This is a genomic window from Chlamydia muridarum str. Nigg (genome assembly GCF_000006685.1).
GTDB classification, from domain to species: Bacteria; Chlamydiota; Chlamydiia; order Chlamydiales; family Chlamydiaceae; genus Chlamydia; species Chlamydia muridarum.
Genome location: NC_002620.2, coordinates 865,072 through 1,072,950 on the forward strand (window position 1 = coordinate 865,072; position 207,879 = coordinate 1,072,950).

A 207,879-nucleotide genomic window follows, 5' to 3' on the forward strand; every position below is an offset into this window, starting at 1 on the left:
CCAGGATTGAGTTCCTTCAAAGTCCAAACCAATTTATTACAAGAAATCTGAGCTCCAGCTGCTTCAACAACAGTTATTCCAGGAGAAAGCGTATCTTCAATTACAACGTCTCGTAAAACTAAGTCACCAGGGTTAGAAACAGAGATAACATATTCTACAGGCTTACAAACATAAGACCAATCTGCTCCCTCGATGTTAACTTGCACGCAAGGCTCATTGATCACTGTTGTTACGCTAGCAGTATTTTTGTGTCCACCACAGTAAGAAACTGTAGCAATATTTGTGACTCGACCACGTTTAAGCGGACAAAACTCCACGGTGATTGTTCTCTGTTCTCCAGGTTGCATATCCCCAAGAGTATATGTCAATACACGCTGTCCGGATGCATGAGCATAGCCATCTGGAACAGGATTTTCCACAACAACATTACGTGCTGTTGCTGTTCCTTGGTTGACTACATTAATTCTATAAGTTACTGGGCAACGCAAACATGCGCTTTCTGGACCTTCCTGTTTAACACAGATAGCAGGCTGGCCACATTTCGTAACCGAACGGATCTCTGGACAAGCACAAACCGTTGCAGCTGTAAAGCAGCAACCTTCTTTAAGAGGTTTTACCCATACAGTAATTTTACTCTTTTCGCCCTGTCCTAACCGATCAATTTTCCAAACTAGCTTACCATCAGCAGTAGGAGTAGTAGCTGGATCACTGCTAACAAACTCTGCTTCGCATGGTAATTGCTGTGTAATGATTACATCAACACAGTCTCTTTTCCCTATAGCAGTAATCTCAATAGGATATGGAGATCCTACCGTAGCATATTCAGGAACGGACTGCACGATTTCTACATTACGATCATCATTAACTTTGACTGTATACATTTTGCCAAAGCAAGAATCCTGTCTAGGCTCTACAGCTTTAGTATCACGAACTGCAGTAACCTCTTTACGGACTACGGAAGTCCTATTTTGATGATTTTTTCTTGCTTTTCTGTCTTTTTGATGAGAAGTGGTCTCTTTCGCTTTGGTGTCAGCTAAGCTAATAACGTTGGTAGAGAGAGACTCTGCCATAGAGGTCTCTAACACCCCGCTAGCAAATAAACTCGCCACACTAGTCACCGCGAAGATCGTCACAGCTCGTCTGATGAGTTTGTTCATAGGATCTCCTATTCGCATAGATTATTTTTTGTCTGCCATCGGGTAGAAATTGTTATTAACTAACTTTTACCCTACACATTTTTCTTTTATCCGAAATAGTTAGTAAGGAAAAGCATTTTCCTTACTAACTACATCTGTTGTGGGTAGGCTTTTAACTTGCGCTACCTATTGTCTACATCTGCCATCAGCCTGAATGCCTCTAGCTTGAGGGCCTTGTTTAGTTTCATGGTCTAATTCCCCACCGCAAGGTTTGCAAGATGGGACATACCCGTTACAAGAGTTGCAACCACCGTTTACTTCTCTCTTCTTAGATTCACAGGGGGAACATTTAATAGGTGCGCATGGATCTTCGAAGCAACAGTCAACGATACGACAACAACTACTTAAAGAAACAACACTACATAAAGCAGCGAGCAAAGCAGTTTTTTTCATAACTTCCAGACTCCTTTCTAGAAAAGGGCTCTCGAAGTTTCTTTTATTAACAAAAGCAATTCTTTTACCAATAAAAGAAACTGGCCCTCACAGACAATATTACATTATAAAATAAAAATTATATCAATTCTTTTTTAAAAAGAATCATCTAATAACAGATAGTTACTAATTAATAGTTATAAAGCAATGTGCGTCAAATCACTATATTTCAAACAGATGAAATTCTGTTGATAGAAACAAACAAAAATAAAAACGAAAGAGAATATTCCTAAACTATAGATAACAAACAAATTAACTATATAATAAAAGAATCAAAGGGGTAAAAAAATGAAAAGATTTTTCTTTTTGATGATTGCTACAGCAGCCCTCTTAACACAAGGGTGTTCTTACGAACCCCCTAAGAGAGAGTATATTTTGGCTCAAAGATGCTCTCCTCTTTTCAAACACGCCCAAGCCATAAATTTCTCTTTAGCTCAGGCTGTATTTGAAAAGACTTTTGTCACAACAGTTCAGCCAAGCTCTCTAAATCTTAAAGAACTTTCCCAGAACTAGAAATCCAAAAAACGGATTTCTTCTAATGGCTGATCCTGCAATGCCTTATCGATCTGTTGCTGCAGTTTCTTTGGAACTCCTCCCAATAAATTTTGAGCATGAGTGAGCCGAGCTCTTGTCCGAGCCTTCCCTAATAATTCCATAGAATCAAAAAGAGGCAACCCTTGTTTTTCCCCTGTAATAGTAACATATAACAAAGGAATTACAGCCTTTTTGTGATGAACTTGGAAAGCCTCAGCCAGCCACTTAGATCCTTGATAGAAGAAATCTTTTTCCCATAAATCTTTCTTCTCCAAATATTTAACTAAACTATAAAGCATTACCGCGGCTTGCTGATGACCAAGAGAAGATGGCAATAAATCTTCCTTAGAATACTCTGGAATTGCCATGAAGAAGAAACTAGTTAATCGGATGAAATCTGCTAACGTAGTGATTCGAGTCTGGCAGAGAGGAAGAATTTTCAATAAAAACTCATCATTCCACAACCAATCCTTCAACTCTTTTAAAAGACTCTCCGGAGATCCCTCATGATTGAGATAATGTTTATTCATCCAATCAAGCTTACGGATATCAAAAACAGCTCCGGATCTACCAATACGTTTAGGATCGAAAGCTTCTATCAGACGTTGCATGGAATAAATTTCCTCGTCCCCTTCCATACTATATCCCATTAGGGTTAGGAAATTCATAAACGCCTCTTTCTTATATCCAGCATCTCGATAATAGAAGATAGAAGTAGGATTCTTTCTTTTTGATAACTTACTTCCATCAGGGTTTAGAAGAAGCGGCATATGGAAAAACTGAGGAGGTTCCCAACCAAAAGCTTCATAAAGAAGAAGATGTTTAGGGGTAGAACTTAACCACTCTTCCCCACGCAACACATGTGTGATCCCCATCAAATGATCATCAACGACATTGGCAAAATGATAAGTAGGGAATCCATCCGATTTTACCAAAACTTGATCATCAACATCCGCCCAAGGGAAAACTACACGCCCTTTACACTGATCTTCAAAAACACTCTCCCCAGTTAAAGGCACTTTCAAGCGAATAGTATATGGTTGCCCCTGCTCCTCTCTTTGTCGAACCTCTTCTGCGGAAAGGTAACGATACCGACGATCATATCCTCCTCTGTACCCTAAGGTACTAGCCACTGCTCGCATTTCTTGCAGCTCTTGAGGAGTAGCAAAACATTTATACGCATAATCTGTTTGCAAAAGGATTTCTGCATATTTTTTATAGATTTCTGTGCGCTCAGATTGACGATAAGGTCCATAGGGGCCTCCGATATCTGGCCCCTCATCCCAACGAATTCCACACCACTTGAGCGCCGAGAAAATATTTTTTTCATAATCATCACGACTTCGAGTTTGATCCGTATCTTCAATCCTCAAAATCATTTTCCCATTAAATTTTCTTGCAAAAACCTCATTAAACAGAGCCATATAAGCAGTCCCCACATGAGGATCTCCTGTAGGAGAAGGGGCCACTCTAACGCGTACATTTTGGAAAGTCATTCGCTACTAACCCAGGAAAGGAAACTTTTCTATTTTTGTGAAACGAACTCCCTGCTCCAGGGTTCCTGTCTTATCTTGCAGGCATAAAATCGGACCGTTCAAAGCCCTACGTCCCTACACAATACCAAAGAAATTCATTCTTGGCGACTTTAACAAAGAGTAAAAAACGAGTTTTTCTAAGTATCTTTTTCAATAAAAAAGCCCTCTTCGGAATTCCGAAGAGGGCTTCTCACAAAGAAGATCCTATTTCTAAGAAACAAAATCCTCTGAGTCCGCTAGCAATTCTGATGCCCCGAGAGTCCCAAATCCTTCTCTCATAGCAGAAAGATTTTTACCTTTTCGCTCAGCTTCTTTCTTAAGATAATCGTTCCGGTACCGATCCACTTCGGAAACATGGATAACCCAAGCCGACCCTCTACGCTCCCCTTTCATAGCACCAATGCGTGTAGCGTAGTAAATTTTCTGTTCAGGGACATTAAGCATGGAAGCCACTTGACCTACAGAGTAGAACCCCTTCTCATTATCGAATAACAATTCCCCTTGATAAGTAGACTTAGCTCTCGAATAACGATTACGTCGGTAATCCTCTAAATCTTGCAAATCAATTTCCCAGCGCGTAGTCTTCGACGCTTTTAATTTCTTCTGCTTAATAGCGACATAGATAGCCTGACGAGTCACATTATGTAACTTGGCAGCCTGAGTGATCGATACCCTTTGCGCATTAGCGGAAACAGCATTCTCCTCTTCTTGCTGCTCCTCTTGAACTTGCTCTACTTCGGCCCATGTATCTTGTTGTAAGCATTCCATACGACTGTTTAGTCCTCCCCCGTCCACTTAAAAACACATCCTTTTCTTTTTTAGGCTTGGGCCCCTGTTATCTCCTAAAAAACACCCCATAGAGCGCCTACCTACATCTCTAGAGCGGACAAGCCCTTCCCACTATGTTTAGTTTTTCTCTTTCCAGGATAGCGGCGAGCGCCATCCAAAAAAATCTTAAACCATTTAAAAAGAGAAAGTAATATTCTCCCAACAAAAAACTTATTAATCAAGCTGTTTGTTAAAAATAAATGCTATTTTTGAAACAAACTTTTGTAAGTTTTTTACAATTAAGCCTATTGTGAGAGAGAGTTTTTCAAGAAATTTACAATATTTCCTGATTATCCTAATTAAAATAAGATAGTTAAGCTAGAGTTGAAGATGACAGGGGTAAAATACCTCCTCCCGATCTCGATAAGAATGGTACAATGACCGCCAGGAGATACAAGCGATCAAGGAGCCTGTATACGAAAGTCCTGAATAAGAAGACGAACCGCCCCATGAACAGACCGCTTCATAACACGCAGTGTATAAGCGATATCTAGAGGCATATTCCAATTAGCCTTGAGCAAACTAATCTTATCTCCCTGACCAAAAGCCGTGCCCTCCAAATTTCTTTCCCCACTATTTAAATATAATTTTACGTGATTCCCAGATAATAGCTTTGGATAACGTACTTGTATGGCCCTTGTATAAAAAACTGGAGACGGATTCCCCTTACCAAAAGGCTCCAGAAGCTCCATAGAAGAGATCAGATCTTGGCTAATTTGAGAGAAATCCATGCATACATCCAAAGGCAAGGTTAACGTAGCCTCGTCTTTCCTTAAGGAGGAATTCACTAAATGGATGAATTTTTTCCTGAACCCTTCTATCTGCTCCTCTTTGATCATAAGCCCTGCTGCAAAATCATGTCCTCCATAGGATAGAAAAAACGATTCGCATTTACGAAGCACTCCTAATAAAGGGAACGCCCCTATCGTACGTAAAGAACCTTTTCCTATACCATCTTGAAGAGCAATAATTGCTACGGGTTTGTTATAGGTACGTGCCAAACGAGCAGAAATAATCGGGATGACTCGAGAATGCCAATAAGGAGATGCCAATACAATGGCAGATTGAGCAGTTAGCTTAGGATTTGCTGCCAAAATTCTTTCTACATCACGGAGCACTTCAGCCTCTATTCTCTGACGCTCCTGATTCACAATAGCAAGCTCCGAAACGATTGTTCCCACAGTTCGAGGATCTTGAGATAATAATAACTTAACGCCCTGACTAGAATCTGCTAATCTTCCTAAGCTATTTAATTTAGGGGTAATTCTAATTCCTAAATTTGTTGAAGAAATATCCGATTTATCAACCCCTGACAAAGAACAAAGCTTTTTTAAGCCTAAACGCTTTCCTTTTGTGATTTCTTTAATTCCATAGGAAACTAAAATACGATTCTCCCCGGAAAGTCTGCCAACATCTGCAATTGTTCCTAAACTCACTAAATCTAAAAAATGCAACAGATCTATTTTATCTTTCCAAGAAGCATCCTGCTTAATCAGTTCTTCATAAGTTGCACATACTAACTTAAAAGCTACCCCAACCCCGGTCAGCTCCTTATTTGGATAAGAATTTTTATCTAATTTCGGATTCAACGTGGCAATACAATGGGGAAGTTTCCCTGTAGGCGTATGATGATCTGTGACAATAACATCTATACCCTGTTTGTTAATGGAACGAACTTCCCTTCCTGCAGTAATTCCACAATCCACAGTAATTAAGAGAGAAACGCCATCTTGTAGCATCTGAGAAATCAAAGAGGTAATTTCTCCGTGTTGTTTAAACAAAGTACCGGAACAACAATAGCTCGTCTTTACTCCGAGCATTTGTAAAAATTCTACGAGTAAAGTCACACCTGTTATGCCGTCTACATCCCCATCGCCATAGATCATAACATGCTCATTGTTTTCCTTAGATTTAAGGAGACGAGCGACAGCTTTTTCCATATCCAAAAACGAAGAGGCTGGATGTAACGATGGGAATTGCGGATACAAAAAATCTCGGATCTCTTGGACAGATTGAAACCCTCGCGATACAAGAACTTGAGCAATTACAGGATGAAGATACAATTCTTTTATAATCTTCTTCAGAAACTCCTCATTATGCTTAGGATACGTCCATTTTTGTCCGAGTGCAGATAATTTGTCTTTTTCCATATACTCTCATCCCAGGAGAGGAGCTCTTTTAAAAAAAAGCTCCTTTCCTCCTTCAGGAGGAAAGGAGCAATAATCCCATAATTCCAGGATTACATACGCCCAAGCGCATTTCGTTATTTACTGCAGGGAATTCTGTTCTTCCTTACGCACCATGAATAGGAGAAGCGGAGGAGCTATGTATAACGAAGATAACGTTCCTAACAAAATCCCTACCGTCATAATAAACGCAAAATTGAAAATAGAGCCACCTCCAACAAATAACAAAATGACCAACACAGACAGGGTGGTCGCTGTTGTCATGACCGTACGTCCCAGAGTCTTCTGCAAAGCATCATTGATCAATATGGGCATTGGGGTGAACAATTTCTCACGTCGGTCCTCTCGAATACGATCAAAAATAATCAACGTATTATTCAAAGAGTAGCCTAACACCGTCATCAATGCGCCCACTGCTTGTAAGTCAATCTGTATTCTATGCAAAAAGAAATGCAGAGCAACTAATACAGAGCAGGTCGCTAACAAATCATGCATTAAAGCACAAATTGCACTGAAAGCATATCTCCATTCAAAACGCAAGCTAACATAAAGTAAGATAATTCCTAAAGCTCCAAATAATGCCATGATTGCCTGTGTTCGCATTTTATTCGAAAGCTGTCCACTTACCTTAAACCAACTTCCTCGAGAGGATTCAAATGCTGCAGGAGAAGTAGCATCACTAGAATCGGATAATACTTGCAAAACTTGAGCTAGATGATGGTCCGCCCCATTCTGTTCCGAATACCCCCCTTTCGCTTGCTCAACACGAGCTAAAGCATTTTGAGAAAAATAGATCTTAACTTTTCCAGAGCTATCAGCTTTACGCACACGATAATCACGAGAAGACAACCCAATTTCCCGGAAGCGTTTTTTTAAAGCAGAACACATCTGATCTGGATTATAGGCACAAACATCAGAATCTAAGGTCAGCGCGTATCCTCCCTTGAAATCCATACCTAAAATGGAGTCCCAGGCACCAAAGCCTAGCCCAATACAACCTAAAACGACTACAGCCCCGGAAACAACCCACAAACGCTTACATTCTTTCAAGAAATTATGTTTGACCCCTATGAACTTGTTCATCATATGTAATTGGGTCTCTCTCGTTTTTTGTATCCAAATCAAGAAAAAGAACTTCGTCATGAACAAAGATGTGAACATAGAAGAAAAAATTCCAATGATCAGGGTCAAAGCAAACCCTTTAATTGGTCCTGTATCCAACATGAGAAGCAATGCCGAAGCCAAAATAGTTGTTAAATTAGAATCAAAAATTGCACTAAAAGCCTTCTTATAACCAGCCTCTACAGACTCTGATAAACTTCTACTCAATAAATATTCTTCTCGAATCCTTTCAAAAACCAGGACGTTAGCATCAACCGCCATCCCCATTGCTAAGATAATTCCAGCTAGTCCTGATAGAGTAAGAGGAGCATCTAAATACTGCATAGATGCCCAGATAAGTAGTAAATTAAGAAGAACGGCTACCGAGGCAATGACACCCCCAAACTTGTAATAAACACTCATTAATGCAATGAGAACCACTAGTCCTAAAAATACAGAGAGAATCCCTTGCAACCTCTGAGAGTGTCCTAACTCTGGAGAAACTACTTCCTCACTTAAAATTTCAGGGATAAAGGACATAGCCCCAGATTTAAGATCAGAAGCTAAACGATTGACTTCCCTGTACGAAAAATTCCCAGAAACACTTGCATGATCTTTGAGCGGAACATTTAACACGGGATCACTAATTACATACCCATCTAAAACAACAGCCATGCGCCAACCTCTTCCTCCAGAGAACTGGCTATTTTTTGTTCCATTAACCCCCTCTTGACAAAACTTAGATGTCCAAGCATGGAATTGCTGAACCGGAGTCTCCTTGCTATCGAGTGATACGGCTTTATCCTTAACACCAAAATTTAAAACATAACCTTCCCCTACCGCAAATTCTGGACGAATATTCTTAAGAGAAGCCCCCTCTAAAGCATGATTTCTAAATACAATCATAAGAGGATTCACCTGCTCCCCAGACCCTTTTTCTACAGCAATCATAGAGTATTGAGTATCTAAGCAAGCAGATCCCATCTCATGTTCTTTAGAAAAATTTAATCCAGCCTCCTTCAATTTCCCAATAGCAGCACGAACATTAGCAGGAATAGGTCCTTGATTTTCATGAAAAATGGTTGCTGCCAAATGATTGATATCTTTAGGAGAAGATTTATCAAGACTACGAGCTGTAAACCAGAGGTAATCTAAGAAGGTTTGTACTTCATAACGTAAGGGGCTTCTTGAAGAAAATTGCTCATTCACGACGTGAAAAGACATTTTCGAAGTCCCTAAGATATCAGCAGAAGAAAGATTTGCAGCGCCAGGAACACTTACCTGTATGTGATCCCCCTCTCTTTGCATCCCTACTTCAGATACTCCCAATTTATTTAACCGAGCGTATAACTCATCAGAAACCTTATCAATCCCTTCTTTGTCCGTTACAAGGTTCCCTTGATGATCTCGAAAAGCTAATCGAATTTGCTTTCCTCCGACAAAATCTGTTCCAAATCGTAAAACGTGTTCCCCTCGAGAATACTTCCTAACATTCAGTTTAAAATTCTCAACAAAAACATTTTTATGTGGGATTGCTGCTCGCAAGCGAACTTGAGGATTCATAGAACACTGAGCCTGACGATATTGATCATCCCAACGGACAAGCTCTGCGTGCTGAGCTTTCTCAATGCGATTAACTACAGCTAAACGATCTCGAACGTCCCGAACTTCGAGAGAGGCTTCCCCAAAACTTTGAACAAATTCTTCCCCCCAAACCTGAATAACACGCTGCAAGGGTTCCTTGATTTCTAGAACACGATCCTCTCCTAAGCTCCAAGAAACTGCATCCGTATGAATAAAACACGCATACAAATTCTGTAGATCCTGTTGTAACAATCCAGCTTCCTGAGGTCCTGAACTTTCGCACTTCGCAATAATTGAACGAAGCCCTTTAAACACAATATATACAGAACCTTTAGAAAAATGCCGGCAGCTACTATCTGGAGAAAAAATAAAACATCCTAAAGTGTCATTCTCCATAGGTTCCCTGCTATACACTGGGAAATTTTCTATAGATAAATCACAAGTTTCGGCAATGGGACGATTAAGAACTAATGCCGTCAAATGCTCCACAATTCGCTGACAAACTCTGTGGCCCTGCAAAACAATCTTACCGCTTGCAGCTTCGTCTCTTAATCGGAAGGCAAACCCGGACTCCGTTTCTTCAACAGAACGATTCAATCGTGTAGCTATGTGCTGTTTTTCAACAGCGAACAAACGCTCCAAATCTAAACGCTCATCACCAACTAACTGTTGACGTTTAGCAATAACATCGGCATCAAAATGGAATAATAATTTTCCATCCCCAGTCAACGACATGGAAGAGAAACAAGGGGACAACTCGCTACAATCAACAACGTTTCCTACAACTCGAGGACTCATCTCATTCCAACGTAAATTACGGGAATGCAAAAGATAAGCAGCTTCGTTAAGCTCTTCACGATATTCTTTAACATCCTCATGATGCAGAGCATTCTCTACCCGCGACAAAAACGCGACAAAATCTTGCTCTGTCCCTAAAAAACGCGACAAGAAAGCCTGAGTCTTCTCTGTGGGAAGTAATCGCAAACCAGAACAAATACCCCGTGCTATATGAGCAACTTTCTCAATAGGCATGGAATCCCATAAAGAACTATAACCATGATCACAAGAGCATTCCACATTGACAAACAGGTTAGTGGCAATATTTTCTAACTCTTGAGAAACTACCAGGTCTTTGTCCTCATAGGAAACAAAAGAGAAATCTTCTTCTGTTAAAGAAGTAACCAAACTTCCAGAGACTTGAACAATAGTCTCCCCTGTCAGTTCAGAACTTCCTAAAACATATAGTCTTGCTGACTTAGTAGGAACAGAGTGTTCTCCATGCACCACATTATCAATAAAAACTGCCGCATCTTCTGCTAAAGGGAAATGCACATTTACTACTCCCGGAATGCTGAGATGTGGTTTCACAGATCCGCGCAATTTTAATGTGGATAGAATTCTTTTAACGCGAACGGTTAAATCATTTCGTGCATCCGCGACCTGCTGTGTGAGCCGTTCTATGATCTTGTGTGCCTCACGCCCCTCTATTTTTTTATTCAAAGGACGCGAATAGTATAAACAGGTAGGCAAAACATGATACAAAGCTAAGGCAAAAACAAAAATTATAACACTTAGATTTCGCTTAAAATTACGCTTCATTATGAGGCTCTTCGTTATTCGTGAATTTTGCGAATGCAGCTACTTAACCCTACGATAAAGCAGCGGGAAAGAAGTTCTAGGCTCTTCGAAACATATGGTTTAGAAAAGGAAAACCCTCTCAATGACAAGAGAAGGAGCCCGGAGTCTCCCCCATTTTTTTGACGCTTAGAAATAAGCTCGGTCAGAACCTTCCTATCAGAACAAAACAATTGCTTTTAACTATTTTCCAATCAAATCAATAGAAAACTCTAGCCAGATATCCAGAAGGAAAGATTTTCCTAAACTATACCCTTTATTTACGTCAAAAAAATTGTAGCTCAGTATGTTTTTTGTAACGTTTATAATCAAGGGTAATCACAAGCCAGCAAAGGCTTATAAAAGACCTTTTTGCGTAATAACCTTTACAGTTTCTCAGAAAGAGTATCAAAAGAAAGCGCTACACGAACACGCATATTGTACACCTGGTGATACGCACAATAAAGAAGTAACGAACCTAAGATCACCAAACCTACCCCAGGCAAAGCTGTGAAGCTTGTACAAAAGGCAAGAACACTGCAAGCTAAAACAGAAACCCCCAGCAGAACAATTAATGAGGGCACAATCCTTTGCATCCAATTGCTTGACTGTAGGCAATGCAAGGAAACTGACGACTTCTCCACCTTTGGCTGTTTTGGGGAAGATCTAAACAGAGATGAGGGGGAAGTGAAACTTACTTCAGGCAATTTCATGTGATACTTCCTTGCTTACCACCAATTTTTTATCCCTTCCATCAGGTTTCTTTAACAATCCCGTTCAAACCAAATACAGAGATTTAAGACTCCCGCTCTTAATAAGCATGAGATCGTTAGTACATTCTACCAAACTGAATTGCTAAACCGCAACTCTCAAAACATGTCTTTAAAACAAAAGAATTTTTTATTTATCACCTCTTCTTAAAAATGATTTTTATAGGAAAGAGACTTCTCTATTTTAGAGGGGACTTGATAATAATCATTGTCTATGAGTACCATCCCTGCTCTGAGTTCTAAGAACGATTTACTAGAGGCGCTGCCTTCCCCCACTATATCGCTATGGGAGTCGTTGCTTAGAAAAAACCAGAGGATCATGGATCCTCCTCCATGATCCTCTGAGGACAGCCAAATCTCCAGCCAATAGAATGTCAGACTGCGTATGTCTCTAGCTTTAGAACAGGCGAACCCAATTCAAGAAAATTTTCTACGAGAGCCCCCTCTCCCTAAGCATATCGCCATCATCATGGATGGAAACCGTCGATGGCAAAAGAAACATGAACAATTTTGTAAAAGCAATGCCATCTCCGGTCACCGTCGAGGAGCTGACAGCATCCCGCAAATTGTTGATACAGCTGCACTCCTAGGAGTAGAAGCTCTCACCTTGTTCGCGTTCTCTACAGAAAACTTTTCTAGATCAAAAACAGAAGTCGCTGAATTATTTTCCTTATTTAACTCACAGTTGCATAGTAAACTCTCTTTTCTGCACGATCGGGAAATCCGGCTACGATGTATCGGAGACTTATCCAAACTCCCTCAAGAATTGCAAAATAACATTGCAAAAGCAGTCTCCGCCACAACACACTACTCCCATATGGAATTAATTTTTGCGATTAACTATGGAAGTAAAAACGAATTAGTTCGTGCGTTCAAGGAATTGCATCAGGACCTTACAAACAAAAAAATCTCTATCAATGAAATTTCTGAAGAGCTTATCAGCTCTTACTTAGACACATCTGGCCTCCCTGACCCGGATTTGCTTATTCGTACAGGAGGTGAAATGCGTGTCAGTAATTTTCTCTTATGGCAAATAGCTTATACAGAACTTTACGTAACAGATGTGTTATGGCCTGATTTCACGGCCCACGACTTGTTAGAAGCAATTAAAACATACCAACAACGATCAAGGCGCGGAGGGAAATAAACGCTATGTTCGACTCGGATAAAAACTCCATTCTTCAAAGTGATTTTTGTCAGCGCTTAGTTGTCCATTCGCTTCTTCTGGTCTTCCTTGTTATCCTTCTCTGTACATCTCTATATCCTAGTTCAGCCTTCATCGTGGGGCTTCTTTCATCAACCTGCGCAGCGATTGGGACATACGAAATGTCTTCCATGGTCAGAATGAAATTCCCCTTTTCTTTCACTCGATATAGCTCCATAGGCTCTGCTATTTTTGTCGCCCTAACTTGCCTAACAGCTCGTTGTAAAATGCTACTTCCAGAGCATGTGGACCTTATCCCATGGTTCTTTCTATTTTTTTGGACTGTTCACCTCGTGTTCAAAAGTCGCCACTATAAACTGGGCCCGATAGGATCTACTGGCCTTGCTTTATTCTGTATGCTTTATGTATCCGTTCCTATCCGACTGTTTCTGCACATCCTTTATGGGTTTGTCCATACCGACACTCCATTTATAGGGATTTGGTGGGCCATTTTTCTTATTGCTACTACGAAGAGCTCTGATATTTTTGGATACTTTTTTGGAAAAGCTTTTGGAAAAAAACGCATTGCTCCAGTCATCAGCCCAAACAAGACTGTAGTAGGTTTCGTAGCTGGTTGCATAGCTTCTATTCTAGTTAGTTTGATCTTCTACTCTCATCTTCCTAAATCCTTTGCAAATCAGATTGCAATGCCTTGGATCCTAGTTGCCTTAGGGATCATATTAGGAATTAGTGGCTTCTTTGGAGATATTATCGAATCCACATTCAAACGCGATGCGCAAATTAAAAACAGTAGCGATCTAGAATCTATTGGAGGAATGTTGGATGTCCTAGACTCCTTGCTTCTTTCTACACCTATCGTTTACGCTATCCTTCTTATCACTCAAAATGGGACATTTTTAGGATGATTATCACTATAGATGGGCCTGCTGGAACAGGGAAAAGTACATTAGCAAAGGCATTAGCAAAGACATTACAGTTTAACTACTGCAATACAGGGGCCATGTACCGAACACTCGCTTATGCTCGCTTACAACCTGATTGGCAAGAGGTCCCTTTAGAAGACTTTCTTGCCTCCCCCCCATTTTCCTTCTCTTTTTCTAAAGATGCTCCTTTACAAGCTTTTTATGAAAACCGCCCCCTAACCTCTGAATTGATCTCTCAAGAAGTGGCTAATTTTGCCTCTATTTTCTCAAAAGAACCTAAAGTTCGCGCCTATATGCAAACGTTGCAAAAAAGATATGCTAGTGTAGGGAGCTGCGTTTTTGAAGGGCGTGATATGGGATCTAAGGTGTTCCCTCATGCTGAAGTCAAAATCTTTTTAACAGCCGAGCCAGAGATTCGCGCAAAGCGACGACTAAAGGACTTACCTGAAGGCTCCCTATCTCAAGAAGCCTTGACTGCCGAACTCATAGCACGTGATCAAGCAGATCAGCAAAGAGAACTCGATCCCCTTGTCATCCCTGCAGATGCTCTAGTTATTGACTCTTCTGATTTGACAATAAGCCAAATTCTAGAGAAAATCGTTCCTTTGATACATTCTCGTTTAGCATGATTTTTACTATTGCAAAGAGCCTTGTTCGCTTACTGTTTCCTCTGTTTTACAGAAGAAAAATCTTTAGATCCAAAGCTAGTGCTTCTGTGACAGGGGCTGCTATTATTGCTGCGAATCATGTTTCGTTTCTTGATCCCATAATAATACCTCTCTCCTTCCCTGGTAAAATTTATCATTTGGCTAAGTCTGGTTTGTTTGCTAATTCTTTCGCGCATTGGCTTTTTCACGAGTTAGGATGCTACCCCATTAGCAGGAATGCTGGAAATTCTGCAGCCTTCAAGGCTGCGCTTAATATCTTTTCTCGCGGAGAAAAGCTCATTATTTACCCAGAGGGAACCCGTCATTCTGATGGAGAAATTCACCAAGGGAAAGTAGGTGTGGGAATGCTAGCTCTTAAAGGAAATGTCCCTGTCATTCCTGTTTATGTTGCTGGAACCCTCGAAGCTTTTGGAAAACACCAAAAATTCCCTAAGCTCTGGAAAACTTTGACTACCGTGATAGGGACTCCTATTTCATTCCAAGATCTCATTGACAACCCTGCTATTGATAAAAAAGAAGCTTATCAATTAGCGACCGAACGCATCATGGCCAAGATTGCAAAACTTCGTACTTGGTTCCAGCAAGGATGCATCGGAGAAATTCCTTAGTTTTGTAGATTCTTATGACAACACTTCTCTCTTTTCTGACTTCGCTATGTTCTTCAGCGATTCGTCAAGCTTTCCCTGAATTGGAAGAGCTTACCCTAGATATCACTCCATCCACTAAAGAGCATTTTGGACATTACCAATGCAATGATGCGATGAAACTTGCTCGCGCATTACGAAAATCTCCCCGAGCAATCGCAGAAGAAATCGTTGCACACATTCCAGCTACTCCTTTTTCTTCTATAGAAATTGCTGGAGCAGGATTTATTAACTTCACTTTCTCAAAAGAATTCCTAGCTAATCAGCTCCAAATCTTTTCTCAAGAATTAGCGAAAGGGTTTCCTGTTTCCTCACCACAAAAAGTGATCATTGACTTCTCCTCTCCTAATATCGCTAAGGACATGCATGTTGGGCATCTTCGCTCCACTATCATAGGAGATTGTCTGGCTCGATGTTTTTCTTTTGTGGGCCATGATGTCTTACGTTTGAACCACATTGGAGATTGGGGAACAGCTTTTGGCATGCTTATCACCTATCTACAAGAAACAGCACAAACTGACATTCATCAGCTGGAAAATCTCACAGAATTATATAAAAAAGCCCACGTACGTTTTGCTGAAGACCCAGAATTTAAAAAACGCTCTCAATATAATGTCGTAGCCTTACAATCTGGAGATCCTCAAGCTCTTGCATTATGGAAACAGATTTGCGCTGTTTCAGAAAAATCTTTTCAAAAGATTTATTCTATCTTAGATGTTGAACTTCATACTCGTGGAGAGTCTTTTTATAACCCCTTTTTGGCAGATGTGGTTTCAGATCTGGAATCCAAAAACCTTGTTACTCTCTCTGATGGGGCAAAATGTGTATTCCACGAAGAGTTTTCCATCCCTCTAATGATTCAAAAAAGTGATGGTGGATACAACTATGCAACGACAGATGTTGCAGCCATGCGCTACCGTATACAGCAAGACCATGCTGACAGAATTCTTATCGTCACAGACTCTGGGCAATCCTTGCACTTCCAATTATTGGAAGCTACGTGCTTAGCAGCCGGATATCTTCCCCATAAAGGAATCTTCTCTCATGTAGGATTCGGACTAGTTTTAGACACTCAAGGGAGAAAATTCAAAACGCGCTCAGGAGAAAATATCAAACTTCAAGAGCTGCTAGATACTGCTATTGAAAAAGCTAAGGAATCCTTAAGAGAACATCGCCCAGAAATTTCCGAAGAAGAGCTAGCTTATCAGGGTCCTATCCTCGGCATCAATGCGATTAAATACGCAGATCTTTCCGCACATAGAATCAATGACTACGTGTTCTCTTTTGAGAAAATGCTACGTTTTGAAGGAAACACAGCGATGTCCCTTCTGTATGCTTACGTACGAATTCAAGGAATCAAACGTAGAATGAAGCTAGATACTCTTCCTCAAAAAGGACCTCTATCTATTCATGAACCCGCGGAAGAAACATTAGCTCTTACTTTACTGCGCTTCCCCGAAGTTTTAGATTTAACTTTAAGAGAACTCTGTCCACATTTTCTGACAGATTACCTCTACGTGCTTACAAATAAGTTTAATGCTTTCTTCCGTGATTGTCATATAGAAGGGTCTGATTATCAACAAGAGCGTCTTTATCTCTGCGGTCTGACAGAAAAAACCTTGGAAACAGGCATGCACCTATTAGGTCTGAAGACTCTAGATCACCTGTAAAAACAATCTAAGGGAAGGTCTAAAATCCTTCCCTTAGACACATCTTGTTTTCTCTGTGAGTATTTTGGCTCCTAGTCTTTCTAAATTCCCTAGCCAGTCTGTGTACCCTCGGTCTAACATCTTTGTATTCTCAATCTTAGAAACCCCTCCCTCGGCAATAAGAGCTGCCATAACATAGGCAAACCCCGCACGCAAATCGGGGATCACTAAATGTGTTGCCTGCAAAGGAGTCGGTCCATGAATGACTGCACTATGCGGATGATTCCCTGTAGAGTATCGACAAGACTTGGCACTTAGACATTCATGAAATAAATCGCAATGAGCGCCCATTTTTGCTAAACCACTCAGATACCCCAGTCGATTCTCATGCACCGTTTCATGGATAACAGAACAGCCTTCTGCTTGAGACAGTAAAACAGCAAAAGGCTGTTGCCAATCCGTAATAAACCCTGGATGTACATCTGTCTCTAAGAGCACCCCACCTTTTAAAGGTTTATCATAAAAAAATTCGATGCCATTTTCTTGAACTGAAAACCCTCCGCCTATGGATCTTAGGGCTTTTAAGAAAGGAATCATATGCTCATGACGCGCATGCTCTACAAAAACTCTCCCTTGAGAAACAACTGCAGCCATACCAAAAGAAGCCGCTTCGATTTTATCTGGAATAATAGAGTGTTCAACAGAATAAAAGTCCTGGCAACCAAAAATTTCGATTGTTTTATCATTATCAGTCGTGATCTCTACACCAGCTTTCTGTAAGAAAACAATTAGATCAATAATCTCTACTTCCAGAGCTGCATTCTTAATAATCGTTCTCCCTTGAGCACCGACAGATGCAAGGATAAGATTTTCTGTAGCTCCTACAGAAGGATAAGGCAAAGTAATATGCGCTCCAATGAGACCATCTGGAGCAGCTGCCCAATATCCTTCATCACTCACAATAATCTCTGCACCAAGTTTCTTTAACCCTTCGAGATGAAAATGTAATGTGCGTGGACCAATGGCATCTCCTCCCAAAATAGGAACAAAAATTCCATAGGGACAACGACGTAGCAAAGCACCTAACAGCAAAATAGGAATGCGGTTTACGCAAGAAAATTGCGGAGGAACCTTGGATAACAAAATACGTGGCGTGTGAATGTCAATAACTTGCGCTTGCTTGTCCCAATCTACAATTGCCCCTAAAGCCCGGCACAGATCAACCGTTTGTTGAACATCCTCTATATTAGGAACGTTCTTCAAAATGGTACGCTTATCTGAAAGTAAGGATGCCACAAGTAATTTAGTTGTAGCGTTTTTAGCCCCTGACACACGTACGGACCCTTGTAGGACAGTTCCTCCAAAAACTTTAATACCAGGCATTTCAATTCCCTTAATTGCATTTCTTCACAAACGTTAACCGGTATGCTGTTATTTTTCACGAAAACTTTATTTTTCTAAAAGACATCTTATTAACAAACAAAGTTTTGTTAATAAGAAAACATTACAAAAAACAAACATTGTAGCATTTAATAAAATCTACTTATTAAAATCTAATTAACTAATTGTTTTTTTATTTTAATTTGTAGTTATGACGACTCCAATAAGTAATTCTCCATCTTCTATTCCAACTGTTACAGTATCAACTACTACAGCATCTTCTGGATCTCTCGGAACTTCTACTGTATCATCAACGACTACAAGTACTTCAGTCGCACAAACAGCAACAACAACATCTTCTGCTTCTACATCTATAATTCAGTCTAGTGGAGAAAACATCCAATCCACTACAGGTACCCCTTCTCCTATTACGTCTAGTGTTTCAACATCCGCTCCATCTCCTAAAGCCTCCGCCACTGCAAACAAAACTTCAAGCGCTGTTTCTGGGAAAATTACCTCACAAGAAACTTCTGAGGAATCCGAAACCCAAGCCACTACATCTGATGGAGAAGTTAGTAGTAATTACGATGATGTTGATACCCCGACCAATTCGTCCGATTCGACAGTTGATAGTGATTACCAAGATGTTGAGACTCAGTACAAAACAATTAGCAACAATGGTGAAAACACTTATGAAACAATCGGAAGTCATGGTGAGAAAAACACACACGTCCAGGAAAGCCATGCATCCGGAACAGGAAATCCCATAAATAATCAGCAAGAAGCTATTAGACAGCTCCGATCATCTACCTATACAACCAGCCCTCGTAATGAGAATATATTTAGTCCAGGACCGGAAGGTCTACCTAATATGTCTCTTCCTAGTTACAGCCCTACAGATAAAAGTTCTCTACTAGCTTTCCTATCTAATCCCAATACAAAAGCAAAAATGCTCGAACACTCCGGGCATTTAGTCTTTATAGACACAACTAGAAGTAGCTTTATCTTTGTTCCGAATGGAAATTGGGATCAAGTCTGTTCCATGAAGGTTCAGAATGGGAAAACTAAAGAAGACCTTGGCTTAAAGGACTTAGAAGATATGTGTGCAAAGTTTTGCACAGGATACAATAAATTCTCCTCTGATTGGGGAAATCGAGTTGACCCCTTGGTCTCTTCTAAGGCCGGGATAGAAAGTGGGGGGCACCTCCCAAGCTCAGTTATCATCAACAACAAATTTAGAACCTGTGTTGCCTATGGGCCGTGGAACCCCAAAGAAAACGGCCCCAATTATACTCCTTCAGCCTGGAGACGTGGGCATCGAGTAGATTTTGGAAAGATCTTTGATGGAACAGCGCCGTTTAATAAAATCAACTGGGGCTCTTCCCCTACCCCTGGTGATGACGGCATCTCCTTCTCTAATGAAACTATTGGGTCTGAACCATTCGCGACACCTCCCTCATCCCCATCGCAAACCCCCGTTATCAACGTCAATGTTAATGTCGGTGGAACCAATGTTAATATTGGGGATACAAACGTATCTAAAGGATCCGGCACACCAACATCTTCTCAATCTGTGGACATGTCTACAGATACTAGCGATTTAGATACCAGTGATATTGATACAAACAACCAAACTAACGGCGATATCAACACGAATGACAACTCCAATAATGTCGATGGAAGTTTATCTGACGTTGATTCAAGGGTGGAAGACGATGACGGTGTATCGGATACAGAGTCCACTAATGGCAATGACTCTGGTAAAACTACTTCCACAGAAGAAAATGGTGACCCAAGCGGACCAGACATCCTGGCTGCTGTACGTAAACACCTAGACACTGTCTATCCAGGAGAAAATGGCGGATCTACAGAAGGACCTCTCCCTGCTAATCAAAATCTGGGGAACGTTATCCATGATGTGGAGCAGAATGGATCTGCTAAAGAAACTATTATCACTCCAGGAGATACAGGGCCTACAGACTCAAGCTCCTCTGTAGATGCTGATGCAGACGTTGAAGATACTTCTGATACTGACTCTGGAATCGGAGACGACGACGGTGTATCGGATACAGAGTCCACTAATGGTAATAACTCTGGTAAAACTACTTCCACAGAAGAAAATGGTGACCCAAGCGGACCAGACATCCTGGCTGCTGTACGTAAACACCTAGACACTGTCTATCCAGGAGAAAATGGCGGATCTACAGAAGGACCTCTCCCTGCTAATCAAAATCTGGGGAACGTTATCCATGATGTAGAACAAAACGGAGCCGCTCAAGAAACTATTATCACTCCAGGAGATACGGAATCTACAGACACAAGCTCTAGTGTAAATGCTAATGCAGACTTAGAAGATGTTTCTGATGCTGATTCAGGATTCGGGGATGATGACGGTATATCGGATACAGAGTCCACTAATGGTAACGACTCTGGAAAAAATACTCCTGTAGGGGATGGTGGTACACCAAGCGGACCAGATATCCTAGCTGCTGTACGCAAACATCTAGACACTGTCTATCCAGGAGAAAATGGTGGATCTACAGAGAGACCTTTACCCGCTAATCAAAATTTAGGAGATATCATTCATGATGTAGAACAAAACGGAAGCGCTAAAGAAACTGTAGTATCGCCTTATCGAGGAGGAGGAGGAAATACATCTTCCCCAATTGGATTAGCCTCCCTGCTTCCAGCAACACCATCCACACCTTTGATGACAACACCTAGAACAAATGGGAAAGCTGCAGCTTCTTCTTTGATGATAAAAGGAGGAGAAACTCAAGCCAAGCTAGTTAAGAATGGCGGCAATATCCCTGGAGAAACCACATTAGCAGAATTACTCCCTCGTTTAAGAGGACACCTTGACAAAGTCTTTACTTCAGACGGGAAGTTTACAAATCTTAATGGACCTCAACTTGGAGCCATCATAGACCAATTCCGCAAAGAAACGGGTTCCGGAGGAATCATAGCTCATACAGATAGTGTTCCAGGAGAGAACGGAACAGCCTCTCCTCTCACAGGAAGTTCAGGGGAAAAAGTCTCTCTCTATGATGCAGCGAAAAACGTCACTCAAGCTTTAACAAGTGTTACGAACAAAGTAACCCTAGCAATGCAAGGACAAAAACTGGAAGGAATTATAAACAACAACAATACCCCCTCTTCTATTGGACAAAATCTTTTCGCAGCAGCGAGGGCAACGACACAATCCCTCAGTTCATTAATTGGAACCGTACAATAAAGAAGCGAATGAGCAGAACCCAAAGTTCTGCTCATTACATATTACGTCATATTGTGATAAACATCGTCCACATCATCGATGTTCTCTAACCACTCGATTAGAGCCAAATTAGATTTCCCTGCTTCTTCATCACAATCAACTAATCGCAAAGGAACATAGATCATCTTCTCTTCAGAACACGTCACTCCTTTAGCCAATAACGCCTCTTTAACCGATGCCAAATCTGTAGGCTCACAAAGAACCAAAAAGAACTCCTCGTCCTCACTATCTAAATCTTCCCCCCCACAGTCAATGACATGTGTTAATAAAGAGGCCTCGTCAATAGAGCTTTTGGGGACATAACAGGCTCCTTTACGAGAAAAATTATATAAAACACTTCCGGGCTCAACTAAAGCCCCTCCCCGTTTGTTAACAGCCACACGCATGTCCGAAGCCGTACGATTCTTATTATCGGTCATGGCTTCTACAATGATTCCAACACCTCCAAATCCGTATAGCTCATAAGTCACTTCTTCATAGTTTTTTTGATCGGCAGAAGAAGCCTTCTTCAAATTACGCTCAATATTCTCGTTAGGGATATTTTGATCTTTAGCTTTCTGAATGATCATTCGTAAACGAGCATTCGACTTAGGATCTGGGCCTCCCATTTTGACTGCAGAAATGAGTTCTTTAATAGTTCGAGAAAAAATTTTCCCTTTTTTATGATCAGCTCTTTCTTTTCGGTGTTTAGTATTGGCCCACTTACTGTGTCCTGCCATGCTTCTTACCTATAGTCTATGTACTATCAGGGGGTCCCCGATAAATTGTTCTATATTCCGATTTCAAACATACTCTATGCTCGAAATCCCCACCTAAAGAGCGGGTTTTTCAAGACAAAAGTCCTCTTAAAGCAACCATCTTACACAAAAAAAAGTTTCGGCTCTATATAGAAAACTCAGAGCGCCCTTTCCATAGTAATTTTAGCTAAATATCCTAATTCGTCTTTGTAAAAAGTCTTTTGTCTTCCTACCTCTACAAACCCAAATCTCTCATACAAGTGAATGGCGGGATTTTCCTCATAAACTTCTAGGTATACGAGTTCTAATTTTAACTGAGTCTTTCCTAAATGGAGCAAGTTATTCAATAAAGCAGTGCCTATCCCTTTATTACGGAACCTTTCTCCAACAATGATAGACAGTAAACTGTGATGGGACACCTTAACATAGGGATTGAGTATAAGAGTGGCTACTCCAGCGACTTCTCCATTGTATACAGCAGTCAAACTACTGCGACAACGATAAAAGCTAATCCAAAAATTTACGCTGTCACGAATTTCTGCTTCCGTTTTTAAAGGGAATCCCCGAAGAATTTTCGGATCATTTAACCAAAGACATATGTAATGTGCGTCCTCAGGAACCGTATAACGAATTTCTAGTAATGGATCACGCGTAGTGGTCATGTAATTTCTCCATAATCAGCTAGGTACGCCTTGATAAAAGCATCTAAAAGCTCTCCATCCATCATTGCTTGGATATTACCTACTTCGTATCCTGTCCTCACATCTTTCACTAAAGTATAGGGCTGAAATACATAATTACGAATTTGGGATCCCCAGCTGATTTCTTTTTTTTCTTTTCTATTTGTGTTTTGTTTCTCTAAACGTTCTTGTAACAGCTTCTGATAGATTCTAGCACGTAACATATTCATACACGCTTCTCGGTTTTGAATTTGACTACGTTCACTTTGACAAGAAACCACTATTCCTGTGGGGAAGTGGGTAATGCGTACTGCCGAATCTGTTACGTTCACATGTTGTCCTCCAGCTCCAGAAGAACGATACGTATCAATACGAATATCTCCAGGACGGATCTCAACTTCTATTTTATCATCAATCTCGGGGAACACTTCTACTGATGCAAAACTTGTATGCCGTTTCGCATTACTGTCAAAGGGAGAGATACGTACTAAACGATGCACCCCGCTTTCTGCTTTGGCGTAACCATAAGCATATTCACCAATGAGTTTCAATGTAATGTGCTTAATCCCTGCAACTTCACCATCCAGCCGATCGATAACTTCTACTTTCCATCCATGGCTGTTGGCCCACCGCGAATACATACGGAATAACATCTCCACCCAATCACAAGATTCAGTTCCACCGGCTCCTGCATTAATGGATAGAAAACAAGAATTGCGATCTAACTCACCAGCAAGCAGTCTAAGTGTTTCCCATTCTGCTATCTTCTTTTCACAAAAAATAAATTCTTTTTCTAATTCTTTTTGTATTTCTAAATCTTTAGAAGATTCTTCATCTTCTAAAAAGAATTTTATACTGTTAATTTTGTTTTTTAATTCGTTATATTCTAATAATTGCTGTTTTAATCTAGCAATTTTTTCTGAAATTCTTCCCGCTCTGGAAACATCGTCCCAAAAACTATCTTGAATCGACAGCTGCTCTAAATTTTTTAACTCAGTTTCTTTTTCTTCCGGGTCAAAGAAACCTCCGAGTTAAAGATAAGCCTTCAAGCAAAAGCTCCAATCGTTTATCAAAATTCTCGTGCATAATCGTTCCCCTTCCAGAATGTCTAACACCCCCTCCTCTTTTTGGAGGAGATCTTTCCTTTCTACAGTAGCATTGCAAAACGCTCTCATGGTAACACGATCATCTCTTAGGGATCAAATTCTTGCATCATTTAGAAATCGATTGCTCTCCAGCTTGCTGATTCCACACCTTCTCCCTAAAAGCTTTACTATGTTTTTTATTTTGACGATAAACCTTGTTAGGGAATAAAAGAGTTGCGAGGGAAGAGCCGAAAACTTTGCTTATCACCTTCTTTAACTAGGAGTCATCCATGAGTCAAAATAAGAACTCTGCTTTCATGCAGCCTGTGAACGTATCTTCTGATTTAGCTGCCATTGTTGGTACAGGGCCTATGCCTCGCACAGAAATCATTAAGAAAATTTGGGATTATATTAAGCAGAATAAACTTCAAGATCCTACTAACAAACGCAACATCAATCCTGATGATAAATTAGCCAAGGTTTTTGGTTCCAAAGACCCTGTAGATATGTTCCAAATGACAAAAATAGTCTCTAAACACATTGTTAAATAAAATAGAAATTGACTCACGAGTTCCTCGTCCTTAAGATGGGGAACAAGTTAATTCTTTTTGTTCGTGTTTGTGGGCAGTACTGTATCTTTGACAGCCATCGTAGCGGCGCCAGTTTTGACGTGGATTTGGGCCAACCACTTAGAACCCAATTTACTAAAATTAACCCGTTTGGATTGGAGACTGCCCAAAAAGTTTGCTCATCTTCACGGGCTTCGTATCGTGCAGATTTCGGACTTACACTTAAACCAATCAACCCCAGATGCTTTTTTAAAAAAGATCTCTCGCAAAGTTTCTTCTCTATCCCCTGATATGCTCGTATTTACGGGGGACTTTATCTGTCGTGCTAAGGTTGAATCCTCTAACAAACTAAAAAATTTCTTATGTTCTTTGAACGCTCCTCTAGGATGTTTTGCCTGCCTAGGGAATCATGATTATGCTACCTACGTATCCCGAGATATTCATGGGAAAATTAATACTATTCCGGAAACAAGCAGCCGCCCTCTAAGAAGAGCTTTAACCTCTGTTTATCAGAGCTTATTCTCTTCTTCTCATAATGAATTCGCTGAGGAATTTACTCCTCAAGATCCTAATCCTCACCTACTAAGTATTCTGCATAATACGCCATTTCAATTATTACATAATCAAAGCGTAACACTCTCCGATGTCGTGAATATCGTTGGATTAGGAGACTTTTTTGCCAAACAATTCGATCCAAAAAAAGCTTTTACTAACTATAATCCCACGTTACCTGGTATTATTCTTTCCCATAATCCCGATACTATTCATTATCTTAAAGACTATCCAGGCGATGTCGTTTTTTCTGGGCACTCTCACGGGCCTCAAATCTCACTTCCCTGGCCCAAGTTTGCTAATACCATAACGAATAAACTTTCGGGATTAGAAAACCCAGAGCTAGCTCGAGGATTATTCTCTTTCCCTCAAGAGAAAAGGCTCTTGTATGTAAACCGAGGACTAGGAGGATGGAAACGCATACGGTTTTTCTCTCCCCCGGAAATTTGTATAATGAGGTGTCTCTATGAACCTTAGCTGTTCCCTCGTATTGTTAGGAGGAGGGAGAGGCGAGCGTTTTAACTCCCCCCAACCCAAGCAATACACTCCTCTTTGTGGGGAGCCGCTAATTCTTCATGCCCTACATTCCTATCAAAGCCTCCCCTTCATTCAAGAAATCGTTGTTGTCTGCGAAGAACACTACCAAGAATTGTTCTCCCCCTACTCCGTGAAATTTGCTTCACCAGGAGCTCTACGTCAAGATTCCGTCTTTTCTGGATTACAACAAGTTTCTTTGCCATGGGTATGCGTACATGATGGCGTTCGCCCTTTCGTCTATGCAAATGAAGTTTCTGAAGTCTGCTCCGCAGCTCTTAAAACTGGAGCAGCAGCTCTCGCCACCTCCGCAACTTATACAATAAAATCTCGTACTCCAGTACGCACCTTAGATAGAGATGCTGTGGCAGTAATTCATACTCCCCAATGCATTAATACAGAAATACTGAAAGAAGGTCTTCTTCTTGCTAACATGATGGATTTTACCTTATCTGATGATTCGGAAGCCGCTGAACTACTTGGTATAGAACCTACTCTGGTATTCAGTAACAGAGTGCAAATGAAGATTACCTACCCTGAAGATCTTTTATTTGCCGAAGCTCTTCTCTCTAAGGCTCACATTCGTTAATCAAGCTTCTCATGACAAAAAAAATTATTTTACGAATTGCCTATCAAGGGACCGCTTACTCTGGATGGCAATATCAACCTAATGCTCTCTCGATTCAAGAAGTCTTAGAAACTCTTCTTCAGAAAATTTCTAGAACACGAATTTCTGTAATAGCTTCTGGGCGTACAGATGCGGGAGTACATGCTCAGGGCCAAGTTGCTCACTTTTGTTGTCCAGACCATCCTCATTTTTCTGATCCAGGGCAAATAAAAAAAATGCTCAATGCTCTTTTGCCTCACGATATTGTCATTCGAGATGTTATTGCAACCAACGAAGACTTTCACTCTCGATTTTCCGCCATCACTAAAGAATACCATTATACCCTCTCGTTACTACCTAAGCCCCTTCCTCATCACCGACTATTTTGTTTTAGTCCTCGCCATAAGTTGTGTTTAGAAAGCATGCGAGAAGCAGCAAAATACTTAGTGGGCACGCATGATTTTGCTTCTTTTGCAAATCTTGGAAGAGAGTACTCTTCCACGGTACGAACCCTCTATGCTCTAGATTTATTAGAACAAGAGCATCTGGTCACTGTTATATGCAAAGGGAATGGGTTCCTTTACAAAATGGTACGCAATATTGTAGGAGCTTTGCTTGACATTGGCAAAGGAAAATACCCCCCAGAACATCTTCTTGAAATGCTAGAAAAAAAAGATCGTAAAAAAGGGCCTCCTTCAGCGCCTCCTTACGGTCTTTCTTTACATCACGTGTGTTATCCTTCCCCGTATCACTGGTTTTGTAAACACGAGCATAACTCCTCTAACGAGGAAAAATAGTAGCATTCTCTTCCTGGGAATAAAGATTTTGTTTCCTCTAAGGAGAATGCTGCATTCACAGCTACCATAGTTGAGGGTACCCCGGATAATGCTTGCAGCCCTTTCAAACTATCTTCAAATCCGATTACCCGATCCCCTTCCCTTACAAAACGTTTCCAAGCCAATTGATAACTATCTGAATCTGGTTTGGGGTTAGTATAATCCTCTCGAGTTATCCAGAATTGCATACACTCCAAAATAGGGTGTGCGGCTCGAACAGGTAAAGTCGACTCTTTGGAAGAATTTGTCACAACACCTAAACGCTTCCCTTCTAACAAAGGAAGTAATGTCTCAACTCCAGGCATTAACTGCACATGTTCGCTTAATAAAAGATCTTGATAATAGCGATCTCTATCTAAGAAATAATCAGGGAAGAATGTTTGCGTCTGAGGAAAAAGCTCTATAAAAGATTTTTGAAACTTCTCCCTTCCCAACATAGCTAAAGAATAATATTGATTAAAAGATAACGTAATAGGGATTTGATATCGATTCCACGTCTCTAAACAAGCTTGATAAAACAAAGGCTCGGTATTGATTAACAATCCATCTAAATCAAAAAAATATACCTCATAATCATCTATGCGCATAGATTCTCCTCTCCTATTAAAGACGAAAGTACTAGATATGGTACTTTTTCTCTAACGGATATATAAGCCTTTTCCTATTCAGCGTAAAACCTATGAATCCCAAACTCTTTCTATTATTATTCCTATCGAGTCTTTTGTCAGGATGCTCAACCGAAAACACCCCCTCCTACATAGAAGCTGCTCGTGTTACAACCCAAAGCTCAGGCTCCCTCATCCTTTATCCCCAAATAGAATGTCGATCTGCTCCCACTTACAACTGGCCCTCTCCGAAATCTCCTGTTATCACTAACTACTCATTCCATTGCCAAGGAACTTCTGGATCGTTATCCATGGAAAAGACTCTTGTCTTTGACTGCAATGGAATCAAACATCTAGCAAAACCTTTTCCTGTTCACCCTTTTCTAGTTACCATCGCTCAACATATTCATCACCACTTCCCTATTACCATTGAAGAAGGGTATTGTTGTCCTATGCACTACAATTTTCTCCAAGCTTCAGGAGTTTGCTTATCAAAACAACATTGCAATGGCCTCGCAGCAATTGTTTCGACTCAGCAACCTGTTTCCCCTCAAATGCTTGCTCCTATTCTCACCAAACTATACAAAGGGCCTCCCCTCCCCTCCAAAACATTAGTTATTTCTCAAACAACAATCCAAAACGAGGATTTTATTGTTTCTTCTGCTTTTAAAAAGGATAAACCTATCTTAATCATTGAAATTAAGAATGAGTAAATCCTTTTCTAAAAGCATTTTTCTTAACAAAAAACCCTCACTCCCATATACTTTGTCGTCGTAGGAACATCGCTTACCAGATGGGAGGGTTACTCCTTTCCTCTGTTTTCAGACTTAAATGATTATGCCGGCGTGGCGGAATGGTAGACGCGGTAGACTCAAAATCTACTCTTAGCAGTAAGGTGTTGGTTCGAGTCCAATCGCCGGCATTAATCGCCTTTCATTATTTGTATTGCTAATAATTCGTAAGAGTCTTTTCTTAAAAGAGAACGCCAACCCGATCTCTTGATATGAAAGAATTTGCTCTTCTCCCCTTATTAAAAAAAAAGAAAGGGTTTTTCTTATCGATCCTAGATCTCACACAAATCGAAGCTTCCCTCTCTCCTGAAGAACTTATTCCAGTATTACGGCAGAAAAAAACTCTTTTATCTTGTATAGAAAAAGTCGATCAGCAAATCAAAAAAATTCGGGATAGTTTCTCTTCAAGCCTTCCTCAAGAAATCCAGGAAGAGCTAACAGAAATACGCTCCGTTATTCAGCGCATTTTGGAAGCAGATAAAAAAAACTATTCTATAAGAAAAAACGAACTGGGAACTTATGCCAAAGATCGACACCTGTGATTCTTGCGTTTCCAACGACGAGCTTTTAGCCATTCGTGCACGAGTAACCCAATCGTACAGCGAAGCTCAAACTATCTTAACCTCCATTCCTGATGGAATCATCCTACTTTCAGAAGTTGGAGAAATCTTAATGTGTAATTCTCAAGCACGCTCTATTTTGGGAATTCCTGAAGATATCCAATTAATCCATCAGAAGTTTCATGATTTTTTCCCCGATACCTTTTTTGGATTCTCCGTGCAAGAAGCTCTAGAAAAAGAAATCCCTCCAAAAACGATTCGATTAACTCTATCTCAAGACCTTTCCCATAAAGAAGTTGAGGTATTCGTTAGAAAAAATATTTCTAATCAATTTCTATTTCTTCTTATCCGAGACCGTTCCGACTATCGACAGCTAGAACAAGCGATTGAAAAATATCGCAGCATCTCCGAACTGGGGAAAATAGCCGCTACCCTTGCTCATGAGATACGTAATCCTCTGACTGGAATTTCTGGATTTGCAACGATTCTTAAAGAAGAGCTCTCTTCAGAACGTCATCAACGTATGCTGAATGCTATCATAGAAGGATCCCGATCTTTAAATTCTCTCGTATCTTCTATGCTTGAATACACAAAAATACAGCCCCTGAATCTCCGCTCTATCGACATACAAGACTTTTTCTCTTCTTTAATCCCCGAGCTTTCATTAACATTTCCATCTTGCACATTCAGAAGAACTTACTCATCCCCCATACTGCATTCTATAGACCCAGATCGCTTACGATGCGTCATATGGAATCTCGTAAAAAATGCTGTTGAAGCATCTGATGATGAAGTTTTTCTAGAACTACATGAAAAAGGCTTGTCTGTCGTAAATACGGGAACTCTTCCCCTACATGTTCAAGAAAAACTCTTTATTCCTTTCTTCACAACAAAACCTCAGGGGAATGGACTAGGATTAGCAGAGGCTCATAAAATCATGCGATTGCATGGAGGAGATCTTATTGTTTCCAATCAAGACAATCTTATCACCTTTACCATCCTATGGACTCCTGCTTAAAAGCTGCTATTACAAAGACGATACCCATCTTGTAAAAATCCCATGTCTATAGAAAAAATTCTTATTATTGACGATGATCCCCGTATTCTTTCTCTGCTCTCTGAGCTATTGCATGCTAAGGGGTTTTCTGTTTCCTCCGCAACAGGAGTCAAGCAAGCTCTCAAACACATCCTGTCCCAAACGTTTGATCTGATCATTTCCGATATGAATATGCCTGACGGGTCAGGACTGGATGTCATCAAATACACAAAACAGAATTGCCCGCAAACCCCAATCTTAGTGATTACTGCTTTTGGCACCATTGAAAATGCCGTTAAAGCTATGCGTTTTGGAGCTTTTAACTATCTAACCAAACCTTTTTCTCCAGAGGCTCTTTTCACCTTAATTTCTAAAGCAGCAGAACTCCAATCTCTGCAACAAGAAAACCTATTCCTCCAATCACAAGGCTCGTCCTTATCTCATCCATTGATTGCAGAAAGCCTTTCTATGAAACAACTTCTCGATAAAGCCCGAAGAGCCGCAAATAGTTCCGCAAATATTTTTGTTCATGGAGAATCTGGATGCGGAAAAGAAAACCTCTCATTTTTTATACACAAACATTCTCCCCGATCCACGAAACCTTATATCAAAGTTAACTGTGCAGCCATCCCTGACACCCTCCTGGAGTCCGAATTCTTTGGTCATGAAAAAGGAGCCTTTACAGGAGCTACTACAAAAAAAGTCGGAAGATTCGAATTAGCCCATCAAGGGACTCTTTTACTAGATGAGATCACAGAAATTCCCATTCACCTGCAAGCAAAACTCTTACGAGCAATCCAAGAGCAAGAATTTGAGCACATCGGAGGAACCAAAACTCTCCCCGTAAATATTCGTTTTCTCGCCACCTCAAATCGTGATCTTCAAGAAGCTATGGAAACAAAGGTTCTTCGACAGGATCTCTACTATCGACTCAGTGTTATCTCTCTACACATCCCGCCTCTTCGCGATAGAAAAGAGGATATTCTACCTTTATCCCAGTACTATTTAGAAAAATTTTGTAAACTCAATAATAAACCTACTAAAACATTATCTTTAGAAGCCCAACAAAATTTTTTAGACTACCCATGGCCTGGGAATGTTCGAGAACTTTCTAATGTTCTTGAACGCACGGTCATTTTAGAAAATGACCCTATTATCACTCCTTCCATGCTATCCCTTCTTAATTAAGGAGTTTTTCTTGTATTTCAGACTCAATTCTGGTAACCTGGGTCCTTTCATTTAGAAAATTTGTGCACCGATAGCTCAACTGGATAGAGTACCTGGCTTCGGACCAGGTGGTTGGAGGTTCGAACCCTCTTCGGTGCGTCTTCTACCGAATTTCTTTCCAATTTTTACTATTCTAGTATAAGCGGCTTTTATAGCTATGACCGCTTGCAATGGAAGATTTTTTTATCTTATGAATACCTCTTCTGCAGATTCACGCTATCTTTTTGATCCTGTTCGCTGTAAACCCGTTCCCTCTCTTCCAGAGGAAAATGTAAGACAGGCCCTACTCTCTTTTCTCATCCAAGAGCTTTCCTATCCCTCAAAACAGATCATCGTAGAAAAAGGAATTAAATCCTTTATCCCTGCTTCACACCCCTCCTTGTCAAAAAAAATACGAGGGAGAGCAGACGTACTGATCATCTCCCCCTCCTCCTACGCTCCCCCAGGGAAATCCCCCATCTCTTTCTCTTATCCCAAACCCCTATTGCTAATCGAATGCAAAGCCAAAACCATCACCTCACGATCTTTCAATCAATTGATTAGCTATAATTATTTTATTGGAGCTCCGTGTCTGTCCTTGGTTAGCAAAAGCTCTCAAATGACAGGTTTTCTGTCCCCAGAAACAAAAACATTCGCCTTTTTCCAAGGGATTCCTTCATATTCTCAGCTTATAAATTTCTATATAGATACGTTTTCATGCAAATCATCCTCCCAGGAATCGTTCTAACCCACTCTCCAGCAGAAAAACAACATGTCATAGCAAAAATCTTCTCTCCTGCAGGGCTTCTCTCTGCCTTCGCAAAAAATGGAGCCTCTCTATCCTGTGATTTTCGAGAATCTCTGCTCCCTATTTCGTTCAGCCTTTTTACCATTCAACATACTCCTCCCAAAATGCGAAAAGTACTACAAGGAGAACTGAAAAATCCGTTCACAACGATTAAAAATTCTTATCGACTATTGCAAAGCACCGGAAAAATGATTCAAGCCATTCTCAAAACACAATGGCAAGAAAAACCTTCCCCCCAACTCTTTTCTCTTTTTTTAAACTTCCTTCAACGAATCCCTGAAACTCCTCATCCTTATTTTTTTTCTTCTATGTTCCTGCTTAAGCTTTTACAACATGAAGGAAGTTTAGATTTATCCCACTCCTGCACTCTGTGTAAAAGCTCTTTAGAATCCTCAACTGTTTATCGTCATGAAGGATCTCTATTTTGTGAAAAACATGCACACGAAAAAACTATCTTATTTAGCCAAGAAGAAGAGCAAATTTTAAGAATTATTGTACAAGCGAAGAAGTTTCAAGAGCTTATGTGTTTAGCAGAGTTCCCTATCGATATCGACTCCAAAATCGACTCTCTATTTTCCTCTTTCCTCACAGAAAAAATGAACGTTCTTCCCTAACTTCAGAAAGAGACAGCCTGGCTTAACGAAGAAGAATCGCCCCACCGTTACGAGTCTCTACATGGAAAGTAAGAGTAACAGGAGCTTCTCCTACTAAAGAATTCCGAAAAGTTTTTTTCCAAAAACCTCGTCCTTTTTTAACTAAATCCCCCTCAGCGATCACTTTACTATTCACATCAACTTGGGTGTAGACAATCACTCCAACATCTTTAGGGAGCATAATTGTGATCGGTTCTTGCTCATTACGGATATGAATAGAAGCGCTCTTTTTCCACTCCCCTCTAAAATCCAAATCCATTTTACAGGAGGTACAAGACAAGTTGACAAAAGATAGTTCTGGACACTCCCCCTTTATTTTCGAACGAAGCAAACCAAAAGATCCTTTATAAACCACGCTCTCCAACTTAGGAAAGCTTCCTGTTACATCAAACTGTACCCGTTTTTTTCGCTCTGCATGAATCTCCATAGTCTCCATATCTGGATACCGTCCAGAAAACACAAACCGATCCATATAAAACTGCTCTTCTTCTGCAAGGAAATGAGTACCAAAAGCAGGCAAACTGAAAGACCCTAAGATTGTTAATAGACAGATCAATATATGCACAATAACGCCTCTCTTCTGCACTATGGAAAGAAACAAAGATCTATGCATTTACAATAAACCATGCAAGCAAAAACCTATTGCTAGCATACTGAAAAGCCAAAAAGATTACCAAAATGAAAAGCTAGGGAATGATAATAAGCTAAGAATCTTGCGAAAGAGGGGACTCGAACCCCTAAGGAAAGCTCCACTACCACCTCAAGATAGCGCGTATACCAATTCCGCCACTTCCGCAAAAGAGAAGAAAGATCAGCTTACTCCGATCACTCTCTTTACTACAAGAAAAAACCTCTTTATCCCTATTTTTCTTATCTATTTTAAAGAAAACTCTTCATCTTCCCTAAAACAAACATCTTTCCTAAAATATCGTTTTATAAGTGAGCCTGAACGGAAAATCCTCCAGGCCTGCATCCCTTATTGTAAAGAAACTCTTGAATGTGAGACACTCTCCATTTCAATGATATAGACGGATTCTTCCATGCGCTGTTCTGCTTATTGCTCTGCTTCGTCCTATCATCTACACGTTCTTTTTCATCTTTTAAAGGCACGCTACCCTTCTGTCTTATCCCGAGAATACGTGCTCATTTCCTCTGAAGAGCTGAATGAAAGCGACAAAGCCGCTGTCTTTTTCCCATTTGGAGTTAGTGTGTTTTGGGGATGGGAAGAAGCTGAAGAACTTCAAGTGATCCAAGCTATCACCTCAGCATCAGTGGATCCTCTCCCTAACCCAGAAATTGATAGTTATGACTTCCATTATGGAGAGAAACTACAGATCCGTCGCGATAGACTTGTTCTCACCAACTCTAATTTAAACACAAAACTTGCTATTTCCTTTGGGTTAGCCCAATCTATCAAACTTACCGTCTTTGAAGAAACGATTTACAAAACAGTTGAAAACTCTAAATCTTTGCCTCAAGAACTTGCCTCTAAAGGGAAAATTTCTCTATCCCGTAAAACGATCGCAAAAAAGATTGGAGAGCTTTTCCTGGATAAAGCTTCCGTAAACCTACACTCTGACATTCTCGATGAGCCCGACTTTTTCTGGGAACATCCAGAAACCCAACCTTTTTATATTGATGTGTTGACCTGCCTAGATGTAAACGCGCGAGTAAATGTATTAAATCACAGACTTGCTATCCTAGGAGATGTTCTCGAGATTTTAAATGACCAACTTAATCATCAGCATTCTTCAGCTCTAGAGTGGACCGTGATCTGGTTAATTGCACTAGAGGTATTGGTCACCTTACTTAAAGACGTATTCAACATCATCTAAAAAACTATGAAAACCTCTTGGATCAAGATTTTTTTTCAAGGGATGATTCACCTATACCGTTGGACTATTTCTCCTCTTCTGGGCTCCCCATGTCGGTTTTTTCCCTCTTGCTCCGAATACGCCCTTGTAGCATTGAAAAAGCATCCTTTAAAGAGAAGTCTTTTTCTAATCGCTAATCGCTTACTAAAATGTGGCCCCTGGCACATTGGAGGAATTGATCTTGTCCCTGGGACCTCTATTGAAGAATACTTAGAATCTCCTGACGACAAGAATGTCCCACCTGATCAAGAAACTGTTTAGTATACGAAACCTCTTTAGGCAAAAGCTGAACAAAGTATTTCAAATCCGTATCAGAAAATTCATGCAATACCCAATCAGCATCATGCACTAACAAAAGAAGAGCTGCCAATGGTTCCTGCCTATCCACATAAGCTTTAAGAAACACCCTTCTTTGCTGATCAGAAATGGCGGTTTGAAGATTCTCTAAACAACACAGAGAAAAAAATAAATCTTCTCCCCCCTGGATCACCATTCTTGCCAAAGAAGCTACTGATGCAGCCTCAATTTCTGCTCCAAAAAGCAGTGAGCGCACATAAAGAAACTCTGGAATATGGCAAAAACGATATAGAATATCTTCGTTAACTATTCCCGCCTCCCAATCACGCGCCATAATTCTAAAGAATCCTTTCGAGGAAAAAGGAAATCTTTCCGTATGCAAGTACTGATTAATCCGAGAAAACTCCTGATCATTAATATCTGGAAGTAACCAAGTTTGTTCCGGGCTCTTAAGCTTAATAAACGTTAACGGGTGCGTTAGCATGGGAGTAATATCTAAGGAATATTTTTGTATGCCCATACTCAAAGCCCATAATTTTAACGGATGCCCAAAAACGAGTCTTTCTTCGCGTAATAAAATAATTAAATCGGCAAGAGACGCAGCTTCTAATCTTTCTAAAATATCTTCAGGGATTTTCCCTATTCGAGCACTTTTAGCAATGAGATGTCCCGGGAAAACTTGTAACTTATAGATATCTTTTCTGAAGACGGTCGAATAAATCAGGAGCAATAGCAAAATATTTACTATAGAGCTAAGAACCAGAGCTTGTTTTAACCACCTGATCGTTGTTTTATTTTTCATAAAAACTCCTACATCCCTCTCCCTCAAAATACTTGCTACTATACACGCCACTTCGTAAAATCTACCAAAAAAAAGCTGCATTTGCTCATGCTCACTCCTATCCCCTTATTACAAAGATTCTTTTCTTCCCCTCTTTCCATTAAGGAAATTTTACAAGCCTGTGATCGCATTGGAATTGAAGCGGAATGCTCGAATGTCTTTCCAGACTCTCTAAATACAGTCGTAACAGGAAAAGTATTGAGCACCTCCCCCCATCCTGATGCCGAACGACTTTCAGTTGCTATTGTTTTTGATGGTAAAGAAGAACGCCAAATTATTTGTGGGGCCCCCAATTGTCGCGCAGGAATCATCGTTCCTGTTGCGTTACCCGGAGCTAAAATCCGCAATGCTTTAGGAGAAGTAACCACAATCAAAAAATCTAAAATTCGTGGTCTAGAATCTCTAGGAATGTGTTGTGGAGCAGACGAATTAGGGTTTCCACATTTACAAACAGGGGAGCGCGGCATTTTTGAATTCCCGGAAAATACTCCCCTTGGAGAAAGCGCCTGCTTGCTGCTTGCTGGAGCTTCTTTGGAATGCTCTTTGACCCCCAATTTAGGCCATTGCGCATCCCTGCTTGGCCTAGCAAGAGAAATCTCCTTCTTATCTGACACTTCTCTTACCATTCCAGAGGAATTCTCTTTTAGTCCTCTACCGCAAGAATCCCATTCTTGTGATACACATAACCTCGAAGCGAGCCCTGTATTCTACTCCGTTAAAATCTCTGGATTGTCTTGGAAACAATCCCCTGAAGATTTGCAGGCATCCTTGATCGCCCTTGGACAGAAACCTTTGAATGCAATCGTAGATATCACAAACTATGTGATGCTCTCTTTAGGACAGCCCCTGCATGCTTACGATAGCCAAGCCGTTGATCAAAAATCGTTACACGCAACCACTGTACGCTCTCCCCAACAACTTACTCTTTTGAATAAGGAAACGTATACTCTTCCAGAAGGCGCTCTTGTCGTCGCAGATCAACATAACATTTTAGGACTAGCTGGAGTAATGGGAAGTGCCGCATCCGCATACTCTGAAAGCACAACAGAAATTATTTTAGAAGCGGCTTATTTTCTTCCTCAAGCAGTTAGAAAATATCAGCGTACTATTCAGCTACATACAGAAGCGGCTTATAGATTTACTCGAGGTATTGATCCTCAAGGAGTTTTGCCAGCATTGTATGCGGCCATCCACATGATTAGAGCCTTGTTCCCAGAGGCACAAATCTCCCCGATTCAAAAGATTGGAGAGTATAAATCGGATCCTTTATCGCTAAACATCCGCCCAAAAACACTTAAACGACTTCTGGACCTCTCTCTTTCTCCTTCTGAGATAGCAGAGAAACTCTCTCCTTTAGGATTTCAAACAATAGCAGAGGAATCTTCTGTTCGTGTAGAGGTCCCTCTTTATCGTCATGATATTCAAGAAGAGACCGACCTAGTAGAAGAGATCTGTCGCACAACACCTTTTGTTCAAAAGACACAAAAAATACTTCCGACCTATACTCCAATCTATGCTTTAAAACGCTCGTTATCCACATTCTTAGCAGATAGTGGTTTGCAACAATTCTTCACTTGTTCTCTCCTGGATTCAGAAATAGCAGCTCTCTCCTTACAAGAAAGCTCTCTCATCCCTGTGCAAAATTCCTCTCTGAAATTACGAGACTCTCTTCTTTCTGGGATGCTAAAAAGTGCAGCAACTAATCTCAACAGACAAGCTCCTTATGTTTATGCCTTTGAAATTGGGAATGTATACTCAAAAGAGCACAATCAATACCGAGAAGAAGAGCATATTGCAATTCTGCTAACTCGCCAAGTAATGGATGATTCTTGGCATGTAAAAACTCCTCTTTCCTTTTACACAATCAAAAGCTGGGTTGAGAAGTTATTATGTCATGCAGGAGTCTCCATCGAAGATTTTGTTCTTCAAGCTAGCCAACATCCGAACTTTCATCCTTATCGGCAGGCTGCTTTATACCATAAAAAACAGTTGTTAGGCGTCTTTGGGACATTGCATCCGCAATTGTGTAAGAAAAGCCAGATCAAACACGATGTAGTTTTTGCTGAGCTTTCTTTAAATGTTCTCCTGTCTTTGAAAAAGAAAACGGAACCACATTATGTCCCCTATCCTATCTATCCATCTTCTTCTAGAGACATTACAATTACAATAGATAAGGATCTTCCAGCGGATCTTGTACGTAGAGAACTTTTAAGTTTCGAATCTAAATGGCTTGAAAGTGTTCATATTGTCAGTGTATATCAAGGGAAGGACGTCACATCTCAAAGTAAAAATATCTCCCTTCGACTGGTCTTCCGTGATCACGAACGGACCTTGTCTGGGCAGGAAATAGAAAAAGAATACGAACGTCTCACTACATTACTGGATAAGAACTTAGCCAACATAGGAAAAGGCAACTCATGAAGCATTTCTTGTTTATCTGCGCCATCGCCCTCTCTCCTCTAGCATACGGAGCTGTTCAAAAGGATCCTATGTTAATGAAAGAAACCTTCCGCAACAATTATGGAATTATTGTTTCTAAACAAGAATGGAATAAGCGTGGGTGCGACGGATCCATTACGAGAGTATTCAAAGATGGGACAACAACCCTAGAAGTTTATGCACAGGGAGCCCTTCATGGAGAAATCACTCAAACATTCCCTCACTCAACTACTTTAGCTGTTGTAGAAACCTATGATCAGGGAAGACTTCTTTCTAAAAAAACCTTCTTCCCTAATGCACTTCCTGCTCAGGAAGAAATTTACCATGAAGACGGCTCTTTTTCACTAACTCGGTGGCCGGATAATAATAACTCCGACACCATTTCAAGCCCTTGCTTTGTAGAAAAAACTTACGGAGGAAGAGTACTAGAAGGCCACTATACCTCGTTTAATGGGAAGTACTCCTCAACAATTCTTAATGGCGAGGGAGTTCGTTCTACGTTTTCTTCTGATAATGTTCTACTAACAGAAGAGGCTTTCAGTGATGGAGAGATGGTTAAAAAGACGACCTTTTACTCAACTCGAGAACCTGAGACGATTACTCATTATGTCGGCGGCTATCCTCATGGAATGCGATTTACTTATCTTCCAGGAGGAATTCCAAATACTATTGAAGAATGGCGCTACGGACATCAAGATGGGCGCACCATTTTGTTTAAAAACGGGTGTAAGATAGCGGAAATTCCATTTGTACGTGGAGCAAAGAATGGAATAGAGCTCCGATACAATGAACAAGAAATTGTCGCAGAAGAAATTTCTTGGCAGCATAACATCTTGCACGGGGTCCGTAAAATTCATGCCGCAGGAGTATGTAAATCTGAATGGTATTACAAAGGCAAGCTTGTCTCGCAAACTAAGTTTGAACGGTTGAGCGCTGCCAGATAATTCAAACCCTTGGGGGCTCCCATGACTGAAAAGTTCTTTGTTGTTTCTCCAACGTCTAAGAACTTTTTAGCCCAGGCTTGCTCCCAAGGACTTTCTATAGATAAGTATCCCCCAATTCAGATCATTGTACATTTTCGAGGGGATTCTATTTTTCACTCGCGTCTCTCATTAGCTCCGGTTTTTACTTGCTTGTTTCTTGGCCCTGGGGCTCATAAGGCTATGGAAGGGATGGTGCATTGGTGTGAAGCTTATGCAAAAAAAAATCCCTCCCCATTATCTTTTCTAGACTTGTCTTCTTTCAAAGAAAAACAACTAGAGATCCTAAAAGCAGTAAGCCAAATATCCTTTGGCATTCGTAGTACATATCAGGCAATTGCTGAACAGACCGAAACAAGTAAAGAAGAAGTGCTTGCAACTTGCAAGCAAAATCCCCTACCACTTCTCATCCCTTGCCATCGGGTGCTTTCTGTAAAAGACTATCCGGGGGGACAAGCTCTTTATGAAATCCTTACCCGATTTGAAGGGATCTAACCCTGCATCTTAGGATCTAAAGCATCCCGAATCCCATCCCCAATCACTGCAATAGACATCAACAATAGTGTTAGCATCACAGCCGGAGGCCACAAGATGGCACTTTCAGAAGGAAATGCAGAAACCCCTTCTCGCAAAAGATTTCCCCAAGAAGCAGAGCTTTCCTCTCCTAGCCCTAAAAAAGTGAGTCCTGCTTCACAACTAATCATAGCCATCATAGAGAATGGTAATAAAGAAATTACTGGAACAATGACATTAGGCAAGATTTGATGAACCATAATATGGTAGTGACTATAACATAAATTTGTAGCAGCTAACACATACCCTAAATTTCTTTGCTTCAAAGTTTCTATACGAACATACCGACTAATGCTGACCCATCCAAAGCATCCTAGTAATACCGAATCTAATATCAGAGATTTCTTCTGAGTGATTGCCACCACAAGCATAAGAATGAATAACATGGGCATGGTCTCCCAAATTTCAGTCACTCGCGATAACAACATATCGATTTTGCCACCAAAGTATCCGGATAACAATCCAACAATAGTTCCTATGAATAAAGCTATGGTAACTCCTAATCCCCCAACAACAATGGCTATGCGAATGCCAAAAATAAGAGACGCAAGTAAATCTTTTCTATTGATACGCGTAAGCTGCCACCAATGAACGTACTTATTCATCTCGCGAGATCCTCCGGCATCATCTTCCCAATGAAAATTACTTAACAGAGGATTCAAAATCATCCGGACTTTTTCTGATTCTGTTTCTATCCAAGAACGTTTATCAACAATAAACGCGATAGAATTATTCAACGCTTCCCGCTCTTCCAAAAGATAACGAACGAAAGCCAACCGTTGGCGAAAAGGAGCTTCCTTTTCCTCAAGAGCCTTATATTCCGCAAGCAACTCTTCTTCAGGGAGCTGCTCATATACAGCCATTTTTAAAGCATGTTCCAAACGAGCTTTAGCCATTAAATAGGGCCGATAGTCTTCAAGCAGATCCCCAAAGCCGTTAAATCCCTCTGGATAAGAATCCTGTAGCTTATTGATTTTATTTTTAAAAAACCGCAAGCTCGCCGTTTCATTCTTCATTTCTAAAAAATGCAACGTAGGCATATGAGATTTCTTAACTATCTCATAGGTTTCCCTCTGCTTTTCAAGTCGATCATGCTGCTGCTTACGATATTTAGCCTTAACAAGCATGCCTAACTGTTCATACTTACTCATATAGGCACGCTCGCTTTCCCAGGTTCGCGTTCTTTTAGGAATCATGGAGAGAAACTCTGCTTGAGGACTGCTAGAAAAACTCTTTTGAATATGCTCAGACCGAATTTTCTTTAACGCCCCATCTCGACAAGGATCTTGAATCCCTCCTCTCAAAGCAAAAGAGAACACAGAAATATGAATACAGGCAACTAAAGATAAAAATAGTTTTCTCCTTATACCGACTAAATAACGCACCCCCAGAACAACAAAAGGAAGCGTGAGCATCAACACATTAAAAAATAAATCTATAGACTTAGTATAAAATCCTGGGAATAGCAAATAGCGGAACAACGGAGAGTACCACTCCCCTTGCCAATAAACAAGAATGGGTTTGCTGCAAGCAAATAAAGGAGCATAAACTCCCACAAGCATCAGCCCAATAAAAAACTTCAGAGCTATAGAAGGGAGCGTGCGCTTATTATACGCAAGGGAAAACCGCTGATAAGATGTTTTCGGTCCATGCATCTTACACCTTCCTTTCTTCTAACTGAACACGTGGATCAAGAAGAACATAACAAATATCCCCTATTAAATAGCCGATAAGCGAAATAACAGATCCCATGATAACAGAAAACATCACTACATTATGATCACGATTTAGAATGGCCTGGTAAAAAAACTTTCCAAAACCATCTATATCAAACAAAGTTTCCACAACTAAAGCTCCTCCCAGCAAAGCACTTAGAGAAGAAGCTAGGGAGGTGATCAATGTTGCTGCGGAGTTTTTTCCAACATGTCGGATGAGAATGTCATACTGAGAAATCCCTCGTGCTCGCAGTGCAGGAATATGATCTTCTCCTAAGACTTCTAAAAACACTGCACGACTGAGCCGAGACTGCGCAGCAAAAGCTCCGTAGCTGACTGCACAAAAAGGAAGGAAGCTGTGTAATACAATATCTATAAGCTTCTCTAATGAAGTCATGTCTTTAAAGACTTCAGGAGACGAACATAGTCCACTATACGGCATAGAAATAGAGGTAAAAGGAACCGTTTTGTTCAAAACAAAATTGTCAATAATCCAAGGAACGGCAACAAAAACTGGGATAGAGAATAAAATTAAAAAGAGGAAATTAAGAAGATGATCTATCCAACGATTTTTATTCACTGCCATGATCATTCCAAATACTTGGCATAGTACAAAAACAACGATCATAGGAAGTAGCGATAGAACAAGAGAGGACCCTAAACGTTTGATCACTTCAGAAACAACTGTTTTATGGCAATCATTACGTAGCGTTCCAAAATCCAATCTAATAATCCGAGAAAGGTACTTTGCAAAACGAGTCTCTAGGAAAAAAATCCTCCAAAGATCGCCACGCATCAATTTATCCCTTCCACCTTCTTTCTCAACCCACGCTCGTAACCCCGCAACTTTCACTTCAATATCATCTTCATTAAGCAAACGAACTAATTCCGCATTACTCTTAGACACTTTCTGATTATATTCTCGTTGTTCCTCGAGCAGGCGTGCCCCAACTATACCCTGACGAATTCCTCCCCGAATAAATAAGTCCGCAGCAATATGACGATAGTTATCTGCTTGCGAAGGATCCTCTGCTTCCGCTAGTAAAGCTGGCATAATAAACTTAGCGCAATCACCCCAGTATACTTTGACATTGGTCACACATCCTGTTTTATTTTTTTTATGAATCGTACCATCGATAATCTCTTGAATTCCCGCACGTAGCTCCGCACGAGAAATTTGTGGTCGAGTATTAAAGAAGATAGGAAGTGTTAACCCATAATGCTCTCTAAACTGTAAATAACGATCTGGGCCTTTATATGTACGGATCTTATCCGACCGACCCGCTTCCCCTTGAGCATCCACACTATGTTCCTCAAGAAGGTCTCCTGGAGCAGCATTAAGAATAACAAAATTTACAGAAATAATCGCAAAAAGAGTCAAAGGAATCAGGCATAACCGTTTTAAGATATAGCGGAGCATTGTCCCTCCTCTCTATCTACCCACATCATCGACAGATTCACTGTTTCATCCTGGGCCCCAGGAATCCAATCCGGATGTTCTGTTGGAATGAAAATATTTTTTACATACTTCTTATGAACCAAGGAGTATTGTCTTGAATACAGAAAAGCATAAGGAGATTCTTCATGAATCACCTCATGGAAACGATGATATAGCTCCTGCCGTTTATTCGGATCGTACTCATAACTCAGCTGTTCTATAATACGGTCAGCTTCTTTATTACAGAATCCTACAGCATTTGCTGAGCCCTTCTCTAAAGCCCCTTCTGAGTGCCACAAGGAGCGCGGATCCTCCGGAGGAGTTCCTAAACTCCATCCAGAAAGGATGGCATCAAAATTCTTCTCTTCAAGAGCTTGTGAATAATCCGCCATATCTAGCCCAAGTAAACAACATTCGATGCCGATTTCTTTGCATACCGTGGCCACATATTCAGCAATAGTTCTTGCTGTCACACTTTTTACATAGTAGCACAGTCGGAATCGGAAGGGCACTACTACCCCATCTATCACTTTCTCTCGAATTCCATCTCCATCAGCATCAACCCAGCCTTCTTCTTCCAATTTACGAGACGCCTCTTCTGGAGAGTACTGCCAGCCTTCTACACTTCTATTATACGATGGAGAACAAAGAGAAAAGGGCCCAGTTATTGAGGATCCTCGTCCATCTAAGCACTGCTCAATGATACGATCCCGATCAATTAGCATATTCATCGCCTGTCGAACTGCTCGATCTTTAAAGAAAAGAGAAAGACAATTCCATCCAATATAAGAATAGGACCGATCCGAAGAATTTTTTTCTATGATAGCCCCTCCTTTAGCTGCCTGTTCTTTATAGGCTGCAGTCTTCATAAAGCTAGCAAGGTTGTCCACTTGATTAGGAGGGAAATAAGCAATATCCACTTTACCCGCTTTGAAATCTTGGAAGAGTGAGTCTGTGCTGTCTTTCATATAGACATACCGCTTCTCTACAAGAGCAGCAAAAGGATTATAATAATTAGGATTTCTCACCAAAGCGATCTTCTCATCATCCATCCCTGCAAATCGGAAAGCTCCACAGCTGACTATATAGTTATAAGCCCAGTGCGAAGAAAAATTTTGAGCCCATACGGAATCTTTCCGATAGGTATCCGGATCAGAATCATCGTGAACAATTTTTTCCCCATTCGCGAAATACTTGTATACAAAGCATGGAAGAGGTTGAAGAGCCAATGTATTGATAAAGGCCGAATACAATACTTTCTTTTCCTCTTCCCCCTGTTCGTTGTTCACAGTATGAGCTCGCCAACGCACAACTAATTTCAAATCATTTTCTACACGAACAGAAACCACATCTTCAAAATATGATCTCATGGCCACAGCACGCATTTCTGCTACATAAGGATTCATGACTACGTCATAGTAAAACTTCACATCATGAGCAGTTACTGGGTGGGGTCTTAAAAAAGACTCTGCCAAAGTCACATTTTTAGGGAAGAGCGTTGGATCGATTGGTTCCCAAAACATATTTGGCCGTAGATAAATGTGGAATTCTTTATCCCCTGATCCGTCCTGTGCATAATGTTCTTCTATCTTTACAGCAAGACTAGGAGCAAACTCTTCATACTTACCAATATGTTCCGTGGCCAAAGAAGGAACACATAACTCATAAAATCGCACGATATTGACAAAGCCATTAAACGGGCTCAAATTGTCAGGTCGTCCCACTTGAGCTGTACGAAGGACTCCTTTCGGAACAAACCCTTCTTTTAATAACGAAGGAACTACTTTTTCAACGTAAGGGTCCTCACATAATAAATTGGGTAAAGAAGGATCCCCGCAATCTGCGTACACACATGGCTCAGGAGAAGCCTGAGAATTCATGGTTTGCACAAAATTGCTTTGCTGATTCGAAATCCTAACTAGCTCAAGAACATCTTCGTGCAACGCCTTCAGCTCTCTTTTAATCGCTTTAATATCTTTTTCAAGTAAATCTGAGGACCAATACAGTAGGAATAAGGATAGAACCAATATCGTTCGTATAATTTTATCTATCATGCATTGTCTCCTCTATTCGTTGAAAACGCACCCAAAAGCCAAGAGACAAACCTTGTCTCGAATACTTTTATCAATTCGAATTTTGAATTCTAGTACCTGGAGAATTATAGCAAAAGAAAAGCTTTTTCCTCTCATGAACAAGATTCTTCAATTACGAGGAAAGCGATATTAAAAAATATATTGATGCGCTGTATGGATAAAGAGATTTTTTAAAAAGAAAAAGGAGAGTCGAAAAATCAACTCTCCTTCAGACAAAACGATCAAACAGATTATTCGCCTTTTGTTTCTTGAGAAGTTTCTTCACCTTCGCAGCAAAAAGCAGCTACCAAAGAATCAGATTTTTCTTCTTCTTTATCACCAGCGTAAACAGAGCAAGAAGAAGCTAACAGTGCGAGTAAAAGTAATTTTTTCATCGGGTTCTCCTTTTGATAGGTAGATTTCGCGAATTATCCAAGCCTCTTATTTCTTCCCTCAACAATTGTCTTAGAGAAGTGGGCCTAAGCCATATAAGCTTGGCCAAACTTTAAGAAAATTTGAAAATATAGGCAAGGAAAAGGATGGCTTCTAGTTAGTTGCGGATTAGAAAGGATCCTGATTAATGCAAAATAAGGAATCGTTTTAATTGGCGGAAAGAGAGCTGATAAAGAGATGGGATCCCTCGACTATCTAAAGCCATATCAATACGAGGAATGCTATGCTGTGATTGCATCGAGTAAAAAAAACTCGCAGCATCCCCTAACACAAAAGAATAGCGGTAAACCTCCTGAACAAAATGTTGACTCACCAAATCACTTTTTCCAAAAGGATAAAAAAAGACTTCCACAGGAGCCTGTATAGCCTCTTCTAGTAAAATTTTAGACAATGAAATTTCAGTATGTAAATAAGGAGGGGAGTTTTTAAGGTTTCTAATAGCAAACCCTGAAGAGGCAAATCGAATAATCGAACTTTGAGCCATATGACAAAGTTCTTTAACCGAACAAAAGGGCTGATAATAAGAAAATATTTCGTCTTGAAAAGCTAGAAAATCCGATGGCGAAATTCGCATATCAATGGGAAGATTTTCACTTTCTAAACGGGATACGTATCTCCAAGCAACTCCAACAACCGCAGGAATCTGGAATTTCTGAAGAAAAGGAAAGACATGCTTGTAAAAATCAACAGAAGCATAATCGAATGTCAGTATGATTGCTTTCCTATTAGGGAGAGGATCTCCGGGCAGAATAAACGAATAATGCTGCTTGAGAGAGTGCAAAAAATCTAAAAACGATCTGAGGGCATAAGGAAACTTAGAAAAAGCAACCTGTCGATAGGCTAAGACGCGGAGCATGGATCAACTGAAGGAATTGCAAAAGGGTCCTCTGGATAAATGACTACCTGTCCGGAAATGATCGTTAGATTACGCTCTTTTCCCTCAGGAGTAAGCTCTGCTGTTTCCGTAGAACAGACTTCAGAAGTAGGTAAGGAGATCGGCATAACACAAAATCCCAATTAAAAATGGCTCTTAGGATGATTGTAACGTTTAGATATGGTCCAAGCACCATCTTTACAAAATTGTTCGTAATCTTCAAACCCAGGCAAAGCCTTTAATTCCCCTAACTCTAAAGAAAAATCCTGATTCAGAGACTCTTTAATCTCAATCATGCGAAGCAGCGTTAAAAAACGTAACATAGGGTAATCTAAAGAAGAAACGGATGTAAGAAGTTCTCTCGACTTATCCAATACTTCTTGGTACTGCTGGGTAACATGCGCATCAGCTATTTCTTTTAAAAGAATCTGCTGCGGAGAGGGAAGCTGCAAAAGAGATCCGTGATGATATGCTATTCCCGAGTAATAGGCCCCTCGTAAAGGGTCTTTGTGAATATGAAAGCAAGAAGCCAAAAAACCCGCGTAAGGAACAGCTTCCTTACCCCCTCTTCGGAAAGCCCGCTCCAGCATAGGCATGGCTGTTTCTGAAGGGAAAACACCTCGCAAATAAGCAGCTTCCGCGGTTCTAGAAAGTAAAATCAAGCTATTTTGGTGCTCAGAACGCCCTGTTTGTATATTTACGACAATTTTCCCCGATAGGAAAATAGCTAAAGCAATAAGGCAAAAGAGGACAACCGAGTAAGAAGAGTTTTTTTTTTGTGAAATCTCGAACATAGTCTTTATGCACCTATGATAAAAAGCAAACAGTCCTTCACTAGTTCCAACGCATCAGAAACCCCTGAGACACTAGTATAAGACCGTCCCTATAGGTTGCTTATCTCTTCGATAAATATCTTGACTTGGTTCTTTTGCACAAGAAGAACTTTAAATAAGAACAGTGTACAATGGTTATTATTTTGGATGTAGGCATTTTTGAAAAAGAGACTCACAATTGATTAGATCCATCTCCGCTTCTTTTTTGTTAAAACAAAAATTCATTAATGCTGTTTAAAAATATTCCTTATAAGAAAAAGAGTCTAATATTCCATAAAAAAAAATACCGAGGTAAAATGGCCCCTGTTCTTCTTTACCTACAAGAGACCCTTTGAGGATTTTATGTCTGTTATCCCACAGAGTCCTTTTTCACCGCCCACAAACTTTTATGGAAGGCTTACTGTCTCTTGGCGAGCCTCTTTGTCGCCTCGTGCCCGTTATGAGGCAGGGAGCCTCATTGCTATCACTGGATTTATTTTGACCTTAATTGGAGTCGCTTGCGTTCATGCTACGCTCTTGCAATCCATGGCTACCCCCCTCTTACGTTCCCTATGTGAATCCCTCTCTATCGCCCCCTTGTCAGCAGCTATTTTTTCCGTAATTATGGGACTAGCTCTTCTCTTTGGAGGCATCTTCCTACTCCCTGTACAACAAGAACTCCCTAAATCTTCCCTTCGTTATTTAGCTACTACTCCATAAAATTTGATGAGCTTTTTAGACTTTTTCAGATCGACTTTTCTTAGCTGTTCGTAGACTTGTAATCCTTTTGCATTCATTCCCTGCTGGAAATAGAGAATCCCTAATTTCATCATTGTGTTTGCCTCGTTAGGCTTTAATTTCAACACAATCTCATATTCGTGAATCTCTTCCATAGGCATTTGTAAATCATGATAACTATATGCCAATTGTGTATGCACCCAAACATTCCCTGGAGCATATTCATTAAGAATTTTGAATTCTTCTGTAGCCCTACGAGCCGTTGCAAAGAACTTTTCTTGAATTTCCTCTCCGTAACGGCCTGGAGGCACCCAATATTTCGTATCGAATTCAGGATATTTCCTGGGATCTGCATACAGCCCCGACAAAGATACATAAGCATCCGCCAAAGAAACATGCGCTCCTAAATCTGTGGGGATTGCCTGGACAACAAGGAGATATAAATCAATAGCTTTCTGCAAAAGAATCTCCCTAAAAGAAAAATAATCCTTCCAAAAACAAAAACAGCTAAATTTCTTAACGGAATCATAAGGAGGGATGATTTTCAACAGATTACAAAAAACAAAATATTCTTGATGTTGCATAACTAGCGATAGCTGTGTGACTGCAGCCGCTATTTCGGGTTGTTCTTCCACTATGCTTTTCTTTTTAAAAATGGCTTGCGCTTTGTAAATGAATTCCGCGAGGAGTTTATCAAAGAATTCTGTTTTCTTAGACAGGATATAAAGACGAATTACTAAGCAAATAAACACAGTAAGAACAAAACAAGCAAGACAGAAAGCTGGTAACAAGGTCTTACCTGAGAACAGAAAAAAGTAGAGAAAGATACCCAGCTCGGCAACCATCAGAACTGTTCCCAAAGCCACTAATAGAGTTTGCTTCAGCAGATAACGCAGCAAAATCCAATGCGTCTTCTTACATAAAGTCTCCAATATGGACTGAGCATTTCGTGATTTCATAGAAATCCCGCATTCCTATTTTGCCGAACGTCCCCCAAACTAGCCTTCTCTCCCCTATAAAGAAAGCCCTGCGAAGAAAAAATTCTTTAAGACTGTATTCCTAGAGACAATACCCAACAGGCATTTTCTTGAGAAGTTCAAAAGCTATCGTCGCTTAGGCATCAAAAGTGGCTCTAAAATAGTCTCATGTGGAGAACTTTTCACTATAGATGCTAGGGCTGATACCCATCGATCAGAGGTATTAATAGCTGGCACACGTACTACACGATACCCCCGTTGTAATAACATCGGGACATAAAGATGATCTATTTCATACAAAGTCTCAATATGATCTGAAACAAACCCAAAAGGAACCACCACAATGTAACGCTTTTTAGTACATAAAGACTGACAAATCTCCTTTGTAGAAGGGACCAACCATTCTCCAATACCAAACTTAGATTGAAAGGAAAGAACGCCTTCTGATTCTCCTATCAAAGCATTGAAAGAGTCTTGACACTGTTTAGCATAAGGATCTCCCAAGCGAATATGTCGCATAGGGAGACCATGTACAGAAAAAAGAAAAAAGCAATCCTCTGCAACGATCCCTTGAGCGATTAAGCAATCTTGTATGTGCTCTCGCATGCATGAAATAAACTGTGGATGTACTCCAAAATGAGTAATCCAGGCCATAGGTTTTTCTGGAATCCGTTCTAAAAAAAAGCGGATTATACTACCTGTTACAGCAAAGGTATAATGAGGAAATAAGGGAATTCCAATGATGTCGCCTGCGCTCTCTCGCAAAGCAGCAAGAGTATCCTGGTGAGTTTCTGTTAAATATCTGTGAAAGGAAATCACAGGAGCTTGTAGTTCTTGAGAAAGATTTTGGGCGAGCTTCTCTGTATCTTGAAAAATAGGAGATCTGCCTCCTAAATAAGCATATTGTTCTGCTACACGATGAGCTCTACGCTTCGCTATGTAAGAGAAGAGAGGTCTATGCAACCAAGGAGGAATCCTTCCCCCGGTAACATCCTGATCTGTCAATAAAGCATGCAGAAAGCTGGGAATCTCTTGAGATATTCTTGGGCCACCAAAATTTGCTAGTAGATAAACTGTCACTATCTTTCTTATAGAATTTTTCTGCTTTAGGGAAGACGTGACTGCATTTTAATTGCTTTATATCTTCCGGATCGACGGGTTTTTGCCAACCCCGCATTAAATCCCTCTAATAAGGAATCCGCTCCTCCTCCCCGCAATATAACTAAACGAAGTCCTTCCTCATTAAGAGGTTCTGAAGCAATGCGCAAACGGCCTTTATAAGCAGTCTCCACTAAAGCTGTGGCTTCAATCACAGGCACTAATAAAGCATCATAACGTTGAGTAGATAAGGCTTCTAAAGCTATGGGTATATGCTGATAAGAATTAATCACAGCACCAGGAATATTTTGTACAATAAGAGCAGAGGAATCAAATTTATACACCCCAATCAACTTCCCTTCCAAATCTTGAAGAGATTGATAAGGAGAATTTTCTGCAACAACAAGTACGGGACCGGTTAACAAAATAGGATCAGAAAACTGGTACCGCGCTAACATCTCAACTGAAGGGAAAACAGAAGTAAATGCCCCTCTAGTCTTCTTATCATCTAAATTTTCAAAAAGATGCACCCAATCTTGATTAACTAAAGAGATGTTTAGCCCCTCTTTATAATTAATCTCTGACACTAAATCGTTAACAAAGGCATTAATTCCTGATGTGTATATACCAAATTGTTGAGGGAACCAGGTGGGATCCCTCCCTACAAGAATCTCCTGTTTTTCCCTTGAACACCCATAGCAAAATGCTACGACAACCAAGACCAAAAAACTGAATGGACGCAAATACTTAAATTTCACTCTAACCTCGGAGATCCGCCTAGATCTCCGAATCATATTCAAGAGAAAATTTTTTATCTACCCACTAGACATGGCTTCCGAAAAATTCGTCTATGCTTCCCTTTCCAAGACATACTCAGCAAGAAAAGTCCCTCCAGATTTTCTACGTTTCCGGAGCTCTAACCCTTTCACTATAATCTCTTGGGTATCAGCATTTTCTAAAAAAAGAATGCCCTCAGGATCCAATAGTGATTGTTGCACAACATACGACAAGACCTCTTGAAGAAATGCATTCTCTAAAGAATAGGGAGGATCCACATAAATCACATCAAAAGCCCGTTTCTGTTTACCGAGTCGCAGAAGAGCGGAACGAACATCTTGCTTAAGAATATGGACGGGTAAATTGTTGTCCAATAAAGCAAGATTGGCTCGAATTAACCGAATCGCATCTACAGAAGAATCCACAAATGTTACAGAGCCTGCCCCTCTACTGATGGCCTCAAACCCCATAGATCCAGACCCTGCAAACAAATCTAAAAATCGTGCACCAACTATGTGATTTGCACAAATATTGAAAACAGCCTCTTTTACAACACCACTAGTTGGGCGAACAGCAGGATTAGAAAAAGTCTTTAAAGACTTCCCTTTGAATTTACCAGCAAGAATTTTCAACTAACAACCTGAGGAATAAAATCAACGTAATCAGCAGCCACAAGCCTATAATCAATTCCTCGGATTTTCCCAAACCCAGGGAAAGGCCGTGGCACCTTATGTAAATGTCCGAATAAACACTGAGATACACGCCCGTCTGCCTCTAATAACTTAGAAACAAGACCTGGAGTCCCATCATTACTAATCGGAGGATAATGTGTCATCACCAATACCTCTTCTACCGAAGAAGGTAGCTCCTTCAAGGCACGTTCTAAGCGGCCAACCTCTCGAAGAAAAATCTTTTCATCCTGTTCGGTTAGCTCCCTCCCCTGAGAAGATTCACATGTATCCCCCCATTGGATACGGATATCTTGAGAATCCCATAAACGAACTCCTACAATCGCTTGATGGGCATTAAGCAAGACATACCCTTGTGAAAGGTAATGAAGGGTCTCTGGTAACACCTTAGAAAGTTTCGCTGAAGAAGCTGAGCTCCAGTAATCATGATTCCCTCGAATCATGTATTTTTCCCCAGGAAGAGATCCTAGAAAATGAAAATCCTGCTGAGCCTCTTCTAATCGCATTGCCCAGGAGATATCTCCTGGGAGACAAATAATATCCTCTTCGGTAATTAAATCTCGCCAATGCGCCTCTATTTTGTGATGATAATCGACCCAAGGCTCCCCAAAAACTTCCATAGTCTTTTCTGGAACGCCAAAGGATAAATGCAGATCTGCAAGGGCAAAAACACGCACAGGCACCTCTTGCTTAGCGAAAGAATCAGCCTACCATTTTGCCAACCACGCTTGCCTTTGTCAACAGATCGAAACGAAAATCTACCTACTAAAACACGTAATTATCTGGGATTTTTGTCCCTTTAGGAACGATAATAATGCCATCCCGAACCACTAACTTCCCATCAGGAGAGTCATAATCCTTATGTCCTTGCAGATTTTGCAAGCGCACACCGTTCCCTATACAACAGTTTTCATCAATAATCGTTTTATGAATCTCGCAGTTTTTCCCTACTCCAAAAGGAACTGATCCTGATACATAAGAATCGCTTCCCATCATGATAGAATGGTCAAATATAGATCCCTGGCCAATCACACCACGCACACCGATGACGCTATTGGACACCTGGCCAGACTCAATCATAGCTCCCTCACAAAGAAGTGAACTAGAAATTTTAGAGTCAGAAATAATTGCTCCAGGAAGATGATTATTTTTACTGTAGATCATCCCCCCATCATCATAACAATTAAATCCACGAACATTTTGTGACGGACGCTGAGTTAACGCCATATTCGCTTCGTAATAGGAAGCTATAGTCCCAATATCCGTCCAATACCCATTGTACAAATAAGCGACCGTTTTCCCGCGATGCATTTGTCTATGAATTAATTCTTTTCCGAAATCATCTCCTGTTTCATCCAATAGCAACTGGAAAAGACATTCCTTACGGAAAAGATAAATTCCCATAGATCCCAGAAAATTTCCTTGTTGAGGATCTAGGCCAAATTTTTTCATCGCAGCATTACTTAAGCGGAAGTGTTTTAGAATCTCTTCACTTTGAGGCTTCTCATAGAAATCGACCAACTTCCACTCATCATCGACTCTGAGCACTCCGAATCTTGAAACATCTTTATCGGACACAGGCTGAGCCGCTATAACCATATCTGCCTGAACGTCAATAGCGTAGTCTACTATTGATCGAAAATCCATATTGTACAATTGATCGCCCGACAAGATTAAGAAATACTCAACAGGAGAATCTGATAGATAAAGGAGATTTTGACGAATCGCATCAGCAGTCCCTTGATACCACACCTGGCTTCCATCTCGTCTTTCAGGGACTAATAGATGAATTTGATCCTGCATAACTCCATGATAGAAATAGGTTTTAAACAGGTGTTGTTGCAAGGTATAGGTTAAGTATTGCCCAATAACAAAAATTTTTGAAAAACCAGAGGCTATCGCGTGGGATATAGGGACATCTATTAGCTTATATCTGCCTCCAAAAGACACTGTTGGCTTACAACGCCAGCAAGTTAGTGGGGATAACCGCTTCCCCTCTCCTCCGCATAAGACAATAACTCCTACATTATCTCGATAGAAATGCGACCGTTGTCGATTGATCTGCTCTTCTTTCGTTCGTTTACCAGTCATCTGTCCCCGCCTTCATAAAAAAAATAATTTTAAAACCAAACCATTAAAAAGACCAGACAAACAAAATTATTAATTTATAAAAAAACGGCAAATCAATTTTATTTTTAAATGTTTGAAAATAACTTTTTATCTTTTTTGACAAAAAACCACATCTTAACTTTTATAAAAAATAGAACGTTCTACTGAGGCCTTATATGCTCTTCCATATATTTGTTGGCATACCTATCCAAGAAGAGGTTATTGAGCTTAAGCCCCCTCTTCAAATGATTTCTTTTCTTGGGAAAAAATTCTTAGGAATATACAGCAAAAACGCGGAAAGTTTTAGTGTCACGGAAGTGACAGAATTTTTGAAAACTTCTCTACTAAAATTAAACGGGGTGGCCTTTCGGAATATTCAAACCTACCAAGCCACCCCCGTCATCATTCCAGAAGTCCTAATTGGATAAAAAACTTCTTTTAATCCTTTAATGACAATAGAAACTCTGTGTTGCTATTTGTCTTTTTCAACCGACCAAGAAGCAACTGCATTGCATCTATTGCTGTTAAGCCAGCTATAGCCTGCCGGAACAGCCGCACTTTCTCTAACTCTCCTGGATGGTATAGCAATTCTTCTTTTCGTGTTCCGCTCTTAATCAAATCAATAGCAGGATAAATTCTACGATCAGAAAGGTGCCGATCAAGAACTAATTCCATGTTTCCGGTTCCTTTGAATTCCTCAAAGATCACCTCATCCATTCTTGACCCCGTATCAATTAACGCTGTGGCTAAAATCGTTAGAGACCCACCACCTTCAATATTTCTAGCCGCACCAAAGAAACGCTTAGGTTTATGTAAGGCACTGGCATCTACCCCTCCAGTGAGGATTTTTCCTGAATGTGGTTGCACAGTGTTATATGCACGAGCTAAACGCGTAATAGAATCTAGTAAAATCACAACATCTTTACCGTGCTCAACTAAACGTCTTGCCTTTTCAATTACCATTTCAGCAACTTGAATATGTCGATCAGGCTGTTCATCAAAAGTCGATGCAACAACTTCACCTCGAACCTGACGAATCATATCAGTAACTTCTTCAGGACGCTCATCAATCAGTAATACAATGAGCTCTGCATCAGGATTATTTACAGCAATGGCGTGCGCAATACTCTGCAAAATCACTGTTTTCCCGGAACGAGGCGGAGCCACAATCAGCCCTCGTTGTCCCTTACCAATTGGAGCTGTTAAATCCAATACACGCTCCGCCAGGTTTTCTTTCCCCATCTCCATGATTAACCGCTCATTAGGATGCAGTGGGGTTAAGTTCTCAAATAAAACTCTTTCTTTCGCTTTATCGGGAGTCGAACCGTTGATTTTATCTACTTTCAATAAAGCAAAATACTTCTCTTTCTCCTTAGGAGAACGGATCGTTCCAACGATAGTATCTCCTTTCTTCAAATCAAAACGACGAATCTGCGCTGGAGAAACATAAATATCCTCTGCAGAAGGAAGATAGTTGTATGTAGGAGATCTCAGAAACCCAAAGCCATCTGGGAGAACTTCTAAAACTCCCTCACCAATCAAAAACTCATCAGGACGTTCAGACTTAGCTTTAACGATTTCGAACACTACCTGCGATTTCGTCAGGGAACCTACATTCTTCACCCCATATTGCCGCGCTAAAACATTCAGCTCATTAATGCCCATGCGTTGTAGTTTAGCAATCTTTGTCACTGCCACTGGCCGCGGGGCCTCTTTCTCTTCTGTAGCAACAGCACTGTCTTCACTACCTTCTTTTCCCAATGGTAAAGGACCCTCGCGCCTCTTATGCTCCTTTACCTTGTGTAAGACCTCGGCTGGACTTTCTTCTTTCATATTGTTCCCTTTAAAGCCTTAAAACATTGTTTTACTTTGTGACGAAATTCTTCCTTCGTTCCATTGTTCTCTATGACCACATCCGCTCGCAGAATTTTTTCTTCTAAAGAAGAAAAGCGCGCACACCGAAGATCGAAACTGGTATCCGAGCCTCCAGTTTTTTTAAGAAAACGCTCTTTACGTATCTCGGTATCTGCAGAGATCAAAATAACCCGATCAAACCAATCTGCATACTGAATCTCATACAACAGAGGGACTTCTACAACAAACAGAGAATATTTTTGTGCTTGAACCACTTGCGTATAGTTTTCCTCAACAAAACGGCATACTCCCGGATGCAAGATCTTTTCTAAGGACAGCAACAAATCTCGGTTACCAAAAACTTTTTTAGCGATAGCCTTTCTATTGAGAGTATTCTCTACGATTATCTCTGGACCCAAAAGATCAACTACACGCTGACCCTCTGAGGTATAAGGAACAAGGAAACTATGAGAAACTTTATCAGCACTAATTACAAAAGCCCCCAATTCTTCAAAAACCTGACACGCCTCAGTTTTCCCCGAAGAGGGATCCCCTGTAACAGAAATCTTCAATAAATCTAGCATTCCGCCCAATTTTTTCCAATTAAGACATTCACAACCAAAGGAACAGACAGCGACATTGCGGACTCCATCTTCTCTTGAACAAGGACTTTCATCTCCTCTAATTCTTCCTTTGGGACTTCAAATAATAACTCGTCATGGATTTGCAGTAATAAACGACTTTTTAGCCCTCTTGATACTAATTCCCGAGAAATATTTAACATAGCTAATTTAATTAGTTCTGCTGCACTACCTTGTATACGCGTATTAACTGCAAGCCTACCAGAAGCGGCTCGTGCCCCAGGAGAGCTTTCCCAATCACTCAAAATACGCTCCCTCCCCAGCATCGTTGTCACTTTCTGCTCTTTACTAGCCTGCTCGATCGTGTGCGTAATAAACTCGGAAGCTTGAGGGTAACGAGCAAAATAGGCATCTATTAACCCCTGAGCCTCATTCACACTAATCTTCAAATTTTTTGACAATCCATATGCCTGTTGTCCGTACGCAAGGCCAAAATTAACTGCTTTAGCCTGATAACGTTGTCTCTCTGTCACTTGGTCCAAAGGAACGTTAAATACCTGCGAAGCAGTGAAAGTATGAATATCTTCTCCAGAATCAAAAGCACGCTTCAACGTCTCATCTTGGCTAAGATGAGCAAGAAACCGTAACTCAACCTGAGAATAATCAGCAGCTAAAAAATAATCATTTTCTTTTGTAAATCGAAAAGCCTCCCGAAGCGATTTGCCTCTTTCATAACGAACAGGAATATTTTGAAGATTAGGATCCTGACAGGAAAGTCTTCCTGTTACCGTTCCTACTTGGTTAAACGTCGGATGAACCCGATGTGTTCCTAAGTCTATCTGCCTGGGCAAAGCTCTCACATATGTTGACAACATTTTTTCTGTCGCACGGAAAGCCAAAATTTTGGAAATGATCTCGTGGCTCCCCTCTAAAGCCTCTAATACTTCAGCCTTGGTAGATTTTGCTTTATCCACAGGCTTTATTCCCAACCGGTGATACAAAACATCCGATAACTGCTTAGGAGATTTAATATTAAACTCACACCCAGCCAAATCATAAATTTCTTGGGTATAAGTCTCGAGCTCTTTGGACAAATCTCTGTCCAAAACCAGTAACCCCTCGCTATCTAAGGGCATCCCAGCGCATTCCATAGCAAATAAAATCTCTTCTAATGGCTGTTCGACGTTTTTAAAAATACTTTTTAATCCTTTTTCTTCTAACTTCTCAAACAAATAATTCTTGATAGACGGTAACCGAGAAACAAATATTCCAAAGTATTGTGCAGGATTCTGAGGAAGGTTTTGTACAGGAAGAGAACTTGCTCCCCATTCTTTTGCAAAAAATGCCGCTTCTTGAATATGACCCGATTCAACAAGGAGCGTCTGGAAAGAAATTTTTGCTCCTCCATTAACTAAATGTTGTGCTAACACTAAATCAGCAGTTACGTGAACATCAATCCCATGATTTTTTAAGGCATGGTTATCCCGTTTAGTACGGTATCCAAAAAATTTAGTAGTAGCATCCGCAAAAAACGCTTTAAGCAAAGCAATCTCTTGATCTCCAGAGATCTCTATGTAAAAAACTTCATCCCCTCCAGATAGAGCAACGCCATGTAGACGTAACGAAGGCAAGTGCTCCCCGGTATAAGCAACACAATACCCTACTTCCCTCCCTTTTAAGTTCTTTAAAACCATCTGTAAAACAGAGGGGTCTTTTACAACCTGTAAAGAAATAGAGGTTTCAGATGTGGGAGCATGCTTAACTAATGCCTTAAATCCATGCTGCAAATAAAACGCATTTAATTGCGCTACATCAGCAGTCTGCGAAGAAAAAGACATCTCCTCTGTTTTTAGAGGGATCATGAGATCTGTATGAAGAGTTGCAAGACGTTTACTCAAAAGCAGCGTCTCGATCTGCTCCTCTATCATTTGTTTATTTTTGCTAGATAAACGCTGTGTATTGGCAACTAAATCTTCTACCGATTGAAACTCTTTCAGAAAAGCCTGAGCTTTCTTAGGTCCGCAACCTACAACACCAGGAATGTTATCCGAAGAATCTCCAACTAGAGCTAAATAATCAGCTATCTGATCAGGAGCGACTCCGAATTGTAATAAAACTTCGTTATATTTGATTTCCTGTTCTTTCCATGGGTTGAAAACAGAGACCTGACTATTCACTAATTGCAATAAGTCCTTATCCGCTGTGCAAATACACACTTCAAAACCCTCAGCAACAGCTTTTTTAGCAACACTAGCGATTACATCATCAGCCTCTACACCTTCTTTTTCTAAACAAGGGATTCCAATCAACTCACAATATTGCTTTACTAAAGCAATTTGCTCTGGGAGATCTTCGAATTTCCGATCTCGATTACTTTTATAATCTGCATATAGCTCCTGACGACTCTGCTTATTATTCGGGCCATCGAATACCGCAACCATATACTCTGGAGAAAGGTCATTTACTAACTTATCTAAAGAACGAATAAATCCAAATACCGCCTGTGTACTTCCCCCATTCGGCCCTCGCATCTCTGGGAGAGCAAAATATGCCCTAAAAATAAATCCTGAAGCGTCTAAAATAAAAAGTTTTTTCATATTGCTATTTTAGTCACTCACCTATGTACCACAGAGATTTTTGTTGTTGATCAGGCAACACAGCCAATTGAAGCTTACCTGTCACAAGAGGACTGTTGCTCAAACAGCTAGAAAAACGTCTCAGAAAATGCCCAGAACTCAATCCAATAACTCGATAATCTTCTTTGACTCCGCAAACTCCAGCAAGGTCATCTAAAGCTTGCTCTTGAGTTTGGTTAACAATATCAACAAGCCCCTCTTCCAAAGCCTGCTTTGCAATAAACACACGGGCTCCTAAAACCTGAGTCACATGCTCTTTAGATAATTGTGAACGATGTTTAACAACATGATCCACAAACTGTTCATAAAGCGCATCTACTATACCTTGTCGCTCCGCATACTCTTCTTCAGTCCATGGAGAAAATGGATTCAGAGGAGCCTTATCATCTCCCGCAGTGAGAATGGCGGTTTCCACCCCAAGTCTCTGAAGTCCTTCCTTAATGTTAAAATATGGACCTGATCGCACCCCAATCGATCCAATCAGGGAAGTAGAGGTGGTTCCAATTCGATCAGCTATGCAAGCAACATAGTATCCTCCAGAAGCACAAAGACCTGATACAAAAACGTGTACCGGGATTCCTAATTTCTGCTTCCAAAAAGAAAGCGCTGCACTCATACGATCAATTTCAAAAATTTCTCCTCCAGGGCAATCCATTTTAATTAAAAGTCCCTTCACTCTTCCCTTATACGGGGCTTCACTCAAAGACTGTAAAGTAGATTGCAATCGTTTAGCTGACCCGCTGTTAGCCATAATAGCATCATTAATCTCAATGATAGCTAGAATCGGAGATGTTTTCCCCAGCTCTTGAACTACTCCTTGAGCATTAGGAAGACTCACAAATAAAGCCGAGTCTTTGCCCATCACACACAAAGAAAGTAAAATAAAAATGAAGCTCATAGCTCCCAGAACACCTACGAACAATCCGCAGGCAGATAAGAACCCTTTTAATAAAAATCGAAAAAAATTCTTCATGAAAACCCAAATAAATCTATTAATCGCTTTTCGCGTTAGGAATAAAACGGTACTAAAACATGAGGATTATAAAAAGAATTTTTAAGCAAAAAAACCTAAAAGACCTGGGATGTTCTTTCCCAGGTCTTTTTCTTAGTCAAACTATAAAGTTGTTACTACCTCTTCTCGAGCTTCGGGCTCTGATATAGGAGAGGAGACTCTACTCTCGTCTTCATCCTGCAAAGACGGCTCTTCAGCAGCCCTCGCCTTACCTAAAGCAGCGGTTCTAACAGAATACTCTTTACCTAACCAAGCAACTACCCAAATCCATCCTCCTAAAGCTAATAGTAAGACAATAGTAATCGCATTCATGCAATCTGCAACAGAAGAGAAAATGATCAATAATGCTTGGTAAACCAAAGATCCCCCCGACTTACCAACCCTAGAAATCACTCCATCAATAGCGGCCTTACCATAATCTTTCTCATCATCTTCCAAAGGAATAAATGCCATTTCTTTAGTTTGATCAAAGTAAGTAAATTTAATTGCTCTAGAAAAGACGTTCTGCACACCTCCCAGCCAAGCTGTGAGAACTAGCGGGGAAAATCCAAGAAATCCGCCTAAAATCATCGCATCGCCTTTTACAGCATAGATCGCACCAAAGAAGAGCCCCCCCGTTATCAACATCGTTAGCGGAGTTATCAAAGCTCCAACAGTCCACCCCCACCGGCGGATACTTTGCCCTGCAGCAAAAACCCCTGCCAGAGCAGACACTATCCCAGTGAAAGCTGTAATCCTACTCATGTAGGAATTAAATTCTACTCGAGAGGAATAGATTTGACAGACTTGCTCCTTCCAAACAACTTCTAACAGATGGATAGCTAAGTTGTAAGCGAGAACAACAACAGCAATTCCCATTAAATAGCGGGAACGGAACAGAACAGACAGAAGACTTTTTGCTTTTGCCTTAGGCCGCTTCTTCTCCTGCTTGAGCTGAGCAACCGACATTTCTGACACCAATCCGTCTCCTAATACAGGAGCCTCTTCTGTTAAATGGTCCAGTTTTCGGTATAAATAGAGGATCAATCCTCCTGCAGCAACAATCAACAGAGTAATATTGAGTAATACCCCGTGCCAAGCATCCACAGCCATAGAGGAAGGAATTAACGTATGTTTACCCAGCCAGAGAGAAATTTCTCCCGCAACAATAGAAGAGACATTTAATCCAACATTAATGAGAGCGTAAAAGCGGCCTGCTTCACGCACACTCGTAATGTGGTTAGCGATCCCCCAAAATAAAGTGGATAAAACAACGGAACTCCATAGCTCAGACATTACGTAGTACAAGCTGTAGCTCCAGTACTGAACCATAACTACGAAACCTCGAGCTCCTCGAGGCAGAATAGTCTGCAGTTTTGCGGCCAATCCGTTCAAATGCAACGCATCCCCCATAGGGTAAATCACGCAAGCAAATAGAGCAAAAAAGCTCAAAAAACCACCAACAAGAGCGCAGAAAACGAAGCCTCTGGAGTAACGACAACTCATCCACCCATAAATCATGGTGATAATAACAGCACCTGGAACAATCCCCCAGACTTTTAAGAAGGGTATAACTTCCGCTCCTGCTCGAGACCCGGCTAAAACAAGAGAATCTTTTGTGGTCTTTAGTAATGAGTAGTTAAAACCTACAAAAAAAGCTAACAAAAGCAGCGGTATGAATTTGGGGAATTCTGATTTGTGGATAGGGAAAAAGTATCTTCTAAACTTCGAAAAGGTTTTTACCTCGGAAGACATACATTCCTTCCCAATTTAAATATTAAAGATTTTTGGAGAAAATTTTTTAACGCGAAGAAACTCGCGTTTTTTTGAATTTTAGAACAACAATTGCTGAACGATAGGCAATGCATAATTACAAGATTTTTATAAAATCTAGGGAGCAAGAATACCAAACTTGCGACTATAATTCAAGCTCTACCCCCCCCATTTTTTCCCTAGGACAACTTTTACTCTAAACAGTGTCGCCTGTAATCCAAAACCCTTTCCAAAAAATAGAGAGCACCAATAACAACTAAGGGAGTCAGCCAGATAGCTGGAATCTGCACACCAACCGTTACCCCAAACAAAATAAAGAACTGAACAACTGTAAAGAACTTGCCAAAATATAAAGCCCTATAGTCATATCCTCTCCACCCTCTAACCCAAGAGAGATAAAATCCAAAAAACACTAAGAAAATATCTCTAGAAAAAATCAGGGCGAGATGGACAAATCCTAAGGAATTTTCCCAGAACAACATTCCTACGCAGATTAAAAAAAAGATTTTGTCTGTAGCAGGGTCGAGTATTGATCCCAAGCGACTTGTAGCATTATATCGTCTGGCTAAATAGCCATCTAAAACATCACTAACCATCGCAGCGAAAATGACCAACAACCTCGCAACGACTCTCTCTTGGCAAAAAAGAAGAGCTAGCCACACTCTGGACAAAGAAAGGAGGTTACAGAATTGTCTCATAACGTTGATTCGGAAGCCTGTCTTAAAGTTCTCAGCCTCCAGTGCAATGGCGAATATTATGAAACATAACCACTCTAAAAGCAAGAAGAGAGTTAGCTATGCTCTCGCCATGTTCTCCAGCTTATCAACAAAAAAATTTCGAACAAACAAAAAATTGAATAAATAACCGGAAAGAGAGGGATTCGAACCCTCGGTACCCTTTAAGGGGTACGCGTCCTTAGCAGGGACGTACTTTCGACCACTCAGTCATCTTTCCATAGAGACGGTCCAAGCAATAATCCTGGAAGGACAAATCTACACGAGAGGATTTTTTTTGAAAAGCATAACAGTTATTATCTTGTCGTCCTAAAAAAGAAAGCTCTTACCCAAAAGCCTAGTTTCCACTAAGAACCTGATATTTTTCTATCCTCTTTCCTCTTGAGGATATATCACACGATCCCCTACCCTGACCGAGAGAGCTCCATCCACCAATAATAAAAACAAACCTATAACTATGGCTACCCAAACAAAGAAACCCCACTCCCCCCAGCTTCTCTCCCTTCCTAATTCCAAGGAATCCGAAATGATTGTATTGGGGTGCATGCTAACAAACGTCAATCACCTCAATCTTGCAGCAAACCTTTTGCAAGAAGAAGATTTCTACTTTTTGGAGCATCGCATTATTTTTCGCGTGCTGCAAGATGCCTTCAAATCAGATAGACCGATGGACCCTCATCTTACAGGGGAGGAACTAAAACGTAGAGACCAACTTAACGTTATTGGGGGAGCCTCTTATCTCATCACGCTATCCGAATTTGCTGGGACTTCCGCCTATATTGAGGAATATGCGGATATTATCCGCTCCAAGTCAATTTTGAGAAAAATGATCCAAGCGGCCAAAGATATTGAAAAGAAGGCCGCAGAAGAACCTCGTGATGTAACCACGGCTCTAGATGATGCTCAAAACTTATTGTTCCGCATAAGCCAAACAACAAACTTTGCGCCTTACGTCCTTGTTTCGGACAAACTCAAAGGCCTTTCTTCTACTAAAGACAAATCCTTCTTGCTAGCGCTACAAGAACGTCAGGAAGCCTTTCAAGCTAGTTCCCATGATGCTAGAATCCCAACACTCTCAGGGTTCCCTACTCATTTTTTGGACCTCGATAGGATGCTGAATGGATTCAGCCCCTCTAACCTTATTATTCTTGCTGCACGACCAGCTATGGGAAAAACTGCCTTAGCTCTCAATATTGTAGAAAATTTTTGTTTTGAAAGCCGCCTACCAGTAGGCATTTTTTCTCTAGAGATGACCGTGGACCAACTGATTCACCGAATCATTTGCTCTCGCTCCGAAGTCGAAGCCAAGAAAATTAGTGTGGGAGACATCTCTGGTCGAGATTTTCAACGTGTAGTCTCTGTGGTCCGAGAAATGGAAGAACATACTTTACTAATAGACGACTATCCGGGATTAAAAATCACTGATCTCCGAGCTCGAGCTCGAAGAATGAAAGAAAGCTACGACATCCAATTTCTTGTTATTGACTACCTACAACTGATCTCAAGTTCTGGGAACTTAAGGAATTCTGATTCACGTAACCAAGAAATTTCTGAAATTTCCCGTATGCTTAAAAATTTGGCTAGGGAACTCAATATCCCCATCCTTTGTCTCTCCCAATTATCAAGAAAAGTGGAAGACCGAGCCAATCATAGGCCCTTGATGAGCGATTTGCGAGAGAGTGGAAGCATTGAACAGGATGCCGACCAAATTATGTTTTTACTCCGTCGCGAATACTATGATCCTAACGACAAACCTGGAACAGCAGAGTTGATTGTTGCTAAAAATCGACATGGATCGATTGGATCTGTCCAATTAGTTTTTGAAAAAGACTTTGCTCGATTCCGAAATTATGCTGGATGTGAATTCCCAGGCTAAACAAGTTTATTCCCAAAAATTGATCACCATTGTAAACTTCTGCCCATCGCTGGTGGAAACCAGAGATGCGCTTTGAGAAAAGTCCAGAGGGAATTGACTTGGGCTTTTTCGAAAGACCTACTTATTATTCTTTGTAAACTATTAAGAAGAAAACCATGTCATCTGTTAAGAAAAAACGAAGACTTAAGATCGCTAAGCACAAGCGTAAGAAAAGACGAAGAAGAGATCGTCATAAAAATAGATAGTTAAGTCGTTTGGGTTCTATGTGGACATTTCCTGTTGAGTACGATGTAATAGTCATTGGTGCAGGGCATGCTGGCTGTGAGGCCGCATATTGTGCTGCTAAGATGGGAGCGTCTGTCTTACTTTTGACCTCAAATTTGGATACTATTGCAAAACTCAGCTGTAATCCTGCCGTGGGGGGCATCGGCAAAGGACATATTGTCCGAGAGATTGATGCACTTGGTGGGGTTATGGCTGAAGTTACCGATTTATCAGGAATTCAGTTTCGTATTCTCAATCAAACCAAAGGGCCTGCTGTACGAGCTCCTCGTGCTCAAGTAGATAAACAGTTGTATCATATCCATATGAAGCAACTATTGGAGCAGGTTCCTGGATTGCATATCATGCAAGGAACAGCCGAGGCTCTTTTAGATGACGGCGAAAAAGTCTTAGGCGTCTCCACGAAAGAAGGATGGGCTTATTCAGGGGAAACTGTGGTTCTGTCTTCCGGGACTTTCATGCGTGGGCTTATCCATATCGGCACCCAAAACTTTTCTGGGGGGAGATTAGGAGATGCAGCGTCTTTAGGTCTTTCCAAAGATCTAAAACGGTTAGGATTTCCTTTAGGGCGCTTGAAAACTGGGACCCCAGCTCGTTTGCTCTCTTCATCTATTGATTTTTCCATAATGGAAGAGCAGCCTGGAGATCAAAACGTTTGTTTCGTCCATCGAGAAGAAGCTTTTGTTCCTAAGTTACCACAAGTTTCTTGTCACATCACTTATACTACAGACAAAACAAAAGATCTTATAGCGAACAATCTTCACCGTTCCGCTTTGTATGGGGGACGTATAGAGGGTGTCGGGCCACGATATTGTCCATCTATTGAGGATAAGATCGTTAAATTCGCAGATAAAGATCGCCATCATATTTTTATCGAACCAGAGGGCCTTAATACGAGAGAAGTCTACGTAAACGGGCTTTCCACATCGATGCCTTTCGATGTGCAGTATGAGATTATTCGCTCTGTAGCTGGCTTAGAAAACGCAGTAATTACCCGACCAGCTTATGCTATAGAATACGACTACATCCAAGGGAATGTCATCCTCCCCTCTTTAGAGTCTAAAATTCTCGAGGGATTATTCTTGTGTGGTCAAATCAATGGAACAACGGGTTATGAAGAAGCTGCTGCGCAAGGCCTTATTGCAGGAGTTAATGCTGTAAATAAAGTCTTACATCGTCCAGCTTTTATCCCTAGCCGCCAGGAATCTTATATCGGGGTCATGCTAGATGACCTCACTACCCAAGTATTAGATGAACCGTACCGCATGTTCACAAGTAGAGCAGAACACCGTTTGCTACTACGACAGGATAATGCGGGCATGAGACTTTCTCATTACGGACATGCTTTAGGATTACTGTCCAGCGAGCGCTATGCCATGTTTCAGAAACAAAAAAATTGCATAGAACATGAAAAAGAGCGTTTAGCCAAAACTTTTAGAAAGTATGGCGATTCGATTGTTCCATTAACTAAAATTTTGTGTCGGCCAGAAGTTTCTTACCAACAACTTCTAACAGAGTTTCCAGAAGATGTTAAAGATTGGGGTCCAATTATTGGGGCCTCTTTGGAAATGGAGATTAAGTACTCAGGGTATATCTCTCGACAACAGACACTAATCCGCAGCATGGAGAAAGCTGAGAATACTTTGATTCCTGAGGGAATTGATTATCACAGCATCTCTGCACTGAGCTTAGAAGCTCGAGAGAAGCTTTCTAAGTTCACTCCGCGCACAATTGGATCTGCTGCCAGGATTTCAGGAATTTCTGTCGCTGACATTCAGGTGCTTATGGTCTCTTTGAAAAAAGATGCTTACTGATTGCGTTTTCATTCATTGCGAAGGGATTCCTATTTTTCAACAACTGCAGCTTGAGGAAGCTCTTCTTCGCACCTCTTCCAAAAATTTTTGTTTAGTAAACACAAATCTTCCGGAAGCTGCTGTATTGGGTATTTCTCGGAATCCCGAACAAGATCTTCATATAAAACATTTAAGAGAAGATAACATTCCAGTCATCCGTCGCTATAGTGGTGGTGGAACGGTTTTTTTGGACGCTAATAGTCTTATGGTCTCCTGGATTATGAATTCCTCTTCTCTCTTTCCATCTTCAAAAGAGCTTCTTCAATGGACCAGCAATATCTATATCCCAATCTTTCCTGCAGGATTCAAGATCAAGGAAAATGATTACGTGTTTTTTGATAAAAAAATTGGAGGGAATGCCCAATATATTCAGAAACAGAGATGGGTTCATCACACAACATTTCTTTGGGACATGAATGCTCAAAAGCTCGCTCGTTACCTTCCCATTCCTCAAATCCAGCCTTCGTATCGACAGAATCGTTCTCATAACGATTTCTTAACCACTATCCACCCTCTGTTTGATTCAAAAGAAGATTTTTTATCAAAAATGAAATGGGCTGCAACAAGTACGATTAATTGGGGAGAAGGCTCCGTGAAAGACTTTGAGCAGGCGTTAAACCTACCTCACCGACGAGCCACACAAATTCTTTAAAAAAAATACTCCCTCTTAGCTTTGTGCAGAGAGGGGGTTCGCAAAATGTCAAAAACATTACGCTAGAGCATTAACGATTTCTGTTTTGGCAAAGAAATAACTTACTTCAATAGCAGCGTTTTCTAAACTATCAGATCCATGAACAGCATTAACCCCTATAGACTCTCCGAATAAAGCTCGAATGGAGCCTTCCGCAGCCTCTTTAGGATTCGTTGCTCCCATCAGTTCTCTGTTACGAGCAACAGCATTTTCCCCTTGCAGCACCATAACTACAACAGGACCAGAAATCATGAAATCCACGAGCTCTTGGAAAAAAGGTCTTTCTTTATGAACAGCATAAAATCCTTCTGCTTCTTTCACAGAAAGATGTACCATTTTCATGGCAGCAATTCGTAGCCCAGCCTTTTCAAAAATAGAGACAATCTCCCCGATATGAGCTTTGCCTACAGAATCTGGTTTGATAATTGATAATGTTTGTTCCATATATTCTCCTTTTTACCTCCCCTTCACTTATTCGAATATTATCTCTCGCTAGAAATGAAAAAGAGGTTGTTTTACAACACAATTTTAAGAAGACTATAACTTAGCTGAGATTTTTCAGAAATACCCGAGAAGGCATCTGGGGATTCTAGCCTTTTCTTAGAGCTACAGGAAGAAGTTCTGCCACCGAAGCATCTTCAGATAATTCCTTTACAGCTTCAGTCATCATGCGATCAGCTGCAAGGCGGGAAAATCCAAGATTCATCAAAGCTCCTATGCCTTCTTTAAAAGAAGTAGTAGTACTTGAAGAAGCCACCACAGGCTCCTCTAAATAAAGTGGCATCAAAGCAGGAAGCTTTTGTTTAAGATCAACCATCAACTTCTCTGCTGTTTTTTTCCCTATTCCAGGAACAGAAGCGATGGCTTTCACGTTTTCTAGACGAGCGACTGAACATAATTCTTGCAGAGGGAACATGTTTAAAATAGCCAAACCAGTTTTGGGACCGATTCCAGAAAAAGAAATCAACAAACGAAAACATTCCCTTTCCGCTCGGGAACTAAACCCATATAGAGAATGCTCTGTTTCGCGAATGACGCTATGAACATAAATAAGCACCTCTTGATGCATCAATTCGCGCAGATCTACTAAAAATCGCTCAGAAAGCATTATAGAATAGCCTATACCAAAGCTTTCAATCACAACATAAGCTTCATCAGTATGGGTTAATTTTCCTTTAATATACTCATACATTGGAGTCTAATTCCATCGATTACAAAAGACTTTTTTTTAGATCCTGATAAGGCGCTAAATGTGCATGACACATGGCTAAAGCAAAAGCATCCGCAATATCCTCATTATCATCCGCTAGCAGATCCTGAATATTCAGTAGCTTACTTACCATAAGCTGTACCTGCTGCTTAGAAGCATTACCTTTACCTACAGCAGCTTTCTTAGCTGTGTTAGGCGCATACTCAAACACAGAGATATCTTGTAAAGAGGCTGCTAATAATAATACTCCCCTTGCCATCCCTAGTTTAATTGTACTCTGAGGATTTTTATGAACGTACTGAGTCTCTAAAACAACGGCTTTAGGAGCTTCTCGTTGAAGGATTGTGGAAATTTCTGTAAACAGCTGTCTATATCTATGAGACAACGCCTGTTTCTGAGATAGTTTGATTTTTCCAAAACTATGCGGCTGGATCTGATATCGATTTTCTACTCGAATGAATGCATATCCACAAACCAAAGTTCCCGGATCTATCCCCATAATCAAATCCGCCATGCCTTTTTACACCCGAGTCTTCTAATTTTCACGTTGTGCAAATTTTACATGATAAAGGAAAGCGTTGCTAATGAAATTAAGGACCTATCAAGGAACCCAACTGTCAGACTTCTTCTTTCACCAAAAATCGATCTATTTGCTCTTCAAGCATCTTAATTTTATGCTCATAACACAGTCTACGACCTTCACTAACCTCCATTTGCTGCACACTTTCTACCAAATCACGTTTTAGCTCATCGATAACATCATTTTGATGCCGAGCCTGCTGTAATTTTTCTGCTAAACGGTTTTGCAACCAATTATTTTCTGCCTGTAATTTAGAAATCTCTTGCCGACTCTCATCTTCTTGAGACGCTAGCTGAAATTTCAGCTCAGAAACCAATTTTTCCCATTCTGCTAATGATTGTTCTTTACTTGCAGATTGTATTTGCATCTGCCGCTCGCTTCTCAGCAAATCCTCGCTCATTTTTATGCATACCCCAAACAAAATCTGGCAAGTATTCTCCCATTCCATGATATCAGAGTCTTTCCGAAGGCAAAACAGCTGAAGCATAGAACGAGAATATTCTTCGTATTGATCAGGAGGAATAAACGAACGAGTTTTGCGAAATCGCAATAAAGACAGCAGACGCAGCTTAACTAAAGACCAAAGCCACACCAAAGAGATACCCCTAATTAAACAGCTCTCTCCCCATCTATAAATCAAACAGGTATTATTGTCTCAAGAAGCAAAGAAAAAAGATATGCTCAGAACAAGACTCGAACTTGCACGGGCCAAAGCCCAAGGGATTTTAAGTCCCTAGTGTCTACCATTCCACCATCTGAGCGAGAAAAACGAGGACTCATGATAGTCCTCGCTATAGCTTTACAAGAAGTTCTAGCACGCACAACTGGAAAAGCTAGAACGGATTGTATGTTAAAGTTCAGAAAAAAGCAATGAACTTCTTATTCTTCCGAAGAAATCCTATCATGGACAGAAGCTTCTTCTAATGAATGACTTGATAATTCCTGCGTCTCATTAGAAGACTTCTCACTTTCCTTCGTGAAAATAACTGTATCCTCATCAGCTAAGATGGATTCAATGACGTCACAACTTTCGCTAACTAAAGCATTCAAAGACTCATTGAGATCTACAGCTGTTACAGGCTGAGACTCTTTAGGCTCTTCCGGTCCCTCAGAAATCAAGCGCGTAGGAGGTGGAATTAAAGCAAAGCGACGCTCACAAGGATCTCTTTCTTCTGGAGAAGATTCTTGCAAACATTCTTCCGTGATAGTATCGATCATATCTTGAGAAGAACCTACAGCATCAGCTATTTCTTTGCTGTTTCTCCGACGTCCTTGTTTTTTCTTTTCTTTCCATTTCTCGTTCTTGAACTCTTTCCGTTTTTCCTTTTTAGACATAGGAGCTGCAGAAGCCGGAGAAGGCGTTGCAACAACAGGGTCCTCAATAATACCCTCTTCCAAAGAACTAGAACTTTCTTCTTGAACCGAAGCCACTGGAGCAACTCTAGGCATTTTTAACAAAGCTTCTCGCCCACTAACAATCTTAACCCCGCGGTCTAGTCCAACAGCCTTTAGATTAATTTTAGCATCTCGGACTTCCATAACTTCATAATCAGCCGCAGGAACAAGAAATGGTTTACTATGATCACAATTGCGGAAGAAACTAGTGCCCCCTAAACGGATAACCTCTACAGCCTCTACAACAAAAGGATCTTGAGAAAGGTGTTTAGAATTGCGAATGGATAACTTATATCCCTCTCTAGATGTAATAACAGTCTCTATGACTGGATCTCTTGTAAAATACACGAACTAACCTTTATTTCGAGTTTCCTTGTATGTACTCTAATAAATCTACTATGCGAGTTGCATAGCCTATTTCATTATCATACCAAGCTATCAATTTGAAAAATCGATCATTCAAAGCAACCCCGGCTTGGGCATCGAATACAGACGAATACTCACAACCAATAAAATCAGAAGAAACTACAGCTTCTTCTGTGTAATGCATAATATTCCGCATACTCGTACTTGCTGCATGCTTCACAGCTTCGCAGACAGCCTCATAGGTTGTAGCTGAACTCAATTTAACTGTCAGGTCTACCACAGAAACATCTGCAACAGGCACTCTAAACGCCATTCCTGTCAATTTCCCTTTAAGCTCAGGCAAGCATAACCCTACAGCTTTAGCGGCTCCTGTTGAGGCTGGGATAATATTTTGGAAAGCTCCTCTTCCCCCTCTCCAATCTTTCCGAGAAGGACCATCAACCACACTTTGTGTAGCCGTTGCCGCATGAACTGTTGTCATCAACCCTTCTTCTATACCAAAATTATCCAACAAAACTTTGGCTAGAGGCGCTAAACAATTGGTTGTGCAAGAAGCATTAGAAATGATTACGTCATTTGCTGGATCAAACTTTTGATGATTGACTCCCATAACAAATGTAGGGACATCTCCTTTAGCAGGAGCTGTTATTAATACTCGCTTAGCACCAGAATCCAAGTGCTTTGCGGCATCATCTTTATTAACAAATAACCCAGTACTTTCAACGACGACATCAACATCCAAATCTTTCCAAGGAAGCTTTTGAACGTCTTTCTCTGCTAAGAAACGGATCTTTCTTTCTCCAACAACCAAACATCCATCAGAGAATGTTGCCTGCGAAGCGAAAGATCCGTGAGTGGAATCATACTTAAACAAATACGTTAGAAGATCTCCTGAGACCAAATCATTAATAGCTACAACTTCTATGGGAGCATTCCTTTTCAGAATCTGTCTTAAAACTAATCGCCCAATTCGTCCAAAACCATTAATCACAATTCTCATTGCTAAATCCCAGGTAGTCAGTATTTTCGAAAAATTAGCACTAATCGGCTAAAAATTCTATAATACACTTTTGAGCATTATCACCAACCCTATTTTGCAACTTCAGAATGCGAGTATACCCGCCATTTCTTGAAGAAAATCTGGTTGCTAATACGTCAAACAACTTCCCAATGACTCTTCTATCAACATTGTAAGCCGACAAATCTCCGGCTTTAACTTGACGAGCTTCCTTACCAGTCAAAGTATTGTATCTGACCATAAGACGCCCAACAGCTAATCTTCTTGCTGCCAAAGTATTCTTCTTGGCTAAAGTAACCATCTTGTCCGCATGACGACGCAACTCTTTGGCCTTAGGCAATGTAGTCTCAATTCTTTCATTGTGAATTAAAGACTTTAACATATTAGCCAACATGCAACGGTTATGCGAAGAAGTACGACCAACCCTAAATTTTTTTCTAGCGTGTTGCATATCCCTTTTTATCCCTTGGTATTCTTACTCGACCGAATTTTCTCGGCATACCACTTCATTTTTTCTTTGACATTATCCAGCCCAACGCCAAATTGGCTAAGATCCATGCCCAATTCTAATTTCATTTCTTTCAGTTTATTCTTAATCTCACAAAGAGATTTCTTACCGAAGTTTCTAAATTGTAACAGGCGAGGCTCTGGCATAATTACCAGCTCTCCTATCGTTTCGATATTGGCATTAGACAAACAGTTTGTGGATCGTACAGAGAGTTCTATCTCATTAATGCCCAAAACTAACTTGTGAAGAATATCGTCTTTATTTTCTTTTTCTACAGAAATGGCTTCTTCAAAAACGATCCGTTTCTCGTCCATTTTTTCGAAAACAGAAAAATGTTTGCTCAAAATTTGCGTAGCAAAAGCTACAGCCTCTTTAGGAGCTACACGACCATCCGTTTCCACTTGCAATATTAAACGATCGAAATCCGTATCCTGGCCAACACGAGTATCTTCAACGAAATAATTGACCAAAACAACAGGAGAGAAGGCGGCATCTAAAACGATCTCATTCATCTCTCTTTCTTCGAGAACAATTCTCTCGGAAGGAGTATATCCTCTACCGAAAGCAACCCGCAACATAACATCTAGTTGCATAGGACGAGTAACTGTAAAAATTACATGCTCAGGATTTACAGCTTCAAAGGTGCCTTCTTGCAGCAAATCCCCTAAAGTAATTGCTTTTTGCCCACCAGCAGCAGCTAAATCGGATGCATCGATAGAAATTGTAGCTCGCAATTTTTGGGAAGCTCTTCCTCCTTCACAATCTTGTAAAGGATACTTTTTGAGCAAAGAGCCTTTCAAATTCAAAACGATATTGGTAACATCCTCGATGATCCCCTCTACCGCCATGTATTCATGCAAAACTCCTGTCATAGAAAAAGAGACAATAGCAGGAGCTTCCAGGCCGATTAATAAAGCACGTCTCAAGGCGCTTCCCAATGTGTGCCCCATTCCCTTCTCTAAGGGATCAGCAACAAACCGAGCTACTTTATCAATGCCACCAGCTGCACCTTCAACGGGAGACATTTTCACCGATTCAGGCAACTCAAATTTGTTATAAAGTAAATTATGTGAATTATCCGACATCCCAAACTCCTTAGCTATAACTACACTCTTCGTCGTTTTCTTGGTCGACACCCGTTATGAGGAACGGGAGTTTCATCTCGGATAACAGAAACAATAAGTCCAGAAGAAATAAGCGCTCGTACGGCAGATTCCCGCCCAGCACCAGTTCCTTTCAAACTTACTTCAACCTCTTTTAACCCAGAACTCATAGCAGTCTTAGCAGCATCTTGGGCAGCAACCGTCGCTGCAAATGCTGAAGATTTACGAGAGCCTGAATAACCAACTTTCCCAGCAGAAGCCCACGAAATCACATTACCAGCAGGGTCTGTTATGGTTACAATTGTATTATTAAAAGTAGCCTTAACATGGACAACGCCCGAAGGAATGTTTTTTACTTGTTTTCTTTTTACGCCTTTTTTTTGCGTCTGATTTTTAACCAAAACACTCTCTCCTAAAAATTATTATTTCTTCTTACCTGCAACAGTTTTACGTTTACCTTTACGAGTGCGAGAATTTGTTTTTGTTCTCTGACCACGAACAGGCAAAGAAAGTCTATGTCTTTGTCCACGATAAGCATGGATGGTAATTAGACGTTTGATATCGGACTGCACACGACGGCGCAAATCTCCCTCAACAACATAATCCGACTGTAAAAGAGCGTTCAGTCGACCGACTTCTTCTTCAGTCAACTCTGCAGCTCTCGCTTCGGGATTCAACTGCAATCTAGCAATGATCTCTTCAGAAAGAGCTGGCCCTATTCCATAAATATATGTAAGACTTATTTTTAATTTCTTTTTCGCAGGAATATCTATTCCAATGATGCGTGGCATACGAAGGGCCTCCCTTAAAGTAGTATAAGCATCTTAGGTCAAAAATTGTTATTTTTCAACGTCTTCCTTTGGGGCGGTCTTTCTTTAAAACTCCGTCATAACGTCGGACTAAAAGAAAAGCATCTATTTGCTTCATCGTATCCAAAACGACGCCGACTACGATAAGCATAGCAGTTCCACCCAAAAAGTAGCTGACGTTTGCGTCAACTCTTAAAATCCTTCCCAAAATAGAAGGTAATATAGCTACAACAGCTAAAAATACTGCCCCCAGTAAAGTTACCCTATTCATTGTATATTCAAGATAGGACTGGGTTGGTTTCCCTTGTCGGATACCAGGAATAAAAGCTCCATTTTTTTTCATTTCAGAAGCTATTTGCTCTGGCCGAAACTGCGTAGCTGTCCAGAAATAGGTAAAAAATATAATAAGCAACACGTAAAAAATGGAATAAACCACACTTCCAGGGGACAACATAGTTGCTATTCGCTTCAACCAAGAAGACTCTGAGGAAAGGAATTGTCCAATAGTGGCGGGGAACATGAGAAGCGAAGAGGCAAAAATAACTGGAATCACTCCCGCATAATTCACCTTTAGAGGAAGATAAGACCCTCCTCCTAAGACCTCTCTTCTTCCAATAATTCTACGTGCATGCTGAACCGGAACTTTTCTTACCCCCTCAATAATTAATACAGTCGCCATCAGAACAAAAACGAAGACTGCACAAAGAACTAGGAGAGAGACTATCCCGAATTCAGAAGGGTCCTGAGATCCCAAATTTAATTTATTAAATATGGACCCTAAAACAGAGGGGAACGAAGCTAACATTCCTAGGGTGATAATCAGGCTAATCCCGTTACCAATTCCCTTGTCAGAAATCTGTTCTCCAATCCACATAAGTAAAAGGGTTCCTGTTGTCATTACCACAACAGTTGTTAAATAAAATACACAAGGAATTCCAAACAGCTTCAGAGATAGCATTGCGGGGAGAACAATTCCAGGAACAACGAGGTTCATTCGCAAAGCAAACTTCGCAAAAAGCAAAGATTGCACACATGCAAGAAGCAGGGTGAAGAGCCTCGTCATTCGCCCCAATTTACGCTTTCCTTGGTCAGGAGCCTCCCGCATTTCTCTTTGCAGAGTAGGCATAAAGACCACAAGAAGTTGCACAATAATTGAAGCCGAGATGTACGGAACCACTCCAAGAGCTATAACCGTCATCTGAGCAAAAGCTCCCCCAGAAAAAATATCAGCTAACTGAAACAAATTCTGGCTAGACCCTAATAGCTGGTTAAAATAGGCTACAGCACGGTCTCCATTAATTCCCGGTACAGGGATGAATACCCCGATTCTACATAACGCAAGCAAAGAAAATGTGAAGAATATTTTTTGTCGCAATTCGGAAATCGAAAATACTTGTCGCAATGTAGCCATAAACTTTACCCAAAAGTTCTAGTTAAACAGTCTCGATAAGACTTTTTACTCCTTCTGACAACACTATTGCAGCATCTTTCCAGACTAATTTCTTATCCAGAGCTCCCTTAAGAATCACTTTAACACGAGAAGTCTCTCTATGGATAACTTTTCTTTGTTTTAAAGTCTCCAAAGATACTTCTTCTCCGTTTTCAAAGATTCCATTCAAACGTTGTGTCGTGATTTCTTCAACACATTTATCAAAACGTTTATGAGAAAATCCTCGAGTAGGGACCCTTCTATACAAAGGAACTCCTCCCCCCTCATATCCAAAACGTCTCTTGTAACCAGAACGGCTACCATCCCCTTTGTGCCCCCGACCACTGGTTTTCCCATGGCCAGAAGAGGGGCCTCTTCCCAAGAGTTTAGTTCTTCGCTTACGAGGCGAAGGATCTTGTAAATACTCTAACTTAATCATTGATAACGGCTCTCCTTTTCATAATATCATCTTTACAAGAGAGTGTCAGGAGAGCTTTAAAAGCAGCTTTCACCTGATTCATAGGATTATTAGATCCCAAACTCTTTGCCACGATGTCCTTGACTCCGGCCATCTCTAAAATTAAACGAATGCGAGATCCCGCAACGATTCCGGTTCCTGGCTTAGCAGGTTTTAACAAAAGCTCTGCTCCATCGTGATTGACAAGAACCTCATGAGGAATAGATCCTCCCTCAAGAGAATTGATAGAGACAAGATTTTTTCTAGCAGCATCCCCGCCTTTACGAATAGCATCCGTTAGCTCGTTAGCTTTCGCGAATCCAAAGCCCAAACGCCCTTTTCTATCGCCAACTAAAATAAGCGCAGAAAAACTAAACTTACGGCCTCCTTTAACAACCTTACAACAACGGTTGACGACGAGAACCTTCTCTTCCAGCTGATCTTCCTTATGAGAATTTCTTGATAGCGTCATTATCTAAACCTTCATTAAAACTGTAATCCACCCTCTCTGGCTCCATCAGCAACCATAGCTACTACGCCATGATACTTATGAGCTCCTCGATCGAAAACAATCCGATCTACCTGAAGGCTTTTCCCTAATTCAGCAATTTTTACTCCTAAAGCCTTGGCATTATCTTGATTTTTTTTCGTTAATCCAGAAGTTTTTGAAATTTTAGCCAAGGTTGAAATAGATGCTAAAGTCTTACCTTCAACATCATCTATCAGCTGCACATAAATATGCTTATTTGTCTTTACAACGGATAATCTAGGCTTTAAAGAACTTCCCTTTAAGGCTTTCCGTACTCTTAAAGCTCTGCGAGCTTTCCCCGAAGTTTTCTTATATAAAGAGCTTTCCATAGTTCGACTCTATTTTACCCTCTATTTTTTACCAGTTTTCGCTGCTTTTCCAGCCTTACGACGTACATATTCGTTTTCGTAACGAATTCCTTTACCTTTGTATGGCTCTGGAGGGCGTTTTGCACGAACACAAGCCGCAAATTCTCCTACCAACTGCTTGTTGATACCTTTGATGGAGATCAATGTGTTCTTCTCAACAGAGACTTCCAATCCTGTAGGAATAGGCATTTTTGTTGGATGGGAAACCCCTATCGATAAATCTAAGAAGGACCCCTGTACCGAAGCTCTGAATCCAACTCCGATCATTTCTAAACGTTTTTCAAATCCAAGGTGGACACCTTTGACCATATTTGCTATCAAAGCCCAATAAAGCCCTTGCATACGACCAGGTCTGTCTATAATGTGAGCTGCGGGAGAAACAAACACCTCATTACCTTTAACGGCAATCTCAACTTCTTTAGCCAACACCTGTGTCAAAGACCCTTTAGGACCTTTTACTGAGATTTCATCATTTTGAATAGAGACCTCTACGCCTTGAGGAAGTACAATAGGGTCTCGAGCTTTACGAGACATTCGTTACCGTCCTAATCTTTTAACTTGCTACCAAACTAAACAAAGCAATTCACCGCCAACGTTCTTAGCTCTAGCTTCAGAACCTTCTAAAACCCCTTGAGGAGTTGAAAGGACGGCAATACCCATATTTCCGAAAACATAAGGAATTTTTGCTGCAGAAACATATACCCTTCTAGAAGGCTTAGATACACGCTTCAAAGCATGAATCACTGGTCTGCGATCTTCCCCATATCTCAAAAAGACTCTCATTAGTCTTTTGCGATTTTCTTCTTTTACTAAAAAGTGAGCAACGAACCCGTGTTGCTTGAGGATTCTTACAATGGCTTCAAGCATTTTACTATGCTCGATATCAATGTATAAATGCTCTGCCATCAAAGCATTTCGAATCCGTGTCAATAAATTTGCAATTGAATCACTCGTAATTCCCATTCCGACCTACATCTCCCTTATTGAGCCTTCTTGAAACGCAAGCCCATACACTCTAACAAGGTAAGGCACTCCGCATCGGTTTGTGCTGTAGTTACCCAAGTAATATTCATCCCCTGAGATCGTTTAACACGATCCAAATCAACTTCAGGGAAGATTTGCTGATCATCTAAACCTAGGGAATAACAACCTCGACCATCCCCTTTACAAGAGAATCCTCTAAAGTCTCGAATTCTTGGGGAGACAATATTGCAAAAACGGTCCATAAAGTCATACATACGAATCCCTCGTAAAGTGACTTTAGCCCCGATCCCCTGTCCTTCTCGCAACTTAAACCCTGCGATAGAATTTTTGGCTCTAGTTACTAAAGGTTTTTGTCCAGAGATAACAGCCAACTCTTCTAAATGGGACTGAAAAAGATTTTTATCTTTTGCAGCCTCTGCAAGACCCATACTTATGACTATTTTCTTAAGAACAGGAATCTGCATAACATTTTCATATTGAAACTTATCTTGAAGAGTTTTTCTGATCTCTTCAGTATATAGTTTTTTTAACCTGCTCATATTAACCCTTTCTCTCTCTTACCAATCGGTATAATGAAGAACTGCCATCAGAATGCTTATTCCAAAGCTCCCGTCCTTTCTCCGTAACTTTGACAAACAGTCTAGCAGGCTGATTATCGATACTTAAACGTACGTTGGAAATATGGAGAGGAGCCTCAATATTAATACGCTTCCCTTTAGGATTTTCTTGAGAGCGTTTAATATTTTTTACTCGGACATTGATTCCTTCAACGACAACCTTATCCTTCAAACAACGTAAAACTTTTCCTTGCTTACCTTTGTCGTTTCCAGCAAGCACATAAACAGTGTCACCGACACAAACACTACGTCTCTTCATACTATCTTACCTTTAAATCACCTCAGGAGCCAGAGAGCTAATTTTAATGAAGCCTCGATCTCGAATTTCTCGCGCTACAGGCCCAAAAATTCGAGTTCCCTTAGGATTGCCTTTGTCATCAATGATTACACAGCTATTGGTATCAAATCTCAGTGTAGAACCATCTTTACGACGAATATCATTCCGAGTCCGCACAATAACGGCCTTAACAACGTCCCCTTTTTTTACGGAACTATCAGGCTCAACGTCTCTTACTGAGCAAACAATCACATCACCGACTGTTGCATAACGCCGACGAGATCCACCGAGGACCTTGAAACACTTTACCTTTTTAGCGCCCGTATTATCGGCAACTTTTAATTGACTTTCTTGCTGGATCATAATTGCTAAACCACTACTAATTTACCCGATCGACAACCCGCCATCTCTTTGTTTTAGACAAAGGACGCGTCTCTTGGATTCGAACGGTATCTCCCTCTTTCACATCCAACTCATTATGCGCATAATACTTGCTAGAATCCCTAACCACTTTAGCATATTGAGGGTGCGAGTATACTCTTTCAACTCGAACGACAACAGTTTTTTCCATCTTTGATGAAACAACTACACCAATTTTGGTTTTTCTACGGCCTCTCACATCACTAGCCATGGACTCTATCCTTTTTTTCTTGTTTTATTGTTAGAGCACGAGCAATGCTTTTCTTATACAGAGAAAACTGATGAGTTTTTACAGCTTTATTTTGTAAAGCAGCTTCCGCACGCAAAGTGAAAAGAGCTTTTTTATTATCACGAATAAACTCATCCAACTCTTCTGAGCTTTTTTCTCTAAGCTCCGCTAATAAATTCTTTTTTGCTCCCATACTATACCCTTTCCACACGTTTAACGAATCGTGTTCTGATTCCTAACTTTGCAGCAGCTCTTCTTAAAGCGTCCTGAGCATCTTCTTTCGAAACGTTTGCCACTTCGAATAAAATACGTCCGGGACGGACAACAGCTACCCAGTGATCAGGAGCTCCCTTACCTTTACCCATTCGAGTTTCGGCAGGTTTTTTCGTTACACTTTTATCAGGGAAAACTCGAATCCAAACTTTCCCTTTACGTTTTAAATATCTGTTGATAGCAACCCTGCATGCCTCAATTTGACGGCTAGTAATCCATCCTCTTTCCAAAGTCTGCATTCCAAACTCGCCGAAGTCAACAAACGTTGCCCCCTTACTCAATCCAGCAAACTGACCTTTCTGCTGCTTGCGAAATTTTGTTCGTTTAGGCATTAACATAATAATTCACACACCCTTATAACCTGTCTGCATTACGCAGCAGCTGTTGAGGCTGCACCTGCATGATTAGCCGCAGGGACGGCCTTCTTTTCACCAAGATTAATCCAAACTTTTATGCCGATAATTCCATAAGTAGTCTCTGCAGACGCTGTAGCGTAATCAATATCTGCTCTAAGCGTATGAAGAGGCACACGACCATTCTTATACCACTCGGATCGAGCAATCTCAGCTCCAGCCAAACGGCCTGAAACTTGAACCTTAACTCCGAGAGCTCCGGCATCCATCACAGATTGCAACGCTTTTTTCATAGCTCTTCTGAAAGAAACTCGTCTTTCTATCTGCTTAGCAATACCATCTGCTACAAGCTGAGCGTTCAATTCTGGGCGTTTAACTTCTGCGATTTCAACCCAAACATCTTTCCCTGTTAGCTTTTTCAATTCGGCTTTTAGAGACTCTACTTCAGCCCCTTTTTTCCCAATCACTAAGCCTGGTCTAGCTGTATGAATAGTAACTTCAATCTTACCGCTCATTCGTTTAACGACGAACCCTGCAGCACCTTGACAAGAGGGTTTCTTTTTCAAAAATTCTCTAATTCTTACATCTTCAATAAGAAATTTTCCGAACTCTTGATTATTCCCATACCATAAAGATCGCCATTTTTTAGTAACCGCTGTACGGAACCCTACTGGACATCCTTTTTGACCCATACCTTAACTCCTACTGCCCTCTTTCGCCAACAATCACAGTTAGATGACTCGTGCGTTTCAAAACAGGGGCTCGTCCCCCACGACTTTTAGATTTTACTCTTTTGAACATTGGGCCGGCATCAACCCGAACTTCAACAACGCAAAGGTTCTCTCGTTTTACATTCTCATTGGATTCCGCATTCGCAACCGCGCTATCCAAAACTTTTTTAAGACATCTTCCAGCCTTCATTTGAGAAAAGCTAAGCTGTTGTTGAGCTTCAACAACGCTACGATTTCTCATTAACCCTGCAGCCAAACGAGCTTTTCTTGGCTGAACCCGTATGTATCGGGCTGTCGCTTTAAACATAATCCGTCTCCTTATGACTTACCCTTTTTTAACGGGATGGCTCTTAAACATTCTTGTTGGGGAAAATTCTCCCAACTTGTGTCCAACCATAGTTTCAGACACAAAGACCGTCAAAAATTTGCGGCCGTTATGAACCTCAAAAGTGTGCCCAATCATTTCAGGGGTAATCATAGAACGACGAGACCACGTTTTGATTGGAGTTTTCTTCTCCAAAGCGTTCATATCTCGGACCTTTTTGAGAAGGTGATGATCAACAAAAGGACCTTTTCTTAGCGATCTACTCATAATCCCTATTTCCTTCTATCCTTAACTATCCACTTGTTACTCTTACGCTTATCACGAGTTTTCAATCCTTTCGTGACTTTACCCCAAGGGGTTTGAGAAATGTATCCGTTATGTCGCCCTTCTCCACCTCCGTGTGGGTGATCAACAGGGTTCATAGCAGTTCCTCGAACTGTAGGTCGGATTCCTTTCCAACGACGACGTCCAGCTTTACCATCTACACACAGATTATGATCTGCGTTAGAAACTTCTCCAACGGTAGCCCGGCACATTTCATTCAACATACGGAACTCGCCAGAAGGCATCTTTAAAGTGACATATCCATCGGTTTTAGCAATAATTTGAGCGGAAAGCCCAGCGGACCGAACTAATTTACCTCCAGACCCAGGTCTCATTTCCACATTGTGAACGGAAATCCCTAATGGAATGCTCTTAAGAGTCATGCAGCATCCAGTTTTGAAAGGGCTTCCTTCTCCAGAAATCACACGATCACCTCGTTTAATTCCTTTAGGAGCTAAAATATAACGCTTCTCGCCATCTACATAGTTTAACAGAGCAATATAGGCAGAACGATTTGGATCATACTCTACAGAAGCTACTTTTGCTTCAACTCCGTCCTTATTACGTTTGAAATCAATCACTCTATAATGACGTCGAACTCCTCCCCCACGATGGCGACAAGAGATATGTCCTAAATTATCTCGTCCTCCAGAGCTCTTTTTGAAAAAAGAAAGCTTTTTATTCGGACGAACACTTCTTTTAGAAGAGGACCCTTCTAATTCCCCTTGAGTAGTAAGCTCATCAAAAGAAGGCAGAATCAACTGTCTCGTCCCGGGAGTTACTGGCTTAAACTTTTTAAACATGTTATTCTTCTCTTCCTTCTTTACTAACCAATAGAGTGACCATCAACAAAAGTCACAATAGCCTTCTTGAAACCGGCTGTTCTTCCTTTTCTTTTCCCTCGGAATATTCTCGTAGGCTGAGGTTTTACACAAACTGTGTTCACTTTTTTAACCTTCACACCTTTATTAGAATAAATTGCCTCTATGGCTTCAGCAATCATAGGCTTAGTTGCATCCCCGGCAACAACAAATGTGTACTTAGGATCTTTACAGAAACTACCTTTTTTCTTGCCTTCTCCGCCCCCGAGACTTAATCCTTCCAGCATTTTCGCCTTCTCGGTCACATAATGTCTTTTGACAACATCATAAGGATCTTTCATGTTTTAGCTTCCCCTTTAATCTTTTGTTGTAGAGACAAGATTCTCGACAAGTAGTTCCAAAGCTTTCTCTGAAACCACAATATTTCTAGCAGCGGCAATGTCATACCCGTTGATATTCTCTCCGTAAGTAAATCCTCTTACAGCAGCTAGATTTCTTACACTCAATCTCAAATTCTCGTTGCTTCCAACATGATCTAGTCCGTCAACGAACAAGACTCCGCGGCACTCCACGTTGCACTCTTTCAAAAATCTCAAAGCTTCTTTTGTTTTAGGCGCATTTAAGCTACTAATGAATACAGAATTATCTGCAACAATGAGCTTGCCTGTTTGAATTTTCTGAGCCAACAGCAATCTAATAGCAGCTCTTCTCTCTTTTTTATTGATGCGAACATGCTGATCAAATTTTGGTTTAGGCCCAAAAACAATACCTCCTCCTCTAAATTGAGGAGCAGCTAAACAACCTTGACGAGCATTCCCCGTTCCTTTTTGTCTAAAAGGCTTCCTAGTGGAGTGACTGACTTCCGATCGCCCTCTTGTACAAGCGCTCCACTGACGTTTATTGGCCTGAATGGCCACTAAATAATCTTTCACTGATTGCTCTTTCCCTTCAGCAAAGAAGGCATCGGGCAATTCAACTTTCCCTGACTCTTTTCCAGAAAAATCAAACTTTGATAATAAAACCATTAGGACCTCTACCCTTCTACTCCGCAAGAACGCTTCACAACAACAACGGATCCTTTAAAACCTGGAATTGCACCCTTAACGAGCATAACTTTTCTATCCAAGTCAACTTTTACAACTTCTAAATTCTTGACTGTAACCCGATCACATCCCATATGGCTTGGACGTTTACTTCCAGGGAAACATCGCCCAGGAGTAGATCTCATTCCAATAGATCCTGCATGACGATGGAATCCAGAACCGTGGCTTTTTGGCCCCCCTCGGAATCCAAACTTCTTCATCACCCCTTGGAAACCTTTACCTTTAGAAATTCCGCAAACATCAACGTTGGATACTCCGTCGAAAATTTCCACCCCAAATTCATCGCCCAAAGAAACCGACTGAACAGCCTCTTCAGAAACGACAACCTCTTTTAAAACACGAAAAGCACATCCCCCAGACTTTTTAAAATGCCCGAGTAGTGCTTTAGAGAAACGCTTTTCAATGGTTTTTTCAGGAGCTTTTACGGCATCTGCCCCCATTTGAACAGCATTATAGCCATCTGAAGATGCGGTTTTCAGCTGGGCAACAACGTTTGGCTCTATGCTAATTACCGAACACGCAACAAGATTTCCATTCTTATCGAAGACATGCATCATGCCTTCCTTTTTCCCTATTAGGCTAAGCTGAGACCGCATATTTAATTACCTTATCACACAACTTGACAACGCTTAACAGACCGCTCCCGGTGCCTAATTACACTTTTAACGAACGGCCGTGCCCTCCACCCTATAAGAGCGATTCCGCGACAAAAACGCAGCTCCTTAAAGCAAACAAAGGCGGCGAATGGGCAATGGTATATAACCCGCGACATCCACACAAGAGATTTTTCTTGACGCTAAGAAATCCCACACCAAAAATCGCAAAAACAAAGCCTGAAAAATCGTTCTAGGTTTCACTAGTGGAGCTTCCTTGGAAGAAAACTTAATAACGCTTATCCAAGAAAATTAAAGGGACAGATTATCAAAGGGGAATGATTTTTACAATAAGAAAAGCTAAGTTCGCTGTAGATAAAAAAGGCCGTTTCTGAAAAGAAACAGCCTTTTTCTTAAAAAAATTAAAAATCTTTTATGCTCTAGACCAAAAAGTACCTAAGCCAATAACTGCAGAAGTCAACGTACATCCCGCAGCAACAATAGCACGAATTCCATGCGAAATTGGCAAAGGAATTAACTTGAAGATATCCGCCACCATCTCAAATAGTTTTTCTATCATAGTAAGGAATCTGTACTTAATGAGAGTCCATGATCTAGCCTTCTCTTCCGAAATAGCTGTTAATTTATTGCCTTCGCAAATTTCACCATCCTCACTACATCGAATGCGATCACACCGCTCTTCACAGTCTGCTCTTTCTGCGCTAATACTTAAAGCAGACCCAAGCACAGATGCCGCATGGTTCGCTGCCATGATATAACCAACAGAAGCTCCCAACCCTTCTTTGGCTTGGGAAGAAAGGAATGGTTTGGCAAGAAGCTTGTTAACGAGTAATGTCGGACGAATCGCTCCGAAAGTTGTAATATAAGTTGCTCCTCCAATAACATTACAAGCCTCAGCCGCAGCTCTTCGTCTATGAGAAACACAGAGATCTTTCACCTTGGAGCATGTTTCTTCTTCTTTGCCGGCCGCTCGTAAATGGGCGAGACAGCTTCGCGCACTTTGAATGGTTGCTGGCACAGATCCATTGAAGACATTCCCTAGAGCCATTACTGTTCGCGCGTCCCCAAGTGCTTTAGACACCTTGGCCGCCGTAACATGTGCATCAGTCCCTGCCCCCCCAGTTTGCTCTAAAATACTCGCCGTTAATTCAGCAGCAGACTTCCCAACCTTTATTGATCTGTCTAATCCTTTTGCGCTATTTACAAACCGTGATAGCTTGTTACCGGGACGCGTGAAAAATGCGTTAAATCTGTTCCCCACCCCAGCACTTAATCGCCCACATACAGAAGCCATATCTCACCTACCTGCTTCAAAGTTATGTATACATAAAATTTAGGGAGCCATTGTAACATTTCTATTACTTAAATCGAAAAAAGAAAGTTCTGCACAACCTTTCTGACAAAATTTTTTTAGAAAAGCAAAGCGACTGATCGAGATTGCCCATTAAAAAAATCTTTTGCTTTCATGAAAACTTTTCCTTCAGGTTGTACTATACATAAGCGCAAAACTCCCTGACGGCAGGCAACCAGTAAATCTTCCCCGGAAACACCAAGCACTTCTCCTGGAGAATGGGAACCAGAAGAGGATTCCATTCTAGCGGAGAGTATCCCAAGACGTCGAGGCTCCTTCCCTTGAGAAAGAAAACGAGTCCAAGCTCCTGGAGCAGGAGAAACCCCTCGAATATGAGCATAAACCTGAGAAGCTGGTGCATCCCATTTCACCAAGCCCTCTTCCTTAGTTAACTTAGGAGCTAGGGTGGCTTTTGCGCTATCTTGAGGAATGTGGCGGACTGTTCCTGCCTCAATTTCTTGTAAAGTTTTTAATATAAGCTCTCCTCCGGAACCTGCAAGAGCTTCGGCCAATTCTCCTGCAGTCATATCTTCACCAATAGCTACATGATTGACATTGGCAATATCTCCAGTATCCATTCCTGCATCCATACGGATCACAGTGTTCCCAGAAAGAGTTTCTCCAGCTATAATACAACGCTGAATGGGTGCAGCTCCTCGATACGCGGGCAATAACCCTGCATGAAGATTGTAACAACCATATTTAGGGATATCTAGAAGTTCCTGTTTTAAAATCACTCCGTACGCGACAACAACAAATACATCTGCCTGCCATTCTCGCAATTGAGCAAGAAAAGCAGGATCGGTAGTCTTGGTGGGCTGAAGTAAAGGAATATTTTTGGATAAGGCTAACTGTTTTACTGGAGAAGCAATTGGCTTAGACGAGCGTTTCTGTGGTTTATCAGCCCGTGTAACGACACCAACAACATGAATACGTGCATCTACCAGTGTTTCTAAAACAGTAGCCGCAAACTGGGGGGTCCCCAGATAAACGACTCTAAGATTCAACAAAAGCTCCTTCTTTTTTATCTATCGGCTCATCCAAAGATGCTTCGCAATCGATGCCTCTCTCTATACCACGTTTGCTTGGCTGCCGACAAAATTCAACGAAATGCCGCACTTCAGGGACGTCTCCAAAATCTTCCAACACACTTCCCAAGGAGTCTTGAAAAGACTCCCCTGAACGGAAGACACGTTTAAATGTCTTAATTAGTGCCAAACGTGTTTCAAAAGGCACACGGCGCCGTTGCAATCCGACCTTATTAACACCCCCTAAAGCATAAGGATTGCCTGTTCCTATGGTAAAAGGAGGTATGTCACGGCGAATACCACTCATAGCACCAACCATTGCATAAGATCCTATACGGACAAACTGGTGCACTCCAACCATACTGCCTATAGTCACACAATCCCCGACCTGCACATGCCCAGCAAGCTGCACATGTGTACTAAACACAACATTGTTACCTACAGAACAGTTATGAGCAATGTGAGCCCAAGGCATAATTAAGCAATTGTTGCCTATGGAAACTGTAGTCCCCTCAAATGTAGAGGAGGTTATCATAGCAAACTCACGAATTTCGCAATGCTCTCCAATTTCAACAAAGGTCTTTTCACCCTTAAATTTTAGATCTTGGGGTTTATTCCCGATCATCGCAGAAGGCCAGATCGTTGTCCCTCGACCAATCGTTGTAAACCCGTCGATATACGCATAAGATTTGACCACTACATCATCGCAAAGCTTCACATTCTTTTTTACAATAGCATAGGGCTCTATAGTTACATTATTTCCAATCTGCGCCCCATCTTCCACAATAGCTGTAGGATGAATGTTGGTCATACTCTGCCTCTTTATATAGACTCTTTTTTAACAAGAACAAAGCTAAGCTCTCCTTCAGCTACAATCTGAGAACCGACAAAAGCTTGTGCTATAGCCTTCCCTCCTTTAGCTGATATCAACGAGAATTCTGCTTTCAAGATCAATACATCCCCAGGCTTGACGGGCTGACGAAATTTTGCCTTCTGGATACCTAAGAATAATGCGATCTTTTTATCTCGATCATTTTCCAATATAATTCCTAGCAACACACCAGCAGCTTGGGCCAGAGCTTCTAATATCAAAACTCCAGGCATGATAGGTGCCTCAGGGAAATGTCCTACGAAAAAAGGTTCGTTAATGGTTACATTTTTCTGGGCCACTATCGAACGGGTATTTAAATCATAAGAAAGAATTTTATCCACTAATAGGAAGGGATATCGGTGTGGAAGCAAATTTTGTATATCTTGGATTCCTAATACAGGCTTTTCACTCATTTTACTAACTCCTGTTCATACTGCAACGCCTCTAAAATTTTATTCCCTAAGGCAATATTAGAAGAATGCCCTGACCCCACAGCTATAATGTGTGCTAAAAAAGGTTTCCCAATTAGAGATAAATCTCCTATTAGATCTAACATTTTATGGCGAACAGGCTCATCAGGGAAACGTAGCTTGCCCAAACTAATGACACTATCATCTTTAAATAACACAGCATTACCTAAACAACCTCCACCAATAAGTCCCCTTTCCATAAGAAAGCAGAGTTCATTGTATAGAGCGAATGTCCTACAGGGAGCAATTTCTTTACGAAAAGATTCTTCGGAAATCACCTGGGAACGATATTGCGTGCCTATCGCAGAGTTATGCGAATAGTGCAGGGTATAAGAAATCTTAAATTCCTCCGAAGGGAATGCTGCTAAAATTGTATCCTGATGCTGGTAATAGACAGGGTGAGTAAGTCTCGCTATAGGAACCGTTTGCCCCTGTTCTTCAACTCCTGCTTGGTCTATGAGGTCTACGAACACTTGGGAGCTCCCATCGCCTATGGGAATTTCGTCTTCGCTGCAATGGATGCGTACATTATCTACACCACAAGAGTACAGCGCTGCTAACAAATGTTCTACAGTGGATACAACACCACCTTGTGAAGACAATGTAGTGCTACGCCCTGTCCCACAAACGTTAGCCAATCGAGCGGGAATATACTGTCCAGAAGCTGCATGACGCGAGAAAACCACTCCAGTATTCTCTTCTGCTGGCTCAAGAGTAAGCATCGCTGGCTTTCCAAAATGCACTCCCACCCCGGAATAGCATACCTTACGCTTTAACGTTCTCTGAGCTCGACCTAACATGCAAAACCTTGACAAAGAGACCCCGTATATTATCCTTTTTTTTTTTTAGCAAGCAAGCGATATCAAAAAATTACTGATTAGTTTTGAAACACTTGCTATTTCAAATGTCACTCCCTGTTAGGGTCTTTCCCCGTCTCTTTAAAAAATAACCTACTACTCCTAAAACGGAACTTACTGCCACGAATAATAACGGCGCATCTCCGAACTTTGCATATATAGTAGGATAACTGTAAACAGGAACAGAGACCTGAAGAACATCTGGACAAACAGGGCAAGTTTTTGACTCCCAAGGGAGCACTCCAACAATTCTTCCTAAAGAATCTACTGCCGCAGACACCCCTGTGTGACAAGCTCGAATACAAGGCATTCCTAGTTCTTGGTTACGTAAAACACCATGATAAAAATGGACTAGAGGGAGCCGTGAATGTGGGTACCACCCATCATTAGTAAGATTCACTAAAATATCCGCTTTCTGCCTTTTATATGGGAGAATTGCATAACCAAAAGTCTCTTCATAACAGATAGAGATCCCAGCTTTTATTCGCTCTGTGATCTGTACAATCCCAGATTTTTCCCCGGGAAGCCGTTGAAAAGGGAGCGCAAACTCAGGAAAAAAGGCTTTGCATAAAGAAAAACCAAACTTACCTCCGGGAATATATTCCCCTCCAGGCACAAGAATGCGCTTATCATAGCTGGTAACTTCCCCTTGCAAAGACAAACATTCAGCAGCATTGTACAAGTGCATAACCCCATTTTTATCTTCCCATCTTTCCATCCCCATGATAACAGCACATTGAAAACGTTCTGATAGTGCACGAATCCAATCTAGGTTTGTAAAAAACTCGTTCCAAAATTTATTAGGAACCAGACTCTCTAAAACTTGTTGATTTTCATGGAAAGAATATGCTTGCCTATGCAAACCAAAAGGAACGCTGACCTCAGGGAAAACAATGACATCTACGGGAGGACAAATACCTTGGCATAAAGAAACTAGATTACTCCAAATAGCACTAGCGGTCCTTGCTCCTTGCATATGGGGACTGTACCCCGGTTGCACAATAGCAACTCGAAGAACCTCCTCATTAGAAAAATGCCTTCTTACATATTCGTAATAAGTTCCTCCTAAAAAATAAGGGAAAGCACAGCATACCAGCCATAATCCGTAAGAAAAAGATTTTCTAAAGACTAATACCGAACAGCATCCTAAATTGGTAGCAATGACTACAAAGCTCTGCCCCGCCCATCCAAAAAAGCTTCCAAATTGCCTTCCATAAGCTGTTGCTGCAAGAGGCCAGCCAATGAAATCAAAAGAAACTCCCGAAAGCAACCCATAATAGCGCACAGACTCTATAGCTACCCAAACTCCGGGGAGCCAAAACAGAGCCCCCCAATATTGCTTGCGGAAACAGAGTACGACAAGACAAGAAAAACTTGCGAAAGTAACTGCAAGATAAGAAATAAGTAGGCACCAAACGAAGTAGATACTTGTCCCTACATAAAAATCTTCAAGCATCCATGAAAAATGAAAACCTTCAACGGACCAAGTCCAAAAAAAGGCTAGACACCAGATCTTCCTCCAGGACGAGCTATCTACTAAAGAAAGAAGCCCCCGCCAAAGCAATCCATATCCACACATGCAGCATATCACAGAAGCTAAAGTGCTGATATCAGGCTGAGCAAAACAGACTAGAACCCAGGAAAGGCCAATATACAAAACACTCTTAAACACGGGTGGGACTCCTCATTAGCTTGCATTAAAGACAGAAAATAAGAAAAGAATCCCTCAAAACGTAGTTCACAGTTTCAATCGGGAAGCTCTTCTCTGGTCAGCTTCATGGAAACGCCGAATTTCTTCTTGGGTTTCAGGGACTAGCTCTGGAATTTCCACAGGAGAATTATTTTCGTCTACCGCAACAAATGTAAAATACGCAGAAGTGATATGTCGCTGTTCCTGTTTATAAATATTTTCCGCCCAAACTTTTACTCCAACTTCTAAAGAAGTTCGCCAAGAGCGATTCACAGAAGCACAGCAAATGAGATTTTCTCCCATGTAAGCGGGAGCATAAAAACGCACAGCATCTACAAGAGCTGTTACACAAATACTTTCACAATGACGTTCGGCAACCACTAAAGCTAACCGATCCAATAAACTCATGAGTAATCCGCCAAAGATAGTATTATTTGTATTCAAGTCGTTAGGAAATATTTTATAGATGTGATCGTTTATACAACTGGCAGAAACTGTTTTCTTTTTATCTTTAATATTCTTCCTCACAGAAACCTTCTATACACCAAATAGTCTCTATCCCGACCAGTCTTAGAGTTATTGATCCCTCTCTATCCCCCAGCCTGCTCTGTAGCGGATAGTAGTACCGGAATAGAAGAAAAGCAAGGAATTCCTTGGAAGACTACAATCCTAAAAAAGGATTATTTGCTTGAGTAAACCCTGTGCCCTTTTTCCGAGATTTGATCTCGCTACGAATAGAAAATAAAAGGTCCTGATCAAAGTCCATTTTTGAAGCCCATAATAGATATTCTAGCGGAATATCTGTGAACAACCGTCCTTTATACTTCCCTAATGGCATATATTTCATTTTAATAGGTTTAGACAGAATATGTGTTACTTGGGACAAAGTACGGAATCTTTTTGTTAAGTGTTTAAACACCTTAACATTCATTTCCACATCTTTCATTGCTCGGTGATTCCCTTGATGAGGAACATTGAAATGCCTCGCTAGGGCTTCTAAAGAATTATTAGGGCTATCGCCATATTCTTTCGCCAAACGCAAAGTATCAATCACATAATGCTGCTTCGGAAGAAGAGTCTCTCCCAAACGCTCACTTTCTTGCGAAAGCACTTGTAAATCAAACCCTACATGGTGCCCAACAATATAATCCCGTTCCTTAAAGAAACCCTTGATTGTAGAGAATACCTCACTAAATTTCGGTTTGTCTTTTAACATGGCATCAGAAATCTTATGAATCTTTTGAGACTCCGCTGAAACAGCACGCTCTGGATGAATAAGAAACTCCACAGAATCAATTACTTCATCGAATGTAAACCGAATCGCAGCAAATTCAATAACTCGATCTTTTTTTACATCCAATCCTGTCGTTTCACAATCCAAACAAACGAACTCTATATCTTTCAACAATACCACGCTCTAATCTTTCCCCATAAAAAAGCCTAAGTCACAATCTTCTGCGACTTCTATAACCACTTCCCTCTGCGAATCCGCAAGAAGACACATATGCACACAAACACTCTTACGAAACTGTGGAAGTAGATTCACTACTTCTGGCCACTCGACACAAATGAGATCCTCTTCCTCTGCATCTTGGAAAAGCCCCTCTCCGGACTTAACATGCATCGTCTCAAGACGATACAAATCGTAGTGACAGACCCTTCGCCCCATTGCTTCATAAACATGAAGTAAAGAGAAAGAGGGACTGGCCACCTGACCGACGGCAGTCTCTCCCAAAAAGCCTTGAACGATTCCTCTAACAAACTCTGTCTTCCCAGCGCCGTAATCGCCAGATAATAAAACAACCATACCGGGAATCAGGAGATGCCCGAGCTTTGCAGCTAAGTCTATAGTCTCTTCACAAGAGTCCGTTACTCTTCTGTATCTACCCATTGGCTAATGTACTCATGAAACGCTGTGTCATCTGCAAGACTTTCGACAAACTCAGCGATCTTTTCTTCCTCTAAAGCATCTTGCAATAAAGTCAAAAACGAGCTTTCTAACTGAAACTTGTTCTGATTTTGTACTTCTTCAAGCGTCATAGGACGTAAATAAGAAGTTTTAAAATCTTCCAAGAGAGTTGGCAAACTATGGAACAACTTCCCCGTAATTGCGGAAGCATATACAGTTTTAATGAGAGGTTCTTTCGGAGGGACAATATATGCCCTGATTACTTCGGGGTCATCTGATACTAGAAACCGCTTTACAGCCACACCAGCCTGTCTCTCTTTATTCTGAGGACAAGAGGAAAGCCAGTCATAAACGGCATCCAGAGGATTTGCATAGACATTATCAGCAAAGACTTTCCCAGTAAACGGACAAATATAGATACGCTTTGTCTGTTCATTCACCTCTGGCTTCCCAGAAGAAATTTGAATCTCTGTTTCTCTCCAGATCTTTTTATCCGCTTCTAAAAGCGCAATAGCATCTTCTGCGCTTTTAAAAATGACCTTGTCCCGAACAAAAACAACCGGACTCAAATGCAAAGACTGCTCTAAATAAAACAAGTACGTTGCCAACAATTCTGGGGATTTTTGTTTTTTCAAAAACTGGAGAAGTTTTTGTTTGATACTTCCAGAAATATTCATACTTATCCTTACTTTTTTCAGCTGCTTAACAGCAACTTGACTCTTCTTTTAATCACCAGCTTTCTTCTAAAAAGAAAGGCCTTTGCCCATATCCCTGTTCTCTACCTACTCTCACTTCCTTGCAAAAGTATTTTTACAAAAAGCAAAACAGGCTTAACCTCCCCAGACTCTAGGGGTAGGGGCATCCTGAATCGACTACATGCTATCATGATTTTCCGTTAGGCACAAGCTCATTACGTTTTCAATAAAACTTTGAATTCAAACGAAAAATTTCTATGCAAAAAAAGAAAATCATTTTTCCTTGAAACTTTGCATCAGTGACTCTAAAAATTTTTGTTCTATATAACCTTGTTCTTCTGGTTTGTAAAGAGAACCCCAAATATGCATGGTTAACTTTCAACTAGAAAATCCATTACGCTTAACCTTTTATTAAAAAAGCGTTCCTTTTATACTGGCACATCATGCAGCTATGGCGGAACCGGTAGACGCGCTAGATTCAGGTTCTAGTGAGCTTTTGCTCATGGAAGTTCAAGTCTTCTTAGCTGCAACATTCTTTTCAATAAGTGCCCAAAAATAGGGGCATCTTTCTTGACTTTTGCATAGAGGTTATGGCTAACTGGCTTTTCAGAACACGGCTAACTCCGTTTGCTAGCAGTTCTTAGGGAAGCCCTGAAACCTCCCTGCAAGGATTTATATAGATTTTTAAATTAGGAATAAGTTTTATGGTCCAAATTGTATCTCAAGATAATTTCGCTGATAGCATTGCTTCTGGGCTAGTCCTTGTCGATTTTTTTGCTGAATGGTGTGGCCCTTGTAAAATGCTTACCCCAGTATTAGAAGCATTGGCAGCAGAACTTCCTTATGTAACTATCCTGAAATTGGATATTGATGCTTCTCCCCGCCCTGCAGAACAATTTGGCGTTTCCTCCATTCCAACGCTCATCCTCTTTAAAGATGGAAAAGAAGTAGAGCGCAGCGTCGGCTTGAAAGATAAAGATTCTCTAGTCAAGCTTATTTCTAAACATCAATAAAGTGATTCATAAAAAAGGCCGAGAGTTTCTCGGCCTTAAGATACTTCAAAATAAATTCTGATAATTTTGTCGAGCCACTTCATACATAACAATCCCTACAGAAGTAGCTAAATTTAAAGATCGCGTCCCTTCAATCATAGGAATATACAAGCACTGAGATGAATAGGCATCCAGAACTGTTTGTGGTAAACCTCTTGATTCTGCCCCAAAAATGTAAGTGCCATCTAGTGGAAGCTCTCGTTCTCCATAGTAGGAAGAGCCTTTTGTAGTTAAACAGAAAATTTTTTCTCTGGGGATTCCCCTAAGAGCCTCTTCTAAAGAATCAACTACAGACAAAGAAAGCCGATCCCAATAATCCATCCCAGCTCTCTTTACAAACTTATCCGCTAAAGAAAAACCCAAGGGCCGAACTAATATTAGCTCGGCCCCCAAAGCTACACACGTTCTACCAATATTCCCTGTATTTTGAGGAATATCCGGATTATGAAGAACTATGCGCATAAAAAATCCTAATAATTACTCCGCAACGGATACATTATCGTCATTTGCCTCAATTAACTTCACTTCAAAAATGAGTAAGGAATTTGGAGGCAATTGTCCTGATGTTCCATAAGCTAAATCAGGATGTATATACAGAACCCGAACTTCTCCTTCTCGCATTCCTTGCATTCCTTGAGAGAATCCAGAAATGACTTTTGTCAAAGGCAGTAAAATAGGGTCCTTATTTTTCTCAGAAGTGTCAAAAACTTTCCCATTGATGAAACTTCCTGTGTAGTGCAATAAAGCGTTAGGTTTACCCGTAAGAACTCGTCCCGTTCCTTCTTTTACGATACGGTACTGTAACTTATTAGGCTCTAGCTCAATTACACCTTCTTTATCTTTATTCTCTTTCAAGAATTTTTCTGCAGAAGCTAAATTCTCTGAACATTTTTTCTCAAAACTTGCCTTCTGCACTAAAGCCATTTGCGTTTCGTATTCAGAATCCGTCAAAGGAGCACTTTTTCCTTCTATTTCAGACTGCATGCCTTTAATAACCTCAGTAAGATCTAATGTAAAATCTTCTGTGGAACTCAATTGTCGAGCTAACAAATGTCCGAAGGTTCTTGATAATTTTTGATTGTCTGTGAGTACAGAATCTTCTACCATGTCTTTCCCCATCGCAGATGTTTGCGAACCACCGTTATTATCGCACCCTAAAATAGGCAGGGCGACTGCAAACATAAGCATCCAACTTAATATATTTTTCATTCGTTTCTTCCTTAGTTGCACCCGATTTCTCAGACGCGCTTTTTTTAAAACCATTTACTCAAGTAAAAGACCTGCACCTATCACCCACTGTAAAAAAAAGCTCGTTTTCTCAACTTTTAGAGCAGAAACGATATTACAGTTTCAGCCCCAATTCTTTTAATTGTATCGGCAAAATTTCTGAAGGTGCCGACATCATTAAATCTCCAGCTTTCTGCGTCTTAGGAAACGCAATAACCTCTCGAATAGTTTCTGCCCCTGTAAGAACCATCATAATGCGGTCCAATCCTAAAGCAATCCCTAAATGAGGCGGCGTCCCAAAACTTAATGCATCGATAAAAAATCCGAACTTTTCTTTCACACTTTCTTGCGACAGCCTTAATAAAGAAAATATTTTATTTTGCAAATCCGGATTATGTATACGCTGAGAACCGGAAGCTATTTCATATCCATTCAGCACCAAATCATAGCTTGATGAGCGAACGGACAGAGGATCCTTATCCAACAGAGGAATATCCTCTTCTAATGGAGCTGTGAATGGATGATGCTCTGAGCACAGCTCGCCTTCTTCCTTAGCAAAAAGAGGGAAGTCTGTAATCCACACAAAATTGTATTGTTCTGCATCATAAAGCTGCCGCTCTTTTGCGATTAATCTGCGTAAATGATCCAATGACTGGTTCGCAATAGCCTCTGGAGCTGCTATCAATAATAAAATATCTTGATCTTTGGCCTCAAAAGCTTCGAACATTTCATGGAAAACCTCTTCTGAAGCAAATTTCGCTACATTCGAAGAAATCCCCCCATCCTGGTTTTTAATCCACACTAATCCCATGGCTCCATAACGCTTCACAAAATCAGTATAGACATCCAACTGTTTTCTTGAGATATCAGCGCCACCAGGGACACAAAATCCTTTAACTGTTCCTCCTTGTGCCAACTGATCTAAGAAAATGGAAAAGGAGAATTTTTTGGCGTATTCGCAACAATTTTTAAGACGCAAACCAAAGCGTAAATCTGGTTTATCTGTCCCGTAAAACTCTTTTGCTTCTTGATACGTCATTCTTTGGAAAGGAATGGATAACTCAATCCCTTTCACAGCAAATAAACGCGTGACCAATTCCTCTACTATTGGAAAGAGATCTTCCGGTCCTCCAAAGCTCATTTCCATATCAATTTGCGAAAACTCAGGTTGACGATCCGCACGTAAATCTTCATCACGGAAACAAGTTGCTATCTGGAAATAACGATCTAACCCTCCAACCATCAAAATCTGTTTAAATAGCTGTGGAGATTGTGGAAGAGCATAGAAATTCCCTGGATATATCCGCGAAGGCACTAAGTAATCCCGAGCTCCTTCAGGAGTAGATTTCCCTAAAACAGGGGTAACAACCTCAGTAAAACCTTGTTCATCTAGATATTGTCTGCAAGCCAACATAACTTTATGCCGACACATCAATCTGTCCACAATATCCCCTCGCCGCATATCAAGATAGCGATAAGTCAATCGTAGCTCTTCATTTACATTAATATGCTCATCAGAAATGGAAAATGGCAAATTTTGAGCTCGAGACAACACCTCTAAATGAGAAACCTCAACTTCAATACTTCCTGTAACCAAATTGGGATTTTCCATTCCTCCTAAACGAGCGCAAACAAGACCTTCTACACAAAGCACCCATTCAGACCGGACTTGATCCATAAGCCGATGAAGTTCTGGGTTCTCTTCCTGACGACAGACGATCTGTGTAATCCCAAATCGGTCTCTCAAATCAATAAAAACAACTCCACCATGGTTACGGTAACGATGCACCCACCCAGACAAACGAACATGTTCCCCAACATGATTAAGGGACAACTCATTACATTTATGCGTTCTGTACTTCATAAACCAACCTTTGTTCTACATCTTGTTGAGCCCCTGAAAAGCTTTGATGTAGAGACATATCTTTAACTATAAACTGTTTCGTAGACAGCTCTTGCTCGCCTACAAAGCAAACAAAGCCCACCTGTTGATCAGCAGCATCTTTAAGTGCTGTTTTTGGTTTCTTATGAGCCCAATCTACTTCCGTTGCAACACCTAAATGACGCAAATGCTTCGCCCAAGAAAAACAAAAAGCATCCGCACTCTCATCCATAGGAATCAATCGCAATCGACGTGGAGCTGTTGGCAAAGCAGCTCCTTGTTCTAATAAAGTTTGAATTACCCTTTCTAACCCCACTCCGAAACCAAAAGCAGGCATTGCGGGGCCACCGGATTGTGCCACTAACTCATCATAACGTCCCCCACCTCCTAGCGCATAGGAATGGTCACCAACAACAGTTACAGCTTCAAACACTAGATCGGTGTAATAATCTAATCCGCGAACCAACCGTGGATTAATTTTATAAGGGATCCCCAAAACCTTTAACTCAGCTAACACCGAATCAAAATAATTCAAATCTTGATCATCAACGTAATCTAGAATAGAAGGAGCCTGTTCAATAAAGGCTTGGTCTTCTGGCTCTTTAGAATCTAAAATGCGCAACAAATTCGCATGGAACCGTTCTTGGCTTAGCGTAGATAATTTGTCTAAATCTTTACGGAAAAACTCTCGCAATGCCTCATCATAACGAGCCCGGGTCTTCCGGCCCCCTAAAAAATTTACTTGGATCTGCATATGCTTAAGCCCAACTGCCGCATAAAAATCCCACAGTAAAGACAAAACTTCAGCATCTCGCAAAGGATGCCGCACACCAATAGCCTCTAACCCAAACTGATGGTGCTGCCGGTAACGCCCAGATTGCTGCCGTTCATAACGAAACATTGGCAAAATATAATAAATTTTATTGTCTTTACGCATATCAGCAGAATGATCCAGCAAAGCTCGAACAACGGCTGCAGTTCCTTCTGGACGCAAGGTTAAAGAGCGCCCCTTTTTATCCAAAAAAGTATAAACTTCCTTTTTTACAATGTCGCTGTGCTCACCAACACGTAAGAAAGTCTCCGTCTTTTCAAAAACTGGCGTGCGAATCTCATCAAACCCATACAAATTACATATACGGTGAGCAGCATGTTCAACCGTTTTCCATAGAAAAGAATTTCTCCAAAGATTCTTTGAATTTGTTACATAGGGGAAAATATCGAAAACGCCTTTCGGCAATACGTTACTCATTCTGTATAACCGGATTATACTCCGCTAAGAGACTTGCAATCTAATTTTACTTTCTTAAAGTTCTTTTTTGCATAAAGAACGAGCCCATCATGTTACACCAAAAGAGTTTTCAGGACTACACGAAAACCCTACCCCTCCCATTGCCATTATTCCTCCATCGATTTGACTGCAACTTAGCTTCCGTCTCTTTTAAAAACAGCAAACGGGTTGTCTTCTAAAAGCTATTGAGCTAAATGAAAGGAGTATTGACGACATTACTGCGATTGTCCAATATGATGCCCGGGCTGGTCTAGCCTAGACTGATGGCAAAAAACGAGGTCTTAGAAGCTGATACTTCCGTTGTAACACGCGTTTGTATTTTTCTTAAGCTTCTAGAGCAAACACACTTGAATCGAGCGAACACCTATGAATCTATGGACCAAAATTTTTCAGCCTCCTCGCCACATTAAAGAAATCAGTGATCCGGAGTTGGTTAAAAAGCAATATAAATACTGGAGAGTGCGTATCTTTTACAGCATGTTTTTTGGTTACGTGTTCTTCTATTTTACAAGGAAAAGCTTTACCTTTGCTATGCCAACTCTAATTGCAGATCTTGGATTTGATAAGGCGCAACTAGGGATTATTGGCAGTACACTCTACATTACTTACGGCATTAGTAAATTTGTAAGCGGTGTGATGTCAGACCAATCCAACCCTCGCTATTTCATGGCGACCGGATTAATTATTACTGGCCTCTCTAATATCTTCTTTGGCCTATCGTCTACCGTGCCTTTGTTTGTGCTGTTTTGGGGAATTAATGGTTGGTTCCAAGGATGGGGCTGGCCTCCTTGTGCACGTCTACTGACTCACTGGTATTCTAAATCAGAAAGAGGAACTTGGTGGAGCGTCTGGAGTACTTCTCACAATATTGGAGGAGCTTTAATCCCTGTTTTGACTGGAATCGCTATCGATTATGCAGGATGGCGAGGAGCTATGTTTATCCCAGGAATTATTTGCATTATCATGGGATTTATCTTAATTGACCGTTTGCGAGACACTCCACAATCGCTAGGGCTTCCGGCTATAGAAAAGTTTAAAAAAGAAGACCTTTCTCATCCGCATGAGGAAACTACCGCGGATATTTTGGAAGAGGAGGCCGAAAGAGAGCTTTCCACTAAAGAAATTTTATTTACTTACGTGTTATCAAATAAATGGTTATGGTTCCTATCCTTCGCTTCCTTCTTCATTTACGTAGTCCGCATGGCAGTGAACGATTGGAGCGCTCTTTATCTCATTGAGACAAAGAATTATTCCACAGTAAAAGCGAATCTCTGCGTATCTTTGTTTGAAATTGGCGGATTATTTGGTATGCTATTAGCGGGCTGGTTATCCGACACCATTTCTAAAGGAAAGCGAGGGCCAATGAATGTAGTCTTCTCGCTGGGATTACTATTCTCTATCTTGGGATTATGGGGAACTCATGATCGTTCTATATGGTGGGCAGATGGAGCATTTCTATTTATCATCGGCTTTTTCCTTTTTGGACCACAAATGATGATCGGATTAGCAGCCGCAGAATTATCACATAAAAAAGCCGCTGGAACGGCCAGTGGTTTTACAGGATGGTTCGCCTATTTCGGAGCTGCTTTTGCTGGATATCCTCTAGGAAAAGTTGCCCAAGATTGGGGATGGCATGGATTCTTTGTTGCTCTCTTAGCCTGTGCTTTGATTGCACTCCTGTTCTTCTTGCCAACATGGAATGCATCCGAGCAGAGTTTAAGAAAACATAGTCACTAAGTAAAGAGCTGTTTTGACCTGGATTCCTTTACATTGTCACTCTCAATACTCCATTCTGGATGCAACGTGCTCAATCAAAAAGTTTGTTGCTAAAGCTGTGGAGTATCACATTCCCGCGCTCGCTCTTACCGATCACGGGAATTTGTTTGGAGCAGTCGATTTTTATAAAACCTGTAAACAAAACGCTATTAAACCTATCATTGGCTGCGAACTATACGTCGCTCCTTCTTCTCGATTTGATAAAAAGAAAGAAAGAAAAAGCCAGGTGGCCAATCACCTTATCCTACTCTGCAAAGATGAAGAGGGATACCGCAACCTTTGCTTACTTTCCTCTTTAGCTTACACTGAAGGCTTCTACTATTTCCCTCGCATTGATAGAGAACTTTTGAAGCAGCATTCAAAGGGATTGATCTGTTTATCAGCCTGTCTGTCGGGGTCTATTGCTCAAGCAGCATTGGAATCTGAAGAAGCTTTAGAGAAAGATCTTTTATGGTATCAAGATCTTTTCCAAGAAGATTTTTTTAGTGAAGTGCAGCTTCACAAATCTTCGGAAGAAAAAATTGCACTTTTTGAAGAAGAGTGGTTAAGGCAAAACTACTACCAATTCATTGAAAAACAACTCAAAGTTAAAGATGCGGTTTTAACAGTATCTAAACGTCTTGGAATTTCTTCGGTTGCCACCAATGATATCCACTATTTGGATCCAGACGATTGGCTTGCACATGAAATTTTGCTAAACGTGCAATCCAGAGAACCTATTCGAACAGCGAAACAAAATACTTACGTTCCCAATCCTAAACGGAAAACGTATCCCAGTAGGGAATTTTATTTCAAATCTCCCCAGGAGATGGCCGAACTATTCGCAGACCATCCAGAAACTATTTCCAATACTTTGATCGTTGCTGATCGTTGTAACTTGGAACTCGACTTTGTTACTAAACATTATCCTATTTACGTCCCAGAAGATTTACAAAAAAAAGGCTCCTACTCTGAAGAAGAACGCTATAACGCATCTTCTGCTTTTTTAGAACAACTGTGCGAGCAAGGGCTCAAAACCAAATACACTCCAGAACTTTTAGGACATATCGCACAAAAATTCCCAGAGAAAGACCCTCTTACGGTAGTTAAAGAACGACTCAGTCTAGAATCAACTATCATTATATCCAAAGGGATGTGCGACTATTTGCTTATAGTTTGGGATATTATTAATTGGGCGAAAGACCATGGAATCCCCGTCGGCCCAGGCCGAGGCTCTGGAGCTGGTTCCGTTATGCTCTTTCTCTTAGGGATAACCGAAATCGAACCCATTCGCTTTGATCTCTTCTTCGAACGATTCATTAACCCCGAACGATTATCCTATCCAGATATCGATATCGATATCTGTATGATTGGACGAGAAAAAGTCATTAACTATGCGATAGAGCGTCATGGGAAAGAAAATGTGGCCCAAATTATTACATTTGGCACCATGAAAGCTAAAATGGCTATCAAAGATGTTGGAAGAACTCTAGATACTCCCCTATCTAAAGTGAATCTCATTGCTAAGAAAATTCCAGATCTCAATGCTACCATTGCTTCCGCATTAGAGTCTGATCCTGATTTACGGCAACTCTATATAGACGATGCGGAAGCAGCAGAAATCATTGATATGGCGAAAAAGCTAGAGGGCTCTATCCGCAATACCGGAGTACATGCTGCGGGAGTCATCATCTGTGGGGATCCACTCACCAATCATATTCCGATTTGCGTGCCTAAAGACTCTTCGATGATTTCTACGCAGTATTCTATGAAGCCTGTCGAAAGTGTTGGCATGCTTAAAGTGGATTTTTTAGGTTTAAAAACCCTAACAAGTATTCACGTTGCTACAAAAGCGATCTACAAAAAAACCGGCATTTTACTACAAGCTGCAACCCTTCCGTTAAACGACCGCAATACATTTTCTCTCCTTCATCAAGGAAAAACCATGGGAATCTTCCAAATGGAATCTCGTGGGATGCAGGAACTTGCTAAAAACTTACGCCCTGATGCTTTTGAAGAAATCATAGCTATTGGGGCTCTCTATCGCCCCGGACCTATGGATATGATTCCATCATTTATCAATAGGAAACATGGGAAAGAAAATATTGAGTACGACCACCCCTTAATGGAGCCTATCCTGAAAGAAACTTTTGGGATTATGGTTTACCAAGAGCAAGTCATGCAAATTGCAGGATCATTAGCAAAATACTCCCTAGGAGAAGGGGATGTTTTACGTCGAGCCATGGGGAAAAAAGACCACGAACAAATGGTCAAAGAACGTGAAAAATTTTGCTCAAGAGCATCCGCCAATGGCATTGATCCTTCCATAGCCACGACTATTTTCGATAAAATGGAAAAATTTGCGTCCTATGGATTTAACAAATCTCATGCCGCTGCTTATGGGCTCATAACCTACACAACAGCCTATCTTAAAGCAAATTATCCAAAAGAATGGCTCGCAGCTCTTCTTACCTGCGATTACGATGACATTGAGAAAGTTGGGAAACTCATTCAAGAAGCTCATAGCATGAATATTCCCGTCCTTCCCCCTGACATTAATGAGTCCGGCCAAGACTTCGAAGCAACACAAGAAGGCATTCGTTTTTCACTAGGAGCTGTCAAAGGCGTAGGCGTGAGCATTGTGGACAGCATCGTTGAGGAGCGAGAAAAAAATGGCCCTTATCGAAGTTTGCAGGATTTTGTACAACGATCTGATTTTAAAAAAGTTACCAAAAAACAGCTTGAATCCCTAGTCGATGCAGGAAGTTTTAATTGCTTTGAACCTAATAAGGACCTAGCTATAGCTATACTTAATGATCTGTATGATACTTTCTCCAGAGAGAAAAAAGAAGCTGCAACAGGAGTTCTCACCTTCTTCTCTCTTAATAGCATGACTAAAGATCCTGTCAAAGTAACTATCTCTCCCGAAAATATTGTTCGACGTTCAGACAAAGAATTATTAAAACGAGAAAAAGAATTACTTGGAGTCTATTTAACTGCTCATCCTATGGACGCAGTTAAGCACTTACTTCCATTTTTATCTGTAGTTCAGTCAAAAGATTTTGAAGGACTACCACATGGATCTGTTGTTCGAACTGTCTTTTTAATTGATAAAGTCACAACTAAGATTTCCTCTGTAGAACACAAAAAATTTGCGCTTCTACAAGTTAGTGATGAAGAAGATTCCTATGAACTTCCGATTTGGTCTGATATGTATGCAGAATACCAGGATCTATTGGAAGAAGACCGTCTTATCTATGCAATTTTAACTATAGATCGACGTAGTGATTCCCTCCGGCTCTCCTGCCGCTGGATGAGGGACTTATCCTCTGTTAATGATACAGTCATAACAGAATGCGATGAGGTTTATGATAGACTCAAAAATCAAAAAATATACTCTTCAACAAAAAAATCAACTGGAGGGCAATCGCAAGCAATGGTGAAAAAAGAAGAACCTAAGGCGATCCCGCCAGTAACCATCTCTTTAGATTTAAATAGACTACGTCACAGCCACTTATTCACTCTAAAAGGACTTATACGTAAGTACTCGGGATCACGCGCGCTCTCTCTTGTGTTCACAAAAGATAACCAACGGATTGCCTCAATTTCTCCGGATTCCGATTTTTTTGTTACAGAAGATATCTCAGCCTTCCTTCAAGAAATTGAAACAACAGACATCCCTGCTCGTATTCTAGCTACTGCTGTATAATTTTGACTTACGATCTATAAATCTTCTCTGTCGCTATTGTGGGCGGGTTTTTAATATCTTAATTGACACGCTTAAAAAACTTCTTTAATATTTAGAGAATTTGTTTTTTTTAGGTTGCACATCATAATGAAAACTATTCTCGCTACTTTATGCCTAATCTTATGCGCTTCCTGCTGTTCAAAAGGAGCTTGCGAAACTCGCATCAAACACACTTTTTCAGAAAAAAAATTTCAAAAATACTCTCCCGTTCCTAAACACCCTTTGTCTGAGCAAACCCACCTGTATGCTAAATCGTGTTCTATAGAACTAGAACAGACGCAACTTCCTACAAGTACCCTCACACGTTACGTCTCTTCGACCCCTACTGATTCTTTGTCTTCTAAACCTTTAGCAGCAGTCTATGTACTAAGCCACCCTCTGATACAGCATAAAGCTTCGCTTCTTCGGAATAAAAACACGAAGTCTAAAATATTCCGTGAATGCCTAAAAGAAATCTCTTTAGGCGTTTGCTATGAAGCAACCCGCGATCTCGCCCTTAAAAATATCTCTATTCAAACCCCCTTAATGCAAGCAGAATGCCCTCATCTTACTGGGACTAAAATTGTTGTTATTCCAGTATTAAGAGCTGGACTCGGAATGGTGGATGGATTCCTTGCTCTGGTTCCTAATGCTAAAGTAGGACTTATTGGCATGAGTCGAAATCACGAGACATTCCAACCCTCTTCCTACTGTTGCAAACTACCTGAAGACATTGCTGACTGCCACGTGTTTATCGTTGATCCCATGTTAGCAACTGGTGGATCGGCTTCAGCAACTATTCAACTAGTGAAGGAACATGGCGCTAAAAACATTACTCTACTCAATGTTTTAGCAGTGCCCGAAGGAATCGAACGCATTCAAAAAGATCACCCTGATGTAACTATCTATGTAGCCTCTCTCGATGAAAAATTGAATGAATCCGCTTATATTCTTCCTGGATTAGGTGATGCCGGAGATCGTCTCTGTGGGACATCCAATCCATCCTAATCTGTTTTTGAAGAAAGATTTAATAAACGAGGGGGCTGCATTTCCACCCTCGTTTTTTTAGGGAGATAAAAAGAGAAAGAGAAGAGTACTCAATAGAGATCAAGAGAAAAAGCAAAGGTGCTATTTGCGATGAGAAGGGGCAAAATCGAAGGGTTTTCCTGTAATGGCATTAATATATTCAACACGAACACTACTATCCGAAGCGGCAATAGAAACTTTGTATACGGGAACATGAATATGCTCAGAACTCAAAATAAAGAAGTTGTCTCCAAAGATCATCTCTACTAGATTTTGAATGCGATCTTCTGGGTATACAATCGAGCAAACTGTGGCTCCTTTTGGTTTAGCTAACCAAACAGGAGACGAATTAAATACAGTCATGCACCCTTTGATTGGTTGCGGTTGCTGGAAGTGGCTATAAATCAAATTATCATGAGTAAATATCAATTTTTTCTTCTGACACGCACGGATTACCCGATCAGCACGAACATTGCGCATAGACAAAGCTTGAGAAAGCACCTCTTTAGGAGCAGCTCCTCCCATACCTGCTAAAATTTGCATAAGTTGTACGTCTTGTTTTCCTGCCTTCAACATGAGACATTCTCTAAAGCCTTTAGAATAAGTCCAAGATCCAGTATTCAATACCATTTCCCCATTGGACAAGCTCCAAAGCACAGCTCCTTCATGACTTCCTGCGCGCTTATCTTCTTCTCCAGAAAATCGGACACGCATAAGAACATGAGGAACAAAAAGCAATTCGGCAGAAGCTTTATCTTTTGCAAACATCGCCAAAACTTGCTCTTCAGATATACGTCTTTCGAATACACATAAACGCTCATTACCGGAAATTTTTCGAACGAGTTGCGAGCTTTTCTCAACAAGTTCTACTCCATAATCCATAGCGAATTGTTTGATTCTATGTGAATAAGGGATCTTTTCCCAAAAGACAATAGAACTAAAAATTGCCGCAATAAAAACAACTTTCTTCATAAACAAACCTTTTTATTTATTTTAATAAATAAAAACTCCTATTCCAAATGTTTTTTTATTTTTTGTTAAACAAAAGCTGTAAGAGATTTGACAAATTCTCTTTTTCTTTTTTATGATGACGCTTTGTTATCGTTATCCCGCGTCTAACTATGAGAGTCATTTTAAGAGCACTTTGCTTGTTTCTTTTGTTGCCTTGCGGTTGTTATGCACGAGTGCCTACTTTTGAACCTTTCTTAGGTTCCATGGCTCCCAAAAAATATACTCCCAAGTATTCTCCGGAACTCTATTTCGAAAAGGGAGATCACTATTTTCAGGCTAAAAAATTTAAACAAGCCCTCCTTTGTTTTGGGATGATAACACATCATTTTCCGGAGCACGCTCTACGTCCTAAAGCACAATTTCTTACTGGGATTTGTTATCTCGAAATGGGACACCCAGATTTGGCAGATAAGGCATTAACACAATATCAAGAGCTCTCCGACACAGAATACTCAGAACAATTATTCTCTATTAAGTATTCTATCGCACAAAGTTTCGCTAACGGGAAGCGCAAAAATATTGTCGCTTTAGAGGGTTTTCCTAAGTTATTGAAAGCTGATACAGATGCTTTACGTATTTTCGATGAAATTGTTACAGCTTCTTCTGATGTGGACCTTAAAGCTGATGCTCTCTACTCAAAAGGAGCTCTTTTATTCGCTCAGAAGGAGTACTCTGAAGCCATCAAAACTTTAAAAAAGGTCTCTCTTCAGTTTCCTTCTCATTCTCTTTCCCCTAAGGCATTCTCTCTCATTGCAAAAATTTACTGCTTACAAGCCTTGCAAGAGCCTTACAACGAACAATACCTACAAGATGCCCGAGCGAACGCTGCAGCTTTACGAAAACAACATCCTAATCATCCTAGCAATTCAGAAGTGGCGAACTATATCCACCGTATGTGTGAAGCATATGCTTCTTGCTTGTATTCTACTGGGCGCTTTTACGAGAAAAAGCGAAAGGCCTCTTCTGCAAAAATGTATTACTCGATAGCATTGGAGAGTTTTCCAGAAACCTCTTATGTCGCTAAATGTAACAAACGATTGGAGCGGCTCTCTAAACAAATTAGTTAAGCAAACAGAATGGCTTTTTCGTACAAGCTTAGATTTTCCTGGTTAAACAGCCTTGTTTTTTGCGCATTTTTACTACCTTCCTGCGGCTACACCGTAGTCTCTCCTTACAGAGTAGACAAGGAACTCTCTTTATCTAAAGGGATTTATATCTGCCCTATAGCAGAAGATTCATTAGGAGAGGTTGTTTCAGCTCTTTCTTATGAGTTAGAAAAACGCAACCTTAGAACACGATTGCATGAATCCTCAGCCGATTATGTACTCAAAGTCCTACTTTTCAATGAAACAGATGAAAACATCGGATTTGCTTTTACTCCTAAAAAACCAGGAGAACAAACAGCAAAACACTTTATCGTCTCCAATGAAGGGCGTTTAGCTTTATCCGCAAAAGTACAGCTGATTAAAAAATGCTCTCAAGAAGTAGTAATAGAAAAGTGTTTGAGAGAGTCCGTTATCTTTGATTTTCAACCAGATCTAGGCACTGCGGATGCCCATCAGTTAGCTCTTGGGCAATTCGAGATGCATAATGAAGCAACAAAAAGTGCCCATCGTATTTTGTATTCAAAATTAGCAGAAACCATTGTACAGCAGGTATACTATGACCTTTTCTGAAGGAGAACATGTTTTCCCTGCAATGTTACAAGAACTTTACACTATGCTCGATTTTGTAAAACGAGCTGGCTTTCGCTGTCATTGTTCTAAAGAAAAATTATTAAAATTAGAACTAGCTTGCGAAGAGATTCTTGTGAACATCATTACCCATGCTTATCGATCTTTGCCGTCCCCAGGATGGATCCGCATTCTTTGCACAGAAACCTCAAATGCTCTTTTAGTTAGGATCACAGATCATGGTCCGGCTTTTAACCCAATCACCGCCTCCCCAGACATCATGCGGCAAGATCTGCCGATCGAGCAAAGAAAAATTGGTGGATTAGGGATATTTCTAGCAAAACATTCTGTAGATGTTTTTGATTATGAGCGAGTAAACGATATGAATGTTGTTACACTAACATTATATACACAACCCCAAGATCAATGATCCCTGCTCCTTATTGAGAAGGGAACAAGGATCTTAACTCCTTTTCTGTATCTCGGATATCGTATAAATATCTTCGCAAAGCCTCTAAAATCAGGCTAGAATTGTTGTACTTCCCAGAAGCCTCAAAAGCTAATTCTGGAGAAAACTTCATATCTTGATTTAAAGCAATATAGCCTCGAGTAACAGCCTCTCCATTAATTAACCCAGGCACCAACCAAACAGCAAAATTTGTGTTAAATAAAGTGAGTTTATCTGAAGATTCTGATACGATGAAGTCATTGACAGCGCCATCAGCAAGTCCCTCAGCTTTAAAATCTAAAGCCGAACGCGCTAAAACATCAGAAATATCCAGAAAGCCCTCTGGAAAAGCTGTATTGTAGTTTGCCATTGAGTGACGGAAAAAATCCTCTAAAAAATCTAAACTCACTGCCATTTCCTCTTTCTCAAGGGTAATTTTTTATTAAAAGCGCCGTCAAGAGCTTTTTTGATATTCGTAACTGGAAGTTCTTAGAAAGCAGACCATCAGCAGGTTCTATGCGTATTCTTTCTTTGTTGTGCAGGTTCTTTATCTGCTCAAGTCCTCTTTTTCTACAGCCCGCTTCTTTGCTAGCCGCTTCTCCCGCCATCACAACAAAAGGATTAGCCGCCGCAGTCATGCACGCAGATTCCGGAGCTATTCTTAAAGAAAAGAACCTAGATCAAAAGATTTTCCCTGCAAGCATGACAAAGATTGCCACAGCCTTGCTCATCTTACGAAAACACCCTGATGTTTTAACTCGATTTATCACTATCCGAAGAGAACCTCTTACCTCCATCACCCCTCAGGCAAAACAACAATCCGGATACCGAAGTCCTCCCCACTGGCTGGAAACGGATGGTGTGGCCATCCAATTAAAATCCAAAGAAGAAGTTTCTGGTTGGGATCTTTTCCACGCACTTCTAATTAGTTCTGCCAACGATGCTGCTAATGTTCTGGCAGATGCTTGTTGTCAAAGTGTTCCCGCTTTCATGCATCAGCTCAATGATTTCTTAAAAGAGATTGGCTGTCAAAATACCCACTTTAATTCTCCTCACGGCCTCCACCACCCTGACCACTACACTACCGCTAGAGATCTAGCTATCATTATGAAAGAAGCGTTAAAAGAACCCCTATTCTGTCAGGTCATTCGCACAGCCTCCTATACCATGGAGTCAACAAATCTAAGCCCAGAAAGAACGCTATCTTCCACCAATCGCCTTCTTTCCTCTTCTTCAACCTACTTTTATCCTCCCTGTTTAGGAGGGAAAACAGGCACAACCAAAAGCGCAGGGAAAAATATTGTCTTTGCAGCAGAAAAGAATAACCGTTCGATTATCGTCGTGGCAGCCGGCTATTTTGGTCCTGCAGCACAACTTTACCAAGATGCTATCGCTGTATGTGAAGATTTATTCAATGAGCAGCTATTACGTTGCTTCTTGCTCCCTCCTGCTAGTCAGTACTCCGTGAAAACCAAATTTGGACCCATAACTGCCCCGGTATCTCAAGGAATTTATTATGACTTTTATCCTTCCGAAGGGGACCCCCTCTTATCCCTTTCTCTGGAATCGTCTAAAATCGCTTTCCCTATTCGACAAGGAGATCTTTTAGGTCACTGGATTCTATCCTCCCCCTCAGGAGAAAAAGTTCATTCCATCCCATTCCTAGCAGAAAGCGATATCCTTCCCTCCTTTAAGCAACGGATTCTTTTAACCAGTCTGCGAATCCTTACCTCGTATCGGACCTATGTCCTTATCTTGCTTTTCTTTTTGCTCAATCGAAAGAAAAAACATTCCCGAGCCACTAAAACTTTTTCTAACCCTTTTTTCTCTTAACTCTCTATCTTGGAAATCTTTAGCGGACTTTTTTTCCGCTTTTTTCTAAGATTTTTGCGTTGTTAGAGAAAGTCTTTTTCCTTTCCTGTTCTTTCTCAAGATCTTTTTTAGATTGTGTAAAGGACTCTTATGTTCACAAAAAAATTTTTTCACATATTTTTATTTCTCGGTCTTCTTCCCTCGCTTCTTTTCTCATCTTCTCCAACGCCTAAGCTATCCTCTACTTCAGGGAAAAATACCTCTTGCCTTCTTCATCTACTCAAACGTTGCCTCCCAGAAACCTCTCGTGACAAAAAAGAACGTTATTATCTTTTCCTAAAACACGTGACCCATGCGCTTAAACGCCCAGAAATATGGAATAATTTACAAAATCTTCTCTTGATTCTCATGCAGTTCGAACAATTTGCGGAACAAGCTGCGGGCTACCGTTATTATGAACAAATCCTTGCTCAAGTAATCGAAAAAAGAATTCACTTCCTACTATCAGAACAACAGGTTTCTGAACTTACCAATATATTCTCTCCCCCAATAGGAGATTCATGATCCCCTTTCGCCTTCACCATCTTTACACCTTACTAGATAGTTTGTTCTCTTCTCCTATTGGAGAAAGCAACAGGGTGGCAGCATACTTCAAAGAACACCCCGCCCTTGGCTCTAAAGATCGTCAATGGATAAACTCTCGTATTTTCACTATTCTACGTCACCGACGTTTACTAGAAACCTTGATTCTAGAAGAGGGTAAAGAGATCTCTTCACAAACATTAGTAGAAAAAGTAGAGGAAGGCGTAACTGAAAATATTGAACACTTTCAACACCTCCCTTGGGCCGTCCGCTACTCTGTATCTGATGATTTAGCAGAATGTTTGTCCGCGGATTACGGTGAAGAAGAAGCGATCCGCTTAGCTAAAATTTTTTTGGAAGAAGCGCCCTGTTCCATTCGCGTAAATACAAGACGTATTTCCGTAGATAAACTTCAAGAAGTCTTGCCTTTCTCTAGCCAAAGAGGCGCAGCCCCTTCCTCTTTACGTTTTGACAAGCGCTATCCTTTACAACATACGCGAGCATTCCGTAGAGGACTTTTTGAAATTCAAGACGAATCTTCTCAAATTATTACCAATGCCATTCTTGTTAAAGATTCCGATACTGTTTTAGATTTTTGTGCTGGAGCTGGAGGGAAGAGCCTGATTTTTGCCCAGAGAGCTCAACACGTAACTCTGCATGATAGCCGACCACAAGCATTAGAAGAAGCTCGCCAACGCCTATCTCGTTCGGGAATAAAAAATTTTACTATTGCTTCCCTTCCTCTTAAACAACATGGTTTCTCTTTAGTTGTGGTAGATGCTCCTTGTACAGGAAGCGGAGTCTTCCGACGCCATCCAGAAAAAAAATTACTCTTCTCAAAACAACTCCTTAAGAATAATTCCGTTGCTCAGGGAAAAATTTTAAAACAAGCGCAAACCTACGTAGCTCCTCGCGGACGATTAGTTTATATCACCTGCTCTCTTCTAAAAGAAGAGAATGAAAAACATACCTTACAAATGGAAGCTCTAGGCTGGAAATGTATTAAAGAAGTAAAGATCCCACTCATTTCCCAACAAGGGGATGCCTTTTTCTCCACGCACTTTATCCGAAGACGGGACTTCTAGAATCTTGATCTTAAACCATAAGTGTAGGTACTATAGAGCAAGAGCTAGCGGACGTTTCTTCTAATTCATCTTTTTTCTCTCCAATACCAGTGATTTTTATCACTCAGGGAGGGATTCGCCTGCTCTTATAAACAACATCATTATTTTTTGATCATGCATAAGAAAACACAATCACCTTCTCAAGAAGGCTTTTCCGTTTGGTCTATTGGAGGCTCTATTTTTGCTATGTTCTTTGGAGCAGGCAATGTTGTCTTCCCTTTGGCCTTGGGACACCATTTCTATCATCATACCTCTTACGCTTGTTTAGGCATGATGCTGACAGCCGTATTGACGCCTTTGTTAGGGCTCTTTGCGATGATGCTATACTCCGGGGACTACCGTTCTTTCTTCTCTTCCATTGGTAGAATGCCTGGTATGATCGTGATGGTGGCTATTCTATGCATTATTGGACCTTTTGGAGGAGTCCCTAGAACCATTGCTGTATCTTACGATACGTTGGCTTCGTTAGGTAACACTCAATCTACGCTGTTACCCTCTTTACCGTGGTTCAGCCTAGTATTTTGTGTACTCGTCTATCTTTTTGTATGTAAGCTTAGCAAACTCATTCAATGGTTAGGATCCGTCTTTTTCCCTGTCATGCTTGCGACTTTAGCTTGGCTAATTATTAAAGGCTTGTCGATACCAAGTCACGCGCCATCCTTAGAAAACGAGCCTTTCTCTAAGCAACAAGCCTTTGTTGCAGGACTAACGGAAGGATTTAACACGATGGACCTGCTGGCAGCGTTTTTCTTCTGCTCTATCGTTCTTGTGTCCATTCAACAATTTGTTGTTCAGCAAGATCACAAGTCTTCTGAAGAAAAACCCTTAGAATTTCACCATATTGGTAAGGCTGAAAAATACAAATTAGGGATGAGCTTCCTTCTAGCAGCAGCTCTTCTTAGCCTTGTCTATCTAGGCTTTGCATACTGCGCAGCTCGTCATGCGGGCGCTCTTGTAAATATTCAACGAGGACAAATTTTAGGTAGAATTTCAGCCATTATTTTCGGCCCTAATAGTTTCTTAACGGGGATATGCGTCTTTCTAGCTTGCTTAACCACAGCAATCGCAGCGACAGGAATTTTTGCAGACTTCATTGCAAGGGTAGTATCCTCACAAAAAATGAGCTACTCCAACGCGATAATAGTTACTTTAGTTCCCTCATACTTAGTATCTATTCTAAGTTTTGAGAACATTAGTAAGATCCTCCTTCCTATCTTAGAAGTGAGTTATCCCGCACTCATCGCTTTAACTTGTGGCGTCATAGCGAAAAAACTTTGGGGGTTCCGTCAGGCAAAAACTTTATTTTACCTTGTTTTTGTGTTGACTCTACTCTATAAACTATCCGTTTAATGAGCGAATTCGCAATGATTTTTAAGAAACAATCCCTTGCTGAATAAGCAAGGGATCTTCTTTTGCTCAAAGTACGATGCAAAACAACGCTTTACTTCTCCAAAACAAGTCGTTCCTTTTTATCTTAAATCATATGCAAGCTTGGGAACATAAAAAAGATTGATTCTTATGATTCTAAACTCATTATCCATGTTTCGTCGTCAGGCTACCCGCTTCTTACAAGATAACAGAGAATCTATAGCCGTTTCTTTTTTTAAAAATACCTATAAAATCACCATTCCTGATGAAGACTCCCCTGATGGAGAGTGGATCAGCACCCTATCATTTAATGAAGAAGAGCGCTTGTCCTTTGCGGCTTGTAGTTGCCCAGATGGAGACTGCTGCGAGCATCTTCTTATAGCAACCTTAGCAGCTTACACTCCAACAGAAGGAGCTCTTCTCCATACCAAATTTGAAGCTTCATTTTGGTGGAGACTGTTTTGTAAACTTTTCCTAAGCAAAGCCTCGTTACAAGCTCCTGGAGAAAAGATTTATACTGTAAAATCTGAGCAGATTTCTGTATCCATTCAATGTCTCTCTGCAGAATCTCTCACTTCTTGGCTACCTATCGTACATAACTCCCCTGAGCCTCAAAAAATAACTGAAGAGACATTCCCCCAATCCGCACTCTATCGAATAGCTCGAGAACTATTTCTATATACTCAGAAGGGCGCCTCTTTAATTGTCCAAGAAAATCCCCAAGGATTCCCTTCTTTATTCTCTTTTCAATGGGCTGGAATATCCTTAACTATCGAAATCCTAGATGTTGATACTCTAAAAGAACTCTTCCCTTTGCTAGAGCTTTCCCAAACCTCCCTATACAATGGAGACTCTTATCTTCTTCGTGACGTTCATGTAGTCCCAGAACAAGCAAAGATCTATTTTACTAAAGAATATCCCCCTCTTTCTAAATCCATTAGAGAATACCAAGCAACTAACCTAGGCTCTATAGAGTATTTCGCTGGGGCACACAAATGCACTGCTATCCCTCAAAAACTTTCTCTTCCTATACATATTATCCCTGCTTTAGATCATTCTTTCAGAGAACAACTACTCTCCCAGCTCTGTTACGAAACAGAAGAACGCCCTATTCATTATGATATTCATTTCTTCAGGGATGCTTCTCTCTCCTTTTCCGCCTACTTAGAAACTCCAGGAGATTTGGCAGAAGGCCACATTATCTATCCAGGATTCTGTTACATCCCTAATAAAGGCCTGCTAGCTGTATCTGGCCTATTATCCCCAGAATCTACATTCACCATACGCGCGGATCATATAGAATCTTTCTTAGATGAATATGGAGCACTGATTAAAGAGCCTGGATTTGAAACGTTTTCTAACAAATCACCGACAGGAACCTTATCTTATAGCGTGACCGAACAAGGAGTGCTTCTATTCCACTATGACACTGGGAACTCCTCTGACATTGAACTCAATTTTGGTAAATGGACCTACTATTCAAGACAAGGGTTTTTCCTGAACAGTCGTTTAGACCTTGCTCTCCAAGATGGCCTAACCATAGAAGCTCCTCACGTGGCAGATTTTATTTTAAAACATGAGGTGGCTCTCAAATCCATCCCGAACTTCTTTGCTCCACAGCCACCCCTCAAAACTATCCGCTTTGAAGTTCATAAAGAAAAAAAAGGTGTAGGAATTTACCTTAAACCGATATTCGAGGGATTAGAACAAGAGTCCTGCCGCCTATTTGGCCAATTTTTGTATCGAGAAAACATAGGCTTCAGTTTGCTTCCAGCCTCTTTACAAATGGTCTGCCAGATTCCTACAGAAGTTCCCGCTAATCAGGTAACGGAATTTTTACTACAATTCTCGAAAGATGATCGCATGATCTTTCCTGATCCTCAACTTGCTCTACCAGAACAAGTTCAATTAAACATCCTTTCTATTCAACGGCCTCATCCATCTTCTCCCCTTCACCTAAAGCTAGAAATTAAAACCAACATTGGTTCGATTTCTCTGGGCACAGTGCTACAAGCCTTAAAAGGGAAAAAAGAATTTTTATTCAGCAAAGCGGGCTTTTTAAATCTGGACAATTGTTTATTTGTTTTCCTAAAACAATTTTTGTCATCTCAACGCTACGACATCCAAGAAAGCACCTTAATTACAATGGTTACAGACATCTTTAAATTAGATGCTCTGGCGCCTCTTATCACAGATCCTAATATTGATGCCTCGGAAGAAGATCTAGCGTATTTCTCGCAATTGAAATCCGCTTGCCTTCCTCCCATCCCTATGAACTTATTTTCTACAGATCATAAACTCCGCCCTTACCAAAATAGCGGGCTTTTGTGGTTATGGTTTTTATACAACCACCGGCTATCCGGTCTTCTTTGCGATGAAATGGGATTAGGAAAGACACATCAAGCAACAGCTTTGCTCGATATCGTTGCACAAACAGCAAAAAATCCAAAATTTTTAGTGGTTTGTCCAACCAGCGTATTACCTCACTGGGAGCTCGTACTCGCTTCACATCTTCCGAAGGCTACCCTCTTTTCTTTCCATGGCCCTCATAAGCCTAAAACACTTCCTGATTGCGATATTATCATCACTTCATACGGCACCTTACGACAAAACTACGCTCTATTTTATAAAGTTTCTTTCACTGTTGCTGTGTTCGATGAAATTCACATGGCTAAAAACAAATCGAGCCAGATTCATAAAATTCTTTGTCGTTTAGATGCTCAGATGAAACTTGGACTCACAGGAACGCCTGTAGAAAATAATCTCATCGAATTCAAAGGGCTTTTAGATATCATTCTGCCAAACTATCTTCCTTCCGATGGCTTGTTCAAACGTTTATTCACTCATAAGAACTCATCTGAAACAGACGAGAATATTGTCTCTTCTAAGGATCTACTACTTAAACTGACTCGCCCGTTCATTCTAAGAAGAACGAAAAAACTTGTCCTTCCTGAACTACCAGACAAGGTAGAATCTTTGATTCCTTGTCAGCTTTCTCCTGAGCAGGCTCAGCTATACGCCTCAACTTTGAAAAAAGAAAAATGCCAGATCCAACAACTTGAAAAAGAAGACGATCCAGCTGCAGTAAACTACCTGCATGTGTTTGCTCTTCTCAATCAACTCAAACAGATCTGTGATCATCCCGCTATTTATTTCAAAGACCCTGAGTCTTATAAAAACTATGCCTCCGGGAAATGGGCTGCCTTTGTGAAATTACTAAATGACTCCCTAGCTTCCGGATATAAAGTCGTCGTTTTCTCTCAATACATTCAAATGATCCGCATCATTTCTCTGTATCTAGAAGAACAGAACATCCAATATGCTTTAGTACAAGGGAAATCCCAGAATAGAAAAGAAGAAATCGACCGCTTCTCAAATGATCCAAACTGCCGCGTCTTTATAGGGTCTCTACTTGCAGCAGGTACAGGAATTAACCTAACAGCAGGGAATGTCGTGATCATGTACGACCGCTGGTGGAATCCTGCTAAAGAAAATCAAGCTTTGGACCGCGTACACAGAATTGGGCAAAAAAACACTGTTTTCATTTACAAACTTGTAACTGAAGATACTCTCGAAGAGCATATCCACTACCTAATAGAAAAGAAAATGCGCTTATTGAATCAAGTAACGACAACTCAAGACTCCAATATTCTGCATGTTTTGAATCGCGAGGATTTAATCACTATTCTTTCTTACAAGGATGAGCATGGGTTATCTGACGAAGTTCAAGAAGACTCTGGAGATTCTTAGAAAAAGAAAGTATTGACCTTTTATTCTTCTTTTTACGTATTACCTTGATTTTTTCCTTCTAGGAACTATAATTCGGGAGGGGTATCGTCTTGCAGCCAAGGGGATGTTGTAAAGACATACGAAGATGGCGGTATGGAAGCCATAAAAAGGCCTCAACGACTGTTAGAGAGGTGATTTCATGCCATTTGCAAAAGAAGCAGATCTACAGCGCACGTGTTGGAAGTGCGAAGGCAGCGTATCCGCTTGCATGCCCCAATGTCCCTACTGCAGCGCTTTTCTTCAGGATCCGCCTGTAACGAACAAAGGGTTCTCCTCTTGCCATATTACTTTCCCTTCCGAAGCTTCTCAAAAAAGTGGCGATAGTGATCTTTTTGCTGTTTCTTCGGAAGATTGGGAAGCTGTGCTCAACAGTCAGGACTCATTCGAAACTCCTGTCCAAGAACCTACCTCTTCTCAATGGGAATGGCTCCAGTATTGGCCAACCGCGGCTCTTTTCTTAGGCTGCGGATTCCTTGCTTTTTCTCTGATTATTCTCTTGTTTTCTACAGATTCTGGTCTCGTTCTTTGTTGGCCAAAAAATCGCTCGTATATTTATGCACTAGTTGGTTCTTTTCTGGCTTATCGAGGATATCGCTCGCTTCCCGACAGTTCAAAATAACACTTCTTTTGCCGCAAATTTCTCTCCTTTCGCTATTTCTCCTGATTGAGATTTTATCCCGCCAAATGTACAATCCAAAAATATATTTGTCTGGAGAGACTGTCTTTTCCCGTTCTAAAAGCATTAAGGGAGAGAAACCTTTCCTCTTAAGGCTAATCATCTCATGTGGATCGTTGCAATCCTAAACACTCTTTAAAAAGGAAACACTATGAATGAAGCTTTCGACTGTGTAGTGATTGGAGCAGGGCCTGGAGGCTATGTTGCCGCCATTACTGCCGCCCAAGCAGGATTAAAAACTGCGCTAATCGAAGAGCGGGAAGCTGGAGGAACCTGTTTAAACCGGGGATGCATTCCTTCTAAAGCTCTACTTGCATCGGCAGAAATTGTTGCCCAAATACGCCATGCTGACCAATTTGGCATTCATATTAATGGTTTCAGCATTGACTATCCCGCTATGGTACAAAGAAAGGATACTGTTGTTCGCAGTATTCGTGATGGGCTTAATGGCTTGATTCGTAGCAACAAAATCACTGTGTTTTCTGGAAGAGGTTCCTTAATTTCTTCAACAGAAGTAAAAATTTTGGGGGAAACTCCTTCTGTAATCAAAGCACAATCCATTATCCTGGCTACAGGATCTGAACCTAGAGCCTTTCCTGGGGTCCCTTTTTCCCAACAATCTCCTAGAATCTTATGCTCGACAGGAGTTCTTAACCTAAAAGAAATCCCTCAAAAAATGGCTATTATCGGAGGTGGGGTCATTGGATGTGAATTCGCTTCCTTATTCCATACCCTAGGATCAGAAGTTTCCGTCATCGAAGCAAGCCAACAAATTCTAGCCCTGAATAATCCAGATATTTCGAAAACCATGTTCGATAAGTTCACGCGTCATGGCATTCGCTTTATGTTAGGAGCGTCTGTGTCGAGCATTGAGGATATGGGTGATCGCGTTCGACTAACTATTAACGGAAATATTGAAGAATACGATTACGTTCTCGTATCCATAGGACGTCGATTGAATACAGAAAATATTGGATTAGATAAAGCCGGTGTGATTTGTGACGAACGCGGAGTCATCCCTACAGATTCCACTATGCGCACTAACGTTCCTAATATTTATGCTATTGGAGATATCACAGGGAAATGGCAACTTGCCCATGTGGCCTCCCACCAGGGAATTGTTGCTGCTCGAAATATAGCTGGACATAAGGATGAAATCGATTATTCTGCAGTCCCTTCCGTAATTTTTACTTTCCCGGAAGTTGCATCCGTGGGACTTTCTCCGACATCAGCTCAACAACAAGGAATTCCTGTCAAAGTAACGAAATTCCCATTCCGAGCCATTGGGAAAGCCGTTGCTATGGGCGAATCCGACGGATTTGCTGCCATTATCAGCCATGAAACTTCTCAGCAAATTCTAGGTGCTTACGTTATTGGCCCTCACGCCTCTTCTCTTATTTCCGAAATCACCTTAGCTATTCGCAATGAGCTGACCCTCCCCTGCATTTATGAAACCATCCATGCACATCCAACCTTAGCAGAAGTTTGGGCAGAAAGTGCACTATTGGCCGTTGATACCCCGTTACATATGCCCCCTACTAGAAAATGAGTAATTCCCCAGAATCCTCAACTCCCAAGCAGTCCATCCCAGCACGATTCCCCAAATGGTTGCGACAAAAACTTCCTCTAGGGAAAGTATTTTCTCGAACTGATGGCACTATAAAAAATAAGGGGCTCCCCACTGTTTGTGAAGAAGCCTCTTGTCCCAATCGCACGCATTGTTGGTCCAGACATACCGCTACATACCTTGCATTGGGTGATGCATGTACACGTCGCTGTGGCTTTTGTGATATTGATTTCACTAAAAAACCTCTTCCCCCAGATCCTCAAGAAGGAGAGAAAATCGCTGCTTCCGCAAAAGCATTGGGCCTAAAACATATCGTGATCACCATGGTTTCTCGCGATGATTTGGAGGATGGCGGAGCAGATGCTCTAGCTCGTATCATTACAACCTTACATATAGAACTTCCAGAAGCTACTATTGAAGTTCTAGCCTCTGATTTTGAAGGGAACATTGATGCTTTACACCATCTACTTGATGCACGTATTGCCATCTATAACCATAATGTAGAAACTGTAGAACGACTATCTCCCCTTGTTCGTCATAAAGCAACCTACCGACGGTCTCTGATGATGTTAGAGCAGGCTGCACAATACCTCCCAGACCTTATGATTAAGTCTGGTATAATGGTAGGATTAGGAGAACAGGAAAGCGAAATCAAGCAAACGTTAAAAGATCTTGCAGATCATGGCGTTAAGATAGTTACTATAGGACAATACCTTCGTCCTTCGCGAAGACATATTCCTGTGAAAAGCTATGTTTCTCCAGAAACATTTGATTATTATCGATCCGTAGGGGAGGCTTTGGGTCTTTTCATTTATGCAGGACCTTTCGTTCGTTCTAGCTTTAATGCAGATGCTGTTTTTGAAGCTATGAGTCAACGAGAGCGCCTGTCCGCTTCTATACAATAGCTAAAAACCAACTCATAACCCACTAAGCTTAAACATCCTTTAACATAAAAAATGTTCCCGATTGGCACTAATCTCCCCATTTGCTATGGTGAGTAAAAAGGTGTGCGTGGGTTATGTTTCGTTATACTCTTTCTCGATCCTTATTTTTTATTTTTGCTCTTTTTTGTTGTTCGGCATGTGACAGTCGCTCCATGATTGCTCATGGACTCACTGGACGTGAGGCCAACGAGATTGTGGTTCTCCTAGTAAGTAAAGGAGTATCCGCACAAAAAGTTCCTCAAGTAGCTGGTTCGTCAGGAGGGGGATCTTCAGAGCAACTTTGGGATATCTCGGTTCCTGCAGCACAAATCACAGAAGCTCTTGCTATCCTAAATCAGGCAGGGCTCCCTCGAATGAAAGGAACTAGCCTCCTCGATCTTTTTGCGAAACAAGGGCTTGTGCCTTCTGAAATGCAAGAAAAAATCCGTTACCAAGAAGGTCTTTCTGAACAAATGGCTACAACCATTAGAAAGATGGATGGTATCGTTGATGCTAGTGTACAGATTTCCTTCTCTCCAGAAGAAGATCAACTTCCACTAACAGCCTCTGTTTATATTAAACACAGAGGTGTTTTAGATAATCCTAACAGCATTATGGTTTCAAAAATCAAACGCTTGGTAGCGAGTGCTGTTCCTGGCCTTTGTCCTGAAAATGTTTCTGTAGTAAGCGACCGCGCTTCTTACAGTGACATTACTATTAACGGACCTTGGGGCCTCTCCGATGAGATCGATTATGTCTCCGTTTGGGGCATTATCCTTGCTAAGAATTCTCTCACTAAATTCCGACTTGTTTTCTATTTCCTGATTCTTCTGCTCTTTGTTCTTTCTTGCGGCCTTCTTTGGGTTATTTGGAAAACTCACTCATTAATTGGTGCTTTGGGAGGAACAAAAGGGTTCTTTGATCCTGCTCCATACTCACAGCTTGCTTTCACACAAAATAAGGCAGCTGCTGCTAAGGAGACTTCAGAAGCAACAGAAAGCACAGGAGGGGCTCAGCCAGCATCAGAAGAATCCCCTAAAGAGAATGTAGAAAAACAAGAAGAGAATAACGAGGACGCTTAAGTGACTGCAAATACATTTGGGGTTCTTAATATCCTAATGAAGCATGCAAAAGCCGATGATCTCGCGCAGTTTTTACCAGAACATCTGTTGTTAGACTCGCCTCATCATCAGGATATCCCGTTGCAGTCATTATCTTTTAACATGCGTTGGTTAGCAACTATTCATCCTTCCTGGATTAGTGTTGCTATGAAAGAGTTCCCTCCTGTTGTACAGTCACAATTATTAGCCTGGTTGCCACATCCTTTAACACAAGAGCTCCTTCCTCTATTAGATGCAAAGGTTACTCCAGCTACTAATCGTTGCTTAGATTTTGGAGCTTTCTATCTATTAGATCTACTGAGCAAGAAAGTACGGCCTCCAGGAATTATAGAAGAAATTTTCCTTCCAGCGTCTCCCTTCAATGCTATGCTGTACTATTCAGGAACGACAAAAATGTCCCTGATTAATTGTCTAGGCCTTTACTCTCTAGCTCAAGAAATGCGTAATGTGGTTGACCGCGTAGTTATCGACCGTGTGCAACGCGAGCTGTCTGAAACCGAGCGGATGTTTTTAGCCTATTGTAAAACACATCCTATGAAACATCTCGAACCAACAGCTTTCTTGGCCTCTTGGGAAGAAACTGAGACGTTGCGTCATTTTATTCACGTTCAAGGCTTACGCTTCTTAGCTCGAGCTTTGGCAAAAGAAGATAGCTCTTTCCTTTGGTACTTTATTCGCAGACTAGATGTCGGAAGGGGATACATTTTTGAGAAGGCATTACAGAGTTTATTGGACAACCCTCACAATGAATATTTTCGAGAACGTTTAGAACACTGTATTAGTATTCTTGTACAATAAAATCTGGGAGTTCTCTTCACTTTTATTACACTCCCACACATGAAAAAGAAGCACTGAATAGCATTGTAGATTTTTTCTATGATGGCTATGTTAAAAACGAGAGCGATCGAGAGAAAGACCCTCGGTCCCTGTGTAAAAAAGAATGAGATCCTTGTCCGGCTACCCATAATAAGGACATACCTCATCGCGTTGGGAATAAAGTAACGAGCAAAGGAGCGAGGTTCCCTGCCTGTTGGCTTTGCCAAAGGATCCCCACCTCGTCAAAAGGATGAAATTTTTCAGTTTAATATTTAAAGACCAAGAGGTCGTCCCGAATAAAAAAGTTCTCTCTCCAGACGCCTATACTACCGTGTTAAATGCCCAAGAACTTCTAGAAAAAACACAAGAAGATTGCGATGCTTACACACAGCATACGCATGAAGAATGTGCAAATCTCCGAGCAGAAGCAAAAAATCAGGGATTTCAAGAAGGGAGTGAGGCTTGGAGCAAACAGCTCGCCTTTCTCATTACAGAAACACAGGCTATGCGAGACCAAATCAAATCCTCTCTCGTGCCTTTAGCTATTGCAAGTGTGAAGAAAATTATCGGTAAGGAATTAGAAACAAAACCTGAGACCGTAGTATCTATCATTTCAGAGTCTTTAAAAGAGCTCACACAAAACAAGCGGATCGTGATTCATATAAATCCCCAGGATCTTGCCATTGTCGAGCAACATCGCCCAGAGTTAAAAAAACTCGTAGAATATGCTGATGTGCTTTTACTCTCTCCTAAAGCTAGTGTGTCCCCCGGAGGATGCATTATTGAGACTGAGACTGGCATCGTGAATGCTCAGCTTGATGTGCAACTAGCCGCCTTAGAACAAGCTTTCTCCGCTGCCTTGAAACAAAAACAACCTACAGAAACCTTTTCAACCGATCAGACTCAAAGCAAAGAAGGCTAGGTATTTGATTTTATGCGATTGATTTGTCGAATTTTCTTCTTTCTATGCGTACTTAGTGCTCCCCAGGGCTTTTCCAACGTCTGTTCTGATGCTTCCTGTTCTAAAGTACAGGGATCCTCTTCTTGCCGACCATGTGGGGCTACTCCTCAACAGGAGATTCAGGATTCTCCAGGAACCCCACCCCCCCCCTTTCGCTGTCCATCTTACAGACAACCAGTAGAAGCTCAGGATCTCCTTGCTTCTCAAGAAGATCTTTCTTCCGGAGCCTTTTCAGACACGTATCCAGATTTAACCACACAAGCGGTTATTATATTATTCCTTGCGCTTTCTCCCTTTCTGGTTATGCTTCTGACCTCCTATCTGAAGATTATTATCACGTTAGTCCTACTCAGAAATGCCTTGGGAGTACAACAAACTCCTCCTAGCCAAGTCCTCAACGGGATTGCCTTGATTCTGTCTATCTATGTCATGTTCCCTACTGGAATGGCTATGTATAACGACGCTAAAAAAGGCATTGAATCTGATGCCGTTCCTCGAGACCTTTTTTCTGCAGAGGGGGCGGAAACGGTATTTGTTGCCTTAAATAAATCGAAAGAACCTCTTCGTTCTTTCCTAATTAACAACACCCCTAAACCACAAATTCAAAGTTTTTATAAAATTTCACAGAAAACATTCCCTCCGGAACTTCGCCAACAATTGACCCCTTCTGATTTTGTAGTCGTCATTCCTGCTTTCATCATGGGCCAAATTAAGAATGCTTTTGAAATTGGGGTTTTGATTTATTTGCCTTTCTTTGTCATCGATTTGGTAACCGCAAACGTTTTGGTTGCTATGCAGATGATGATGCTTTCTCCACTGTCCATCTCTCTTCCTCTTAAGCTTCTTCTTGTGGTCATGGTAGATGGATGGACCTTACTACTCGAAGGATTGATGATTAGTTTTAAATAAGAGACTTCCCTATGCTGATGCTTGCAACAAGTTTCAAATCCATGCTGTTTGAATATTCATATGAAGCCCTCTTGTTAATTCTAATCATTTCTGCTCCTCCAATCATTTTGGCCTCTATTGTTGGGATTATGGTGGCCATTTTTCAAGCGGCAACACAGATTCAAGAGCAAACATTTGCCTTTGCCATTAAGTTAGTCGTTATTTTCGGAACGCTTATGATTACAGGCGGATGGTTGTGTAGTATGATTTTACGATTTGCGGCTCAAATTTTTACAAATTTTTACAAGTGGAAGTAGATCGCCATGGCCACTCTACCTGATGTTCTTTCTGGACTAGGGTCTTCCTATATCGATTATATATTCCAGAAGCCTGCTGATTACGTTTGGACCGTTTTCCTTCTACTTTCCGCTCGCATGTTATCCATACTTGCACTCGTTCCTTTCCTAGGAGCCAAACTCTTTCCCTCACCTATTAAAATCGGCATCGCATTTTCTTGGATGGGAGTAATCTTTCCCAAAGTGATACAAGACACGACAATTGCTCATTATCAAGATCTAGATATCTTTTATATTCTTCTAATTAAAGAGATTGTGATTGGAGTGTTAATTGGGTTCTTATTTTCCTTTCCTTTTTATGCAGCCCAATCTGCAGGGTCCTTTATTACTAACCAACAAGGGATACAAGGATTAGAGGGAGCAACCTCTCTTGTATCTATAGAACAAACTTCCCCTCACGGAATTTTTTACCATTATTTCGTGACTATAGTTTTCTGGCTGGTTGGAGGACATCGTATTATCCTATCCGTGCTTTTACAGTCACTTGAGGTCATCCCTATTCATGCTGTCTTCCCTGAAGAGATGATGTCATTACGAGCTCCTATATGGATCGCTATATTAAAGATGTGTCAATTATGTCTGATTATGACCATACAGTTAAGCGCTCCTGCAGCAGTGGCTATGCTTATGTCCGATTTATTCTTAGGAATCATCAACCGAATGGCTCCTCAAGTACAGGTGATCTATTTACTTTCTGCTCTTAAAGCTTTTCTAGGCCTGCTATTTCTAACCCTAGCCTGGTGGTTCATTGTGAAACAAATCGATTATTTCACTTTAGCATGGTTTAAAGAAATCCCTGTTATGCTCTTTGGAGCTCATCCTCCTAAAGTGCTTTGATATGGAGAGGATTTTTCGGCAAAAAGAAACTCCCTCCTTACAAAAGAGGGAGTTTAGCCTTTAGATGAAAAATTTGTGTCCTTAAAAAATCCTAACTTTTATCCATCGTGATGAGTTGTATCTTTGCGTTGCCCTTGAGCAAGCAGCACTACAATGATACAAAGCACGATAAACGAAAGCACAAAAGAAGGAGCCTTTATTAGCCAGTAAAGAGAAACCCCACAGACTAAAGCATTTTTGATAGGCCCATTCTTAGCATAATAGCTTTGAAGGTTTTGCAGTACAGATAGAATCTCGGAGTAAAAACCAAGGACTACCCCAGAAGCAACGAATAATCCCCCAACCCAAGATACACAGTTAGCTATAATCCCAAAAACAATTAAAGCCCCACTAATTGCCTCGCAAGCATGATGAGATAAAAATCTCTTCATCCCCCCAACTTTGGGACTAGCGTGCAAATCACGTACTTTTTGTTTGAATGAACCAAACTTAGAGGACGATGGTTCTTGTGAGGAGCCCTCTTTTTGTATCTCGTCCGCCATAAGCCATACCTGATTTTTTTCTTTTTATTAAACTAATCTCGTATTAAACAATTATCAAAAGATAATTTAAATATAAACACAAAAAACCATTTAATTAGTTTTTCTTCTTGAAACGCAACGACTTCTGCCCCCTCCCCCATTTTCTGGATCTAGGACAAAAATATAATCCCCCGCAGTTCCCAACGTGTAATCAAAAACCTTTTTATTAAGCAAAACCAGCAAGTCATATCGATGGAGAATCACCTGCGTCTTATCCTGTAATTCCGTACGAAAATCTGTCCTTGTTTTAAAAAATTCTAACGCAGCGGCTTGACCGTAAGTCTTAACGGCAAGTTCCTGTTGTCGAGCGCTTGCCCACACTTCTTGACGCACATGCTCTAATTCTGCATAAGCTCTGGGATCGCTCACAAACGCCTGAAGAATAACCGGATCTGCAAATAGTAGATTTAATCTACCCTTATTCGTGTTCTTCTCCTCATAATGCAAAAAGTGCAGTAAAGACCGAGAAGTTTTAGTCCCCTTTAACATCGCATACAACCACCCTGCTTCTTCAGAAGGGAGCACTAAGGTTTCTATACTATCGGCCCCCTGTTCCCGGGCACGAGTAATAATTATATCCTTCTGATCAAGCAACGCCCGAATCACTCGATCCTCTGCCCCTTGAGGAATGATCCCGGTCTGAACATATAACGTATGTAGCAATCGCGAAAAAATGGAATATGCCGAATAAGTATCCCCATAATCTTCAGGTGATTCTTTAAGCAAAGAATATAAATTGAATCTGGAATTATTAGGAGGACGAGAAAAAGGCACCTCTAATAAACGATAACGCTTCTGTCGAACGGTTACACTATCCCGTTCCTTTTCTTGCAAACAAATCTCTTCCTTTTTCATCTGAGGGGATAATCGTTTATGTTTGTCCCTATAAACTACTTCGGAAATAGCAGACTGCTGAGCAGAAAATACAACTTCTTCCCTTTCCAACAGCTTAGAATAGGCGACTCTCTTACGTGCCCCAGCGGCATCAAATGATACTACAGTCAGTAATGAAGTTAAGCATAGTAATGTGAACAGAAAATGCATGTGCTCTACCCACCTACTGCAAAAACATAAGAAAGAGTTCTTGGTGGTAAAGCCCCTGATTTCCTTACCAACGTCAAATACACCCTATCTGTTCTCCTACCTAATTCCTGCTGCCGAAGAACTCTCCATTCTACAGAAAGCACTTGTTTCCACAATGGAAACGTTTCCTGACGCCCCTCCATTCTTTCGCTAGATATCACTAAAGAAAGCTCTTGATCATTGGGATCGTAAAGGAGTTTCCCTTGAACAAGACCTGCTAAATCTGGATCAACATACACTCCTCGATCAAAAGAAAAGACCAGCTCTTGCCCTTCTTCTATAGAGGTAGTTGATAGAAAAATATCTCTGAGCAGCCGATACATTTTTCCGTCATGCAGAAACGTTCTATAGATATGTGCTTTCTCTTTATGAGATACCCATATCCGACGAGTCCAATACCCTAAAGAGCCGAGCAGTAGGCTAATGAGCACGCAAGCTACTAAAAATTCCGAAAGTAGAAACGAACGTTTCCCTTTTATCTTTCTAAACATAAGCACCTCTGCACAGTGGCTCCCTGTTTTTGCCCCGGGAATATATCTACCGTAGCATCCAGGGAGCACAAGAGTAGGCCCTCCGCATCACGTTTCTCCTGTCGAATAGCTATAGTATAGGTGTAGGGGACTGTGATAGGCTCCCCCCTACTCGTATACAAATAGACCCCGATCAGCTCCCCCTCCCCTTGAAGAGAAAAAGTCCCCATTTCCATCTGCTGAATAACCTTATCCTCTACAGCAAAAAAACAATGATCAACCAATGCGGGCAGTTGTAAGCGAAAAATATCCCCTTCAAATGAGCGGGTTATCCGCGTGTAGAAAACCACACTAGGAATCAATACCGTGCAAAGAAGGGAAAGAGAAAGAAGCACCTCCATCAATAAAAAACTGCGTTTTCTCTTGAAGGCCATTCTTCTTCTTATCCTCGCTGTTCACTTTTTAATTTCTTAGATAACACAACAATGTCATCTCCCCTGTCATTCATTTTGACAATGAGATCCTCTCCCCAGGCATCTTTAAGAAGCTTCTTGCCTTCCTTACACCAAGCAGAATTGTCTAAAAGGGTCTCCTTGTTCGCAATAACCTCCTTCAGAGACAAATTTCCGGAAGCGTACTCCATCATAAGAACATCATAGACGCGAGCACAATTTTGCTCCGTTTGGAAGACCTTTCCTTTTTGTAGACTTCCTCGCATATTAAAAGCCAAAGCCCCACTGATGATGCCAATGAGAGTAATAACCACCATCATTTCAATTAACGTGATGGATTGCTTTCTTTTTTTTGTTTTCCCCACAGTTTCCCCCTATAGTTAAAACGTTTGAATACCACTTGTTAACGGAAGAAGAATGGATAACATAATCAATCCAATAAACCCTCCTAACAACACCAGAACAATGGGCTGACACCAGGCCGTTAACCAAGCTAAAACCCTTTGAATATCTTCGTTATAAATTTGCGCAATATGCGCGAATACCACGGAAAGATCCCCAGATTCCTCTCCTAGGGCAACCATCCCTGTAACCAATTTGGGGGTCCAAGAATAGCGCGATAACTCCCGACTCAAAGACCCTCCTCGAATGACTGCTTGAATCACTGTCTGCAATTCTTCTCGTAAAAAATCTTGAGGAATAGCCCCACAACCCAACTTAAGAGCCTCAATTAGATTTCCTCCCCCCTGCAAAACGGCAGAAGCTACTGAGCAGAAGCGACAAAAGCCTATTTTAATGATGAAGTTGCGTAAGATAGGGATGTTTTTTACTAACCCTTCTATAGTCTTTCTTCCGATCTGCTTCTTCCAAATTGTGCGAAAAGCCCCTCCCCCAATAACTCCCCCTATCAGGAGGAAAAACTGATACTTACAAAACCATTCGCTGCACGAAAAAACGATTTTTGTAAGCCCTGTCGTCTCTATATCTTCAAAACTCTCTTTTAAAGAAGGAATGACTCCCACCAAGAAAAACACGATCACCGCACATGAAAATACCAACAAGATTGCTGGATAACTTAATGCAGCTGAAATATTTTTGGATAATTTCTCTTTCTCTTCCAATACCTTAGTGATATTCACTAAGGCCCCTTCTAAATTACCAACGCTCTCTCCAGAACGCACGCTGTTTTGATAAAAAGAATCGAAAATTGTGGGGTATTTAGCCAAAGCCTCTGAAAACACTCCTCCGGAACGTAAAGCCTCCATTAGAGATGTAAGAATCCCTGCCAAAGCACGCCCTTGATACTGATCTCGCAAAGAAGCTAGGGAATCGTATAAAGAAACCCCTGAACGTAATAGCAAGGATAACTGCTTTGTAAAAATAACTAACTCAGACGTAGGGACTCGATAGTTTCTTTCACGAACTTTGCGAATATCCAAAATCCGAGCTCCCTGAGACATAAGGAGTTCTCTGGCCTCTTGTTGATGAAAAGCCTCTACAAAAGAGCGTCGTTTTTTCTCTTTCTGGTCAAGATATGTGCATAGAAATCTAGCCATATCCCCTCCTCCTGCTATTCTGACCGTTTAGCGACACGTAAAACTTCAGAGAGAGTCGTCTCTCCTGCAAGAGCTAGTTCTACTCCATGCTCAAGCAAAGGCCGATATCCCTCTTGCTCTGCTACGCCTCGCAAAACATGATAAGGCTTCCCTAATGCAATTTCAGAGCGAAGGGTCGTCGTAATATCGACAAACTCATAAATCCCCTGTCTCCCTTTGTATCCTGAACGAAAACATTGGGAACACCCGCGACCTTTATACAAAGGAGCATAAGGGTCTTTTCCTAACGCCTTTAGCAAAGCTCGTTCTTGTACATCTGCTTCACATATTTCTTTACAATGCTTGCAAATCCTACGAACTAGTCGTTGAGCAACAGCTCCTATCATGGTTGCAGACAATAAATAAGACTCGACCCCCATATCTAAAAGACGTGGTATCGCGGATACAGCATCATTAGTATGAAGAGTAGTAACAACTAAATGCCCTGTTAAAGCTGCTTGAATTGCAATCTCTGCAGTTTCTTGATCACGAATTTCTCCAACCATAAGAACATCCGGATCCTGCCTTAACAAATGACGAAGCCCTCTGGAAAAGGTAAGCCCTATCTTAGGTTTTACAGCAATTTGAGCAATCCCAGGGAGCTTATACTCCGGAGGATCTTCAATAGTCATAATATTCGTAAAAGGCCCGGACAGATGTTGTAAAACACTATATAACGTTGTGGTCTTCCCGCTTCCTGTAGGACCTGTAACCAACAAAATACCTTCAGGGACACTAATTGCTTTTCTAAAAGAAGCTTCCATTTTGGGAAGCATACACAACCCTCGTATGTCCAAAATCACATTACGCTTATCTAATATACGCAATACTACCCGTTCCCCATGAATCACAGGGACTGTACTGACACGCATATCAATCTCTTGCCCCCCCAACTGCAACTTAATGCGCCCATCTTGAGGTAAACGATGTTCGGCTATGTCAAGTTTAGCCAACACCTTAATACGAGTAATGAGAGCCGTTCTGAGATGATTGGGAGGAGCATGACGATCATGAAGAACCCCATCAATACGGTAACGAATACGCAGTAGATCCTCTACTGGCTCAAAATGAATATCCGAAGCCCGCTCTTCAATAGCTTCTTTAAGAATCAAATTTAGTAATCGAACAACAGGCGCACTATCCTCTTGGCTCTCAAGAAGTTCAGTCGTGTCACTTTCAGATTCTTGAGCCTCTCCATCTTGCATAGAGAGTAGCATTTCAGAGGCCTTCCCCTCCTTATCGCTATAAAGCTTTTGCAATCCGTGAATAATTTCTGTTTCTTCCTTAGAAACTATGGTAAGGGGTTTCTGCATAATCAACCGCACTTCATCCAAAGCCTCCAAAGGAGTCTTTTTCAGATGCCTCGCCAATACGATCTTATCCCCTAAGTCATCTATAGGCAGCAGATAATTTTTCTTTAAAAAGGAGTAAGGAAGGCGATCTAAAAGATCTTGCATGGAACACTTATTCTCGGCCATCGTACTCCACTCCTTCCCGCAAACTATGAGTTTCTTCTCTCCATGCGATAGACTCTTTTTTCTCCATAGCCTGTTTAGCAGCCTGCTGACCTGACACTACAGCTCTTAGAAAATCCTCATTCTCACCAGGACGAGAAGCTAGAAAGGCACATTCCAACTTTTCTTCTTCCTCAACAGGATTATCCAAAATCTTTGGAGTAATAAACATAAACATCTCTGTCTGTGAATCCGAAGTGGCATCCATGCCAAATAATTTGCCTATTCCTGGCAATTCTCCTAAGAAAGGAATCCCATCTCGAGAATCCATAGTTTGATTACACCGCAATCCCCCAATGATTACAGTTTCCCCATCCTGAATTCGCACCTTATTTGTAATATTTCTTCGAGTAACATCAGGACGATCTGCTTGATTTTTCCCTGTTGAATCAAACGTAATATCTGTTTCTAGAGTGATGAAACTCTTCCCATCTTCCTCCCCAATATTAATTACCGGCAGGATCTTAATCATAATCCCGTACTGAGCTCGATTATATTGCGCTTTGTCTTTCTCTGAAGAAACTGCTATCGACATTTCTTCCACAATCGCAATTCTAGCTGGGGTTTGGTTCATCGTTACTACAGAAGGGCTCGCATTAATGCGCACATCTTCTTGAGCCATAAGGAATTGATAAGCAAAGTCATAACTAGGGACAATCCCCTTTGCTCCTCCCTTAAACAAGAATTCTAAAATTCCACCATTTGCCCAAGAAACTGCTTGAGTCCCCTGTTTACAAACCTCTTCTCCTAAACGTAATAGATTTAACCCCGATTTACGCTGGCTCGATAGTTTTCTTTCGAAAAGCAAGACCTCTATACGAACCATTTTTTTCGGCACATCGAGTTTTTTCAATAACATCTTAATTTTTGGAAGAGCCTCTTTCTCAATGACCATAATCAAAGTTCCGGTCTTAGAGTCGGCAATAAAGCTCCCATATTTGGTGGAGCCTTCCTTCGAGGTTCCCCCGATAGACGTATCTATCTGCACAGCTAATCCATTCGAGGCTGCCCCAGACTTATTAGCAGATACGCTAGTATCCTGACTTCCCGCTATCCCCGAACCGCTTGAAAAAATATCATGAACTTGAGAGAGCAAAGCTGCAAGCTCTTGAGGATCTGAGTGTTTGACGTTATACCAAAACACTGTTTTATCTGTAGGATTCTCTATTCCTTCTTCCAACTCGCGAATGAGATCGATCGCCTTTTGAACTATAGGAAGAGCTCCACTTAAGAAAAGAGAGCGTCCATGATTCTGCAAGGGAACAACTTTTAATCCTACGCCCGCAGAATCTTCCCCTTCTTTAGCTAAATCTTCTCGAAAAGCTGCTTTCAAAATAGCTAACATTTCGAAAGGGTCTATCTTAGACAAAGATACTATCCGATGCTCTTGTCGAATATTATCTGACTGTAAAAATTCATAAATTTTGAGAAGCTCAGTGATTTCATGAACCACTCCAAACAGCCAAATTTTCCCGCCGATAAAATCAATCAACATGGTATCGCTGTTTGCAAACTTCCGCAAAGCTTGTACATCAGATCGTGCGTCTAAATTTTTAGAAGAAAGAACAAAAGCAATATGAGCGGTTGAAGGCAGAACATCGAGGTCTTGTCTAGCTCCAAAGATACCTACTACTCCAGTCTCTTCCTTACTCGTTAAATAGAGCTCTTTGATCCAGGGGCTCACCTGTCTCACCCCAATACCTAAACGAGCCAAAAGCAACGATAAACACTCTTCAAATCCCTCTTTAGGCACAACCAACTTTGACATGGCTGTTATTCGCATTGCCCCCACATTTTGAGGGATCAAGTAAATACTTTGTTCATCACCATAATCGCTAACAAGGTTGTAAATAGTAGTCTCAGGATGATTCCAAAGAGCATAATCTTCAGGATCACCCCCTTTCTCTGAGACCTCTGCCGACCATAGATCTTCTAACGCCCGCACCCGTTGTTTCGCGCTGATCAAACGATCCCGTAAATCGTTCCAAACTTCTTGAGAAGTTTCTCCTAGAGATCGTAAAGATAAAGCTTCATCATATAAAGACTTGAGTAGAGCATTCGCTTCCTTTAACTCGGAGTTAAAGGAAGAAATGTGAGCAAGAGGAGCCTGAGCTTCTGTTTTTCCTTCTATGGAAGCTAATTTTTCCGCAACGGTGATGGAAAACACCGGAATATCTAAACTCCCAAAACAGAACGCTCCTATGAAACCATAGCGCAAAACATTCTTCACTTAAGATCCTCCCCCTACACGAGCATTTTTATCCCCGCTCTCCCGTCCTACTACATGCACCTGCGGCGCCATCTCACTTACCTGCTTTAGTGGCAAGGAGACCGCTTCAACAATGGTTCGCTGAGCATTAAATATATGTCCCTTGAAAACAAACTCCCCACCCTCTTTATCAATTTTCTCAAAAATTAAAAGAGGACTACGCAGCTTGCCTGATAGGTACTCTTCTAACTGGCTTTTTGAAGTCATCCGCTCCCAATGCTTGCCTGTATAGATCACCCAATCATCGGCAGAAAGAACCAACCGGTCTCTCCCCGCGGTAATAATGGGACGAGACCACGTACGCATACCTACGAACGAAAATTCTTTGACTAACTCTGCTATTTCAATAGGAGAAGGGACCTGCTTCACTAATGTAATTTGCTGGCTCATTAACCCATCAACACTCCACAGCTCGATTACCATCATCCGCTCATCTATTCGCTTTACCTCAAGGAGAGGAACCTTTGTCCCATCTCCTGAGAAGGCTCCATAGGAGACCCAGCGATCCTTATCCCACACAAGCACATCCCCAACAGCCAAATACTGGCTATAAGGCTCGCCAGATAAAGACTCAAAATCCACTCGATCTTTTGCTGCCTGCACGGCATAATCCGCTCCCCCATGCATCAGCAAAAACTTATCCCCTCCTATGCAGCGTATTCTCTGTTTTACAGCGATACTTGGCTCTACACGCACCCCTCCAATCTCCCAAGTTTGAGAAAATTTTGGAGCTATTGATAAGGAGAATCGAGCATGTTCCTTAGGAGAAGCGATGACCTCTCTTAAAACACCTGTCATACGAACAGAGACCTCAATAGAACGCCCATCCACAGTAGGACGACACTCCAACCACAAAGGAGTTGGCTCATAACTAAAAGCCAACTCCTTTTCATCTAAGCCTTGTCGAAGAAAAACCTTCTCCTTTAAAGAAAATTCTTGAATTTCATGTGTAAAAGCTAATTCTAGAAAAAATTTGTCTCCTTGCGCGTCAGGCCGCTTATTACAACCGAGGAATAGGATCTGATTTCGCAAATCAGGAAGCTCCTCCTCTATGGAAAAGTCCTGCAGCACCCACGCTCCTGAGTAAGCTGGAAGCGATTCCTCCGCAATGAGAGGATAGCTTACTCCGGAGATCGCGCCCAGTAGAGCGGCGCCCCTTATCCATTGATGAAAAAAGAAACAAAGTCGGCGCATAACAACAAAGAAACAAAAAAGAATTATATAAAGTAACTGATTTGAGAAAAAAAATCAATTTTTACAAAAAACAAGAAAAAGCCGTTTTTATATTTTTAAAATAAAAAACGGCTTTTATATGAAATTAAATGATAATTATCTCTGGGGAGACTTTGCGATTTGTTAAATTTAAATTTTCATTAATACCTATCACGATTGTGTCTTCAATGCGAATTCCCCCAACGCCAGGGAAATAGACACCGGGCTCCACAGTCACGGCCATATTTAATTGCAATTCCGCATCGGAAAAAAGCGACAAACGAGGGTATTCATGCACCTCTCTACCTACACCATGCCCTAATCCATGAATAAATGCTTTTTCCATTCCATATTCCCGCAAAACGCGCACAGCCTCTTCATGGACAGCTCGACAGGAGACCCCCTCTCGACACAACTCTATGGATCGACGTTGCGCTTCCGCTACAGCGAGGTATCCATCCAATAGCTGCTGTTCTGGAGCTTCCCCGAAAGCAACCGTTCGGGTCATATCCGAACAATATCCTTCGTAGCAAACACCAATATCGATCAAAACCACGTCCCCTTTTTTCAAAGATCGATTTGTAGGAATCGCATGTGGGAAAGCCGCGTTCTCTCCAAACGCAATAATGGGAGGGAAAGAGAGCTTCTCTATGCCAAGATTAGCCCAAAAAACATGAAGCAACCGTACCAGCTCTTTTTCCGTAATACCGGGACGTAGCGCCGCTAGCACAAAGTCATATCCTGCGGAACCAATTTCTGCTGCACGCATCATCTTTTGAATTTCATTCGGGCTCTTCACACAGCGCAGCTTCTCTGTAACTAAACTTTGAGGGGAAAACGTCAGACCACTTCTCATGCGTTTTTGCGCAGTTCCATAAGAAGTATATTCGCTATCGAACCCGATGGTTTTTAATCCCTTTTCTTCAATGTATGCAAACAAGTGTTGATCTATATTTTTGGAACAAAAAACTAGCGAAACATCCTGTATGTGCGCATAAAGATCCCGATCTAGAGGAGAAACAAAAAACACCACTTCATCACTAGAGACCAGTAAAGCTCCGGATTTAGCCTGATCTTGTAGAAAATAACTAATATCCTCGTCTTTCTCTATTAGAAAAGCATCAAGAGCATAACCTGATAATAAGTGTTGTAGTCGCGTGATCGGATTTTGATTCATTCCCCTCTCCTACATAAAGTCCTCCTCCAAAACTAACCGACGTATTGTCTCCCCGTCAAATGCTTTTTCAGGTTTTCCTATTTGCCATAATACATTGATCCAAGAATGATCGAAGGCTCGCGTATTTTTAGAAAAAGCCAATTTCTGAACAGTATTTTCAACAAGCTGTTCAAAAGACTCATTCACCTGAAAAGCTCCCTCATGAGCTAAAGAAATAATCCACTCTTTTAATTCCTCTTCTTGAATAAAAGGAGGCGCACTTTCTATTGCAAAACTATCCGGACTAATGCGGCATAGTTCTATTCCCTGTGCAGCGAGTGATTCCAGTCGAGTCTGTAAAAAATCGGCTTCCAACTTAGTCATTTGTACAGTTGGAGGGACAAGAAACATCTGACAAGCTAAAAGAGAATCCGAACGTTTAGATAATAAAGAAATATAAAATAAGTGCTTACGAGCAGCCTGTACAAATAAGGCATGCACCCCTTCGGAATCTTCTACTAAGATCACTTTTCCTAAAGAAGCAAGAAAACGCACCCTCTCAATAATAGGGAGAGCAAGGTTTTCTTGCTCTTTACATAAAGCCCTATTTGCTTCTGTTTCCACAAAAGACTGTTGGAGAAAATTTGGGCAAGAGAGCGGCGTAGAGATTGCTACAGGTCGAATCGATGGGATTTCTAATCCTCCATTCTCGATTAAAGGGCTCTCCATAGTAGGCTCTACCATCTTCTCTTCTAAAGACGGAGATCGATGTAATAATACTTCGGAGATCGCCTCTACAAGAAGAGCCCCTATTTGTCCTTCTTGTAATAATCGAACCTCTGTTTTTTGAGGATGCACATTAAAATCACACCACATAGGGGGGACGGAGAGTTTTAACACAAACGCAGGATACCGCTGTGCTGGGAGCATCCAAGCATAGGCTTCTGCTACCTTTCTGGATATGAAAGAAGATTCCACAGCACGGTTATTGATAAATAACCGCTGGCCCTGTCTTGTGGACCGATGCATACTCGGAGATCCTAAAAATCCTGTTAAATGGAGCTCATTCTGTCGTTTATCAATAAGGAATGCCTCGTTAACAAAAGCTTCCCCCATCACCAAAGCCACGCGTTCTGTAAAACCTTGATTTTTAGCAATATTTAACTCTTGACGCCGCTCACTAATCCAAGTCCATTTAATTCCTTCTGTAGATAGAATGCTATTTTCTAGTAATCGACGAATAGCTAACCGATCCATTTGCGGAGATTTTTGAAAAGACTGCCTCATAGGAACGTTATAGAAAAGGGAATTTACTGAAATGGTAGTTCCTGGCTGTCTAGGACATGCTTCGCAACAAACTGGCTCCCCCTTTTCGATCAAAGTCTTAGATCCCAATCCATTTACTTTAGCTGTATGAATTTCCATCTTAGAAATAGAGGCTATGGCTGGTAAAGCCTCCCCTCGAAAGCCGAAACTTGCAAGAGAAAAAATGTCAGCAAAATGAGAAATTTTCGATGTTGCATGACGCTGGATAGCTACGGCCACCTCATCTGCATCCATGCCTATTCCATTGTCTCGAACGACAATCTGCCCCTTACCACCACCAAGGGTTTCAATACTAATTTCATCCGCACCAGCATCCAATGCGTTCTCTATCAATTCCTTAACCACAGAAGCCGCATTTTCTATAACTTCACCAGCAGCAATCTGGTTAACTGTTGCACTATCTAACAACCGAATCCGAGAAGAGGACAATGACACTAAGTATCTCCAACCTATTAAACATTAATAATTAAAAAGAGACAGCACGAGAGAAAACACCAGATCCGAGCCTTTCGCACAGGAGTTAACGGTACCTCCCACAAAAAAAAATTGCAAGGCAACGGCTAACGTTTCTTCATGAAGTTAACTTATGTAAAAAGAATTAGTTATGATTGTTTAAATTGAAAGATTAAAAAATGTTTTTCTAATTAAAGTTGTTAAATCAATCCAATCACATTTAATATTGTTAGTAGAAGTTGTTATTTTTTATTTTTTAGGAATTATCGCGATGAGCACTCCATCTTCTAATAATTCTAAAAAACCTTCGGCCTCTTTTAATAAAAAATCACGTAGCCGCTTGGCCGAGATTGCTGCACAAAAAAAGGCTAAAGCTGAAGATTTAGAGCAGAAATATCCTGTTCCTACGGAAGAGGAAACAAAAAAAGTTTTACTAGAAATTTTGCAAGGGTTAGGTGATGGGTTAACTCTTCAGCAAATCTTGGGGCTTTCTGACGTTCTTCTCGAAGAGATCTACACGGTAGCCTATACCTTCTATTCTCAAGGAAAATATCGGGAAGCGATTGGCCTTTTCCAAATTTTAACCGCTTCTAAGCCTCAGTGCTACAAATACATCTTGGGGCTAAGCTCTTGCTATCATCAGCTAAAAATGTACGATGAAGCAGCTTTTGGATTCTTCCTTGCTTTCGATGCACAACCAGAAAACCCCATCCCACCATACTACATTGCAGACAGTTTAATGCAGTTGGATCAACCCGAAGAATCTCAGAATTTCCTCGATATCACTATCGACATGTGCAAGAACAAACCAGAGTACAAAGTCCTCAAAGAGCGCTGCAGCATTATGAAGCAATCTTTAGATGCTATGTTGAAAAAAGAAAAACGCGCATCAGCAAAAAGCTCCGAATCCAAAACCTCTACTACAAAAGCAAAGAAATCATCTCCTAACAAGAAAAAAGCAAAATAAATAACGAAGCAGCACAGAGTCTCACCTATGAGTAAAAAACATAAGCCTAATAAAGAGCGCTCTTCTTCTAAGTCTCAGGTAAAGCCTGCACATCTTTCAACAAAAGAAGCCCCAGCTTTACAAGAGCTGCAAGATGTCATCATTTCTTTCTCACAAGATTTACCCTTGGCACAGATGTTTTCTGAAATGCAGGATGAGAAGCAACTAGCCAAGATGATGGCGGCTCTGAGTGGAATGCTAGACTCTTTACCTATAGAAACCCTGACGAAAGGCATTCTGAATAATCCTAAAGAAGAAGCTCAGCTTTCTCAAGAAATTTCTAGCATATTCCTAGGCTTAAGACACCTAACCGAAGCCGTAAATAAACACATTGCAGATGAGAAATAATTTTCTCATCTCATAAAGAGTTCCCAGAGAGGTTATATGTCTCTTTCATCTTCTTCGTCTTCTGACAGCAACAATCTAAGAAGTGTCTTATCTCAAGTCATTACATCGACTCCTCAAGGCGTTCCTAATGCAGATAAGCTGACAGACAATCAGGTTAAACAGGTCCAACAGACTAGACAGAACCGAGACGACCTGAACATGGAAAGCGATTCAGCTATTGCTGGAGCGGCTGGGAAGGATCGTGCATCCTCTGTTTCCCAAATGGAAGGCCAAGAGGTCATAGAACAGCAAGGATTAGCCGCTGGGAAGGAAACGGCCTCTGCAAGCACAGCATCGCTAACTCAGAACGCTTCCACAGGAGCAGCTTCTCAAAAACGTGTAGAAGATACCAACAAATCTTTAGAACTATCCTCTTTAAGTTCCCTCTCCTCCGTAGATGCGTCCCAACTACAAGAAATTCAGAACATTGTTGCTTCTGCAACGAGATCTACTAACGAGACTTCCCTAAAGAACTTAGATACTCCGGGACTACCCAAGCCTACAACGACGCCTCGCCAAGATGTTATGGAAATCAGCTTAGCTTTAGCGAAGGCAATTACAGCCCTTGGAGAGTCTACGCAAGCAGCTTTGGAAAATTTCCAAAGCACGCAAACTCAAGCCTCCAATATGAACAAAATGTCTCTGGAATCTCAAGGACTCAAAATCGACAAAGAACGAGAAGAGTTCCAAAAATTGCAAGAGATCCAGAAAAAAGCTGGCAACAACTCCACGATGGATACCGTTAACAAAGTGATGATTGGAGTGACTGTCGCTATCACTGTAGTTTCTGTTGTAGCAGCACTATTCACTTGCGGTCTTGGTTTAATCGGAACAGCAGCAGCAGGAGCTACAGCAGCAGCAGCGGGAGCCACAGCAGGGGCTACAGCAGCAGCAACGACAGCAACTTCTGTGGCAACAACAGTTGCGACCCAAGTTACGATGCAAGCAGTCATGCAAGCGGTTAAGCAAGCTATCATTCAAGGGGTCAAGCAGGCTATTGTCCAAGCGATTAAGCAAGGACTTAAAAAAGGGATCATGCAAGCGATTAAACAGGCTATAAAAGCTGCTGTTAAAACTCTTACCAAAAATATTGGTAAAATTTTCAACACAGGGAAAAATGCCGTTAGTAAATCCTTCCCTAACCTATCCAAAGTGATGAACACTCTGGGAAGTAAATGGGTAACATTAGGAGTTGGAGCACTGACAGCAGTTCCCCAACTCGTATCAGGGATTGGAAATCTGCAGCTATCTGACATGCAAAAAGATCTTGCTAAGATTCAAAAAGAGGTCGGAGCTCTTACAGCCCAATCTGAAATGATGAAGGCGTTCACCTTGTTCTGGCAACAAGCAAGTAAGATTGCTGCAAAACAAACCGAAAGCCCTAGCGAAACACAACAGCAAGCGGCCAAAACAGGAGCTCAAATAGCAAAAGCTTTGTCCGCAATAAGTGGCGCTCTAGCCGCCGCGGCTTAACTATTAACTTTTTGATGGAGATTGTGTGTTATGACAACAGGAGTACGTGGAGATAATACTCCAGATCCCTCATTGTTAGCTCAACTCACCCAAAATGCTAACTCAGCATCCGCATCAGATAAAAATGGTGCTGCAGCCAAAACTCAACAACAAGAAGAAGCAAGTTTTGAGGACTTAATTCAGGACTCCCAAGGAACTGGAAAGAGTAAGAAGGCTTCCACTAGTCAAACATCAAAAAGTGGGAAAAGCGAAAAAGCACAAAAAAGTAGTGGGACAACAACAACAACATCTGTTGCTCAGGCTAGCCAAACAGCAACCGCTCAAGCCGTAAGAGGAGCAAGAAGCTCCGGATTTAATAATGATGGCTCCGCCTCTCTTCCTTCTCCATCCAACCCCAATGTTAATGGCGTTGTTTTGAAAAAGAATATGGGAACGCTAGCGCTTATGGGATTAATTATGACCCTACTAGCCCAAGCAAGCGCCAAAAGCTGGTCTTCTTCTTTCCAACAACAAAACCAAGCCATCCAAAACCAAGTAGCTATGGCACCAGAAATCGGGAATGCTATTCGAACACAAGCAAACCACCAAGCCGCCGCTACAGAATTACAGGCTAAACAAAGCCTAATTTCTGGGATTACAAATATAGTAGGCTTTGCTGTTTCAGTAGGAGGAGGAATTTTATCTGCATCAAAAAGTTTGGGCGGATTAAAATCTGCAGCCTTTACCAATGAAACCGCAACAGCAGCAAGTTCTGCAACGAGTGCCGCAGCAAAAACAGCTGTCAATGCTCTTGATGACGTAGCAAACGTAGCCGCTACTGCTGGAACTAAAGCAGCCTCTGGAGCTGCTTCTGCAGCTTCATCTGCAGCCACAAAACTGACTCAAAATATGACGGATACGGCTTCAAAAACACTTTCTCAAACGGCAAGTAAAGCTACTGGAGGGTTGTTCGGAAACGCATTAAATACCCCAAATTGGTCTGAAAAGATATCTCGAGGCCTTAACGTTGTAAAAACACAAGGAGGTCGTGCAGCGCAATTTGCAGGACGAGCCCTCTCTTCTGCCATGAGCATCTCACAAATGGTCCACGGTCTAACAGCTGGTGTTGATGGGATTACAGGAGGAATTATTGGGGCTCAAGTGGCAAATGAACAAAGAGCGGCAGGGATGGCCGAAGCTCGCGCTGAAGAACTTAAGTCCCTAAACTCAGTCCAATCGCAATATGCATCCCAAGCACAACAACTTCAAGAGCAGTCTCAACAAAGCTTCAACTCTGCTCTGCAAACTTTGCAAAGTATCGCGGACTCCTCACTACAAACAACAGGAGCTATGTTCAACTAACTATCTTCTTTTTAGATTACGTGTTCTTTGGATTCTATAAAAACCGTAGGTGTTCTTCACCTACGGTTTTTCTTTACTCGGAAGAGAGAACATACCCCTGACGGAATTCCTCATGGTAAATCAAACGACAGCCTAAAACCATGAAACCTACTGCAAATAATAATCCTGGAGGGAAACTTTCTCCAAGCAGTAACCAGCCAAAAAAGCTCGCAAATAACGGCATGACTAAATTACAAAATGATAGAAAGGTAGAGGAGAATGATCGCAGCAACTTAGCAAATAAGTTGTAACAAATCAGATTCGAAAAAATCACCAAAGCACCTATCGACTGCAAAAATAAGACAGGATTCTCTACGGGCAAAGGATTCCAGACTTCAGTAATCGCGGAATGTGCTAATGACAATATACCCGCAATCACCATAGCATAGGCATTAATAGCTGTAATAGACAAGGACTCACATTGTCGTTCTAACTTTCTAAGCAAAGTCCACCCATAAGAAGAAAGACATGTAGCAACGATCAATAACAACTCCGGCATCCCCAGCTGCCATCCCCATTCTGATACATCCTCTCCTCCTCCAAATAGCAGGTATACGAGATAACTCACTAAACCTAAACTTAATCCCCCCAACTTCTTCCAAGTAACCACTTCTCTAAGTTGAACATAAGAACAAAAAGCTGCGGTGAAAGGAGAAAATCCATAAATAAAACATGCTTTAGACGAAGAGAGTCCTTGTAATCCAATAAACTCTAAAACGTTTGTTAGATAAAATCCGATTACAGAAAGTAACACAATGGGCATAACCGCCTGGCGTGGTAATCGGAAAGACTCTCGTTTGAATAACAAAAGCCCAAAAAGAACGATCCCCGCTAATACCATTCGACTTCCAGTAACGAATAAAGGCGAAGCAGCATCCATTGCGCTTTTGCTCAAAGCAAACGAAGAAGACCAAATAAAAGCGTTAAGGAAAATTAAGAAAATAGCCATGGGTTCTACATATAGATTTGCAAAGCGCAAAACTAACATCACACCCCACTACCAAATAGAGCGGTTTCGTATGGTTAGCCACTGCGCTAAAAAATAAGCTTCTATTGTAGAAGATCTCTTGAAAAAACCCCAGTTTGAAAAAAGTTTTATTAGCAGAGTCGATATTATGCATACATCTTCATAAAACCCTTTTGCTTAGTTCCGTGAAACGCTACAATAGCGAATACTCCACGTAAAACGAGAAAGATTTTCACGGGAGCGTTTAAAATTTTTATTTATGGAGAAGGAATGATCCACGTAACTTGTAATCAAGAAGCTTTCGAACTACCAGAAGGCGCCTCAGCGATGGATCTTGCAAGCAAGATGAAAAACTCTCATTGCTTTGCAGGGGCCCTTATTAACGACCAAGAAAAGGATCTTTCCACCACCTTAAAAGACGGAGATACCGTTCTCTTTCTCACTTGGGATGACCCACAAGGTCGAGAAATCTTTTTACATACTTCCGCACATATCTTAGCCCAAGCAGTACTACGCTTATGGCCTTCAGCACAACCCACAATAGGTCCGGTTATTGATCAGGGGTTCTATTACGATTTTGCAAACCTTTCTATCAGCGAAGAAGATTTTCCTGCTATAGAAGCTATGGCCAAAGCCATCGCGGAAGAAAAATTGGCGATCTCACGTCAAGTTTTCTCGGATAAAGAGGAGACTCTCGCCTATTTTTCTGATAATCCATTTAAAATCGAACTCATCACGGAACTTCCGGAAGAAGCCACGATTTCCGCTTATAAACAGGGAGAGTTTTTAGACTTATGTCGCGGCCCCCATCTCCCTTCAACAGCTCCCGTGAAGGCTTTTAAACTGTTACGTACATCCGCAGCCTATTGGAGAGGAGATCCTTCTAAAGAATCTCTAATCCGAATATACGGAATCGCCTTCCCGACAACTAAGGAGCTAAAAGAACACCTCCACCAGTTGGAAGAGGCAAAAAAACGTGATCACCGTGTACTCGGGACTAAATTAGATCTGTTCTCACAACAATCCTACTCTGCAGGGATGCCTTTTTTCCATCCTCGAGGAATGGTAATTTGGAACGCTTTAATCGATTATTGGAAACGGCTTCATCAACTTGCTGGCTATCAACAAATCCAAACCCCTCAACTTATGAGTAGGGAGTTATGGGAGATTTCCGGCCACTGGGAAAATTATAAAGAAAACATGTACACCTTAACAGTGGATGAAGAAGATTACGCAATCAAACCCATGAACTGCCCTGGATGTATGTTGTATTACAAGACACAACTACATAGTTACCGGGAGTTCCCGCTGCGCATTGCAGAAATCGGCCATGTGCACAGACACGAGCTATCCGGAGCTCTATCTGGGCTGATGCGAGTACGTACATTCCATCAAGATGATGCCCATGTATTTTTAACTCCTGAACAAGTGGAAGAAGAAACTCTGAATATCCTTAATCTTGTTTCCGAACTATATGGAACCTTTGGGTTAGACTATCACTTAGAACTTTCCACTCGACCTGAACAAGGAACAATCGGAAGCGATGATCTTTGGGAACTGGCAACAGAAGCTTTGAAGAACGCTCTGGTCAAATCACAAAAACCCTTTATTATTAGTCCTGGGGAAGGCGCCTTTTACGGTCCAAAAATTGATATTCATGTGAAAGATGCCATTAATAGAACTTGGCAGTGCGGCACTATTCAATTGGATATGTTTCTCCCAGAACGATTCGATCTGAAATATACGAACCCTCAAGGGGAGAAAAGCACTCCTATTATGCTTCATAGAGCTTTATTTGGATCTATAGAACGCTTTTTAGGTATTCTGATCGAACACTTTAAAGGGCGCTTCCCTCTGTGGCTAAGTCCAGAGCACGTACGTATCATTACTGTAGCAGATCGCCATGAAGCTCGTGCTCAAGAATTAGCAAAATATTTCACTCAACAGGGAATTCTTGCCACAGTGGATCAAGCGAGTGAATCTGTCAGTAAAAAAATTCGCAATGCTCAAAACATGCAAGTAAACTATATGATTACTATTGGCGACAAAGAGCTAGAAACCCAACTACTGGCGGTACGCACACGAGACAATCGTGTGTTAAATGACATTTCTGTCGAACATTTCACTAATACAATTCTTGAAGAGCTTCGTTCTTTATCTTTAACCTCTTCGTTGTAAAATCCTGGCTTGCATAGGTAACTTTATCTATGCAAGCCTCCTACTCTCTCCTATTCACTCCAGTAGTCTTCTTTATAAACGATCATAGATTTCAAATAGTCAAAAGCTTTATAACATGTTCGCTGTAGCAAAAAACTCCTAACAAGAATACAACGGACTAGTTGAAGGTTCTCAGATTAAGTCGACCTGTACGATTGTGCTGTATAAATTTTGTAAAGTCTCATGAGGTAGTTGCTACAGTAATCCTGCTCCGTTTACAAAAGACGTGTCTCGAAAAATTTGTCTTTTCTATCGGAGGGATGCTATACCCAATAATATAGAAAGAGGCATCCGGAAGACTCCTCAGATTTATCCACCTTCCAGGATCCTTATCCGTCCTTGCTTATGGACAAGCAATATAAGGAATTAAAGCAACTAAAAAGGAGCGAGGCTTCCTCCCCCTAAAGGGGGCTTCACCTCGTTATAAACATGAAAACAATCGCTGTTAACAGTTTTAAAGGCGGCACAGCAAAAACCTCTACAACCCTTCATTTGGGAGCTGCTCTAGCCCAATATCATAAAGCTCGCGTCCTTCTCATTGATTTCGATGCTCAAGCGAATCTTACAGCAGGATTGGGTCTGGATCCTGATTGTTATGATAGCCTTGCTGTTGTCCTGCAAGGAGAAAAACAAATAAGTGAGGTCATTCGTTCTATTGACTCTTCAGGGCTGGATCTCATCCCTGCCGACACTTGGCTGGAACGTGTTGAAGTCTCAGGATCTCTAGCAGCTGATCGCTATTCACACGAGCGATTAAAAACGATTCTTTCCACAATAGAACACCAATATGACTACGTCATTATTGATACCCCTCCCTCCCTATGTTGGCTCACCGAGTCTGCTCTAATCGCCGCTCAACATGCGCTTATCTGCGCCACACCAGAATTTTATAGCGTCAAAGGTCTAGAAAGATTGGCAACCTTCATCCAAGGGATTTCATCACGACATCCTCTTAATATCTTAGGTGTCACGCTATCTTTTTGGAATTACAGAGGGAAAAATAATGCTGCTTTCACAGAACTGATCCAAAAAACGTTCCCTGGGAAGCTTCTTAATACACGTATACGCAGGGATATCACCATCTCAGAAGCCGCTATTCATGGGAAACCTGTCTTCTCAACAGCTCCTTCAGCTCGAGCCTCGGAAGACTATCTAAAATTAACTGAAGAACTGCTATTTTTGTTAAGGGACATCTAACGTTATGGGAAACATCAAAACCCTTCTAGAAAATCGCTTTAAAAAACCCACCTCCGATAAAATGGAGTCTCTCGCTAAAAAGCGATTGGAGGGAGAGCTTTCTCCTTTTCTAAATGGGTTTACGAATCCTAAGCTCTCTTCGCAAGAAGAAGCCAAATTTCGTCAATTACTCGAAGAGTATTCCTTTTCTAACGAAATCTCTAAACACGATCTACAACAACTTTGTCATTTATCTGCTCAAGTAAAACAGATCCATCATCAAGCAGTACTTCTCCATGGCGAACGAATCAAAAAAGTTCGAGAATTATTAACATCTTATCGGGAAGGAGCGTTCTCTGCATGGCTGTTGCTTACCTATGGCAATCGACAAACTCCTTATAATTTCTTAGTATATTACGAACTCTTCTCCACTCTCCCGGATTCTTTGAAGCTCGAACTAGAAAAATTACCCAGACAAGCTGTCTATACACTAGCTGCTCGAGAAGGAACTCAAGAGAAGAAAGAGGCGATCATCCGTAATTATCAAGGAGAAACTAAAGGTGAACTTCTTGAAATTATCCGCAAAGAATTCCCTCTACTCCCTACAGATCGACGCCACACCCCACTTTCCCAAAAGGCTTTTACTCTTCTTGCTAAAGGCACGAAATTACTGCGACAATGCACCGACGTTTCTCACGAAGAACTCATTGCCTTGGAGAAATTGATTAAAAAGTTACAAAAAGTTACAACTAACCTTCTTTCTAACACTAAGGTGTCCCGAAATGACAACGAAATCCAAAACTCTAGAAATTGATAACAACACGTTCCTACTTTTAGAAGGTAACTTAAAAAGAATTTTTGCTACTCCTATTGGGTATACGACATTTAGAGAATTCCAAAATGTGATATTTAACTGCGCGCAGGGACAGCAAGAACTTGCCAATTTTTTATTTGAAATGCTGATCAATGGAAAACTTCTGCAAGAATTACCTGCAGGACAAAAACAGTCTGCGCAAAGCCTCATTGTGCAATTTATGATGTTGATTCGTGTGGCAAAAGATATTCATGAACGAGGAGAATTCATTAATTTCATTACTTCAGATATGCTCGCTCAACAGGAGCGCTGTGTATTCTTGAACCGCCTTTCCCGAGTTGATGGTCAGGAATTTTTACTTATGACTGATGTGCAAAACACCTGCCACCTCATCCGACACTTATTATCTCGTCTACTTGAAGCTCAAAAAAATCCTATTGGAGAAAAAAATCTTCAAGAAGTTCAAGAAGATTTGGATTCTTTACGGGCTCACTTTGAAGAATTGACGAAATCTATGTAATCTACTAGCCTTCCTGGCGACCGTTCTTCTGAAAACGGTATTAATGCCCCCAGACAAGACTATATCAATAAAATCTTTGGGGGCTTATCTTTGAATAATCGGCAAGTTAAGAATTAAAGAAACAGCAAGGAACGAGGTTTCTTCCCAAATTGGGGCCCGCCTCGTAAATCGACCATGAATAAAAAACGAGTTCTTACTGGAGATCGTCCTACAGGGAAACTTCATCTGGGGCATTGGATTGGCTCTATTATGAATCGCCTGCAGCTACAAAACGATCCTCGCTATGATTGTTTCTTCATCATAGCAGATTTGCATACGCTAACCACTAAAACACGAAAAGAAGAAGTTCTTCATATCGATAGCCATATTTATGATGTCCTTGCTGATTGGTTAAGCGTAGGCATCGATCCAGAAAAGTCTGCTATCTACCTGCAATCAGCTATTCCCGAGATCTATGAATTAAATCTCCTCTTTTCGATGCTGACTCCCTTGAATCACATCATGGGTATTCCCAGCATTAAAGAGATGGCTCGCAATGCTTCTATCAATGAAGAAAGTCTTTCCCATGGGCTTATAGGTTATCCTGTATTGCAAAGCGCCGACATTTTACTTGCTAAAGCGCATCTTGTTCCTGTTGGTAAAGATAACGAAGCTCACGTAGAATTGACTCGTGATATCGCAAAAACATTCAATCGGCTGTACGGATCCGTTTTCCCAGAGCCCGATATCTTACAAGGAGAGCTAACCTCTCTGGTAGGCACGAACGGTCAAGGAAAGATGAGTAAATCCGCTAATAATGCCATTTATCTTTCGGATGATGAGAAGACGGTACAAGAAAAAATACGAAAAATGTACACAGATCCTAACCGAGTTCATGCAACGACTCCCGGAAGAGTAGAAGGCAATCCCTTATTTATCTACCATGATCTTTTTAATCCTCACAAAGAAGAGGTGGAAGAGTTTAAAACTCGTTACCGCCAAGGATGCATTAAAGATGTGGAAGTAAAAGCCCGCTTAGCAGAAGAGATTAACCTTTTCCTCAATCCTTTCCGAGAAAAACGCAGCGAATTCGTCGCTCAACCTAAGATTCTTGAAGAGGCTTTACAGAAAGGTACGGAAAAAATGCGATCAGTAGCACGGGAAACTATGGAAGAAGTCCATAACAACCTAGGATTAAGCCGCAAGTGGCGCTCTATTCTAGCTTCTTCTAAATGACGCATTACCATAATCCTTTGAATGGGAGGAAAGTTCTGAATCAGCAGTTTGTATTACAAGCCCCTTTCCTCCCTTGTGGAGATCAGCCTGAGGCAATTCGTCAGCTTTCTCGAGGAATTTTAGATGGGATTCCCTCACAGGTTCTTCTAGGAACCACTGGATCTGGAAAGACATTTACCATGGCGAACGTAATTGCCAACGTCAATGTCCCTACCTTAGTACTCGCGCATAATAAAACACTGGCCGCTCAGTTGTACCAAGAATTTAAAGCATTCTTTCCTGAAAATGCTGTTGAATACTTTATTTCCTATTACGATTACTACCAACCCGAAGCTTATATTGCGCGTAGCGATACCTATATCGAAAAAAGCCTGCTCATCAATGACGAAATTGACAAACTTCGCCTTTCTGCGACGCGATCTATTTTAGAACGAAGGGATACTTTAATCGTCTCCTCTATTTCTTGTATTTACGGCATTGGCTCTCCCGACAACTACTCTTCTATGGCTCTTATATTAGAAGTTGGAAAAGAATATCCTCGTTCCCAGCTCTCTGCCCAACTCGTACGCATGCACTATCAAGCTTCTGCCTCCCCTCAACGCAGTGCCTTTCGCGAACGAGGTAGCGTCATAGATATTTTCCTTGCTTATGAAAGTGATCTTGCCGTTCGGCTTGAATTCGTCAACGATACACTTGTTTCCATAGAATATACAGATCCGTTGACCATGATCCCCTCTCATACGGTCCCGTCCGTTACTCTTTATCCTGGATCTCACTACGTTACTCCCGAAGCAGTTCGTGAACAAGCCATTCGTACCATCCGCGAAGAATTAGAGCAGCGTCTGCTGTTTTTTGAAGGACGGCCTGTAGAACAAGAAAGACTATTTCAACGCACCACGCACGATATAGAAATGATCAAGGAAATCGGGTTCTGTAAAGGGATTGAAAATTACTCGAGACACTTTACTGGAGCAGCTCCAGGAGAACCTCCAACTTGTCTTCTTGACTATTTCCCAGAAGATTTCCTTTTAATCATCGATGAGTCCCACCAGACACTTCCTCAGTTGCGTGCCATGTATCGCGGAGATCAATCTCGCAAACAGTCTCTTGTTGAATATGGATTCCGTCTTCCCTCTGCTTTTGATAATAGACCGCTTACTTATGAGGAAGCTCGGCGATATTTTCGTCGCGTAGTTTATGTATCGGCTACTCCTGGAGAACTCGAAGTCCAAGAAAGCCGAGGACATATCATAGAACAAATCATTCGTCCTACAGGGATTCCTGATCCACTGCCAGAAATTCGCCCAGCGACAGGACAGATAGATGACCTCTTAGAAGAAATTCGTCAGAGACTTCGCAAAGATCAAGAAAAAATATTAGTCGTCTCTGTCACAAAAAAATTAGCTGAAGACATCGCAGCCTTCTTAGCTGAACTGGGAATCGCTGCCGCCTATCTTCATTCAGGTATTGAAACCGCAGAAAGGACACAAATTCTTACAGATTTACGGTTAGGAACGATAGATGTTCTTATTGGAGTAAACCTTCTTCGAGAAGGAATCGATTTACCCGAAGTGTCATTAGTCGCGATTCTTGACGCAGATAAAGAAGGTTTTCTACGTAGTAGCGCCTCCCTTATTCAATTCTGCGGACGAGCCGCACGCAATGTCCATGGAAAAGTCATTTTTTATGCCGACCGCATCACCCCTTCCATGGATCATATGCTCAAAGAAACAGAACGACGCAGACAAATACAACTCGATTACAATAAAAAACATAATATCACCCCTAAGCCCATTATTAAACCCATCTTAGCTAACCCCATTACTAAAGAGGGCGCTCAAGAAGATTCCCGTCCAGAAACCCAATCTACTGAAGATCTCGAATCTTCTATCAAGCAATACGAAGAAGCGATGTATAAAGCTGCTCAAGATTTTCAGTTTGATGAAGCAGCCAAGTACCGTGATTTGATGAATGCGGCGAAACGCCAACTGCTTTTTAAACAAGGAGAGGATGGAAATTCAAAATGAAAAGGATACCACAGAATTTAGTCCCTCGCTATGATCCTTTTCTTGAAGCAAATCACCTCCGGGCTTCTCTTTATTTAGTACCGTAAGATTCTTATCGGAGGAAACAAATAAAACGAGCGAACCGCTTTCATTAACCATTCTAGACAAGGATCTTGTTATGTTTGATGTTGTCATCTCCGATATAGAAGCTAGAGAAATTTTAGATTCCCGAGGGTATCCTACCTTGTATGTTAAAGTCATTACTAATACAGGAATCTTTGGAGAAGCTTGTGTTCCTTCTGGAGCATCTACAGGCATTAAAGAAGCTTTAGAACTTCGTGACCAAGATCCTAAACGCTATCAAGGAAAAGGAGTTCTACAAGCAGTCGCTAATGTGGAAAAAGTTCTATTACCTGCCCTACAAGGGTTCAGTGTTTTTGATCAAATCACAGCAGACGCTATTATGATCGATGCTGATGGCACCTCTAACAAGGAAAAATTAGGCGCCAATGCGATTCTTGGGGTTTCTTTAGCATTAGCAAAGGCTGCTGCTGCAACTTTAGAGAGACCTTTATACCGGTATTTGGGAGGAGCTTTCTCGCATGTTCTCCCTTGCCCAATGATGAACCTCATTAACGGTGGCATGCATGCAACAAATGGCCTCCAATTTCAAGAATTTATGATCCGTCCTATTAGCGCTCCTTCCCTAACAGAAGCTGTGCGCATGGGAGCAGAAGTTTTTCACACTTTGAAAAAAATCTTACAAAATCGGCAACTTTCTACAGGAGTCGGAGATGAAGGCGGATTCGCTCCCCAACTCGCTTCCAATTCAGAGGCGCTTGACCTTCTCTTGGCTGCTATTGAAAAGGCTGGCTTTATCCCTGGAGAGGATATTTCTTTAGCTCTTGATTGCGCAGCTTCCTCGTTTTACAATACTCAGGATAAAACTTATGATGGCAAGTCCGCTGCAGATCAAGTTGCTGTACTCACAGAATTATGCGATCGCTATCCTATAGATTCTATCGAAGATGGCCTTGCTGAGGAAGATTTTGAAGGCTGGAAGCTTTTATCAGAAACTTTAGGAGATCGCATTCAATTAGTAGGAGATGATTTATTTGTCACGAACTCTGCTTTGATTGCCGAAGGAATTGCGCAAGGCCTAGCTAATGCCGTTCTTATCAAACCCAATCAGATAGGGACGCTTACAGAAACAGCGGAGGCTATCCGCTTAGCAACTACGCAGGGCTATGCGACCATCCTATCTCACAGATCAGGAGAAACAGAAGACACCACAATCGCAGATCTTGCGGTTGCCTTTAACACAGGGCAAATTAAAACAGGCTCTCTCTCTCGTTCCGAGCGTATTGCTAAATACAACCGCTTGATTGCTATTGAAGAAGAAATAGGCCCAGAAGCTGTATTTCAAGATTCCAATCCTTTTTCTAAAGCATAACTAGGTTGATGAGTTAAGAAGGGATTTTTATAAAGATCCCTTCTCCTCTTTGCTTGTAGATTTTTTTTCAGGAGAGTATGTAAAGCTTTATCCTGTTCCTTTAGGGGAAAAGTAAAGCATATGACCATCCCTATTCACGAGAACCGATATGCTATGGTCTCTTTCACACGAACGATAGGTTTTCGTTTATGGCTTATCTGTGTAGCCGCTATCATGTTCCCTTTAGGGATTAATATTTTTCAACTGAACCTCCAGCAATATAAAAAAACATTAGTTTCTACCACTTCTGACTTGCGAGAAAACGCTTTATTTAAAGCACACACATTACAGCAGGTTATCCCTTTAAACGTTGATATACTGGCTCTTTTTTCTGAAATTTTCGATTTAGATAGAGGGGTTCCCTCTGAACCCGATCTCGTTCTCAGCAAGGAGATGGAAAAAATTTTTCACTCCACTTACAAAGAGATCTCTCTTGTTAAAAAGGATGCCGACGGCAATTTTACAGTTGTCGCTTCTAGCCAAATTCAACAACTTGGAAAGAACTATAATCAAGAAATCTTTCTTTCTTCTTATCAACCTTTTTTAGCTACTTTGAGGCACTCTGATGGAACTTCTCCAGTTCTTTCTGTATTGCAAACCAATATTTTCGATATTAGCTCTCAAGAGGTTCTTGGTATCCTCTATACTCTTTCCGATACGGATTACTTATTAGATGGGTTGCTAGCTTCAAAAAACCCTCGTGCTATCAAAACGGCTATCCTTTCTAAAAATGGGATTATTCTCCAAGCAACTGACTCAACGCTGAATCTTATATCTATATACAAAGAAGTCTCTCAAGAGCAATTCTGCGATGTGTTCCTTCGTAAAGATTTCTGCCCCCCACATCTCCTACTACGATCTCCCTTAAACCTTTCTCCTCTTCCTTACGGAGAAGGCTTTGTTTCTTTCTACATCGGAGACAAAGAAATGTGGGGCTATATCCATCCCCTACAGGACATGGATTTCTGTATTCTAACTTATGAAGAAAAAACCACGATTTTTGCTTCTTTATGGCGTCGAGCCTTATTATATTTTGCTTATTTTTGCTGCGTACTTTTAGGAAGTATTACCGCTTTTTTAGTAGCAAAACGCTTATCTAAGCCTATACGTAAGCTTGCTACAGTGATGATCGAAACACGACGTAATCAACACCATCCTTACGAACCAGACTCCTTAGGATTTGAAATTAATCGTCTGGGAGAAATCTTTAACTCGATGGTGCAAAGCCTCTCGCAACAACAATCACTGGCAGAAAAAAACTATGAAATCAAACAGCAAGCCCAAAATGCTCTAAGATTAGGAGAAGAAGCACAACAACGCCTTCTCCCTAATCAGCTCCCTCATTATCCTACAGCAGAAATTGCAAAAGCCTATATCCCTGCCATTACGGTAGGAGGAGACTTTTTTGATTCCTTTGTCATAGGCGAAGGGGATCAGGCAAAACTGTTCTTAATAGTTGCTGATGCTTCAGGGAAAGGAGTGAATGCCTGCGCTTACTCTCTTTTCCTTAAAAATATGTTACACACCTTTTTAAGCGAACTTTCATCTATACAAGAAGCCGTTCAACAAACTTCTTCGCTCTTCTACAAGCAAACAGCAGAGTCAGGAATGTTTGTTACCTTATGCATTTACTGTTATCACTATGCAACACGGCAGCTAGAATACTATTCCTGTGGACATAATCCTGCCTGCCTACGCATGCCTAATGGAGAAGTTTCTTTTCTCTCTCACCCTGGTATGGCCCTAGGATTCTTACCGGAAGTACCGCCTCATCCTGCATATACTCTCACGCTTGAAGAAGAGTCTCTTCTGGTTCTCTATACAGATGGTGTAACCGAAGCGAATAATAAACATGGCGAAATGTTCGGAGAAGAACGCTTAAAAACCTTAATCGCCTCTCTAACCAAACATAGTGCGGAAGAGGCAATCCAATCCATTATGCTTTCTATTAAATCTTTTGTGAAAGACTACCAACAACATGATGATATCACGCTACTAGTCTTGAAAATCACTAAGACTGATACTGCTCATTGAACTCCACTCCATTTAGCAGATTCCTATACGAATCCTTGTAGATTTTTTCTTTTCAACTTCTTTATCGTACCGTTAAAGAGCCTCTTGGAATAATCCTTTCTAAATTTGTGTGTAGAATGAGACAAACATTCACGAAAAGAATCCTCCTTTTCCTTTTTCTAGTGATTCCTGCCCCCCTCCTTCTTAATCTAGCCGTGCTCTCGTTTTTTTCTTTTGCAGCAGTCAAAACAACTGTGATCCAAGATCTACACACACGAACGATGAATTTTCATTTAGAACTGGAAAAAAAAATCGCCATACAAAAAATCTTCTTGAAACGACTAGCAGAAACCTTAGCTTTAAAAACTCTAACAACAGCTAATGACTTTTTCACTGAAGCCTATAGCGAAATGATCGCTCTTGGAGATACAGACTTATCGCTCTGCTTAATTTCTTCTGCCAATGACAGCATTCGCACCAAAAATCCTAGAGACCCTTTTGTACGATATATAAAAGCACACCCAGAAATACGTGATAAGCTCATCCAGAACCCAGGAAATGCCAGCCTAATTTCTATTTCAGAATATTTAGATACAGAGGAACATTACCTTGTGTTTGCAGAACCTCTTCCTATATACGGGGATCCCTCTTTAGCAGGATGGGTAATTGCATTCTATTCTATGCAAAAACTGCGTAACTATCTTTTTCAGAATAATCAGTCTCGACAAGATCTACTTTGCTTTCTAAATAAGAATGGAGAATTACTCTTTTCAGATGCGCCCTCTCTCCAAAAAGGGAGCTTTAGTCTTTCTCTATCTGGGTATCCCTCTCTCCCTTCCTCACAAACTTCATACTCTTTAGAAGCCTCTCCCAACTTATTCAAATCTAAACAACTTTTACAAGTTTCCATACAAGGGAAAACCTTCTTAGCATACCTTTCGTCGTGGCCCCCCATACCACACACTTATTCCCTTGCTCTTATCCCTTTGTCAAGCTGTGTCACACAAGCCTTACGGTTACCGATTAACGTTATCCTATTTTACATTCTTGCCTTTTCTCTAATGGGATGGCTGCTCTCTTGTACTAGCAAACGATTGAATCGTCCCTTACAAGAACTCACTGTAAGTATGGAGTCTGCTTGGAAAGGAAATCATCATGTTCGCTATGAACCACAACCCTACGGATATGAAATCAATGAACTTGGAAATATTTTTAACTGTACGCTGCTACTGCTTCTCAATGTTAAAGACAAAGCAGAAATAGAGTATATTTCCGGGAATTTGTTACAAAAAGAGCTTGCTTTGCTCTCTTCCTTACAAGATACTCTTCTCTGTCAACGTTCTAATGAGCTTCCAGGAGGGACTTTCTCTTTGCACTACTTACAAGGAGAACAACGAACAGGTCTCTTTTATGGATGGGTTACTTCCCCTACAGGAACTAGCTTACTCGGAGTGATTGGAATCGCTGGAGATATCGGCCTCCCTTCTTATCTCTATGCACTCTCTGCCCGTAGTCTATTCCTTACTTATGCAAGTTTAGGCTACCCTCTTCCTGATATCTGCCATAAAACTACTCAAAGCTTTGATGAAGCTACTATAGGCAACGAAGCTTCTGTTTCAATGGCTTTTATCGAATATCATCTTGCATCTAGATCATTATCCGTTCTTTCTCAAGGAACAAATCCACCCGCTCTATTCTTAAAACGCCAAGAACAACTTCTTGCTATTTCTGAACAACAATGTATTGAGCCTGGCGATATTCTCGTTTGTCTCACAGGAGGCCCGAATATGACTCAGCATCTAAAAAGACTCCCTATAGAATCCTTGCTCAAAGATTCTCTCTCTCCACTAAACTCTGAAAATTTTGCAGAAATTTTAACAACTATGCTCAAGCATAAAAAACAAACGCAGATTGATGGAGCTGTGGGCTTCTTCTCTTTTATCTAAAACTAGATAATAAACCATTTTCTTTTAGAAAAAGCCTTTTGGTAGCCCACTACGATATCCAGGAGGAGGAACCATACCATAATCTATAGGATTGGGATAAAGAACCCAGGAATTTTGACCAAACCACCTGTCCTTATTTTCTGAAGGACGCCCTGCTAATCCTAAATAGTTAAAATCCCATAAATCAATCTCCTGCGTCCCAGGATGCAAAATAAACCCAAAATACCGATAAGCCCAATTCGTATCTCCAAAAAGAAGAGGCGCAGGGTAAGCCAACCCATGATGACGCATAGCAGCTATCAAACGCATAGACAGATCTTCTTCATGATAAACACGCTGATACCCTGCCATTAACAAACCTTTATACAAGTGTCTTAGTTCTGACGAGGATATTAACGAATGCTTTTCTATATTCTCTTCTAACAGTGATGCAAAACGATCATAAGAAATTCGCGATGAAATTCCTAAATAAGATGAAATGTCTCTTATAACCTCAGGTAATCTCTGTTCAGAAATATAAGGAGCTTCTTTTACTAATTGATATGCTAAATACCTTTGTAAAGTCGCTATAACCTTTTCCTCTCGAACGGTTGATTGGAAAAAGCGCACACTTTTATCATACAACTCTGGAATGGATAGTGATAGGTCATCGCAAAAATAGACAAACTCTTGTGTCAATTCCTGTAAATAATAGCGCGCACAGAAGCGTGTGATAAACGCGTAAATCGCAGATTTGTCAAAAATCGTATGCTTCAAAAAAGCTTGATGCTTAGAAACCCACACATCTCGTAACCAGGTGTAGCTGTACCAATCATTGGTCCAAGCATCTCTAAACAAAGGAGAACCTGCTGTTACAGAAAATACATGGGAAGGAGTTGCTGCTAGTAAAGAATGTTCTCCATCCTCTAAATACTCTTTCACAGCTTCGGGAAGATCTTTCAACGCATCAGCAAAAAATGCTGCTAATTCATGCGGATCGGCAGGAAGTTTTTCTAGCTTAGATAAGGTGTGTTTGTTTTCAAAATAATTGCTTACTAGCGTCGTTACTGTTCCTCCAGAAACATAAACCCAAGGGGTATGCGTAATTTGATCTAAATGCTGAAAAATTCCCTGTGGAATCGGACAATCATAAGCGTTAAGAATCCGTTCCATTGCAGCTTCTTGAAAACGGGGTTCATGTAAAGCTGATACAATATGATGCAAAAGAACGGATGTTTCTTTCTCCAACCCAGAAACATTATGTTTCGCTAAAAGATCCCCCTCTGTAGAGGTGAAAAACTCAGTCAAAGCATGAATAAATTCTTCGATAGAATAGATTGGCTCCCAGGTGTTTGGATGACTTCTTCCATAAGTAAATACTATGCGGAACCCGGCAGAACCATCTGCGTAATGACCAGAAAATTCCCTGATAAACGCATCATATATACTGCGAAAATACACTGGTATTTCCCTTGAATAGAAAGACAAGAGAAAGTCTGGTAAAGTAATGATTTTCTTGAGTTTTTCTTGAGCGGCATTCCAATCTTGCAAAGCCTGATTTAGCTCTTGTCGAAATCGCACATGATCCATCGCTAAAATCTGACTGTCTTGTTTGTTAATCGGATTACGCATCCGACTTTCTACATATTCTAATTGGGCTTTTGCCTCTTGATAAGTCTGCTCACACTGCCCTGCAAAAGTGTGTGTTACTTTTATCTCATCGTCCAAAAATTTTCGGATAATTGCATATAATCCATATTCATCATGGGCATCCCAACCTAAAGCGATTTGTAAATGCTTGACCGTTGTTGTTTGATTAGCATCTGCCAATGTAGCTAATGTGTATTCCCATGATTTTAACAAGACGTTCTGTGTATCGCGAATAAACCCTTGCGTAGCCTGCTCATAAGATTCTAAGTAACTGAGCACATGTTGACTACTTGCAGAAAGTACAGATGCTCCAGGAGTCATACCCCACTTTCTATTACGAAAACCCTCTTGTAAAATGGAAGATTGAACCGCAGAAGGAGAAATTTGATAGTAATGTAATAAACTATCCTGAATGACATCATGAGCCGTGATCTCCCCATGAAAATCTTGTATTTTCTGATACACTCTTTCATTGGCTAGCAATGTCTGAATTTCTTGAGAGATATCTGCTGTTTTTGGGAATATTCCAGAGGCATCAAATGCTGCTTGAATATTCGACCAAGACGCAAGAGTGGCTACTGGATTAGGATATAAATCAATCACACGAATAGGTTTAAATAAATCTCCTACAGAAGGAAGAAGATTGATCGGAACAGAAATTTCCTGATCACCAATAATACGGGAAATCTTCCCAGAAGATAGTAAATCTTCTAGATCACGAACAAACAAGAGTGGNTATTCTTGATGGATAAGAATCGCTAATGCTGTTGCGAAACAAGACCCAACGTCTTGCCGTAAATAAGTAAATAAAGAGACTAAAACAGCTTCTCGTACATGACGGACTGTTAGCGTTTCTCCAGTAGAAAGCGCTAACGTATTGCGAATTAAATCCTGGACTTTAGCATAAGAGGGAACAAAAAAACGCCGCAAACGGCTCTTAATTTCTTGGTCATCATGCAAAAACTCAAGCATCTTTAATAAATGCTCTCGAGCCGGGCCTTCTTCTTGACGATGGGGCCCTAGAGGATACAGATATTTCGTTAATAGTTGAATACACTCAACTACCTTCCCAAGGTCAAGATCTCCCTGATCATTCAGAATATAACTGGCTAACTTTCTCGCAATGGAAAGATTTTTCTTTGCTAAAGAAGCTCTGCTATACTGAGCAAACTCTTGTGGATTTTCACCACATAAGATTTCCTCTAAAGAAGAGGCTTTCTCTTTGTTACCTAAGGAATCGAATACAAAGACGTCCAACCGAGACATGGCAAAGAAAGGAGTTTTTTCTCATCCTTTACCATGGAACAAAATTGCGATGCAATCTCCGAAACTTACACCTCAGGATCTATAGAATCTTTTGGTTCTTTTTCTTTTTTCTTCTTAAATAAAGCAGTAAATAGTGCCCGCAGAGAAAAACGAGAAACCTCATATCCCATAGCTGAGATACTTTCTGTTAAAGGCAATTTTTTTGGGCAGACACGCACGCAATTATGTGCTTGACCACACCCTTCTATTCCTCGATTCCCCATAAGAGCTCGTAATCGACTCTCTCGTCGCTTCTCTCCAGGATAGGAGTTAAAATAACGAGCCTGAGCAATGGCTGCAGGTCCCATAAAATCGCTTTTCTCATTAACTTGGGGACAAGCCTCTGTGCAACATCCACAGGTCATACACATCGATAAAGAATACATTAAAGCCTGCTCTTCTTGAGAGACTTGTGGACCAGGTCCTTCGCCACATTTATCAGCAGAAATCCATCCCTGGATCTCTTCTAAATTTTTGAACATCACAGAACGATCTACAATCAAATCACGAACTAATGGGAACTTGGAAAGAGGCGCCAATTTGATCTCTCGTTTGGCATCCATATGTTCATGAATTAATACCGTACAAGCTTGTCTGGGCACCCCATTCACTAGCATCGCGCAAGAACCACAGACCTCTTCTAAACACGCCTGTTCCCAAACTACAGGATCCACCCGCTCCCCTTGAGTATTTATGGGATTTTTTTCAATCTCCATAAGGGCACTAATTACATTCTCTCCGGGATGCAACTCCAACTCAAAACTTTCCCAATACTGTTTTCCAGGAACGCCTCTGTATATATTCAATATAAACGTTTCTTGCACAATAGCCTCCTATATAGGGAAATGAATATTCGTTGGAATATTCTCTAACACTACGTCTTTCTCTCCCCGTTGTGTATAATCTCGTAATTCTGGGTTCACATGACGAGTGTCTACTGGCTTATAAGAAATTTCAGGCTCGTCTACAGAATAGGTAGCAATGGTCGTTTTTAACCAATTCACATCATCCCGTTTCGGGAATTCCGGTTTATAATGAGATCCTCGAAATTCGTTTCTCAATAACGCCCCTTTAGTGATCGCTAAAGCTAGTTCTAACATAGGCTCCATTTGTCGAACAAAATGGAAAGTCTTATTAGCAAATCGAGAAGAATCATGTACGGAAACTTTTTTCAATCTTTCCCTAAACTCTTTTAACTTCTGCAAGGTTTCTACAAGAGCGTTATTCTCTCTTTTCACGGTAACATTATTAACCATCACTCGCGCGATCTCTTCATGTAAGGAAAAAATGTTTTCCCCTCCTTTACGCGATAAAATTTCCTGGGAGAGCTCTTCTTCCTGTTGCAAGGCGTGTTTAAGATCTTGCTGCGAGTAGGGACTGCTTCCAAAAGATTCGATAAATCGCGCAGCTTCATCTCCAGCGACTAATCCTGCATATAAGCAAGATAATAAAGAATTTGCTCCTAAACGATTTGCTCCATGATATTGAAAATCGGACTCTCCACAGTTAAAACAACCTGGGATATTTGTCATATGTCGATAACGACTATTCCGATCCTCATCATCACTCGCTGGCCAATCCACCCAAGCACCTCCCATAGAGTAGTGCACCGCGGGGAAAATTCTCATAGGAACCTTTTTAGGATCCTCTCCTGTGAACTTATAATAGATATCTAAAACAACCTCTAGCTTGTTCAAAGTTTCTATAGGCAAATGGGTAACGTCTAAAAATACTTCATAACGCCCATCAATCCCCATCCCAGCCTCGCAAACCTGCAAAATAGCCCGAGCTCCTACATCTCGACTCACTAAATTTCCATAGGCAGGATACATTTCTTCTAAAAAGTACCAGGGTTTACCTGTTTCCCCACAAGGACGTCGAGAACCATCGGGGAAAATAATGGTCTTGGATGAACACCCCGGCACCCAAACCCTTCCTCCTTCTCCTCGAACAGACTCAGAAATTAAGCGGAGCTTATCGATTCCAGGTATGGCTGTAGGATGAATTTGAATGAATTCTGGATTGGCATAATGCATGCCTTGCATAAACAATCGTCCATTTGCTGCTCCTGTGCAAATAGTCGAGTTAGTGGACATTTTAAAAATCACTCCTAGTCCACCCGTTGCAATAATGACTGCATCACCTTGTACAACCTCTAAACGGTTGTTAAATAAATTCATGACAACAACACCACAAGCTCGCCCTTCTTCGTTGGTAATTAATCGAACGAACTCGTGATTCTCTCTTTTGATAATCTTCCCTTGACATTCACGACGACGCACTTGTTCATCCATAGTGTACATCAATTGCTGTCCTGTAGAGGCGCCACAAAATACAGTGCGATAATACAAGGTTCCTCCGAAACGCCGTACATCCAAATTCCCTTGAGCATCTCGGTTAAATGGACAACCAAACCTATCCAACATGTGAATAATACGAGGAGCAGTTAAGCACATTTCCAAAACTGGAGGCTGATCCGCTAAAAAATCTCCACCTTTTATCGTGTCGTAAGCATGAATATAAGGAGAATCGTTCTCGTCCTTTAAATTTAAAGCTGCATTGATGCCTCCCTGCGCACATACAGAATGAGATCGTTTTACTTTTGTCAAAGAGAAAAGCTCTACTAACATTCCTCTATCAGCAAGTTGCATAGCAGCAGAGAGTCCAGCAAGTCCTCCCCCAATAATAATGACTCGACAAGGCTTATTCATCATAACAAATATATATTCCAAATTACGCTGACACCCATAGCCATTACAACAAACATGCCTATGTAGCATAAGATTTGACACAATCGTAAATACCGCGACCTCACAATAATCCCCCAACGCGATACAAACGTCCATATTCCATTAAATCCATGGAAAACGGCAGCCATAACAAAAAAGGTATAGAAAATCGCCATCCACAGAGATCCTAAGGTATTTCTTACTGCATAAAGAAAAGCTTTTCCTGCCTCTGGAGTAAAAATGTACAGCTTATGTGATGAAAATAAAGCCCGGTCTTTTTCCTGTAAAAATTGTTCCGTAATTTGAGGACCTTCCTCAGCAAACGGAACATTCATTGTAAAAAATCCCGTTGTCCCCCGCACAACAGCAGAATATCGAGGAGCATCGAAAGAAACTGCATAAAAAGTTTTTCCTTGAATTTTCACATGGATAGGGTACAAAGCAAAGCGAAACTGAACAACATGGAATGCTAAACTTATTAACAAGAACCATGCTGTTATTCTTTGTACCGTATACGCAAGATTCCTTCCGTAATGTAAAGAAGGAGCCCTTCCATCAGAAGCAAAGAAGTTTTCCTTCCCTCGAAGAAGATAACCGAATCCAATAATGGTATGAATACCTAAAGGAAGCGCTAAACAAGAGATCTCGATGATTTTAAGCCCAGGAATCTTATGAAACATATTCACTAAGGCAATAAAACCTCGGCTATTTGCTAAACAAGATGCTGCCAAAATATTGGTAAGAAGATGTTCACATAAAAATAGAGTAAATACACATCCTGATATGGAATGAACACATCGTATAATGAAACGAATGTAGGAGGATTTTTGCACTATCTCCCTTCTCATATGAACGCCTCCTTATCCGTTGCTCCTCTATGTTCTTACCCTTTATGAAAGATTCCCAAAACAGCATCTTTCCTGAGCCACGTACTTAACCCGACGTTAGCAAATAGTCACTATATCCCTCAACCGAAAGACCCTTCTTTTATCTTAAGAACCTCGCAACCATCTTTGGACATTAGCACTAACCGCTTCCTGTAATTCGTTAAGAGGGATCCCTTTTATTTCTGCAATTTGCATTAAGGTATAAATAATATTAGCAGGCTCATTTCTCTTCCCACGAAGAGGCGTAGGGGCAAGATAAGGAGCATCCGTTTCCACTAATAATCTCTCTAAAGGAATCTCCTTCACAAGATCTCGCAACCCCTGCGCATTTTTAAAAGTGACAATTCCACTAATGGAAATGTACCAATCGCGAGCCAATAACTCTTTTGCTTCTTCATACGTTCCAGTGAAACAGTGCAACATACCGGGTCTAGCTCGTTTATCTGCACGATATGCATGATCTAAGATATGAAAGAAATCTTCAAAAGCCCCTCGACAATGCACAACAAGGGGAAGTTCATGCTGTAAAGCTAATTGTAAATAACGATGAAGCACCTCCTTCTGCCGCTCCTGTTCAGACTCTTGCACAGCGAATAAATAATCTAGGCCGACTTCCCCAATAGCGGCAAGTTTTCCTCCCTCCGCTGCTCGACAAAATTCTTGAAAATCTTCCTCAATATCTTCCTGTGCATCCTGAGGAGGAGTCCCTGCCACATGATAAAAAAGCCAAGAAGGATATTGCTCCGCGTAAGCAAAAGAACGTAATAATTCTGCTTTTGTGGTGGTTACGTTAACAACCCTGGTTACTCCCGCTGTCTTACCTCTTAAACACACTTCTCCGAAATCTTCTATAAATTCTTCGGATGAAAGATGTACATGCGCATCGGTTATCTCCATATTCTCCTCGTAATCAATCTTTCTCAATCAAGAATCATGAAGGAAAAGCCCCTTTTAGAGGGAAAAATTTTTATAAGAGAGCTACTACTTAGTAAAAATCATCTCCTCTAAAGTCGCTTGCGATAATCTCTCTGGCAAAACTACAGGAGCTCTATTCCCAGAAGGATAGTACACATAAGAAGGAACACTTGCTCGTCCCAAGCGGGCTAACTCTTCCGTAATTTGAGGGTCTTTTTTCGTCCAATCAGCTTCTAATGTGGCAATGCCCATAGCATCAAAAGCTTGTGCATTAGCATAAAGAAGCGGCTTGTTAACCTGACAAGTTAAACACCACTTAGCTGTAAAATTCACAAAAACAGGAACCCCTTTTGCTCGTAATTCAGCTAATTTCTCAGGAGAAAAGGCTTGCCAATGGGAGCTTTGAACAGGATACGCATCTTCATCAAAGTAACGCACTCCTACAGAGGCTATAAATAAAGAACTCGTAATACAAAAGATAAAGGCTATGGAAGCGCACAACCTTTGCTTACGCGGAGATACAGGGGTTCCCCATCGTCCTAAAATCCAGGCTCCTATAGCAGCCAACCAAAGTCCTATAAGAAGAATAGTCACTGCTGCTGTACTCGTCTCGACTCCGAAAATCCAGATCAACCAGGTCGCTGTAGCCAGTAACATAAACCCCGTTAATTGTTTGAACGTACCCATCCATGGACCAGGCTTAGGTAAAATGGCTAACATCCGTGGGAAAGAGGCAAATAAGAGATACGGACTTGCCATTCCTAATCCTATAGCGGTAAAAATCGCTAACTGTTTAATGAAAGAAACAGCCATGACTAACCCCAAAACGGAGCCTAAAAACGGGCCTGTACAAGGAGTAGTAACGAAAGTTGTTAATACTCCATTGAAAAAAGCCCCCCACCGTTGATGTTTCTTTGCAGAAGCTCCTCCTTCTTCTTGAAGTTTTTTCCCTAAGCTTAAACAAATCATCCCCATCTCAAACATACCTAATGAGCTTAAAGCAAATAGGAAGAGAATCATGATCAAGACGGCAACAAACATAGGTTCTTGGAGTTGAAAACCCCAACCAATATTTTGTCCCAAAACTTTCAATAGCAAAGCAAAAATGGCTAATCCCCAAAAGCTTGCAATAGCTCCTAGGGTGAACCAAACACCACTAACAACGGAAGAGGAATGATGATCTGAAGCTGACTTAATTAAACTAAATACCTTCAGGGTAATCAGGGGCAAAACGCAAGGCATGATGTTTAATAAGATCCCCCCAACAAAAGCCATAAGAAGAATCGAAAGGAATCCCCAACTCCATGCCGGCAGCTGTTGCACCTGATGATCGCGCACCTGATAAGAGGCTACTACCCTGCCTGAGTCATCCGTGAACACAAGGAGCCCGGATAAGCTTGCTCCCTTAGGCATGTTTCCTTCAAAATGCTTAAGTCTCCACACGCGTTCATTCTCTTTACCTACTGAGGCTCCCTCAGCATAAGCAAAGTCCCGCGTATTTTCTGCAATGAACCACGCTTTGACTTCCCCATGGGATGGCCCTTCCTTTACAAGAACATCCAATCCGTCTGACTGATAAGAGATGGTAATTGCTTTATCCAACTGCTTGGGTTGAGCAGCTAACACACGAGAAAAAGCTGCAGCATCTTTACCATTATGGATTAACGGTCCTGGACCCACTGGTAATACAAGCGTTCTCTCAGAAGACCCTGGAATACAAGCCTCTCCGCAAGAAAGCCACTCTACTCGAGACTTTATCTCTAATTGACTACTTTCCAACTCTTTGGAAACACGAACATCAGCAACAACCATAGTAGAATGTTTATAACCAAAATAAACATCCCCAGGCTCTTCAAAAATTTCAGGAGTGGGCCAATGTTCCTCTAGCAACTCACATCCTGCAGGAAGGTCCCATGAAATCTTTAAAGGCATCCCAAACTTTCCTGGATTCTTCCAATAGATATGCTCTCCTTTAGGGATAGCAATAAGCGCCCCAATACGAACAACCTCTCCCTTAACAGCTTGTTCACTTTCACTCACAAGCTCTACAGTAGGAGTCGCCTTCTCATTATTTCCTTCTATGCAAAAACAAGAAGCACAGCTGAACAACAAACAAAGAAGAATCCCACTCCATTTCCGAATCATAAACGCAACACTCTCTATGGTTTAGCAAAAACAAAAACAACAGAAGAGTTGTTTTTGTTTTTGCAATAAATTACATACCAAAAAGGATCTTGGTTCTATACAAGAAATTTGTTAGGATCATCTAGGAACTCGTTGGTTAGGTCTATGTCCTTATGTTCCAACTCGCAAACAATCCCATCATCCAGTCCTTTCAGGAAGCCGATCTTTTTGGAAAGGTGATTTTTTTCTCGCTGTTCGCACTTTCCATATGCACATGGACGGTCCTTCACCAAAAACTCACCGTTCAAAAGAAATTTCTAAAATCAGGGAAATCTTTAAAAGAGTTTTTAATAAAAAATCGCCACGCCCCCCTTTCTTTGGATATCCATCCTGAGTCAACTCCCTTTACCGATCTCTATTTTACAATTAAACGAGGCACTTTAGAGTTATTAGACAAAAATCGACAATTGGCTCCGGAACGAACACCCCTACTTTCTGTAGAGGACATCCAGTCATTAGAAACTCTTTTCAATGCTGTGATGCCCAAATATAGATCTCTTTTAAATAAAAATAATTTCATCCCAGCAACAACGATTAGTCTCGCGCCCTTTTTGGGGTTATTAGGCACTGTTTGGGGAATTCTCTTAGCGTTTGCGCACATCAGTGCTGGACAAGCCAATGGAACCATCATGATGGAAGGCCTAGCGACCGCTTTAGGAACAACGATTGTAGGATTATTTGTCGCCATTCCCTCTTTAGTAGGTTTCAACTATCTCCGCGCCCACGCCTCCCAGGTTTCTCTGGAAATTGAGCAAATTGCTTTTCTCCTACTTAACTCCATTGAAGTCAAATATCGACAAACAAGCTTATGAAACGCTTCTTGCATGAAGATTTAGAAGAGGATCCTAGCGTTAACCTGACCCCTCTTATCGATATCGTCTTTGTGATTCTTATGGCATTTATGATCGCTATGCCTCTCATTAAAATAGATACCATCTCTCTAGCTAAAGGAACGTCATCTCACCAACCCTTGAATCAACAAGAATCTAAACCAGCCGAGATTAAAGTCTTTCGAAACCATACGATTACGCTCAATGACGTCCCAATTTCTCTCCAAGAGCTACGCTCGCAACTCTTAGTCATTCATGCTCAACACCCTCTTACGATTCCTCTACTCTTACAAGACGGTGATACAGCGTTTAAATTATACCAAGAAATCAAATCGATCATCGAAGAAGCCGGATTCCAAGAACTTCATATTGCTTTGAAGAACTAGCTATGACGAAATTTAAATATTCACCGTTTTTTTGCACTTCTGTAGCTGTACATATAGTTCTTGGAGGAATTCTATTTTTTTCTTCTGCTCAAAAACCGAAACCTAAATTACATCCTTTTAAAGAACGGATCGTCCACTTACCTCCGGAACCGAAAATGACTTGTCCAACGCAAACGCCTTCCGCTCCTTCTTCGCACCAAACATCAACCCCTCTACCCCCACCAAAAAAAGTAAATAATATTCCTCCCCCAACAAGCAACAAGCCATCGAAAACTCCGCTAACTCATTTTCAATCAAGATCTCCCCACCCTCCAACCAAACCAACCCCTTCAAGAGAAAAGCAACAGGCAACGTTAAAAAAACTGGCTCAGTTAGCTCACCAACTTGCAGAAGAAGCCGCATCTCAGGAAACCCATATCGCGCAACTCTCCTGGCCAACACAAGTGCAGGTCTCTACCGATACCGAATCTTGTCAACAAGAAGCCTTTTGCGCGCTCTTTCAGCAATATGTTTGTCTGCCTTTTCCAGGAGAAGTCCGTATTAAACTTGAATTTTCTAAAGAAGGCAGGCTCTTAATTTGCTCCATTCTATCTGCTATTAGCCCTACTGATAAACAACACATTATCAAGCAAATTCAGCAAATCCCTTTTCAAACCTTCTTTAATACATACAAACCCTCGAAAAATATCGTTTTTCATATTAGACTGCAGGGAAATTCCGCTTGATAAAAGGTCTGTTGTGTTTCTCCGCTCTTTTCTCTGTCTACTCTGCTTACTCCCTTCTATTCTCTACTGTGCAGACTTAGAAATTCATGTTCGAGCCGAATCTTCTCTTCTTCCAGTCAACGTCTCGTTACTATCTTCCCCGAAAGACACGAAACAAGGTTCTTATCTTGCGTCTCTTCGTGACCTATTTGCTCGTGATTTAGCTTTAGGAGACCTTCTAGCTCCCACTAAAGAGATTGCCCCTCTAACTGTTTTCATTGAGGCTTCGTATCCAGAACTGATTTTTTCCATCAAAAAGGATGGAAAAGGAGCGCAAAAAATTTTCTCTTTAGAGCTTTCTGGGAACCCTTCTAAAGATCATCAATCTATTCATGAAGCTGCTGATCGCATTCACTTTCTTCTTACACACACTCCTGGCATTAGCTCTGGAAAAATCATCTTCTCCCTATGCTCTACGAATTCTTCTGAAGAATTAAAACAAGGAGAGTTATGGTCTGTAGATTATGATGGGCAGCATCTTGCCCCCCTTACTAATGAACATTCTTTATCCGTAACTCCCGCATGGATGCATATTAGTCATATTCCTGCCTATATTTATGTGTCGTATAAATTAGGGGTCCCTAAGATCTTCCTTAATACGCTTAGTCAACCTACAGGGAAAAAAATCTTGGCTATGCAAGGGAACCAATTTATGCCTGCCTTCTCTCCTAAAACTAAGCTTCTCGCTTTCATTTCTGACCGAGATGGTAATCCCGATCTGTTTGTACAATCTTTTTCACTAGCTACAGGAGCAATCGGCACACCCAAAAAACTTCTCAATGAAGCTTTCGGAACACAAGGGAACCCTTCTTTCAGTCCCGATGGCACACGCCTTGTTTTTGTTTCCAACAAAGATGGAACACCTCGTATCTATCAGATGCAAATTTACCCAGAACAACACCCTCCTCGTCTGCTGACAAAAAAATATCGAAATAGCAGTTGCCCAACATGGTCCCCTGATGGTAAAAAAATAGCCTTCTGCTCAGTTATTAAAGGTGTTCGTCAAATTTGTGTGTATGATCTGGCTTCAGGGAGAGATGAGCAATTAACAACATCTGCAGAACATAAAGAAAGTCCTTCTTGGGCTGCGGATAGCAACCACCTTGTTTATAGCGCCGGATCTTCCAGTACATCTGAACTATTCCTGCTGAGCCTAATTACCAAAAAAAGTAGGAAAATTGTTATAGGATCAGGAGAGAAACGTTTCCCTTGTTGGGGCGCATTTCCTTCACAACACATAAAGAAAGCATCATGAGAAAGACTATTTTTAAAGCGTTTAATTTATTATTATCCCTTCTTTTCCTTTCTTCATGCTCTTATCCTTGTAGAGATTGGGAGCGCCATGGTTGCGATTCTGCAAGACCTCGCAAATCATCTTTCGGATTCGTGCCTTTTTATTCTGATGAAGAAATTCAACAGGCCTTTGTTGAAGATTTTGATTCCAAAGAAGAGCAACTTTACAAAACGAGCGCACAGAGCACTTCCTTCCGAAATATTACTTTCGCGACAGATAGTTATTCCATCAAAGGAGAAGACAACCTGACTATTCTCGCAAGCTTAGTTCGTCATCTACGAAAATCTCCTAAAACTACCTTATATATCGAAGGGCATACTGATGAGCGTGGAGCAGCTGCGTATAATCTGGCTTTGGGAGCTCGTCGTGCGAATGCAGTGAAACAATATCTTATAAAACAAGGTATTGCTTCCGACCGTTTATTTACTATTTCCTATGGTAAAGAGCATCCCGTTCATTCGGGTCATAATGAACTTGCCTGGCAACAAAATCGTCGTACTGAATTTAAGATCCATGCTCGCTAATCGGTTATTTCTAATCACCCTTATAGGTTTTGGCTATTCTGCTTACGGTGCCAGCACAGGGAAATCACCTTCTTTACAGGTTATTTTAGCTGAAGTCGAGGATACATCTTCGCGCTTACAAGCTCATCAGAATGAGCTTGTTATGCTCTCGGAACGTTTAGATGAGCAAGACACAAAACTTCAACAACTCTCGTCAACTCAGGCCCGTAATCTTCCTCAACAAGTTCAACGGCTTGAGATTGATCTGAGAGCTCTGGCTAAAACAGCTGCTGTGCTCTCGCAATCTGTTCAGGATATCCGATCATCCGTGCAAAATAAATTACAAGAAATCCAACAAGAACAAAAAAATTTAGCTCAAAATTTACGAGCGCTTCGCAACTCCTTACAAGCACTAGTTGATGGCTCTTCCCCAGAAAATTATATTGATTTTTTGGCCGGGGAGACACCTGAACATATTCACGTTGTTAAACAAGGAGAAACCCTGAGTAAAATCGCTAGTAAGTACAATATCCCTGTCGCAGAATTGAAAAAACTTAATAAATTAAATTCCGATACTATTTTTACTGATCAAAGAATCCGACTTCCAAAAAAGAAATAACTGTTCTTTCCTAGATAATAAACAAAGGCTGTTGTAGGATCCCAAATTAAGGAACCAACTATTATGTGGGATGAAATTTACTGTTGCAGTGTTTGGCGAAGCGGAAAAAGGAAGCTTTGAAGCAGCGTACCTTTGCTCTTCACTAACAGATCTACATACCAACCTAGGTCACGGAAGAGACTCTCCCTCAGGAATTCCTCTCGCCGTGCGGGCTATTATGCAAGGTTACGATATATTGTTCTTCAGAGTTAAGGAAGAGGGATTCTACGTCGATAGCTATTTTTTTGGGCTACACTTCTTAAACACACAAAGTTCGCTAACCAATATTATCGCCCTAGCTTTGCCCGGTGTGGGAGATTACAACGTAATCGAAGCTTCTCTAGCTCTTTGTCGAAAACTAAAAAGTATTCTCCTCTTTTCCGACCAAGACCTGTACGATTTTCTGACCTTTCAAGACACTTAATCTATCGTCTGGAAATATTCTTTTAGTCCTTCTTCAGAAGGCACCATACCACGTTCTCCAGATTGCCAGTTTGCTGGGCAAACCATGCCATGATTCTCAAAGAAAATCTGCGAGTCCAAAACACGAAGCTCCTCTTCTATTGAACGTCCTAGAGGAAGATCATTAATAACTGCGTGCCGAATAACCCCATCTTTATCGATCAAAAAAGTCGCTCTTAAGGCAACAGACCCTTCAGGATTCAAAACCCCGAAAGCCTTAGATATTTCTAAAGAGTCATCAGCTAACAAAGGATATTGGGTCCCTTGTATTCCTCCCGCTCTTCTTTCTACTGCTAGCCAACGAGAGTGCGTCTCTATATCATCAACTGAGCACCCAATCACAACCGCGCCACGCTCTTCAAAATCACCTAATCTATCTTGAAAAGCATGCAACTCTGTTGGGCAAACGTAGGTAAAATCTTTAGGATAAAAGAAAAGAATCACATATTTACCACGGAAATCAGAAAGAGAAATCTCCTTCTCCTCTCCACATACAATCGCTTTGCCCGAAAAATCCGGAGCTTGCTTTCCAACTAGTGATCCCATGGTACTCCTCCCAGAAGAAAAAACGCACCAGAGAGGATTTGAACCTCTGACCACCTGGTTCGTAGCCAGGTACTCTATCCACTGAGCTACTGGTGCATAGAAAACTTTAGGGAGAAGAATACCTCGCTTCTGCTAAATGATCAAGTAATTCTCCTTAGAAAAAGAAAAAATCTTGAATCAAAGTTTTTTTATAAAACCAGTTCCTATTCTTCGTAGCTCTCTTCTTCTTTAAAAGTTTCCTCTTGAGAAGCAAAAAACAAGGCAGATATTAACAATAAACCCACAGTTCCTACTGCATGATGTAAAGCATGCTGAATGCAAGACAAGCCATCACAAATTCCTTGAGCAACAATATCTTCTACAGATCCAGTTAGACCGTTAAATCCTATACGCCAGTCTGCATTAGAAAAAACTTGAGAAAACACTTCGTCTACAGGTTTACCGCTTCTAGCAACAACGGCACGAAAAGGTCTTTCTACAGCATGGAGCACTGCAAGAAACCCCGCTCGCTCTCCATTAGAAAGAGATAAGGGAACCGGAACTCCTCTAGCAGCACGAATTAAGGAACATCCTCCTCCCGGTAAACATCCTGATCGCAACAATTCAGTCATAGCTTTTACAGAGGAAGTCATGTNAGCCAACTCTTCCTGATTAACGGATTCCTCAGCAATGCAAATGCGCACCTCCCCCGATGAAAGTCTAGCCAATCGCTTCCTCAACCAAGCCCGAGACTCTTCTCCATGTAAATGCTCTAATTTATCCTGCAATAAGGAACAATGCGCCGCTAATCTTTTCTTATTGGCTACTTCCCTTGGAATGCACAAGCTTGTTGAAGAAATACAAATTCCTTCTACAAATCCTAAGTGATTCGTAATACGCTCTGCCGAGATTTCTCCAAAAGAAGCTTCTGATAACAAGCTTGCTCCAGTTAATACCGCAATGTCTTCTAAAGATTCTCGAGCATGCTTTCCTCCCACACGCACCGCACAAACAGGGAAACCGCCTTCTATTTGGTTAATCTCTAGTGTAGCCAATAGATCTCGATCAAAAGCTTCTGCTAAAATAACAAGAGGAGTTTTCCCTGCCTGCACAACCGCTTCAAGAAATGCTAAAAAAGCCTGATCAGAAGAATGTAAAGGACTTTCACTAACGAGAATATAGACTTGACTATACTCTACAGTTCCAGTTTCAGCATGAGTGATGAAATAGGGAGAAGCATATCCAAAATCCCATACAGAATGCTCTTCTGCAAACCAATGAGAGCTCTCTCCCTCCTTTTCTTCTAAAATATAATAACCATTTCCCCCTCCATAGCGAACAGCGCTAGACAAAACAGACGCTATATCTGCATTGAAACGCCGTGCTACATTGGACACGCAGACCAAATGTTCAAGATCCGTTATAGAAAAGGCTTCTCTGTAAAAAATCTTTTGGATTTTCTTTTCAGCAAGAAGCATCCCTTTACGAAATTCTTGCGGATCCACTCCTCTTTGAATACCTGCTAACCCCTCTTCTAATAAAGCCTCTATTAACAAAGCCGTTGTTTTTGCTCCGTCTCCACAGCGGTTCCGCGTTTGCAAGGCCGCATCTCGAATCAGTTTCATCCCCATATTTTCAAAGACGTCAGATGAAAGAACATCTTTAAGCATTCGCTGACTATCTAGGGTAATTTGAGGTTTCTGAACATTATGAACAATGGTTCCGAATCTATATGGACCGATTGTCTGAGAGAACATTTGAGATATCACACGCGCGGCACTAAGAACTGCCTGTAGACCCTGTTGTTGGTTACGAAAGCTATTGGCCACACCCAGCTCCTCTATCAGATGCAGTATTTTGTCTCGGATATAGAAATGCTATTTATTCTTGTCAAACATACCTCTCATTACTGTTGGGTATATTCTGCAAGTAGGAATGGTTTCCTAGCTTCTTTAAATTGTTTTCTTCCTTCAACACACATAGTCCGTAAAGGCCACGTAACATATTGTTTTTGCAAACAAACATTCAAAAATTCTGAACGCCCCAATAGAGTTTGGATCGCCTTACGTCTAGGAGCTAGCCTATCCAGTAATAGAAATGCTTGTTCAACTTCTTTAGGATATAGCATTTTTAAAACTCCTAAAATAACGCTTTGCGTTTCCATAGGAAGAAATGTTTTGGGATCCTGAAGTACTAATAATACCCCAGAGCAAATCTCCATTTTAAATTTACCAAAAAACGGCTCATACATAAAAGGAAGGAATTTTACTCCTGGAAGCTTAGCCTTATTCAACTCTTGAGCTACCTTATGTCCATCGATCCATGGAGCACCTAGAACCTTAAAAGGAAGCGTATACCCTATTCCTATATTTGTGATCGATAAAGCCCCTATCACTCCTGTTGCCGCGTAAAAATAAGCAGACTGGGCATCTGGAACTTGAGGACTTGTAGGAACCCAGATTCGTCCCGTATCAGCGAAAGTCATAGAACGAGTCCACCCTTGCATAGGAACGACTGTTACAGTGGCATTGGGTGCATACCATGCTCGATATAACAAAGCGAGCTCACCAGGAGTCATCCCATAACAATAGGGAATAGCAGGTAAAGCCTCTTTATCTGGTAAAGGACCATCGACCATGTCCCCTCCCATAGGATTAGGACGATCTAAAACGATTAACTCTTTATTACTACTCGCTGACGCCTTTACTACCTGTAATAACGCTGAAATAAACGAATAAGAACGCACACCAATATCTTGGACGTCATACACAAAAACATCACAGGCCTCAATGACTTCAGAGGGGATTTCTTTAGACGAAAAAAGAGAAACTACATGAATACCCGCTAATACAGGATCGTATCCCGGGGTCTCAGCAATGGATGCTCCAAAATAACCATGTTCCAATGTACACAAAGCACTTAGTTTACAGATTCCTTTATGTTGATCAAACACGCAAAGCGAATGCTCTCCTTGTTGGTTGATTGCTGCGCTATGAGAGATTAAAGCAATTCGCTTACCTCGGATTTTTTCCAGGTATTTCTCTTCTTGAAAAATGCGTTCCAATCCAACCTGAACAAGAGCATGCCCCATACTAGGGAATAACAAAGCAACCATTACAAGCTTGCAGACTACCTTCATAACCTCTCTTAAATTTCTTCTTCCGAAAAAACTTATCTTCCCCGTTTCCGCCTTTTTGATCCATAGCAACCCCGTTAGAAATCTCTTAAAATACAAAAAGCTTGGTGAAAGAAAATTCTTGTCGACGCTATCATCCCATACCATACTCTCTGTAGATAAACACACGTTGATTATTTGTTATCTAAAGGATTTTTATGAAAATTCTTATAGCCAGTTCCCATGGATATAAGGTACGCGAAACCAAAGCTTTTCTAAAAAAAATAGGAGAGTTTGACATCTTCTCTTTAGTGGACTACCCCTCTTACACCCCTCCTAAAGAGACTGGTGAAACTCCAGAAGAAAATGCGATTCAAAAAGGAGTATTTGCTGCCCAAACCTTCCGGTGTTGGACAATTGCTGATGATTCTATGCTAATCATTCCTGCTTTAGGAGGCCTTCCAGGGAAACTATCTGCCTCCTTTTCAGGAGAGCACGCTAGCGATAAAGATCACCGTAAAAAGCTTCTGGAGGAAATGCTTCTTTTAGAAAATCCTATTGATCGATCCGCTTATTTTGAATGCTGTGTTGTTCTCGTCTCCCCTTTTGGGAAGATCTTCAAAGCTCACGCTTCTTGTGAAGGAACCATTGTCTTTAAAGAGAGAGGGTCTTCTGGATTTGGATATGATCCGTTATTTTCAAAGCATGATTACAAACAAACGTACGCGGAACTTCCAGAAGAAATCAAAAACCAGGTATCCCATAGAGCAAAAGCCTTAGCTAAGTTACAGCCCTACGTAGAAATGGCTTTTGCTAATCACTTACTCGCGAGGAATGAGAGTCTCTAAGGACTGCTCTAGGCTAGAACGAATTTCTTGCATTTCAGCAAGAATCTGCTCTGCCCGAATGAAATCTGCTTCCAGCTTTGCACTTGCTGAAGCCCCCTCTTGAAGATTATGCGTTGCTAAAGGCATCTCTAAACTCACTGTAGATTTCGCAGTGAGACGATGCGTAGCTCCGAAAGAACACGTTTGAATCCCGTCGATCATGCTATCTTCCAATTAATCATCGGCTTTCCCTGTTTTTTAAGCAGATAATTAATTTTTGAAAAGTGGCAACATCCAAAGAATCCTCTATGCGCAGCTAATGGTGAAGGATGAGGACAAGCCAGAATCGCATGTTGGTGCTTAGTTTGAAAAAGAAGATCGCATTTTTTTCTTGCAGCACTTCCCCATAAAACAAAAATTATGTGAGTTCTATTTTGAATTAATTTAGTGACAATAGCATCAGTAAAATGTTCCCATCCGCGTCCGGCATGAGAAAAAGCTTCTCCAGCGCGAACCGTCAATACCGTATTCAAAAGGAGGACTCCTTGATCCGCCCATGTTTGTAAACATCCGGTTTCATTACGGATACCCAAATCGGCTTGCAATTCCTGAAAAATATTTCTCAGCGAAGGAGGCAACGCCTGCCCCTTCGGAACGCTAAAACTTAATCCATGCGCCTGCCCTTCTCCATGATAAGGATCCTGTCCAAGAATAACTACTTTCACTTGATCAAAAGGTGTGCTTCGCAAAGCAGAAAACACATGCTCCTTTTTAGGATAGACAGTGGCATTCGCATACTCGCTCTTTAAAAAAGTAAGCAGCTGAGACCAATATGGCTGGGACCACTCATCTTTAAGCTGTTCTTGCCAAGACTGGGGGAGTTGCTCTATAGTAAAAGCCTCATGCATATCGCTCTCCTTAATCTAATGCATAGAGTATATGCATTCTCGAAAATTTTCTTCGAACCTGAAAAATATATTACGTACGTATGCTTACATCCGAATTAAATGCAGCACAAGTTACCGCCGTCACTGCGCCATTACAACCAGTCCTTGTTTTAGCTGGAGCTGGAGCTGGAAAAACTCGAGTGGTTTCCCATCGAATTCTTTACCTAATCGAAGAGGCTCAACTCGATCCATCGCAAATTTTAGCAATAACATTCACTAACAAAGCTGCAAAAGAATTAAACGAACGAGTCCTAACTCAATGCAACTTTCCAGACTATCGAGGCATACCTATGGTGAGCACCTTTCATAGCTTAGGTGTTTATATTCTTCGCCGATCAATCCAACTCCTAGATAGACAATCAAATTTTGCTATTTATGATCAAAGCGATTCTGAAAAATTAATCAAGCAGTGCTTACGTAAACTCAATCTCGATAATAAACTTTGCAATGCAATGCAGTTTACTATCTCTCAAGCAAAAAATCGTCTACAAGATCCAGAAGATCTAGATTCTAGAGAATATCCAGATCCTGCCCGTGCAGTTTATACTGAATACCAAGAACAGTTACGCGCTGCGAATGCTCTGGACTTTGATGATCTCTTATTTTTGACAGAAAAATTACTCCGCATCCCCGAAATCCAACAGGAATATTCCAACCTCTGGAAAGCCTTATTAATAGATGAGTATCAAGACACTAATCATGCGCAATACCTCATCGCTAAACGTCTTGCAGCCTCTCACAACAATATTTTTGTCGTTGGAGATCCAGATCAATCCATATATTCCTGGCGAGGTGCTAACATCTCTAATATTTTAAATTTTGAACAAGATTATCCAAAGGCTTTGGTCGTTCGTCTGGAAGAAAATTACCGTTCCTGCGGAACTATTTTAGAGGCAGCAAATGCTCTCATTCAAAATAATTCTGCTCGTTTAGATAAAACTTTGCGTAGTGTGAAAGGCCCTGGAGATAAAATTTTCTGTTTCACAGGGAAAAATGACCGCGACGAAGCGGAACAAGTATTAGAAGAAATTTCCAATCTTCACTCATACAAAGATATTCCTCTCTCTCATATCTGCATTTTGTATCGAACAAATTTTCAATCGCAATCATTCGAAGCAGCTCTTCTCAAGCGTGGTTATCCCTATGAAATTATAGGAGGCATTTCCTTCTACAAACGCAAAGAAATCCAAGATATTCTCGCTTTCTTGCGTCTCTTTTCTAACAACTACGATATGGCCGCTTTTGAGCGCACTATCGGACTTAAGAAATGCGGTATTGGCGCTACCACCCTATCGTCTCTCATGAGTTATGCGAAAAGTATGGACCTTCCTATCCTGCAAGCATGCTGGGATGTCCTAGAGAAAAAACCCATCCGTTTAACAAAAAAACAACAACAGGGGCTTTTCTCTTATCTTACGCATTTCCATCAGATGGAAAAACTTTATGGAAACTGCGATCTTCATGAATTTATTAATGAGACTATTCGCATTACGGATTACCTCGCCATTCTCAAAGAGGACCCAGAAACTTATGACGATAGAAAGAATAACCTAGAACAGTTACTAGCAGAAACACAAATATGGGGCAAAAGCAGTGAGAACCTCCCGAACTTTTTAGAAGATTTAGCTCTAAAAAGTTCAGCAGATGAAACTGCAAGTTCTCATGATCGTCTTAAACTCATGACCATCCACAATAGCAAGGGGTTAGAATTTCCTGTAGTCTTCTTAGTTGGACTCGAAGAAAACCTACTCCCTCATGCAAATTCCAAAGGCATGCACGAAAATATTGAAGAGGAACGAAGATTATGTTACGTGGGAATTACCCGAGCACAAGAGTACCTCTACTTATCTCGAGCAAAAACCCGATTCCTTTGGGGGACGGAACGCACCATGGTCCCAAGCAGATTTATTAGCGAGCTGCCTAGGGCTCTTTTAAAATTTGTTTAACCTATGTTGCATCAGCATCAAACAGCATCTGTAGCTCTTTGTCCTGCTTTACATATTCAACAAAGTTTGGACATGCTACAGATGCCGGTTGCTGAACTCTCGGAATTCTTATCTCAACAAATCACTATCAATCCTTGTTTCGATCTCGATGCCCTGGACGATCTTCCAGACACATGTTCCTTTTTCCCTATTAGTGAGCACCATCCTTTCACAGAGACCCTATTATCCCATCTACTTCACCAAATAGAGGTACATTTTTCTCTCCCTCAAGACCGTGCTATAGCCCAATACATCGTAGGGAATCTTTCTCCTGAAGGACTCTTTTTGGAAGATCCCTCTCTCTCGGCTTCAAATTTAGGAGTTTCTGATGTCCTTTTTCAAAAAATATGGCTACGCATCCAACAATTTCATCCCCTAGGAATTGCCTCATCTTCTCTTCAATCCTATTGGCTATCTTTACTAGATCCTTCTTCGCATAAAGAAGCTTTAATGATTATCCGACAGCACTTTAATCGATTAGCTCGTTGTGATTTTGCCGGCATTTCTAAGAAAATTCAGCTGCCCATAGCAAAGATTCTTGTATTTCTTAGACAAGCTCTAGCTTCCATCCCCTGGTGTCCAGCAGCTGGATTTCCTAATTCACTTAAAACTCCTTCTCCAGCGCTTCCTGATGCCTATCTTTCTTTCTCACACGAAAAATCTTGGGAAATCTTTATGAACAAAGATTCTCTTCCAGCTATTAGACTTAATAGTACGGTGCTTCATATTTACCACACCCTCCCCCGTGATGATAAAGACCACTTATCACAACAAATTCGTGCTGCAAAACAGCTGCTTCGCAATATAAAAAAACGTGAAGAAACTTTATTAGCAGTCCTTCGCGTTTTAATTCCTTATCAGGAGGAATTCCTTCTTAAAAAACGTTCTGTTCCGAAAGCTTTTTCAGTAAAACAACTAGCTCGCGAACTCTCTCTTCATGAAACCACTATTTGTCGGGCAATCAATAATAAGACGCTCGCAACACCTATCGGATTGATTTCTATGCGGTCGCTATTTCCACAAGCTGTTGGAGCTTGTCCTGATCAATCTAAAGCTACTATTTTACATTGGATACATCAGTGGATATCTACAGAAAAAAATCCTCTATCTGACGAGGCTATTAGCCAAAAAATTATTGCGAAAGGAATTCCTTGTGCACGCCGTACAGTAGCAAAATATCGGTCTCAACTAAACATCCCCCCAGCGCATCAGCGTAAACATGTGAATGCTTCTCTAGTGCCATAATAGAGCCGTTTCGAAATCTAATCTAAATGTAAAGCAGCTTTACATACCTTCACAGCACATAAAAAAGCCCCGGGATAAGTTTTTTATCCTGGGGCAAATAGACATTACATCATCTTAACAAGCTTAAGCTTTGTGACAATGACAACATGTTGCAGGCTCTAAAAATGAATCCAAAAAGCCGTATAAAGATTGTGTAACTTCTCGCGAAGCTTCTAAAACTTTGTCGCTATCATCTCTAGACAACATCTCAATTAAGGCCTTTTCTTCCCTAGCATGACGCACATCAGCTTCTTCATGCTCCGTGAAATAAGCATAATCTTCAGGATTAGAAAAGCCAAAGTACTCAATCAATCCACGAATTTTTTCTTTAGCTACGCAAGGAATTTGACTTTCATAAGAATACAAAGCCGCTACTCCTGCTGCTAAAGAATCCCCTGTGCACCACCGCATAAATGTCGCAACCTTAGCTTTAGCTGCTTCACTGGGTTCATGAGCTTCTAGCTCTTCTGAAGACACTCCAAGAGCAAACACAAATTGTTTCCATAAATCAATATGATTAGGATAACCATTCTCTTCATCCATTAAGTTATCTAATAATAACTTGCGGGCTTCTAAATCATCACAACGGCTATGAATAGCAGATAAATATTTTGGAAAAGCTTTGATATGCAAATAGTAATCTTTTGCGTATGCCTGTAATTGTTCTTTTGTCAGCTCTCCTTTTGACCACTTCATGTAAAAAGGGTGTTCTAACATATGTTTGTTTTGAATAATTGCATCTAGCTGATCTAAAAAATTCATGCTCACCTCTTTTATTCCTTTTCTTGATTCCACAAAACCGCATGCAAAAGCGGCCCATATAAATCTTCTGTTTCATCTATGCGTAAGGAAAAGTATTCTTCTTGAGATGTAGGATGTTGATGATACACGACCTTAGGCGCCTGTTCAATCACCGCTAAAGGCGTTTGCTCATTCCCTTCCCCCATACAAACAACCGCTGCTGCTGCTAAAGAATCCAAAAGATTACTCTGCGTCATCTTCAGTGGCCGATCAAAACAATCCAGAGATCCTACATAATTATGCAATGGAGAAAAGCCATACCAACATAATCCTATCCCCACTACTCCTCGACGCATAGGCGTAGTATGGCTATCTGTGATAATTACACCCAACTCTTTCACTCGGAAATAATTTTTCAACCATTCCCCGATTTGATTACACGATCTCAAAAGATCTTTAGGATACAAAACAAAGGCTTGATCTGTATTGGATTCATCAATTCCTGCAGAGGGAATTAAAATTCCCTCTTTTTTTGTTAGGTATATACCGCTTCCCTCACAGAATAAATACGCATCCGCTTCCTTTTTGATTAAGTCAGCCTTACTTATCTGTGCATCAGCAACAGCTCCTTCACATAAGCTTACAATCTTAGAAGAGACTACCACAATGCTGCGTTCTTGAATAGGAGGCAAAGATTCTTGAAAAATCTCCTGTAGAGAATCGTGAGCAAATACCTTACGGGTTTTGATTGGCGTAATTTTCATAATGATAAATATTAAAATCCTCCGTTTTAAGAACACTCTCCCTTTTCCATCCCGACAAACGCTCCACAGGGAAAAAAGTATCTCCCTGGTATTCTCTTTTAATATGCGTCACAAAACAAGATTTCAGAAGATTGTATTGAAAAAACCAGTCAAAGAGCTCGGCTCCGCCAATTAAGAATGGAGAGTTAAGAGATAACTTCTCGTACTCTACTAAGGAAGAGATCCAAATACCTTGAGCACAGCTATGCTGTCGAGAAAAAACAATAACGGTTCGACCACACTTATATCTATCAGGAAGAGACTCCCAAGTCTTTCTACCCATAATGATCGGGTGATCCTGAATGGTCTCTGAAAAGAAACGCAAATCCTCTGGATAGTTCCATGGGAGCTTTCCAGCCCCCCCCATAACTCCTCGAGGATCTATAGCAACGATTCCTGTCGCTTGAATCATACAGGCATTCCAGACCATGCAGCAGCAGCTAGAACGCGTCTATTTCCTTCCACTTGGTGTACACGCAAGTAATCAACACCTTGATTATGAAGAGCCACAGAACATCCGATAGTTTCCCAGTCTCGATCTTGACTGCTGAATCGTCCCAAAAGACTTAAACAGGATTTTCTAGAATGTCCAATCAATACAGGACACTTTAAAATGTGCTTGAACTTCGCCACACCCTCCATAAGCTGCATCGATTGAACCGGAGTTTTCCCAAATCCTATGCCTGGATCGAAAACTACCTGCCAGCTAGTATCCAAACCAATTTGAGCAAAAGTTTCTAACTGCGATTCCCCCCAACGCAACATTTGCGTAACAGGAGATTCTTCATAGGAAAGCACACAATCAGGCCTTGGGGGCAAAGAGCAGGAATGATTGATTAATAACCGTAATCCCAAATCCTTCGCTAAATGAGCCATTTCTAAAGATCCTCCAGAAACATCATTTATCCAACGGATCGGAAATACTTGGATAGCTCGTCTAATGACCTCTGGTCTGAAAGTATCTATCGATACATCTGGGTATTGTTTAGCGTCTTTCCAGCTCTCTGCTAGTATCTGCAAAACAGGTTCTAGGCGCTCCCACTCCTGTTCTACACTGCCTAAATCTCTTACTCGAGGATTTGTGGCTTGCGCTCCTAGATCAATAATGGAAGCCCCTTCTGCAAACAAACGCTCTGCATGTGCTGCCGCTCTTTTAGCCTCCAAGAATAGCCCTGTATCTGATATCGAGTCATCGGTAACGTTGACAATTCCCATAATTTGGGTCGTGGGAGCAAAGCTTCCCAGAACATCCTTTTCTGTTAATGGGTAGATGGCAGCAAGTTCTGCAAACGTTTTGCCATCATAAGGAGATCCCCTAAGACGGAAGTATCGATAAGGACATAAGGAAGCCATCATTGAAAGAAGGAAAGGCCTTTCTAACAACCTAGGATGTGGAATTATGCACCTTTCACTACAACAAGAATAGCTCTCGTCTCCATAAAGAAGAACATCTATGTCAATAGACCGAGGCCCCCATTTCAATGAAGAGTCTCTGCTCAGCCTATTTTCAATCATTTTAATCTCTTTGACCAGCTCATCTGGAGATAACTGTGTTTCCCCAATAGCCACGCAATTAAAATATGGAAGATCCCATTCTTTGGGAGATCCTTCTAATAGCAAAGCTTTGGTCTCAAGAATCACGGAACTTTTTAAATTTCTTATCCCTGCCTTCTTTAAACTCTCATAAGCACGTTTAATGTACTCATGGCGATTCCCCAAATTCGAACCCAACCCTAAACACACAAAATTCCAAGTAGTCACGGAACCTCTTTACTTATGCTAAAACTCACTGGACTTAATAAATTGGGAATTGGAGGACGCTCTTTACTTACTCGCAGGTCAATTTTACACACAAATTGTGCTAAACTCTCTTCTAATTTTTCCAGCAAGACCTTAGCTAAACGCTCAAGTAAAGCGCAGGGATGATTTGCTGCTGTCTGCTCAATAAGAGAAACAAGTGCAGCGTAACAAATACCATCAGAAATCTCGTCTGTAGAACACACCTTGGGCTCTTCTCTAAAAACGAGTGATACAGAAACAAGAATTGGTTGCTTGTGATAGCGTTCCTGCTCTGAGACCCCTATAGATACCCAAACACGAAAGTTCGTTACGTCTAACCGATACAAGCATACTCCTTATGAAAAGGAATCCTTAATTCTTATAACTCTTAATCTTGCCCGAACCAGTCTTCTCTTCTTCCAATAAATCCAAGAATGCTCGTAGCTGTTTGGAACGGATAGGATGACGCATTTTTCGCAAAGCTTTGGCTTCGATTTGTCGAATCCGCTCTCGTGTCACGTTGAACGCGGAGCCTACCTCTTCCAAAGTTTTGGGACGGCCATCTAAAAGGCCAAACCGATGGATCAAAACAAAACGTTCGCGATCAGTAAGCGTTTTTAGCACTTCCTTCATTTTGTCTTTCAACATGGAGTAGCCTGTTGCCTCTGCCGGAGATTCAACAGCTGTATCTTCCAAGAAATCTCCAAAAGAGCTTTCTCCACTATCTCCAACCTCAGCCTGTAAAGAAATCGGATGCTGAGCGATCTTATAAATTTCTCGAACACGGTCTGGAGTGAAACCTAGTTCCTCTCCGAGTTCTTCGGGCGTAGGCTCTTTTCCTGTTTCCATCATTAATTTCTTGGCTCCACGAAGCACCTTATTAATGGTCTCGATCATATGAACAGGAATTCGAATGGTTCTTGCCTGATCGGCAATAGCTCGCGTCACAGCCTGACGAATCCACCAAGTGGCATAAGTTGAAAATTTATAACCCCGGCGATACTCAAATTTTTCAACAGCTTTCATTAAGCCCATATTTCCTTCTTGAATCAAATCCAAGAAAGACAGCCCTCGGTTGGTATATTTTTTCGCGATAGAGATCACCAAACGTAAGTTGGATTCCACCATCTCTTTCTTTGCTTCCTGGCTTTTATCCATCCAACGCTGCAACATCCGCACATCTTTTTTAAACTCTTCAAGAGTACGTCCCGCTGCAACTTCTCGTTTGTAAAGCTTGCGTCGGGCTGCAGCTAGTTTTGCTGCAGCAAACTTATTTCTTTCAGCACGAACCTTTAAATCATTGATTTGTTGTTCCAACTGTAAGAACGAGTCATAAGCTTTAAAAACAACTTCTCCAAAATCTTCCGTGACATTGTGACGACAATGAAAACATCTCAGATAAGCTTGTGTTCGAATACGGCATTTTTCAAGCTCATCGTTCAACTTTGCTTGATCTTGCTTGGACAGTGCCGGATCTTTCAAAGCCAAAAGCCGCTCTTCTAAGTAAGAGTCCTCTTCTTTCAGCAAAGAGATTAACTTCGGCAAAAGATTAAGAAAATGTGTCTTATCTTCCACCTCTTTTTCGGAAACGATCTTATCAAATCGTTCCTTACCATTAATTAAGTATTGCGCAATAGAAACCGCTTCTTTAGTCGAATAACGAAAGCGTAAAATAATTCTTTCTATTTGTACCTGAGCTTTTTCTATCCTTTTAGAAATCTCCACCTCCTCTTCTCTTGTAAGAAGAGGAACTGTACCCATTTCCTTCAGATACATACGCACTGGATCATCAGGCGTTCCCTCAGAACGCTTAGCCAACCCTTCTAGCTCTTTAGCTTCTTTTTTTCTTTCTTTCTGCCGCTCTACGTCTGCTTGGTTTAAGACTTGAACGTCCATCCCCGCCAGAAAAATTAAAACTTGATCTATCTGTTCTGGCGAATCGAAAGAAGGGGGAAGAATTTCATTAATTTCTTCATACGTGATGAACCCTTGATCCTTAGCAAGAGTGACTAGCTCTTCTAACTTTCTTTGGATTTCTTCTTCTTGGGCTGCATCAGCAGCTTGACTATCTAGCGTATCCATGCGCATGCTAACAAATTAAAACTAAGGAAAAATCGGCCTAGAAAGTGACAGTTTATCTTAAGGAAAACAAGAAATCTAGGGATTTTTAGATAAAAAAGCCAGCTGATCAGATTCGGCCCTAGAAAAACTTCCTACACCGACATCCCTATTTATCATTAAATATAGGAAAGATTTGTAAAAAAACTTGCTTTTGCAGGGTATAAAACCCCTAATACATGTTCTGCCAAAGGTCCTTTATCTAACGTTACTACACAATAGTAGAACGGAGTGGCTCCAAAAGCTTTCGTTTTAATTACGATTTTGCCAGAGCGTTCTGTTCGAGATTCTGTTAATAAATCTCGCTCCCATTGGGCAAATCCCTCTAGAACAACATCCCCTTCTTTATTTAAAAAATCTTCTAATCCATGCCCCGTCCAATCTTTAAACAGAGCGTTAGCAAAGAGTACTCTTTGAGCAAATGGTGCATAAATGAACAACATGCCCAAATTTTCTTCCCGCAAATCATCGAATAATTGCCGACATGCCAAAGAATAGTTGTGCGCTGAAGGATCGGTTCGCGTGTACCTTAAAGCCGTCAAAGAATCTGCAGCTTCCGTGGTCTCAACACGGAAAACAATTTTACGAAATTCTAATACAAGCTGAGCAACCACATCTCGGGAAGCCATAGGTCGTCCAGGTAACTCCGTTTTCGCCCCCACCTCTAATTGCAATAAATTGCGTAATTCACACATTAAATCCTGCACTTTTGCTTCCAAATTACCAATATAGGCTTGTCGCTTATCCAGCATATTATGTTGCTCGACAAAAGTTGCTTGGTACTCATCATGCAATTCTTGTTGATAGGCTAACGTCTCCTTAAGTTCTTGTCTCAACTCTTGGTTTTCTAAAATTTTCTCATTGCGCTCGCGAACAGCAGCCTCCAATTGCATTTGCAATTGTTTGTTTTCCTCATGTAATTTTCGCGATTTTTCTTCCATATGGTCATAGCGACCTTTTGCTTGAATAACCACTTCTCGCGCTTGACCAAGGCGCTCCACCAACTTATCATTGTGCAATTTCAAACGATTCGCTTCTTTTTGGCGCTTCTCTATGGTCTCTCTAATATTTTTTAACCCCTCATCACGCTCTGTAAGTTTACGAATCTTTGTTTCGAGGAGCTGTCCAGCAGCAGCGCGCAACTGTCTCTCGCGCAATCCAATGGCAAACAACCACCCTAAAGAAGAAACAACAGGGAAAAGAAAATAACTATAACGCCATTGCTGTTCGGACAAAAAGGGCCAACTTCCTACTGGTAAGAGTATGGCCAATACCGGGGGCAGGTAATGAAAATATCGCGAAACACAGTGGTAAAATTTTTGCTTACCAACCCGACTTCTTTCTCGAAAAATTCCTTGTTTCAAAAAACCCCACGTCATGTTTTCGGCCCTTCCCCCTCAAATACTGTACCTCTGCAGGGAAACCCCGGCATTGTTTCTCTGAAAAATAAAGCAACCGGGGCTGATCTTTATTTTTTTGAATTTTGGAATATCTCCGGTTTTAGAATCTACTAAGATAAAACTTATTTTTAAAAATAACTTGTTCTTCCTACCTCTTCATTATTTGATTTTCCTTTTATCTGCTATTTTCCCTTTACCCCTAGCGTACGAATCCTATTTTTCTTTCTATTTTATTGTCTTTTCACCTAAAATCTCTACGTGTTCCATCCCGGATCACCTGTAAGGTCTGAGCGGATGACATCGTTACTGCCGACGCGCTTTTAAATGTTTGTGTCGGTCTCTGGAGTGACACTCCCAGAGATGACGTAAAGTTTCGGATATAAGATCTATCCTACTCTCATGTCATGCCGAAAATCACGGCAGATTGCTGTGAGGTGTCACGTTTGTTCTTTGCGTTAAAGATAACAGTTAAAAATAGCCTAATTGGGAGAGATTATGGCACCAAGAAAACCGAGCAAGAAAGTCGGACCTCAAAAACGCCCTTCTGCAGAGAAGCGAGTTATCACTTCTAAGAAAAAGCAATTGCGTAATCAAAGCTTCAAATCAAGAGTGAAAACTACATTGAAAAAATTTGAATTGGCTGTGCAATCAGGTGATGTGGCATCCATTTCGGCAGGGTTAAGTTCTGTTTACAGTATTGCAGATAAAGCTGTAAAACGAGGTATTTTTAAGAAAGGTAAAGCTGATCGAGTAAAAGCTCGCGCTTCTGGACGCGCTTGCCCTACAGCTTAAATTCTCTGTTCTTTCCTAATTAAAATTATATTTGGTCCAAAAAGCTTGTGAGCATGCTCACTTTCGCAGTTTTTTTGGGCCATTTTATTAAAAAGTTTTTTGCATCGATTTAAAAGCGGCTTGCTTGTACAATTTTCCCCGAAATGCCTCCTTTTTGGTTATAAACTTTGGTTCCCCCAACATTTTAACGAAAAGGGTCCTTAATTTTTCGGAGGTTTCCAATGGCAGCAGCAGTAGCATCTAGTACCGTCCCCGCGGGAGGACTTTTATCTTCTTCGAGCATAACCGCTCTTCGCAGAGATACAGCGGCTCTTCGCTCAAAGTTAGGTTATATTAACGATTTCTTAGACCTTTTGTCTTCTTCCTTCGCCTTGGCAAGGCTTGCTCCAGGAGCTTCTTGGTCTACTGCCGATCAGCAACAGTTTTCAACTATAGAGGAAACTTTAGGGGTCGTTCACGGCGCAAATGATGCCATTCAAACAGGATGCGGGCTAACACAGCTATTGACTGGGGGCATGTTCTTCAAAACCCAAGCTGACGGATCTTTCCAAGTAGATACATCTAGTAACAAAAGAGTATTATTTTCGCCTCTTTCCGTTTTGAGTAAAGTCACTCGTTTGGCTAGCAAAATGCTGGGAACAGTTAAATTTATGGGATCTCCCGTTTTGCCTGTTTATCAATTGGGCAGTCATGCAAGAGGCCTTGGCTTATCTTCATTGGCATTTGGAACGGTTAGCTCCGCGTTTGATGTCGCTGAAAATACCCGAGAAGTTTGCGCAACGCTTACAACAAAAGACAAGTGTTGTGATTCTACTCAAGGAAATTCCTTTATGGAACGATTTAAAAGAGCTCGAGCCGGCATGTTTGCACTGCTGTGTAGCGTCTTTGATTTACTGGCTCAAGCCTTTTGTTTTGTATGTGAAACGGTTTCGAATGCATTTATGGGAGTACATACCGCATTTATCGTGGGTATTTTCTGCTTCTTATCTGCTTTAGGAAATGTTCTCCTTATTGCAGCTTCTTAAGAACTTCAGAATACCTAATCATCGAGGCCCGTGGATCATTTCCACGGGCTTTTTTTAGCCAGAGTAAATTTCCCCAGCCAAGTGAGATAAAATCCCGTTGAGAACTTGCAAGGAGGTGGAAACTAAAGTCCATTCCTGTTGAATATTTGTCATTTGATTTTGCAAATTCAATTGTTGGGTCTGGCTCTGTGTTAAATAATCATGTTGATCTGTTTGCACTAGCGTATGCATAGGCCCTAAACCACCTGAAGGACTTGCGCTATCAAATCCATTAACGACGTAACCTTCCAAACTAGCCAGTGTCGAAATCCAATCCGTGGGCCCCTTAATCTCATACTTATCTTTATCGTAATTACCATCTTTTTGCAGAGGTTGATAATTTAGACTTCTTAACAAAGAGTCTAAAACTGACAACTGTTCAACAATAATCCGAATAAAAGCCAGGTATAAGTTTGTCTGCGTACGCATGTTATTCGCTTGAGCTGCAGTCACTTTATTACCAGCAGCCATAGCCTCTATTCTTGCAAGCAAAGCGTTTCCAAAAGCCTGAGCTCGATAACAACTATTGATGTCCCTAAGGATATACTCACGCTCCTTAGCGAAAGCACAAAGAAACTCAAAGAACCCTCCACAAAAATAGTCTACCCCCTCTTTACTCTCGACAAGGTAAGAGGACAAATTATAGTACACAGAGGATGTTGAGAAGTTATTTGTAATCGACAGAAGGTCATTAACAGCGTTTGCAGCTACGTTATTAAAATTCACTTCCTGAATCAAAGGATTCAAGAAATTTTCCTGTTTAGGAATCTGTGTATTCAAAACAAGATGGATAAAAGCAGACCCTAAACTTGTAGACTCGATCCAATTATTTACAGCTTTCTCATGCAAAGTCTCTTGATTTCCAATACCAACATTGAATGTTGCCTTTGCCGGATCCAACTCGTTATACACTTTATTGAGATTATCTATCTCGGTTTGAAATGTGTTGAGATACTCTTCGGCTTTTTTCTGAAACTCCCCAAGCATAGCCTGAGCCTGATTAGCTGCTGCAGAAAGATCTAAATCTTTCGTAATCACATTATCTACGAAATTGCTGAAATTCGCTTTGCAAATTCCATTCGTGAAATCGATATAATTCTTCATTAATTCCGCCACGCCTGGAGAAGCCAAAGTAGCACAAAATGGCTGTTGCTGAAGCTCTTGGAATTTGTTGTTTACATATGGAATGACCTCGGTTTGATTTAAAAACGTAGTCGCCATTGTACATTCAGCCACCTCACAATACGCTGCCATGTAAGATATTACATGTGCTAAAGTTTGTGCTGTGTTTGTATTGTTCAACTGTAAAAATCGATTTACATATTCCGTGATGAGTGTTTTTCCATTTGTTTCTAAAACATTAGACATTTGCGACAATGCCATAAGCCCAGAGTAGCACTCCATTACAGATGCTAATCTTACAGACGTAAACGCTTTGTTATCATTTAAACGCTTAACCCCTTCCAACATACTTTCTAAAGATGCCTGTGCTTGTTGGAAAGATGTTTTTTTGATTTCTAACTCTTCAATGTTCTCCTTTACATCAGCACGCACAGCTTGTAGGTTCTGCGTAGCTTGCTGAAACGCCTTAACAACCGCTCCTTTACAGATCCCGGCCTCTTGCTTGGTTAGATAATAATCCATCACCTCTGGAGAGGGCAAAGCGGCTTGCTCATAAATCTTATGAATATCCTCGTCGGTTAAAGTGGTTTTTGTTGCATAAGGGATCATTTTAAGCACAGCTTCAATGATCTCTTGAGATCCCCCCAAGGCCGGTTCGACCTCCAAAACATTGCTGAAGGCTTCCATCCATGCCTTCAGTACCGACTTAGCATTAGCTTCTTTGACATTATCTTTTGTTAAAGATGTTGGAATATCCGGACCCAATGCCGAACATTTTTCTAACATCTCCTGAATATTTGCCCCAATAGTTGCACGATATTTCCAGAGATCTTCTTTCACATGTGTATTAAAATACTCAGAAACATAGAATTCCTCATAATCCCTCAACGACTCTTCAATCGCTTGATCGGAAGCTCCTTGTGCCGTTAACTGTGCGGTGATAATAAGATCTTTCTTCTCTTGGATTTCTTGTTCCATTTCTTTTTTGATGATGGCTTTAATGGATTCATCAGAAGGAACATACGCATTACCAAAAACCGTAGTTTGCTCTGTCTCATTCAGAGAAGGTTTTGATTTATAAGTCTCCATTAAAATGAGAGCTGCCGATATACTCCCTACCTGAGTCATAGGAAGCTCAGGGATATCCTCTATCAAAGTATTCAACCCATCTGAAATTGTAGTGACTAACGTCTTAGCTGTACTTTGTTTAATATCGGCAACCGTGTTACCAGAAATCGTTCTAGAAGAAAGAACACTGCCTTCCTGAAATCTTCTTACAATCCCCTCTCCACCAGGGAAAATTTTATTATCTGGGTTAATGACAGAACCAACACCAAGATACCCGGCTTCTAAAGCTACAGACAATCGTCTAAGTATATAAAGTCCAGAGTTCAACTCCTCAATATCAATAGCTGGTTTTGCTCGGTTTTTAAAATCTGAACAAGGATTTGTCAGTTTGATTTTAAATAAACCTTCTCCAGATACAGTATTGGGACGGAAATTTAAATAGTAAGAAGACATAAAAACAAAACTAAAAACTTTTATGTTTTTATTTTCTTATTAAAAAAAGTTTTTTTCTATATATATTTGTTTTTATAAAAATTTTTGTGGTAATCTTTTTATAAAAGATAATAGTTGAGATGTCTTCTATGAACACATTTAATAGAATTAACTCTATTTCAAAAGACTACATGAAAATAGAAGATATTTTTCTTTCTGCACCCAAGAACAAAACGTTCTTCATCAATCATGTCATGCAGTTTCAAAAAACAGAAATAGAACGAAATGCTATTCATAAGGTTCTCTCTCTTTTAGACAATGACGTGCAGGCTCAATACGAGCAACTCGTAACTTCCCTATCCTCCAACACATTAGCTACAACTGCTCAACCAACAAAAGATTCATCTGCAATTACGTATGACCCTCCCTCTTCAAACCCTCTTTACAATGCCGCTAAGCAAGCTTGGGCGCACAATGTATTAGCTGATTTTCTGAATGTTGTAACTGAAGCAAAAGCAAAAGCCGCAACAATCTCACAAAATGAAACAGACTTAAAGGCTTTAACCAATCTATCTTCCGTATTAACTGCTCTTGTCAACAAAGCTAAAGATGGAGAGCTTTCTCAAGAAAACTTTGAAACTTTTTATCTTCTTCCCGACCAAATCTTTTCTGCTATTCAATCTTTCCCTTTTGAAGGGAATCAAAAAGTACTCTTTTCTAATCAGTTATTAGCTGCTTTTGGAGAAGATGGCTCTATAGAACAAATATTCGCAGATATACGAATCGAAGGGCTTCAAGATGTTTTAAATATCGTCCAATCAAAACTGTCTCCCGAAGAGTTCGAGTCCTTCCAAGAATTACAAACTGTGATAGATACTCTCCGAGAATATGTTGAACCTTTTGACGCAGAAGGATTCAATACCATTTTACAAGTTAGCGAAGCATTATCTGTGGCTATTATAAAAACCTCCCTCCCCAGCAACGAAAAAATAGAACTTTGCCGTGATATCGCTGATTTTTACAAGGATCAAGTTTTATCTATCCAGCACTTGGACACTGTATTAAATGAGACGATTTATATAAATGCGCGACACAACTCTCTTTTCGCTGAAATTGCCAGCCTTGTTGCATTTATTATGGGAAGTTTCGCTCCCGTTGGATTGAACGCAACTAGCATAGAAGTGACCAATGCTTCGATTGCAGGGGCTTTACAAGCTGTTCGCGCAATTGATGCTCGTTTTCATGAACTCTCTCCCGATCAACAACAATTAGTCAATGAAACCGTTGCAAAGCTCAATGATTTCCATGGAGGTGAGTATATTGGAGCTGTGTGGGCCTATTTCATAGCAGCAACCACCATCGCTTCTAAAAATTCAGTGTCACCGGATGAAATTAAACAAGTATTAACTGCTCAAGCAAATACGATTGCTTCTTCTTTTTCTCTGACTCAAACACTAAAAACTACGATTAATAATATTGTCGCTAAAAATGGCCAATTTGAAACTGTAGTCGATGGAGTAGATCGGCAATACACCATTTTCAGCAGCGATTCTAATAATCAAGCTGTTCTTAACCCAATTCTTCTCAACTTTGGATCTATAGGATTTTTACCTAATATCACCGAAGCAGCAAATACCCATTCAGAAACTTCTGCGCGCGCATTTTTTAGATTCAAAGCGTTAGCTCAAACAGAAAATGCAAAATTGGACGCTACTCTACAAGGTAGTGAAGACTTTTTAAAAAAAATCAACCAGCTAAGAAAAGATCTTTTTTCTTATCAACTGCTTGCACAATCACACGAAATACGCTCTCTTCCTCTCCCAGCGGCTGTGGCTTCAGTGTTAATAGATCGATACATGCCTAAAGAAATCGACTATTTAACACAGATGAAATCCGACCTATATTACAGCAACTTAGGGTCTAGTGTTGGGAACGCTATGATTGAAGCCATTTCTCAATTCGTAAACGGATCTACATATTTCAACTTTGCAAGCTTTGCTGGCCAACAACCAATGACAGGGATGCATACAGATACCTTCCCAGGATCGCAAGAAACTGCAGCAGCAAAACTTGCTTTAGAAAAACAACAAACCAAACTTTTTATACAATACACTAATCAAGCATTAGCGGTTGTACAACAACAGCTAGCTCGTGTCAAAAATGACCCTGTAATTACCAATGAGCAACGACTACGCATTCTGGATGCGTTAAATAGTTATGCCGATAACCTAAATTCCATCAACGGCTCTCTAGTCTTATTACAAGTCTATCTCAATCCATTAAGTGTGGGAGTACGTGATGGGAACCAGGGCGGAGGTGATACAGGAAAAGACCCTGAAGGAACTTTCCACGTATTTGGAGGTCAAGAGCAGTGGCAAGCGCGTTTAGAGACACTAGAAGATGCTCTTGTCTCAGGACTCCCTTCGAATATCATTAATGGAGGCTTGTTCCCAGTACAGGCAACTGTGCAAGCAGATCAACAAGCTTTTGCGGACATGGGCCAAAACTACCAACTAGAAATGCAAATGCATATGACTGCTATGCAGCAAGAATGGACTGTTGTTGCAACATCTCTGCAAATTCTTAATCAAATCTATCTCGGATTGTCCAGAAAATTTGCTGGATAAGAAAGGATAAAGCAGCTTAAAAGCCTAAACTTTTAAGCTGCTTTCAAATGACGATTATCGGATTAAACTACGCGCTAATCCCAAGTAAATTTGATTCAATAACTGAAGAGAAGTGGCTACTACCATCCATTCTTGTTGCATGGTAGTGAGGTGCATTTGCAACTCCAACTGAAAATTTTGTCCCATATCTGCATAGGCTTGTTGATTAGAATGTACCAAGGCTTGCATCTGGAACATTCCAATGTTAACAGGGCTTCCAACTTCTCCAGACACGACAGTATCCTCTAAAGTCTGTAAAACTAACCGCCAATTAGTCCCATCTGCTCCATTCAAACCGTTTCTCACTTCAAAAACTCCATCTACACCAGAAACAGCTTCTATCGAAAGTGGAGCCAAATTCGTTTTCAAAGATGACAAAGCATTGGATATAGCATCTAGAATACTAGTATATTGTGTGAGCTCATCCGAAATTTTTTTCTTTTGCTCTGCCGACAAACCTGCATCCGCAGCAACTAGGGTTTTCTGATTATTGACAACTGTTTTGGCATTAGCTGTAATTTCTAAAAACGAGTCTACTTGTTGTTTTTCTTCTTCTAATTTCTCCTTAGCACTATCCACAGATCCCGCGAAAATGTTTGGCCCTGTTTTACCTGTTGCAGGAGGCTGACCAATATAGTTAGCGAAACCAAAATAAGTGGCAGAATTGACATAAGGACTAATCGTTTCTAAAACTGTATTCCCGATGGTTGATCCCATATTTCCGTAATATAAACGATCCGATATAGCCTTTAAGAAACGAACCTCTTTGGGCATATAGTGATCTATCAACACCGAAGCCACAGCAGATGGGAGCGGAGAAGCTTCTACACTTTTGGTTTGTGCGAATGTTTTACCAGCATCTAAATCAGCCTGCATTTTGGACAAAAACTGACTTTTCATCTCCCGCTGAGCAATATGTTGATGAAGAACATTTTTCTCCATATCAGCCGCAAGAATAAATCTTTCTCTTTCCTGCTCAAACACTTCTGCTTTAGAGAGCGCAACTGCTAATATAGTTCCTAACACTTGATGAAAACTATCCCCTAAAGCCAACTCATCACAAATAGTAGCGCCTACTTCATTGTAAGAAAATAGCGCGTACCGCTCCCCATTTGTTAATGTTACATGCCCATTTTGAGCACATTCCTGCACAATTTCCCGCATTTTAGCAGTTAGAATAAAAGTTGGACTAAGCCCATTCAAAGCTTCTTCCAAACTTTCTTCTACTCCTTCCAATACCCCAGTTTCTTGGTTCTGACAATTTACAAGAAGTAGGTGTGTCCACAAAACTCCTAAATATTCATCCATTTTCTGATGATGCAGAGATGAAAGCGCATCATTTACCATCTGTTGCTGCTCTGCTGTTAAGGAATCAAAACGAAAGCCGATTGCTTGCACAGTAGGAAGAACACTTACCATCATGGCAGGATTCAGTAAAATGCGCTCCTCTTCACTAGTTGGAGACAACATTTGCATAAGAGAGGCAACCAAAGCAATTACCTGTACAAAGTGACTACTTTGCCAAGAATTCACTAATAAAGCTTCTTGCTCAAGACCATGATATGCTTGAACTGCATCTACCTGCTCCTGGTACATAGCAGCTATTCGTTGACAAAGATCCACCTTATAGCTTGCTTTCAGATCTGACTCGATAATTTGAGAAGAAATATGCCCCCCAACTCGAGCTATAGCTTCTATGTGTTCTTGACTAAGAAACTCTTTACCTGACTGCTGAATCGAAGAAATTTCAGAAGCAATATCTTGAAATGCCAAAAACTTGTCTGCTGGTAAACGCTCCTTAATCGCAGATAAAATTACCTGAAAATTGTCTAAACGCATCCTAGCAAAAGACTGAGCAAGAGTCTCCTCTGTTCCAAAAACTTGAGAGAGAGATTGCATCCATGTTAATTTCTGTGTACTAGACACAGAAGCCCTTTGTAAAACACTAACCACATCTTTCGAAAGCAAGAACAGAGATCGAATATCTTCGGATGATAAGTTTTCTTTCTTATCCTGTAGAGAAGCTGCATCCATACGGACAGCAAGAAGATCTCCCTTTTCTTCCTCTGTGAATAGCGATTCTTCTACTAGAATCTGCTCCAAAAGCTCGCGCATTCCTTGAACTAATCGTACTGCCCAAGATTGCTTAATACCTGTGAAAGCAGGCGTATTCGAATCTGCATTCACTACAGCAACAACTTGATTCTCAGCTTGTGTGGAAGATAACGGTTGTTCCTGAATATGTGAATTTTGAGGAGAACGTTCTGTCTGTCTATCTAGGTCAAACTGTTCTAATCGTTGAAGAAGACTTCGATACTGTTGGTTTGCTTTTTGATCAAAAGAAACTAGGAGAGCTTTTAGCACTTCTTGCTCAATTTTGAGCTGTTCATATTGAGTAACCTGAGATATTACCTTCTCTGAAGAACTTGGTTGCGTAATCTTTTTCGCTATAGCCTCAAGAGCGCTATTATAATCTGTTAATGATCCTTGTGTATAATTAATACGGTTCATGGCCAGCTCTCTAAACTCTACAGCTTCATTTTTCGCGAACCTATCCCAACAATATTTTTTTTACAACTTTCTCCCAGAAGGCAAAAAAGCTACTTTTTTCTTTTCATCGTATTAAGAACTTATTACTGAAAACTCTTCTATAAGAATCATGCGTATTAAAAAGAAAAAAAAGAGCCAAAAAAGAATTTTTTTGGCTCCAGAATCGTTATCCTCTTTCTAAATACTAAGAGAGGTAGCCAGAGAACAACGAAGCAATGTTGACCAATACCTGCTGAATGAAAGCAGGTTGTCTTCTAAATGCATTTTCTTTCGATTCTACAAGATTGCGCTCCCCGTCAATAAACTCTTGTTCCAACTTCGCAGCAAATTTCTGTAAAGTGGCTGAAGAAGATCCCAATGAAGGAGAGTTATCGATAGACTTCGAGAGTTTTTGCATAATCGCTTCTTGATTGTCTTGAGGATTACTTGCAATGATCCCCATCAAAGAATCTAGAACCTGCAAGCGACCATAGACATCACCAAGAGTGCTGCTATCTCTTACAATAGTTTCTGCAGCTCTACGACTACTATCTGTACTACGTCCTTGTGGTTCTATACCAGAACGAGAAACCGTTCTTGAAAGAGCTGGATTTGCAGTTTGATTAATAACGGATTGCACTCCAGACCTGCTTTCTGAGTACACAGAACTTAACGTTTTATAAGCAGAATACCCTTTGGAAAGAGCCGATTCGTATGATTTTCCTGATGACGAAGAAAACGCTGTGTTGTAAAGCTGCTTTACATTTGTTTGGATAATTCCTGCTGTTCCAGAAGAACCCCCGCCAACCTGAGCTGCAGCAAAAGCCACTTGTCCCAAAACCGTTGCTAGATCCTCTGCTTGCATTCCTGCAGCTGGGTCAGCTAGCTGATCTGACAAAGTCTCCAATTGCTTATCCATTGCTTGTAGCTCTTTTGCTGTTGCAGGATTACTTACGTCAAACTGCTCAATCATGGATCGGAATCCTTGCATAATGGTCGATGCCATCTCGTTATCCGCATCATCAAGTAGCGAAGAAATTCTACCTGATCTACTTGATGTTTTCATAGCTCCTGCAGCTTTACCTGCAGAGCTTCCCGACCCATCTAGACCAACAATAGGAATGTCAGAACCACTAGGTTTAATATCTTGAATATCTTTTTTCGCTTGAGCAACTTGCTCTTCAGCCCTAGATACCATAATAGATGAAGCTATGTCTGGGTTGTCTTGTTTTAACTTAGCAATTTTAGCTTCTGCATCATCGATTATCTTCTTACAAGCTTCGATATTATCGGGACTATTATTTTGCAGAGCACTCTGAACAGCAGCCTGGCTTCGATTTCCTTCATCAACTATCTCTTGTAAAGCAGTGGCCTGTTTGGTTCCTTTGTCCGAAGATTCGGTAATCACTTCCTTAGCATTCGTAAGCACATCGTTATAATTTAGGTTTTGTCCCTGAAGTTTATTAACGATTTCTTCTGCTGAGTTCTTATTCATCGTAAATTGGTCTCTCATTGCTGGAAGCTGAAACCAAGAATCCGTTGTTATTAGATCGTCTAGTAGCGTCTTATTTTGATTTTCAATAGCAACCAACCGATTTAGCTGACTAATAACGTCTTGTTTTGCTTGAAGATTTTGCTTAATGCCTGTTACTTCATTTTGTTGGTCCGTCGTTGATTGCAAACGCTCCATATCTTGAAGCGCCGCATTCAAATCACCCATATATCTTTCATAATCAGCCAGCGTTGTTGCGCTCTGTAATCCACTCTTAGCTGTATCAAAATTAGTTTTAGCATCATCGTAGGTGGTTGCAGGAGCTCGTGTAACTGTAGAAGTAGGAGCCGAAGCATCCACCCCTGGCAGGCTATTCGAAATGGCATCACGAACAGATACCAATGCGCTCTTTGCTTCCGATAATAAATTCCACTGGCTTACAGAAGATGAGTTTGTAGAGCTAGCGTCCGAAGCTTTCGCTGACGCCTTAGTCTCCTCGGAAGAGGTAACTTGCCCATTAACAAAAGAATTCACTGAATTCTGATTAGAAGAAATTGATTCAGATCCTGGAGCCATAATAATTAAAAAAAAATAAAAACCTTCTTCTTTAATTATATATAGCAATAAAAAAAGCCCACACCAGAAATAAGGGTATAGGCTCCTAAAGACTTCTTTCTTAAGAAATTAGAATGAAGAAATTAATCCTAGATCATATTTTCGATAAGTGAAATCACTACCAAGATTGTCATTAGCAGGTTTGGAATATGCTGCATAAGCCCGGAAAGAAACCGAATCTGTGAGCCCCATGACAAACTGATAGGATCCCCCTTTATAGTTTGTAAAGCCGTTGGCTTCTTTAGGATCTAAGCCTTGCTTAATAGCTTGAGCAAACCAGTATTTCATTTGGTTTCCTCGACCGATACCAGCAACATCGATTTCTGGAATAGATAAAGCCTCAACATACTCATAACGAACCGTTGCAGACCAATCCCCAGCCCGTCGGACACTACCCAAAGTGCATCCTGCGAACCAAGCGCGGTTCTCCTTACCGTCAGTAATCTTTGTAGTAGATTGCTTCCAGTTCTCGGGTATCTCCGCTAACGGATTAAATAGATAGGCACCATAAGTGTAAAGATTTTTAGTTTGCCCATTAAACCAAGGCATCGCTGTACTCTTTCCGATCAACCATTGCCATACTAAGTAATCATACTTAGTATCTGGTTTAGCTGGCTGAGTAACACTTGCATCAGCAGGATCGTTCGTTTTCGCTGTTAATGTGTTCCAATCAATAACACTAGCCTTAACAACAAAATTTCCAGGAAGTTTATTCAATACAGCTTCCACAACCCAAGCATATTCCTTCTCGGTCATGTTCACAACGAACGGACCTCCATGGACAATCATAGTGTAAGGAAGGCTTTCGCTGATACGACGAGCAGCATATAAATGAATCCCATCGAAATTGCTGCTAAACTGCACATCAGAATCAAAAATATCTCCCAATCCAGAACGACCAATCTCAGCAAACACTTCAGCTTGTGTTTCAGGGTTTTTATAGAATCGGTATCCCAAGAAGGCTCGATTGATATCTAACCCAGCTGCAGATGATTCTCCTCCAGCAATGGTCACCCAATTCATTTTTGAAGTCATCCAACTATTGGCAGCTGTGTAATCCACATATAGATTGAATTCGCTGCGATATCGATTAATTGGGAGCATCGGCTTATTAGTAACAGCTGATGATGCTTCAAGGTCTTCTTTCGCATAGATCCATCGAGCGCGTACATCTCCGGCTAAACGCAAAACTCCATCACGTTTACGAGTTTCTACAAACCCTTTAGAATTCAAATAAGCATCTAAATCTTCAACAGACCATAGCCGGCTATCCATTGAATCAACCTGCGCAGAGGCAGTATTTGTTGCTCCGCAAGCTAATAAAAATGCGCCTAAAAACCTTTTATAAAAGTATTTTTTCATAATGTCCTTAGCATAGTTTGACATCTCATACAACCGACCCATAGTTTGTATTTTATTGAGAAGTAATCACGGAATTCTCTTTTCCTGGGGCGCTTGATTGTTTCGTAAATGGCTACAACTATCTTACTTACATAAAAGATATTGTAACCAGTCCAGAGACTATAGCTCAGGAAGGATTTTTTCTGAAAATACAGTTATGTTTCTTGAAGAAAAATAAGTCCTAAGAGACTAGCTAAACGCTAGTTTCTTAGGATAGACTGATGGCCTTTCCAGTATTGGAATGATGTGAGATTCATGAGATCTTCAGCTTTCAATACTTTAGCAAGTCCAAATAAGATAGCCAAGAAAAGAGCAGATTCTGCAAAAAACACTCCACACTGATCTAACAAAGATGTCAAAGGTTTTATTGGGGTTGTCAAAGGATGAATGAATACAATGTACGTAGTATTTGTAAACACGTTAATTCCAACCGTAATAAAAGCTGCTAGAACAGTTGTAAAAACAGTTTTCCCGCTTTCTCTAAATGTACGCCACATTAAACCTTTGTAAGTAGGTAAGCTCTTTCCTGCACAATACCATAAAATAACTAACTGTCCCCAAGATGCTAAAGAGGTCGCGTAGGCTAAAACAGACACATGCTTGAAGACTAAACAACCAATAACATTAAGAACTATGTTTGCAACGGCTGCAGCAATACCCACAAGCATGGGCACTTTATAATTCCTTCTTGCATAGAAGAGTGCAGAAACAAGAGGCGCTAAAGCCATAGGGATAATACTACCACTGTACCCACGAAGGACCTCTACAATAGCATGTACAGCTGTTGTAGGGAAAACTCCATGTTCATAGAGAACTCGTACCCCAGGTAACGCCAAAAGTAGTAGCCCCATAGTCATAACTAACATCACAGCAACGGTAAGCTTTAATGAAAAACGTAGGAGATCATACCCTTGTTGATGTTCGTTATCTTGAACACAACGAGAAATCGCGGGCAGAAGGACTGTAAATACTCCGAGACCAAATAAATGAACGGGCAATTGCTGTATTCGAACAGAATACATAAGATACAAAGGTCCTACCTCATTAATGTATCTTGCAAGCCACATGTCACAAAGCAAGTTCAACTGGAAAATCCCCATAGATAATAATCCTAAGGAAAGTGGGGCAATCAGAGCGCGAATACTATCCCGCTCTTTTGGTGTTTCCGTGCTTCTACCCAAAAACTTAATGACTCCAGGAAGTGTTACAGCCCATTCTAGAATGAAGCCAATAACAAGAACTATTGCCAATCCAAAAATACGATTTCTAGGATTGTAGTTTCTTGCTAAAAACACGGTTCCGATCCACAAAACATTCACAACAGAAGGAGCTAATCCTACGCTCAAAAACTTCTTTTCACAGTGCAATAGCGTGGAATTCACAGTATACATCATGAGAAAAATCCCAGACGGAAGCAATATGATAGTTAACAACAAAGTATCAAATAGGCTTCCAGTAACACAAGAGCACCAAACACCAAGTCCCAATTCTATGACCAAAGTAAATACAATGGCACTATAACAAAAGAATTTCGAAAAACTTCTAAAGAAAAAAGCTGCTCTCGAAATATTTTGAGCACGTAAAAACTCAAAATGCGGGATAAACGCAAGCCCAAGAATAGGACCACCCAAAAGTTTTCTTAAAAAAAAGATTGTCCGAAAAGCTAACCAAAAAGAAGCCACCAAAGGATCGGCTCCGAAATAGGTAGCCATAACAATCTCGCGTAACATCCCGGTAAGACGGCTAAAAAATGTTCCGGACAGCAAATTAAACAACGATCGCACTAGCGATCCTTCATCGTCTTTGCTCATTACTCCTCTCTTTCTGTTGCTTTTAAGCTTTTTCAAGCTATTTTTACTAAATAACGGCTAGCAATATTTTTCTGATAATGCAATAACTCCCACTATTCTCGCTATTTATAGTTTCTTTAATCGAGAGCCTCTGGCAATCTTCTTTTATCACAAATGATTGGATAGAGCACCGAGCAATGTTTGTACTCCCCCCCCCACAAGAACCTCTTTTAGGAGCCCACACGTCAGCTGCTGGAGGACTCCATAACGCGCTTTATGAAGGACGAGACATCGGAGCTACCACTATTCAGCTGTTTACTGCCAACCAACGCCAGTGGAAAAGGCGTTCTCTAACTCAGAATATGATTGAACAATTCCAAACAGCTTTAGATGAGACCTCTTTGTCCTACATAATGAGTCATGCAGGATATTTAAATAATCCTGGAGCTCCCAATCCTGAGATACTAGAGAAGACGCGCATTTGCATGTATCAAGAAATAGCTGATTGCATCGCGCTAGGTATTTCTTTCGTTAACTTTCATCCAGGAGCCGCTCTTTCTGATTCGAAAGAAAGCTGCCTAGATAGAGCGATTACTAGTTTTTCACAAATGGCACCGCTTTTCGAAACAAATCCCCCACTTGTTGTTCTCCTTGAAACTACTGCGGGCCAAGGCTCCTTAATAGGAAGCTCTTTCGAAGAACTGGCTTATCTGATTCAAGGAATCAAAGCTCATATACCCGTAGGAGTTTGTTTAGACACCTGCCATATCTTTGCCGCTGGGTATGATATCTCTTCCCCCGAAGGGTGGGAACAAGTGTTAAAACATTTTGACGAAGTAATTGGGCTTTCTTTTTTACGAGCCATCCATTTGAATGACTCTATTTTTCCTCTTGGAAAGAATAAGGATCGCCATGCCCCTATCGGAGAAGGTTGTATAGGTTCAGAAAGCTTTTGCTTTCTTATGCGAGATGAACGTACACGCAAGCTTCCAAAGTATCTAGAGACTCCAGGAGGTCCCGATTTATGGACAAAAGAGATTCGCTATCTACAGAAGGTTAGCTAAAATTAGCTAACCTCTTAAAAACCCATTCTTTTTACAAGCAAGAAAAAGCCCCGCAAAAGCGGGGCAATCAAAAACCTTACCGTTTCAATTCACATGAACTTATGTTCTGTGAGACAAGAATTCGCAAATAACAGAAACGTTCACAGGCAAAGGAAGTTGGGAAGAAATCTGATCCAACTCCGGAGACACAACTAACTCTCCTTTGAAAGCAGCCTTATCGAGAGACAAGTATGCTGGAAGAGAGCTTTGATCCTTGTTCTCTAAGGATTCTGTCACTATCGCCAATCGTCTAGATTTTTCCTTCAAAGAGATTTGCATACCAGGACGAACGAAGAAGGACCGTCTATCTACCTTCTTCCCGTTTACCAAAACATGCCCGTGAGAGACTAATTGCTGAGCTGCAAAAATAGTTTTTGCAAATCCTAATCGGTAAACGATGTTGTCCAAACGGCACTCAAATTTTTCAAGAAACATCTGAGCAACATTGCCTTGCTTATGTACAACCTCTTTGTAAGCCTTAACCAATTGCTTCTCTAAGATCATTCCGTAGCAAGCTTTTAATTTTTGTTTTTCTTCTAACTGTAAGCCGTAGTCAGATTTCTTTTTTCTTTGCATGCCGTGCTGACCCGGAGGATTGGGCTTTCTCAGCAAAGGGTTACGACCTCTCCCAAAGATGTTAGCTCCAAAACGTCTCGCTATTCTGTTTTTAGGGCCACAATATCTCGCCATGTTCAGTCCTTATTTTATTCCTTAAAAAACATCGCCTCGCTTATTTTCCTGGGAGACGTTGTTGAACGCGAGTTTCCCGCGCTTGACAAAATACAAAAAAGCATTCTAGTTCTATTTCCAATTTTCTACAACGGATTTCCTAGATTCTTAGCCCTTAAAAAAACTCTTCTTATTTAAAAAATCCAAAATAGGTCAATTAACTAGCTTTTGTTTAGAAAGATGTTGGAAATGGTTTCTTTTTATTTCTTCATTAAAACCCTTTGATCTATTCCCACCATCTCGTATACTTTCTTTCAGCTTGCTAAAAAACTTTTTAAATAAACTTTCAAGCTTCTTGATTTTAATCGTAGGACAAGTTTTCAGCATATATAGGATATCTTCATGGAAAAGAATTATTATGCTTTAGCGTATTATTACTTTGGTCCCGTAAGCAACCCTCATGAAGAAATTGCTTTACACAAGCAATTATTCAAAACCATGGATGTTTCTTGCCGGATTTATATCTCTGAGGAAGGGATTAACGGCCAGTTTAGTGGTTATCAACCGGATGCAGAGCGCTATATGGCGTGGCTGAAACAGCGCCCAGACTTCGCTACTGTAAAATTCAAAATTCATCATATTAAAGAAAATGTGTTCCCACGAGTTACGGTGAAATATCGTAAAGAGCTTGTTGCCCTAGGATGCTCTGTTGATACAAGCAAGCAAGGAAAACACATTTCTCCTGAAGAGTGGCATGAAAAACTTCAAGAGAATCGTTGCTTAGTTTTGGATGTTCGAAATAATTATGAATGGAAAATCGGTCACTTTGAGAATGCGGTTCTCCCTGACATAGAGACTTTCCGGGAGTTTCCAGCTTATGCAGATCGGCTCGCTCAAGAGCATGCCCCCGAAACTACTCCAGTAATGATGTATTGCACGGGAGGAATTCGTTGTGAACTCTACTCAGCTCTTCTTTTAGAAAAAGGCTTCAAAGAAGTTTATCAACTCGATGGTGGCGTCATTGCTTATGGGTTGAAGATGGGCACTGGAAAATGGAAAGGGAAGTTATTCGTATTCGATGATCGCATGGCGGTGCCTATCAACGAAGCGGATCCTAACGTCTCCCCTATTTCAAAGTGTTCTCTCTGTGATATAGAGTCTGATACGTACTATAATTGTGCAAATACAGATTGCAATAATCTCTTCCTTTGCTGTGAATCTTGTATCACTTCTCAGAAGGGATGTTGCTCGGAAGAATGTTCTCAAGCACCTCGTATTCGAACATTTTCTGCAGAAAGAGGAAACAAACCTTTCCGAAGAAAACACCTCTGCCCAACAATCGAGCAGACTCGTTGTTGTTTGAGAGAAAAAGACAACCAACCTGCATAAAAAAAGGCGCCCACAGTACGTGGGCGCCTTTTCCAAAGCCTTCGAAGGCTAACCCATCATAAAGAATGTTTATTTCCACCCATAAAAACCTTCTTACATAACTCCTCCAAAGGCTTTACCCCTTTTTCTTTGAGTAAATGAAGAATTTCAATACACGAATTAAAAGATCTGTTAAGCAAGTCTTTAGCAGCTTGCTCTCCAAATAATAGCGCATAATTCATATGCTTCTCTTCTTGGTTATCCTGACTAAGATCTGCTAGATCATCTCCTATTTGAAACAAAATACCAAAATTCCTGGCAAACTCGATAACTAAAGGAGTTTTTTCTCTTGCTCCACCTCCAAATAACCATCCAGATACACATGCTATTTCAAAAAGAGCGCTAGTTTTCTTATTAATAATATTTATAACACTCTCTTCAGTGAAACTTTGGAAAAAAACATCTTCATACTGACCACCCAAAACCCCTTCTACCCCAAATCGTAGTTCGATTAGATCCAAAACATCTTCGTAAGCATCTTCGATTTCTCGTTGAACCGAAACCACTTCCTTCAAAGCTTTCGCATTCTTACGAATTCTTGCATAAGCTGCGGGAATAAGAGCATACGAAGCAAGAAGAGCAGAAGCCTCATCAAAAGCTTTGTGAACAGAAGGTTTCCCCCTACGCATGTCATCATTATCCATACAAGGAAGATCGTCCGCTATCAAGGTTGATGTGTGGATATACTCCACGGCAATTGCAGTATCCAAAACGTCTCGTCTTTTTTGAATGCTGTCGGCAAACAAACATACGAGTAGAGGACGCACACGTTTTCCTCCACCCAGTAGAGCATACTCTATTGGGTTACGTAATCCGCTTTGAGTTTTTCCAAAATCCTCTAAAGAATCGCGGAGCCTTTTTTCTATTTTCGATCGATAAACATTGAAATCATCCATATTTGAGCAACCGCCTACTTTTTCTCATCAAAGTCCTCTCAACAAAGATTTACTCCTAATAAATAGTTTGATTAGGAAGAATCTTTGTAGCACTAACCACACAACATCCTGGATTAAGTACGGTATTACACCCAATACTCACTCCCTTACCCAAGAAAGCGCCTAATTTCTTTCTCTGTGTATCATAGCGATCTCCAGAATAACGGAGAAAAATGTTACCCCCATCCAATCGAAAATTCGCGCAACGAACCCCTGCACCTAAATTGACCCGAGAGCCCAAAACAGAATCTCCCACATAAGCAAAGTGAGCAGCTTTCGCATAATGCCCTAAATAGCTATTTTTGATCTCAGAACAGTGTCCAACCACACAATGAGCACCAGTTATTACTCCACCTCGAATATAAGCTCCGTGACGAACTTGAGTATAAGGTCCGATAATACAAGGGCCACAAAGATATGCCCCCGACTCCACATAAGCTCCTTCCTGGATTTCGATGGTCTCTTTGTTTTTTAAATATACACCTTCTTCAAGATGTCCTTGTATTCCAGAAAAAGAATGAGAAGACAGCTTTTGTTCCAAAAGAGTTAAAATGGACCAAACAAATTCAGCCTGGCTCACAATCTCTGGATAAAGAAATTCTTCAGGGGAAAATAAAGAGGAAGCTAAAACCATACTAAGCTCCTGATACAGCATAGTCTGGTATTTAAACACCCCTAGTTGTTTTAAGAAAGCTTTGTATCTTCTTGCGAAGAATTTTTCTCTTCGTCATCGGAAAATAGATACCCCACTCCACGTACAGTGACGATTCTATTTCCATAAGCGCCTAATTTCTTTCTTAAAGAAGCTATATGTACATCCACATTTCTAGCTACAATCTCTTTAGAATGATTTTTGATTTCCTCTAGAAGATGTTTACGTAAACAAAGTTGCCCTTGGTTCAGCAACAGTCTTTTCAAAATACCGGATTCGGATGGAGTTAAATGAATAGTTCCTTCTGGAGTTTCCACTATCAGTTTCAAAATATGAAACACATTAGGGCCAAACTGAATACTTTCAGGAACAGAATGCAAAGAACCTTGAGAAAGAAACGCACCTATAGCAGCTTTTAGAAGTCTAGGAGTAATTGGCTGCACCAAAAACCAAAATCCTCTATCTAAAAGATCGATACACTTCTCTTCATCAAAAACATCTAATAAAACTATAACAAAGTTAGCTTCAAAATACTTAGGAGCATGAATATCTTTGGGAAGTAATTCATATTCACAAACAATTAGGTCTGCTGATACTTCTTGTTTGTACTGCTGACCAATCGTACACCGATATTCTTCAGGATTAAGTAATTTTTTTGTTTGGAAAAATAAGTCCCAATTTTCACTTACTAGTAGCACATGTTTAGGACCTGCCATATAAACAAACCCATTTAATTATTAGCTCACCTAATACAATAAAAATAGTTTTTTCAAAGAGCTTTAGAAAAAAAAACGATATCTTCAGACTTTTTTTCATGTTTCGACTACACTTATTTTTTACTAAGTAGCTGATCCTCTACCCTATTTAAATTTTTGTGAGAAAATGAAAACATTGCTTGATAACAACATCGTTAGATTCAAAAATATTTCTAAGACCAAACATGGAATTTTTGTTAACTTTCAAGTTAAAGGGGAACGAGGGGGAGCTTCTTTTACAGCTTCCATAGCAGTTGATATCGAGGCAGCAGACGTCTCTGCAGGAGACTCTTTAGAAACAATTATTGAACGCTGCGCCCTGATTGGTATTCGAGAATTTCAAAAATGTGAATTTCAGTTTGAAGGGATTACTTGTTTGTAACAAAATCCCCTCGCTAGTTTTTTATTCACCGTAATTAAATAGCTTGACTCCGAAAAGCTTTACTGTAAAATTGTGGCGGTCAAAACCCACTATTTTCTGGATGTAGCGCAGCCTGGTAGCGCACTTGCATGGGGTGCAAGGGGGCGGAGGTTCAAATCCTCTCATCCAGAACTTCTTTTAAGCCTTGCGGCGTGATTCTTGTTTTAGTCTTCCTAAATCTGTTTCTGAATAATCGACAAATTTCAAGAACGATTTATACGCTGGATGGAACTGTATCACTTCTTTTGCCATGTCTATAGCAATTTGTCTGTAACTTTCATGCCCTTGGGGTTGAGACCGTAATTCACAAAGCCACTGCAATCCCCTGGTATTGATATGGAAGAGCCAGCGAATATTATAGGCCAACGGAACAACATACTGAGCTTCTTCAGGAAATTCTGCTGCTATTAAACGGTAAGCCTGATCTGCTTTTTCCATAGCCTCTCTAAATGGAGCCTCCATCGGAGTATCTAGCAATTGTTGAGGGATAGAGTAACCTAGTTTAGTTGTTAATAACTGTCTCTCTTGCGTTAAGATACGGTGTCTTTGCAAATCCCGATAAGCTCCAAAATCTGCTGTGATATCAAAAGCAAATTCAGCACACTCCAAACCTCGGGGAGATTTATGTCGGCGATTTTCTCGAGAAGAAGCACTCGATTCTAAAATTAGCATAAGATCTTCATCGGGGATTTTTCGGCAAATATCTAACAGATCTGCATAAGTATGTTCTGAGTAAGGGAACATAGAGGCTGCGGCGATTTTATATAAACCATCAGGGTCTCCGTAAACCAACTTTACTCCTTTCTCTAAAGAAGGCTCCCTTTCTTCTCCATAACGCTGAGCAAAACTTTTTAATTGTTCTCTCAATCCTAGATGATAATCCACCATAGCCTGATGATGGTGGTGATGAGGCTCCGCCCGACTTACAAAAGAAGGGATGATTTTCATCAATTCTGTTAACGCCTGCTCCCCAATGTTACGCACTTCAACAAGATTGTTGTCCTGTAAACGATGCAATAAATTTTGCCAAAATCGACCGTTACCAAAAAAACCTAAATTGGTAAGGGTGGCTGCTGGTAATAATCCCCTTAAACAGTCTAAAACCTTCGCTCGTAAAGAAACTGTATAAGCCGACTGAGAAACCTCAGGATCTTTTGGATAAATTTTCTCAAAATAAGCACGAACTTGAGGTATGAGTTCGGAATAAGTGTTAAACAGAAAATCACACGTATCCAAAAACGTGTCTTTAAAGGCCGAAGTCATCAAAATAGGGTCTCTATAGTATAAATACTCCCCATTGACCTTTTGATCGAAATAAACGTATCTGGAAGACTTTTCTAAGGGAGACCCTCCGATACGAGCATCTTCTAAAACTTTAGCAGCAAGCATGGATACTTGCTCTATAGCAAGGTGTGCTCCCCCTAACTCCCCAACAGAATCATCTCCAAAGTTATCCAATACACGGCGATAGAAATCTGCAGCCTTTTGGATGCCTAATTCACAATCTTGAAGGTCTTCACTGAGAAAATCTCCCCCTTCTCCATCTAAAAACTCTTTTAGAAGAAGCGCTCGCAAACCTAAAATAGATCTAGAATATTTAGAAAATAAAGCACCTTTAACGACTTCAGGAAGATTCTTCAGAGCAAATATCGGCGAATCCAAATTAGTCACAAAATGCGATAAACGCTCTCTTTGCTCCTTTGAAAAATCACCTTCTTTGCTCAACATAAGAAAACTCCATAAAGCAGACTAGCCTACCA

Annotated in this window: 196 protein-coding genes, 8 tRNA genes and 1 pseudogene (1 of these 205 only partly in view); 82 read left to right on the top strand and 123 right to left on the bottom strand. The window is 40.9% G+C overall.

All coding sequences use genetic code 11. The annotated features are described in order from the left end of the window. Positions 1-1,175, bottom strand: partial view of an outer membrane complex protein OmcB gene (omcB, locus tag TC_RS03680; RefSeq protein WP_010231361.1) — the 5' portion only. 490 nt of this gene lie to the left of the window's left edge; only the first 1,175 of its 1,665 coding nucleotides appear in the window; its start codon is at positions 1,173-1,175; its stop codon lies off the left edge, out of view. 147 nt (positions 1,176-1,322) lie between these two features. Next, complete coding sequence (locus tag TC_RS03685; RefSeq protein ID WP_010231362.1) at positions 1,323-1,589, bottom strand: small cysteine-rich outer membrane protein; 267 nt, start codon at positions 1,587-1,589, stop codon at positions 1,323-1,325. A 327-nt stretch (positions 1,590-1,916) separates the two neighbouring features. On the opposite strand from TC_RS03685, the gene TC_RS03690 reads away from it, so the two are divergent. After that, complete coding sequence (locus tag TC_RS03690) at positions 1,917-2,141, top strand: hypothetical protein (RefSeq protein ID WP_010231363.1); 225 nt, start codon at positions 1,917-1,919, stop codon at positions 2,139-2,141. On the opposite strand, the gene gltX is transcribed toward TC_RS03690, so the two are convergent. The 5 genes from gltX to TC_RS03715 form a co-directional block, all read right to left on the bottom strand. Further along, complete coding sequence (gene gltX / locus TC_RS03695; protein WP_010231365.1) at positions 2,138-3,658, bottom strand: glutamate--tRNA ligase; 1,521 nt, start codon at positions 3,656-3,658, stop codon at positions 2,138-2,140. The two genes, TC_RS03690 and gltX, sit on opposite strands and share 4 nt — an antisense overlap. 249 nt (positions 3,659-3,907) lie before the next feature. Further along, positions 3,908-4,465 (bottom strand): helix-turn-helix domain-containing protein, encoded by a 558-nt coding sequence (locus TC_RS03700; RefSeq protein ID WP_010231366.1) that lies wholly within the window; start codon positions 4,463-4,465, stop codon positions 3,908-3,910. A 461-nt stretch (positions 4,466-4,926) separates the two neighbouring features. Then, positions 4,927-6,675, bottom strand: coding sequence for a single-stranded-DNA-specific exonuclease RecJ (recJ, locus tag TC_RS03705; RefSeq protein ID WP_010231367.1), 1,749 nt, complete (start codon positions 6,673-6,675; stop codon positions 4,927-4,929). 117 nt (positions 6,676-6,792) lie between these two features. Then, positions 6,793-10,995 (bottom strand): protein translocase subunit SecD, encoded by a 4,203-nt coding sequence (gene secD, locus TC_RS03710; protein WP_010231368.1) that lies wholly within the window; start codon positions 10,993-10,995, stop codon positions 6,793-6,795. A 401-nt stretch (positions 10,996-11,396) separates the two neighbouring features. Beyond that, positions 11,397-11,723 (bottom strand): hypothetical protein, encoded by a 327-nt coding sequence (locus TC_RS03715; protein WP_010231369.1) that lies wholly within the window; start codon positions 11,721-11,723, stop codon positions 11,397-11,399. Positions 11,724-12,165: 442 nt separating this feature from the next. On the opposite strand from TC_RS03715, the gene TC_RS03720 reads away from it, so the two are divergent. Genes TC_RS03720 through argS form a run of 5 tightly spaced genes read left to right on the top strand, consistent with a single transcriptional unit; the run spans position 12,166 to position 16,850 of the window. Beyond that, positions 12,166-12,927, top strand: a complete 762-nt coding sequence (locus TC_RS03720; RefSeq protein ID WP_010231376.1) for an isoprenyl transferase — start codon at positions 12,166-12,168, stop codon at positions 12,925-12,927. A gap of 5 nt (positions 12,928-12,932) precedes the next feature. Then, positions 12,933-13,850, top strand: coding sequence for a phosphatidate cytidylyltransferase (locus TC_RS03725; RefSeq protein WP_010231379.1), 918 nt, complete (start codon positions 12,933-12,935; stop codon positions 13,848-13,850). Continuing rightward, positions 13,847-14,497, top strand: a complete 651-nt coding sequence (cmk, locus tag TC_RS03730) for a (d)CMP kinase (protein WP_010231389.1) — start codon at positions 13,847-13,849, stop codon at positions 14,495-14,497. Before TC_RS03725 ends, cmk begins: the two co-directional genes overlap by 4 nt. Next, positions 14,494-15,144: a lysophospholipid acyltransferase family protein gene (locus tag TC_RS03735; RefSeq protein ID WP_010231390.1), complete on the top strand. Its 651-nt coding sequence runs from the start codon at positions 14,494-14,496 to the stop codon at positions 15,142-15,144. Before cmk ends, TC_RS03735 begins: the two co-directional genes overlap by 4 nt. A 14-nt stretch (positions 15,145-15,158) precedes the next feature. Continuing rightward, positions 15,159-16,850 (top strand): arginine--tRNA ligase, encoded by a 1,692-nt coding sequence (argS, locus tag TC_RS03740; protein ID WP_010231391.1) that lies wholly within the window; start codon positions 15,159-15,161, stop codon positions 16,848-16,850. A gap of 33 nt (positions 16,851-16,883) precedes the next feature. Here argS and murA read toward each other — a convergent pair whose 3' ends face one another. Then, positions 16,884-18,212: a UDP-N-acetylglucosamine 1-carboxyvinyltransferase gene (murA, locus tag TC_RS03745; protein WP_010231392.1), complete on the bottom strand. Its 1,329-nt coding sequence runs from the start codon at positions 18,210-18,212 to the stop codon at positions 16,884-16,886. 208 nt (positions 18,213-18,420) lie between these two features. Here murA and tarP point away from each other — a divergent pair, with 208 nt between their 5' ends. Then, positions 18,421-21,444, top strand: a complete 3,024-nt coding sequence (tarP, locus tag TC_RS03750) for a type III secretion system actin-recruiting effector Tarp (protein ID WP_010231393.1) — start codon at positions 18,421-18,423, stop codon at positions 21,442-21,444. A gap of 41 nt (positions 21,445-21,485) precedes the next feature. Here the strand turns inward: tarP and TC_RS03755 are convergent, their stop codons facing one another. The 3 genes from TC_RS03755 to prfB form a co-directional block, all read right to left on the bottom strand. After that, positions 21,486-22,202 (bottom strand): YebC/PmpR family DNA-binding transcriptional regulator, encoded by a 717-nt coding sequence (locus tag TC_RS03755; RefSeq protein ID WP_010231394.1) that lies wholly within the window; start codon positions 22,200-22,202, stop codon positions 21,486-21,488. 176 nt (positions 22,203-22,378) lie between these two features. Further along, on the bottom strand, positions 22,379-22,882 hold the full coding sequence (locus tag TC_RS03760; RefSeq protein WP_010231397.1) for a GNAT family N-acetyltransferase: 504 nt from the start codon (positions 22,880-22,882) through the stop codon (positions 22,379-22,381). Then, a protein-coding gene (gene prfB / locus TC_RS03765) for a peptide chain release factor 2 (protein WP_100065010.1) occupies positions 22,879-23,986 on the bottom strand; the annotation gives its coding sequence in 2 pieces (ribosomal slippage) (positions 22,879-23,923 and positions 23,922-23,986; 1,110 coding nt in all). Before prfB ends, TC_RS03760 begins: the two co-directional genes overlap by 4 nt. A 289-nt stretch (positions 23,987-24,275) precedes the next feature. Between prfB and TC_RS03770 the strand changes: the two genes are divergently transcribed. The 4 genes from TC_RS03770 to truA are packed head-to-tail and all read left to right on the top strand — an operon-like array spanning position 24,276 to position 27,044. Further along, positions 24,276-24,536, top strand: a complete 261-nt coding sequence (locus tag TC_RS03770) for an SWIB/MDM2 domain-containing protein (protein WP_010231420.1) — start codon at positions 24,276-24,278, stop codon at positions 24,534-24,536. 57 nt (positions 24,537-24,593) lie between these two features. Then, positions 24,594-25,583 carry a UDP-2,3-diacylglucosamine diphosphatase LpxG gene (gene lpxG / locus TC_RS03775; RefSeq protein WP_010231421.1) on the top strand — a complete coding sequence of 330 codons (990 nt, stop codon included), beginning with the start codon at positions 24,594-24,596 and terminating at the stop codon, positions 25,581-25,583. Continuing rightward, positions 25,573-26,229 (top strand): 2-C-methyl-D-erythritol 4-phosphate cytidylyltransferase, encoded by a 657-nt coding sequence (ispD, locus tag TC_RS03780; protein ID WP_010231427.1) that lies wholly within the window; start codon positions 25,573-25,575, stop codon positions 26,227-26,229. Before lpxG ends, ispD begins: the two co-directional genes overlap by 11 nt. Positions 26,230-26,240: 11 nt before the next feature. Then, positions 26,241-27,044 carry a tRNA pseudouridine(38-40) synthase TruA gene (gene truA, locus TC_RS03785; RefSeq protein ID WP_010231435.1) on the top strand — a complete coding sequence of 268 codons (804 nt, stop codon included), beginning with the start codon at positions 26,241-26,243 and terminating at the stop codon, positions 27,042-27,044. On the opposite strand, the gene TC_RS03790 is transcribed toward truA, so the two are convergent. Next, positions 26,996-27,670 carry an HAD family hydrolase gene (locus TC_RS03790; protein WP_010231437.1) on the bottom strand — a complete coding sequence of 225 codons (675 nt, stop codon included), beginning with the start codon at positions 27,668-27,670 and terminating at the stop codon, positions 26,996-26,998. The genes truA and TC_RS03790 overlap by 49 nt on opposite strands. A gap of 92 nt (positions 27,671-27,762) precedes the next feature. Between TC_RS03790 and TC_RS03795 the strand changes: the two genes are divergently transcribed. The 8 genes from TC_RS03795 (at position 27,763) to recO (ending at position 32,703) form a co-directional block, all read left to right on the top strand. Continuing rightward, positions 27,763-28,401, top strand: a complete 639-nt coding sequence (locus TC_RS03795) for a hypothetical protein (protein WP_010231440.1) — start codon at positions 27,763-27,765, stop codon at positions 28,399-28,401. Between the two features lie 126 nt (positions 28,402-28,527). Beyond that, a tRNA-Leu gene (locus tag TC_RS03800) sits at positions 28,528-28,610 on the top strand. A gap of 81 nt (positions 28,611-28,691) precedes the next feature. After that, complete coding sequence (locus TC_RS03805; RefSeq protein WP_010231443.1) at positions 28,692-29,021, top strand: hypothetical protein; 330 nt, start codon at positions 28,692-28,694, stop codon at positions 29,019-29,021. After that, positions 28,999-30,057: a two-component system sensor histidine kinase NtrB gene (locus TC_RS03810; protein WP_010231446.1), complete on the top strand. Its 1,059-nt coding sequence runs from the start codon at positions 28,999-29,001 to the stop codon at positions 30,055-30,057. The genes TC_RS03805 and TC_RS03810 overlap by 23 nt, the downstream gene beginning before the upstream one ends. Before the next feature lie 42 nt (positions 30,058-30,099). Continuing rightward, positions 30,100-31,263, top strand: a complete 1,164-nt coding sequence (locus TC_RS03815; protein ID WP_010231448.1) for a sigma-54-dependent transcriptional regulator — start codon at positions 30,100-30,102, stop codon at positions 31,261-31,263. Positions 31,264-31,327: 64 nt separating this feature from the next. Then, positions 31,328-31,401 (top strand) — tRNA-Arg (locus TC_RS03820). 91 nt (positions 31,402-31,492) lie between these two features. Continuing rightward, positions 31,493-32,029, top strand: coding sequence for a type I restriction enzyme HsdR N-terminal domain-containing protein (locus TC_RS03825; RefSeq protein WP_010231452.1), 537 nt, complete (start codon positions 31,493-31,495; stop codon positions 32,027-32,029). Next, entirely contained in the window at positions 31,999-32,703 is a 705-nt protein-coding gene (gene recO, locus TC_RS03830) for a DNA repair protein RecO (RefSeq protein ID WP_010231455.1), read from the top strand. Before TC_RS03825 ends, recO begins: the two co-directional genes overlap by 31 nt. A 22-nt stretch (positions 32,704-32,725) precedes the next feature. Here the strand turns inward: recO and TC_RS03835 are convergent, their stop codons facing one another. Together TC_RS03835 and TC_RS03840 are read right to left on the bottom strand one after the other, a co-directional pair. Next, positions 32,726-33,328, bottom strand: coding sequence for a hypothetical protein (locus TC_RS03835; protein ID WP_010231458.1), 603 nt, complete (start codon positions 33,326-33,328; stop codon positions 32,726-32,728). A gap of 128 nt (positions 33,329-33,456) precedes the next feature. Continuing rightward, a tRNA-Leu gene (locus TC_RS03840) sits at positions 33,457-33,538 on the bottom strand. Between the two features lie 244 nt (positions 33,539-33,782). On the opposite strand from TC_RS03840, the gene TC_RS03850 reads away from it, so the two are divergent. Together TC_RS03850 and yidD are read left to right on the top strand one after the other, a co-directional pair. Then, positions 33,783-34,577, top strand: coding sequence for an RMD1 family protein (locus tag TC_RS03850; RefSeq protein WP_010231461.1), 795 nt, complete (start codon positions 33,783-33,785; stop codon positions 34,575-34,577). Positions 34,578-34,583: 6 nt separating this feature from the next. After that, positions 34,584-34,877 carry a membrane protein insertion efficiency factor YidD gene (gene yidD / locus TC_RS03855; protein WP_010231464.1) on the top strand — a complete coding sequence of 98 codons (294 nt, stop codon included), beginning with the start codon at positions 34,584-34,586 and terminating at the stop codon, positions 34,875-34,877. Here the strand turns inward: yidD and TC_RS03860 are convergent. Then, on the bottom strand, positions 34,813-35,715 hold the full coding sequence (locus tag TC_RS03860) for a hypothetical protein (RefSeq protein WP_010904394.1): 903 nt from the start codon (positions 35,713-35,715) through the stop codon (positions 34,813-34,815). The genes yidD and TC_RS03860 overlap by 65 nt on opposite strands. 87 nt (positions 35,716-35,802) lie before the next feature. Between TC_RS03860 and pheT the strand changes: the two genes are divergently transcribed. Genes pheT through TC_RS03875 form a run of 3 tightly spaced genes read left to right on the top strand, consistent with a single transcriptional unit; the run spans position 35,803 to position 39,668 of the window. Beyond that, entirely contained in the window at positions 35,803-38,175 is a 2,373-nt protein-coding gene (pheT, locus tag TC_RS03865) for a phenylalanine--tRNA ligase subunit beta (RefSeq protein WP_010231469.1), read from the top strand. Beyond that, positions 38,172-39,137, top strand: a complete 966-nt coding sequence (locus TC_RS03870) for a toxin-antitoxin system YwqK family antitoxin (protein ID WP_010231472.1) — start codon at positions 38,172-38,174, stop codon at positions 39,135-39,137. The genes pheT and TC_RS03870 overlap by 4 nt, the downstream gene beginning before the upstream one ends. Positions 39,138-39,158: 21 nt before the next feature. Next, complete coding sequence (locus TC_RS03875; protein ID WP_010231476.1) at positions 39,159-39,668, top strand: MGMT family protein; 510 nt, start codon at positions 39,159-39,161, stop codon at positions 39,666-39,668. On the opposite strand, the gene TC_RS03880 is transcribed toward TC_RS03875, so the two are convergent. From TC_RS03880 to TC_RS03900, 7 genes are all read right to left on the bottom strand, one after another. Further along, positions 39,665-41,401 carry an ABC transporter permease gene (locus tag TC_RS03880; protein ID WP_010231479.1) on the bottom strand — a complete coding sequence of 579 codons (1,737 nt, stop codon included), beginning with the start codon at positions 41,399-41,401 and terminating at the stop codon, positions 39,665-39,667. The two genes, TC_RS03875 and TC_RS03880, sit on opposite strands and share 4 nt — an antisense overlap. Position 41,402: 1 nt before the next feature. After that, positions 41,403-42,881, bottom strand: coding sequence for an ABC transporter permease (locus tag TC_RS03885; RefSeq protein WP_010231483.1), 1,479 nt, complete (start codon positions 42,879-42,881; stop codon positions 41,403-41,405). Next, entirely contained in the window at positions 42,863-44,953 is a 2,091-nt protein-coding gene (locus TC_RS03890) for an ABC transporter substrate-binding protein (RefSeq protein WP_010231485.1), read from the bottom strand. The genes TC_RS03885 and TC_RS03890 overlap by 19 nt, the downstream gene beginning before the upstream one ends. A 269-nt stretch (positions 44,954-45,222) precedes the next feature. Further along, positions 45,223-45,366 (bottom strand): hypothetical protein, encoded by a 144-nt coding sequence (locus TC_RS04885; RefSeq protein WP_010231488.1) that lies wholly within the window; start codon positions 45,364-45,366, stop codon positions 45,223-45,225. Between the two features lie 182 nt (positions 45,367-45,548). Beyond that, positions 45,549-46,280, bottom strand: coding sequence for a polysaccharide deacetylase family protein (locus TC_RS03895; RefSeq protein WP_010231490.1), 732 nt, complete (start codon positions 46,278-46,280; stop codon positions 45,549-45,551). After that, entirely contained in the window at positions 46,265-46,426 is a 162-nt protein-coding gene (locus tag TC_RS04880; protein ID WP_010904396.1) for a hypothetical protein, read from the bottom strand. The genes TC_RS03895 and TC_RS04880 overlap by 16 nt, the downstream gene beginning before the upstream one ends. A gap of 15 nt (positions 46,427-46,441) precedes the next feature. After that, complete coding sequence (locus TC_RS03900) at positions 46,442-47,092, bottom strand: hypothetical protein (RefSeq protein ID WP_010231494.1); 651 nt, start codon at positions 47,090-47,092, stop codon at positions 46,442-46,444. Between the two features lie 381 nt (positions 47,093-47,473). Between TC_RS03900 and TC_RS03905 the strand changes: the two genes are divergently transcribed. Further along, positions 47,474-47,830: a hypothetical protein gene (locus TC_RS03905; protein WP_010231499.1), complete on the top strand. Its 357-nt coding sequence runs from the start codon at positions 47,474-47,476 to the stop codon at positions 47,828-47,830. Here the strand turns inward: TC_RS03905 and TC_RS03910 are convergent. From TC_RS03910 to glgC, 6 genes are all read right to left on the bottom strand, one after another. Next, complete coding sequence (locus TC_RS03910; RefSeq protein WP_010231500.1) at positions 47,809-48,807, bottom strand: tetratricopeptide repeat protein; 999 nt, start codon at positions 48,805-48,807, stop codon at positions 47,809-47,811. The genes TC_RS03905 and TC_RS03910 overlap by 22 nt on opposite strands. 144 nt (positions 48,808-48,951) lie before the next feature. Beyond that, positions 48,952-49,905: a ferrochelatase gene (hemH, locus tag TC_RS03915; protein ID WP_010231501.1), complete on the bottom strand. Its 954-nt coding sequence runs from the start codon at positions 49,903-49,905 to the stop codon at positions 48,952-48,954. Positions 49,906-49,931: 26 nt separating this feature from the next. Next, positions 49,932-50,717, bottom strand: coding sequence for a transporter substrate-binding domain-containing protein (locus TC_RS03920; RefSeq protein ID WP_010231502.1), 786 nt, complete (start codon positions 50,715-50,717; stop codon positions 49,932-49,934). A gap of 54 nt (positions 50,718-50,771) precedes the next feature. Beyond that, the gene (gene rsmD, locus TC_RS03925) at positions 50,772-51,332 is read right to left on the bottom strand and encodes a 16S rRNA (guanine(966)-N(2))-methyltransferase RsmD (protein ID WP_010231503.1); all 561 of its coding nucleotides are present in this window, start codon (positions 51,330-51,332) and stop codon (positions 50,772-50,774) included. Then, positions 51,329-52,066, bottom strand: coding sequence for a metallophosphoesterase (locus tag TC_RS03930; RefSeq protein ID WP_010231504.1), 738 nt, complete (start codon positions 52,064-52,066; stop codon positions 51,329-51,331). Before TC_RS03930 ends, rsmD begins: the two co-directional genes overlap by 4 nt. Before the next feature lie 88 nt (positions 52,067-52,154). Further along, on the bottom strand, positions 52,155-53,480 hold the full coding sequence (gene glgC, locus TC_RS03935; protein WP_010231505.1) for a glucose-1-phosphate adenylyltransferase: 1,326 nt from the start codon (positions 53,478-53,480) through the stop codon (positions 52,155-52,157). A gap of 194 nt (positions 53,481-53,674) precedes the next feature. On the opposite strand from glgC, the gene TC_RS03940 reads away from it, so the two are divergent. Continuing rightward, positions 53,675-53,926 carry a hypothetical protein gene (locus TC_RS03940; protein ID WP_010231506.1) on the top strand — a complete coding sequence of 84 codons (252 nt, stop codon included), beginning with the start codon at positions 53,675-53,677 and terminating at the stop codon, positions 53,924-53,926. A gap of 10 nt (positions 53,927-53,936) precedes the next feature. Here TC_RS03940 and rho read toward each other — a convergent pair whose 3' ends face one another. The 8 genes from rho to TC_RS04910 form a co-directional block, all read right to left on the bottom strand. Then, a complete protein-coding gene (gene rho, locus TC_RS03945) occupies positions 53,937-55,331 on the bottom strand; it encodes a transcription termination factor Rho (RefSeq protein ID WP_010231507.1) in 1,395 nt (464 codons plus the stop codon). Beyond that, the gene (gene coaE, locus TC_RS03950; RefSeq protein WP_010231509.1) at positions 55,328-55,936 is read right to left on the bottom strand and encodes a dephospho-CoA kinase; all 609 of its coding nucleotides are present in this window, start codon (positions 55,934-55,936) and stop codon (positions 55,328-55,330) included. The genes rho and coaE overlap by 4 nt, the downstream gene beginning before the upstream one ends. Then, entirely contained in the window at positions 55,930-58,530 is a 2,601-nt protein-coding gene (gene polA / locus TC_RS03955; RefSeq protein WP_010231512.1) for a DNA polymerase I, read from the bottom strand. Before polA ends, coaE begins: the two co-directional genes overlap by 7 nt. A 13-nt stretch (positions 58,531-58,543) precedes the next feature. Continuing rightward, positions 58,544-59,542 (bottom strand): S49 family peptidase, encoded by a 999-nt coding sequence (locus tag TC_RS03960; protein ID WP_010231514.1) that lies wholly within the window; start codon positions 59,540-59,542, stop codon positions 58,544-58,546. A gap of 141 nt (positions 59,543-59,683) precedes the next feature. Then, complete coding sequence (npt2, locus tag TC_RS03965; RefSeq protein ID WP_010231516.1) at positions 59,684-61,315, bottom strand: NTP/H+ exchange transporter Npt2; 1,632 nt, start codon at positions 61,313-61,315, stop codon at positions 59,684-59,686. A gap of 209 nt (positions 61,316-61,524) precedes the next feature. Beyond that, a complete protein-coding gene (locus tag TC_RS03970) occupies positions 61,525-62,031 on the bottom strand; it encodes a CDP-alcohol phosphatidyltransferase family protein (RefSeq protein WP_010232890.1) in 507 nt (168 codons plus the stop codon). A gap of 167 nt (positions 62,032-62,198) precedes the next feature. Beyond that, a tRNA-Ser gene (locus tag TC_RS03975) sits at positions 62,199-62,287 on the bottom strand. Between the two features lie 146 nt (positions 62,288-62,433). After that, entirely contained in the window at positions 62,434-62,583 is a 150-nt protein-coding gene (locus TC_RS04910) for a hypothetical protein (protein WP_231140610.1), read from the bottom strand. Here TC_RS04910 and dnaB point away from each other — a divergent pair. The 4 genes from dnaB to TC_RS03990 all read left to right on the top strand — a co-directional run bounded on the left by dnaB (position 62,525) and on the right by TC_RS03990 (position 66,730). Continuing rightward, a complete protein-coding gene (gene dnaB / locus TC_RS03980) occupies positions 62,525-63,943 on the top strand; it encodes a replicative DNA helicase (protein ID WP_010231543.1) in 1,419 nt (472 codons plus the stop codon). The genes TC_RS04910 and dnaB overlap by 59 nt on opposite strands. A gap of 155 nt (positions 63,944-64,098) precedes the next feature. Then, on the top strand, positions 64,099-64,188 hold the full coding sequence (locus tag TC_RS04935; RefSeq protein ID WP_071804592.1) for an AURKAIP1/COX24 domain-containing protein: 90 nt from the start codon (positions 64,099-64,101) through the stop codon (positions 64,186-64,188). 18 nt (positions 64,189-64,206) lie between these two features. Beyond that, positions 64,207-66,039, top strand: coding sequence for a tRNA uridine-5-carboxymethylaminomethyl(34) synthesis enzyme MnmG (gene mnmG / locus TC_RS03985; RefSeq protein ID WP_010231545.1), 1,833 nt, complete (start codon positions 64,207-64,209; stop codon positions 66,037-66,039). Beyond that, on the top strand, positions 66,029-66,730 hold the full coding sequence (locus TC_RS03990; RefSeq protein WP_010231547.1) for a lipoate--protein ligase family protein: 702 nt from the start codon (positions 66,029-66,031) through the stop codon (positions 66,728-66,730). The genes mnmG and TC_RS03990 overlap by 11 nt, the downstream gene beginning before the upstream one ends. 57 nt (positions 66,731-66,787) lie before the next feature. On the opposite strand, the gene ndk is transcribed toward TC_RS03990, so the two are convergent. From ndk to TC_RS04190, 40 genes are all read right to left on the bottom strand, one after another. Continuing rightward, positions 66,788-67,213: a nucleoside-diphosphate kinase gene (gene ndk, locus TC_RS03995; RefSeq protein ID WP_010231549.1), complete on the bottom strand. Its 426-nt coding sequence runs from the start codon at positions 67,211-67,213 to the stop codon at positions 66,788-66,790. A 145-nt stretch (positions 67,214-67,358) separates the two neighbouring features. Then, on the bottom strand, positions 67,359-67,961 hold the full coding sequence (gene ruvA / locus TC_RS04000) for a Holliday junction branch migration protein RuvA (protein WP_010231551.1): 603 nt from the start codon (positions 67,959-67,961) through the stop codon (positions 67,359-67,361). Between the two features lie 19 nt (positions 67,962-67,980). Further along, positions 67,981-68,493 (bottom strand): crossover junction endodeoxyribonuclease RuvC, encoded by a 513-nt coding sequence (gene ruvC / locus TC_RS04005; RefSeq protein ID WP_010231561.1) that lies wholly within the window; start codon positions 68,491-68,493, stop codon positions 67,981-67,983. Positions 68,494-68,596: 103 nt separating this feature from the next. Further along, positions 68,597-69,151 carry a hypothetical protein gene (locus TC_RS04010; protein WP_010231563.1) on the bottom strand — a complete coding sequence of 185 codons (555 nt, stop codon included), beginning with the start codon at positions 69,149-69,151 and terminating at the stop codon, positions 68,597-68,599. Positions 69,152-69,237: 86 nt separating this feature from the next. Beyond that, a tRNA-Leu gene (locus TC_RS04015) sits at positions 69,238-69,320 on the bottom strand. Between the two features lie 118 nt (positions 69,321-69,438). Further along, complete coding sequence (grgA, locus tag TC_RS04020; RefSeq protein ID WP_010231566.1) at positions 69,439-70,302, bottom strand: GrgA family transcription factor; 864 nt, start codon at positions 70,300-70,302, stop codon at positions 69,439-69,441. Between the two features lie 10 nt (positions 70,303-70,312). Then, on the bottom strand, positions 70,313-71,320 hold the full coding sequence (gap, locus tag TC_RS04025) for a type I glyceraldehyde-3-phosphate dehydrogenase (protein WP_010231568.1): 1,008 nt from the start codon (positions 71,318-71,320) through the stop codon (positions 70,313-70,315). A gap of 40 nt (positions 71,321-71,360) precedes the next feature. After that, positions 71,361-71,789, bottom strand: coding sequence for a 50S ribosomal protein L17 (gene rplQ, locus TC_RS04030; protein ID WP_010231570.1), 429 nt, complete (start codon positions 71,787-71,789; stop codon positions 71,361-71,363). Between the two features lie 8 nt (positions 71,790-71,797). After that, complete coding sequence (locus TC_RS04035) at positions 71,798-72,931, bottom strand: DNA-directed RNA polymerase subunit alpha (protein ID WP_010231571.1); 1,134 nt, start codon at positions 72,929-72,931, stop codon at positions 71,798-71,800. A 20-nt stretch (positions 72,932-72,951) separates the two neighbouring features. Then, positions 72,952-73,350 carry a 30S ribosomal protein S11 gene (gene rpsK / locus TC_RS04040; protein WP_010231573.1) on the bottom strand — a complete coding sequence of 133 codons (399 nt, stop codon included), beginning with the start codon at positions 73,348-73,350 and terminating at the stop codon, positions 72,952-72,954. Positions 73,351-73,371: 21 nt separating this feature from the next. Further along, positions 73,372-73,740, bottom strand: a complete 369-nt coding sequence (gene rpsM / locus TC_RS04045; protein ID WP_010231575.1) for a 30S ribosomal protein S13 — start codon at positions 73,738-73,740, stop codon at positions 73,372-73,374. Positions 73,741-73,795: 55 nt separating this feature from the next. After that, positions 73,796-75,169, bottom strand: a complete 1,374-nt coding sequence (secY, locus tag TC_RS04050) for a preprotein translocase subunit SecY (RefSeq protein WP_010231576.1) — start codon at positions 75,167-75,169, stop codon at positions 73,796-73,798. A gap of 22 nt (positions 75,170-75,191) precedes the next feature. Next, positions 75,192-75,626 carry a 50S ribosomal protein L15 gene (rplO, locus tag TC_RS04055; protein WP_010231578.1) on the bottom strand — a complete coding sequence of 145 codons (435 nt, stop codon included), beginning with the start codon at positions 75,624-75,626 and terminating at the stop codon, positions 75,192-75,194. After that, positions 75,619-76,116, bottom strand: a complete 498-nt coding sequence (rpsE, locus tag TC_RS04060; RefSeq protein WP_009871876.1) for a 30S ribosomal protein S5 — start codon at positions 76,114-76,116, stop codon at positions 75,619-75,621. The genes rplO and rpsE overlap by 8 nt, the downstream gene beginning before the upstream one ends. Positions 76,117-76,130: 14 nt before the next feature. Then, positions 76,131-76,502 (bottom strand): 50S ribosomal protein L18, encoded by a 372-nt coding sequence (rplR, locus tag TC_RS04065; RefSeq protein WP_010231597.1) that lies wholly within the window; start codon positions 76,500-76,502, stop codon positions 76,131-76,133. Between the two features lie 21 nt (positions 76,503-76,523). Then, positions 76,524-77,075: a 50S ribosomal protein L6 gene (gene rplF / locus TC_RS04070; protein ID WP_010231599.1), complete on the bottom strand. Its 552-nt coding sequence runs from the start codon at positions 77,073-77,075 to the stop codon at positions 76,524-76,526. Positions 77,076-77,102: 27 nt separating this feature from the next. After that, positions 77,103-77,504 carry a 30S ribosomal protein S8 gene (gene rpsH, locus TC_RS04075; protein ID WP_010231601.1) on the bottom strand — a complete coding sequence of 134 codons (402 nt, stop codon included), beginning with the start codon at positions 77,502-77,504 and terminating at the stop codon, positions 77,103-77,105. A gap of 17 nt (positions 77,505-77,521) precedes the next feature. Next, positions 77,522-78,064: a 50S ribosomal protein L5 gene (rplE, locus tag TC_RS04080; protein WP_010231603.1), complete on the bottom strand. Its 543-nt coding sequence runs from the start codon at positions 78,062-78,064 to the stop codon at positions 77,522-77,524. A 1-nt stretch (position 78,065) separates the two neighbouring features. Then, positions 78,066-78,401 (bottom strand): 50S ribosomal protein L24, encoded by a 336-nt coding sequence (gene rplX, locus TC_RS04085; protein WP_009872719.1) that lies wholly within the window; start codon positions 78,399-78,401, stop codon positions 78,066-78,068. Positions 78,402-78,413: 12 nt separating this feature from the next. Next, positions 78,414-78,782 (bottom strand): 50S ribosomal protein L14, encoded by a 369-nt coding sequence (rplN, locus tag TC_RS04090; protein WP_010231626.1) that lies wholly within the window; start codon positions 78,780-78,782, stop codon positions 78,414-78,416. Between the two features lie 16 nt (positions 78,783-78,798). Continuing rightward, positions 78,799-79,050 carry a 30S ribosomal protein S17 gene (rpsQ, locus tag TC_RS04095; protein ID WP_010231627.1) on the bottom strand — a complete coding sequence of 84 codons (252 nt, stop codon included), beginning with the start codon at positions 79,048-79,050 and terminating at the stop codon, positions 78,799-78,801. Further along, positions 79,043-79,261, bottom strand: coding sequence for a 50S ribosomal protein L29 (rpmC, locus tag TC_RS04100; protein ID WP_010231628.1), 219 nt, complete (start codon positions 79,259-79,261; stop codon positions 79,043-79,045). Before rpmC ends, rpsQ begins: the two co-directional genes overlap by 8 nt. 1 nt (position 79,262) lies before the next feature. Continuing rightward, complete coding sequence (gene rplP / locus TC_RS04105; RefSeq protein WP_009872721.1) at positions 79,263-79,679, bottom strand: 50S ribosomal protein L16; 417 nt, start codon at positions 79,677-79,679, stop codon at positions 79,263-79,265. 32 nt (positions 79,680-79,711) lie between these two features. Continuing rightward, positions 79,712-80,386: a 30S ribosomal protein S3 gene (rpsC, locus tag TC_RS04110; RefSeq protein ID WP_010231636.1), complete on the bottom strand. Its 675-nt coding sequence runs from the start codon at positions 80,384-80,386 to the stop codon at positions 79,712-79,714. A gap of 10 nt (positions 80,387-80,396) precedes the next feature. Then, positions 80,397-80,732: a 50S ribosomal protein L22 gene (rplV, locus tag TC_RS04115; RefSeq protein WP_010231638.1), complete on the bottom strand. Its 336-nt coding sequence runs from the start codon at positions 80,730-80,732 to the stop codon at positions 80,397-80,399. Positions 80,733-80,750: 18 nt separating this feature from the next. Continuing rightward, positions 80,751-81,017, bottom strand: coding sequence for a 30S ribosomal protein S19 (rpsS, locus tag TC_RS04120; RefSeq protein ID WP_009871888.1), 267 nt, complete (start codon positions 81,015-81,017; stop codon positions 80,751-80,753). A 5-nt stretch (positions 81,018-81,022) separates the two neighbouring features. Next, complete coding sequence (rplB, locus tag TC_RS04125; protein WP_010231643.1) at positions 81,023-81,877, bottom strand: 50S ribosomal protein L2; 855 nt, start codon at positions 81,875-81,877, stop codon at positions 81,023-81,025. 23 nt (positions 81,878-81,900) lie between these two features. Further along, positions 81,901-82,236: a 50S ribosomal protein L23 gene (locus TC_RS04130; RefSeq protein WP_010231645.1), complete on the bottom strand. Its 336-nt coding sequence runs from the start codon at positions 82,234-82,236 to the stop codon at positions 81,901-81,903. 15 nt (positions 82,237-82,251) lie between these two features. Continuing rightward, a complete protein-coding gene (gene rplD / locus TC_RS04135; protein ID WP_010231647.1) occupies positions 82,252-82,920 on the bottom strand; it encodes a 50S ribosomal protein L4 in 669 nt (222 codons plus the stop codon). An 8-nt stretch (positions 82,921-82,928) separates the two neighbouring features. Further along, positions 82,929-83,594: a 50S ribosomal protein L3 gene (gene rplC, locus TC_RS04140; protein WP_010231649.1), complete on the bottom strand. Its 666-nt coding sequence runs from the start codon at positions 83,592-83,594 to the stop codon at positions 82,929-82,931. Positions 83,595-84,024: 430 nt separating this feature from the next. Next, positions 84,025-84,906, bottom strand: a complete 882-nt coding sequence (locus TC_RS04145; RefSeq protein WP_010231662.1) for a hypothetical protein — start codon at positions 84,904-84,906, stop codon at positions 84,025-84,027. A gap of 116 nt (positions 84,907-85,022) precedes the next feature. Then, entirely contained in the window at positions 85,023-85,970 is a 948-nt protein-coding gene (gene fmt / locus TC_RS04150; protein WP_010231664.1) for a methionyl-tRNA formyltransferase, read from the bottom strand. Then, positions 85,960-86,802: an acyl-ACP--UDP-N-acetylglucosamine O-acyltransferase gene (gene lpxA, locus TC_RS04155; protein WP_010231667.1), complete on the bottom strand. Its 843-nt coding sequence runs from the start codon at positions 86,800-86,802 to the stop codon at positions 85,960-85,962. The genes fmt and lpxA overlap by 11 nt, the downstream gene beginning before the upstream one ends. Before the next feature lie 11 nt (positions 86,803-86,813). Beyond that, positions 86,814-87,275: a 3-hydroxyacyl-ACP dehydratase FabZ gene (fabZ, locus tag TC_RS04160; protein WP_010231672.1), complete on the bottom strand. Its 462-nt coding sequence runs from the start codon at positions 87,273-87,275 to the stop codon at positions 86,814-86,816. Further along, complete coding sequence (lpxC, locus tag TC_RS04165; protein WP_010231676.1) at positions 87,272-88,132, bottom strand: UDP-3-O-acyl-N-acetylglucosamine deacetylase; 861 nt, start codon at positions 88,130-88,132, stop codon at positions 87,272-87,274. Before lpxC ends, fabZ begins: the two co-directional genes overlap by 4 nt. 100 nt (positions 88,133-88,232) lie before the next feature. Beyond that, positions 88,233-89,861: an apolipoprotein N-acyltransferase gene (lnt, locus tag TC_RS04170; protein ID WP_010231679.1), complete on the bottom strand. Its 1,629-nt coding sequence runs from the start codon at positions 89,859-89,861 to the stop codon at positions 88,233-88,235. Between the two features lie 66 nt (positions 89,862-89,927). Next, positions 89,928-90,407: an acyl-CoA thioesterase gene (locus TC_RS04175; protein WP_010231683.1), complete on the bottom strand. Its 480-nt coding sequence runs from the start codon at positions 90,405-90,407 to the stop codon at positions 89,928-89,930. Between the two features lie 133 nt (positions 90,408-90,540). Continuing rightward, positions 90,541-91,293 carry a putative quorum-sensing-regulated virulence factor gene (locus TC_RS04180; RefSeq protein WP_010231686.1) on the bottom strand — a complete coding sequence of 251 codons (753 nt, stop codon included), beginning with the start codon at positions 91,291-91,293 and terminating at the stop codon, positions 90,541-90,543. A 3-nt stretch (positions 91,294-91,296) separates the two neighbouring features. Continuing rightward, on the bottom strand, positions 91,297-91,770 hold the full coding sequence (gene tsaE, locus TC_RS04185) for a tRNA (adenosine(37)-N6)-threonylcarbamoyltransferase complex ATPase subunit type 1 TsaE (RefSeq protein ID WP_010231689.1): 474 nt from the start codon (positions 91,768-91,770) through the stop codon (positions 91,297-91,299). Further along, positions 91,749-92,465: a DUF2709 domain-containing protein gene (locus tag TC_RS04190; protein ID WP_010231691.1), complete on the bottom strand. Its 717-nt coding sequence runs from the start codon at positions 92,463-92,465 to the stop codon at positions 91,749-91,751. The genes tsaE and TC_RS04190 overlap by 22 nt, the downstream gene beginning before the upstream one ends. 463 nt (positions 92,466-92,928) lie before the next feature. On the opposite strand from TC_RS04190, the gene TC_RS04195 reads away from it, so the two are divergent. After that, positions 92,929-93,012, top strand: a tRNA-Leu gene (locus TC_RS04195). A gap of 175 nt (positions 93,013-93,187) precedes the next feature. Further along, positions 93,188-93,496 (top strand): thioredoxin, encoded by a 309-nt coding sequence (gene trxA / locus TC_RS04200; protein ID WP_010231695.1) that lies wholly within the window; start codon positions 93,188-93,190, stop codon positions 93,494-93,496. A 45-nt stretch (positions 93,497-93,541) separates the two neighbouring features. Here the strand turns inward: trxA and TC_RS04205 are convergent, their stop codons facing one another. From TC_RS04205 to hisS, 4 genes are all read right to left on the bottom strand, one after another. After that, entirely contained in the window at positions 93,542-93,997 is a 456-nt protein-coding gene (locus TC_RS04205) for a tRNA (cytidine(34)-2'-O)-methyltransferase (RefSeq protein ID WP_010232266.1), read from the bottom strand. Between the two features lie 15 nt (positions 93,998-94,012). Next, positions 94,013-94,744, bottom strand: a complete 732-nt coding sequence (locus TC_RS04210; protein WP_010231699.1) for an FKBP-type peptidyl-prolyl cis-trans isomerase — start codon at positions 94,742-94,744, stop codon at positions 94,013-94,015. Positions 94,745-94,877: 133 nt separating this feature from the next. After that, on the bottom strand, positions 94,878-96,626 hold the full coding sequence (gene aspS / locus TC_RS04215) for an aspartate--tRNA ligase (protein ID WP_010231701.1): 1,749 nt from the start codon (positions 96,624-96,626) through the stop codon (positions 94,878-94,880). Beyond that, positions 96,607-97,893: a histidine--tRNA ligase gene (hisS, locus tag TC_RS04220; protein ID WP_010231702.1), complete on the bottom strand. Its 1,287-nt coding sequence runs from the start codon at positions 97,891-97,893 to the stop codon at positions 96,607-96,609. The genes aspS and hisS overlap by 20 nt, the downstream gene beginning before the upstream one ends. A gap of 405 nt (positions 97,894-98,298) precedes the next feature. On the opposite strand from hisS, the gene pgtP reads away from it, so the two are divergent. The 3 genes from pgtP (at position 98,299) to upp (ending at position 104,422) form a co-directional block, all read left to right on the top strand. Further along, a complete protein-coding gene (pgtP, locus tag TC_RS04225; protein ID WP_010231706.1) occupies positions 98,299-99,669 on the top strand; it encodes an MFS transporter in 1,371 nt (456 codons plus the stop codon). Positions 99,670-99,682: 13 nt separating this feature from the next. Further along, on the top strand, positions 99,683-103,396 hold the full coding sequence (gene dnaE / locus TC_RS04230; RefSeq protein ID WP_010231707.1) for a DNA polymerase III subunit alpha: 3,714 nt from the start codon (positions 99,683-99,685) through the stop codon (positions 103,394-103,396). Between the two features lie 126 nt (positions 103,397-103,522). Next, entirely contained in the window at positions 103,523-104,422 is a 900-nt protein-coding gene (upp, locus tag TC_RS04235; protein WP_010231711.1) for a uracil phosphoribosyltransferase, read from the top strand. A gap of 120 nt (positions 104,423-104,542) precedes the next feature. Here the strand turns inward: upp and TC_RS04240 are convergent, their stop codons facing one another. Next, on the bottom strand, positions 104,543-105,412 hold the full coding sequence (locus TC_RS04240) for a hypothetical protein (RefSeq protein ID WP_010231713.1): 870 nt from the start codon (positions 105,410-105,412) through the stop codon (positions 104,543-104,545). Between the two features lie 149 nt (positions 105,413-105,561). Between TC_RS04240 and TC_RS04245 the strand changes: the two genes are divergently transcribed. Genes TC_RS04245 through TC_RS04255 form a run of 3 tightly spaced genes read left to right on the top strand, consistent with a single transcriptional unit; the run spans position 105,562 to position 107,554 of the window. Next, entirely contained in the window at positions 105,562-106,518 is a 957-nt protein-coding gene (locus TC_RS04245) for a tetratricopeptide repeat protein (protein WP_010231715.1), read from the top strand. A gap of 9 nt (positions 106,519-106,527) precedes the next feature. Further along, positions 106,528-107,127 (top strand): LPS assembly lipoprotein LptE, encoded by a 600-nt coding sequence (locus tag TC_RS04250; RefSeq protein WP_010231717.1) that lies wholly within the window; start codon positions 106,528-106,530, stop codon positions 107,125-107,127. After that, on the top strand, positions 107,114-107,554 hold the full coding sequence (locus tag TC_RS04255; RefSeq protein WP_010231719.1) for an ATP-binding protein: 441 nt from the start codon (positions 107,114-107,116) through the stop codon (positions 107,552-107,554). Before TC_RS04250 ends, TC_RS04255 begins: the two co-directional genes overlap by 14 nt. Before the next feature lie 10 nt (positions 107,555-107,564). Here TC_RS04255 and TC_RS04260 read toward each other — a convergent pair whose 3' ends face one another. Next, positions 107,565-107,981 carry a hypothetical protein gene (locus TC_RS04260; protein WP_029589532.1) on the bottom strand — a complete coding sequence of 139 codons (417 nt, stop codon included), beginning with the start codon at positions 107,979-107,981 and terminating at the stop codon, positions 107,565-107,567. Between the two features lie 107 nt (positions 107,982-108,088). Here TC_RS04260 and TC_RS04265 point away from each other — a divergent pair, with 107 nt between their 5' ends. From TC_RS04265 to TC_RS04330, 14 genes and pseudogenes are all read left to right on the top strand, one after another. Then, a complete protein-coding gene (locus TC_RS04265; RefSeq protein ID WP_010904409.1) occupies positions 108,089-109,405 on the top strand; it encodes a D-alanyl-D-alanine carboxypeptidase family protein in 1,317 nt (438 codons plus the stop codon). A gap of 129 nt (positions 109,406-109,534) precedes the next feature. After that, positions 109,535-109,948, top strand: a complete 414-nt coding sequence (locus TC_RS04270; RefSeq protein ID WP_010231728.1) for a hypothetical protein — start codon at positions 109,535-109,537, stop codon at positions 109,946-109,948. Positions 109,949-110,072: 124 nt separating this feature from the next. Then, a pseudogene (locus TC_RS04275) lies at positions 110,073-111,051 on the top strand (RsmB/NOP family class I SAM-dependent RNA methyltransferase). Positions 111,052-111,204: 153 nt separating this feature from the next. Further along, positions 111,205-112,440, top strand: coding sequence for a branched-chain amino acid transport system II carrier protein (gene brnQ / locus TC_RS04280; RefSeq protein ID WP_010231734.1), 1,236 nt, complete (start codon positions 111,205-111,207; stop codon positions 112,438-112,440). 168 nt (positions 112,441-112,608) lie between these two features. Next, positions 112,609-116,208 carry a DEAD/DEAH box helicase gene (locus TC_RS04285; protein ID WP_010231736.1) on the top strand — a complete coding sequence of 1,200 codons (3,600 nt, stop codon included), beginning with the start codon at positions 112,609-112,611 and terminating at the stop codon, positions 116,206-116,208. A gap of 178 nt (positions 116,209-116,386) precedes the next feature. Continuing rightward, the gene (locus TC_RS04290; protein ID WP_010904412.1) at positions 116,387-116,866 is read left to right on the top strand and encodes a hypothetical protein; all 480 of its coding nucleotides are present in this window, start codon (positions 116,387-116,389) and stop codon (positions 116,864-116,866) included. A gap of 208 nt (positions 116,867-117,074) precedes the next feature. Then, positions 117,075-118,472, top strand: a complete 1,398-nt coding sequence (lpdA, locus tag TC_RS04295) for a dihydrolipoyl dehydrogenase (protein WP_010231740.1) — start codon at positions 117,075-117,077, stop codon at positions 118,470-118,472. Then, complete coding sequence (gene lipA / locus TC_RS04300; RefSeq protein WP_010231744.1) at positions 118,469-119,395, top strand: lipoyl synthase; 927 nt, start codon at positions 118,469-118,471, stop codon at positions 119,393-119,395. The genes lpdA and lipA overlap by 4 nt, the downstream gene beginning before the upstream one ends. A 113-nt stretch (positions 119,396-119,508) precedes the next feature. After that, the gene (gene sctJ / locus TC_RS04305) at positions 119,509-120,495 is read left to right on the top strand and encodes a type III secretion system inner membrane ring lipoprotein SctJ (RefSeq protein ID WP_010231746.1); all 987 of its coding nucleotides are present in this window, start codon (positions 119,509-119,511) and stop codon (positions 120,493-120,495) included. Further along, positions 120,496-121,332 carry a hypothetical protein gene (locus tag TC_RS04310; protein WP_010231748.1) on the top strand — a complete coding sequence of 279 codons (837 nt, stop codon included), beginning with the start codon at positions 120,496-120,498 and terminating at the stop codon, positions 121,330-121,332. 268 nt (positions 121,333-121,600) lie between these two features. Further along, a complete protein-coding gene (locus TC_RS04315; RefSeq protein WP_010231750.1) occupies positions 121,601-122,272 on the top strand; it encodes an HrpE/YscL family type III secretion apparatus protein in 672 nt (223 codons plus the stop codon). Between the two features lie 12 nt (positions 122,273-122,284). Continuing rightward, positions 122,285-123,220, top strand: coding sequence for a type III secretion system export apparatus subunit SctR (gene sctR, locus TC_RS04840; protein WP_010232273.1), 936 nt, complete (start codon positions 122,285-122,287; stop codon positions 123,218-123,220). A gap of 11 nt (positions 123,221-123,231) precedes the next feature. Then, positions 123,232-123,516 (top strand): SctS family type III secretion system export apparatus subunit CdsS, encoded by a 285-nt coding sequence (gene cdsS, locus TC_RS04325; protein ID WP_010231754.1) that lies wholly within the window; start codon positions 123,232-123,234, stop codon positions 123,514-123,516. A gap of 6 nt (positions 123,517-123,522) precedes the next feature. Then, on the top strand, positions 123,523-124,392 hold the full coding sequence (locus TC_RS04330; RefSeq protein ID WP_010231757.1) for an EscT/YscT/HrcT family type III secretion system export apparatus protein: 870 nt from the start codon (positions 123,523-123,525) through the stop codon (positions 124,390-124,392). A gap of 98 nt (positions 124,393-124,490) precedes the next feature. Here the strand turns inward: TC_RS04330 and TC_RS04335 are convergent, their stop codons facing one another. From TC_RS04335 to mutL, 11 genes are all read right to left on the bottom strand, one after another. Next, positions 124,491-124,934, bottom strand: coding sequence for a hypothetical protein (locus tag TC_RS04335; protein ID WP_010231760.1), 444 nt, complete (start codon positions 124,932-124,934; stop codon positions 124,491-124,493). Between the two features lie 90 nt (positions 124,935-125,024). Next, positions 125,025-126,017: a hypothetical protein gene (locus tag TC_RS04340; RefSeq protein ID WP_010231763.1), complete on the bottom strand. Its 993-nt coding sequence runs from the start codon at positions 126,015-126,017 to the stop codon at positions 125,025-125,027. Positions 126,018-126,022: 5 nt separating this feature from the next. After that, a complete protein-coding gene (locus TC_RS04345) occupies positions 126,023-126,547 on the bottom strand; it encodes a DUF1494 domain-containing protein (protein ID WP_010231767.1) in 525 nt (174 codons plus the stop codon). After that, positions 126,532-126,960: a membrane protein gene (locus TC_RS04350; RefSeq protein WP_010231770.1), complete on the bottom strand. Its 429-nt coding sequence runs from the start codon at positions 126,958-126,960 to the stop codon at positions 126,532-126,534. The genes TC_RS04345 and TC_RS04350 overlap by 16 nt, the downstream gene beginning before the upstream one ends. Before the next feature lie 8 nt (positions 126,961-126,968). Then, positions 126,969-127,343 carry a type II secretion system protein gene (locus tag TC_RS04355; RefSeq protein WP_010904415.1) on the bottom strand — a complete coding sequence of 125 codons (375 nt, stop codon included), beginning with the start codon at positions 127,341-127,343 and terminating at the stop codon, positions 126,969-126,971. Positions 127,344-127,358: 15 nt separating this feature from the next. Beyond that, positions 127,359-128,534 carry a type II secretion system F family protein gene (locus tag TC_RS04360; protein ID WP_010231774.1) on the bottom strand — a complete coding sequence of 392 codons (1,176 nt, stop codon included), beginning with the start codon at positions 128,532-128,534 and terminating at the stop codon, positions 127,359-127,361. A gap of 14 nt (positions 128,535-128,548) precedes the next feature. Then, positions 128,549-130,051 (bottom strand): GspE/PulE family protein, encoded by a 1,503-nt coding sequence (locus TC_RS04365; protein WP_010231776.1) that lies wholly within the window; start codon positions 130,049-130,051, stop codon positions 128,549-128,551. After that, a complete protein-coding gene (locus TC_RS04370) occupies positions 130,038-132,317 on the bottom strand; it encodes a type II secretion system protein GspD (protein ID WP_010231778.1) in 2,280 nt (759 codons plus the stop codon). Before TC_RS04370 ends, TC_RS04365 begins: the two co-directional genes overlap by 14 nt. Next, complete coding sequence (locus tag TC_RS04375) at positions 132,318-133,550, bottom strand: hypothetical protein (RefSeq protein ID WP_010231779.1); 1,233 nt, start codon at positions 133,548-133,550, stop codon at positions 132,318-132,320. A gap of 124 nt (positions 133,551-133,674) precedes the next feature. Further along, positions 133,675-134,745, bottom strand: a complete 1,071-nt coding sequence (locus tag TC_RS04380; protein WP_010231780.1) for a M24 family metallopeptidase — start codon at positions 134,743-134,745, stop codon at positions 133,675-133,677. Between the two features lie 9 nt (positions 134,746-134,754). Further along, on the bottom strand, positions 134,755-136,485 hold the full coding sequence (mutL, locus tag TC_RS04385) for a DNA mismatch repair endonuclease MutL (protein WP_010231782.1): 1,731 nt from the start codon (positions 136,483-136,485) through the stop codon (positions 134,755-134,757). Positions 136,486-136,774: 289 nt separating this feature from the next. Here mutL and TC_RS04390 point away from each other — a divergent pair, with 289 nt between their 5' ends. The 4 genes from TC_RS04390 to sctE are packed head-to-tail and all read left to right on the top strand — an operon-like array spanning position 136,775 to position 140,710. Beyond that, the gene (locus tag TC_RS04390; RefSeq protein ID WP_010232278.1) at positions 136,775-137,470 is read left to right on the top strand and encodes a SycD/LcrH family type III secretion system chaperone; all 696 of its coding nucleotides are present in this window, start codon (positions 136,775-136,777) and stop codon (positions 137,468-137,470) included. Positions 137,471-137,497: 27 nt separating this feature from the next. After that, entirely contained in the window at positions 137,498-137,857 is a 360-nt protein-coding gene (locus TC_RS04395) for a hypothetical protein (protein WP_010231790.1), read from the top strand. A gap of 36 nt (positions 137,858-137,893) precedes the next feature. Beyond that, the gene (locus tag TC_RS04400) at positions 137,894-139,369 is read left to right on the top strand and encodes a type III secretion system membrane protein (RefSeq protein WP_010232280.1); all 1,476 of its coding nucleotides are present in this window, start codon (positions 137,894-137,896) and stop codon (positions 139,367-139,369) included. 30 nt (positions 139,370-139,399) lie between these two features. After that, the gene (sctE, locus tag TC_RS04405; RefSeq protein WP_010231795.1) at positions 139,400-140,710 is read left to right on the top strand and encodes a type III secretion system translocon subunit SctE; all 1,311 of its coding nucleotides are present in this window, start codon (positions 139,400-139,402) and stop codon (positions 140,708-140,710) included. A gap of 73 nt (positions 140,711-140,783) precedes the next feature. Here sctE and TC_RS04410 read toward each other — a convergent pair whose 3' ends face one another. Beyond that, the gene (locus TC_RS04410; protein ID WP_033151487.1) at positions 140,784-141,698 is read right to left on the bottom strand and encodes an S-adenosylmethionine/S-adenosylhomocysteine transporter; all 915 of its coding nucleotides are present in this window, start codon (positions 141,696-141,698) and stop codon (positions 140,784-140,786) included. 288 nt (positions 141,699-141,986) lie between these two features. On the opposite strand from TC_RS04410, the gene thrS reads away from it, so the two are divergent. The 9 genes from thrS to TC_RS04455 all read left to right on the top strand — a co-directional run bounded on the left by thrS (position 141,987) and on the right by TC_RS04455 (position 155,115). Next, on the top strand, positions 141,987-143,894 hold the full coding sequence (thrS, locus tag TC_RS04415; protein WP_010231801.1) for a threonine--tRNA ligase: 1,908 nt from the start codon (positions 141,987-141,989) through the stop codon (positions 143,892-143,894). 468 nt (positions 143,895-144,362) lie between these two features. Then, entirely contained in the window at positions 144,363-145,130 is a 768-nt protein-coding gene (locus TC_RS04420; protein ID WP_010231805.1) for a ParA family protein, read from the top strand. A 4-nt stretch (positions 145,131-145,134) separates the two neighbouring features. Next, positions 145,135-145,923, top strand: a complete 789-nt coding sequence (locus tag TC_RS04425) for a pGP6-D family virulence protein (protein WP_010231808.1) — start codon at positions 145,135-145,137, stop codon at positions 145,921-145,923. Further along, on the top strand, positions 145,892-146,443 hold the full coding sequence (locus tag TC_RS04430) for a CT584/Cpn0803 family type III secretion system protein (RefSeq protein ID WP_010231811.1): 552 nt from the start codon (positions 145,892-145,894) through the stop codon (positions 146,441-146,443). The genes TC_RS04425 and TC_RS04430 overlap by 32 nt, the downstream gene beginning before the upstream one ends. Before the next feature lie 174 nt (positions 146,444-146,617). Then, positions 146,618-147,658, top strand: a complete 1,041-nt coding sequence (gene trpS / locus TC_RS04435) for a tryptophan--tRNA ligase (protein ID WP_010231815.1) — start codon at positions 146,618-146,620, stop codon at positions 147,656-147,658. Then, positions 147,655-149,685, top strand: coding sequence for an excinuclease ABC subunit UvrB (uvrB, locus tag TC_RS04440; protein ID WP_010231819.1), 2,031 nt, complete (start codon positions 147,655-147,657; stop codon positions 149,683-149,685). The genes trpS and uvrB overlap by 4 nt, the downstream gene beginning before the upstream one ends. 157 nt (positions 149,686-149,842) lie before the next feature. Beyond that, a complete protein-coding gene (eno, locus tag TC_RS04445) occupies positions 149,843-151,117 on the top strand; it encodes a phosphopyruvate hydratase (RefSeq protein ID WP_010231826.1) in 1,275 nt (424 codons plus the stop codon). Positions 151,118-151,237: 120 nt separating this feature from the next. Next, complete coding sequence (locus TC_RS04450; RefSeq protein WP_010231830.1) at positions 151,238-153,190, top strand: SpoIIE family protein phosphatase; 1,953 nt, start codon at positions 151,238-151,240, stop codon at positions 153,188-153,190. 116 nt (positions 153,191-153,306) lie between these two features. Further along, positions 153,307-155,115 (top strand): PP2C family serine/threonine-protein phosphatase, encoded by a 1,809-nt coding sequence (locus tag TC_RS04455; protein ID WP_010231831.1) that lies wholly within the window; start codon positions 153,307-153,309, stop codon positions 155,113-155,115. Positions 155,116-155,139: 24 nt separating this feature from the next. Here TC_RS04455 and TC_RS04460 read toward each other — a convergent pair whose 3' ends face one another. The 6 genes from TC_RS04460 to TC_RS04485 all read right to left on the bottom strand — a co-directional run bounded on the left by TC_RS04460 (position 155,140) and on the right by TC_RS04485 (position 164,725). After that, positions 155,140-158,010 carry a hypothetical protein gene (locus TC_RS04460; RefSeq protein WP_010904418.1) on the bottom strand — a complete coding sequence of 957 codons (2,871 nt, stop codon included), beginning with the start codon at positions 158,008-158,010 and terminating at the stop codon, positions 155,140-155,142. A 65-nt stretch (positions 158,011-158,075) separates the two neighbouring features. After that, complete coding sequence (sdhB, locus tag TC_RS04465) at positions 158,076-158,873, bottom strand: succinate dehydrogenase iron-sulfur subunit (RefSeq protein WP_010231833.1); 798 nt, start codon at positions 158,871-158,873, stop codon at positions 158,076-158,078. Positions 158,874-158,882: 9 nt separating this feature from the next. Further along, complete coding sequence (sdhA, locus tag TC_RS04470; protein WP_010231836.1) at positions 158,883-160,763, bottom strand: succinate dehydrogenase flavoprotein subunit; 1,881 nt, start codon at positions 160,761-160,763, stop codon at positions 158,883-158,885. Then, entirely contained in the window at positions 160,760-161,626 is an 867-nt protein-coding gene (locus TC_RS04940) for a succinate dehydrogenase cytochrome b558 subunit (RefSeq protein WP_010231839.1), read from the bottom strand. Before TC_RS04940 ends, sdhA begins: the two co-directional genes overlap by 4 nt. A 144-nt stretch (positions 161,627-161,770) precedes the next feature. Further along, positions 161,771-162,562, bottom strand: coding sequence for a TatD family hydrolase (locus TC_RS04480; RefSeq protein ID WP_010231842.1), 792 nt, complete (start codon positions 162,560-162,562; stop codon positions 161,771-161,773). A gap of 84 nt (positions 162,563-162,646) precedes the next feature. After that, a complete protein-coding gene (locus TC_RS04485; RefSeq protein WP_010231845.1) occupies positions 162,647-164,725 on the bottom strand; it encodes a protein-disulfide reductase DsbD family protein in 2,079 nt (692 codons plus the stop codon). A 152-nt stretch (positions 164,726-164,877) separates the two neighbouring features. On the opposite strand from TC_RS04485, the gene TC_RS04490 reads away from it, so the two are divergent. From TC_RS04490 to TC_RS04520, 7 genes are all read left to right on the top strand, one after another. Beyond that, complete coding sequence (locus tag TC_RS04490) at positions 164,878-165,576, top strand: MotA/TolQ/ExbB proton channel family protein (protein WP_010231848.1); 699 nt, start codon at positions 164,878-164,880, stop codon at positions 165,574-165,576. Next, positions 165,573-165,980 carry an ExbD/TolR family protein gene (locus tag TC_RS04495; protein WP_010231850.1) on the top strand — a complete coding sequence of 136 codons (408 nt, stop codon included), beginning with the start codon at positions 165,573-165,575 and terminating at the stop codon, positions 165,978-165,980. Before TC_RS04490 ends, TC_RS04495 begins: the two co-directional genes overlap by 4 nt. 2 nt (positions 165,981-165,982) lie before the next feature. Further along, on the top strand, positions 165,983-166,705 hold the full coding sequence (locus TC_RS04500; protein ID WP_010231852.1) for an inclusion-associated protein: 723 nt from the start codon (positions 165,983-165,985) through the stop codon (positions 166,703-166,705). 13 nt (positions 166,706-166,718) lie between these two features. Beyond that, the gene (tolB, locus tag TC_RS04505; RefSeq protein WP_010231854.1) at positions 166,719-167,999 is read left to right on the top strand and encodes a Tol-Pal system protein TolB; all 1,281 of its coding nucleotides are present in this window, start codon (positions 166,719-166,721) and stop codon (positions 167,997-167,999) included. Then, positions 167,996-168,562, top strand: a complete 567-nt coding sequence (locus TC_RS04510; RefSeq protein WP_010231856.1) for an OmpA family protein — start codon at positions 167,996-167,998, stop codon at positions 168,560-168,562. The genes tolB and TC_RS04510 overlap by 4 nt, the downstream gene beginning before the upstream one ends. Next, positions 168,552-169,160, top strand: a complete 609-nt coding sequence (locus TC_RS04515; RefSeq protein WP_010231857.1) for a LysM peptidoglycan-binding domain-containing protein — start codon at positions 168,552-168,554, stop codon at positions 169,158-169,160. Before TC_RS04510 ends, TC_RS04515 begins: the two co-directional genes overlap by 11 nt. Positions 169,161-169,230: 70 nt before the next feature. Then, the gene (locus TC_RS04520; RefSeq protein WP_010231859.1) at positions 169,231-169,623 is read left to right on the top strand and encodes a membrane protein; all 393 of its coding nucleotides are present in this window, start codon (positions 169,231-169,233) and stop codon (positions 169,621-169,623) included. On the opposite strand, the gene TC_RS04525 is transcribed toward TC_RS04520, so the two are convergent. From TC_RS04525 to TC_RS04540, 4 genes are all read right to left on the bottom strand, one after another. Then, positions 169,620-170,207 (bottom strand): peroxiredoxin, encoded by a 588-nt coding sequence (locus tag TC_RS04525; RefSeq protein ID WP_010231862.1) that lies wholly within the window; start codon positions 170,205-170,207, stop codon positions 169,620-169,622. The genes TC_RS04520 and TC_RS04525 overlap by 4 nt on opposite strands. A 23-nt stretch (positions 170,208-170,230) precedes the next feature. Continuing rightward, a tRNA-Arg gene (locus TC_RS04530) sits at positions 170,231-170,303 on the bottom strand. Positions 170,304-170,410: 107 nt separating this feature from the next. Continuing rightward, positions 170,411-172,015, bottom strand: a complete 1,605-nt coding sequence (groEL2, locus tag TC_RS04535; protein WP_010904421.1) for a variant chaperonin GroEL2 — start codon at positions 172,013-172,015, stop codon at positions 170,411-170,413. Between the two features lie 77 nt (positions 172,016-172,092). Beyond that, positions 172,093-173,325, bottom strand: a complete 1,233-nt coding sequence (locus TC_RS04540; RefSeq protein WP_010231868.1) for a DUF1343 domain-containing protein — start codon at positions 173,323-173,325, stop codon at positions 172,093-172,095. Between the two features lie 194 nt (positions 173,326-173,519). Between TC_RS04540 and TC_RS04545 the strand changes: the two genes are divergently transcribed. After that, entirely contained in the window at positions 173,520-174,149 is a 630-nt protein-coding gene (locus TC_RS04545; protein ID WP_010231873.1) for a non-canonical purine NTP pyrophosphatase, read from the top strand. On the opposite strand, the gene TC_RS04550 is transcribed toward TC_RS04545, so the two are convergent. Next, the gene (locus TC_RS04550; RefSeq protein WP_100065014.1) at positions 174,123-174,362 is read right to left on the bottom strand and encodes a hypothetical protein; all 240 of its coding nucleotides are present in this window, start codon (positions 174,360-174,362) and stop codon (positions 174,123-174,125) included. The genes TC_RS04545 and TC_RS04550 overlap by 27 nt on opposite strands. Beyond that, positions 174,347-175,036: a uracil-DNA glycosylase gene (gene ung, locus TC_RS04555; RefSeq protein ID WP_010231877.1), complete on the bottom strand. Its 690-nt coding sequence runs from the start codon at positions 175,034-175,036 to the stop codon at positions 174,347-174,349. The genes TC_RS04550 and ung overlap by 16 nt, the downstream gene beginning before the upstream one ends. Positions 175,037-175,116: 80 nt before the next feature. Between ung and TC_RS04560 the strand changes: the two genes are divergently transcribed. Continuing rightward, entirely contained in the window at positions 175,117-177,021 is a 1,905-nt protein-coding gene (locus TC_RS04560; RefSeq protein WP_010231879.1) for an ATP-dependent helicase, read from the top strand. Positions 177,022-177,024: 3 nt separating this feature from the next. After that, positions 177,025-178,305 carry an RNA polymerase factor sigma-54 gene (rpoN, locus tag TC_RS04565; protein WP_010231881.1) on the top strand — a complete coding sequence of 427 codons (1,281 nt, stop codon included), beginning with the start codon at positions 177,025-177,027 and terminating at the stop codon, positions 178,303-178,305. Between the two features lie 123 nt (positions 178,306-178,428). On the opposite strand, the gene TC_RS04570 is transcribed toward rpoN, so the two are convergent. From TC_RS04570 to TC_RS04600, 7 genes are all read right to left on the bottom strand, one after another. Beyond that, positions 178,429-179,121 carry a CADD family putative folate metabolism protein gene (locus tag TC_RS04570; protein ID WP_100065021.1) on the bottom strand — a complete coding sequence of 231 codons (693 nt, stop codon included), beginning with the start codon at positions 179,119-179,121 and terminating at the stop codon, positions 178,429-178,431. Further along, a complete protein-coding gene (locus TC_RS04575; protein WP_010231885.1) occupies positions 179,118-179,849 on the bottom strand; it encodes a putative folate metabolism gamma-glutamate ligase in 732 nt (243 codons plus the stop codon). Before TC_RS04575 ends, TC_RS04570 begins: the two co-directional genes overlap by 4 nt. Continuing rightward, on the bottom strand, positions 179,821-180,300 hold the full coding sequence (locus TC_RS04580) for a dihydrofolate reductase (RefSeq protein ID WP_010231888.1): 480 nt from the start codon (positions 180,298-180,300) through the stop codon (positions 179,821-179,823). The genes TC_RS04575 and TC_RS04580 overlap by 29 nt, the downstream gene beginning before the upstream one ends. Continuing rightward, a complete protein-coding gene (gene folP, locus TC_RS04585) occupies positions 180,297-181,649 on the bottom strand; it encodes a dihydropteroate synthase (protein ID WP_010231893.1) in 1,353 nt (450 codons plus the stop codon). The genes TC_RS04580 and folP overlap by 4 nt, the downstream gene beginning before the upstream one ends. Then, positions 181,646-182,014 carry a dihydroneopterin aldolase gene (folB, locus tag TC_RS04590; RefSeq protein WP_010231896.1) on the bottom strand — a complete coding sequence of 123 codons (369 nt, stop codon included), beginning with the start codon at positions 182,012-182,014 and terminating at the stop codon, positions 181,646-181,648. Before folB ends, folP begins: the two co-directional genes overlap by 4 nt. 25 nt (positions 182,015-182,039) lie before the next feature. Further along, positions 182,040-183,755, bottom strand: coding sequence for an RNA polymerase sigma factor (locus TC_RS04595; RefSeq protein WP_010231898.1), 1,716 nt, complete (start codon positions 183,753-183,755; stop codon positions 182,040-182,042). A gap of 149 nt (positions 183,756-183,904) precedes the next feature. Continuing rightward, entirely contained in the window at positions 183,905-185,164 is a 1,260-nt protein-coding gene (locus TC_RS04600; RefSeq protein ID WP_010904423.1) for a hypothetical protein, read from the bottom strand. A gap of 516 nt (positions 185,165-185,680) precedes the next feature. Here TC_RS04600 and rpsT point away from each other — a divergent pair. Both rpsT and TC_RS04615 read left to right on the top strand, forming a co-directional pair. After that, positions 185,681-185,977: a 30S ribosomal protein S20 gene (gene rpsT / locus TC_RS04610; protein WP_010231905.1), complete on the top strand. Its 297-nt coding sequence runs from the start codon at positions 185,681-185,683 to the stop codon at positions 185,975-185,977. Positions 185,978-186,198: 221 nt separating this feature from the next. Next, positions 186,199-187,002, top strand: a complete 804-nt coding sequence (locus TC_RS04615; RefSeq protein ID WP_010231910.1) for a hypothetical protein — start codon at positions 186,199-186,201, stop codon at positions 187,000-187,002. A 54-nt stretch (positions 187,003-187,056) separates the two neighbouring features. On the opposite strand, the gene TC_RS04620 is transcribed toward TC_RS04615, so the two are convergent. Next, on the bottom strand, positions 187,057-189,684 hold the full coding sequence (locus TC_RS04620) for a CT620/CT621 family type III secretion system effector (protein WP_010231913.1): 2,628 nt from the start codon (positions 189,682-189,684) through the stop codon (positions 187,057-187,059). Positions 189,685-189,803: 119 nt separating this feature from the next. On the opposite strand from TC_RS04620, the gene TC_RS04625 reads away from it, so the two are divergent. Beyond that, positions 189,804-192,290: a CT620/CT621 family type III secretion system effector gene (locus TC_RS04625; RefSeq protein WP_010231916.1), complete on the top strand. Its 2,487-nt coding sequence runs from the start codon at positions 189,804-189,806 to the stop codon at positions 192,288-192,290. Between the two features lie 54 nt (positions 192,291-192,344). On the opposite strand, the gene TC_RS04630 is transcribed toward TC_RS04625, so the two are convergent. The 4 genes from TC_RS04630 to TC_RS04645 form a co-directional block, all read right to left on the bottom strand. After that, positions 192,345-194,840, bottom strand: a complete 2,496-nt coding sequence (locus TC_RS04630) for a CT620/CT621 family type III secretion system effector (RefSeq protein WP_010231919.1) — start codon at positions 194,838-194,840, stop codon at positions 192,345-192,347. Between the two features lie 223 nt (positions 194,841-195,063). Continuing rightward, positions 195,064-196,926: a hypothetical protein gene (locus TC_RS04635; protein ID WP_010231922.1), complete on the bottom strand. Its 1,863-nt coding sequence runs from the start codon at positions 196,924-196,926 to the stop codon at positions 195,064-195,066. A gap of 108 nt (positions 196,927-197,034) precedes the next feature. Further along, on the bottom strand, positions 197,035-198,327 hold the full coding sequence (locus TC_RS04640; RefSeq protein ID WP_010231924.1) for a hypothetical protein: 1,293 nt from the start codon (positions 198,325-198,327) through the stop codon (positions 197,035-197,037). Between the two features lie 239 nt (positions 198,328-198,566). Beyond that, positions 198,567-200,177 (bottom strand): lipid II flippase MurJ, encoded by a 1,611-nt coding sequence (locus TC_RS04645; RefSeq protein WP_010231926.1) that lies wholly within the window; start codon positions 200,175-200,177, stop codon positions 198,567-198,569. A 176-nt stretch (positions 200,178-200,353) separates the two neighbouring features. On the opposite strand from TC_RS04645, the gene TC_RS04650 reads away from it, so the two are divergent. Continuing rightward, complete coding sequence (locus tag TC_RS04650; RefSeq protein WP_010231929.1) at positions 200,354-201,220, top strand: deoxyribonuclease IV; 867 nt, start codon at positions 200,354-200,356, stop codon at positions 201,218-201,220. 99 nt (positions 201,221-201,319) lie between these two features. On the opposite strand, the gene rpsD is transcribed toward TC_RS04650, so the two are convergent. After that, complete coding sequence (rpsD, locus tag TC_RS04655; RefSeq protein WP_010231932.1) at positions 201,320-201,949, bottom strand: 30S ribosomal protein S4; 630 nt, start codon at positions 201,947-201,949, stop codon at positions 201,320-201,322. Between the two features lie 381 nt (positions 201,950-202,330). Here rpsD and TC_RS04660 point away from each other — a divergent pair, with 381 nt between their 5' ends. After that, a complete protein-coding gene (locus TC_RS04660; RefSeq protein ID WP_010231938.1) occupies positions 202,331-203,317 on the top strand; it encodes a rhodanese-related sulfurtransferase in 987 nt (328 codons plus the stop codon). 56 nt (positions 203,318-203,373) lie between these two features. Here TC_RS04660 and TC_RS04665 read toward each other — a convergent pair whose 3' ends face one another. Genes TC_RS04665 through TC_RS04675 form a run of 3 tightly spaced genes read right to left on the bottom strand, consistent with a single transcriptional unit; the run spans position 203,374 to position 205,659 of the window. After that, positions 203,374-204,252 carry a polyprenyl synthetase family protein gene (locus TC_RS04665; RefSeq protein ID WP_010231940.1) on the bottom strand — a complete coding sequence of 293 codons (879 nt, stop codon included), beginning with the start codon at positions 204,250-204,252 and terminating at the stop codon, positions 203,374-203,376. A gap of 55 nt (positions 204,253-204,307) precedes the next feature. Then, a complete protein-coding gene (locus TC_RS04670; protein WP_010231941.1) occupies positions 204,308-204,925 on the bottom strand; it encodes a UDP-N-acetylglucosamine pyrophosphorylase GlmU-related enzyme in 618 nt (205 codons plus the stop codon). Between the two features lie 50 nt (positions 204,926-204,975). Next, a complete protein-coding gene (locus tag TC_RS04675; protein WP_010231943.1) occupies positions 204,976-205,659 on the bottom strand; it encodes a response regulator transcription factor in 684 nt (227 codons plus the stop codon). 166 nt (positions 205,660-205,825) lie between these two features. Here TC_RS04675 and TC_RS04680 point away from each other — a divergent pair, with 166 nt between their 5' ends. Then, complete coding sequence (locus TC_RS04680; protein WP_010231944.1) at positions 205,826-206,080, top strand: hypothetical protein; 255 nt, start codon at positions 205,826-205,828, stop codon at positions 206,078-206,080. A 96-nt stretch (positions 206,081-206,176) separates the two neighbouring features. Then, a tRNA-Pro gene (locus TC_RS04685) sits at positions 206,177-206,250 on the top strand. Positions 206,251-206,257: 7 nt separating this feature from the next. Here TC_RS04685 and TC_RS04690 read toward each other — a convergent pair. Next, positions 206,258-207,847 (bottom strand): FAD-dependent thymidylate synthase, encoded by a 1,590-nt coding sequence (locus tag TC_RS04690; protein ID WP_010231946.1) that lies wholly within the window; start codon positions 207,845-207,847, stop codon positions 206,258-206,260. Positions 207,848-207,879 lie beyond the last annotated feature (32 nt).

Excerpts from the sequence above, each read along its gene's own strand:
- TC_RS04130 (WP_010231645.1), bottom strand. The coding sequence starts at position 82,236 with ATGAAAGATCCTTATGATGTTGTCAAAAGACATTATGTGACCGAGAAG.
- TC_RS04210 (WP_010231699.1), bottom strand. The coding sequence starts at position 94,744 with ATGAAAAATATATTAAGTTGGATGCTTATGTTTGCAGTCGCCCTGCCT.
- TC_RS04490 (WP_010231848.1), top strand. The coding sequence starts at position 164,878 with ATGTTCCAACTCGCAAACAATCCCATCATCCAGTCCTTTCAGGAAGCC.
- yidD (WP_010231464.1), top strand. The coding sequence starts at position 34,584 with ATGAAAACCTCTTGGATCAAGATTTTTTTTCAAGGGATGATTCACCTA.
- TC_RS03880 (WP_010231479.1), bottom strand. The coding sequence starts at position 41,401 with ATGCATGGACCGAAAACATCTTATCAGCGGTTTTCCCTTGCGTATAAT.
- TC_RS03910 (WP_010231500.1), bottom strand. The coding sequence starts at position 48,807 with ATGAAATCACGAAATGCTCAGTCCATATTGGAGACTTTATGTAAGAAG.
- ruvA (WP_010231551.1), bottom strand. The coding sequence starts at position 67,961 with ATGTATGAGTATATTAAAGGAAAATTAACCCATACTGATGAAGCTTAT.
- TC_RS03825 (WP_010231452.1), top strand. The coding sequence starts at position 31,493 with ATGAATACCTCTTCTGCAGATTCACGCTATCTTTTTGATCCTGTTCGC.
- TC_RS03725 (WP_010231379.1), top strand. The coding sequence starts at position 12,933 with ATGTTCGACTCGGATAAAAACTCCATTCTTCAAAGTGATTTTTGTCAG.
- TC_RS04270 (WP_010231728.1), top strand. The coding sequence starts at position 109,535 with ATGTTCACAAAAAAATTTTTTCACATATTTTTATTTCTCGGTCTTCTT.
- TC_RS04660 (WP_010231938.1), top strand. The coding sequence starts at position 202,331 with ATGGAAAAGAATTATTATGCTTTAGCGTATTATTACTTTGGTCCCGTA.
- rpsS (WP_009871888.1), bottom strand. The coding sequence starts at position 81,017 with ATGAGTAGATCGCTAAGAAAAGGTCCTTTTGTTGATCATCACCTTCTC.
- TC_RS04425 (WP_010231808.1), top strand. The coding sequence starts at position 145,135 with ATGGGAAACATCAAAACCCTTCTAGAAAATCGCTTTAAAAAACCCACC.
- sctJ (WP_010231746.1), top strand. The coding sequence starts at position 119,509 with ATGTTTCGTTATACTCTTTCTCGATCCTTATTTTTTATTTTTGCTCTT.
- lpxA (WP_010231667.1), bottom strand. The coding sequence starts at position 86,802 with ATGACCAACATTCATCCTACAGCTATTGTGGAAGATGGGGCGCAGATT.
- secY (WP_010231576.1), bottom strand. The coding sequence starts at position 75,169 with ATGGCTACATTGCGACAAGTATTTTCGATTTCCGAATTGCGACAAAAA.
- TC_RS03760 (WP_010231397.1), bottom strand. The coding sequence starts at position 22,882 with ATGACCACTACGCGTGATCCATTACTAGAAATTCGTTATACGGTTCCT.
- TC_RS04680 (WP_010231944.1), top strand. The coding sequence starts at position 205,826 with ATGAAAACATTGCTTGATAACAACATCGTTAGATTCAAAAATATTTCT.
- ung (WP_010231877.1), bottom strand. The coding sequence starts at position 175,036 with ATGCATGAGGCTTTTACTATAGAGCAACTCCCCCAGTCTTGGCAAGAA.
- TC_RS04265 (WP_010904409.1), top strand. The coding sequence starts at position 108,089 with ATGCGTATTCTTTCTTTGTTGTGCAGGTTCTTTATCTGCTCAAGTCCT.
- TC_RS04365 (WP_010231776.1), bottom strand. The coding sequence starts at position 130,051 with ATGGCCGAGAATAAGTGTTCCATGCAAGATCTTTTAGATCGCCTTCCT.
- gltX (WP_010231365.1), bottom strand. The coding sequence starts at position 3,658 with ATGACTTTCCAAAATGTACGCGTTAGAGTGGCCCCTTCTCCTACAGGA.
- TC_RS04635 (WP_010231922.1), bottom strand. The coding sequence starts at position 196,926 with ATGGCTCCAGGATCTGAATCAATTTCTTCTAATCAGAATTCAGTGAAT.
- TC_RS04375 (WP_010231779.1), bottom strand. The coding sequence starts at position 133,550 with ATGCGCCGACTTTGTTTCTTTTTTCATCAATGGATAAGGGGCGCCGCT.
- rho (WP_010231507.1), bottom strand. The coding sequence starts at position 55,331 with ATGAAAGAAGAAAGTCCAGCCGAGGTCTTACACAAGGTAAAGGAGCAT.
- glgC (WP_010231505.1), bottom strand. The coding sequence starts at position 53,480 with ATGACTGGTAAACGAACGAAAGAAGAGCAGATCAATCGACAACGGTCG.
- murA (WP_010231392.1), bottom strand. The coding sequence starts at position 18,212 with ATGCCTGGTATTAAAGTTTTTGGAGGAACTGTCCTACAAGGGTCCGTA.
- secD (WP_010231368.1), bottom strand. The coding sequence starts at position 10,995 with ATGAAGCGTAATTTTAAGCGAAATCTAAGTGTTATAATTTTTGTTTTT.
- TC_RS04650 (WP_010231929.1), top strand. The coding sequence starts at position 200,354 with ATGTTTGTACTCCCCCCCCCACAAGAACCTCTTTTAGGAGCCCACACG.
- TC_RS04485 (WP_010231845.1), bottom strand. The coding sequence starts at position 164,725 with ATGATTCGGAAATGGAGTGGGATTCTTCTTTGTTTGTTGTTCAGCTGT.
- TC_RS03970 (WP_010232890.1), bottom strand. The coding sequence starts at position 62,031 with ATGAGACAATTCTGTAACCTCCTTTCTTTGTCCAGAGTGTGGCTAGCT.
- rplF (WP_010231599.1), bottom strand. The coding sequence starts at position 77,075 with ATGTCTCGTAAAGCTCGAGACCCTATTGTACTTCCTCAAGGCGTAGAG.
- rplD (WP_010231647.1), bottom strand. The coding sequence starts at position 82,920 with ATGGTTTTATTATCAAAGTTTGATTTTTCTGGAAAAGAGTCAGGGAAA.
- TC_RS03690 (WP_010231363.1), top strand. The coding sequence starts at position 1,917 with ATGAAAAGATTTTTCTTTTTGATGATTGCTACAGCAGCCCTCTTAACA.
- TC_RS04575 (WP_010231885.1), bottom strand. The coding sequence starts at position 179,849 with ATGAAAATTACGCCAATCAAAACCCGTAAGGTATTTGCTCACGATTCT.
- pheT (WP_010231469.1), top strand. The coding sequence starts at position 35,803 with ATGCTCACTCCTATCCCCTTATTACAAAGATTCTTTTCTTCCCCTCTT.
- TC_RS03870 (WP_010231472.1), top strand. The coding sequence starts at position 38,172 with ATGAAGCATTTCTTGTTTATCTGCGCCATCGCCCTCTCTCCTCTAGCA.
- TC_RS04665 (WP_010231940.1), bottom strand. The coding sequence starts at position 204,252 with ATGGATGATTTCAATGTTTATCGATCGAAAATAGAAAAAAGGCTCCGC.
- TC_RS04450 (WP_010231830.1), top strand. The coding sequence starts at position 151,238 with ATGACCATCCCTATTCACGAGAACCGATATGCTATGGTCTCTTTCACA.
- TC_RS04380 (WP_010231780.1), bottom strand. The coding sequence starts at position 134,745 with ATGAATCAAAATCCGATCACGCGACTACAACACTTATTATCAGGTTAT.
- TC_RS04340 (WP_010231763.1), bottom strand. The coding sequence starts at position 126,017 with ATGCATTTTCTGTTCACATTACTATGCTTAACTTCATTACTGACTGTA.
- TC_RS03900 (WP_010231494.1), bottom strand. The coding sequence starts at position 47,092 with ATGTTCGAGATTTCACAAAAAAAAAACTCTTCTTACTCGGTTGTCCTC.
- TC_RS03875 (WP_010231476.1), top strand. The coding sequence starts at position 39,159 with ATGACTGAAAAGTTCTTTGTTGTTTCTCCAACGTCTAAGAACTTTTTA.
- TC_RS04595 (WP_010231898.1), bottom strand. The coding sequence starts at position 183,755 with ATGCGCATGGATACGCTAGATAGTCAAGCTGCTGATGCAGCCCAAGAA.
- rpsT (WP_010231905.1), top strand. The coding sequence starts at position 185,681 with ATGGCACCAAGAAAACCGAGCAAGAAAGTCGGACCTCAAAAACGCCCT.
- recJ (WP_010231367.1), bottom strand. The coding sequence starts at position 6,675 with ATGGAAAAAGACAAATTATCTGCACTCGGACAAAAATGGACGTATCCT.
- pgtP (WP_010231706.1), top strand. The coding sequence starts at position 98,299 with ATGAATCTATGGACCAAAATTTTTCAGCCTCCTCGCCACATTAAAGAA.
- TC_RS03940 (WP_010231506.1), top strand. The coding sequence starts at position 53,675 with ATGCTCTTCCATATATTTGTTGGCATACCTATCCAAGAAGAGGTTATT.
- TC_RS04350 (WP_010231770.1), bottom strand. The coding sequence starts at position 126,960 with ATGGCCTTCAAGAGAAAACGCAGTTTTTTATTGATGGAGGTGCTTCTT.
- thrS (WP_010231801.1), top strand. The coding sequence starts at position 141,987 with ATGATCCACGTAACTTGTAATCAAGAAGCTTTCGAACTACCAGAAGGC.
- TC_RS04560 (WP_010231879.1), top strand. The coding sequence starts at position 175,117 with ATGCTTACATCCGAATTAAATGCAGCACAAGTTACCGCCGTCACTGCG.
- TC_RS04500 (WP_010231852.1), top strand. The coding sequence starts at position 165,983 with ATGACGAAATTTAAATATTCACCGTTTTTTTGCACTTCTGTAGCTGTA.
- TC_RS04880 (WP_010904396.1), bottom strand. The coding sequence starts at position 46,426 with ATGCCGATCTCCTTACCTACTTCTGAAGTCTGTTCTACGGAAACAGCA.
- TC_RS03905 (WP_010231499.1), top strand. The coding sequence starts at position 47,474 with ATGTCTGTTATCCCACAGAGTCCTTTTTCACCGCCCACAAACTTTTAT.
- TC_RS04240 (WP_010231713.1), bottom strand. The coding sequence starts at position 105,412 with ATGAAGAAAGTTGTTTTTATTGCGGCAATTTTTAGTTCTATTGTCTTT.
- rplX (WP_009872719.1), bottom strand. The coding sequence starts at position 78,401 with ATGAAGAGACGTAGTGTTTGTGTCGGTGACACTGTTTATGTGCTTGCT.
- rpoN (WP_010231881.1), top strand. The coding sequence starts at position 177,025 with ATGTTGCATCAGCATCAAACAGCATCTGTAGCTCTTTGTCCTGCTTTA.
- cmk (WP_010231389.1), top strand. The coding sequence starts at position 13,847 with ATGATTATCACTATAGATGGGCCTGCTGGAACAGGGAAAAGTACATTA.
- hisS (WP_010231702.1), bottom strand. The coding sequence starts at position 97,893 with ATGAGTAACGTATTGCCGAAAGGCGTTTTCGATATTTTCCCCTATGTA.
- TC_RS04510 (WP_010231856.1), top strand. The coding sequence starts at position 167,996 with ATGAGAAAGACTATTTTTAAAGCGTTTAATTTATTATTATCCCTTCTT.
- TC_RS04245 (WP_010231715.1), top strand. The coding sequence starts at position 105,562 with ATGAGAGTCATTTTAAGAGCACTTTGCTTGTTTCTTTTGTTGCCTTGC.
- TC_RS04400 (WP_010232280.1), top strand. The coding sequence starts at position 137,894 with ATGTCTCTTTCATCTTCTTCGTCTTCTGACAGCAACAATCTAAGAAGT.
- TC_RS04525 (WP_010231862.1), bottom strand. The coding sequence starts at position 170,207 with ATGGGATCACTAGTTGGAAAGCAAGCTCCGGATTTTTCGGGCAAAGCG.
- truA (WP_010231435.1), top strand. The coding sequence starts at position 26,241 with ATGACAAAAAAAATTATTTTACGAATTGCCTATCAAGGGACCGCTTAC.
- brnQ (WP_010231734.1), top strand. The coding sequence starts at position 111,205 with ATGCATAAGAAAACACAATCACCTTCTCAAGAAGGCTTTTCCGTTTGG.
- eno (WP_010231826.1), top strand. The coding sequence starts at position 149,843 with ATGTTTGATGTTGTCATCTCCGATATAGAAGCTAGAGAAATTTTAGAT.
- npt2 (WP_010231516.1), bottom strand. The coding sequence starts at position 61,315 with ATGTCTTCCGAGGTAAAAACCTTTTCGAAGTTTAGAAGATACTTTTTC.
- TC_RS04625 (WP_010231916.1), top strand. The coding sequence starts at position 189,804 with ATGTCTTCTATGAACACATTTAATAGAATTAACTCTATTTCAAAAGAC.
- TC_RS03860 (WP_010904394.1), bottom strand. The coding sequence starts at position 35,715 with ATGAAAAATAAAACAACGATCAGGTGGTTAAAACAAGCTCTGGTTCTT.
- TC_RS03850 (WP_010231461.1), top strand. The coding sequence starts at position 33,783 with ATGCGCTGTTCTGCTTATTGCTCTGCTTCGTCCTATCATCTACACGTT.
- TC_RS04145 (WP_010231662.1), bottom strand. The coding sequence starts at position 84,906 with ATGGCTTCTGTATGTGGGCGATTAAGTGCTGGGGTGGGGAACAGATTT.
- rplR (WP_010231597.1), bottom strand. The coding sequence starts at position 76,502 with ATGGAAAGCTCTTTATATAAGAAAACTTCGGGGAAAGCTCGCAGAGCT.
- TC_RS03895 (WP_010231490.1), bottom strand. The coding sequence starts at position 46,280 with ATGCTCCGCGTCTTAGCCTATCGACAGGTTGCTTTTTCTAAGTTTCCT.
- TC_RS04360 (WP_010231774.1), bottom strand. The coding sequence starts at position 128,534 with ATGGCTAGATTTCTATGCACATATCTTGACCAGAAAGAGAAAAAACGA.
- TC_RS03790 (WP_010231437.1), bottom strand. The coding sequence starts at position 27,670 with ATGCGCATAGATGATTATGAGGTATATTTTTTTGATTTAGATGGATTG.
- rpsQ (WP_010231627.1), bottom strand. The coding sequence starts at position 79,050 with ATGGCTAGTGATGTGAGAGGCCGTAGAAAAACCAAAATTGGTGTAGTT.
- TC_RS04395 (WP_010231790.1), top strand. The coding sequence starts at position 137,498 with ATGAGTAAAAAACATAAGCCTAATAAAGAGCGCTCTTCTTCTAAGTCT.
- TC_RS04670 (WP_010231941.1), bottom strand. The coding sequence starts at position 204,925 with ATGGTTTTAGCTTCCTCTTTATTTTCCCCTGAAGAATTTCTTTATCCA.
- TC_RS04495 (WP_010231850.1), top strand. The coding sequence starts at position 165,573 with ATGAAACGCTTCTTGCATGAAGATTTAGAAGAGGATCCTAGCGTTAAC.
- TC_RS03685 (WP_010231362.1), bottom strand. The coding sequence starts at position 1,589 with ATGAAAAAAACTGCTTTGCTCGCTGCTTTATGTAGTGTTGTTTCTTTA.
- TC_RS04420 (WP_010231805.1), top strand. The coding sequence starts at position 144,363 with ATGAAAACAATCGCTGTTAACAGTTTTAAAGGCGGCACAGCAAAAACC.
- TC_RS04515 (WP_010231857.1), top strand. The coding sequence starts at position 168,552 with ATGCTCGCTAATCGGTTATTTCTAATCACCCTTATAGGTTTTGGCTAT.
- TC_RS03805 (WP_010231443.1), top strand. The coding sequence starts at position 28,692 with ATGAAAGAATTTGCTCTTCTCCCCTTATTAAAAAAAAAGAAAGGGTTT.
- TC_RS04345 (WP_010231767.1), bottom strand. The coding sequence starts at position 126,547 with ATGTTTAGAAAGATAAAAGGGAAACGTTCGTTTCTACTTTCGGAATTT.
- rpsM (WP_010231575.1), bottom strand. The coding sequence starts at position 73,740 with ATGCCACGCATCATTGGAATAGATATTCCTGCGAAAAAGAAATTAAAA.
- TC_RS04885 (WP_010231488.1), bottom strand. The coding sequence starts at position 45,366 with ATGAAAAAATTACTTTTACTCGCACTGTTAGCTTCTTCTTGCTCTGTT.
- mnmG (WP_010231545.1), top strand. The coding sequence starts at position 64,207 with ATGTGGACATTTCCTGTTGAGTACGATGTAATAGTCATTGGTGCAGGG.
- fabZ (WP_010231672.1), bottom strand. The coding sequence starts at position 87,275 with ATGAGTGAAAAGCCTGTATTAGGAATCCAAGATATACAAAATTTGCTT.
- TC_RS04600 (WP_010904423.1), bottom strand. The coding sequence starts at position 185,164 with ATGACGTGGGGTTTTTTGAAACAAGGAATTTTTCGAGAAAGAAGTCGG.
- TC_RS03720 (WP_010231376.1), top strand. The coding sequence starts at position 12,166 with ATGTCTCTAGCTTTAGAACAGGCGAACCCAATTCAAGAAAATTTTCTA.
- TC_RS04675 (WP_010231943.1), bottom strand. The coding sequence starts at position 205,659 with ATGGCAGGTCCTAAACATGTGCTACTAGTAAGTGAAAATTGGGACTTA.
- sctE (WP_010231795.1), top strand. The coding sequence starts at position 139,400 with ATGACAACAGGAGTACGTGGAGATAATACTCCAGATCCCTCATTGTTA.
- TC_RS04645 (WP_010231926.1), bottom strand. The coding sequence starts at position 200,177 with ATGAGCAAAGACGATGAAGGATCGCTAGTGCGATCGTTGTTTAATTTG.
- TC_RS03735 (WP_010231390.1), top strand. The coding sequence starts at position 14,494 with ATGATTTTTACTATTGCAAAGAGCCTTGTTCGCTTACTGTTTCCTCTG.
- rplN (WP_010231626.1), bottom strand. The coding sequence starts at position 78,782 with ATGATCCAGCAAGAAAGTCAATTAAAAGTTGCCGATAATACGGGCGCT.
- TC_RS04690 (WP_010231946.1), bottom strand. The coding sequence starts at position 207,847 with ATGTTGAGCAAAGAAGGTGATTTTTCAAAGGAGCAAAGAGAGCGTTTA.
- TC_RS04455 (WP_010231831.1), top strand. The coding sequence starts at position 153,307 with ATGAGACAAACATTCACGAAAAGAATCCTCCTTTTCCTTTTTCTAGTG.
- sdhA (WP_010231836.1), bottom strand. The coding sequence starts at position 160,763 with ATGATGAATAAGCCTTGTCGAGTCATTATTATTGGGGGAGGACTTGCT.
- TC_RS03920 (WP_010231502.1), bottom strand. The coding sequence starts at position 50,717 with ATGATTCGGAGATCTAGGCGGATCTCCGAGGTTAGAGTGAAATTTAAG.
- lpdA (WP_010231740.1), top strand. The coding sequence starts at position 117,075 with ATGAATGAAGCTTTCGACTGTGTAGTGATTGGAGCAGGGCCTGGAGGC.
- rplV (WP_010231638.1), bottom strand. The coding sequence starts at position 80,732 with ATGTTTAAAGCGACAGCCCGATACATACGGGTTCAGCCAAGAAAAGCT.
- TC_RS04390 (WP_010232278.1), top strand. The coding sequence starts at position 136,775 with ATGAGCACTCCATCTTCTAATAATTCTAAAAAACCTTCGGCCTCTTTT.
- TC_RS03885 (WP_010231483.1), bottom strand. The coding sequence starts at position 42,881 with ATGCTCCGCTATATCTTAAAACGGTTATGCCTGATTCCTTTGACTCTT.
- TC_RS04540 (WP_010231868.1), bottom strand. The coding sequence starts at position 173,325 with ATGAAGGTAGTCTGCAAGCTTGTAATGGTTGCTTTGTTATTCCCTAGT.
- trxA (WP_010231695.1), top strand. The coding sequence starts at position 93,188 with ATGGTCCAAATTGTATCTCAAGATAATTTCGCTGATAGCATTGCTTCT.
- TC_RS04480 (WP_010231842.1), bottom strand. The coding sequence starts at position 162,562 with ATGGAGATAACCGATGCGCATGTACATCTTTCATCCGAAGAATTTATA.
- TC_RS03770 (WP_010231420.1), top strand. The coding sequence starts at position 24,276 with ATGAGTCAAAATAAGAACTCTGCTTTCATGCAGCCTGTGAACGTATCT.
- TC_RS03815 (WP_010231448.1), top strand. The coding sequence starts at position 30,100 with ATGTCTATAGAAAAAATTCTTATTATTGACGATGATCCCCGTATTCTT.
- rpsC (WP_010231636.1), bottom strand. The coding sequence starts at position 80,386 with ATGGGTCAAAAAGGATGTCCAGTAGGGTTCCGTACAGCGGTTACTAAA.
- TC_RS03755 (WP_010231394.1), bottom strand. The coding sequence starts at position 22,202 with ATGGCAGGACACAGTAAGTGGGCCAATACTAAACACCGAAAAGAAAGA.
- rpmC (WP_010231628.1), bottom strand. The coding sequence starts at position 79,261 with ATGGGAGCAAAAAAGAATTTATTAGCGGAGCTTAGAGAAAAAAGCTCA.
- TC_RS03715 (WP_010231369.1), bottom strand. The coding sequence starts at position 11,723 with ATGAAATTGCCTGAAGTAAGTTTCACTTCCCCCTCATCTCTGTTTAGA.
- TC_RS03700 (WP_010231366.1), bottom strand. The coding sequence starts at position 4,465 with ATGGAATGCTTACAACAAGATACATGGGCCGAAGTAGAGCAAGTTCAA.
- TC_RS04430 (WP_010231811.1), top strand. The coding sequence starts at position 145,892 with ATGACAACGAAATCCAAAACTCTAGAAATTGATAACAACACGTTCCTA.
- TC_RS04250 (WP_010231717.1), top strand. The coding sequence starts at position 106,528 with ATGGCTTTTTCGTACAAGCTTAGATTTTCCTGGTTAAACAGCCTTGTT.
- TC_RS04640 (WP_010231924.1), bottom strand. The coding sequence starts at position 198,327 with ATGAAAAAATACTTTTATAAAAGGTTTTTAGGCGCATTTTTATTAGCT.
- upp (WP_010231711.1), top strand. The coding sequence starts at position 103,523 with ATGAAAACTATTCTCGCTACTTTATGCCTAATCTTATGCGCTTCCTGC.
- rpsH (WP_010231601.1), bottom strand. The coding sequence starts at position 77,504 with ATGGGAATTACGAGTGATTCAATTGCAAATTTATTGACACGGATTCGA.
- TC_RS03810 (WP_010231446.1), top strand. The coding sequence starts at position 28,999 with ATGCCAAAGATCGACACCTGTGATTCTTGCGTTTCCAACGACGAGCTT.
- TC_RS04580 (WP_010231888.1), bottom strand. The coding sequence starts at position 180,300 with ATGATTCAAGCGACAGGAATCGTTGCTATAGATCCTCGAGGAGTTATG.
- rplQ (WP_010231570.1), bottom strand. The coding sequence starts at position 71,789 with ATGCAACACGCTAGAAAAAAATTTAGGGTTGGTCGTACTTCTTCGCAT.
- ruvC (WP_010231561.1), bottom strand. The coding sequence starts at position 68,493 with ATGGCGGATTTGATTATGGGGATAGATCCGGGAACTTTGGTTTGTGGA.
- argS (WP_010231391.1), top strand. The coding sequence starts at position 15,159 with ATGACAACACTTCTCTCTTTTCTGACTTCGCTATGTTCTTCAGCGATT.
- TC_RS04410 (WP_033151487.1), bottom strand. The coding sequence starts at position 141,698 with ATGGCTATTTTCTTAATTTTCCTTAACGCTTTTATTTGGTCTTCTTCG.
- TC_RS04620 (WP_010231913.1), bottom strand. The coding sequence starts at position 189,684 with ATGTCTTCTTACTATTTAAATTTCCGTCCCAATACTGTATCTGGAGAA.
- TC_RS03795 (WP_010231440.1), top strand. The coding sequence starts at position 27,763 with ATGAATCCCAAACTCTTTCTATTATTATTCCTATCGAGTCTTTTGTCA.
- TC_RS04335 (WP_010231760.1), bottom strand. The coding sequence starts at position 124,934 with ATGGCGGACGAGATACAAAAAGAGGGCTCCTCACAAGAACCATCGTCC.
- dnaB (WP_010231543.1), top strand. The coding sequence starts at position 62,525 with ATGGCTACCCAAACAAAGAAACCCCACTCCCCCCAGCTTCTCTCCCTT.
- TC_RS04285 (WP_010231736.1), top strand. The coding sequence starts at position 112,609 with ATGATTCTAAACTCATTATCCATGTTTCGTCGTCAGGCTACCCGCTTC.
- tarP (WP_010231393.1), top strand. The coding sequence starts at position 18,421 with ATGACGACTCCAATAAGTAATTCTCCATCTTCTATTCCAACTGTTACA.
- TC_RS03890 (WP_010231485.1), bottom strand. The coding sequence starts at position 44,953 with ATGATAGATAAAATTATACGAACGATATTGGTTCTATCCTTATTCCTA.
- uvrB (WP_010231819.1), top strand. The coding sequence starts at position 147,655 with ATGACGCATTACCATAATCCTTTGAATGGGAGGAAAGTTCTGAATCAG.
- recO (WP_010231455.1), top strand. The coding sequence starts at position 31,999 with ATGCAAATCATCCTCCCAGGAATCGTTCTAACCCACTCTCCAGCAGAA.
- TC_RS04940 (WP_010231839.1), bottom strand. The coding sequence starts at position 161,626 with ATGAGAAGGGAGATAGTGCAAAAATCCTCCTACATTCGTTTCATTATA.
- rplP (WP_009872721.1), bottom strand. The coding sequence starts at position 79,679 with ATGTTAATGCCTAAACGAACAAAATTTCGCAAGCAGCAGAAAGGTCAG.
- coaE (WP_010231509.1), bottom strand. The coding sequence starts at position 55,936 with ATGCTAGATTTATTGAAGATTTCTGTTACAGGGGATCCCTCTTCGGGG.
- TC_RS04935 (WP_071804592.1), top strand. The coding sequence starts at position 64,099 with ATGTCATCTGTTAAGAAAAAACGAAGACTTAAGATCGCTAAGCACAAG.
- trpS (WP_010231815.1), top strand. The coding sequence starts at position 146,618 with ATGAATAAAAAACGAGTTCTTACTGGAGATCGTCCTACAGGGAAACTT.
- TC_RS04630 (WP_010231919.1), bottom strand. The coding sequence starts at position 194,840 with ATGAACCGTATTAATTATACACAAGGATCATTAACAGATTATAATAGC.
- TC_RS04330 (WP_010231757.1), top strand. The coding sequence starts at position 123,523 with ATGGCCACTCTACCTGATGTTCTTTCTGGACTAGGGTCTTCCTATATC.
- aspS (WP_010231701.1), bottom strand. The coding sequence starts at position 96,626 with ATGAAGTACAGAACGCATAAATGTAATGAGTTGTCCCTTAATCATGTT.
- gap (WP_010231568.1), bottom strand. The coding sequence starts at position 71,320 with ATGAGAATTGTGATTAATGGTTTTGGACGAATTGGGCGATTAGTTTTA.
- TC_RS04615 (WP_010231910.1), top strand. The coding sequence starts at position 186,199 with ATGGCAGCAGCAGTAGCATCTAGTACCGTCCCCGCGGGAGGACTTTTA.
- sctR (WP_010232273.1), top strand. The coding sequence starts at position 122,285 with ATGCGATTGATTTGTCGAATTTTCTTCTTTCTATGCGTACTTAGTGCT.
- TC_RS04205 (WP_010232266.1), bottom strand. The coding sequence starts at position 93,997 with ATGCGCATAGTTCTTCATAATCCGGATATTCCTCAAAATACAGGGAAT.
- cdsS (WP_010231754.1), top strand. The coding sequence starts at position 123,232 with ATGCTGATGCTTGCAACAAGTTTCAAATCCATGCTGTTTGAATATTCA.
- TC_RS03990 (WP_010231547.1), top strand. The coding sequence starts at position 66,029 with ATGCTTACTGATTGCGTTTTCATTCATTGCGAAGGGATTCCTATTTTT.
- lipA (WP_010231744.1), top strand. The coding sequence starts at position 118,469 with ATGAGTAATTCCCCAGAATCCTCAACTCCCAAGCAGTCCATCCCAGCA.
- rplB (WP_010231643.1), bottom strand. The coding sequence starts at position 81,877 with ATGTTTAAAAAGTTTAAGCCAGTAACTCCCGGGACGAGACAGTTGATT.
- lpxC (WP_010231676.1), bottom strand. The coding sequence starts at position 88,132 with ATGTTAGGTCGAGCTCAGAGAACGTTAAAGCGTAAGGTATGCTATTCC.
- ndk (WP_010231549.1), bottom strand. The coding sequence starts at position 67,213 with ATGGAACAAACATTATCAATTATCAAACCAGATTCTGTAGGCAAAGCT.
- rpsE (WP_009871876.1), bottom strand. The coding sequence starts at position 76,116 with ATGACGCTATCAAGAAATTCTCATAAGGAAGATCAGCTGGAAGAGAAG.
- TC_RS04545 (WP_010231873.1), top strand. The coding sequence starts at position 173,520 with ATGAAAATTCTTATAGCCAGTTCCCATGGATATAAGGTACGCGAAACC.
- rplC (WP_010231649.1), bottom strand. The coding sequence starts at position 83,594 with ATGCGGTCTCAGCTTAGCCTAATAGGGAAAAAGGAAGGCATGATGCAT.
- TC_RS04290 (WP_010904412.1), top strand. The coding sequence starts at position 116,387 with ATGCCATTTGCAAAAGAAGCAGATCTACAGCGCACGTGTTGGAAGTGC.
- rplO (WP_010231578.1), bottom strand. The coding sequence starts at position 75,626 with ATGATTAAGTTAGAGTATTTACAAGATCCTTCGCCTCGTAAGCGAAGA.
- polA (WP_010231512.1), bottom strand. The coding sequence starts at position 58,530 with ATGAAAAAACTTTTTATTTTAGACGCTTCAGGATTTATTTTTAGGGCA.
- ispD (WP_010231427.1), top strand. The coding sequence starts at position 25,573 with ATGAACCTTAGCTGTTCCCTCGTATTGTTAGGAGGAGGGAGAGGCGAG.
- TC_RS04315 (WP_010231750.1), top strand. The coding sequence starts at position 121,601 with ATGAAATTTTTCAGTTTAATATTTAAAGACCAAGAGGTCGTCCCGAAT.
- TC_RS04255 (WP_010231719.1), top strand. The coding sequence starts at position 107,114 with ATGACCTTTTCTGAAGGAGAACATGTTTTCCCTGCAATGTTACAAGAA.
- rpsD (WP_010231932.1), bottom strand. The coding sequence starts at position 201,949 with ATGGCGAGATATTGTGGCCCTAAAAACAGAATAGCGAGACGTTTTGGA.
- rplE (WP_010231603.1), bottom strand. The coding sequence starts at position 78,064 with ATGAGCAGGTTAAAAAAACTATATACTGAAGAGATCAGAAAAACTCTT.
- TC_RS04190 (WP_010231691.1), bottom strand. The coding sequence starts at position 92,465 with ATGAATATTTCTGGAAGTATCAAACAAAAACTTCTCCAGTTTTTGAAA.
- TC_RS04035 (WP_010231571.1), bottom strand. The coding sequence starts at position 72,931 with ATGTCGGATAATTCACATAATTTACTTTATAACAAATTTGAGTTGCCT.
- TC_RS04520 (WP_010231859.1), top strand. The coding sequence starts at position 169,231 with ATGAAATTTACTGTTGCAGTGTTTGGCGAAGCGGAAAAAGGAAGCTTT.
- TC_RS03960 (WP_010231514.1), bottom strand. The coding sequence starts at position 59,542 with ATGAAGAATTTTTTTCGATTTTTATTAAAAGGGTTCTTATCTGCCTGC.
- tsaE (WP_010231689.1), bottom strand. The coding sequence starts at position 91,770 with ATGGGTAGATACAGAAGAGTAACGGACTCTTGTGAAGAGACTATAGAC.